199 protein-coding genes, 1 tRNA gene, 3 rRNA genes, 1 other RNA gene and 1 pseudogene (2 of these 205 only partly in view) are annotated in these 230,686 nt (G+C 72.0%); 142 read left to right on the plus strand and 63 right to left on the minus strand.

The features are described 5' to 3' along the window. The 21 genes from rpsQ to truA form a co-directional block, all read left to right on the plus strand. A protein-coding gene (gene rpsQ / locus PZB77_RS19145) for a 30S ribosomal protein S17 (protein WP_275493827.1) crosses the window boundary here: on the plus strand, positions 1-37 show its 3' portion. It extends 248 nt beyond the left edge of the window; 37 of the gene's 285 nt are visible here — the last part of the coding sequence; its start codon lies off the left edge, out of view; it ends in the stop codon at positions 35-37. 108 nt (positions 38-145) lie between these two features. After that, positions 146-514 (plus strand): 50S ribosomal protein L14, encoded by a 369-nt coding sequence (rplN, locus tag PZB77_RS19150; RefSeq protein WP_003974257.1) that lies wholly within the window; start codon positions 146-148, stop codon positions 512-514. A 2-nt stretch (positions 515-516) separates the two neighbouring features. Further along, a complete protein-coding gene (gene rplX, locus PZB77_RS19155; RefSeq protein WP_275493828.1) occupies positions 517-840 on the plus strand; it encodes a 50S ribosomal protein L24 in 324 nt (107 codons plus the stop codon). After that, positions 840-1,397, plus strand: a complete 558-nt coding sequence (gene rplE, locus PZB77_RS19160; protein ID WP_006126888.1) for a 50S ribosomal protein L5 — start codon at positions 840-842, stop codon at positions 1,395-1,397. Before rplX ends, rplE begins: the two co-directional genes overlap by 1 nt. A gap of 2 nt (positions 1,398-1,399) precedes the next feature. Next, positions 1,400-1,585, plus strand: coding sequence for a type Z 30S ribosomal protein S14 (locus PZB77_RS19165; protein ID WP_030368403.1), 186 nt, complete (start codon positions 1,400-1,402; stop codon positions 1,583-1,585). A gap of 224 nt (positions 1,586-1,809) precedes the next feature. Further along, the gene (rpsH, locus tag PZB77_RS19170) at positions 1,810-2,208 is read left to right on the plus strand and encodes a 30S ribosomal protein S8 (RefSeq protein ID WP_037688013.1); all 399 of its coding nucleotides are present in this window, start codon (positions 1,810-1,812) and stop codon (positions 2,206-2,208) included. Positions 2,209-2,230: 22 nt separating this feature from the next. Beyond that, on the plus strand, positions 2,231-2,770 hold the full coding sequence (gene rplF, locus PZB77_RS19175) for a 50S ribosomal protein L6 (protein ID WP_275493830.1): 540 nt from the start codon (positions 2,231-2,233) through the stop codon (positions 2,768-2,770). A 2-nt stretch (positions 2,771-2,772) separates the two neighbouring features. Beyond that, a complete protein-coding gene (rplR, locus tag PZB77_RS19180) occupies positions 2,773-3,156 on the plus strand; it encodes a 50S ribosomal protein L18 (RefSeq protein WP_275493831.1) in 384 nt (127 codons plus the stop codon). A gap of 47 nt (positions 3,157-3,203) precedes the next feature. Next, positions 3,204-3,809 carry a 30S ribosomal protein S5 gene (gene rpsE / locus PZB77_RS19185; RefSeq protein WP_266705207.1) on the plus strand — a complete coding sequence of 202 codons (606 nt, stop codon included), beginning with the start codon at positions 3,204-3,206 and terminating at the stop codon, positions 3,807-3,809. Beyond that, a complete protein-coding gene (rpmD, locus tag PZB77_RS19190; RefSeq protein WP_219611742.1) occupies positions 3,809-3,991 on the plus strand; it encodes a 50S ribosomal protein L30 in 183 nt (60 codons plus the stop codon). The genes rpsE and rpmD overlap by 1 nt, the downstream gene beginning before the upstream one ends. 1 nt (position 3,992) lies before the next feature. Next, positions 3,993-4,448, plus strand: coding sequence for a 50S ribosomal protein L15 (gene rplO / locus PZB77_RS19195; RefSeq protein ID WP_266705201.1), 456 nt, complete (start codon positions 3,993-3,995; stop codon positions 4,446-4,448). A gap of 223 nt (positions 4,449-4,671) precedes the next feature. After that, positions 4,672-5,991 (plus strand): preprotein translocase subunit SecY, encoded by a 1,320-nt coding sequence (gene secY / locus PZB77_RS19200; RefSeq protein ID WP_275493833.1) that lies wholly within the window; start codon positions 4,672-4,674, stop codon positions 5,989-5,991. After that, positions 5,991-6,647, plus strand: a complete 657-nt coding sequence (locus PZB77_RS19205) for an adenylate kinase (protein WP_275493834.1) — start codon at positions 5,991-5,993, stop codon at positions 6,645-6,647. The genes secY and PZB77_RS19205 overlap by 1 nt, the downstream gene beginning before the upstream one ends. A 135-nt stretch (positions 6,648-6,782) precedes the next feature. Continuing rightward, a complete protein-coding gene (gene map / locus PZB77_RS19210) occupies positions 6,783-7,619 on the plus strand; it encodes a type I methionyl aminopeptidase (RefSeq protein ID WP_275493835.1) in 837 nt (278 codons plus the stop codon). A 197-nt stretch (positions 7,620-7,816) separates the two neighbouring features. Then, complete coding sequence (gene infA / locus PZB77_RS19215) at positions 7,817-8,038, plus strand: translation initiation factor IF-1 (protein ID WP_014047798.1); 222 nt, start codon at positions 7,817-7,819, stop codon at positions 8,036-8,038. A gap of 60 nt (positions 8,039-8,098) precedes the next feature. Further along, complete coding sequence (gene rpmJ, locus PZB77_RS19220; RefSeq protein WP_003956441.1) at positions 8,099-8,212, plus strand: 50S ribosomal protein L36; 114 nt, start codon at positions 8,099-8,101, stop codon at positions 8,210-8,212. Positions 8,213-8,406: 194 nt separating this feature from the next. Further along, entirely contained in the window at positions 8,407-8,787 is a 381-nt protein-coding gene (rpsM, locus tag PZB77_RS19225; protein WP_275493836.1) for a 30S ribosomal protein S13, read from the plus strand. A 101-nt stretch (positions 8,788-8,888) separates the two neighbouring features. Next, positions 8,889-9,293, plus strand: a complete 405-nt coding sequence (gene rpsK, locus PZB77_RS19230; protein WP_003956432.1) for a 30S ribosomal protein S11 — start codon at positions 8,889-8,891, stop codon at positions 9,291-9,293. Between the two features lie 143 nt (positions 9,294-9,436). Then, positions 9,437-10,459, plus strand: coding sequence for a DNA-directed RNA polymerase subunit alpha (locus PZB77_RS19235; RefSeq protein ID WP_024755423.1), 1,023 nt, complete (start codon positions 9,437-9,439; stop codon positions 10,457-10,459). Between the two features lie 142 nt (positions 10,460-10,601). Continuing rightward, positions 10,602-11,108: a 50S ribosomal protein L17 gene (gene rplQ, locus PZB77_RS19240; protein ID WP_275493837.1), complete on the plus strand. Its 507-nt coding sequence runs from the start codon at positions 10,602-10,604 to the stop codon at positions 11,106-11,108. A 106-nt stretch (positions 11,109-11,214) separates the two neighbouring features. Next, positions 11,215-12,090 (plus strand): tRNA pseudouridine(38-40) synthase TruA, encoded by an 876-nt coding sequence (gene truA, locus PZB77_RS19245; protein ID WP_275493838.1) that lies wholly within the window; start codon positions 11,215-11,217, stop codon positions 12,088-12,090. A gap of 119 nt (positions 12,091-12,209) precedes the next feature. On the opposite strand, the gene PZB77_RS19250 is transcribed toward truA, so the two are convergent. After that, a complete protein-coding gene (locus PZB77_RS19250; RefSeq protein WP_275493840.1) occupies positions 12,210-13,058 on the minus strand; it encodes a hypothetical protein in 849 nt (282 codons plus the stop codon). A gap of 101 nt (positions 13,059-13,159) precedes the next feature. Between PZB77_RS19250 and PZB77_RS19255 the strand changes: the two genes are divergently transcribed. From PZB77_RS19255 to glmM, 4 genes are all read left to right on the plus strand, one after another. Then, entirely contained in the window at positions 13,160-14,779 is a 1,620-nt protein-coding gene (locus tag PZB77_RS19255) for an ATP-binding cassette domain-containing protein (RefSeq protein ID WP_275493841.1), read from the plus strand. Positions 14,780-15,217: 438 nt separating this feature from the next. After that, entirely contained in the window at positions 15,218-15,661 is a 444-nt protein-coding gene (rplM, locus tag PZB77_RS19260) for a 50S ribosomal protein L13 (protein WP_275493842.1), read from the plus strand. 104 nt (positions 15,662-15,765) lie between these two features. Next, the gene (gene rpsI, locus PZB77_RS19265) at positions 15,766-16,230 is read left to right on the plus strand and encodes a 30S ribosomal protein S9 (RefSeq protein ID WP_275496126.1); all 465 of its coding nucleotides are present in this window, start codon (positions 15,766-15,768) and stop codon (positions 16,228-16,230) included. 223 nt (positions 16,231-16,453) lie between these two features. Beyond that, positions 16,454-17,812: a phosphoglucosamine mutase gene (glmM, locus tag PZB77_RS19270; RefSeq protein ID WP_275493843.1), complete on the plus strand. Its 1,359-nt coding sequence runs from the start codon at positions 16,454-16,456 to the stop codon at positions 17,810-17,812. Between the two features lie 103 nt (positions 17,813-17,915). Here glmM and coaA read toward each other — a convergent pair whose 3' ends face one another. Further along, on the minus strand, positions 17,916-18,911 hold the full coding sequence (gene coaA, locus PZB77_RS19275) for a type I pantothenate kinase (protein WP_275493844.1): 996 nt from the start codon (positions 18,909-18,911) through the stop codon (positions 17,916-17,918). A 178-nt stretch (positions 18,912-19,089) separates the two neighbouring features. Beyond that, positions 19,090-19,446 (minus strand): annotated as a pseudogene (locus PZB77_RS19280) (helix-turn-helix domain-containing protein); the annotation flags it as partial. A 91-nt stretch (positions 19,447-19,537) separates the two neighbouring features. Here PZB77_RS19280 and PZB77_RS19285 point away from each other — a divergent pair. From PZB77_RS19285 to PZB77_RS19325, 9 genes are all read left to right on the plus strand, one after another. Next, the gene (locus PZB77_RS19285) at positions 19,538-19,888 is read left to right on the plus strand and encodes a DoxX family protein (protein ID WP_275493845.1); all 351 of its coding nucleotides are present in this window, start codon (positions 19,538-19,540) and stop codon (positions 19,886-19,888) included. 362 nt (positions 19,889-20,250) lie between these two features. Continuing rightward, positions 20,251-22,098 (plus strand): glutamine--fructose-6-phosphate transaminase (isomerizing), encoded by a 1,848-nt coding sequence (gene glmS, locus PZB77_RS19290; RefSeq protein WP_275493846.1) that lies wholly within the window; start codon positions 20,251-20,253, stop codon positions 22,096-22,098. A gap of 22 nt (positions 22,099-22,120) precedes the next feature. Then, entirely contained in the window at positions 22,121-22,489 is a 369-nt protein-coding gene (locus PZB77_RS19295) for a holo-ACP synthase (RefSeq protein ID WP_275493847.1), read from the plus strand. Between the two features lie 119 nt (positions 22,490-22,608). Further along, entirely contained in the window at positions 22,609-24,060 is a 1,452-nt protein-coding gene (locus tag PZB77_RS19300; RefSeq protein WP_275493848.1) for an NAD(P)H-hydrate dehydratase, read from the plus strand. A gap of 80 nt (positions 24,061-24,140) precedes the next feature. Beyond that, positions 24,141-24,557: a DUF488 family protein gene (locus PZB77_RS19305; protein ID WP_275493849.1), complete on the plus strand. Its 417-nt coding sequence runs from the start codon at positions 24,141-24,143 to the stop codon at positions 24,555-24,557. Positions 24,558-24,632: 75 nt separating this feature from the next. Continuing rightward, positions 24,633-25,772, plus strand: coding sequence for an alanine racemase (gene alr / locus PZB77_RS19310; protein ID WP_275493850.1), 1,140 nt, complete (start codon positions 24,633-24,635; stop codon positions 25,770-25,772). Between the two features lie 48 nt (positions 25,773-25,820). Further along, the gene (locus tag PZB77_RS19315) at positions 25,821-27,065 is read left to right on the plus strand and encodes an alpha/beta hydrolase (RefSeq protein WP_275493851.1); all 1,245 of its coding nucleotides are present in this window, start codon (positions 25,821-25,823) and stop codon (positions 27,063-27,065) included. Continuing rightward, positions 27,034-27,576, plus strand: a complete 543-nt coding sequence (gene tsaE / locus PZB77_RS19320; RefSeq protein ID WP_275493852.1) for a tRNA (adenosine(37)-N6)-threonylcarbamoyltransferase complex ATPase subunit type 1 TsaE — start codon at positions 27,034-27,036, stop codon at positions 27,574-27,576. The genes PZB77_RS19315 and tsaE overlap by 32 nt, the downstream gene beginning before the upstream one ends. A 237-nt stretch (positions 27,577-27,813) precedes the next feature. Further along, the gene (locus PZB77_RS19325) at positions 27,814-28,041 is read left to right on the plus strand and encodes a hypothetical protein (RefSeq protein WP_275493854.1); all 228 of its coding nucleotides are present in this window, start codon (positions 27,814-27,816) and stop codon (positions 28,039-28,041) included. Positions 28,042-28,062: 21 nt separating this feature from the next. Here the strand turns inward: PZB77_RS19325 and PZB77_RS19330 are convergent, their stop codons facing one another. Continuing rightward, a complete protein-coding gene (locus tag PZB77_RS19330) occupies positions 28,063-28,626 on the minus strand; it encodes a L,D-transpeptidase (protein ID WP_275493855.1) in 564 nt (187 codons plus the stop codon). Between the two features lie 180 nt (positions 28,627-28,806). Here PZB77_RS19330 and tsaB point away from each other — a divergent pair, with 180 nt between their 5' ends. The 10 genes from tsaB to PZB77_RS19380 all read left to right on the plus strand — a co-directional run bounded on the left by tsaB (position 28,807) and on the right by PZB77_RS19380 (position 36,075). After that, on the plus strand, positions 28,807-29,457 hold the full coding sequence (gene tsaB / locus PZB77_RS19335; protein WP_275496127.1) for a tRNA (adenosine(37)-N6)-threonylcarbamoyltransferase complex dimerization subunit type 1 TsaB: 651 nt from the start codon (positions 28,807-28,809) through the stop codon (positions 29,455-29,457). 35 nt (positions 29,458-29,492) lie between these two features. Next, a complete protein-coding gene (rimI, locus tag PZB77_RS19340; RefSeq protein WP_275496128.1) occupies positions 29,493-29,954 on the plus strand; it encodes a ribosomal protein S18-alanine N-acetyltransferase in 462 nt (153 codons plus the stop codon). Positions 29,955-29,959: 5 nt separating this feature from the next. Beyond that, the gene (gene tsaD, locus PZB77_RS19345; RefSeq protein ID WP_275496129.1) at positions 29,960-31,063 is read left to right on the plus strand and encodes a tRNA (adenosine(37)-N6)-threonylcarbamoyltransferase complex transferase subunit TsaD; all 1,104 of its coding nucleotides are present in this window, start codon (positions 29,960-29,962) and stop codon (positions 31,061-31,063) included. A gap of 10 nt (positions 31,064-31,073) precedes the next feature. Then, a complete protein-coding gene (locus PZB77_RS19350) occupies positions 31,074-31,343 on the plus strand; it encodes a hypothetical protein (protein ID WP_275493856.1) in 270 nt (89 codons plus the stop codon). A 72-nt stretch (positions 31,344-31,415) separates the two neighbouring features. Continuing rightward, entirely contained in the window at positions 31,416-32,144 is a 729-nt protein-coding gene (locus PZB77_RS19355) for a TetR/AcrR family transcriptional regulator (protein WP_275493857.1), read from the plus strand. After that, complete coding sequence (locus PZB77_RS19360) at positions 32,141-33,016, plus strand: NAD(P)H-binding protein (RefSeq protein ID WP_275493858.1); 876 nt, start codon at positions 32,141-32,143, stop codon at positions 33,014-33,016. The genes PZB77_RS19355 and PZB77_RS19360 overlap by 4 nt, the downstream gene beginning before the upstream one ends. A gap of 171 nt (positions 33,017-33,187) precedes the next feature. Continuing rightward, positions 33,188-33,652: a VOC family protein gene (locus PZB77_RS19365; RefSeq protein WP_275493860.1), complete on the plus strand. Its 465-nt coding sequence runs from the start codon at positions 33,188-33,190 to the stop codon at positions 33,650-33,652. Between the two features lie 125 nt (positions 33,653-33,777). Continuing rightward, complete coding sequence (locus PZB77_RS19370; RefSeq protein WP_275493861.1) at positions 33,778-34,443, plus strand: hypothetical protein; 666 nt, start codon at positions 33,778-33,780, stop codon at positions 34,441-34,443. A gap of 139 nt (positions 34,444-34,582) precedes the next feature. Then, positions 34,583-35,179, plus strand: coding sequence for a TetR/AcrR family transcriptional regulator (locus tag PZB77_RS19375; protein WP_275493862.1), 597 nt, complete (start codon positions 34,583-34,585; stop codon positions 35,177-35,179). Between the two features lie 161 nt (positions 35,180-35,340). Beyond that, complete coding sequence (locus PZB77_RS19380) at positions 35,341-36,075, plus strand: NAD(P)-binding domain-containing protein (protein WP_275493864.1); 735 nt, start codon at positions 35,341-35,343, stop codon at positions 36,073-36,075. 439 nt (positions 36,076-36,514) lie between these two features. Here the strand turns inward: PZB77_RS19380 and PZB77_RS19385 are convergent, their stop codons facing one another. After that, positions 36,515-37,750 carry a methyltransferase domain-containing protein gene (locus PZB77_RS19385; RefSeq protein ID WP_275493866.1) on the minus strand — a complete coding sequence of 412 codons (1,236 nt, stop codon included), beginning with the start codon at positions 37,748-37,750 and terminating at the stop codon, positions 36,515-36,517. 166 nt (positions 37,751-37,916) lie between these two features. On the opposite strand from PZB77_RS19385, the gene PZB77_RS19390 reads away from it, so the two are divergent. Continuing rightward, on the plus strand, positions 37,917-38,873 hold the full coding sequence (locus PZB77_RS19390) for a polysaccharide deacetylase family protein (RefSeq protein WP_275493867.1): 957 nt from the start codon (positions 37,917-37,919) through the stop codon (positions 38,871-38,873). Here PZB77_RS19390 and PZB77_RS19395 read toward each other — a convergent pair. Further along, a complete protein-coding gene (locus PZB77_RS19395) occupies positions 38,827-39,375 on the minus strand; it encodes a DUF6234 family protein (RefSeq protein WP_275493868.1) in 549 nt (182 codons plus the stop codon). The two genes, PZB77_RS19390 and PZB77_RS19395, sit on opposite strands and share 47 nt — an antisense overlap. A gap of 403 nt (positions 39,376-39,778) precedes the next feature. Between PZB77_RS19395 and groES the strand changes: the two genes are divergently transcribed. Both groES and groL read left to right on the plus strand, forming a co-directional pair. Then, a complete protein-coding gene (gene groES / locus PZB77_RS19400; RefSeq protein ID WP_028439209.1) occupies positions 39,779-40,087 on the plus strand; it encodes a co-chaperone GroES in 309 nt (102 codons plus the stop codon). A 99-nt stretch (positions 40,088-40,186) separates the two neighbouring features. Continuing rightward, positions 40,187-41,809 carry a chaperonin GroEL gene (gene groL, locus PZB77_RS19405; protein ID WP_275493870.1) on the plus strand — a complete coding sequence of 541 codons (1,623 nt, stop codon included), beginning with the start codon at positions 40,187-40,189 and terminating at the stop codon, positions 41,807-41,809. A gap of 101 nt (positions 41,810-41,910) precedes the next feature. Here the strand turns inward: groL and PZB77_RS19410 are convergent, their stop codons facing one another. Continuing rightward, entirely contained in the window at positions 41,911-42,684 is a 774-nt protein-coding gene (locus tag PZB77_RS19410; protein WP_275493872.1) for an SDR family oxidoreductase, read from the minus strand. 313 nt (positions 42,685-42,997) lie between these two features. On the opposite strand from PZB77_RS19410, the gene PZB77_RS19415 reads away from it, so the two are divergent. Beyond that, a complete protein-coding gene (locus PZB77_RS19415) occupies positions 42,998-43,861 on the plus strand; it encodes a Bax inhibitor-1/YccA family protein (protein WP_275493873.1) in 864 nt (287 codons plus the stop codon). A gap of 82 nt (positions 43,862-43,943) precedes the next feature. Then, positions 43,944-44,261: a hypothetical protein gene (locus tag PZB77_RS19420; protein WP_275493874.1), complete on the plus strand. Its 318-nt coding sequence runs from the start codon at positions 43,944-43,946 to the stop codon at positions 44,259-44,261. Between the two features lie 21 nt (positions 44,262-44,282). On the opposite strand, the gene PZB77_RS19425 is transcribed toward PZB77_RS19420, so the two are convergent. From PZB77_RS19425 to PZB77_RS19435, 3 genes are all read right to left on the minus strand, one after another. Next, the gene (locus PZB77_RS19425; protein WP_275493875.1) at positions 44,283-45,239 is read right to left on the minus strand and encodes a hypothetical protein; all 957 of its coding nucleotides are present in this window, start codon (positions 45,237-45,239) and stop codon (positions 44,283-44,285) included. Positions 45,240-45,613: 374 nt separating this feature from the next. Next, positions 45,614-46,834 (minus strand): acetyl-CoA C-acetyltransferase, encoded by a 1,221-nt coding sequence (locus PZB77_RS19430; RefSeq protein ID WP_275493876.1) that lies wholly within the window; start codon positions 46,832-46,834, stop codon positions 45,614-45,616. A gap of 253 nt (positions 46,835-47,087) precedes the next feature. Continuing rightward, on the minus strand, positions 47,088-48,221 hold the full coding sequence (locus tag PZB77_RS19435) for an SGNH/GDSL hydrolase family protein (RefSeq protein WP_275496130.1): 1,134 nt from the start codon (positions 48,219-48,221) through the stop codon (positions 47,088-47,090). A gap of 156 nt (positions 48,222-48,377) precedes the next feature. Between PZB77_RS19435 and PZB77_RS19440 the strand changes: the two genes are divergently transcribed. Both PZB77_RS19440 and PZB77_RS19445 read left to right on the plus strand, forming a co-directional pair. Next, positions 48,378-49,781, plus strand: coding sequence for a cystathionine beta-synthase (locus PZB77_RS19440; RefSeq protein WP_275493877.1), 1,404 nt, complete (start codon positions 48,378-48,380; stop codon positions 49,779-49,781). Between the two features lie 515 nt (positions 49,782-50,296). Next, positions 50,297-51,148, plus strand: a complete 852-nt coding sequence (locus tag PZB77_RS19445) for a MurR/RpiR family transcriptional regulator (protein WP_275493878.1) — start codon at positions 50,297-50,299, stop codon at positions 51,146-51,148. Between the two features lie 413 nt (positions 51,149-51,561). On the opposite strand, the gene PZB77_RS19450 is transcribed toward PZB77_RS19445, so the two are convergent. From PZB77_RS19450 to PZB77_RS19465, 4 genes are all read right to left on the minus strand, one after another. Then, complete coding sequence (locus PZB77_RS19450; protein WP_275493879.1) at positions 51,562-51,936, minus strand: hypothetical protein; 375 nt, start codon at positions 51,934-51,936, stop codon at positions 51,562-51,564. 109 nt (positions 51,937-52,045) lie between these two features. Next, positions 52,046-52,504, minus strand: a complete 459-nt coding sequence (locus PZB77_RS19455; RefSeq protein WP_275493880.1) for a roadblock/LC7 domain-containing protein — start codon at positions 52,502-52,504, stop codon at positions 52,046-52,048. 38 nt (positions 52,505-52,542) lie between these two features. After that, positions 52,543-53,340 carry a transcriptional regulator gene (locus tag PZB77_RS19460; RefSeq protein ID WP_275493881.1) on the minus strand — a complete coding sequence of 266 codons (798 nt, stop codon included), beginning with the start codon at positions 53,338-53,340 and terminating at the stop codon, positions 52,543-52,545. Beyond that, entirely contained in the window at positions 53,337-53,750 is a 414-nt protein-coding gene (locus tag PZB77_RS19465) for a hypothetical protein (protein WP_275493882.1), read from the minus strand. The genes PZB77_RS19460 and PZB77_RS19465 overlap by 4 nt, the downstream gene beginning before the upstream one ends. Before the next feature lie 528 nt (positions 53,751-54,278). Between PZB77_RS19465 and hutU the strand changes: the two genes are divergently transcribed. From hutU to hutI, 4 genes are all read left to right on the plus strand, one after another. Beyond that, positions 54,279-55,997: a urocanate hydratase gene (hutU, locus tag PZB77_RS19470; protein ID WP_275493883.1), complete on the plus strand. Its 1,719-nt coding sequence runs from the start codon at positions 54,279-54,281 to the stop codon at positions 55,995-55,997. A 47-nt stretch (positions 55,998-56,044) separates the two neighbouring features. Further along, positions 56,045-57,313 (plus strand): allantoate amidohydrolase, encoded by a 1,269-nt coding sequence (locus PZB77_RS19475; protein ID WP_275496131.1) that lies wholly within the window; start codon positions 56,045-56,047, stop codon positions 57,311-57,313. After that, entirely contained in the window at positions 57,304-58,644 is a 1,341-nt protein-coding gene (locus PZB77_RS19480) for a formimidoylglutamate deiminase (RefSeq protein WP_275493884.1), read from the plus strand. Before PZB77_RS19475 ends, PZB77_RS19480 begins: the two co-directional genes overlap by 10 nt. Before the next feature lie 147 nt (positions 58,645-58,791). After that, a complete protein-coding gene (hutI, locus tag PZB77_RS19485) occupies positions 58,792-59,964 on the plus strand; it encodes an imidazolonepropionase (protein WP_275493885.1) in 1,173 nt (390 codons plus the stop codon). Positions 59,965-60,049: 85 nt separating this feature from the next. Here the strand turns inward: hutI and PZB77_RS19490 are convergent, their stop codons facing one another. Next, entirely contained in the window at positions 60,050-61,108 is a 1,059-nt protein-coding gene (locus tag PZB77_RS19490) for an RNA polymerase sigma factor SigF (protein ID WP_275493886.1), read from the minus strand. A gap of 302 nt (positions 61,109-61,410) precedes the next feature. On the opposite strand from PZB77_RS19490, the gene PZB77_RS19495 reads away from it, so the two are divergent. Beyond that, positions 61,411-61,779, plus strand: a complete 369-nt coding sequence (locus PZB77_RS19495; protein ID WP_275493887.1) for an STAS domain-containing protein — start codon at positions 61,411-61,413, stop codon at positions 61,777-61,779. A gap of 190 nt (positions 61,780-61,969) precedes the next feature. Beyond that, positions 61,970-62,470: an ATP-binding protein gene (locus tag PZB77_RS19500; RefSeq protein ID WP_275493888.1), complete on the plus strand. Its 501-nt coding sequence runs from the start codon at positions 61,970-61,972 to the stop codon at positions 62,468-62,470. Between the two features lie 85 nt (positions 62,471-62,555). Here the strand turns inward: PZB77_RS19500 and PZB77_RS19505 are convergent, their stop codons facing one another. After that, complete coding sequence (locus PZB77_RS19505) at positions 62,556-64,043, minus strand: oligopeptide:H+ symporter (protein WP_275493889.1); 1,488 nt, start codon at positions 64,041-64,043, stop codon at positions 62,556-62,558. A gap of 490 nt (positions 64,044-64,533) precedes the next feature. Here PZB77_RS19505 and PZB77_RS19510 point away from each other — a divergent pair, with 490 nt between their 5' ends. Beyond that, a complete protein-coding gene (locus PZB77_RS19510) occupies positions 64,534-65,211 on the plus strand; it encodes a response regulator transcription factor (protein ID WP_275493890.1) in 678 nt (225 codons plus the stop codon). Between the two features lie 80 nt (positions 65,212-65,291). Next, positions 65,292-66,557, plus strand: coding sequence for an ATP-binding protein (locus PZB77_RS19515; protein ID WP_275493891.1), 1,266 nt, complete (start codon positions 65,292-65,294; stop codon positions 66,555-66,557). 83 nt (positions 66,558-66,640) lie between these two features. Here PZB77_RS19515 and PZB77_RS19520 read toward each other — a convergent pair whose 3' ends face one another. Next, positions 66,641-67,165 (minus strand): GtrA family protein, encoded by a 525-nt coding sequence (locus PZB77_RS19520; protein WP_275493893.1) that lies wholly within the window; start codon positions 67,163-67,165, stop codon positions 66,641-66,643. A gap of 139 nt (positions 67,166-67,304) precedes the next feature. On the opposite strand from PZB77_RS19520, the gene PZB77_RS19525 reads away from it, so the two are divergent. From PZB77_RS19525 to PZB77_RS19535, 3 genes are read left to right on the plus strand one after another with little or no spacing between them, the layout of a single operon-like run. Beyond that, on the plus strand, positions 67,305-68,456 hold the full coding sequence (locus PZB77_RS19525; protein ID WP_275493894.1) for a 5-(carboxyamino)imidazole ribonucleotide synthase: 1,152 nt from the start codon (positions 67,305-67,307) through the stop codon (positions 68,454-68,456). Further along, entirely contained in the window at positions 68,453-68,989 is a 537-nt protein-coding gene (gene purE, locus PZB77_RS19530; RefSeq protein ID WP_275493895.1) for a 5-(carboxyamino)imidazole ribonucleotide mutase, read from the plus strand. Before PZB77_RS19525 ends, purE begins: the two co-directional genes overlap by 4 nt. Positions 68,990-69,000: 11 nt before the next feature. Continuing rightward, positions 69,001-70,233, plus strand: coding sequence for a dipeptidase (locus PZB77_RS19535; protein ID WP_275493897.1), 1,233 nt, complete (start codon positions 69,001-69,003; stop codon positions 70,231-70,233). A gap of 112 nt (positions 70,234-70,345) precedes the next feature. Here PZB77_RS19535 and PZB77_RS19540 read toward each other — a convergent pair whose 3' ends face one another. Then, the gene (locus PZB77_RS19540; protein WP_275493898.1) at positions 70,346-71,689 is read right to left on the minus strand and encodes a UDP-glucose/GDP-mannose dehydrogenase family protein; all 1,344 of its coding nucleotides are present in this window, start codon (positions 71,687-71,689) and stop codon (positions 70,346-70,348) included. A 229-nt stretch (positions 71,690-71,918) separates the two neighbouring features. On the opposite strand from PZB77_RS19540, the gene PZB77_RS19545 reads away from it, so the two are divergent. Continuing rightward, on the plus strand, positions 71,919-73,076 hold the full coding sequence (locus tag PZB77_RS19545) for an acyl-CoA dehydrogenase (RefSeq protein ID WP_275496132.1): 1,158 nt from the start codon (positions 71,919-71,921) through the stop codon (positions 73,074-73,076). A 375-nt stretch (positions 73,077-73,451) separates the two neighbouring features. Beyond that, positions 73,452-74,819 (plus strand): SGNH/GDSL hydrolase family protein, encoded by a 1,368-nt coding sequence (locus tag PZB77_RS19550; protein WP_275493899.1) that lies wholly within the window; start codon positions 73,452-73,454, stop codon positions 74,817-74,819. An 85-nt stretch (positions 74,820-74,904) separates the two neighbouring features. Here the strand turns inward: PZB77_RS19550 and PZB77_RS19555 are convergent, their stop codons facing one another. Next, positions 74,905-76,215, minus strand: a complete 1,311-nt coding sequence (locus PZB77_RS19555) for an LCP family protein (protein ID WP_275493900.1) — start codon at positions 76,213-76,215, stop codon at positions 74,905-74,907. A gap of 117 nt (positions 76,216-76,332) precedes the next feature. On the opposite strand from PZB77_RS19555, the gene PZB77_RS19560 reads away from it, so the two are divergent. Beyond that, positions 76,333-76,947, plus strand: coding sequence for an acyl-CoA thioesterase (locus PZB77_RS19560; protein ID WP_275493901.1), 615 nt, complete (start codon positions 76,333-76,335; stop codon positions 76,945-76,947). A 36-nt stretch (positions 76,948-76,983) separates the two neighbouring features. Here the strand turns inward: PZB77_RS19560 and PZB77_RS19565 are convergent, their stop codons facing one another. Then, positions 76,984-78,357, minus strand: a complete 1,374-nt coding sequence (locus tag PZB77_RS19565) for an LCP family protein (protein ID WP_275496133.1) — start codon at positions 78,355-78,357, stop codon at positions 76,984-76,986. A 318-nt stretch (positions 78,358-78,675) separates the two neighbouring features. Here PZB77_RS19565 and PZB77_RS19570 point away from each other — a divergent pair, with 318 nt between their 5' ends. Continuing rightward, positions 78,676-79,698, plus strand: a complete 1,023-nt coding sequence (locus PZB77_RS19570; protein WP_275493902.1) for a glycosyltransferase family 2 protein — start codon at positions 78,676-78,678, stop codon at positions 79,696-79,698. 67 nt (positions 79,699-79,765) lie between these two features. Here PZB77_RS19570 and PZB77_RS19575 read toward each other — a convergent pair whose 3' ends face one another. The 4 genes from PZB77_RS19575 to PZB77_RS19590 all read right to left on the minus strand — a co-directional run bounded on the left by PZB77_RS19575 (position 79,766) and on the right by PZB77_RS19590 (position 85,887). Then, positions 79,766-81,583, minus strand: coding sequence for an LCP family protein (locus tag PZB77_RS19575; protein WP_275493903.1), 1,818 nt, complete (start codon positions 81,581-81,583; stop codon positions 79,766-79,768). Positions 81,584-81,632: 49 nt separating this feature from the next. Continuing rightward, on the minus strand, positions 81,633-83,423 hold the full coding sequence (locus tag PZB77_RS19580) for an LCP family protein (RefSeq protein ID WP_275493904.1): 1,791 nt from the start codon (positions 83,421-83,423) through the stop codon (positions 81,633-81,635). A 224-nt stretch (positions 83,424-83,647) separates the two neighbouring features. Further along, positions 83,648-84,979 (minus strand): LCP family protein, encoded by a 1,332-nt coding sequence (locus PZB77_RS19585; RefSeq protein WP_275493905.1) that lies wholly within the window; start codon positions 84,977-84,979, stop codon positions 83,648-83,650. Between the two features lie 155 nt (positions 84,980-85,134). Next, positions 85,135-85,887, minus strand: coding sequence for a TIGR03089 family protein (locus tag PZB77_RS19590; RefSeq protein WP_275493906.1), 753 nt, complete (start codon positions 85,885-85,887; stop codon positions 85,135-85,137). 137 nt (positions 85,888-86,024) lie between these two features. On the opposite strand from PZB77_RS19590, the gene PZB77_RS19595 reads away from it, so the two are divergent. The 3 genes from PZB77_RS19595 (at position 86,025) to PZB77_RS19605 (ending at position 89,885) form a co-directional block, all read left to right on the plus strand. Next, the gene (locus PZB77_RS19595; protein ID WP_275493907.1) at positions 86,025-87,578 is read left to right on the plus strand and encodes an N-acetylmuramoyl-L-alanine amidase; all 1,554 of its coding nucleotides are present in this window, start codon (positions 86,025-86,027) and stop codon (positions 87,576-87,578) included. A gap of 81 nt (positions 87,579-87,659) precedes the next feature. Next, positions 87,660-88,751 (plus strand): NDP-sugar synthase, encoded by a 1,092-nt coding sequence (locus tag PZB77_RS19600; protein ID WP_275493909.1) that lies wholly within the window; start codon positions 87,660-87,662, stop codon positions 88,749-88,751. 117 nt (positions 88,752-88,868) lie between these two features. Continuing rightward, on the plus strand, positions 88,869-89,885 hold the full coding sequence (locus tag PZB77_RS19605; protein ID WP_275493910.1) for a DNA-3-methyladenine glycosylase 2 family protein: 1,017 nt from the start codon (positions 88,869-88,871) through the stop codon (positions 89,883-89,885). 9 nt (positions 89,886-89,894) lie between these two features. Here the strand turns inward: PZB77_RS19605 and PZB77_RS19610 are convergent, their stop codons facing one another. The 3 genes from PZB77_RS19610 to PZB77_RS19620 all read right to left on the minus strand — a co-directional run bounded on the left by PZB77_RS19610 (position 89,895) and on the right by PZB77_RS19620 (position 92,849). Continuing rightward, the gene (locus PZB77_RS19610; RefSeq protein ID WP_275493911.1) at positions 89,895-91,259 is read right to left on the minus strand and encodes a coenzyme F420-0:L-glutamate ligase; all 1,365 of its coding nucleotides are present in this window, start codon (positions 91,257-91,259) and stop codon (positions 89,895-89,897) included. Further along, positions 91,256-92,212, minus strand: a complete 957-nt coding sequence (gene cofD / locus PZB77_RS19615; protein WP_275493912.1) for a 2-phospho-L-lactate transferase — start codon at positions 92,210-92,212, stop codon at positions 91,256-91,258. The genes PZB77_RS19610 and cofD overlap by 4 nt, the downstream gene beginning before the upstream one ends. 136 nt (positions 92,213-92,348) lie before the next feature. Next, on the minus strand, positions 92,349-92,849 hold the full coding sequence (locus PZB77_RS19620) for a cysteine dioxygenase family protein (protein ID WP_275493913.1): 501 nt from the start codon (positions 92,847-92,849) through the stop codon (positions 92,349-92,351). Positions 92,850-93,607: 758 nt separating this feature from the next. On the opposite strand from PZB77_RS19620, the gene PZB77_RS19625 reads away from it, so the two are divergent. From PZB77_RS19625 to PZB77_RS19635, 3 genes are all read left to right on the plus strand, one after another. Beyond that, entirely contained in the window at positions 93,608-93,871 is a 264-nt protein-coding gene (locus tag PZB77_RS19625; RefSeq protein WP_003968728.1) for a WhiB family transcriptional regulator, read from the plus strand. An 883-nt stretch (positions 93,872-94,754) separates the two neighbouring features. Continuing rightward, positions 94,755-98,651, plus strand: a complete 3,897-nt coding sequence (locus PZB77_RS19630; RefSeq protein ID WP_275493918.1) for a glycosyltransferase family 2 protein — start codon at positions 94,755-94,757, stop codon at positions 98,649-98,651. Beyond that, positions 98,648-100,201, plus strand: a complete 1,554-nt coding sequence (locus PZB77_RS19635) for a DUF5719 family protein (protein WP_275493919.1) — start codon at positions 98,648-98,650, stop codon at positions 100,199-100,201. The genes PZB77_RS19630 and PZB77_RS19635 overlap by 4 nt, the downstream gene beginning before the upstream one ends. Positions 100,202-100,279: 78 nt before the next feature. Here the strand turns inward: PZB77_RS19635 and PZB77_RS19640 are convergent, their stop codons facing one another. Further along, the gene (locus PZB77_RS19640; RefSeq protein WP_275496134.1) at positions 100,280-100,708 is read right to left on the minus strand and encodes a metallopeptidase family protein; all 429 of its coding nucleotides are present in this window, start codon (positions 100,706-100,708) and stop codon (positions 100,280-100,282) included. A gap of 354 nt (positions 100,709-101,062) precedes the next feature. On the opposite strand from PZB77_RS19640, the gene PZB77_RS19645 reads away from it, so the two are divergent. From PZB77_RS19645 to PZB77_RS19680, 8 genes are all read left to right on the plus strand, one after another. Next, positions 101,063-101,440 carry a DUF3499 domain-containing protein gene (locus tag PZB77_RS19645; protein ID WP_275493920.1) on the plus strand — a complete coding sequence of 126 codons (378 nt, stop codon included), beginning with the start codon at positions 101,063-101,065 and terminating at the stop codon, positions 101,438-101,440. A 104-nt stretch (positions 101,441-101,544) separates the two neighbouring features. Beyond that, positions 101,545-102,909 (plus strand): phosphomannomutase/phosphoglucomutase, encoded by a 1,365-nt coding sequence (locus PZB77_RS19650; RefSeq protein WP_275493921.1) that lies wholly within the window; start codon positions 101,545-101,547, stop codon positions 102,907-102,909. Positions 102,910-103,098: 189 nt separating this feature from the next. Continuing rightward, on the plus strand, positions 103,099-103,281 hold the full coding sequence (locus PZB77_RS19655; protein ID WP_275493923.1) for a Trm112 family protein: 183 nt from the start codon (positions 103,099-103,101) through the stop codon (positions 103,279-103,281). A gap of 108 nt (positions 103,282-103,389) precedes the next feature. Then, on the plus strand, positions 103,390-104,541 hold the full coding sequence (locus PZB77_RS19660) for an SIS domain-containing protein (protein WP_275493924.1): 1,152 nt from the start codon (positions 103,390-103,392) through the stop codon (positions 104,539-104,541). Between the two features lie 265 nt (positions 104,542-104,806). Beyond that, positions 104,807-105,970, plus strand: a complete 1,164-nt coding sequence (gene manA / locus PZB77_RS19665) for a mannose-6-phosphate isomerase, class I (protein WP_275493925.1) — start codon at positions 104,807-104,809, stop codon at positions 105,968-105,970. A gap of 203 nt (positions 105,971-106,173) precedes the next feature. Beyond that, positions 106,174-107,217, plus strand: coding sequence for a cation diffusion facilitator family transporter (locus tag PZB77_RS19670; RefSeq protein ID WP_275493926.1), 1,044 nt, complete (start codon positions 106,174-106,176; stop codon positions 107,215-107,217). Positions 107,218-107,464: 247 nt separating this feature from the next. Next, entirely contained in the window at positions 107,465-108,922 is a 1,458-nt protein-coding gene (gene ahcY / locus PZB77_RS19675; protein ID WP_275493928.1) for an adenosylhomocysteinase, read from the plus strand. Between the two features lie 144 nt (positions 108,923-109,066). Then, positions 109,067-109,708 carry a hypothetical protein gene (locus PZB77_RS19680; protein WP_275493929.1) on the plus strand — a complete coding sequence of 214 codons (642 nt, stop codon included), beginning with the start codon at positions 109,067-109,069 and terminating at the stop codon, positions 109,706-109,708. Positions 109,709-109,842: 134 nt separating this feature from the next. On the opposite strand, the gene PZB77_RS19685 is transcribed toward PZB77_RS19680, so the two are convergent. Further along, complete coding sequence (locus PZB77_RS19685) at positions 109,843-110,829, minus strand: RDD family protein (protein ID WP_275493930.1); 987 nt, start codon at positions 110,827-110,829, stop codon at positions 109,843-109,845. Between the two features lie 116 nt (positions 110,830-110,945). On the opposite strand from PZB77_RS19685, the gene PZB77_RS19690 reads away from it, so the two are divergent. The 4 genes from PZB77_RS19690 (at position 110,946) to rrf (ending at position 117,802) form a co-directional block, all read left to right on the plus strand. Continuing rightward, positions 110,946-111,953 (plus strand): stage II sporulation protein M, encoded by a 1,008-nt coding sequence (locus PZB77_RS19690; protein WP_275493931.1) that lies wholly within the window; start codon positions 110,946-110,948, stop codon positions 111,951-111,953. 710 nt (positions 111,954-112,663) lie between these two features. After that, positions 112,664-114,189 (plus strand): 16S ribosomal RNA (locus PZB77_RS19695). 297 nt (positions 114,190-114,486) lie between these two features. Beyond that, positions 114,487-117,611, plus strand: a 23S ribosomal RNA gene (locus PZB77_RS19700). Between the two features lie 74 nt (positions 117,612-117,685). Beyond that, positions 117,686-117,802: ribosomal RNA gene (gene rrf, locus PZB77_RS19705) — 5S ribosomal RNA — on the plus strand. The 16S, 23S and 5S rRNA genes sit together here, the layout of an rRNA operon. 159 nt (positions 117,803-117,961) lie before the next feature. Here rrf and PZB77_RS19710 read toward each other — a convergent pair. Genes PZB77_RS19710 through PZB77_RS19730 form a run of 5 tightly spaced genes read right to left on the minus strand, consistent with a single transcriptional unit; the run spans position 117,962 to position 123,337 of the window. After that, entirely contained in the window at positions 117,962-119,275 is a 1,314-nt protein-coding gene (locus PZB77_RS19710) for a DUF58 domain-containing protein (protein ID WP_275493932.1), read from the minus strand. A gap of 10 nt (positions 119,276-119,285) precedes the next feature. After that, positions 119,286-120,305, minus strand: coding sequence for a MoxR family ATPase (locus PZB77_RS19715; RefSeq protein ID WP_275493933.1), 1,020 nt, complete (start codon positions 120,303-120,305; stop codon positions 119,286-119,288). Continuing rightward, positions 120,302-121,624, minus strand: a complete 1,323-nt coding sequence (locus PZB77_RS19720) for a DUF4350 domain-containing protein (RefSeq protein WP_275493934.1) — start codon at positions 121,622-121,624, stop codon at positions 120,302-120,304. The genes PZB77_RS19715 and PZB77_RS19720 overlap by 4 nt, the downstream gene beginning before the upstream one ends. Next, positions 121,621-122,361, minus strand: a complete 741-nt coding sequence (locus PZB77_RS19725; protein WP_275493935.1) for a DUF4129 domain-containing protein — start codon at positions 122,359-122,361, stop codon at positions 121,621-121,623. Before PZB77_RS19725 ends, PZB77_RS19720 begins: the two co-directional genes overlap by 4 nt. A gap of 4 nt (positions 122,362-122,365) precedes the next feature. Beyond that, positions 122,366-123,337, minus strand: a complete 972-nt coding sequence (locus PZB77_RS19730) for a glycerophosphoryl diester phosphodiesterase membrane domain-containing protein (RefSeq protein WP_275493936.1) — start codon at positions 123,335-123,337, stop codon at positions 122,366-122,368. Between the two features lie 608 nt (positions 123,338-123,945). Between PZB77_RS19730 and mtnA the strand changes: the two genes are divergently transcribed. The 7 genes from mtnA (at position 123,946) to PZB77_RS19765 (ending at position 132,548) form a co-directional block, all read left to right on the plus strand. Then, the gene (gene mtnA / locus PZB77_RS19735) at positions 123,946-125,091 is read left to right on the plus strand and encodes an S-methyl-5-thioribose-1-phosphate isomerase (RefSeq protein ID WP_275493938.1); all 1,146 of its coding nucleotides are present in this window, start codon (positions 123,946-123,948) and stop codon (positions 125,089-125,091) included. A gap of 4 nt (positions 125,092-125,095) precedes the next feature. Next, positions 125,096-125,785 carry a two-component system response regulator MtrA gene (gene mtrA / locus PZB77_RS19740; RefSeq protein ID WP_187740742.1) on the plus strand — a complete coding sequence of 230 codons (690 nt, stop codon included), beginning with the start codon at positions 125,096-125,098 and terminating at the stop codon, positions 125,783-125,785. Between the two features lies 1 nt (position 125,786). Then, positions 125,787-127,826: an MtrAB system histidine kinase MtrB gene (mtrB, locus tag PZB77_RS19745; protein ID WP_275493941.1), complete on the plus strand. Its 2,040-nt coding sequence runs from the start codon at positions 125,787-125,789 to the stop codon at positions 127,824-127,826. Further along, positions 127,816-129,699, plus strand: a complete 1,884-nt coding sequence (locus PZB77_RS19750) for an LpqB family beta-propeller domain-containing protein (RefSeq protein ID WP_275493942.1) — start codon at positions 127,816-127,818, stop codon at positions 129,697-129,699. Before mtrB ends, PZB77_RS19750 begins: the two co-directional genes overlap by 11 nt. 173 nt (positions 129,700-129,872) lie before the next feature. Further along, a complete protein-coding gene (locus PZB77_RS19755) occupies positions 129,873-130,592 on the plus strand; it encodes a ComF family protein (protein ID WP_275493943.1) in 720 nt (239 codons plus the stop codon). Positions 130,593-130,921: 329 nt separating this feature from the next. Continuing rightward, complete coding sequence (gene raiA, locus PZB77_RS19760; protein ID WP_275493944.1) at positions 130,922-131,611, plus strand: ribosome-associated translation inhibitor RaiA; 690 nt, start codon at positions 130,922-130,924, stop codon at positions 131,609-131,611. 181 nt (positions 131,612-131,792) lie between these two features. Then, positions 131,793-132,548, plus strand: coding sequence for a response regulator transcription factor (locus PZB77_RS19765; RefSeq protein WP_275493945.1), 756 nt, complete (start codon positions 131,793-131,795; stop codon positions 132,546-132,548). Positions 132,549-132,558: 10 nt separating this feature from the next. Here PZB77_RS19765 and PZB77_RS19770 read toward each other — a convergent pair whose 3' ends face one another. Then, a complete protein-coding gene (locus PZB77_RS19770) occupies positions 132,559-133,755 on the minus strand; it encodes a crosslink repair DNA glycosylase YcaQ family protein (RefSeq protein ID WP_275493946.1) in 1,197 nt (398 codons plus the stop codon). Positions 133,756-133,853: 98 nt separating this feature from the next. Beyond that, positions 133,854-134,522, minus strand: a complete 669-nt coding sequence (locus tag PZB77_RS19775; protein ID WP_275493947.1) for a GNAT family N-acetyltransferase — start codon at positions 134,520-134,522, stop codon at positions 133,854-133,856. A gap of 240 nt (positions 134,523-134,762) precedes the next feature. Between PZB77_RS19775 and secA the strand changes: the two genes are divergently transcribed. Beyond that, positions 134,763-137,579, plus strand: a complete 2,817-nt coding sequence (gene secA / locus PZB77_RS19780; protein ID WP_275493948.1) for a preprotein translocase subunit SecA — start codon at positions 134,763-134,765, stop codon at positions 137,577-137,579. A gap of 192 nt (positions 137,580-137,771) precedes the next feature. Here secA and PZB77_RS19785 read toward each other — a convergent pair whose 3' ends face one another. Beyond that, on the minus strand, positions 137,772-138,269 hold the full coding sequence (locus PZB77_RS19785; RefSeq protein ID WP_275493949.1) for an Rv3235 family protein: 498 nt from the start codon (positions 138,267-138,269) through the stop codon (positions 137,772-137,774). Between the two features lie 271 nt (positions 138,270-138,540). Here PZB77_RS19785 and PZB77_RS19790 point away from each other — a divergent pair, with 271 nt between their 5' ends. Further along, positions 138,541-139,047, plus strand: coding sequence for a hypothetical protein (locus PZB77_RS19790; protein ID WP_275493950.1), 507 nt, complete (start codon positions 138,541-138,543; stop codon positions 139,045-139,047). Between the two features lie 76 nt (positions 139,048-139,123). Beyond that, on the plus strand, positions 139,124-139,795 hold the full coding sequence (locus tag PZB77_RS19795; RefSeq protein WP_275493951.1) for an HAD family hydrolase: 672 nt from the start codon (positions 139,124-139,126) through the stop codon (positions 139,793-139,795). A gap of 52 nt (positions 139,796-139,847) precedes the next feature. Here PZB77_RS19795 and PZB77_RS19800 read toward each other — a convergent pair whose 3' ends face one another. Next, a complete protein-coding gene (locus tag PZB77_RS19800) occupies positions 139,848-140,414 on the minus strand; it encodes a DJ-1/PfpI family protein (RefSeq protein ID WP_275493952.1) in 567 nt (188 codons plus the stop codon). Between the two features lie 435 nt (positions 140,415-140,849). Here PZB77_RS19800 and PZB77_RS19805 point away from each other — a divergent pair, with 435 nt between their 5' ends. Further along, a complete protein-coding gene (locus PZB77_RS19805; RefSeq protein WP_275493953.1) occupies positions 140,850-145,862 on the plus strand; it encodes an NAD-glutamate dehydrogenase in 5,013 nt (1,670 codons plus the stop codon). Between the two features lie 80 nt (positions 145,863-145,942). On the opposite strand, the gene PZB77_RS19810 is transcribed toward PZB77_RS19805, so the two are convergent. Together PZB77_RS19810 and PZB77_RS19815 are read right to left on the minus strand one after the other, a co-directional pair. Then, positions 145,943-146,716, minus strand: coding sequence for an ABC transporter ATP-binding protein (locus tag PZB77_RS19810; RefSeq protein ID WP_275493954.1), 774 nt, complete (start codon positions 146,714-146,716; stop codon positions 145,943-145,945). After that, positions 146,709-147,656 (minus strand): ABC transporter permease, encoded by a 948-nt coding sequence (locus PZB77_RS19815; RefSeq protein WP_275493955.1) that lies wholly within the window; start codon positions 147,654-147,656, stop codon positions 146,709-146,711. The genes PZB77_RS19810 and PZB77_RS19815 overlap by 8 nt, the downstream gene beginning before the upstream one ends. A 226-nt stretch (positions 147,657-147,882) precedes the next feature. Between PZB77_RS19815 and PZB77_RS19820 the strand changes: the two genes are divergently transcribed. Further along, positions 147,883-148,497 carry a TetR/AcrR family transcriptional regulator gene (locus PZB77_RS19820; protein WP_275493956.1) on the plus strand — a complete coding sequence of 205 codons (615 nt, stop codon included), beginning with the start codon at positions 147,883-147,885 and terminating at the stop codon, positions 148,495-148,497. A 121-nt stretch (positions 148,498-148,618) separates the two neighbouring features. Here the strand turns inward: PZB77_RS19820 and PZB77_RS19825 are convergent, their stop codons facing one another. From PZB77_RS19825 to PZB77_RS19840, 4 genes are all read right to left on the minus strand, one after another. Further along, complete coding sequence (locus PZB77_RS19825; protein ID WP_275493957.1) at positions 148,619-149,506, minus strand: carbohydrate ABC transporter permease; 888 nt, start codon at positions 149,504-149,506, stop codon at positions 148,619-148,621. Further along, entirely contained in the window at positions 149,503-150,897 is a 1,395-nt protein-coding gene (locus PZB77_RS19830; protein WP_275493958.1) for a sugar ABC transporter permease, read from the minus strand. Before PZB77_RS19830 ends, PZB77_RS19825 begins: the two co-directional genes overlap by 4 nt. Before the next feature lie 4 nt (positions 150,898-150,901). Continuing rightward, on the minus strand, positions 150,902-152,278 hold the full coding sequence (locus tag PZB77_RS19835; RefSeq protein WP_275493959.1) for an ABC transporter substrate-binding protein: 1,377 nt from the start codon (positions 152,276-152,278) through the stop codon (positions 150,902-150,904). 199 nt (positions 152,279-152,477) lie between these two features. Beyond that, positions 152,478-155,807: an FHA domain-containing protein gene (locus tag PZB77_RS19840; RefSeq protein WP_275496135.1), complete on the minus strand. Its 3,330-nt coding sequence runs from the start codon at positions 155,805-155,807 to the stop codon at positions 152,478-152,480. Between the two features lie 499 nt (positions 155,808-156,306). On the opposite strand from PZB77_RS19840, the gene PZB77_RS19845 reads away from it, so the two are divergent. From PZB77_RS19845 to PZB77_RS19860, 4 genes are all read left to right on the plus strand, one after another. After that, a complete protein-coding gene (locus PZB77_RS19845; RefSeq protein ID WP_275496136.1) occupies positions 156,307-157,980 on the plus strand; it encodes a serine/threonine-protein kinase in 1,674 nt (557 codons plus the stop codon). 311 nt (positions 157,981-158,291) lie between these two features. After that, positions 158,292-159,530: a serine/threonine-protein kinase gene (locus PZB77_RS19850; protein ID WP_275493960.1), complete on the plus strand. Its 1,239-nt coding sequence runs from the start codon at positions 158,292-158,294 to the stop codon at positions 159,528-159,530. 180 nt (positions 159,531-159,710) lie between these two features. Then, positions 159,711-160,817: a peptide chain release factor 2 gene (gene prfB / locus PZB77_RS19855; protein ID WP_275493961.1), complete on the plus strand. Its 1,107-nt coding sequence runs from the start codon at positions 159,711-159,713 to the stop codon at positions 160,815-160,817. A 365-nt stretch (positions 160,818-161,182) separates the two neighbouring features. Further along, positions 161,183-162,052, plus strand: a complete 870-nt coding sequence (locus tag PZB77_RS19860; protein ID WP_275493962.1) for a hypothetical protein — start codon at positions 161,183-161,185, stop codon at positions 162,050-162,052. 266 nt (positions 162,053-162,318) lie between these two features. On the opposite strand, the gene PZB77_RS19865 is transcribed toward PZB77_RS19860, so the two are convergent. Then, positions 162,319-162,516 carry a hypothetical protein gene (locus tag PZB77_RS19865; protein ID WP_275493963.1) on the minus strand — a complete coding sequence of 66 codons (198 nt, stop codon included), beginning with the start codon at positions 162,514-162,516 and terminating at the stop codon, positions 162,319-162,321. 360 nt (positions 162,517-162,876) lie between these two features. Here PZB77_RS19865 and ftsE point away from each other — a divergent pair, with 360 nt between their 5' ends. The 6 genes from ftsE (at position 162,877) to PZB77_RS19895 (ending at position 167,805) form a co-directional block, all read left to right on the plus strand. Continuing rightward, positions 162,877-163,566, plus strand: a complete 690-nt coding sequence (ftsE, locus tag PZB77_RS19870) for a cell division ATP-binding protein FtsE (RefSeq protein ID WP_275493964.1) — start codon at positions 162,877-162,879, stop codon at positions 163,564-163,566. A 68-nt stretch (positions 163,567-163,634) separates the two neighbouring features. Beyond that, positions 163,635-164,552, plus strand: a complete 918-nt coding sequence (ftsX, locus tag PZB77_RS19875) for a permease-like cell division protein FtsX (protein WP_275493965.1) — start codon at positions 163,635-163,637, stop codon at positions 164,550-164,552. 68 nt (positions 164,553-164,620) lie between these two features. Beyond that, positions 164,621-165,811, plus strand: a complete 1,191-nt coding sequence (locus tag PZB77_RS19880; RefSeq protein ID WP_275493966.1) for a S41 family peptidase — start codon at positions 164,621-164,623, stop codon at positions 165,809-165,811. Between the two features lie 18 nt (positions 165,812-165,829). Beyond that, on the plus strand, positions 165,830-166,318 hold the full coding sequence (smpB, locus tag PZB77_RS19885; RefSeq protein WP_275493967.1) for an SsrA-binding protein SmpB: 489 nt from the start codon (positions 165,830-165,832) through the stop codon (positions 166,316-166,318). 175 nt (positions 166,319-166,493) lie between these two features. Further along, positions 166,494-166,880: a transfer-messenger RNA gene (ssrA, locus tag PZB77_RS19890) on the plus strand. A 322-nt stretch (positions 166,881-167,202) separates the two neighbouring features. After that, on the plus strand, positions 167,203-167,805 hold the full coding sequence (locus PZB77_RS19895; protein ID WP_275493968.1) for a gamma carbonic anhydrase family protein: 603 nt from the start codon (positions 167,203-167,205) through the stop codon (positions 167,803-167,805). A 45-nt stretch (positions 167,806-167,850) separates the two neighbouring features. On the opposite strand, the gene PZB77_RS19900 is transcribed toward PZB77_RS19895, so the two are convergent. Further along, positions 167,851-169,020 carry an MFS transporter gene (locus PZB77_RS19900; protein WP_275496137.1) on the minus strand — a complete coding sequence of 390 codons (1,170 nt, stop codon included), beginning with the start codon at positions 169,018-169,020 and terminating at the stop codon, positions 167,851-167,853. Positions 169,021-169,295: 275 nt separating this feature from the next. Between PZB77_RS19900 and PZB77_RS19905 the strand changes: the two genes are divergently transcribed. The 10 genes from PZB77_RS19905 (at position 169,296) to PZB77_RS19950 (ending at position 183,274) form a co-directional block, all read left to right on the plus strand. Beyond that, positions 169,296-170,267, plus strand: coding sequence for a LysR family transcriptional regulator (locus tag PZB77_RS19905; RefSeq protein WP_275493969.1), 972 nt, complete (start codon positions 169,296-169,298; stop codon positions 170,265-170,267). A 220-nt stretch (positions 170,268-170,487) separates the two neighbouring features. Further along, positions 170,488-171,123 carry a hypothetical protein gene (locus PZB77_RS19910; RefSeq protein ID WP_275493970.1) on the plus strand — a complete coding sequence of 212 codons (636 nt, stop codon included), beginning with the start codon at positions 170,488-170,490 and terminating at the stop codon, positions 171,121-171,123. A gap of 63 nt (positions 171,124-171,186) precedes the next feature. Beyond that, positions 171,187-173,313: a glycosyltransferase gene (locus tag PZB77_RS19915; protein ID WP_275496138.1), complete on the plus strand. Its 2,127-nt coding sequence runs from the start codon at positions 171,187-171,189 to the stop codon at positions 173,311-173,313. Further along, positions 173,310-174,719: an acyltransferase gene (locus tag PZB77_RS19920; protein ID WP_275493971.1), complete on the plus strand. Its 1,410-nt coding sequence runs from the start codon at positions 173,310-173,312 to the stop codon at positions 174,717-174,719. The genes PZB77_RS19915 and PZB77_RS19920 overlap by 4 nt, the downstream gene beginning before the upstream one ends. A gap of 172 nt (positions 174,720-174,891) precedes the next feature. Continuing rightward, positions 174,892-176,223 carry a nitrate/nitrite transporter gene (locus tag PZB77_RS19925; protein WP_275493972.1) on the plus strand — a complete coding sequence of 444 codons (1,332 nt, stop codon included), beginning with the start codon at positions 174,892-174,894 and terminating at the stop codon, positions 176,221-176,223. Between the two features lie 133 nt (positions 176,224-176,356). Beyond that, entirely contained in the window at positions 176,357-177,499 is a 1,143-nt protein-coding gene (locus PZB77_RS19930) for a uroporphyrinogen-III synthase (protein ID WP_275493973.1), read from the plus strand. 109 nt (positions 177,500-177,608) lie between these two features. Beyond that, positions 177,609-178,160: a GNAT family protein gene (locus tag PZB77_RS19935; RefSeq protein WP_275493974.1), complete on the plus strand. Its 552-nt coding sequence runs from the start codon at positions 177,609-177,611 to the stop codon at positions 178,158-178,160. Between the two features lie 143 nt (positions 178,161-178,303). Further along, positions 178,304-180,700, plus strand: a complete 2,397-nt coding sequence (locus PZB77_RS19940) for a UvrD-helicase domain-containing protein (RefSeq protein WP_275493975.1) — start codon at positions 178,304-178,306, stop codon at positions 180,698-180,700. A gap of 465 nt (positions 180,701-181,165) precedes the next feature. After that, on the plus strand, positions 181,166-182,602 hold the full coding sequence (locus tag PZB77_RS19945; protein ID WP_275493976.1) for an NAD-dependent malic enzyme: 1,437 nt from the start codon (positions 181,166-181,168) through the stop codon (positions 182,600-182,602). A 390-nt stretch (positions 182,603-182,992) separates the two neighbouring features. Continuing rightward, positions 182,993-183,274 carry an HU family DNA-binding protein gene (locus tag PZB77_RS19950; protein ID WP_003968811.1) on the plus strand — a complete coding sequence of 94 codons (282 nt, stop codon included), beginning with the start codon at positions 182,993-182,995 and terminating at the stop codon, positions 183,272-183,274. Positions 183,275-183,603: 329 nt separating this feature from the next. On the opposite strand, the gene murA is transcribed toward PZB77_RS19950, so the two are convergent. Next, the gene (gene murA, locus PZB77_RS19955; protein ID WP_275493977.1) at positions 183,604-184,944 is read right to left on the minus strand and encodes a UDP-N-acetylglucosamine 1-carboxyvinyltransferase; all 1,341 of its coding nucleotides are present in this window, start codon (positions 184,942-184,944) and stop codon (positions 183,604-183,606) included. Positions 184,945-185,214: 270 nt separating this feature from the next. On the opposite strand from murA, the gene PZB77_RS19960 reads away from it, so the two are divergent. The 6 genes from PZB77_RS19960 (at position 185,215) to PZB77_RS19985 (ending at position 193,841) form a co-directional block, all read left to right on the plus strand. Then, a complete protein-coding gene (locus PZB77_RS19960) occupies positions 185,215-185,775 on the plus strand; it encodes a YqgE/AlgH family protein (protein WP_275493978.1) in 561 nt (186 codons plus the stop codon). A gap of 30 nt (positions 185,776-185,805) precedes the next feature. After that, positions 185,806-186,093, plus strand: coding sequence for a DUF3039 domain-containing protein (locus PZB77_RS19965; RefSeq protein ID WP_026250415.1), 288 nt, complete (start codon positions 185,806-185,808; stop codon positions 186,091-186,093). A gap of 290 nt (positions 186,094-186,383) precedes the next feature. Next, a complete protein-coding gene (locus PZB77_RS19970; RefSeq protein WP_275493979.1) occupies positions 186,384-188,102 on the plus strand; it encodes a beta-N-acetylhexosaminidase in 1,719 nt (572 codons plus the stop codon). A gap of 423 nt (positions 188,103-188,525) precedes the next feature. Further along, positions 188,526-189,422 carry an FAD binding domain-containing protein gene (locus tag PZB77_RS19975; protein WP_275493980.1) on the plus strand — a complete coding sequence of 299 codons (897 nt, stop codon included), beginning with the start codon at positions 188,526-188,528 and terminating at the stop codon, positions 189,420-189,422. Beyond that, positions 189,419-191,335: a 2Fe-2S iron-sulfur cluster-binding protein gene (locus tag PZB77_RS19980; RefSeq protein WP_275493981.1), complete on the plus strand. Its 1,917-nt coding sequence runs from the start codon at positions 189,419-189,421 to the stop codon at positions 191,333-191,335. The genes PZB77_RS19975 and PZB77_RS19980 overlap by 4 nt, the downstream gene beginning before the upstream one ends. A gap of 157 nt (positions 191,336-191,492) precedes the next feature. Continuing rightward, positions 191,493-193,841, plus strand: a complete 2,349-nt coding sequence (locus PZB77_RS19985) for a xanthine dehydrogenase family protein molybdopterin-binding subunit (protein ID WP_275493982.1) — start codon at positions 191,493-191,495, stop codon at positions 193,839-193,841. A 208-nt stretch (positions 193,842-194,049) separates the two neighbouring features. Here the strand turns inward: PZB77_RS19985 and PZB77_RS19990 are convergent. Next, positions 194,050-194,121, minus strand: a tRNA-Cys gene (locus PZB77_RS19990). 238 nt (positions 194,122-194,359) lie between these two features. Between PZB77_RS19990 and PZB77_RS19995 the strand changes: the two genes are divergently transcribed. After that, positions 194,360-195,841 carry an MFS transporter gene (locus PZB77_RS19995; protein ID WP_275493983.1) on the plus strand — a complete coding sequence of 494 codons (1,482 nt, stop codon included), beginning with the start codon at positions 194,360-194,362 and terminating at the stop codon, positions 195,839-195,841. A 180-nt stretch (positions 195,842-196,021) separates the two neighbouring features. Next, positions 196,022-197,803: a DEAD/DEAH box helicase gene (locus PZB77_RS20000; RefSeq protein WP_275493984.1), complete on the plus strand. Its 1,782-nt coding sequence runs from the start codon at positions 196,022-196,024 to the stop codon at positions 197,801-197,803. A gap of 86 nt (positions 197,804-197,889) precedes the next feature. On the opposite strand, the gene PZB77_RS20005 is transcribed toward PZB77_RS20000, so the two are convergent. From PZB77_RS20005 to PZB77_RS20015, 3 genes are read right to left on the minus strand one after another with little or no spacing between them, the layout of a single operon-like run. Beyond that, positions 197,890-198,630, minus strand: coding sequence for a hypothetical protein (locus PZB77_RS20005; protein ID WP_275493985.1), 741 nt, complete (start codon positions 198,628-198,630; stop codon positions 197,890-197,892). Beyond that, positions 198,605-200,899 (minus strand): hypothetical protein, encoded by a 2,295-nt coding sequence (locus PZB77_RS20010; protein WP_275493986.1) that lies wholly within the window; start codon positions 200,897-200,899, stop codon positions 198,605-198,607. Before PZB77_RS20010 ends, PZB77_RS20005 begins: the two co-directional genes overlap by 26 nt. Beyond that, positions 200,899-201,342, minus strand: coding sequence for a hypothetical protein (locus PZB77_RS20015; protein WP_275493987.1), 444 nt, complete (start codon positions 201,340-201,342; stop codon positions 200,899-200,901). Before PZB77_RS20015 ends, PZB77_RS20010 begins: the two co-directional genes overlap by 1 nt. 542 nt (positions 201,343-201,884) lie before the next feature. On the opposite strand from PZB77_RS20015, the gene PZB77_RS20020 reads away from it, so the two are divergent. Together PZB77_RS20020 and PZB77_RS20025 are read left to right on the plus strand one after the other, a co-directional pair. Further along, entirely contained in the window at positions 201,885-202,529 is a 645-nt protein-coding gene (locus PZB77_RS20020; protein WP_275493988.1) for a helix-turn-helix domain-containing protein, read from the plus strand. A 142-nt stretch (positions 202,530-202,671) separates the two neighbouring features. Next, positions 202,672-203,460, plus strand: coding sequence for a S16 family serine protease (locus PZB77_RS20025; RefSeq protein WP_275493989.1), 789 nt, complete (start codon positions 202,672-202,674; stop codon positions 203,458-203,460). Positions 203,461-203,523: 63 nt separating this feature from the next. Here the strand turns inward: PZB77_RS20025 and PZB77_RS20030 are convergent, their stop codons facing one another. The 5 genes from PZB77_RS20030 to PZB77_RS20050 are packed head-to-tail and all read right to left on the minus strand — an operon-like array spanning position 203,524 to position 207,795. Continuing rightward, on the minus strand, positions 203,524-204,489 hold the full coding sequence (locus PZB77_RS20030) for a glycine betaine ABC transporter substrate-binding protein (protein WP_275496139.1): 966 nt from the start codon (positions 204,487-204,489) through the stop codon (positions 203,524-203,526). Between the two features lie 38 nt (positions 204,490-204,527). Beyond that, a complete protein-coding gene (locus tag PZB77_RS20035; protein ID WP_275493990.1) occupies positions 204,528-205,403 on the minus strand; it encodes an ABC transporter permease in 876 nt (291 codons plus the stop codon). Then, the gene (locus tag PZB77_RS20040) at positions 205,400-206,665 is read right to left on the minus strand and encodes a betaine/proline/choline family ABC transporter ATP-binding protein (RefSeq protein WP_275493991.1); all 1,266 of its coding nucleotides are present in this window, start codon (positions 206,663-206,665) and stop codon (positions 205,400-205,402) included. Before PZB77_RS20040 ends, PZB77_RS20035 begins: the two co-directional genes overlap by 4 nt. After that, positions 206,658-207,305: an ABC transporter permease gene (locus tag PZB77_RS20045; protein ID WP_275493992.1), complete on the minus strand. Its 648-nt coding sequence runs from the start codon at positions 207,303-207,305 to the stop codon at positions 206,658-206,660. The genes PZB77_RS20040 and PZB77_RS20045 overlap by 8 nt, the downstream gene beginning before the upstream one ends. Before the next feature lie 16 nt (positions 207,306-207,321). Then, on the minus strand, positions 207,322-207,795 hold the full coding sequence (locus PZB77_RS20050) for an Lrp/AsnC family transcriptional regulator (RefSeq protein WP_275493993.1): 474 nt from the start codon (positions 207,793-207,795) through the stop codon (positions 207,322-207,324). Between the two features lie 134 nt (positions 207,796-207,929). Here PZB77_RS20050 and hppD point away from each other — a divergent pair, with 134 nt between their 5' ends. Together hppD and PZB77_RS20060 are read left to right on the plus strand one after the other, a co-directional pair. Then, positions 207,930-209,075, plus strand: coding sequence for a 4-hydroxyphenylpyruvate dioxygenase (gene hppD / locus PZB77_RS20055; protein ID WP_275493994.1), 1,146 nt, complete (start codon positions 207,930-207,932; stop codon positions 209,073-209,075). A 117-nt stretch (positions 209,076-209,192) separates the two neighbouring features. Continuing rightward, positions 209,193-210,008 carry a DUF4097 family beta strand repeat-containing protein gene (locus PZB77_RS20060; RefSeq protein ID WP_275493995.1) on the plus strand — a complete coding sequence of 272 codons (816 nt, stop codon included), beginning with the start codon at positions 209,193-209,195 and terminating at the stop codon, positions 210,006-210,008. A 28-nt stretch (positions 210,009-210,036) separates the two neighbouring features. Here the strand turns inward: PZB77_RS20060 and PZB77_RS20065 are convergent, their stop codons facing one another. Continuing rightward, entirely contained in the window at positions 210,037-211,809 is a 1,773-nt protein-coding gene (locus tag PZB77_RS20065; protein WP_275493996.1) for a tetratricopeptide repeat protein, read from the minus strand. 97 nt (positions 211,810-211,906) lie between these two features. Here PZB77_RS20065 and PZB77_RS20070 point away from each other — a divergent pair, with 97 nt between their 5' ends. Then, positions 211,907-213,283 (plus strand): FAD-linked oxidase C-terminal domain-containing protein, encoded by a 1,377-nt coding sequence (locus PZB77_RS20070; protein ID WP_275493997.1) that lies wholly within the window; start codon positions 211,907-211,909, stop codon positions 213,281-213,283. Between the two features lie 36 nt (positions 213,284-213,319). Here the strand turns inward: PZB77_RS20070 and PZB77_RS20075 are convergent, their stop codons facing one another. Then, positions 213,320-213,811, minus strand: coding sequence for an SsgA family sporulation/cell division regulator (locus PZB77_RS20075; protein ID WP_275493998.1), 492 nt, complete (start codon positions 213,809-213,811; stop codon positions 213,320-213,322). Positions 213,812-214,025: 214 nt separating this feature from the next. On the opposite strand from PZB77_RS20075, the gene PZB77_RS20080 reads away from it, so the two are divergent. Both PZB77_RS20080 and PZB77_RS20085 read left to right on the plus strand, forming a co-directional pair. Continuing rightward, positions 214,026-215,558, plus strand: coding sequence for an RDD family protein (locus PZB77_RS20080; RefSeq protein WP_275493999.1), 1,533 nt, complete (start codon positions 214,026-214,028; stop codon positions 215,556-215,558). A gap of 132 nt (positions 215,559-215,690) precedes the next feature. Further along, positions 215,691-216,356, plus strand: coding sequence for an RDD family protein (locus tag PZB77_RS20085; protein WP_275494000.1), 666 nt, complete (start codon positions 215,691-215,693; stop codon positions 216,354-216,356). Positions 216,357-216,382: 26 nt separating this feature from the next. Here the strand turns inward: PZB77_RS20085 and PZB77_RS20090 are convergent, their stop codons facing one another. Continuing rightward, positions 216,383-216,667 carry a hypothetical protein gene (locus tag PZB77_RS20090; RefSeq protein ID WP_275494001.1) on the minus strand — a complete coding sequence of 95 codons (285 nt, stop codon included), beginning with the start codon at positions 216,665-216,667 and terminating at the stop codon, positions 216,383-216,385. Positions 216,668-217,027: 360 nt separating this feature from the next. On the opposite strand from PZB77_RS20090, the gene PZB77_RS20095 reads away from it, so the two are divergent. Further along, positions 217,028-219,424, plus strand: a complete 2,397-nt coding sequence (locus PZB77_RS20095) for an immune inhibitor A domain-containing protein (protein WP_275494002.1) — start codon at positions 217,028-217,030, stop codon at positions 219,422-219,424. Between the two features lie 177 nt (positions 219,425-219,601). Further along, complete coding sequence (locus tag PZB77_RS20100) at positions 219,602-219,946, plus strand: hypothetical protein (RefSeq protein WP_275494003.1); 345 nt, start codon at positions 219,602-219,604, stop codon at positions 219,944-219,946. Between the two features lie 32 nt (positions 219,947-219,978). Here PZB77_RS20100 and PZB77_RS20105 read toward each other — a convergent pair whose 3' ends face one another. Both PZB77_RS20105 and PZB77_RS20110 read right to left on the minus strand, forming a co-directional pair. Beyond that, positions 219,979-220,566, minus strand: a complete 588-nt coding sequence (locus tag PZB77_RS20105; protein WP_275494004.1) for an isochorismatase family protein — start codon at positions 220,564-220,566, stop codon at positions 219,979-219,981. A gap of 128 nt (positions 220,567-220,694) precedes the next feature. Continuing rightward, positions 220,695-222,023: a nicotinate phosphoribosyltransferase gene (locus tag PZB77_RS20110; protein ID WP_275494005.1), complete on the minus strand. Its 1,329-nt coding sequence runs from the start codon at positions 222,021-222,023 to the stop codon at positions 220,695-220,697. A gap of 80 nt (positions 222,024-222,103) precedes the next feature. Between PZB77_RS20110 and clpS the strand changes: the two genes are divergently transcribed. The 3 genes from clpS to PZB77_RS20125 all read left to right on the plus strand — a co-directional run bounded on the left by clpS (position 222,104) and on the right by PZB77_RS20125 (position 224,892). Next, positions 222,104-222,421 carry an ATP-dependent Clp protease adapter ClpS gene (gene clpS, locus PZB77_RS20115; protein ID WP_266704862.1) on the plus strand — a complete coding sequence of 106 codons (318 nt, stop codon included), beginning with the start codon at positions 222,104-222,106 and terminating at the stop codon, positions 222,419-222,421. A gap of 83 nt (positions 222,422-222,504) precedes the next feature. Next, positions 222,505-223,152 (plus strand): DUF2017 domain-containing protein, encoded by a 648-nt coding sequence (locus PZB77_RS20120; RefSeq protein ID WP_275494006.1) that lies wholly within the window; start codon positions 222,505-222,507, stop codon positions 223,150-223,152. Between the two features lie 309 nt (positions 223,153-223,461). Beyond that, positions 223,462-224,892 carry an amino acid permease gene (locus PZB77_RS20125; RefSeq protein ID WP_275494007.1) on the plus strand — a complete coding sequence of 477 codons (1,431 nt, stop codon included), beginning with the start codon at positions 223,462-223,464 and terminating at the stop codon, positions 224,890-224,892. Between the two features lie 416 nt (positions 224,893-225,308). On the opposite strand, the gene PZB77_RS20130 is transcribed toward PZB77_RS20125, so the two are convergent. Both PZB77_RS20130 and PZB77_RS20135 read right to left on the minus strand, forming a co-directional pair. After that, positions 225,309-225,992, minus strand: coding sequence for an ABC transporter ATP-binding protein (locus PZB77_RS20130; protein ID WP_275494008.1), 684 nt, complete (start codon positions 225,990-225,992; stop codon positions 225,309-225,311). After that, entirely contained in the window at positions 225,989-227,077 is a 1,089-nt protein-coding gene (locus tag PZB77_RS20135) for an ABC transporter permease (RefSeq protein WP_275494009.1), read from the minus strand. Before PZB77_RS20135 ends, PZB77_RS20130 begins: the two co-directional genes overlap by 4 nt. A 173-nt stretch (positions 227,078-227,250) precedes the next feature. Between PZB77_RS20135 and PZB77_RS20140 the strand changes: the two genes are divergently transcribed. The 6 genes from PZB77_RS20140 to PZB77_RS20165 all read left to right on the plus strand — a co-directional run. Then, a complete protein-coding gene (locus PZB77_RS20140) occupies positions 227,251-228,471 on the plus strand; it encodes a sensor histidine kinase (RefSeq protein WP_275494010.1) in 1,221 nt (406 codons plus the stop codon). Continuing rightward, positions 228,468-229,103 carry a response regulator transcription factor gene (locus PZB77_RS20145; protein ID WP_275494011.1) on the plus strand — a complete coding sequence of 212 codons (636 nt, stop codon included), beginning with the start codon at positions 228,468-228,470 and terminating at the stop codon, positions 229,101-229,103. The genes PZB77_RS20140 and PZB77_RS20145 overlap by 4 nt, the downstream gene beginning before the upstream one ends. A gap of 182 nt (positions 229,104-229,285) precedes the next feature. Continuing rightward, positions 229,286-229,708, plus strand: coding sequence for a M67 family metallopeptidase (locus PZB77_RS20150; protein ID WP_275496140.1), 423 nt, complete (start codon positions 229,286-229,288; stop codon positions 229,706-229,708). Between the two features lie 167 nt (positions 229,709-229,875). Further along, the gene (locus PZB77_RS20155; protein WP_275496295.1) at positions 229,876-230,004 is read left to right on the plus strand and encodes a putative leader peptide; all 129 of its coding nucleotides are present in this window, start codon (positions 229,876-229,878) and stop codon (positions 230,002-230,004) included. 93 nt (positions 230,005-230,097) lie between these two features. Continuing rightward, on the plus strand, positions 230,098-230,376 hold the full coding sequence (locus PZB77_RS20160) for a MoaD family protein (RefSeq protein WP_275494012.1): 279 nt from the start codon (positions 230,098-230,100) through the stop codon (positions 230,374-230,376). Next, positions 230,376-230,686: the 5' end (the start) of a cysteine synthase gene (locus PZB77_RS20165; protein WP_275494013.1), read on the plus strand. 640 nt of this gene lie beyond the right edge of the window; the window shows 311 of its 951 coding nt (coding positions 1-311); it begins with the start codon at positions 230,376-230,378; its stop codon lies off the right edge, out of view. The genes PZB77_RS20160 and PZB77_RS20165 overlap by 1 nt, the downstream gene beginning before the upstream one ends.

The raw sequence follows: 230,686 nt of genomic DNA on the forward strand, positions 1-230,686 counted from the left end.
GTGGCGCATCGTCGAGATCCTCGAGAAGGCCAAGTAATTCCTGAGGGGTTTCCCTCAGGTCGGTTCCGCCAGGCTCGGTGAGGGAGCTCCGTAAGAGATTTACGGAGCTCCCCGCCGGGAACCGGCAGACGATCAGGAGATAGACGTGATCCAGCAGGAGTCGCGACTTCGCGTCGCCGACAACACGGGTGCGAAGGAAATCCTCACCATCCGTGTTCTCGGTGGTTCGGGTCGCCGCTACGCGGGCATCGGTGACGTCATCGTCGCCACCGTCAAGGACGCGATCCCCGGCGGTAACGTGAAGAAGGGTGACGTCGTCAAGGCCGTCATCGTTCGCACCGTCAAGGAGCGCCGTCGTCCGGATGGCTCGTACATCCGCTTCGACGAGAACGCAGCCGTCATTCTGAAGAACGACGGCGACCCCCGCGGCACCCGCATCTTCGGCCCGGTGGGCCGGGAGCTGCGCGAGAAGAAGTTCATGAAGATCATCTCGCTCGCGCCGGAGGTGCTGTAAGCATGAAGATCAAGAAGGGCGACCTGGTTCAGGTCATCACCGGTAAGGACAAGGGCAAGCAGGGCAAGGTCATCGTTGCCTACCCTGCTCAGGACCGCGTCCTCGTCGAGGGTGTCAACCGGGTCAAGAAGCACACCAAGGCCGGTCAGACGGCTCGCGGTTCGCAGACCGGCGGCATCGTCACCACCGAGGCCCCGATTCACGTCAGCAACGTTCAGCTGGTTGTGGAGAAGGACGGCAACAAGGTCGTCACCCGCGTCGGCTACCGCTTTGACGACGAGGGCAACAAGGTCCGCGTTGCCAAGCGGACTGGTGAGGACATCTGATGACTGCCACCACTGCGCCGCGTCTCAAGACGCGCTACCGCGAGGAAATCGCCGGCAAGCTGCGTGAGGAGTTCTCGTACGAGAACGTCATGCAGGTTCCCGGTCTGGTCAAGATCGTGGTCAACATGGGTGTGGGCGACGCCGCCCGCGACTCCAAGCTGATCGACGGCGCCGTGCGCGACCTCACCACGATCACCGGCCAGAAGCCTGCCGTTACCAAGGCCCGCAAGTCCATCGCGCAGTTCAAGCTCCGCGAGGGCCAGCCCATCGGCTGCCACGTCACCCTCCGCGGTGACCGGATGTGGGAGTTCCTGGACCGTACGCTGTCGCTCGCGCTGCCGCGTATCCGTGACTTCCGCGGTCTGTCGCCGAAGCAGTTCGACGGCCGGGGCAACTACACCTTCGGTCTCACGGAGCAGGTCATGTTCCACGAGATCGACCAGGACAAGATCGACCGGGTCCGGGGCATGGACATCACCGTGGTCACCACGGCGACCAACGACGACGAGGGTCGTGCCCTCCTTCGTCACCTCGGCTTCCCGTTCAAGGAGAACTGACCGTGGCGAAGAAGTCCCTGATCGCTAAGGCTGCCCGCAAGCCGAAGTTCGGCGTTCGCGCGTACACGCGTTGCCAGCGCTGCGGCCGCCCGCACTCCGTCTACCGCAAGTTCGGCCTGTGCCGCGTGTGCCTTCGTGAGATGGCTCACCGTGGCGAGCTGCCGGGCGTGACCAAGAGCTCCTGGTAATTCTCCTTCGCCCTATGGGCGTTGGGATTACCCGGAGACTCTCGGTAAGCATCTGGTCGGCAGGAGCCCGTCCGTTCATGCCGTAGGCTGGAACGGTTGGGCGCCTGCCGCCCTAGACCGACTTACTACGCCGTAGGTCCCCGCACCGCACCCGTCCCGCCACTGAGTGGGGAGAGGGATGGCGCATACAGGAAACCCCGGCGAGAGAGGCCGAAGGCCAACTCATGACCATGACTGATCCCATCGCAGACATGCTCACCCGTCTGCGTAACGCCAACTCGGCGTACCACGACTCCGTCGTGATGCCGCACAGCAAGATCAAGTCGCACATCGCGGAGATCCTCCAGCAGGAGGGCTTCATCACCGGCTGGAAGGTCGAGGACGCCGAGGTCGGCAAGAACCTCGTCCTCGAGCTGAAGTTCGGCCCGAACCGCGAGCGCTCGATCGCCGGCATCAAGCGAATCTCGAAGCCGGGTCTGCGTGTATACGCAAAGTCCACCAACCTGCCGAAGGTCCTCGGCGGCCTGGGCGTGGCGATCATCTCCACGTCCCACGGTCTCCTGACCGGCCAGCAGGCCAGCAAGAAGGGCGTAGGTGGGGAAGTCCTCGCCTACGTCTGGTAGTCGGGAATCGGAGGAATAGCTCATGTCGCGAATCGGCAAGCTCCCCATCCAGGTTCCCGCCGGTGTGGACGTCACCATCGATGGCCGCACGGTCGCGGTGAAGGGCCCCAAGGGTTCCCTCTCGCACACCGTCGCAGCGCCGATCGAGGTCACCAAGGGTGAGGACGGCGTTCTGAACGTCGTCCGCCCGAACGACGAGCGTCAGAACAAGGCCCTCCACGGCCTGTCCCGCACGCTGGTGGCGAACATGATCACCGGCGTGACCCAGGGATACAGCAAGGCGCTCGAAATCAGCGGTGTCGGTTACCGCGTCCAGGCGAAGGGCTCCAACCTGGAGTTCGCCCTGGGCTACAGCCACCCGATCCTCATCGAGGCTCCGGATGGCATCACCTTCAAGGTCGAGTCGCCCACGAAGCTCAGCGTCGAGGGCATCGACAAGCAGAAGGTCGGCGAGGTAGCCGCCAACATCCGCAAGCTGCGGAAGCCCGACCCGTACAAGGCCAAGGGCGTCAAGTACGCGGGCGAGGTCATCCGCCGCAAGGTCGGAAAGGCTGGTAAGTAGCCATGGCATACGGCGTGAAGATCGCCAAGGGCGACGCCTACAAGCGCGCTGCCCGCAAGCGGCGCCACATCCGCGTCCGCAAGCACGTCTCCGGTTCGCCGGAGCGTCCCCGCCTGGTCGTGACGCGTTCCAACCGTCACATCGTGGCCCAGGTCATCGACGACATCGCGGGCCACACGCTCGCGTCGGCGTCGACCCTGGACGTGTCGATCCGCGGTGGCGAGGGTGCCAAGAGCGCCCAGGCCCAGCAGGTCGGCGCCCTGGTCGCCGAGCGCGCCAAGGCCGCAGGCGTCGAGGCCGTCGTGTTTGACCGCGGTGGTAACCAGTACGCCGGGCGGATTGCCGCTCTGGCTGACGCCGCCCGTGAAGCCGGGCTGAAGTTCTAAGCCCCGGTTCCTACGCACAGCGGACGTAACAGAGAGAGGTAATTCCAATGGCTGGACCCCAGCGCCGCGGAAGCGGTGCCGGTGGCGGCGAGCGGCGGGACCGGAAGGGCCGTGACGGTGGCCCCAGCGCCGCCGAGAAGACCGCGTACGTTGAGCGCGTTGTCGCGATCAACCGCGTCGCCAAGGTTGTGAAGGGTGGTCGTCGCTTCAGCTTCACCGCGCTGGTCGTGGTGGGCGATGGTGACGGCACCGTAGGTGTCGGTTACGGCAAGGCCAAGGAAGTTCCCGCGGCCATCGCCAAGGGTGTCGAGGAAGCGAAGAAGTCCTTCTTCAAGGTTCCGCGCATCCAGGGCACGATTCCCCACCCGATCACGGGCGAGAAGGCTGCGGGCGTCGTCCTGCTCAAGCCTGCTTCCCCCGGTACCGGCGTCATCGCCGGTGGTCCGGTGCGTGCCGTGCTCGAGTGCGCCGGCGTCCACGACATCCTGTCGAAGTCGCTCGGTTCTTCCAACGCGATCAACATCGTGCACGCGACCGTGGCGGCCCTCCAGGGCCTGCAGCGTCCCGAGGAGATCGCGGCCCGCCGCGGTCTGCCCCTCGAGGACGTCGCCCCCGCGGCTCTGCTCCGTGCGCGTGCCGGGGCTGGTGCGTAATGGCCAGCCTCAAGATCACGCAGACGAAGTCGTACATCGGCAGCAAGCAGAACCACCGCGACACCCTGCGTTCGCTCGGGCTCAAGCGCCTGCACGACGTGGTTGTCAAGGAGGACCGCCCCGAGTTCCGCGGAATGGTTCACACCGTCCGCCACCTCGTGACGGTTGAGGAGGTTGACTGACATGGCGGAGAACAGCCCGCTGAAGGCCCACAACCTCCGGCCTGCCCCGGGCGCCAAGACCGCCAAGACCCGTGTGGGTCGTGGTGAGGCGTCCAAGGGTAAGACCGCAGGCCGTGGTACCAAGGGAACGAAGGCTCGTTACCAGGTTCCGCAGCGCTTCGAGGGTGGCCAGATGCCCCTCCACATGCGCCTGCCGAAGCTCAAGGGCTTCAAGAACCCGTTCCGCACGGAGTACCAGGTCGTGAACCTGGACAAGCTCGCGACGCTCTACCCCGAGGGTGGAGAGGTCACGGTGGCCGACCTGGTCGCCAAGGGCGCCGTGCGCAACAACCACCTCGTCAAGGTCCTCGGACAGGGCGAGATCTCCGTGGCGCTGCAGGTTTCGGTTGACGCCGTCTCCGGCTCCGCCAAGGAGAAGATTGCCGCCGCCGGCGGCACCGTCACCGAGCTCGTCTGAGACAACTCGGACAACTCGATGTACTGATCACCCGCGCGGGGATGCCTCTTCCGAGAGGCATCCCCGCTCGGTCGTTCCTAGGGGGGCATGGTCGCCGGTAAGGTGGCGTGCGTTGCTGTGCTGACCCCTTGGGCGCCCGCCCGGGGACACTCCGACTTTTTTGTATCCGTCGATCCTCAAGACCGTCACCTCTACGCATAGCGCGGGGGTCGCAGGAGGCACCGTGCTCACCGCGTTCGCCCGGGCGTTCAAGACGCCCGACCTGCGCAAGAAGCTGCTCTTCACGCTCGGCATCATCGTTCTCTATCGGCTCGGGGCCCACATCCCCGTACCGGGAGTGAGTTACGAGAACGTCCAGACCTGTGTTGACCAGGCCAGCAAGGGCAACAACAGCCTCTTCGGTCTGGTGAACATGTTCAGCGGTGGTGCACTGCTGCAGATCACGATCTTCGCGCTCGGCATCATGCCGTACATCACGGCCAGCATCATTCTTCAGCTGCTGACCGTGGTCATTCCCCGACTGGAGGCCCTCAAGAAGGAGGGATCGTCCGGTCAGACCAAGATCACCCAGTACACGCGTTACCTCACCGTGGCGCTCGCCATCCTGCAGGGCACCGGCCTGGTGGCCACGGCCCGCAGCGGCGCGCTCTTCTCCAGCTGTTCGGTGGGCGACCAGATCGTCCCCAACGACTCGATCTTCACCACGATCGTCATGGTGGTCACGATGACGGCCGGCACCGCCGCCGTCATGTGGCTCGGTGAGCTCATCACCGACCGCGGCATCGGCAACGGCATGTCGATCCTGATGTTCATCTCGATCGCCGCCAGCTTCCCGGGCGCCCTGTGGGCCATCAAGGAGAGCGGCAAGCTCGCCGACGGCTGGATCGAGTTCGGCACGGTCATCCTCATCGGCATGGTGATGGTGGGCCTCGTCGTCTTCGTCGAGCAGGCCCAGCGCCGCATCCCGGTGCAGTACGCGAAGCGCATGATCGGGCGCCGTTCCTACGGCGGTACGTCCACGTACATCCCGCTCAAGGTGAACCAGGCGGGCGTCATCCCCGTCATCTTCGCCTCGTCGCTGCTCTACATCCCGGCCCTGATCGTCCAGTTCTCCAACTCCAACGCGGGCTGGGCGAACTGGATCAAGGACCACTTCGTCAAGGGCGACCACCCGTACTACATCGCGACCTACTTCCTCCTGATCGTCTTCTTCGCGTTCTTCTACGTGGCGATCTCGTTCAACCCCGAAGAAGTAGCCGACAACATGAAGAAGTATGGTGGGTTCATCCCGGGTATCCGGGCCGGTCGACCTACTGCCGAGTACCTGAGCTACGTGCTCAACAGGATCACTTGGCCGGGCTCGCTGTACCTGGGTCTGATCGCTCTGGTGCCGACGATGGCGTTGGCAGGCTTCGGCGGTGCTAACCAGAACTTCCCGTTCGGCGGGACGAGCATCCTCATCATCGTGGGTGTGGGTCTGGAAACCGTGAAGCAGATCGAGAGTCAGCTCCAGCAGCGCAATTACGAAGGGTTCCTCCGCTGATGCGAATCGTCCTCGTCGGGCCTCCTGGTGCCGGCAAGGGAACGCAGGCCGCGTACCTTGCCAAGAACCTGTCGATTCCGCACATCTCCACGGGCGACCTCTTCCGCGCCAACATCAGCCAGGGCACCGACCTTGGCAAGCAGGCCCGGTCCTACATGGACAAGGGCCAGTTGGTGCCGGACGAGGTGACCAACGCGATGGCTGAGGACCGCATGTCCCAGCCCGACGCGGCCGGTGGCTTCCTGCTCGACGGCTTCCCGCGCAACGTCGGCCAGGCCGAGGCGCTGGACGAGATGCTGAAGAACAAGGGTGTGGCGCTCGACGCGGTCCTGGACCTGGAGGTCCCCGAGGACGAGGTCGTGAAGCGGATCGCGGGTCGCCGCATCTGCCGCAACGACAGCTCGCACGTCTTCCACGTCGCGTACAACCAGCCGGAGACCGAGGGTGTCTGTGACACCTGCGGCGGCGAGCTGTACCAGCGGGACGACGACAACGAGGAGACGGTCCGCACGCGGCTGGAGGTCTACCACACGCAGACCGAGCCGATCATCGACTACTACCGCGCGCAGGATCTGGTCGTGACCATCCCCGCGCTCGGCAAGGTGGCCGACGTGACCGAGCGGGCCATGGCGGCGCTCAAGTCCGACCAGGGCTGAGAGCCCCACCCACGCAGTACCTTCCACAGCCGGCCGCGGTGCCCCAGGGCGCCGCGGCCGGCTGTTTGGCGCCGTATCGTGGAATGCGGTCACGGCCCACGTCCCCCGACTTCCTGTGCAGAGAGGCGCCGAGCAATGGTGCAGATCAAGACCCCGGAGCAGATCGCCAAGATGCGTGAGGCGGGCCTCGTGGTCGCCGCCATCCACGCCGCCACCCGGGAGGCCGCCGTACCGGGCGCCTCCACCCACGACCTGGACCAGGTCGCGCGCAAGGTGATCGCCGACCACGGCGCGAAGTCGAACTTCCTGGGGTACGGCGGCTTTCCCGCGACCATCTGCACCTCGGTGAACGACGTGGTCGTCCACGGCATCCCGGACGAGAAGACCGTCCTCAAGGACGGCGACATCATCTCCATCGACTGCGGCGCGATCGTCGACGGCTGGCACGGCGACGCCGCGTACACCGCCTTCGTGGGCACCGGACACGCGCCGGAGCTGATCGAGCTTTCCCGGGTCACCGAGGAGTCGATGTGGGCCGGCATCGCCGCGATGAAGGTGAACAACCGCCTGATCGACATCTCCAAGGCGATCGAGGGGTACATCCGCCGCCAGCCCCGCCCGGCCACCGGCAAGTACGGGATCATCGAGGACTACGGCGGCCACGGCATCGGCACCGAGATGCACATGGACCCGCACCTGCTGAACTACGTCTCCCGCAAGCGCGGCAAGGGCATCAAGCTGGTCCCCGGCGTCTGCCTGGCGATCGAGCCGATGGTCTCGCTCGGCACCGCGCAGACCAAGGTGCTCAGCGACGACTGGACCGTCCTCACCACCGACGGCAGCTGGTCCTCCCACTGGGAGCACTCCATCGCCCTCACCGAGCAGGGGCCGCTGGTGCTGACCGCCCCGGACGGCGGCGCCGAAAAGCTCGCGCAGTACGGCGTCCAGGCGGCGCCGGACCCGCTGGCCTGAGCGGGCGCCGCCTCACCGGCCGATCGGATCCCCCGATCGGGCATAAGGATCACGGCCGGTGGGCAAACTTGACGGATTCGTCTTTTGGGGTCCGCTGACGTAGACTGACTCGTCGGCTCTCGTGCATCCCTGTGTCCACTTGTGGTCACCGCGGCAGAGCGGGAGTCGATCAAGGTAGCCGATTCGAAGGGCGAAGCGTGGCCAAGAAGCAAGGTGCCATCGAAATCGAGGGCACCGTGATCGAGTCCCTCCCGAACGCAATGTTCCGGGTGGAACTCCAGAACGGTCACAAGGTCCTCGCGCACATCAGCGGCAAGATGCGGATGCACTACATCCGCATCCTCCCCGATGACCGGGTCGTGGTGGAGCTCTCTCCGTACGACCTGACGCGTGGCCGGATCGTCTACCGGTACAAGTAGATCTTGCCCCTGCCCCGCTTCGGCGTGGTGATGGCACTGACCCGGAGAACCTGACATCCCATGAAGGTCAAGCCGAGCGTCAAGAAGATCTGCGACAAGTGCAAGGTGATCCGCCGTCACGGTCGGGTCATGGTCATCTGCGACAACCTGCGCCACAAGCAGCGCCAGGGCTGACGCACGACCCCCTGCATCTCGCAGTTCTTCGCGCGACGCACGTAATTCGTACATACGCAGTGCCCGTCCAAGCCACGGCTGACGACACCTCCGGCGGGGGCCGGGGACCCGGGCGTACCACCGTCTCCTCAGAGCGGTCGGCGATCGGGAGCGGCACTGTGGAAGACCCCCGATATGACAACTGGAGCCATTGAATGGCACGCGTTTCAGGTGTTGACATCCCGCGCGAAAAGCGCGTGGAGGTTGCCCTCACCTACGTCTTCGGCATCGGGCGCACCCGGTCCAAGGAGATCCTCGCCGCGACCGGCGTCGACCCGAACACCCGCGTTCGCGACCTGGCCGAAGAGGACCTCGTCAAGATCCGCGAGTTCGTCGACGCCAACCTGCGCACCGAGGGTGACCTCCGCCGCGAGATCCAGGGCGACATCCGCCGCAAGATCGAGATCGGCTGCTACCAGGGCATTCGCCACCGTCGTGGCCTGCCGGTGCACGGTCAGCGCACCAGCACGAACGCGCGTACCCGCAAGGGCCCGCGTCGCGCCATCGCCGGTAAGAAGAAGCCGGGCAAGAAGTAGTCCTCAGCGGACGTACTGCGCGGTCCGGATCTCCGGCCGAGCAGCATCCAGCGGTCTTCGCTGTAGGACCGATCACCTCCCCTCTCCATCTGGAGTAAGACATGCCCCCCAAGGGTCGTCAGGGCGCAGCCAAGAAGGTGCGTCGCAAGGAAAAGAAGAACGTCGCTCACGGCCACGCGCACATCAAGAGCACGTTCAACAACACCATCGTCTCGATCACCGACCCCTCGGGCAACGTGATCTCCTGGGCCTCCGCCGGCCACGTCGGCTTCAAGGGCTCGCGCAAGTCCACCCCCTTCGCCGCGCAGATGGCCGCCGAGTCGGCCGCCCGTCGCGCGCAGGAGCACGGCATGCGCAAGGTCGACGTCTTCGTCAAGGGTCCGGGCTCCGGCCGCGAGACCGCGATCCGCTCCCTCCAGGCCACGGGCCTCGAGGTCGGTTCGATCCAGGACGTCACCCCGACGCCGCACAACGGCTGCCGTCCGCCGAAGCGTCGCCGCGTCTGACGCATGACGGCCGGTGACGGCCGTCTGTGTTCGCGCACACCTGTGGGACCGGGCGGTACCTCCCTTCGGGGGCGTACCGCCCGTACCCTTGTTGTATCTGTCGGGCATCAAATAGTGGGTGCCCACGACTGAAGGACATCAGCATGCTGATCGCCCAGCGCCCGTCGCTGACCGAAGAGGTCGTCGACGAGTTCCGCTCCCGGTTCGTCATCGAGCCGCTGGAGCCCGGTTTCGGTTACACCCTCGGCAACTCCCTGCGCCGTACCCTCCTCTCCTCGATCCCCGGTGCCGCCGTCACCAGCATCCGGATCGACGGAGTCCTGCACGAGTTCACCACCGTGCCGGGCGTCAAGGAGGACGTGACCGACCTCATCCTCAACATCAAGCAGCTGGTCGTCTCCTCGGAGCACGACGAGCCGGTCGTGATGTACCTGCGCAAGCAGGGTCCCGGCCTGGTCACCGCTGCCGACATCGCGCCGCCGGCCGGCGTCGAGGTCCACAACCCGGACCTCGTCCTCGCCACGCTGAACGGCAAGGGCAAGCTGGAGATGGAGCTGACCGTCGAGCGCGGTCGCGGCTACGTCTCCGCCGTCCAGAACAAGCAGGCGGGCCAGGAGATCGGCCGCATCCCGGTCGACTCCATCTACTCGCCGGTGCTCAAGGTCACGTACAAGGTCGAGGCGACCCGTGTCGAGCAGCGCACCGACTTCGACAAGCTGATCGTCGACGTCGAGACCAAGCAGGCCATGCGTCCCCGTGACGCCATGGCGTCGGCCGGTAAGACCCTGGTCGAGCTGTTCGGTCTGGCGCGCGAGCTCAACATCGACGCCGAGGGCATCGACATGGGCCCGTCGCCCACGGACGCCGCGCTCGCCGCCGATCTGGCGCTGCCGATCGAGGAGCTGGAGCTCACGGTCCGCTCGTACAACTGCCTCAAGCGCGAGGGCATCCACTCGGTGGGTGAGCTCGTGGCGCGTTCCGAGGCCGACCTGCTCGACATCCGCAACTTCGGTGCGAAGTCGATCGACGAGGTCAAGGCGAAGCTGGCCGGCATGGGCCTGGCCCTCAAGGACAGCCCGCCCGGATTCGACCCGACCGCCGCCGCCGACGCCTTCGGCGCCGACGACGACGCGGACGCGGGCTTCGTCGAGACCGAGCAGTACTAGAACACCCCCGGACGGGCTGACGCGTCAGCCCGTCCGTGAGGACCCCCGGGTCCTCGAGCCACGGACTTCCGCGGAGCGACCGCTCCACGGGAACTGACACCGGTACCTGATACGGCCGGTGCAGCACACAAGGAGAAACACCATGCCGCGTCCCGCCAAGGGTGCCCGTCTGGGCGGCAGCGCCGCGCACGAGCGTCTGCTGCTCGCGAACCTCGCGAAGGCGCTGTTCGAGCACGGCCGCATCACGACGACCGAGGCCAAGGCCCGCCGTCTGCGCCCCGTCGCCGAGCGTCTCGTCACCAAGGCGAAGAAGGGCGACATCCACAACCGTCGCCTGGTGCTCCAGACGATCACGGACAAGAGCATCGTCCACACGCTCTTCACCGAGATCGCCCCCCGGTACGAGAACCGCCCCGGTGGTTACACCCGTATCACCAAGATCGGCAACCGTCGTGGCGACAACGCCCCGATGGCCGTCATCGAGCTCGTCGAGGCCCTGACCGTGGCCCAGCAGGCCACCGGTGAGGCCGAGGCCGCCACCAAGCGTGCGGTCAAGGAGGACGCGGCCAAGACCGAGTCCGTCGAGGACGCCAAGCCGGCCGAGGACGCCAAGCCGGCCGAGGCCGACACGGAGTCCAAGGACGCCTGAGCGTTCTGACGCCAGTGTGCGGGCCCGCACCACCCTTCGGGGCGGTGCGGGCCCGTTCCGTTGTCGACCAGGACCGGTGCCCGATGGGGATGGAGAGGATGCACGGGTGAGCGACGAGCCAGAACCCGGTGCGGTACGCGTACGGCTGGACCTGTCCTACGACGGCAGGGACTTCTCCGGCTGGGCGAAGCAGACGTCCCGCCGGACGGTGCAGGGGGAGATCGAGGACGCGCTGCGCACGGTGACCCGGTCCCCGCGGACGTACGACCTGACGGTCGCGGGGCGCACCGACGCCGGGGTGCACGCCCGGGGGCAGGTCGCGCACGTCGATCTGCCGGCCGAGGTGTGGGAGGAGCACCGGGAGAAGCTGCTGCGCCGGATGGCGGGGCGGCTGCCCCTGGACGTGCGGATCTGGCGGGCGGCGGAGGCCCCCGCGGGCTTCAACGCCCGCTTCTCCGCGATGCACCGGAGGTACGCCTACCGCGTGGCCGACCGGCCCGGCGGGGTCGATCCGCTGACGCGCGGTCATGTGCTGTGGCACGACCGGCCGCTGGACCTCGACGCGATGAACGCGGCGGCGGCCCGCATGGTCGGGGAGCACGACTTCGCCGCGTACTGCAAGAAGCGCGAGGGCGCGACCACCATCCGCACGCTGCAGAAGCTCCACTGGGTGCGGGACGAGGAGTCGGGCGTCCTCACCGCGACCGTGCAGGCGGACGCCTTCTGCCACAACATGGTGCGCGCGCTGATCGGCGCCGCCCTCTTCGTGGGCGACGGCCGGCGCCCTGTGCCCTGGCCCGCCGAGGTGCTCGGGGCCAAGGTGCGGGACCCCGGTGTCCACGTGGTGAAGCCGCACGGCCTCACCCTGGAGGAAGTGGCCTACCCCGCCGACGAGTTGCTGGCCGCCCGGGCCGCGGAGGCGCGGAACGTACGGTCGTTGCCCGGCGGAGGCGTGGACCCGGGCGGCTTCGGCTGCTGCTGACGCCGGGTCGGCCGTCGCCCTGCGGGAGTCTTTGGAGCCGGGAGCCGGCGACCTCGCGCGGACGGCCGGCCGGAGCGCCCCCGGCCCGTGGCGGGCCGTAGTCCACGGGCCGGGGGCGGTCAGCCGGTGGCGGCCGACGCCGCCGCCGAGGCCTGGACCTCGCCGCGGTGCCGGATCTGGTGGAAGGTGAAGTTCGTCAGGTCGTCGCCGGCCGTGTACACCGGCCCGTCGTCCTTGGTGACGTTCCTGCCGTCGGTGAAGCCGGTGACCGAGAAGTAGGCGTAACGGCCGTAGGAGTTGGTCGTACGGCGGCAGACCACGCCGGTCCGGCAGAAGGCCGGCACCCCACCGCCGCTGAGCGAGGCCATCCCGCCGGTGGCCTCCTCGACGACCTTCTTCGCCTCGGCCTCCGTGGAGAAGACCGCCACCCCGACCGTGACCGCGACGCCGTCCCGGGTGTAGGTGGCCCGGATCAGCTCGTCGCAGCCGTGGCGCGTCAGGACCGCGCCGAGCGCGGAGTTGGCGGCCGACGCGCACTGCGTGGTGCGGGCCGTCGGGCCCTTGAGGTGGACGCGGTCGCCGGAGGTGAGCTTCCTGCCGGGGAAGAAGCCCTCCACCGTGACGGGCTCCCTGTCCTTCTTCTCGTCCGTGATGAAGTCCATCGGGTCCGGCGGGGGAGCCGGGGCGACCGAGGAGAAGGACGGCGCCGGCTCCGCGGACTCCGGCGGCAGCTCCTCCGGCCCCGGCAGGGCGCTCGCACTCGTGGCGGCCTCCGGGTCGCCCCGGCCCGTCGAGACGACGGCGGTGGCCACGACCGCCGCGACGGCCGCCGTGGCCAGCACACCGCCGCCGATCATCAGCCACTTGCGGCGCCTGCTCTTCGCCGCGGACTCCTCCGCCAGCGCCGCCCAGTCCGGAGTCCGACTGCCCCCGGGCCCCCCGGAGGGCCCCCCATGCCCAAAGCTCATGGGCGCATCCTAAGGGCTGACCCCCGTCACGGACCGTGGTCCCGGGGGGCTCCCGGAGAATCCGGTTGGGTCCCGGCGCCCCCGCACCCGACAATGCGGTCATGGGACATCTCGAAGCGGGCCACCTGGAGTACTACCTACCGGACGGGCGGGTGCTGCTCGGCGACGCTTCGTTCCGGGTCGCCGACGGTGCCGTGGTGGCACTCGTCGGCGCCAACGGGGCCGGCAAGACGACACTGCTGCGCCTGCTCTCCGGCGAGCTCCAGCCGCACGGCGGCACGGTCTCGGTGAGCGGCGGGCTCGGCGTGATGGGCCAGTTCGTGGGCTCCGTACGGGACGGGCAGACCGTCCGCGACCTGCTGGTCTCCGTGGCGCACCCGCAGATCCGGGCTGCCGCGAAGGCCGTCGACGCCGCCGAGGAACTGATCCTCACCGTCGACGACGAGGCCGCGCAGATGGCGTACGCGCAGGCCCTCAGCGACTGGGCGGAGGTGCGCGGATACGAGGCGGAGACCCTCTGGGACATGTGCACCATGACCGCGCTCGGCGTCCCGTACGACACGGCCCAGTACCGCGAGGCGCGCACCCTCAGCGGCGGGGAGCAGAAGCGCCTCGTCCTCGAAGCGCTGCTGCGCGGGCCCGACGAGGTGCTGCTCCTCGACGAGCCGGACAACTACCTCGACGTCCCCGGCAAGCGCTGGCTGGAGGGGAAACTCAAGGAGACCCGCAAGACGGTCCTCTTCGTCTCCCACGACCGCGAACTGCTCTCCCGGGCCGCCGAGAAGATCGTCAGCGTCGAGCCCGGCGCGGCCGGCAGCGACGTCTGGGTGCACGGTGGCGGCTTCGACACCTACCACCAGGCCCGCAAGGACCGGTTCGCCCGCTTCGAGGAGCTGCTGCGCCGCTGGCAGGAGGAGCACGCCCGGCTGCGCGCCCTGGTGCTGCGGATGCGGCAGCAGGCGGCCATCAGCCCCGACATGGCCAACCGCTACCACGCCATGCAGACGCGCTTCAAGAAGTTCGAGGACGCCGGACCGCCGCCCGAGCCGCCCCGCGAGCAGGACATCCGGATGCGGCTGCGCGGCGGCCGCACCGGCGTGCGCGCGGTGACCTGCACCGCACTGGAGCTGACCGGCCTGATGAAGCCGTTCGACCTGGAGGTCTTCTACGGCGAGCGGGTCGCCGTCCTCGGCTCCAACGGCTCCGGGAAGTCCCACTTCCTGCGGCTCCTCGCCGGGGAGCCGGTCGCGCACACGGGGGAGTGGAAGCTCGGCGCCCGGGTGGTCGCCGGCCACTTCGCCCAGACCCACGCCCACCCCGAGCTGCTCGGCAAGACGCTGGTGGAGATCCTCTGGAGCGAGCAGGCCAAGGACCGGGGCGCCGCCATGGGCGTGCTGCGCCGGTACGAACTGGAGCGCCAGGGCGACCAGCCCTTCGAGAAGCTCTCCGGCGGACAGCAGGCCCGCTTCCAGATCCTGCTGCTGGAGCTGGCCGGCACCACCGCGCTGCTGCTGGACGAGCCCACCGACAACCTGGACCTGGAGTCCGCCGAGGCGCTCCAGGACGGCCTGGAGGCGTACGACGGCACCGTGATGGCCGTCACGCACGACCGCTGGTTCGCGAAGTCCTTCGACCGGTACCTCGTCTTCGGCTCGGACGGTGTGGTGCGCGAGACGACCGAGCCGGTGTGGGACGAGCGGCGGGTCGAGCGGGCGCGGTAGGGCGGCAGGGCTCCCGGGGCCGTCGCGGCGGCCTCCGCGGCGATCGCGGGCGGTCACCCGGCCCGGGTGGCCTTCGGCGGTCCGTGAGCCGGCGCGGTCGCGCGGTGGTCCGGCGGCCCGCGTGGTCCGGGCGGTCCGGAGGGCCGTCCGGACCGCCTCCGCGGTCTTCGCCGAGCCCCGGTTCGCCCCGGTATCCCGGGGTTCGACGGGGCCGGGCGGGGGCCATTTTGACCCGCCCGGGGGGCCCCGGGTATTCTTCCGGTTTGTTATGCGTATTGGCTTGGTCGTTCTCACGCGAGGGGCCCTTACGCCGGTCCACCGGGCCGATGACCAGCGGCAGGCACTCGGGTTGCGTCCCCGCAGCGCCGCCGAGGCTGGTGTAGTCGTCCGGGTGGCCTTGTCAGGACTCCACTCACTGAAGAAGCGAAGGCTACGACCGTGCGTACGTACAGCCCCAAGCCCGGAGATGTGACGCGCCAGTGGCACGTCATCGACGCTCAGGACATCGTCCTGGGTCGTCTGGCCACCACGGCTGCGAACCTCCTCCGAGGCAAGCACAAGGCGATCTACGCCCCCCACATGGACATGGGCGACTTCGTCATCATCATCAACGCCGACAAGGTTCACCTGTCGGGCAACAAGAAGACCCAGAAGATGGCGTACCGCCACTCCGGCTTCCCCGGTGGTCTCCGCTCGGTCCGCTACGACGAGCTGCTCTCCAAGAACCCGGAGAAGGCCGTCGAGAAGGCCATCAAGGGCATGATCCCCAAGAACACCCTGGGCCGGCAGATGCTGTCGAAGCTCAAGGTGTACGCGGGTGACCAGCACCCGCACGCTGCGCAGCAGCCGGTCCCGTACGAGATCACCCAGGTCGCGCAGTAGTTCCGGCCTCCCCCTAAGACCATAAGAAAGATCTGAGGAGAATCGTGGCCGAGACCACTGTTGAGACCGCCGAGGGCACCGAGGGCGAGGAGACCTTCGCCGAGGTGACCACCTTCGAGTCCGAGGTCCCCGTCGAGGGTGAGTACACCTCCGAGTCGCTCGCCGGCCGCTTCGGCGACCCGCAGCCCGCCGCCGGCCTTGGCCGTCGCAAGAACGCCATCGCCCGCGTCCGGATCGTTCCGGGCACCGGCAAGTGGAAGATCAACGGTCGCACCCTTGAGGACTACTTCCCCAACAAGGTGCACCAGCAGGAAGTCAACGAGCCCTTCAAGGTGCTCGAGCTCGACAACCGCTACGACGTCATCGCCCGCATCTCGGGTGGCGGCGTCTCGGGTCAGGCCGGCGCCCTGCGCCTCGGTGTGGCCCGCGCGCTGAACGAGGCGGACGTGGACAACAACCGCGCCACGCTGAAGAAGGCCGGCTTCCTCTCCCGCGACGACCGTGCGGTCGAGCGCAAGAAGGCCGGTCTCAAGAAGGCCCGTAAGGCTCCGCAGTACAGCAAGCGCTAAACCCCGCCTGCTCGTCTGCTTCACACGTTCGCCCCGGCGGCACACACCGTGCTGTCGGGGCGTTCGTTTATCGCCCGTCACGGGCGTATAACGGCATAAGACGTTCATCGGCACATCCGGACCCCTCGTACCCGCACGGGTACGGAGTGCGGCGGTGTGCCGTTCTCTCGCCGTTTTCAATTGTTGTGCTTGTGCGGTTGTCGGAGCATCTCGGAGGACACCAGTGGGACGACTCTTCGGTACGGACGGCGTGCGCGGGGTCGCCAACGCGGATCTCACGGCCGAGCTGGCGCTCGGTCTGTCGGTCGCGGCGGCACACGTACTCGCCGAGGCGGGCACCTTCGAGGGGCACCGTCCCACGGCCGTCGTCGGCCGGGATCCACGAGCATCCGGAGAGTTCCTCGAAGCGGCCGTGGTCGCCGGCCTCGCCAGCGCCGGCGTCGACGTCCTGCGGGTCGGTGTGCTGCCCACGCCGGCCGTGGCGTACCTCACCGGCGTGCTCGGCGCCGACATCGGCGTGATGCTCTCCGCCAGCCACAACGCCATGCCCGACAACGGGATCAAGTTCTTCGCACGGGGCGGCCACAAGCTCGCCGACGAGCTGGAGGACCGCATCGAGACCGTCTACGACCAGCACCGCACCGGCGCTCCCTGGGCCCGCCCGACCGGCGCGGGCGTCGGCCGGGTCACCGACTACCTGGAGGGCTTCGAGCGGTACGTGGCCCACCTCATCGGTGTGCTGCCGAACCGGCTCGACGGCCTGAAGGTCGTCCTCGACGAGGCGCACGGCGCCGCCGCCTACGTCTCCCCCGAGGCGTTCGCCCGGGCCGGGGCCGAGGTCGTCACCATCGGCGCCGACCCCGACGGCCTCAACATCAACGACGGCTGCGGCTCCACCCACCTCGGCCTCCTCCGGGCGGCCGTCGTCGAGAACGGCGCCGACTTCGGCATCGCGCACGACGGCGACGCCGACCGCTGCCTCGCCGTCGACGCCCGGGGGAACGAGATCGACGGCGACCAGATCCTCGCCGTCCTCGCCCTCGCGATGCGCGACGCCGGACAGCTCCGCGGCAACACCGTCGTCGGCACGGTCATGTCCAACCTCGGCTTCAAGATGGCCATGGAGCGCGAGGGCATCGAGCTCGTCCAGACCGCGGTCGGGGACCGCTACGTCCTGGAGTCGATGAAGGCCGAGGGGTACGCGCTCGGCGGCGAGCAGTCCGGCCACGTCATCGTGCTGGACCACGCCACGACCGGCGACGGCACCCTGACCGGCCTGCTGCTGGCGGCCCGCGTCGCCGCCACCGGACGGACCCTCGCCGAGCTCGCGGGCGTCATGCAGCGCCTGCCGCAGGTCCTCGTCAACGTCCCCGACGTCGACAAGTCGCGCGTCTCCACCTCCGCCGAGCTGGCCGCCGCCGTCGCCGAGGCCGAACGCGAACTCGGTACCACCGGACGGGTCCTGCTCCGCAAGTCCGGCACCGAGCCGCTGGTACGCGTCATGGTGGAGGCCGCCGACTTCGGCCAGGCCCAGGCCGTCGCGGGCCGGCTGGCCGACGTGGTGAAGTCCGCGCTGGGCTGAGCCTCCCCGACGCCTCACCGCGGGACGGACCGCTCCGGCGGTCCGTCCCGCGGCCGTTCCACCGCCGAGCCCGGGTCCCGCGGCCGCTCTCCCGGGGGCTCCCTCAGAGCTTGCGCAGCGAGAGGCGCTGGACCTTGTGGTCCGGGCCCTTGCGCAGCACCAGCGTCGCGCGGCTGCGGGTGGGCGCCACGTTCTCCAGCAGGTTCGGCTTGTTGATGGTCCGCCAGGTGGTGCGCGCGTACTCCATCGCCTCCTCCTCGGAGACCTGGGTGTACTTCGTGAAGTACGAGGACGGGTTCTGGAACGCCGTCTCGCGCAGCTGCCGGAACCGGTTGAGGTACCAGCTCTCGATGTCCTCGGCGCGGGCGTCCACGTACACGCTGAAGTCGAAGTAGTCCGCGAGCCCCACCCTGGTCCGGCCGTCCTGGCCCGGCAGCGCCGGCTGGAGGACGTTCAGCCCTTCCACGATCAGGATGTCCGGGCGGCGCACGGTGAGCCGCTCACCGGGGACGATGTCGTAGATCAGGTGGGAGTAGACGGGGGCGGTGACCTCGTCCTTCCCCGACTTGATGTCCGCGACGAACCGGGTCAGCGCCCGCCGGTCGTACGACTCGGGGAACCCCTTCCGCGAGGTCAGCCCGCGGGCCCGCAGCTCCTCCATCGGCAGCAGGAACCCGTCCGTGGTCACCAGCTCCACCCGGGGGTGCTCCGGCCACCGCGCCAGCAGCGCCTGCAGCAGCCGGGCACTGGTCGACTTGCCGACCGCCACGCTCCCCGCCACCCCTATGACGAACGGGGTGCCGCGCTGCGCACCGTGGCCGTTGCCCGCGTCCCCGAGGAAGGTGTTCAGGGCGCCGCGCAGACCGGAGGTGGCCTGGACGTAGAGGTTGAGCAGCCGGGAGAGCGGGAGGTACACCTCGCGCACCTCGTCGAGGTCGATGACGTCCCCGAGCCCGCGCAGCCGCTCCACCTCCTCGGCGGTCAACGGCAGCGGGGTCTTCTCACGGAGGGCGCTCCACTCGGCGCGGGTGAGGTCGACGTAGGGCGTCGGCCCGTGCTCGGCGCGACGCTGGCTGCCACGGGGCGGCGTTGTGATCACGTATTCATTGTTACGGGAGTTCGAACGGAGCGGGGGGTGGGGTCGGTCACGCGGGGTGGGGGTTGCGCGGGGCGGCATGCGCCCGGACACGCCCGCGGGCAGCCTCCCCGGAGCCCGTCCGGTCCGTCGTGGTGGCCGGGGCCGCCTCGGTGGTGCGGTCCGTCGCGGTGGCCGGGGCCGCCTCGGTCGCCTCCCGGAAGGCGACGACCGCCTCGCCGTTCTCCCGCGCCCATGCGGTGAGCATCCGGATGGGCTCTTCCAGGGTCCGCCCGAGGTCGGTCAGGCCGTACTCCACACGCGGCGGCGCCTCGGCGTACGCGTGCCGCTCCACGAGCCCGTTGGCCTGGAGCCGGCGCAGCGTCTGGGTGAGCACCTTGCGCGAGATGCCACCGCTCAGCTCGACCAGCTCACGGTGGCGCAAGGGGCCGTCGGTCAGTGCGAAGAGCATGACCATGGACCACTTGCTGGCGATGATCTCCATGGAGAGGAGAGCGGGGCAGTCGGCGAGGAAGCCGATGAGGGGTCGCGGGCTCATGCCCCGAAGGTTACCTGGAGGTACCTATCGCCCTCCTATCGTTTTCGAGGTGCGCACGCCCTACTCGCATCTCCCCGAATGAGGTACAGCGGTGTTCGTCTCCCTCGTCGTCGTCACGGTGCTCCTGTCGGCGATCCTCCTGATCTCGGCCGGCGCGAAATCCCTGCGGACGCGCCACATCACCGAGCAGATGTCCACACTCGAAGTGCCGCAGAGCCTGATGAACGTCCTGATCGGCGCCCAGGCGGCGGGCGCGGCTGGTGCGATCGCCGGGCTCTGGTGGGGGCCCGTCGGGATCGCCGCCGCGATCGGCCTGACGCTCTACTTCGCCGGGGCGGTCGCCGCCCACCTGCGCGTCGGCGACCGGAAGGGCGCGCCTCCGGCGGCGGTTCTCACCGTGGTCTCCGTCGCCCTGCTCGTCCTGCGCGCCGCCACCCTCTGACCGCCGCGCCGAGGCGGACCGGGCGGTACGCCCCGGTGGTCCCCTCCCGCGTCGTGCCCGCCGCTCACCGGGATCGCCCTCGTCCTCGCCCCGGTCGCCGCGCCCGGCCTCCTCGTGCTCCAGCTCCTCGCGGGCGGGCCGCACCTGTCCCGCCCGCGAGGTCGAGGAGGCCGGGCCCGACGCCGCGCCCCTCCTGCTCACCGCCGCGCCGCCCTCCTGCTCGCCGCCGCGCCCCTCCGGCTCGCCGCCGCCCGGTGAGCCGGTGGGCCGGACGCGCCGCCGTCGCAGAGAGCGGGCGGGCCCCACGCCCACCCCTTCCGTAACCCCCGCCCTCACCGCCCCTCGCGCCTTATCGTGCCGTCATGTGTGGAATCGTGGGTTATGTCGGATCGCAGTCGGCGCAGGACGTCGTGGTCGCCGGGCTGAGGCGGCTGGAGTACCGGGGGTACGACTCCGCCGGGGTGGCCGTGCTGGCGGACGGAGGGCTGGCCGCTGCCCGTAGGGCGGGAAAGCTGGTCAACCTGGAGAAGGAGCTCAAGGACCGGCCGTTGCCCGCCGGGCCCACCGGGATCGGGCACACCCGGTGGGCGACGCACGGGGCGCCGACGGACGCCAACGCACATCCGCACCTGGACAACGCGGGCCGGGTCGCGGTCGTGCACAACGGCATCATCGAGAACTTCGCCACGCTGCGCACCGAGTTGACCCGGCGGGGGCACGACCTCACCTCGGACACCGACACCGAGGTGGTGGCGCACCTGCTGGCCGAGGAGTTCTCGGCGTGCGGCGGCCTGGCCGAGTCGATGCGACGGGTCTGCCGGCGCCTCGAAGGCGCCTTCACCCTCGTCGCCGTCCACGCGGACGAGCCGGACACCGTCGTCGGCGCGCGGCGCAACTCGCCGCTGGTGGTGGGGGTCGGGGACCAGGAGGCGTTCCTCGCCTCGGACGTCGCCGCGTTCATCGCGTACACCCGGGACGCCGTCGAACTCGGCCAGGACCAGGTCGTGGAGGTGCGCCGTGACCAGGTCACCGTCACCGGCTTCGACGGTACGCCCGGCGAGGTGCGGAGCTACCACGTCGACTGGGACGCCTCCGCCGCCGAGAAGGGCGGCTACGCCTCCTTCATGCTCAAGGAGATCGCCGAGCAGCCCCGGGCCGTCGCCGACACCCTCCTGGGGCGGATCGACGGCGAGGGCGCGCTGACGCTCGACGAGGTGCGGCTGACACCGTCCGTGCTGCGGGAGACCGACAAGGTGGTCATCGTGGCCTGCGGGACCGCGTACCACGCCGGGCTGATCGCCAAGTACGCCATCGAGCACTGGACGAGGCTGCCCTGCGAGACCGAACTGGCCAGCGAATTCCGTTACCGCGACCCGATCCTCTCGCCGAACACCCTGGTCGTCGCGATCTCGCAGTCCGGCGAGACGATGGACACCCTCATGGCGCTCCGTCACGCCCGCGAGCAGGGCGCGCACGTGCTGGCCATCTGCAACACCAACGGCTCGACCATCCCGCGCGAGTCCGACGCCGTCCTCTACACGCACGCCGGGCCGGAGGTCGCGGTCGCCTCCACCAAGGCCTTCCTCACCCAGCTCGTCGCCTGCTACCTCGTCGCGCTCTACCTCGGACAGGTCCGGGGCACGAAGTCCGGCGACGAGATCCGGTCCGTCGTCCGGCAGTTGGCCGAGATCCCCGACGCCGTCGAACGCGTCCTCGCCACCATGGAACCGGTCCGCGAGCTGGCCCGCTCGCTCGCCCACAAGGACACCGTGCTCTTCCTCGGCCGGCACGTCGGCTACCCGGTGGCCCTGGAAGGCGCGTTGAAGCTGAAGGAACTCGCGTACATGCACGCGGAGGGCTTCGCGGCGGGCGAGCTGAAGCACGGGCCGATCGCACTCGTCGAGGAGGACCTGCCGGTCGTCGTCGTCGCCCCCTCCCCGCGCGGGCGGTCCGTCCTGCACGACAAGATCGTCTCCAACATCCAGGAGATCCGGGCCCGGGGCGCCCGCACCATCGTCCTCGCGGAGGAGGGCGACGAGAGCGTCGCCCCGTACGCCGATCACCTCATTACGATTCCCCCGACGCCTACGCTGCTCCAGCCGCTGGTCGCCACGGTGCCGTTGCAGGTCTTCGCCTGCGAACTCGCGACGGCCCGGGGCAACGAGGTGGACCAGCCGCGCAACCTGGCGAAGTCCGTGACCGTGGAATAGGTACGAGAACGAGGGTGGGCCCGTGATCATCGGGGTCGGGATCGATGTGGCCGAGATCGCGCGTTTCGACGCGGCGCTGGAACGTACGCCCCAGATGGCCGAGCGGCTCTTCCTCCAACAGGAACGCCTGCTGCCCGGCGGCGAGCGGCGCGGGATCGCCTCGCTCGCCGCCCGGTTCGCCGCGAAGGAAGCCGTCGCCAAGGCGCTCGGGGCGCCCGGCGGCCTCCTCTGGACCGACTGCGAGGTCTGGGTCGAGGAGAGCGGACAACCCCGCCTGCGGGTCACCGGCACGGTCGCCGCCCGCGCCGAGGCCCTCGGCGTCCGCACCTGGCACGTCTCCCTCAGCCACGACGCGGGGGTGGCGTCGGCCGTGGTGATCGCGGAAGGTTGAGGGGCCGGAGGGCTTGTGCGGGCGGGCGTACGGGTACGTGTGAGCCGATCCGCCCGAATGATCATCACCGGACCCGCGGATCCCGAAGTGTGCCCCCGACTCCCCGAAGGGCTTGACCGATGCGTACCGCTTACAGCGTGGAGACCGTACGGGCCGCCGAGAAGGCGCTGATGGAGCGGCTGCCCGAAGGCACCCTCATGCAGCGGGCCGCCGCCGGGCTCGCGGTGGCCTGCGGGGACCTGCTGCGCCGCAACGGCCGGGTCTACGGGTCGCGGGTGCTGCTGCTGATCGGTGGCGGGGCCAACGGCGGCGACGCGCTCCACGCCGGTGCCCGGCTGGCACGGCGCGGCGCGGGCGTCAGCGCCCTGCTCGTCACGCCCGGCACGGTCCACGAGGGCGGGCTCGCCGCGCTGCGGGCGGCCGGCGGCCGTCTGCTGGACCACCCGGAGGAGGCGGGGGCCGTCGATCTCGTGGTCGACGGGATCACCGGCATCGGCGGCCGGGGCGGGCTGCGCGCGGAGGCCGCCGCACTGGTGAAGGCGGTCACCGAGCGGCACGGGGCGCCGGTCCTCGCCGTGGACCTGCCCAGCGGGGTGGAGGCGGACAGCGGCGAGGTGCACGGGGCCGCGGTCCGCGCCGACGCCACCGTCACCTTCGGCACGTACAAGCCCGGGCTGCTCATCGACCCCGGCGCCGAACGGGCCGGCGCGCTGCGGCTCGTCGACATCGGTCTCGGCCCGGAGCTGCCGGAGCCGCCGGACCTGGAGGCGCTCCACTTCGCCGACGTGGCCGCGCTGCTGCCGGTGCCCGGCGCGGAGAGCGACAAGTACGGCCGGGGCGTCGTCGGTGTGGTCGCCGGCTCGGAGCGCTACCCGGGCGCGGCGGTCCTCGCCGTCGCCGGGGCGCTGCGCGGCGGCGCCGGGGCGGTGCGGTACGCCGGTCCCGGCGGGGAGACCGTGATCGCCAGGTTCCCCGAGACGCTGGTGCACGAGGGGCGGCCCTCGCAGGCGGGCCGGGTCCAGTCCTGGGTGGTGGGGCCGGGGCTCGGCGACGGGCGGGCGGCCACCGCCGCCGTGGAGGACGTGCTCGCCACGGACGTGCCCGTGCTGATCGACGCGGACGGGCTGCGGCTGATGGACGGCGACGCCGTGCGGTCCCGTTCGGCGGCCACCGTCCTCACCCCGCACGCCGGGGAGGCTGCCGCCCTGCTCGGCGTGGAGCGCGTGCAGGTGGAGGCGGGGCGCCTCGCCGCGGTGCGCGAACTGGCCGCCCGCTACCGGGCCACGGTCCTCCTCAAGGGCTCCACCACGCTGATCGCCGAGGCACGCGACACCCCCGTACGCGTCAATCCCACCGGGACCGCGTGGCTCGCCACGGCGGGCAGCGGCGACGTGCTCTCCGGGCTGATCGGCTCGCTGCTCGCGGCCGGCCTCGCCCCGCGCGACGCGGCCTCGGTCGGCGCCCACCTGCACGGACTCGCCGGCCGCCACGGAGCCGACGGGGCGCCCGTCTCCGCGCAGGACATCGCCGAGGGCATCCCGGCCGCCTGGCGGGACGTACGCCGGGGCTGAGCGTGCGGGGCCCGCCCGGCCGGACCACCCTGGAACCGGAACGAGGAACGGCAGCCGGCACGGAGCGGGAGGCGGCATCCATGGGCAGCGACGGCAGCCGCGACAGCGGTGGTCTACGGGTCCGCAGGGTCTACGACCCGCCGGAGCCGCGCGCGGACGGCACCCGGGTGCTGGTCGACCGGCTCTGGCCGCGCGGGGTCTCCAGGGAACGGGCCGCCGTCGACCTGTGGCTGAAGGACATCACCCCGTCCGGCGAACTGCGCGGCTGGTACCACCAGGACCGCTCCGGCGCCCGGTACGACGGGTTCGTCGAGCGGTACCGCGCCGAACTCGGCGACACCGCGCACACCGAGGCGGTCGCCACCCTGCTGCGCCTGCTGGACGGGGACGGGCCGGTGACCCTGGTGACCTCCGTGAAGGAGATCGACGCCAGTCACGTGCCGGTTCTCGTCGGGTACCTGGAGCACGCCCGCGCCCACCGGTCCGGCCGGGGCTGAGCGGCTCCGCGGCCTCGCGCGCCGGGCTGCCGGGCGGCGACCGGAGACGGGCACCGACCTGAGAGACTGGCCGCGATGAACGAGAAAGCCTCCCTGAGAGCCCGGGCCGAGATCGACCTCGCCGCACTCCGCGCCAACGTGCGCGCACTCCTCGCGCGCGCGGGCGGGGCCCAGCTCATGGCCGTGGTCAAGTCCGACGCCTACGGCCACGGCGCGGTGCCCTGCGCCCGGGCCGCCCTGGAAGCCGGGGCGACCTGGCTCGGCACCGCCACCCCGCAGGAGGCCCTGGCCCTGCGGGCGGCCGGGCTCGGCGGCCGGGTCATGTGCTGGCTCTGGACCCCGGGCGGCCCCTGGCGCGAGGCGATCGAGGCGGACATCGACGTCTCCGTCAGCGGCCTCTGGGCGCTGCGCGAGGCCGTCGCCGCCGCCGGGGAGGCCGGCCGCACCGCGCGCGTCCACCTCAAGGCGGACACCGGACTCGGCCGCAACGGCTGCCAGCCCGCCGACTGGCCCGAACTGGTCGCCGAGGCACGCACCGCCGAGGAGACGGGGGCCGTGCGCGTGACCGGCCTCTGGTCCCACTTCGCCTGCGCCGACGAGCCCGGCCATCCCTCCATCGCCGCCCAGCTCACGGTCTTCCGCGACATGGTGGCGTACGCCGAGAAGGCCGGTGTGGCGCCCGAGGTCCGGCACCTCGCCAACTCCCCGGCCACCCTGACCGTGCCCGAGTCCCACTTCGACCTGGTCCGCACCGGGATCGCGATGTACGGGATCTCGCCCAGCCCCGAGCTGGGCACCCCCGCCGACTTCGGACTGCGCCCGGTGATGACGCTCTCCGCCTCCGTCGCCCTGGTCAAGCAGGTCCCCGCCGGGCACGGCATCAGCTACGGCCACCACTACACGACCCCGTCCGAGACCACCCTCGCGCTGGTCCCGCTCGGCTACGCCGACGGCATCCCCCGCCACGCCTCCGGGCGCGGTCCGGTCCTCGTCGCCGGCCGGGTGCGGACCGTCGCCGGGCGGGTGGCGATGGACCAGTTCGTCGTCGACCTGGAGGGTGACCGGACCGAGCCGGGCGCCGAAGCGGTGCTGTTCGGGCCGGGCGACCGGGGGGAGCCGACCGCCGAGGAGTGGGCCGTGGCGGCGGACACCATCGCGTACGAGATCGTCACCAGGATCGGTACGCGCGTTCCACGGGTACACGTCGGCGCGTAGCGCGAGCACCACCGACGACCACGGACCACTGGACGAGGAGCGGGCACGGTGAGCGAGAGCAGTGCGGGGGCGGCGGCGGACGTGGTGGCGGCGACCGCCGCCGCGGCGGCCGGATGGCGCAGGGCCTCGGTCGCCGGGGCCGCCATAGGGGTGCTCGCCGCCGGAGCGGCGGCCGGAGTCGCCGTCGAACGCCTCACCGTCGGCCGGGGCATACGGAAGAGGGCCCGCCTCGCGCTGGACGCCTCCGGGCCGTACGGCGCGCTGCGCGGCACACCCGGTCACGCGGTCGCCGACGACGGCACCGCGCTCTACTACGAGGTCGACGAGGCCGAACCGCCGGAGCCGGGGAACACCGGCGGCGCGCACGCGCGCAAGCGCCGCCTCTTCGGCCGGAAGTCCCCCGGACCGGTCACCGTGGTCTTCAGCCACGGCTACTGCCTCGCCCAGGACTCCTGGCACTTCCAGCGGGCGGCGCTGCGCGGGCTGGTCCGCACGGTCCACTGGGACCAGCGCAGCCACGGCCGCTCCGCGCGCGGCCGGGCCCAGGCGGACGGGGTGCCGGTCACCATCGACCAGCTGGGCCGGGACCTGAAGGCCGTCATCGACGCGGCGGCCCCCGAGGGGCGGCTGGTGCTGGTCGGGCACTCGATGGGCGGCATGACGATGATGGCGCTCGCCGACCAGCACCCGGAGCTGATCCGCGACCGGGTCGCCGCCGCCGCGTTCGTCGGCACCTCCAGCGGCCGGCTCGGCGAGGTCAACTTCGGGCTGCCGGTCGCGGGCGTCAACGCGGTGCGCCGGGTGCTGCCCGGAGTGCTGAAAGCCCTCGGTACCCAGACGGAGCTGGTGGAACGCGGGCGCCGGGCCACCGCGGACCTCTTCGCCGGCCTCGTCAAGCGGTACTCGTTCGGCTCGCGGGACGTGGACCCGGCGGTCGCCCGGTTCGCCGAGCGGCTGATCGAGGCCACCCCCATCGACGTCGTCGCGGAGTTCTACCCGGCCTTCACCGAGCACGACAAGAGCGCGGCGCTGCCGGTCTTCCGGGACATGCCCGTGCTGATCCTGGCGGGCGACAAGGACCTGGTGACCCCCAGCTCGCACAGCGAGGCCATCGCCGACGTGCTGCCCGGGGCGGAGCTGGTCATCGTGCCCGACGCGGGCCACCTGGTGATGCTGGAGCACCCCGAAACGGTGACCGACCGGCTCGCGGACCTGCTGGTGCGGATCGGAGCCGTACCCCCTCCGGCTAACGTGGGCCGGCATGGAAGCACCGCACAACGGCCCGGCCGCTGAGACCGCGGCGGCCCCGGAGGCCGTCACCGTAACGATCGCCGTCGAGTCCCCCGAACAGATGACGGAGCTGGGCCGCGACCTGGCCCGGCTGCTGGCCCCCGGCGACCTGGTGATGCTCACCGGCGAGCTCGGCGCCGGGAAGACGACCCTCACCCGCGGCCTCGGCGAAGGGCTCGGGGTGCGCGGCGCCGTCACGTCCCCGACCTTCGTGATCGCCCGGGTCCACCCGCCGCTGGGCGACGGGCCCGCACTGGTCCACGTCGACGCCTACCGCCTGGGCGGCGGGCTCGACGAGATGGAGGACCTCGACCTCGACGTCTCGCTGCCCGAGTCGGTGGTGGTCGTGGAGTGGGGCGACGGCAAGGTGGAGGAGCTCTCCGACGACCGGCTCCACGTGGTCATCGACCGCGCCACCGGCGACACCGACGACGAGCGCCGCGAGGTGACCCTCGCGGGGATCGGGGCGCGCTGGTCGGACCTGCGCACCCGGATCGGCGACCGACCGGCCTGAACCGCCGACCGCCGCACCCCTCCGTCCCGCGGGGCGCCCTCCCTCCGGGGAAGGCGCCCCGCAGGCGTGTGCGCGGGCGTGCGGACCTGCCCGCAGGCGTACGGGGGGCGCCGGCACGGGTGGTTTCCGACAAGGTGTCGGTAAAATGTTGCACGGACGCCCCCGCCCGTGGTGGTATGGGGTGGCGAACTGGTTAGGTATACCTAACCACTCCTCAGCGGAGCCCAGGAGGCATCCATGCCGACGCCCGAGCGAGAAGTCCGGTACCCGTCCCCGTCCGGGGTGCCGATGAAGGATCTGCTCGCGTCGTGCGCGGCGGCCAGTGCCGTGTCGACGCCGCCCTCCGAGGCTCCGGCGGCGCGTCCGGGAGACGAGGCGGATCCGGCCGGTCCGGTCGGCGGGAGCGACGCCGGCGCGGCCACGGTGCACGGAATCAGGCCGCCCGCGCGACGCGAAGCGGCCTGATCCGCCGGGAGGACCGGGGCGTTACGGGACGACGACCACCTTCGTGTCGATCGTGGCGAAGTTCCACAGCGCGTCGGCGTCCTCGCGCGTCATCCGCACTCCGCCGGCCTTCACCGTCGGGTCCGGGGTCGGCAGCGAACCGTCCTGGGCCGCGCTGAAGCCCACCACCGAGTCGCCCACCTCGGCGAAGAGCACCACGTGCTCGATCGGAACCCCGTCGGAACCCTCCGTCGCACCGGTGCGACGGAAGACCGCGAACGTGCCCGGTGCCGGGCTGATGCTGCTCGGCACCACCTCGAAGGTCCTCGACGCCTTGCCGTCCGCGCCGACCAGCCACACCCTCTTCTGCTTCAGCGCGTAGACGACCCGCGGGCCGGTCCCGGAGCCCGTCGGCACCACGAGCGGGTCGGCGGCGGGCTCGGGCTTCTTCGTGGACGGCTTCGCGGACGCGGAGGCGGAGGCGCTCGTCGACGGAGCGGCCACCGAATCGGGGGCGTTCGCCGACGCCTGGTAAGCCAGGAATGCGACCACGGCGACAGCCGCCGCCGTGAGCCCGGCCACGATTCCCGAGCTGCCCCTTGCCACCTGAGCTCCCCTTTCGCATGCGGTCCGCCGCATGCCGCCTGTCGCATGTCGTACAAGGATTACGTCGTATTCGCGTATCCCGGGTGACGGTAGCAGCAGCCACCGGGCGGACCGGGACGCCGTACGGCGCGATGGCCCGGTCGGCGGGAGCCGTAGGCTGTTTGCGTGCTCTTGCTCGCCATGGATACCGCCACCCCCGCCGTCACCGTCGCCCTCCACGACGGCACCTCCGTCGTCGCGGAGTCCGGCCAGGTGGACGCCCGACGCCACGGAGAGCTCCTGCTCCCCACCGTCGACCGCGTCCTCGCCGAGGCCGGAACCACCCTCGACGCCGTCACCGGCATCGTCGTGGGCGTCGGCCCCGGCCCCTACACCGGGCTGCGCGTCGGCCTGGTGACCGCCGCGACCTTCGCCTCCGTGCTCCGTGTCCCCGTGCACGGCGTGTGCACCCTGGACGGACTCGCGTACGCCGCCGGGGAGGAAGCCGGGATCACCGGCCCCTTCGCGGTCGCCACGGACGCCCGCCGCAAGGAGGTCTACTGGGCGCGTTACGCCGACCCCCGCACCCGGACCGGTGGCCCGTCCGTCGACCGGCCCGCCGACATCGCCGAGGAGCTGGCCGGGCTGCCCGTCGTCGGAGCCGGAGCGGTGCTCTACCCGGACGCCTTCCCGGACGCCCGCGGCTCCGAGCACGTCTCGGCCGGGGCGCTCGCCGCGCTCGCCGCGGAACGCCTCGCCGCCGGGGAGAAGCTGCTCGACCCGCAGCCGCTCTACCTCCGCAGGCCCGACGCGCAGGTCCCGAAGAACTACAAGGTGGTCACCCCGAAGTGACCGACGTGACCGTCCCGGCCGCCGAACTGCGCGAGATGCGGTGGTGGGACATCGAACCGGTGCTGGAGCTGGAACACGAGCTCTTCCCCGACGACGCCTGGTCGGCCGGGATGTTCTGGTCCGAGCTCGCCCACGCCCGGGGCCCGCACGCCACCCGCCGCTACGTCGTCGCCGAGGAACCGGTCACCGGCCGGATCGTCGGCTACGCCGGACTCGCCGCCGCCGGGGACCTCGCCGACGTCCAGACCATCGGCGTCACCCGTGCCCACTGGGGCGGCGGCCTCGGCTCGGAACTCCTCGACGACCTGCTGAAGCACGCCACCGCCTTCGAGTGCGCCACCGTGCTCCTCGAAGTCCGGGTCGACAACACCCGCGCCCAGAAGCTCTACGCACGCTTCGGCTTCGAGCCGATCGGCTTCCGGCGCGGTTACTACCAGCCGGGCAACATCGACGCACTCGTCATGCGCCTCCACGTACAAGGAACAGAGAATGGCTGATGGCAATGGCTGACGAACCGCTCGTGCTCGGCATCGAGACCTCCTGCGACGAGACCGGCGTCGGCATCGTGCGCGGCACCACCCTCCTGGCGGACGCCGTCGCCTCCAGCGTCGACACCCACGCCCGCTTCGGCGGAGTCGTCCCGGAGATCGCCTCCCGGGCCCACCTGGAGGCGATGGTCCCCACCATCGAGCGCGCCCTCAAGGAGGCCGGGGTCAGCGCCCGGGACCTCGACGGCATCGCCGTCACCGCGGGCCCCGGCCTCGCCGGAGCGCTCCTCGTCGGCGTCTCGGCCGCGAAGGCGTACGCGTACGCGCTGAACAAGCCGCTCTACGGCGTGAACCACCTCGCCTCGCACATCTGCGTCGACCAGCTGGAGCACGGCCCCCTGCCCGAGCCCACCATGGCCCTGCTGGTCAGCGGCGGCCACTCCTCGCTCCTGCTCGCCCCCGACATCACCGACGACGTACGGCCGCTGGGCGCCACCATCGACGACGCGGCGGGCGAGGCCTTCGACAAGATCGCCCGCGTGCTGGACCTCGGCTTCCCCGGCGGTCCCGTCATCGACCGGCTCGCCCGCGAGGGGAACCCGAAGGCCATCGCCTTCCCGCGCGGCCTCTCCGGCTCCCGCGACCCGGCGTACGACTTCTCCTTCTCCGGGCTCAAGACCTCGGTCGCCCGCTGGATCGAGGCGAAGCGTGCGGCGGGCGAGGAGGTGCCGGTGCGCGACGTGGCGGCGTCCTTCCAGGAAGCCGTGGTGGACGTGCTCACCCGCAAGGCGGTCCGCGCCTGCAAGGACGAGGGCGTCGACCACCTGATGATCGGTGGCGGCGTCGCGGCCAACTCCCGGCTGCGCGCGCTCGCCCAGGAACGCTGCGAACGCGCCGGGATCCGGCTCCGGGTACCCCGCCCGGGACTCTGCACGGACAACGGCGCGATGGTCGCCGCGCTCGGCGCCGAGATGGTCGCCCGCAACCGCCCCGCCTCCGACTGGGAGCTCTCCGCCGACTCCTCGCTCCCGGTGACCGAGCCGCACGTGCCCGGCGCCCCGCACGACCACAGCCACGACCACGTGCACGAGGTCAGCAAGGACAACCTCTACTCATGACCGTCGCCTCATGACCGTCGCCCTGATGTGGGAGGCCCGTGCCGCCGACGGGCGGGGCACGGAGCTGCTGGAGTGGGCCCGCGCCCGCGCCGGCGAGCTCGCCCGCACCCCGCTCCGCAGCGAACTGCTGCGCGCCCCGCAGGACCGGGTGCTGGTGATCACCTGGTGGCCGGGGGAGTACGGCGACGAGCTGCCCGAACTCCCCGAGCCGGACGACCGGCTGATCACCCGCCCGGTGCACCGCTGGCGCTTCGAGTCGCTGGGGCCGGTCGACTCCTGACGCGTCCGGGGGCGCGGTGCCCGGCGCGGAGCGGTGTTATCGACGATAGCGCAACGGTGTTATCGTCGATACATGCCCTCCGAACACCCCTCCGCGGGAGAGAACTCCCGCGACCGCATCATCGCCGCCGCGCTCACGCTCCTGAACGAGCAGGGCCGTGAGGCCGTGTCGACCCGGGCGGTGGCCACCGCGGCCGGCGTCCAGGCGCCGGCCATCTACCGGCTCTTCGGGGACAAGCAGGGGCTCCTCGACGCCGTGGCCGCGCACGGCTTCGCCGCCCACCTCCCGGCCAAGTCGGCGATGGAGCCCACCGAGGACCCCGTCGACCACCTGCGCGCCGGCTGGGACCTGAACGTCTCCTTCGCCCTGGGGAACCCGGCCCTGTACTCCCTCATCTACGGCGAACCCCGCCCCGGCGTGCACGTCGAGGCGGCCGGGATCGCCGCCGGGATCCTCGCCGACGCCATCCGGCGGATCGCCGCGGCGGGCCGGCTCCGGGTCGAGGAGGCGCTGGCGGTCCAGCTGGTGCACGCGGGTGGCCGAGGCGTCGCACTGGAACTGCTCTCCCGCCCCGACGAGGAGCGCCACCCCTCGCTGAGCGCCGCCGCCAGGGAGGCGGTCATCGCGGCGATCACCCACGACGCCGCCCTCCCGCCGGGCGACCCCGGACCCGTCACCGCCGCCGTCGCCCTGCGCGCCGTGCTCTCCCGGGCCACCGCCCTCACCGACGGCGAACGCGCCCTCCTGCGGGAGTGGCTCGACCGCATCACCCGAACCGAGAACGACCGGAGCACCTCATGATCGTCGTCACCGCCCCCACCGGCCAGATCGGACGCGGCCTCCTGGCCCGGCTCCTGGACGGCGCCGAAGAACCGGTCCGCGTGATCGCCCGCGACCCCGCCGCGCTCGACCCCGCGGTGCGCGAGCGCGCCGAGGTGGTGGAGGGCTCGCACGCCGACCCCGCCACCGTGGCCACGGCGTTCGAGGGCGCCGACACGGTGTTCTGGCTCGTCCCGCCCGACCCGCGCGCGGACGACGTCACCGGCCACTACCTGGACTTCACCCGCCCCGCCTGCGAGGCGATCGGGCGGCACGGCGTGCGGCGGGTCGTCGGCGTCTCCAGCCTGGGGCGCGAATTCGGCGAGAACGCGGGCAACCTCTCGTCCGCCTTCGCCATGGACGCCCTGATCGAGACCACGGGCGTGGCCTACCGGTCGCTGCGCATGCCCTTCTTCATGGAGAACCTGCTCATGCAGGCCGAAGCGATCCGGCACGGCGCGTTCCACCTGCCCAACGCGGCCGACCGGACGCTGCGCCTGGTCGCCACCGCGGACGTCGCGGCGACCGCGGCCGACCTGCTGCGCGTCCCCGCGTGGAGCGGGCAGAGCAGCGTTCCGGTGCTGAGCCCGGACTCCCTGACCCCGCGGGAGATGGCGACCACCCTCTCCGAGGTCCTCGGGACACCGGTCGCCTTCCACCGGACCCCGATCGCCGGCTTCCGGGCGACGATGCTCCAGTACGGGATGAGCGAGGGCTGGGCGCGGGGACTCGTCGACATGGCCCTCGCCCAGGACGCCGGCATCTACGAACCCGAGGCACTGGCCGCCGAACCGTCGCCCACCGGCTTCCGCCAGTGGTGCGAGGACGTCCTCAGGCCCGCCGTGCGGGGCTGAACCCCGCCGGATCGGTCCGTTCCCGGGCTCATCGCGCACCCCCGCGCCCGCTCCGAACGGGCGCGTGGCCCCGCGTGTCCGATGAGTTCCGGGCGCCCGGCGGGTCAACCTTGCACACCTCCGGACCGATCACCGGGCCGGGGCCGAGCGGGACCCATCGAGGAGAAGACCATGCAGAAAATCACACCCTGTCTCTGGTTCGACGGCCGGGCCGCCGAGGCCGCCGACTTCTACGTCTCCGTGTTCGGCGGCGACTCGCGCGTCCTGGAGACCTCCCGCCACTCCGGCGACGGGCCGGCCGACTCCGGCGCCGTGCTGACCGTCCGCTTCCAGCTCGCCGGGCAGGAGTACCTGGGACTCAACGGCGGTCCCGCGTTCCACTTCACCGAGGCGCTCTCCCTCTCCGTGGACTGCGCGGACCAGGCCGAGGTGGACCGGCTGTGGGACGCGCTCACCGAAGGCGGCGAGGAGAGCCGGTGCGGCTGGCTCAAGGACAGGTACGGCCTCTCCTGGCAGATCGTGCCGCGTGCGCTCCCCGAGATTCTCGGCGGACCCGACCGGGACCGGGCCGCCCGCGCCATGAAGGCCATGATGGGCATGGGCAAGCTCGACGTGCAGGCCCTGCTCGACGCCTGAACGGCAGCGTGCCGGGCCGCGGTTGGGTGCGCCGACGGCCCTCACCGGCTTCGCGGAAGCGGACGCGGGGTGCTCGCGCCCGGGTGCCGGGGCGGGGCCTTCGCCCGGTCAGTAGGGTCGGCGCCATGCCCTCCCGTGCCGTGCTTCCGCCGCCCCCGCCACCCGCAGCGATCCGCTCCTGGCCGGACCGCCCCTCGCTGCTCGCCGACCGGGCCGCGGTCCTGGGCGAGCTGGTGAGGCTGCACGTCGGCGGCGGACGGCTCGCCCTCCTCCTGACCTGGGGAGGGGTGGCCGCCCTCGGCTGGGCGGCCGTCGGCGCGGCCCTCATCGCCTTCCAGGAGTCCCTCGACCCGATCAGCGACCTGGTCGCGGTCGTCCTCGCCTTCGCCGGCATCGGGCTCCTCGTGCCGGCGGCCGTCTTCTTCGGGCTCGGCGCCGCACGCGCCCGGAAGGTCCGCGTCCTCCTCACCGCCTGGGGCGCCCTCGACCGCGACCCGGACCGGGACCCGCTGCTGCGGATGCCGGGGCTCGGGCTCGCCTGGCTGCTGATCTCCTACGCGCTGTGCGCCGCCGGCCTCTTCACCTGTGTCGCCGTACCGGCGTCGGCCACCCCGGGCGAGGACACGTACGGCCTGGTGGTCCTCGGCATGGGCGCCGGACTCTGCGTCTGGATCACCGGCCTCACCGGTGCCGTCACGGCCCTCTCCCACCGCCGCTGGGTGCTGCGGGTCCTCACCGCCCCGGCGCCCGCGCCGGTACGGCAGGGCGAGGCAGCGGGGCAGGCCGGGTGAGCGGGGTGCACGCGGTTTGACCGGATGCCGCCTCCGTTTTACCGTGGACGGTATGTCGGAGGTCGCCTCCGTTTCTCCGTCCCGCAGTGGCGTGCCGACGGTGGACCCATGAACCGCAGCAGTGAGGGGGCAGGAACGTATGAGTGTCGAAGACCGACCGGTCCGCAAGCCGCGAGCGGACGTCCAGCGCAACCGCGAGGCCCTCCTCAGGGCGGCACAGCGCCACTTCCTGAGGGACGGGGTCGGCACTTCCCTGGAGGCGGTGGCGAAGGAAGCGGGCGTCGGACCCGGCACGCTGTACCGGCACTTCCCCCACCGGGAGGCTCTGCTGGCCGCCGTCCTGCTGACCCGTTCCGAGGAACTGGTGGCGCGGCAGGCGGAGATCGCCCGGATCGGGGACCCCGCCGAGGCGTTGGGGCAGTGGCTGCGAGCCATGGAGGAGTACCTCAGCGCGTACGCGGGACTGCCGGAGCCGCTCATGGCCGCGGCCAAGGCGCAGGAACCGCACAATCCGCTCACGGTGCCCTGCGAGCACCTCATCGCCACCACCGACACGTACGTGGAGGCCGCCCGGCGAGCGGGGAAGGCGCGTCCTTCGGTGACGGGATTCGATCTCTTCCTCGCGGCCTGCTCCGTCGCCTGGATCATGGGCGCGGGCACCACCGACGAGCAGGCGATCGGGCGCCTGCGGGAGCTCATCGAGAGCGGCTACCGCCCGACCGGCGGCACGGAGTAGCTCCACCCGTCGTTCGGCGGCACGCAGGCGCGGGCCCGGCCCCTCCAGCCCCTTCCCACGCGGACCCGCCCGCCCCGGACACCCGGCCGCACGCCCTCCCACGCCCCCCACACCCCGCGCACCCCGCGTCAGAGGAACCGCACCACTTCGGAAGGACCTCCATGAAACTCGGCATCATCGGAACAGGAGCCGTCGGGACCACACTGGCCCGAGCCCTCAGCGCCGCCGGACACGACGTCCAGGTCGCCAACTCGCGGGGCCCCGAGACCATCGACGCCGACGCGCTGGACTTCGGCGCGCACGCGGTGAGCGCGCGAGAGGCGGTGCGGGACAAGGAGGTCGTCATCCTGTCCGTCCCGTTCGCCCGCGTCCCCGACGTCGCCGGGCTCTTCGCCTCCGTACCGGACGACACCGTGGTCATCGACACCTCCAACTACTTCCCCCACCTGGGCGGCCCCATCGACGCGGTGGACGACGGCCGGGTGGAGAGCGTGTGGGTGAGCGAGCAGCTGGGCCGACCCGTGGCCAAAGCCTGGAACGCCGCGCTGGCAGGCACTCTGCGGACCAAGGGCGTGCCGGAGGGGACGCCGGGCCGCATCGCGCTCCCGGTCGCCGCCGACTCCGGCGAAGCACGGCGCGTCGCGATGCGGCTGGTGGAGGAGAGCGGCTTCGACGCCCATGACGCCGGCGTACTCGCCGACTCCTGGCGGCAGCAGCCGATGACCCCCGCCTACTGCACCGAGCTGAGCCTCGCGGAGCTGGCCCCGGCCCTCGCGGCGGCCGACCGGTCGCGAGCACCGCGCGACCGCGACCGGCAGATGGAGCGCTTCATGACCCTGGGGGCCGCGCCCACACTGGACGAGACCGTCGCACTCAACCGTTCGCTCCACCTCTGACGTCTGCCCCGTCGCGCTGCGCGCGGACGGCGGGCGGGCTCCCGCGCTCGCCGGTGGCGCCGGTCCTGCGGCGAGGAACGTGAGCCGGTCCCCGCCGGCGGTGCCCGGCTCGGTGGTGCGGAGGGCCGGCCCACCGCTCACCGGAGGTCGGCGCGTACACCTCACCGGAGGACATCGGCAGGTCGAAGGGCTGGGGGGTGGCTCCAGGAGCCACCACCCTTCCCACGATCACCCCCGGCGCCCACCGCGCGGCGCCGCCCGGGGAGGGCCCCCGCACCGAGACTCGCCTGAGGGCCGTCGCCGGACCGGGCCCCGGACATCGAGAGCGTTCCGTGCACCGACCGGTGCCGAGGGCGCCCCGCACGACGAGGAGACCCCCCTTGCGTGGAGCATGGGGCGTCCTGGGACGGTCGGGCGTCCGGCAGGGGACCCGGACCGGTCAGGCGTCCGGCCGGACCGGGTGCCCGATCAGCATGGTCGGGGCGCCGGCAACCCGGGTCAGCAGGACCGTGGCGGAGTTCGGCCCCTGGAGCTTCATCCGGCGGCGCACCTCCTCCGGTTCCACCGCCGAACCGCGCTTCTTCACCGTCAGCACCCCCACCTCCCGCTCCCGCAGCAGGGCCTTGAGCCGCTTCATGTGGAAGGGGAGCCGGTCGGTGATTTCGTACGCGGAGGTGTACGGGGAGGCGTACGGCTCGTCGCTGGTGACGTAGGCGATCGTCTCGTCGATCAGCCGCCCGCCGCACCGCTCCACGATGTCGGCGACCAGGCTGGCGCGGATCACCGCGCCGTCCGGCTCGTACAGGTACCGGCCGACCGGGCCGACCGGCGGGGGCGGCAGCGGGGAGCGGGTGGCGAGGGTGGCGCCGGACGGCAGCAGGGTCGCCCGGTAGGTGCCGGGTTCGAAGCCCTCGCCGTACCAGAGCACCGCCTCCTTCACGTCCCCGCCGTCGGAGATCCACTCCGCCTCGGCCTCCGGCCCGATCGCCTCGTGCGGGACGCCCGGCGCGATCTTCAGCGCCGCGCGGGGGGCCTTCAACGCGGCGGCGGTCGCCCAGGAGAGCGGCGGCGAGTACGCCTCCGGGTCGAAGATCCGGCCCCGCCCGCCGCGCCGGGCCGGGTCGACGAAAACGGCGTCGCAGGGGGAGGTGTCGATGTCGGTGACGTCGGCGCACCGGACCTCGATCAGAGCGGTCAGGCCGAGGGCCTCCGCGTTGGCGCGGGCCACCTCGGCGGTGAGCGGGTCGCGGTCGACGGCCAGGACCTCGATGCCCGCGCGGGCCAGCGCGATCGCGTCGCCGCCGATGCCGCAGCACAGGTCGGCCACCCGCCGCACCCCGCCGAGCGCGGCGAAGCGTGAGGCGCGGTGGGTGGCGACGGAGGTGCGGGTGGCCTGCTCGACGCCGTTGGGGGTGAAGTACATCCGGTACGCGTCCTCGGGCCCGAACTTCGCCACCGCCCGCTGCCGCAGCCGGGCCTGCCCCAGGGCGGCCGAGACGAGGGCGGGCGCGTGGTCGCGCCGGAGCCGGGTGGCGGTGGCCAGTTCGCGCGCCGGGTCGTGGTCCCGCAGCTCGTCCAGGAGGGCGGCGCCCTCGGGCGTACGCAGGGCGGCGAAGGCGGCGAGCGGGTCGGCGGGGCCGTCACCGGCGGGGAGAGGTGCGTTCACCCGACCCATTGTGGGCCAGGGACCGCCGGGAGCCCTCCGGGCCTCCCGGGGCCCAGGTGACGAGGAGGGACCGTACGAGGGCTCCGGCGGGTTGTGCTCCAGGTGGGGGAAGCGGTGCCGGGCGCCCGGCGGTGTCGGGGCGGCGTCCGGGGGCGGGCTGGCAGGATGCGGCGCCATGCAACTAGTACGACAAAAAGAAAAAAGGACAACGAAACGGCTCGGATCCGGCACCGTCGTCCTGGCCGCCCTGCTGGCGGCCGCCCTCGCCTCCGGATGCGGAGAGGACCCTCCGGGCCCCGACCGTCCCGTCCACCGGGGCGCATCGGGCGGGGGAGCCGGACCGGCGGCCGGTCCGGCTCCTGGGGCCGCTCCGGTCAGCGCCCTCGTCGCCTACGCGGAGCAACTGAAACGGCGTCAGGCGCAGCGGGCCGCCGTCGCGAGGAAGTGGGGGCTGGCGAAGGTCCCCCTGGTCGCCCCCGCGCCGCCCGCCGTCAAGCCGCACCTCACCACCCGGGAAGGGTTCGAGGTCGACGACGGCGACGATCTCCCGCCGGTGTTCACCACCGTCCCCACCACGGAGCGGATCGTCTTCCTCACCATCGACGACGGGGCCGAGAAGGACCCCGAACTCATCCGGATGATGGACGAGCTGAAGATCCCGTACAGCGCCTTCCTCAGCGACTACCTCGCGAGCGAGGACTACGGCTACTTCACCGCGATGCAGAAGAAGGGCGTGGCGCTCAACAACCACACCCTCAGCCACCCCTACCTGCCCGGGCTCTCCTACGCCGAGCAGAAGAAGGAGATCTGCGACCAGCAGACCAGGATCGAGAAGCACTTCGGCAAACGGCCGGTGCTCTTCCGGCCGCCGTACGGCAACTACAACCGGGACACCCTCGTCGTCGCCCGGTCCTGCGGGATCGAGGCCGTACCGCTGTGGGCGGCCGAGGCGTTCGTCGACCACATGGAGTGGCGCGAGTGGGACCGGGACCTGCACCCGGGCGACATCGTCCTCACCCACTTCCAGGGGCGCGCCCAGTGGAACGGCACCATGCCGGACATGATCCGCACCGTCATGAAGACCATCACCGACAAGGGGTACGCGGTCGCCCGGCTGGAGGACTACGTCTGACCCCCGGCCCCCGGGCGGCCGGGAGCGCGGACGCTCCGGCGGGGGAGGCGGCGGTGAGGGAGGCGAAGGCTGGGGAGGCGAAGGCGGGGGAGGCGTCGGCGGGGCGCTGCAGCGGAGCCCCCGCCGGCGCGGGGTGGCTCCGGCGGTAGTCGCCCCGCGCGACCGACACGGTGACGAAGACGAGGACGAACGCCGCGATCAGCTGTGTCCATCCCGTCCAGGGCCACTGCCGCCGGACGAGGACCACGCCGATCAGGACGGCGGCGACCGTGATCGTCCCGAAGGCGAGGGTGGCCGACCAGTCGGTCTCCGGGGGCGGAATCCCCGGCTCCCCGTTCCCCGGATCCGCCCGTTCGGCCGACCGGTGGGTCAGCGCCCGCTCCAGGGCGACGACCGCGCCGACGACGAGTTCGAGGGCGAGCGCGAGCAGGGCCACCGCCGCGTCGGAGCACCCCCGCACCAGGGGCGACGGCTGCTGGGGGGTGCGGGAGCTCTTCGGCATACCGGCACCGTCGCCCGGAACGGCGTCCACCGCCCCGGCGTTGTCCCTACGGACTCCTGATCGAGACCCCGCCGACACGTCGTCGCGACGTGCTCGCCCCGCGGCCGGCGGCCTCCGCGTCCGGCCGCGGTGCGGGCCCCGTCCGGTCCCGCTCTCCCTGGCCGCGGCGCCCCCGGGCGGCCCGCCTCCGGGTGCGGACGGCGCCACGCACGGGTACGTAATTGGCACTCCGCTTGACCGAGTGCTAATCGCGGTCATAGTCTCAGTGCTGGCACTCCCCCCTGGAGAGTGCCAGCAGTACCGCACGACAGGGCAGGTCCGGCACCCGCGACGACGGATCCGGCCCGGTCGGCGACCAAAGACTGTTAAACCCCGTGAGATCTCCGAAGGGGGAGACCGGATCGTGTCGACCACCAGCTCCAAGGTTGCGATCAAGCCGCTCGAGGACCGCATTGTGGTCCAGCCGCTCGACGCCGAGCAGACCACGGCTTCCGGCCTGGTCATTCCGGACACCGCCAAGGAGAAGCCCCAGGAGGGCGTCGTCCTGGCTGTGGGCCCGGGCCGCTTCGAGAACGGCGAGCGCCTTCCGCTCGACGTCAAGACCGGCGATGTCGTTCTGTACAGCAAGTACGGCGGCACCGAGGTGAAGTACAACGGCGAGGAGTACCTCGTCCTCTCGGCGCGCGACGTCCTCGCGATCATCGAGAAGTAATTCACCCACATTTGCTGTGTGTTCTGCGCCCCTGGCCCCCTGCGAAATAACTAGCCGGGTGGCGAGGGGCGCAGTTCGTTCGAGAGGGAAAGTCAGCTCATGCCGAAGATTCTGAAGTTCGACGAGGACGCTCGTCGCGCCCTTGAGCGCGGCGTCAACAAGCTTGCCGACACGGTCAAGGTGACGATCGGCCCCAAGGGCCGCAACGTCGTCATCGACAAGAAGTTCGGCGCTCCCACCATCACCAACGACGGTGTCACCATCGCGCGCGAGGTCGAGCTCGACGACCCGTACGAGAACCTCGGTGCCCAGCTGGTGAAGGAGGTGGCCACCAAGACCAACGACGTCGCGGGTGACGGCACCACCACCGCCACCGTGCTCGCCCAGGCGCTCGTCCGCGAAGGTCTGCGCAACGTCGCCGCCGGCGCCTCCCCGGCCTCCCTGAAGAAGGGCATCGACGCCGCGGTCAAGGCCGTGTCCGAGGAGCTCCTCGCGACCGCCCGTCCGATCGAGGACAAGTCCGACATCGCCGCCGTGGCCGCGCTCTCCGCGCAGGACCCGCAGGTCGGCGAGCTCATCGCGGACGCGATGGACAAGGTCGGCAAGGACGGCGTCATCACCGTCGAGGAGTCCAACACCTTCGGTCTGGACCTCGAGTTCACCGAGGGCATGGCCTTCGACAAGGGCTACCTGTCGCCGTACATGGTGACCGACCAGGAGCGTATGGAGGCCGTCCTCGACGACCCGTACATCCTGATCCACCAGGGCAAGATCGGCTCCATCCAGGAGCTGCTCCCGCTGCTGGAGAAGGTCATCCAGGCCGGCGGCTCCAAGCCCCTCCTGATCATCGCCGAGGACGTCGAGGGCGAGGCGCTCTCCACCCTCGTCGTCAACAAGATCCGTGGCACCTTCAACGCCGTCGCGGTGAAGGCCCCGGGCTTCGGTGACCGCCGCAAGGCCATGCTCGGTGACATCGCCACCCTCACGGGTGCGACCGTCATCGCCGAGGAGGTCGGCCTCAAGCTCGACCAGGCCGGTCTGGACGTGCTGGGCACCGCCCGCCGTGTGACCGTCTCCAAGGACGACACGACCATCGTCGACGGCGGCGGCGACGGCGCCGACGTCAAGGGCCGCGTCAACCAGATCAAGGCCGAGATCGAGAACACGGACTCCGACTGGGACCGCGAGAAGCTCCAGGAGCGCCTCGCGAAGCTGGCCGGCGGCGTGTGCGTGATCCGCGTCGGTGCCGCCACCGAGGTCGAGCTCAAGGAGAAGAAGCACCGTCTGGAGGACGCCATCTCCGCGACCCGCGCCGCGGTCGAGGAGGGCATCGTCTCCGGTGGTGGCTCTTCCCTCGTCCACGCCGTCAAGGTCCTGGAGGGCAACCTCGGCAAGACCGGCGACGAGGCCACCGGTGTCGCGGTCGTGCGCCGCGCCGCCGTCGAGCCGCTGCGCTGGATCGCCGAGAACGCCGGCCTCGAGGGTTACGTCATCACCTCGAAGGTCGCCGAGCTCGACAAGGGCCAGGGCTTCAACGCCGCCACCGGCGAGTACGGCGACCTGATCAAGGCCGGCGTCATCGACCCGGTCAAGGTCACCCGCTCCGCCCTGGAGAACGCCGCCTCCATCGCGTCGCTGCTCCTCACGACCGAGACCCTGGTCGTCGAGAAGCCGGCCGAGGAAGAGGCCGAGGCCGGTCACGGTCACGGCCACTCCCACTAGTACGCTCCCCGCCCGCCGGCCTCAGGGCCGGTGGAGCGGCACGTGGCCCGGTGCCCCCGTCGCGGGGGCACCGGGCCACGTGGCGTTGCGGGGGCGCGCCCTCACTTCGGGCCGTACTTGCGCCCCGTCCGTGAGGTCATCTCACCCAGCAGGTTGCGCGGGGCCACCTTCACCAGCCCCATCAGCGCCTTGTACCGGGCGTCCGGCACCGAGACCGACTTGCCGCGCGCCAGGTCGGCGAGGGCCGCGGTCACCAGCTTGTCGGCGTCCAGCCACATCCACCCCGGAATGTTCCCGGTGCCCATCCCGGCCCGCTGGTGGAACTCCGTCCGTACGAAGCCGGGGCAGAGCGCCATCAGCCGCACCCCCGACCCCGCCAGGTCCTTCGCGGCGCCCTGGGTGAACTGGACGACCCACGCCTTCGAGGCCCCGTAGGTGCCGCGGGGGACGAACGCCGCGACCGAGGCGACGTTGACGATCCCGCCCCGGCCCCGATCGCGCATCCCGGCCGCCGCCGCCGAGGTCAGCCGCAGTACGGCCTCGCAGTGCACCTTCAGCATCGTCAGCTCGTCGGCGAGCGGAACCTCCAGGTAGCGGCCCTTGTTGCCGAACCCCGCGTTGTTGACGAGGAGTTCGACGGGGTGGTCGCGGTCGCGGAGCCGTTCCTCGACCGCCGCGATCCCCGCGTCCGTGGACAGGTCGGCGGTGAGCACCGTGGCCTCGATGCCGTGCCGGTCGTGCAGTTCGGTGGCCTGCTCCCGCAGTCGCCCGGTGTCGCGGGCGACCAGCACGAGGTTGTGCCCCTGTCCCGCGAGCCGCCGCGCGAAGGCGGCGCCGATGCCCGCCGTCGCGCCGGTAATCAGTGCAGTCGTCATGCGCGGCACGTTAGTGCTCCCGGGCCCGGTCCCGCGCACCCGTCCCACCGGAACCGGTACGGAGAGAGGGCCGGCCGACGCGGCGGTGACCCGGAACGGGTTATCCCGGCCCCCGGACGGGGCAGGTGACCCACGGTGCCCCCCGAGGGGGGTCCGGCAGGAGACATCCGGTGGTCGGAAGGGGGTCCGGCGGCGGAACGGGGTGATCCGGCGTTCCGACTCCGTAAAGATCCTCCTCGGGCACGAGGGTGCTTCCTTTGCCTACCTATTACTCTTGTGGCAAGGCCACGCTGCGTGGCCATGGAGGAGTGAGATGAGGAGCAGCAACCCGGTCTTCTCGCGACGGGGGTTCAGCCGCGACAACGGCACCGCGGGGTACGCGGCGCCGCAGGCCGGGGCCACCGTCACGGGTGAGAACCCTTACGCGCAGGGCACCGCCAACCCGTACGCCACCAACCCCTACGCCCAGCAGGCGCCGCCCGGAGTCCGCTCCGGCGCGATGACCATCGACGACGTCGTCAGCCGGACGGCGATGACGCTGGGCACGGTCGTCGTCGGCGCCGTGCTCGCCTGGTGGCTCCTGCCGATCGACGAGGCCAACCTCGGCAAGTCCTACGGCATCGCCGTCGGCGCCGCGCTCATCGGCTTCGTGCTGTCGCTGGTCAACTCGTTCAAGCGGAAGCCGTCGCCGCCGCTGATCCTGGCCTACGCCGCGTTCGAGGGCATCTTCCTCGGCGTCGTCAGCAACGTCGTCGATGCCTACGTCAGCCCCGGCGCCGCGATGCAGGCGGTGCTCGGCACCATGGCCGTGTTCGGCGGGGTGCTGATCGCCTACCGGGCCGGTCTCATCCGGGTGACCCGCCGCTTCTACGGCTTCGTCATGGCGGCCCTCATCGGCTTCGTGCTGCTGATGGTCGTCAACTCGCTCTTCGCCGTCTTCGGCGGCGGCGACGGCCTCGGCTTCCGCAGCGGTGCGCTCGGTGTCGTCTTCGGCATCGTCGCCATCGTGATCGGCGCCTGCATCCTCGCCCTGGACTTCAAGCAGGTCGAGGACGGCATCACCTACGGCGCTCCGCGCGAGGAGGCATGGACGGCCGCCTTCGGCCTCACCGTGACCCTGGTGTGGATCTACCTGGAGATGCTGCGGCTCGTCGCGATCCTCAGCGGCGACGACTGATCCCCCGCACCGGTCCCTTCCGGGCACCGCGCACGACGGCCCGCAGGCCCTGCCTGCGGGCCGTCCGCGTTAGGGTCGCGGGGTGCTTGATACCACCCCCCTGATCACCGCCGTGGACCGTTTCGCCGACCGGCTGCGGGCCGCCCCGCAGAGCCGCCTCCAGCAGGGCGCCGCCGAGAAGGCACTGGCCGCCGCCCGGGAGCTGTCCGCCCGCGCCCAGCGCGTCGAACGTCCGGGCCGGGAGCCGTCCACCCTGCCGGACGCCGGGATGTTCGCCGTCGGCGACCAGGTGGCCGTCGCCGGCCACGACCTGGCCGTGGCACTGGAGACGGCCTCGCCCGGTGAGCTGGACGAGGCCGTGCGGTACGTGACGGAGACGGCGGCGGAGGCGTTCGCCTGAGCCCGGGCCCGAGGGCCGGGGTCAGAACGAGGCGATGACGCGGTCCGCGAGGATGTAGACGTTGTCGGCGCCGCAGGAGAAGGTCAGCGCGTACGCGCCGGAGACGCCCGAACCGCCCAGCAGGACCGGCTGCTCGCCCGCCCGCAGGGACGCGGCGAGGCGTTCCGCCGTCTCCCGGTGGCCCGGGGTCATGCAGAGCGTGGTGCCGTCGGCGAAGACGTACACGTCCAGGGTGCCGAGCGGGCCGGGCCGTACGTCGGTCAGCTCGGTGCCGGTGTCGGCGAGCTCCTTCAGCCGGTTCACCGTGCGCTCGTGGTCCGTGATCACCGGCGTCCGGACCGGGACGAAGTCCGGGTGGGACGGGTGGCGGCGGCGGGCGGCGGCCAGTTCCGGAGAGTCGCCGGCCGCGGACTCCTCAGCCGTACCGGCCGTCTCCCTCGGCTCCGCCGGACCGGCCAGGTCGTCGAGGCCGGCCAGCTCGGCGAACTCCTGCATCGCGTCGGTCACGGCCGCGTCGTCCGGGTGGGCGGGCTGGGCCGGATGGACGGCGTACGCCGCCTCGTCCTCGTCGCTCTCGTCGCCCGGCCGGAAGCTCAGGACCTCCAGGCCGGCGAAGTCCGCCTGACGGGGCAGGAAGTACGGGGTGTCGTCGCCCAGGCCGGAGAGACCGCCCAGCAGCGACGGGGCGTCGGCGGCGTCGCGGGCCTCCTGCGCCGCCCAGAAGGCGCGCGCCTCGGCGAGCTCGCGCTCCCGCTCCTCGGCGAGGGCCTGGGACACGGCCTCGCGTATCTCGTCGGCAGTGGTGCCACCGGTACGGCTCTGCGCCGGTACCGTGCGGGCGCGGCTCCTGTCCTGGGCGAGCTCGGAGCGCAGCTCGGCGACCTGCCGGTGCAGTCCGCGGGCGGTGTGCACGGCGGCGGCGCCCACGGCCGTGGCAGCGGCGGTGGTCAGCAACAGGGCAAACGAGATGGCGCTCACTGACAGACTCCCGGTTTCCTTCGATACCCCCGACTTCCTACATCAGCTTGTCCTGTCGCTCGGCGCGCCGTCAGTGCAAAACGTCACGAAATGGACGGGTCTTTGGTCCCACCATCTCCGCCCGATCCGTCCTGACCTGCGGAAACGATGCTTCCGGGGGACGCACATCACATCCTGGGGGAGATTCGGTCACGGTGCGAGCTCGACCGGATTCGCCGACGCCGGCCCGAGGGACGCGCGGGTCGCTGCGGAGGCGGGCGGTCGGCGCGCGGACGGGCCGGGCGGCACACGCGGACGGGGCCGGGCGGCACACGCGGACGGGGCCGGGCGGAGGGAATCCCTCCGCCCGGCCCCGGACGGCCGTGCGGGGCCGGTCAGCTCAGGCGCTCGATGACCATGGCCATGCCCTGGCCACCGCCGACGCACATCGTCTCCAGGCCGAACTGCTTGTCGTGGAACTGCAGGCTGTTGATCAGGGTCCCGGTGATGCGGGCGCCCGTCATGCCGAAGGGGTGGCCGACGGCGATGGCGCCGCCGTTGACGTTGACCTTCTCCAGCGGCAGGCCGAGGTCCCGGTAGGAGGGGATGACCTGGGCGGCGAAGGCCTCGTTGAGCTCGGCGAGGTCGATGTCGTCCACGGTGAGCCCGGCGCGCTTCAGCGCCTGCTTGCTGGCCTCGACCGGGCCGTATCCCATGATCTCGGGGGAGAGGCCGGAGACGCCGGTGGAGACGATCCGGGCGAGGGGGGTCAGGCCCAGCTCGCGCGCCTTGGTGTCGGACATGATCACGAGGGCCGCGGCACCGTCGTTGAGCGGGCAGCAGTTGCCGGCGGTGACCAGGCCGTCGGGGCGGAAGACCGGCTTGAGCCCGGAGACGCCCTCCAGGGTGACGCCCGCGCGCGGGCCGTCGTCCTTGGCGACGACCGTGCCGTCCGGGGTGGTGACGGGGGTGATCTCGCGCTCCCAGAAGCCGTTCTTCAGGGCCTCCTCGGCGAGGTTCTGGGACCGTACGCCGAACTCGTCCATCTCCGCCCGGCTGATGCCCTTGATCCGCGCGAGGTTCTCGGCGGTCTGCCCCATCGAGATGTACGCGTCCGGGAGCAGCCCGTCCTCGCGCGGGTCGTGCCAGCTCGCGCCGGACTCCTCGGCGCGGGCGGCGGTGCGCGCCTCCGCCTCGGCGAAGACCGGGTTGTGCGTGTCCGGCAGGCTGTCGGAGTTCCCGCTGACGAAGCGGGAGACCATCTCGACACCGGCGGAGATGAAGACGTCGCCCTCGCCGGCCTTGATGGCGTGCAGCGCCATGCGGCTGGTCTGGAGCGAGGAGGAGCAGTAGCGGGTGACCGTACAGCCCGGCAGGTGGTCCATCCCCATCTGGACGGCGACGACGCGGCCCAGGTTGTTGCCCTGCTCGCCGCCGGGGAGACCGCAGCCGAGCATCAGGTCGTCGATGTCCCTCGGGTCCAGCTCGGGGACCTTCGCCAGGGCGGTCCGGATGATGGTGGCGGTCAGGTCGTCCGCCCGCAGGTCCTTGAGGGACCCCTTGAAAGCGCGGCCGATGGGCGAACGGGCGGCAGAGACGATCACGGCTTCGGGCATCACACGGCTCCATGGGGGCTGGAAGGCTCAACGACGGTACGGCCGCGGCCGGTGTGGCGCGACCGGACGGCCGGGCGAGCGGTCCGGAGCCACCGCCGGGCGGCGGATCCCGCCGGACCGTTCCGGCATCACTCTGTGCGAAGTTACCCCTACGTCAGGCCCGGGTCACCGCCCCGGCCGTGTGATGCGGACCTCTTTTCTAAGCGCTTGCTCAGCTCTCGGCGGTGCGCCGCCGGGTCGTCCACGACACGGCCTACGGGCGCCGCCGGGAGGCGCGGGCCCGGGCGTCGGAGCTCGCTCCCGGGGCGGCGGGCCCCGGAGCCGTACCGGGCGCCGGGCCGGCCCCGCCGTTCCCGTGCCGGCCCTCCCCCTCCGCGCCGGCCGCGGGGCGCTGCCCGTCCGCCTCGTGCCCCGGGGGGTGCGGGTGGGGCTCCGTGTGGGCGGGCAGCCGCCGCCGGCGGCGGTGCTTGAGCAGGGCCCAGGGAGCACGCGCCCCGGTGACCTCGGTGCCCGCCTCGTGGGCCGCCTGGGACGCCGCCTTCGCCACCGGCAGCATGTCCTCGCGCCGCGAGCCGTCGAGGTGGTCCGTCTCCGGCCAGAGCCCGAGAACCGCGCAGAGCGTCGGCAGCACCGCCATGGCCGCCGTGGCGTACCCCTCCGCCGAGGGGTGGTAGTTGTCCGGGCCGAAGAGCTCGCGCGGATTCGCCTCGAACTCCGGCCCCAGCAGATCGCCCAGCGAGACCGTACGCCCGCCCTGTTCCACCGCGCCGATCGTCTGCGCCGCTGCCAGCTGCCGGCTGACCCGGCGGGCCAGCCACCGCAGCGGCTGGTAGACCGGCTCGATCGTGCCGAGGTCCGGGCAGGTCGCCACCACCACCTCCGCACCCGCGGTCCGCAGCCTGCGCACGGCGGTGGTCAGACAGCGCACCGAGAGCGTGGCCGGCATCCGGTGGGTGACGTCGTTGGCGCCGATCATGATCACGCAGACGTCCGGATGCCGGGCCGGGTCGGCGAGCAGCAGCGTCACCTGCCGCTCCAGATCGTCCGACCTGGCCCCCGGCTGGGCCACGTTGCGCATGTCCACCGGCCGCTCGGCGACCGCCGCCAACCCCGACGCGAGCAGCGCTCCCGGCGTCTGTCCGGCCCGCCGCACCCCCTGCCCGGCCGCCGTGGAGTCACCGAGAAGAGCCAGCCGGAGGGGATCGGTGAGACCCGAGAAGGCGCCGCCGTACCGTCCGTCCGCGCTCGGTGGGACCGGGGCCGTGTTGCCTCCCACCTGCCGCTTCGCGAGCTGTACCTCCGCCATGACGAGGCCGACCGTCGCCGCCCCGATGAGCCCGATGCTGCCGCCACCGAACGCGGCGCCCGCCGCGATCCGCCGTGCCACCCTTGCCGTCGACACCGTGCGGTCCACCTCCTTCTCGCCACTCAGCCGTACTGCTACCTACCTGCCCCGCCGGGGGCAGCGCCCAATCGCTTCGCCCAATGTCGTGCCCGTACGCATACTCTGGGCCGGACCATCTCGGAGATCCCGGAGTACACGGTGCAATTTCACGATTCGATGATCAGCCTTGTCGGCAACACCCCGCTGGTCAGGCTGCGGAGCGTTTCGGCGGGCATCCAGGCGACCGTCCTGGCCAAGGTCGAATACTTCAACCCCGGCGGTTCGGTGAAGGACCGCATCGCGCTGCGCATGATCGAGGCGGCCGAGCAGAGCGGCGCCCTACGACCCGGCGGCACCATCGTCGAGCCCACGAGCGGCAACACCGGCGTGGGGCTCGCCATCGTCGCCCAGCAGAAGGGGTACAAGTGCGTCTTCGTCTGCCCGGACAAAGTGTCCACGGACAAGATCAATGTGATGCGCGCCTACGGCGCCGAGGTCGTCGTCTGCCCGACGGCGGTCGATCCCTCCCACCCGGACTCGTACTACAACGTCTCCGACCGGTTGGTCCGTGAGACCCCCGGTGCCTGGAAGCCCGACCAGTACTCCAACCCGGACAACCCGCGCTCGCACTACGAGACCACCGGTCCCGAGCTGTGGGAGCAGACGGAGGGGCGGATCACGCACTTCGTCGCGGGGGTCGGCACCGGCGGCACCATCACCGGGACCGGCCGCTACCTCAAGGAGGTCAGCGACGGGAAGGTCACCGTCGTCGGCGCCGACCCGGAGGGCTCGGTCTACTCCGGCGGTTCGGGGCGCCCGTACCTGGTGGAAGGGGTCGGCGAGGACTTCTGGCCGTCCGCCTACGACCGGACCGTGACGGACGAGATCGTCGCCGTCTCGGACAAGGACTCCTTCCAGATGACCCGGCGGCTCGCCAAGGAGGAAGGGCTGCTCGTCGGCGGTTCCTGCGGCATGGCGGTCGTCGCGGCGCTGGAGGTCGCCCGGCGGCTCGGCCCCGACGACGTCGTGGTCGTCCTGCTGCCGGACAGCGGACGCGGTTATCTCAGCAAGATCTTCAACGACGAGTGGATGGCCGACTACGGCTTCCTGGAGGACACCGGTCCCTCCGCGCGGGTCGACGCGGTGCTGGCCCACAAGGAGGGCCCGATGCCCTCGCTCGTCCACATGCACCCGGACGAGACGGTCGGCCAGGCGATCGAGGTGCTGCGCGAGTACGGCGTCTCCCAGATGCCGATCGTGAAGCCGGGCGCCGGACACCCGGACGTGATGGCCGCCGAAGTCGTCGGCTCGGTCGTCGAGCGCGAGCTCCTGGACGCCCTCTTCACCAAGCGCGCCTCGCTCACCGACCCGCTGGAGAAGCACATGTCGGCGCCGCTGCCGCAGGTCGGATCCGGTGAACCGGTCGAGGACCTGATGGCCGTGCTCAGCGGCTCCGGGGCCGCCGACGCGGCGATCGTGCTGGTCGAGGGGAAGCCGAAGGGCGTCGTGAGCAGGCAGGACCTGCTCTCCTTCCTGGCGAAGGAGAGCGGCGTCACCGTCTGACCGGTCCGGCCGGCGGCTCTCCGTCGCGAAACTGGTACGAGCGCGTCACGTCCACGCAGCACCCGCTTAACACGGGTCGGGCAGATTACTGGGTGTCGGCAGGGAAACCCGCCGGCACCCAGTACGGCGACAGGGACTACGGAGCGGCTCCCGGACCTCCTCAGTCGCCAGGACGCGAGCGCCCGGCCCTGACCCGGACCGCGTCCCTCGCGGGGACCGCCGTCGTCCCGCCCCCCGGGCGACCGGGGGTGCGGCGGTCCCCGCGACATGCTTCCGACACGGCCGGCCGGTCACCCCGGCCGGCCGTCGTCGCGTCCGGCTGCCCCCTCCGGCAGCTTCGGGCCTCCCCACCGCCGGCCGTCTCCCTCCCTGCCTCCCGCCCCGCTGTATATGGACATGCACTCCGCTTGCTGGCTGAATGGACACGACGGTCGCGTTCGCGACGGGCAGCGGACCGCGGGGCGGTACGGGACGGCGGCGGACCGCGTCGGCGGCGGAGTGTGCGGAGGCAGGGCATGGGCGGGAGCACCCCCGCAGCACGGTTGCAGCGGCTCTTCGAAGGGCGGCGGCTGACACCGACCCAGCGGCGGATCGCGCACTCCCTGGTACGCGGGGCCGCCGACGCCCCCTTCCTCTCCAGCGTCGAACTCGCCGAGCTGGCCGGGGTGAGCCAGCCCTCCGTCACCCGGTTCGCCGTCGCCCTCGGCTTCGACGGCTACCCGGCGCTCCGCAAGCACCTGCGGGAGACCGGGCCCGCCGACGCGGACCGGGACACGGGGGAGGAGACGTACGCGTACAACGCCTACCAGCAGGCCGTGCACGCCGAGATCGAGAACCTGCGCCGCCTCTCCGACCTGCTCGCCGACCCCGCACCGCTGGAGCGGGCCGGCCGGCTGCTGGCGGATTCGACCCCGCTGCCGGTGCTCGGTCTGCGCGCCGCGTCCTCCCAGGCCCGCGGGTTCGGCTACTTCGCCGCGAAGGTCCACCCCGACGTCCGGGTCCTCGACGAGGGCGGCTCGATGCTGCAGGACCGCATCGAGTCGGCCCGCCGGGCCGGCGCCCGGGTGCTGCTCTGCTTCGCACTGCCCCGCCACCCCAGGGAGACCCTGGACGCACTCGGTTACGCCCGCGACCAGGGCCTGACCACGGTGACCGTGGCCGACTCGGTCTTCGCCCCGGTCGCCGCGCTCAGCGACCTGCTCATCCCCGCGCCGGTCGGCACCGGCCTCGCCTTCGACACCGCCTGCGCCCCGATGCTGCTGGGCCGGGTCCTGCTGGAGTCCATGTGCGACGGGCTGCCGCAGGCGCAGGCGCGGCTGGAGTCCTTCGACGCACGGGCGGCGGCGCGGGGGCTCTTCGTCGAGTAGCGGTGCGGGCGCCCGGTGGCGACGCCGGCACCCGCCCGGCTCGGCGCAGGTGCCCGAAGGCCCTCCCCGACGTGAGCGGGCTTCCCCGATTCTCGGACGCGCCTCGGACACGAGCACTGATCTGCGCGCCCGGAGGAACCGGCCGGAACGCCGGTGCGGGCGTGGAGAGGGGTACGGAGACGGGGCGCGGAACACAGTCGTCGGCGAGGGTGGCTGATCGTGCGGCCGGGGCCGCACCGCTGTGGTGGCGGGGTCTCCTGGTGACCGCCGTGGGGGCGCTCGTCCCCGCCGGGACGGGGCGCCGGGCGGCCGTGTGACCCGGGCCGGCGCCGAGGTGGACGCGCCGCTGCCGCCCGTCCCCCTCACGCGAGGGGGCGGACGGCAGCGGCGCGGTCCGGGTACCGGAGGGGTCGTCAGACCTCCAGGTCGGCCTCGATGCGCTTCAGCTGGTGGCGGGCCATCGCGAGGTTGGCGCGGTTGGAGTCGAGGACCAGGTAGAGGAAGAGCCCGTTGTTGCCACGGGTCTGGAGCAGCCTGATCAGGTGGTACTGGCCGCTCAGGGTGATCAGGATGTCCTCGATCTCCTCCTTGAGACCCAGGTGCTCCATGGTGCGCAGCTTGGCCCGGACGACATCGGTGTTGCCGGCGGCCGCGACTTCGAGGTTGAAGTCCTTGCCGCCGCCGAGGGTGCCCAGGGCCATTCCGCTGGTGTAGTCGACGAGAGCGACACCGAGGGTCCCCTCGATGGACGTCATCGCTTCCTTGAGTGCGGTTTCGGTGTTGGCCATGCGTGCTCGTTTCCTTTCCCTGGCCGGTCGGGACGACCGGACCCTTTTCTGTGTGACGGTTCTGTTCCTGGCTGTGGAGTGGGGGAGGCCCGGCCGTGTCCCGCCGCCCCTACACGGGGCGTTGCGGCAGCGCGCGGGAGTGCGGGGGCCTGGCGGGCGCCGGCGGCGGAGTCCGCTCGACACGGTCCAGCGCGGAGTCGACGAGTTCCCCGACCCGGGCACTCGCCCTGCGGCCCTCCAGGTGGAGACGGCCGACGTTGATGCGGTCCTCGGCGAGCAGCGTCAGTACGGCGGACGAGCCCGCGGCGTACGTCGCGATGTAACCGGACTCGCCGCGCACGAGGAGCTCACGGAACCCGGCGCGGCCGGTGGCCTCCGTCATCCTGATCGCGACGCCGAGCGCGGCGGCGGTGAGGGCGGCGACCCCTTCGGCCTCCACGCCGGGGGTGTCGTGGGCCAGCACCAGACCGTCGGTGCTGGCGGCCAGCGCGCCGCCGATGAGGGGCACCCGGGCCCGCAACCGCTGGAGTTCGTCGAGGACGTCCCGCAGCTCAGCCTCGGACACCATCAGTTGTCTCCTCCCGGCACGCTGTCTGAGCGCGCGTATCACAGGGCCTCCAATGCATCGCGGAGCCGGCGCAGCAGAGCGACGTCCGGATCCGACGTGACGTCGGGGATGGTGACCCGGCCGGGCGTGGCCGCCCCCGGCAGCACCGTCTTGCGCACGGGCGCGACCAGTCCGGCGGCGGCGAGCCTCCGCAGGTCGACGAGGGTGTGGAAGGCCGAACGCCCCAGCACCTGCGCGATGTCGGAGGCGGTCCGTACCCCGTCGACCAGCTCCAGGACGTGGCGCTGGCGCGAGGGAACCGGGGCGTCGAGGGGGTGTGGGGCACGTACGAGCGGGGCGCTGTCGGTCAGGGCGTCGGGCCAGATCCGGTCCAGCAGCTCCCGGCGCCGGAGCGTCTCGCGCTCGACGGCGCCCACGGCGACCGGCCGGACCGGGCCGATCCAGTGCGAGACGCCGTACCGGAACCTGGTCGGCGTACGGGTCGGGGCGAGGACGAAGAAGGCGGCGTCGTAGAGCGCCCCCAGATGGCACAACTCCAGTGCCCCACCGGGTACATGGCCGCTGTCGACGAGGTAGCGGCCGACCCGCTGCCCGGCGCCCGCCTGGGCGACCGCGTCCCACCAGCGTTCGTGGCGCAGCGCCCCGCCCGTGGTGAGCAGGACGTCGATGCCGGGGGTGGACGGGCTCTCCGCGTGCACCACCTTCCCGTCGGCGAGGTAGAGCGTGCCGCGGTCGCGCATCAGGGCGCCGGTGGCGCGTTCGGCGGCGAGCCGCTGGAGCATCGGGGAGAGGACGGCTGCCTGGTCCACCTCGGGAGGCGTCGTCCTGGTGCTCATGCCAGGACCAGCCGTTCGGCCAGCTCGCCCAGGCGTATCCGGGCGAGGGCGAGGTTGCCGTCGGTCCGGTCCAGCCAGAGGTGGAGGAAGACGCTGCTGTCGAAGACCGTCTCCACGAAGCGGATCACGTGGTAGCCGGTGTGGGTCGTGACGATGACGTCCTCCACCGGCAGACCGGTGCGGCCGTTCGCGTCCGTCCGCCCGTCGGTGTAGGGGCTGAGGGTGAAGGCGGGCTGCTCCGCCGCCATCCGGGCCACCTCGGCGGTCTCCGCCGCGGTGGCCTCGTGATCGCCGTTGGGCGAGTCGCCGATGGTGCCGAGGGCGAGGCCGCTCGTCCAGTCGACGACGGCCGCGCCCCGGGCTCCGGGCAGTCTCATGACGTCGAGCAGGCACTCGTCGATTCCCGGCACCGCGGCTTCCCCTCCAGGCAATGGTGTGACGGAGCAGTGAGCCTGAGGCTACGCAACGTGGCCGCGCCGGGAACGCGGTTTGGCATTTTCCAGTGGTACATGCCGAAGGCCGTGTGCGGGAGTTGAGAAGAAGGCGTGAGGGAGAAGTCTGACAAAGGGAGGGTTGCGGGCGGAAGACCGAGTCGACGATTGATCGGTCTGTTCCAGTTCTCGACGGTATCCGCCTCTTCGAGTCCGCAGGTCGAGGGAGTAAAAGTTCTTGGTGTCCGGAATTCGCCGAATGGCGTGAAAGCCACGGAGCCCTCCGGGCGCCCGCCGGGATGGCACGTGTCATCCCGCCGGGCGCCCTTCTCGTGCCCTTCCCGCCCCCTCCCGGCGCCTCCCCTCTCTGTGCGGCGCCCGCCACGCGTGTCTGGCGGCCTCACCATTGACTAGAACTATTCAGCGGATCAGGATGTGAATGGACGCTGTACGGCCGAGGCGTCGGCGGAGGGCCGCCGGGAGCGGGCCGGAACAAGGAGGCGCACCATGTCAGGACCCCGCCCCGTCAGGGCCGCGCGCGGCACCGAACTGAGCACCCTGGGCTGGCAGCAGGAGGCCGCCCTGCGCATGCTCCAGAACAACCTGGACCCCGAGGTCGCCGAGCACCCCGACAAGCTGGTCGTCTACGGCGGCACCGGCAAGGCGGCCCGCGACTGGCGCAGTTACGACGCCATGGTCCGTACCCTGCGCACGCTCAAGCAGGACGAGACGATGCTCGTCCAGTCCGGCCGCCCCGTCGGGGTGATGCGGACCCACGAGTGGGCCCCGCGCGTGCTGCTCGCCAACTCCAACCTGGTGGGCGACTGGGCGAACTGGGAGGAGTTCCGCCGCCTGGAAGCGCTCGGCCTCACCATGTACGGCCAGATGACCGCGGGCTCCTGGATCTACATCGGCACCCAGGGCATCCTCCAGGGCACCTACGAGACCTTCGCCGCCGTCGCCGCCAAGAAGTTCGGCGGCACCCTCGCCGGAACCATCACCCTCACCGCCGGACTCGGCGGTATGGGCGGCGCCCAGCCGCTCGCCGTCACCATGAACGACGGCGTCGTGATCTGCGTGGACTGCGACCCGAGGGCCATCGACCGCCGGATCGAGCACCGCTACCTCGACGTACGGGCGGACGGTGTGGCGCACGCCCTCGCGCTCGCCACCGAGGCCCGCGACGCCCGCCGGCCGCTCTCGATCGGACTCCTCGGCAACGCGGCCGAGATCCTTCCCGGCCTGCTCGCCGCCGGGGCGCCCATCGACATCGTCACCGACCAGACGAGCGCCCACGACCCGCTGGCGTACCTGCCCGTGGGCGTCGGCTTCGACGAGATGGCCACGTACGCCGCCGAGAAGCCCGCCGACTTCACCCGCAGGGCCCGCGAGTCGATGGCCCGGCACGTGGAGGCGATGGTCGGGTTCATGGACGCCGGGGCCGAGGTCTTCGACTACGGCAACTCGATCCGGGGCGAGGCGCGCCTCGCCGGGTACGACCGGGCCTTCGACTTCCCCGGCTTCGTGCCCGCGTACATCCGGCCGCTCTTCTGCGAGGGCAAGGGGCCGTTCCGCTGGGCGGCGCTCTCCGGCGAGGCCGCCGACATCCACCGCACCGACCGGGCGATGCTCGACCTCTTCCCGGAGAACGAGTCCCTGCGCCGCTGGATCGGACTCGCCGGTGAACGCGTCCACTTCCAGGGCCTGCCCGCCCGGATCTGCTGGCTCGGCTACGGCGAACGCGACCGGGCCGGGGAACGCTTCAACGACATGGTGGCGAGCGGCGAACTCGCCGCCCCGCTCGTCATCGGCCGCGACCACCTCGACTGCGGCTCGGTGGCCTCCCCGTACCGGGAGACCGAGGCCATGCTCGACGGTTCGGACGCCATCGCCGACTGGCCGCTGCTCAACGCCATGGTCAACGTCGCCTCCGGGGCGTCCTGGGTCTCCGTCCACCACGGCGGCGGCGTCGGTATGGGGCGCTCCCTCCACGCGGGTCAGGTCACCGTCGCGGACGGCACCCCGCTCGCCGGGGAGAAGATCCGCCGGGTGCTCACCAACGACCCCGGCATGGGCGTCATCCGCCATGTCGACGCCGGGTACGAGGGCGCCGAGAGGGTCGCCGAGGAGCGCGGGGTCCGGGTCCCGATGCGCGAGGGTGAGCGCCGGGGCGAGGGCGACGCGGACGGGGCGGCCCCGGGCGCGGACGGGCGGGAGACCCCGTGACCCGCCGGGCCCCGGCCGGCCGCGACGGTGAGGCGTCTTTCCGCGAGATGTGGCGCGACCTCGCCCCCCTCGGCCGGCACTCCGGCTCCGGCGGCTACCGCCGCTACGCCTGGACCGGCGCGGACGCCGACTGCCGGGCGTGGTTCCGCGCGCAGGCCCTCGCGCGCGGGCTCTTCCACGAGAGCGACCGCAACGGCAACCAGTGGGCCTGGCTCGGCGACCCCCTGGCGGGCGACGCCGTGGTGACCGGCTCGCACCTGGACTCCGTGCCGGACGGCGGTGCGTTCGACGGCCCGCTCGGGGTGGTCTCCGCCTTCGCCGCACTCGACGAACTCCGGCACCGCGGCGTGGCGTTCTCCCGTCCGCTGGGGATCGTCAACTTCGGCGACGAGGAGGGCGCCCGCTTCGGTCTCGCCTGCGTCGGCTCCCGGCTGACGGCCGGACGGCTCACCCGGGCCGAGGCCCACCGGCTCACCGACGCCGGGGGGATCACGCTGCCCCGCGCCATGGAGGCCGCCGGGTACGACCCCGAGGCGATCGGGCCCGACCCCGAACGCCTCGCCCGCATCGGCGCGTTCGTCGAACTCCACGTCGAGCAGGGCCGGTCCCTGGACCGTACCGGCGACCCCGTCGGGATCGCCTCCGCCATCTGGCCGCACGGCCGCTGGCGGTACGACTTCCGGGGTGAGGCCAACCACGCCGGGACCACCCTCCTCGCCGACCGCCGCGACCCGATGCTGACCTACGCCGAGACCGTCCTCGCCGCTCGCCGGGAGGCCGAACTCGCCGGGGCCCTCGCCACGTTCGGCAAGGTCGCCGTCGAGCCCAACGGCGTCAACGCCGTACCGTCCCTCGTCCGGGGCTGGCTCGACGCGCGGGCCGCCGACGGCGCCACCCTCGACGCCGTCACCGCCGCCGTCGAGCGGGCAGCCCGGGACCACGCCGAGCGGGCGGGCCTCGCGCTCGACGTCGTCCGCGAATCCTTCACCCCCGTAGTCGAGTTCGAGCACGCGCTGCGCGACGAACTCACCCGGATCCTCGGCGGGGGCGGCACGGAAGGCGGGGGCCGTACGGAAGCCGGGGGCGTCACGGGCACCGGGGGGCGCACCCGGGACGGGAGCCGTGCCGTGCCCGTCCTCGCCACGGGGGCCGGACACGACGCGGGTATTTTGTCCGCATCCGTGCCGACCGCCATGCTGTTCGTACGGAACCCCACCGGCGTCTCCCACTCGCCCGCCGAACACGCCGACGAGCCGGACCGCGCGGCCGGGGTCGCCGCACTCGCCGACGTACTGGAGGGTCTCGCATGCAGGTGACGACGGAGTACTGGCTCTCCCACGCCTGGCTCGGCACCCACGTCGAACCGGGGGTCGCCCTCGACGTCGCGGACGGGCTGATCACCGCCGTCCGCACCGGCGTCGCGGCCCCGCCGCCCGGCGCCACCGTGTTGCGCGGGCTCACCCTGCCGGGGCTGGCCAACACCCACTCGCACGCCTTCCACCGGGCCCTGCGTTCCATCACCCAGGCGGGCTCGGGGACCTTCTGGACGTGGCGGGAGCGGATGTACGAGATCGCCGCCGTGCTCACCCCCGACACCTACTACGCGCTCGCCCGCGCCACGTACGCCGAGATGGCCCTCGCGGGCATCACCGCGGTCGGCGAGTTCCACTACCTGCACCACGGTCCCGGCGGCACCCCCTACGCCGACCCCAACGCCATGGGCGAGGCGCTGATCGCCGCCGCCGCAGAGGCCGGCATCCGCATCACCCTGCTGGACACCGCCTACCTCGCGGCCGGCTTCGGCGAGGAACCCGACCACCACCAGCTCCGCTTCTCCGACACCAGCGCCGACGCCTGGGCCGAACGCGCCTCCGCGCTCCGGGGCGGCGACCACGCCCTGATCGGCGCCGCCGTCCACTCGGTACGGGCCGTCCCGGCCGACCAGTTGGAGACCGTCGCCCAGTGGGCCGCCGACCGTGCCGCCCCGCTCCACGTCCACCTCTCCGAGCAGACCGCGGAGAACGAGGCCTGCCTCGCCGCCCACGGGCGCACCCCGACCCGGCTCCTCGCCGACCACGGCGTCCTCGGCCCCCGCACCACCGGCATCCACCACACCCACCTCACCGACGAGGACATCGCGCTGATCGGCGCCTCCGGTACCGGCACCTGCATGTGCCCCACCACCGAACGGGACCTCGCCGACGGCATCGGCCCCGCCGTCGCCCTCCACCGCGCCGGCTCCCCGGTCTCCCTCGGCAGCGACAGCCACGCCGTGATCGACCTCTTCGAGGAGGCCCGCGCGATGGAGCTCGACGAGCGGCTGCGCACCCACGTCCGCGGCCACTGGACGGCCGCAGCCCTGCTCCGCGCGGCCTCCGCGACCGGCCACGCGGCCCTCGGGCGACCGGAGGGAGGCAGCATCGTCGCCGGAGCCCCGGCCGACCTGGCGACCGTGGCGCTGGACTCGGTGCGCACCGCCGGACCGGGGGACCGGCTCGCCGCCGAGACCGCCGTCTTCGCGGCGACCGCCGCCGACGTGCGGCACACGGTCGTCGCGGGGCGGCACGTCGTCCGCGACGGGCGGCACGCGCTGGTCGACGACGTGCCCGCGGCACTCACCGACGCCATCGCCGCCCTGCGCGACTGACCTCCCCGCGCGACCGAATCACCGGGCGACCGAACTCCCCGCGCGTCCGAACTCCCACCGCCGGCGGCGCCGGTGACCGCCGGTGACCGCCCGCGGAGCGCCCGGAGCACGACCGAGCCCGACGAAGAACGACGAGAGCAGCCACCCATGCCGAGCACCGTCCTCACCCGTATCTCCGGCCTGGTCACCAACGACCCCTCCCAGGGGGACGGCTCCCCGCTGGGCCTCATCCGGAACGCGGCCGTCGTCATCGACGGCGACCGCGTCGTCTGGACCGGCGAGTCCCACGCGGCGCCCGCCGCCGACCGGGCCGTCGACGCGGGAGGCCGGGCGGTGCTTCCCGGCTTCGTCGACTCCCACTCCCACCTGCTCTTCGCCGGCGACCGCACCGAGGAGTTCAACGCCCGGATGTCCGGGCGCGCGTACACCGCCGGGGGCATCCGCACCACCGTCACCGCCACCCGGGCCGCCACCGACGAGCAGCTCGCGGCCGGGCTCGTACGCCACCTCGACGAGGCGCTCCGCCAGGGCACCACCACCTTCGAGACCAAGTCCGGCTACGGCCTGACCGTCGCGGACGAGGCCCGCGCGCTCCGCGTGGCCGCCGGCCTCACCGACGAACTCACCTTCCTCGGCGCCCACGTGGTGCCCCCCGAGTACACCGACGACCCGGCCGGCTACGTCGCGCTGGTCACCGGCCCGATGCTGGACGCCTGCGCCCCGTACGTCCGGTGGATCGACGTCTTCTGCGAGCGGGGCGCCTTCGACGGCGACCAGGCCCGCGCGGTCCTCACCGCCGGTCGGGCGAAAGGGCTGGAGCTCCGGGTGCACGCCAACCAGCTCGGTCCCGGCCCGGGCGTGCGGCTCGCCGTGGAGCTGGATGCCGCGTCCGCCGACCACTGCACCCACCTCACCGACGCGGACGTCGAGGCCCTCGCCACCGGGAACACCGTCGCCACGCTGTTGCCCGGCGCCGAGTTCTCCACCCGCGCGGCGTGGCCGGACGCCCGGCGGCTGCTCGACGCGGGGGCCACCGTCGCGCTCTCCACCGACTGCAACCCGGGCTCGTCCTACACCTCGTCGATGGCGTTCTGCCTCGCCCTCGCGGTACGGGACATGGGCATGACCCCCGACGAGGCGATTTGGTCCGCCACCGCGGGCGGGGCCGCCGCGCTGCGCCGTCGCGACGTCGGCCGCATCGCTCCCGGTGCCCGCGCCGACCTCCTGCTGCTGGACGCCCCCAGCCACGTCCACCTCGCCTACCGGCCGGGCGTCCCGCTGGCCGCCGGGGTCTGGCGGCGTGGCGTCCGCGTGGTGTGAAAAGCCGGGGGAGCGGGGTCCGTTCACGGCTGTGGCCGCCCGGGGTTCCCGGGCGGCCACAGCCGCGGACGCACGCGCGGGGAGGTCACTCCTGGACGGTCAGCCCTTCGCGGAGCCGGACCAACGTCCGAGAGAGCAGCCGGGAGACGTGCATCTGGGAGATGCCCAGCTCCTCGCCGATCTCCGACTGGGTGAGGTTGGTGACGAAGCGCAGCGACAGGATGAGCCGGTCGCGCGGCGACAGCGCGGCGATGAGGGGCTTGAGGGACTCGACGTACTCGATCCCCTCGATGCCGTGGTCCTCGTAGCCGATGCGGTCGGCCAGCGACCCCTCGTGCTCGTGGTCGTCGGACTGGGCGTCCAGCGAGCCCGCGCTGTAGGCGTTGCTCGCGGCCAGGCCCTCCACGACCTCCTCGCGGGTCAGCCCGAGGTGTCCGGCGAGTTCGTCCGTGGTGGGCGCCCGGTCCAGCCGCTGCGCCAGCACGTCGCCTGCCTTGGCCAGGTCGATCCGCAGCTCCTGCAGGCGGCGCGGTACGCGCACGGCCCAGCTGGTGTCGCGGAAGAAGCGCTTGATCTCGCCGATGATCGTCGGCATGGCGAAGGTCGGGAACTCGACGCCCCGGCTCAGGTCGAACCGGTCGATCGCCTTGATCAGACCGATCGTGCCGACCTGGACGATGTCCTCCATCGGTTCGCTGCGGGTACGGAACCGCGCGGCGGCGAACCGGACGAGGGCGAGGTTCAGCTCGACCAGGGTGTTGCGCACGTACGCGTGGGCGTGGGTGCCCTCCTCCAGGGTGCCGAGCCGCTCGAAGAGCGTCTTCGACAGCGCGCGGGCGTCCAGCGCTCCGACGGTCGCGGGGGAGGGAATGGCGGGAAGCCCTTCGAGACCTTCCCCGCCTCCGAAGCCTTCCGAGTCCGTGAAACCTTCGTCCGTGGGGCCCTCCCCGTCGGCGGCCGCTTCCTCGTCGGCCGGGGTGGTCGCGCCGGTGGGGGCGGCGCCGGTGGGGCTCTCGACGGTGCTGCCGCCGGTGTGTCCGCGCGGGCCGGGAACGGCCGCTGCGGGGGAGTCGGAATTGGTCGGTCCCTGGGGACATGCCGACGCCGCGTCGTGGGTACGCGAACCGTCGAGCCGGGGTGACATGGTTCTCCTCCAGTGTCTCGGCATCGGGCTGCCGAAGCCGTTCCGTGCTGCTGCGGTGAAGCGGCGCCTCCGAAGCCGGTAAGGGGTGGATGAAGCGGGTGTCCCTCTACCCTTACCTGTTCGGCGGCGGGAGTGACAAGCTCCAATTAGGCGTTATGTCCGGTTTGTTGATATCTCCCGCTACCGCGGGGCGGACGGAGCGCGTAATGTTTCGCGCATGTCGCGGCATGAGCGCGGACACAGGTGTGGGGGTGGCTGAATGCCGCCCCATGCCCCACTGACCAACGGCGAAGAGGGACGGCATGGACCGCGGGACGGTCGGCAGTACGAACCGGGGAAGACTTCAGGTCGAGACCCGTACGGAGGGCGTCAGCGAGATCGTGACGCCGGTGGGTGAGCTCGATCACCACACCGCGGATCTGCTGCGCGAACCTCTGGAGAGTGCGGTCGAACAAGGGCGCGTGCGCCTGATCGTCGACTGCTCCGGGCTCGAGTTCTGCGACTCCACGGGACTCAACGTCCTGCTCGGAGCGCGCCTCCAGGCCGAGGAGGCGGGTGGCGAGGTCCACCTGGCCGGCATGCGGCCCGTCGTCGCCCGGGTCTTCGAAATCACCGGCGCCGAGGCGGTCTTCACCGTCCACGCCACCCTCCAAGACGCCCTGGGCTCCTGAGGTGGCCTTCTCCCGCCACCCCCGGGTGGCCCGGCGCTCACGCGTGTCACTCGATCCGCAGGCCGGAGAGGGTGTCGTCCACGTCCCGCCGGGCAGGAGAAGATCCGGTGGAGCTTCAACGGCCCGTACCAATGTTTTTGACCCGTATCTGTTCGATGGCGACTCGGTGAATCGGTGAGGTGAAGCGCTGATGAGCACCACCCGGCAGCATCCGCCGGGCGGCCTCGGCCGCGAGCCGGACGGAGAGGACGCGCAGGCGTCCGCACCCGTCCCGGCCGACCGGCAGTGGCGCACCCTCGCGTTGCGGGAGGCCGTCGGCATCGTCCCGATGGCCCGCGACTTCGCACGGCAGGCCCTGCACGACTGGGGCTGGCTGCCCGCCGAGGGCGCCGACCGCCGTGCGGCCGCCGAGGACGTCCTCCTGGTCGTCTCCGAGCTGGTCACCAACGCCTGCCTGCACGCGGGCGGCCCCGAGGAACTCCGGATCGGCGCCACCTCCAAGGTGCTGCGGATCGAGGTCGCGGACGGCGGCGCGGGACAGCCCACGCCGCGCACCCCGCACCGGGCCGGCCGCCCCGGCGGCCACGGCATGTTCATCGTGCAGCGGCTCTGCCTGGACTGGGGCGTGCTGCGCGCCCCCGACGCGCCCGGCAAGACCGTCTGGGCGGAGCTGGCCGCGCCGCCGGCCTGAAGACCCGCGGAACCACGACAGGAGGGCCGCCGCACCGAGCACTCGGTGCGGCGGCCCTCCTGTCGTGGTTCAGGGATCCGTCGTGTCAGCGCACGTCGCCCATGAGCTTCTTCACCTTGCCGCGGTACACGAAGACCGCGGCGCCCGCGAGGACCGCGAGGGCGGCCTGCAGGGTGACGATCCCGGTGCCGTTCAGGTCCACGCCCGCGATGGAGAGCAGGCTGGTGGTGCAGTCGCCCGCGGTGACCGCGAGGAACCAGACGCCCATCATCTGACTGGCGTACTTGGCCGGAGCCATCTTCGTGGTGACCGAGAGGCCGACCGGGGAGAGCGTCAGCTCACCGACGGTCTGCACGAAGTAGATCGCGACCAGCCACATCGCCGCGGCCTGGTGGCCGTCGGTGGCGATGGTCAGCGGCGCCAGGAAGAGGAAGAACGACGCACCGACCAGCACCAGGCCGGAGCTGAACTTCACGATCGTGCTGGGCTCCTTGCCGCGGCGGTTCAGCGCCATCCAGAAGGCGGCGAAGACCGGCGCCAGGGCCATGATCAGGACCGGGTTGACCGACTGGTACCAGGAGACCGGGAAGTCCCAGCCGAACACCGTGTTCTTCGCCGACGACTCGGCGAAGATCGCCATCGTCGAGCCGCCCTGGTCGTAGATCATCCAGAAGAGCGCGGCGGCGACGAAGAACCAGATGTACCCGGAGACCTTCGACTGCTCGGTGGCGCTCAGGTCCTTGTCGCGCTTGATGCGGGTCAGGACCATCACCGGGATGACCAGGCCGGCCACCGTGATCGGCACCAGCAGCCAGTTCAGCGTGTAGACGCCGGTGGCGACCGTGATGACGTAGAAGACGGCGGCGACGGCGAGCCAGATCATCGACTTGCGCAGGGTGGAGGCGCGCTCGGTGGCCGAGAGCGGCTTGGGGGTCTCGAAGCTGCGCGCGTCCAGGTGGCGGCTGCCGAGCATGAACTGGGCGACACCGAGCGCCATGCCGAGGGCGGCCAGGGCGAAGCCGAGGTGCCAGTTGACGTTCTCGCCGACGGTGCCGATCACCAGCGGGGCCGCGAAGCCACCGAGGTTGATGCCCATGTAGAAGATGGTGAAGCCACCGTCGCGGCGCGGGTCGTCCGGGCCGTCGTAGAGGTGGCCGACCATCGTCGAGATGTTGGACTTCAGCAGACCGGAACCGATGGCCACGAGACCGAGGCCGACGAAGAACGTCCCCTCGGAGGGCAGCGCCAGGACGAGGTGACCGACCATGATCACCGCGCCGGCGACGGCCACGGTCTTGCGCGGGCCCCATATTCGGTCGCCGAACCAGCCGCCGGGCATGGCGAGCAGGTAGACGAGCGACAGGTAGACCGAGTAGATCGCCGTCGCCGTGGCCGGGTTCATGTGGAGCCCGTTGGGAGCGATCAGGTACAGGGGGAGCAGGGCCCTCATGCCGTAGTAGGAGAAGCGCTCCCACATCTCGGTCATGAAGAGCGTGGCCAGGCCGCGGGGGTGGCCGAAGAAGGTCGCCCCGCCGGTCTGGCCGGCGGTTTCCTTCGTCAGGCTGGACGCCATGGTCGATCCTTGCTGATGGGGACGTGCCTTCGCCGCGAAGGCGGACACGCCCGGTGGGGGGTGGCCGGCACCGGCGCGCTCATGGCCCTGCCCCTCGCCTGAAAGGGGCTCACTCCGCCTTCCGGCCTCCCCGTGCGGGAGGTACGGACACGGGGGACCGACCGCGTCGGGATCCACACCCGGTGCGCGTCCTCGCGCTCCGGGCCCGGCCCACAGGTCATTCACTCGTTTACAAGACTGGCGGGGACCAGTCCGCACATGAAAGGGACCTTTGGCGCGAAACGCTGCCCAAAGGTCCTCATTAGTGCAACAGGCGTCGCAACACCATACGACACGACCTTGCACCATATGGAAGAGTATGAGACATCGATCACAGGTGAAACTGGAACCGTAGTCGATCATTCGAAGGTCTTGGCAAGGATATGCACCCCACTCGAAGGCTCCTTCGCGGGCCTCACGGAGGGCTTCCCCCGCGGACTACCATCACTCCATGACCCGTGTACTGCTCGCCGAGGACGACGCGTCCATCTCGGAGCCCCTGGCCCGCGCCCTGCGTCGGGAGGGTTACGAGGTCGAGGTCCGCCAGGACGGCCCGACCGCGCTCGACGCCGGACTCCAGGGCGGCGTGGACCTGGTCGTCCTCGACCTGGGACTGCCCGGCATGGACGGCCTCGAAGTCGCCCGCCGACTGCGCGCCGACGGCCACGCCGTGCCGATCCTGGTGCTGACCGCCCGCGCCGACGAGGTCGACACGGTGGTCGGTCTCGACGCCGGCGCCGACGACTACGTCACCAAGCCCTTCCGGCTCGCCGAACTCCTCGCCCGGGTCCGCGCCCTGCTGCGGCGCGGCGCCGCCGAGGCGGCCCCGCAGCCCGCCACCCACGGCGTACGCATCGACGTCGAGTCGCACCGCGCCTGGATGGGCGACGAGGAACTCCAGCTCACCGCCAAGGAGTTCGACCTGCTCCGGGTGCTGGTCCGGGACGCCGGCCGGGTCGTCACCCGCGACCAGCTGATGCGCGAGGTCTGGGACACCACCTGGTGGTCGTCGACGAAGACCCTCGACATGCACATCTCCTGGCTCCGCAAGAAGCTCGGCGACGACGCGGCGAACCCCCGCTACATCGCGACCGTGCGAGGCGTCGGATTCCGCTTCGAGAAGAGCTGACGGCCCCGCCGGCACACCGAGCCGGCGAGAGGTGACCGACCCCGGGACACCCGGACAGAGCTGACGGGCAGAACCACAGCATGCGCCGCCGACTGATCAACTCCACGCTCGCCGTGGTGCTCGTGGTGATCGCCGTCTTCGGCATCTCCCTGGTCCTCGTGGAGACCCGGACCATCAGCAACAGCGCCCAGGAGAGCGTGGACTCCGAGGCGCTGCGGCTGATCAGTGTCGTAGAGAGCCGGCTGCTGGGCGAGGAGCGGATCACCGCCGCCGTCCTCGACGAACAGGTCGTCGGCGACCGCTACGCCCGGGTCGAACTCCCCGGCCGCGCGCCCATCGAGGTCGGCACCCGCCCCGGCGGCAACGCCATCACCGCCGTCGTCGACGGCGAGGAGGGCGAGCGGGTCACCGTCGAGGAGGCCCGCTCCGCGGTCACCCGCGAGGTCGGCCGCACCCTGCTGATCATCGGTGCGGTGGCCCTCCTCGCGATCATCTCGGCGGTCCTCCTCGCCGTCCGCCAGGCCAACCGGCTCACCTCCCCGCTCACCGACCTCGCGGAGACCGCCGAACGCCTCGGCTCCGGCGACCCGCGCCCTCGCCACAAGCGGTACGGGGTGGCCGAGCTGGACCGGGTCGCCGACGTGCTCGACGCCTCCGCCGAGCGCATCGCCCGGATGCTGACGGCCGAGCGGCGGCTCGCCGCCGACGCCTCCCACCAGCTGCGGACCCCGCTCACCGCGCTCTCCATGCGCATCGAGGAGATCTCCGTCACCGACGACCCGGAGATCGTGAAGGAGGAGGCGAACATCGCCCTCACCCAGGTCGAGCGCCTCACCGACGTCGTGCAGCGGCTGCTGACCAACGCCCGGGACCCGCGCACCGGCTCCGCCGTCGTCTTCGACCTCGACGAGGTCATCAAGCAGCAGATCGAGGAGTGGCGTCCCGCCTACCGCGGTGAGGGCCGCGCGGTCGTCCGCTCCGGCAGACACGGACTGCGGGCCGTCGGCACCCCCGGGGCCGTCGCCCAGGTGCTCGCCGCTCTCATCGAGAACGCGCTGATGCACGGCGGCGGCACGGTCGCCCTGCGCACCCGTGTCACCGGCAACCAGATCGTCGTCGAGGTCACCGACGAGGGCGCGGGCGTCCCCGCCGACCTCGGGGCGCGGATCTTCGAACGCTCCATCAGCGGGCGCAACTCCACCGGCATCGGTCTCGCGGTCGCCCGCGACCTCGCGGAGGCCGACGGCGGACGGCTCGAACTGCTCCAGCAGCAGCCGCCCGTCTTCGCCCTCTTCCTCGGCAGCCTCGCCCGCACCCCGCGGGAACAGGAACGCCCGGTCCGCTGAGAGCGGGACCGGGCGGAGAAGCGGGTACGAGCGGGAAGCCGGAGCGCTGCGAGCCGGACCGGGTACGAGCGGGACTCGCGGGATCAGTTCCGCACGGTGTCCGGCGTCACCGGGTCCGAGGGCCGCCGCGGTTCCAGAAACCTCTCGGCGACCACCACCGCCTCCTCCTCGGGGGCGGGGAGGGCCTTGAACACCCAGCTGCGGTAGGACCAGAAACGGAAGAGCGTGGCGATCCCGATGCCCACGACCTTGGCGACGTTGCTCTGGACCGGGGTGTCCCAGCCGAAGCCGTACGTCGCCGCGTACAGCACGCCCGTCTCGATCACCGCACCGACCGCGCTGAACAGCAGGAAGAGCGTCAGCTCCCGGGTCCGGCCGGTCTTGTCCCGGTCCCGGTAGGTCCAGTGACGGAACCCGACGTAGTTGAAGAGGATGGCCACGCAGGTGGCCATCAGGCCGGCCCGCACCGTGGGGATGTCCGTGGTGCGCCAGATCAGGTTGGAGACGGCGATGTTGACCACCAGTCCGAGCGCGCCCACCACGCCGAACTTGGCGACCTCGCGGGCCAGCCGATCAAGCCGGGTTCGCAGTGCGCCCCGTTCGCTCATGGTGATCGTTCAGCCCCGTCCGGTCGGCATCGTCAACCCGCTCATGCTAACCAGCCCGACCGTGTGACGCCCAGAAGAGCCCAGGACCCCCTTTCGGACCAGCGTCGAGGGGCCCCGGGACGCCGGATACCCTGGACGGGTGACGTTTCCGGTAGTCGGCATGGTCGGCGGCGGTCAGCTCGCCCGCATGACCCACGAGGCGGGTATCCCCCTCGGCCTGACATTCAAGCTGCTCAGTGACACTCCCCAGGACTCGGCCGCCCAGGTGGTGAACGAGGTCGTCGTCGGTGATTACCGTGACCTCGAGACCCTGCGCGCGTTCGCGCGCGGCTGCGACGTGATCACGTTCGACCACGAACACGTGCCCACCGAGCACCTGCGGGCCCTGGAAGCGGACGGCATCGCCGTACGCCCCGGTCCCGACGCCCTGCGCCACGCGCAGGACAAGGGCGTGATGCGGGCCCGGCTCACCGAACTCGGCGTGCCCTGCCCCCGCCACCGCCTCGTCACCGGCCCCGCCGACGTCACCGCCTTCGCGGACGAGGGCGACGGCTACCCGGTGATCCTCAAGACGGTCCGCGGCGGCTACGACGGCAAGGGCGTCTGGGTGGTCCGCTCCGAGGCCGACGCCGCCGAGCCGTTCCGCGCCGGCGTCCCGGTCCTCGCGGAGGAGAAGGTCGACTTCGTAAGGGAGCTGGCGGCGAACATCGTCCGTTCCCCGCACGGCCAGGCCGTCGCCTACCCCGTGGTCGAGTCGGTCCAGGTCGACGGGGTCTGCGACACCGTCATCGCCCCGGCCCCGGACCTCGACGAGAAGCTGGCCGGCGAAGCCCAGCGGCTCGCGCTGCGGATCGCCGCCGAGCTCGGTGTCGTCGGCCACCTCGCCGTCGAGCTCTTCGAGACCCGCGACGCCGACGGGACCCCCGGCATCCTCGTCAACGAACTGGCCATGCGCCCGCACAACTCCGGGCACTGGACCCAGGACGGCGCGATGACCTCGCAGTTCGCCAACCACGTCCGCGCCGTGCTCGACCTGCCGCTCGGCGACCCGCGCCCCCGCGCCCCCTGGACGGTCATGTGCAACGTCCTGGGCGGCGACTACCCGGACATGTACCAGGGCTACCTGCACTGCATGGCCCGGGACCCGCAGCTCAAGATCCACATGTACGGCAAGGACGTGAAGCCCGGCCGCAAGGTCGGACACGTCAACACCTACGGCGACGATCTGGCGGACGTGCGGGAGCGCGCCCGCCACGCGGCCGACTACCTCCGAGGGACGATCACCGAATGACAGACCCGCGCACCGCGCCCGTAGTCGGCATCGTCATGGGATCGGACTCCGACTGGCCCGTCATGGAGGCCGCGGCCCAGGCGCTCGACGAGTTCGGCATCCCCCACGAGGTCGACGTCGTCTCCGCCCACCGCATGCCCCGCGAGATGATCGCGTACGGCGAGCAGGCGGCCGGCCGCGGCCTCGAAGTGATCATCGCCGGCGCGGGCGGCGCCGCCCACCTGCCCGGCATGCTGGCCTCCGTCACCCCGCTGCCCGTCATCGGCGTCCCCGTACCGCTGAAGTACCTCGACGGCATGGACAGCCTGCTCTCCATCGTGCAGATGCCCGCCGGAGTGCCCGTCGCCACCGTCTCCGTCGGCGGCGCCCGCAACGCCGGACTCCTCGCCGCCCGCATCCTCGCCACCGGCGACGAGGCGCTCCGCGACCGGATGACGGCCTTCCTCGGCGAGCTGAACGAACAGGCCACCGAGAAGGGCCGGCGGCTCCGGGCCAAGGTCGAGGGCGCCGACTCCTTCGGTTTCGGGAAGTAGGCTCCCCGCCCATGAAGCAGACGGATACCGCAGACCACGCAGCCCACGCGGACCACCTGCGGCGGGCCCGGGACCTCCTCGCCGTCCACCCCGTCGTGGACGGCCACAACGACCTTCCGTGGGCCCTGCGCGAGCAGGTGGGCTACGACCTGAACGACCGGGACCTCGCCCAGGACCAGACCGGCCTCCTCCACACCGACCTGCCCCGGCTCCGCGCCGGCGGGGTCGGCGCGCAGTTCTGGTCGGTGTACGTGCGCTCCGACCTCAGCGGCGACGCGGCCGTCAGCGCCACCCTCGAACAGATCGACATCGTCGGTGAGATGCAGACGCGCTACCCCGCGCACCTGCGCCGGGCGCTGACCGCCGACGACATGGAGGCGGCCCGCACCGAAGGGCGCATCGCCTCCCTGATGGGCGCCGAGGGCGGTCACTCGATCAACAACTCGCTGGCCACCCTCCGCGCCCTGCACACCCTCGGCGTCCGCTACATGACGCTGACCCACAACGACAACCTCGCCTGGGCGGACTCCGCGACCGACGTCGCGCGCCTCGGCGGCCTCTCCGGGTTCGGCCGCGAGGTCGTCCGCGAGATGAACCGCTGCGGCATGCTCGTCGACCTCTCGCACGTGGCGGCCGGCACCATGCGCGACGCCATCGCCACCAGCGAGGCGCCCGTCGTCTTCTCGCACTCCTCGGCCCGGGCCGTCTGCGACCACCCGCGCAACGTCCCCGACGACGTGCTCCTGTCGCTCCGGGACAACGGCGGGGTCGCGATGGCCACCTTCGTACCCAAGTTCGTGCTGCAGGCCGCCGTCGAGTGGACCCAGGCCGCCGACCGGAACATGCGCGAGCACGGCCTGCACCACCTCGACACCAGCCCGCAGGCCATGCGCATCCACGAGGACTTCGAGGAGGCGAACCCGCGACCCGTCGCCACCGTCGCGACCGTCGCGGACCACCTCGACCACATGCGCGAGGTGGCCGGGGTCGACCACATCGGCGTCGGCGGCGACTACGACGGCACTCCGTTCCTCCCGCAGGGTCTGGAGGACGTCTCCGGCTACCCGAACCTGATCGCGGAACTGCTGCGCCGCAACTGGTCCGAGGCCGACCTCGCCAAGCTCACCTGGCAGAACGCGGTGCGCGTGCTGCGCGACGCCGAGGCCGTGGCCCGGGACCTCCAGTTCCGCCGGAGTCCGTCCCACGCCACCATCGAGGAGATGGACGGCACGGCCCGGGTCTGACCCCCGGTCCGGCCGGCACCGTCCGTACGGACGCCGGGAGGCCGCACCGGAACACCGGGTGCGGCCTCCCCGCGTACGCGGGCCGCGGTCCGCCGGCCGGGACGGGGATCCGTCAGGCGGTCGGGCGGCCCATCGCCCGGAACGTCCAGCCGGCCGCCCGCCACACCGCGCTGTCCAGCGCGTTGCGCCCGTCGAGCACGGTGCGGCGCGCGGCGACCTCGCCCAGCGCCGCCGGGTCGAGCTCACGGAACTCCCGCCACTCCGTCAGGTGCAGCACCACGTCCGCACCGCGCACCGCGTCCAGCGCGCTCTCCGCGTACCCGAGGGTCGGGAAGAGGCGGCGGGCGTTCTCCATGCCCTTCGGGTCGAAGACGGTGACCTGGCCGCCCTGCAGGTGGATCTGGCCGGCGACGTTCAGCGCGGGGGAGTCGCGCACGTCGTCCGAGTCCGGCTTGAAGGTCGCGCCCAGCACCGCCACCCGGGTGCCCAGGAACGAGCTGCCGCCCACGGCCTCCCGGGCCAACTCCACCATGTGGCCCCGGCGGCGCATGTTGATCGAGTCCACCTCGCGCAGGAACGTCAGCGCCTGGTCGGCGCCCAGCTCCCCGGCGCGCGCCATGAACGCCCGGATGTCCTTGGGCAGGCAACCACCGCCGAAGCCGATGCCGGCCCGCAGGAACTTCGAGCCGATCCGCTCGTCGTGCCCGATCGCCTCCGCCAGTTTCACCACGTCGCCGTCGGCCGCCTCGCAGACCTCGGCCATCGCGTTGATGAAGGAGATCTTGGTGGCGAGGAAGGAGTTGGCCGAGGTCTTCACCAGCTCGGCGGTGGGGAAGTCGGTGACGACGAAGGGGGAGCCCTCCGCGACCGGTACGGCGTACACCTCGCGCAGCAGCTTCTCGGACCGCTCGCTCCGCACGCCCACAACGATCCGGTCCGGGTGCAGGGTGTCCTTCACGGCGAAGCCCTCGCGGAGGAACTCCGGGTTCCACGCCAGCTCCGCGCCGGCGCCCGCCGGGGCCAGCTCGGCCAGCCGCCGCGCCAGCCGGTCCGCCGAGCCGACCGGCACGGTGGACTTGCCGACGACCAGCGCCGGACGGGTCAGGTGCGGGGCCAGCGAGTCGAAGGCGCTGTCCACGTAGCTCATGTCGCAGGCGTACTCACCGTGCTTCTGCGGGGTGTTCACGCAGACGAAGTGGACGTCGCCGAAGGCGCCGACCTCCTCCCACGAGGTGGTGAACCGCAACCGTCCGGTGGAGCCCTCGATGCCCGCCACGTGCTTCTGGAGGATCTCCTCCAGGCCGGGTTCGTACATCGGCACCCGGCCCGCCGACAGCAGCTCGATCTTCTCCGGCACCACGTCGAGCCCGAGGACTTCGAAGCCCAGCTCCGCCATGGCCGCGGCATGGGTGGCGCCGAGATAGCCGGTGCCGATCACAGTGATCCTGAGGGCCATGGGTGCTCCTGGATGAAACGGACGGACGTGCCTCGCCGAGCATAGTCGGGGCCTCCGGGCCGCCATTTCCGCCCGGTGCGTGCCGCTTGCGACCGGTTCGGGCCGGGGCGGTGTCCTTCCCCCGCGGGCTGTCGTCAAGCTCACGCGTCCCTCACGTAGGACATCGCGCGCGGCCGGGACTAAAATTGGGTTACTGAACGGTAGTTAGCATCCTTGGGGAGTGAGCGTCTTGGCGGGTTCGACCGATTTCGACCTTTACCGTCCGGCCGAGGAGCACGACATGCTCCGCGAGACGATCCGGTCGCTCGCCGAGGCGAAGATCGCGCCCTTCGCGGCGGCGGTGGACGAGGAGGGCCGCTTCCCCCAGGAGGCGCTGGACGCCCTGGTCGCCGCCGACCTGCACGCGGTCCACGTGCCCGAGGAGTACGGCGGCGCGGGCGCCGACGCCCTCGCCACGGTCATCGTGATCGAGGAGGTGGCCCGCGCCTGCGCGTCCTCCTCCCTCATTCCGGCCGTCAACAAGCTCGGTTCCCTCCCGGTCATCCTCTCCGGCTCCGAGGCCCTGAAGAAGAAGTACCTGGGCCCGCTCGCCAAGGGCGACGCGATGTTCTCGTACGCCCTTTCCGAGCCGGACGCGGGCTCCGACGCGGCCGGCATGAAGACCAAGGCCGTGCGCGACGGCGACTTCTGGGTCCTCAACGGCGTGAAGCGCTGGATCACCAACGCCGGGGTCTCCGAGTACTACACGGTGATGGCCGTCACCGACCCGGCCAAGCGCTCCAAGGGCATCTCGGCGTTCGTCGTCGAGAAGTCCGACGAGGGCGTCTCCTTCGGCGCACCGGAGAAGAAGCTCGGCATCAAGGGCTCCCCGACCCGCGAGATCTACTTCGACAACGTGCGCATCCCCGCCGACCGCATGATCGGCGACGAGGGCACCGGCTTCGCCACCGCCATGAAGACCCTGGACCACACCCGCATCACCATCGCGGCCCAGGCGCTCGGCATCGCCCAGGGCGCCCTGGACTACGCCAAGGGGTACGTCCAGGAGCGCAAGCAGTTCGGCAAGCCCATCGCCGACTTCCAGGGCATCCAGTTCATGCTCGCCGACATGGCGATGAAGCTGGAGGCCGCCCGCCAGCTCACCTACAGCGCCGCCGCCAAGTCGGAGCGCCTCGACAGCGACCTGACCTTCTTCGGCGCCGCGGCCAAGTGCTTCGCCTCCGACGTCGCCATGGAGGTCACCACCGACGCGGTCCAGCTCCTCGGCGGTTACGGCTACACCCGTGACTACCCGGTCGAGCGCATGATGCGCGACGCCAAGATCACCCAGATCTACGAGGGCACGAACCAGGTCCAGCGGATCGTGATGGCGCGGAACCTGCCGTAGCCCGACCAGTCCCACCCGTCACCCGCTCGCCCGCTTCACCCGTCGCCCGCTTCTTCCGCACGGAACCGCGCGGACCGGCGGCGCGGTCCCGTACGGCCCCCGGAATCCGCCAGCGCGCGCCGGGGGCCGTTCGCACGGGCCGACGGCGCCGGCGGACCGCCCTCCGCGATGCCCGCGGAGGGCGGCCGCCCCCTGCCGCCCGCTACGCGACGATCCGCCCGGAACGCTCCTCGGGAGGGTCGGCACGGCGAAACTTTCGGTGAGTCGATGCGCCGTATCGGATCGTGTGAGATCCCTTGACGCCCTGGAAAATACCCGCCTACCGTCGCCGCCACAGCGTGCCGAGGGCCGCTGCGAGGAGAAGGGGCGGAGTCCATGGCTCGAAAGTTTTCGACTGCCGGTCTGGCGGTGACGGTGGCGCTCACCGCCACCCTGGCGACGGCGGTGGCCGTGGGGGCCGCCGGAGCCGCCGAGGGCGGAGGCGACCCGGGGAGCGGGCGGGATACGACCGCGCACGCGCGGCAGGCCGGGACGCACTGGGTGAACACCTGGACGTCCATGCCGCAGCTGACCGAGCCGAACAACATGCCGCCCGCCCCCTTCACCCAGGACGGCAAGGTCCTCGACGACGCCACCCTGCGGCAGACCGTCCACGTGTCGGTCGGCGGGAAACAGGTGCGGCTGCGGTTCTCCAACGCGTTCGGCGGCGCCGCGCTTCCGCTCACCTCGGTGTCGGTGGCGCTGCCCGCCGACGGCAGGGCCGGCGCCCGCGCGATCCGGCCGGGGACCTCCCGGACGGTGACCTTCGGAGGGAGCGCCCGGGCCGACGTCCCGGTGGGCTCGCAGATCGTCTCGGACCCGCTGGACTTCGACGTGCCGCCCGGGACGAACCTCACGGTGACGGTCTACCTGGCACACGGGCAGGCGTCGGACAGCGTCACCTCGCACCCGGGCTCCCGGACCACCTCGTACCTGCTCGCCGGAGACCACGTGCGGGACGAGGACCTGCCCGGTGCCGCCTCGACCGCCCACTGGTACTTCCTCAGCGGCGTCGAGGTCTGGTCGCCGGAGACCACCGCCGCCGCCGTCATCGTGGGCGACTCGCTGACCGACGGCCGGGGCTCCACCACCGACGCGAACAACCGCTGGCCCGACCAGCTGGTGGAGCGGCTGCGCTCCCGGCCGGACACGGCCTCCACCGCGATCCTCAACCAGGCGGCCGGCGGCAACCGCGTGCTCGACGACGGCCTCGGCCCCAACGCCCTCTCCCGGGTGGACCGCGACGTCCTGGCACAGAGCGGGGTGGAGTGGGCACTCGTCTTCGAGGGCGTCAACGACATCGGCACGGCCGACGCCACCGAGGCCGCCCAGCGGCGGACGGCCGACGCCCTCGTCGCCGCCTACGACCAGATCATCGTCCGGGCGCACGCCCAGGGCATCCGGGTCTACGGGGCGACACTGACCCCCTTCGGCGGCAACACCGGCTACGACGACCCGGACGGCTACCGCGAGCAGGCCCGGCAGAAGGTCAACGCCTGGATCCGGACCGCCGGACGGTTAGACGGCGTGGTGGACTTTGACCGGGCGGCCCGCGACCCGCGGAACCCCCGTCAGCTCCTGCCCGCGTACTCCGACGCCGACCACCTGCACCTGAACCCGGCGGGCTACGCGGCGCTCGCCGCCGCCGTCCCTGCCCGCCTCTTCCACCGGGAGCCGCTGCCCCGGGGCTTCGGCTTCGACTGAACCGTGCGCGCCCCGGCGCGGTGCACGCGTGCGAGCCGGAACCCCCGCTCGGGATCCCGGCTCGTCGTGCGTGGGGTGCGGGCGCTCAGCTGCCCGTGACCGTCACCTCGTCGTCGTTCTTCAGCTGCTCCACGAGCTCCTTGACCTTCGCCTTGTCCCAGATCAGGTTGCCGCCGCTGGTGCTCCGCCCGGAGAGCGGGATGTTCATCGACGTGCCGTCGCCGCCGGTGACGCCCTTCATCGCGAAGAACATCCGGGCCAGCGACCAGAGCGACATGTCCTTGTCCACGACGAGGGTGTCCAGACCCGCGCCCAGCACCGGGTAGAGCGTGAACGGGTTGAGCACCGTGGACGGGGTCGCCGTCTGGCTCGCCAGGGCCGCGAGGAACTTCTGCTGGTTCTTCGTACGGTCCAGGTCGCTGCCGGCGAACGCGTAGCGGGTGCGCACGAAGGCGAGGGACTGCTCGCCGTTGAGCGTCTGCTTGCCCGCCTGGAAGTCGGCCCCCGACTTCTTGTCCTTGAAGGCCTTCGGGATGTCCATCTCGACGCCGCCGATCGCGTCCACGATGTTGGCGAAGCCGCCGAAGCCGATCTCGACGTAGTGGTCGATGTGCAGCCCGGTGTTGTACTCGACGGTCCGCACCAGCAGTTCGGGGCCGTCCTCGGCGTACGCGGCGTTCAGCTTCACGGTGCGGCCGGTGCCCTGGTACGTCTTGCCCGACTCGGACCCCTTGAACGAGGGGATCTCCACGTTCGAGTCGCGCGGCAGCGAGACCAGCGTCGGCCCGTTCGACCCGTTGTGCAGGATCATCATCGAGTCGGTGCGCTTGCCCTCCGCGGAGCCGGTGTGCAGCGCCTTCTTCTCCTCGGACGACATGCCCTCACGGCTGTCGGAACCGACGATCAGGTAGTTGGTGCCCTCACCCGCGTCGGGCCGGTCGATCACCTTCGAGAGGTCGACCTCCCGCTTGAGCTTGGAGTCCGCCCAGAAGTACGTGGAGACGCTGACCGCCAGCACGACGACCACCAGGGCCAGCGCGCCGACCTTGATCCGGCGCCGCCAGTCCGGTGCGGGCCGGCCCTGGACGTATCCGCCGTCGCCCCCGCGGCCGCCCCCCTGGCCGGAACCCTGTCCCGGGCCGCCGGGCGTGCCGTAGACCTGGCCGGTGTTGTAGCCGCTGTCGTACCCGGGGCCGCCCTGACCCGAGTGGCCGTCCGCGCCGTACGGGTCGTACCCGGGGGCGTCGTGACCCGGGCGTCCCCGAGGCTGCGGCGGCACCTGCGGGGCGGGGCGCCGCTCGACACGGCGCATGGAGCGCGCGCCCTCGGGCTCGGGGGCGGCACTGCCCCGGCCGTAGCGGTCGCTGTCGTCGGTCCATCCGGGCCTGTCACTCATGGGCACCAGTCTGCCGCGCCGGGGTACCGGTATTACAGGGTGTGAGAAAAAACGGTTCAGGGCTGTTGCCAAGCTGATGCAAATTCGGTCACGCAAGGGCCGCATACAGTGGTTGCCATGACAGAACAGGCCAATCGCCCCCAGGACGAAGAGAGCCCCGAGGACGAGAGCCGCTCCCGGACCACCCGCGAGGGCGGCGACGGCGCCGCCGGCATCCCCGGCAAGCCGACCGAGGCGTCCCGCACCACCCTCAGCCACATCATGACCGGCTCCGACACCAACCTCCTGGGCACGGTGCACGGCGGCGTGATCATGAAGCTCGTCGACGACGCGGCCGGTGCCGTGGCCGGCCGGCACTCCGGCGGCCCCGCCGTGACCGCCTCGATGGACGAGATGGTCTTCCTGGAGCCGGTCCGGGTCGGCGACCTCGTCCACGTACGCGCCCAGGTGAACTGGACGGGCCGCTCCTCGATGGAGGTCGGGGTGCGGGTGATGGCCGAGCGGTGGAACGAGTCGACCCCCGCCCAGCAGGTCGGCAGCGCCTACCTCGTCTTCGCCGCCGTCGACGCGGACGGCCGCCCCCGGCCCGTACCGCCCGTCCTCCCCGGCACCGAGCGCGACGAGCGGCGTTACCAGGAGGCCCAGATCCGCCGTACGCACCGCCTCGCCCGGCGCCGCGCGATCAAGGAACTCCGCGAGAAGCGCGCCGCCGACGGCATCGACGAGGGCTGAGACCGGGGCCGCGAACCGCAGGGACCACCGGCCGGCTCACGGGCAGACGACGTCGTCGCCCGTGACCGCGTGGAAGGCGCCCCGGGGCACGGTCTCGGCCCGTACCGGGCGCACCGCCGTCCAGTCGGCGCCGACCGTCACCCGCAGGGTCGCGCCCTGTCCGGCCACCGCCCGCAGTTCGCTGCCGGGCAGCGCCGTCGCCAGCGACCTCGCCGAGCGGTCCCAGCGCGGGTCGTAGGTGATCAGGGTCCGGGCGAGGGCGCGGTCCGTGCCGTTGAGCGGCGCCCCGGTGGTGCGGAAGCCGGTGGCGCGCAGCGCGGCGTCCAGCCGCGTGCCCAGCCCCGCCCGCGGGGTGCCGTTGTAGACCTGGATCCGGATCTGCCGGGGCGCCACGTCCACCACCGTCGCCTTGGGCGCTGCGGCGCCGGCCGGCTCGCGGGTGGCCAGCGGCTTGTCCTCGCGCAGCGTCCGGAACAGCTCCCGCGCCCGCGCGGCGTCCCACTTCACCGTCGACCCGACCCCCTTGACCGGGAAGCTGGGATCGCCCACGGGGACGGAGGCGAACTCCGACGAGGCCGCGCTGAACCCGCGCATCGCGGAGCCCAGCTCCAGCATCTGCTCCGTACCGAACCCCTCGTCGGCCCGGACCGACCCCAGCATCGCCGAGACGACCTGCTGGAACTTCACGGGGTTGAGCAGCACCCCCTTGTCGGTCGCCCGTGCGATCACCGCCGCGACGAACTTCTGCTGCCGCTCCATCCGCCCCAGGTCGGCCGCGCCGTCGATGTGCCGGGAGCGCACGTACTGGAGCGCCTCGCCGCCGCCGAGGCGGTGGGTGCCCGCCGGGAGGTCCAGCCCGGTGTAGGTGTCCTTCAGCGGCCGTACCGTGCAGATGTCCACCCCGCCGAGCTCGTCCACCGTCTTCATGAAGCTGGTGAAGTCCGCCTCCAGGTAGTGATCGATCTTGATCCCGGTCAGCTTCTCCACGGTGCGCACGGTGAGGGTGGGACCGCCCTCCGCGTAGGCGGCGTTCAGCTTCACGGGGTGCGCGGCGTGCCGCTCGCCGGTCGTACGGTCGGTGTGCGCGGGGATCTCGGCGTAGCTGTCGCGCGGCAGGCTGACCACGCTCGCGCGCCGCGCGTCGGCGGACAGGTGCACCAGCATGAGGGTGTCGGTGCAGTGGCAGGGAGCGCCGCCGAGCCGGTATTTCTTCTTCTCCGCCGCCGTGATGCTGTCGCGGCCGTCCGTGCCGACGAGCAGCACGTTGGTTCCCAGCCCTCCGGACGGCCGGTTCTTCATGTCCCGGAAGGGGTCCACCCGGTCGATCCCGGTCTCCAGCCGCGTGACCACCGCGTGACCGATGCCGCCCGCGCCCAGCACGAGGACCGAGAGCCCCGTCGCCACCCGCATCCCCCAGCGCGGCCGCTCGTCCTGCCGCCGCGATCTGTGCCGCGTCCCCGCCGCTTCGCTCCGCGGCACCGGACGGCGCCGGGGGTGCGGGGGACGGGACGGCCGGGGCGGCGTGGTCACGGGCGGAACCTCCAGGCGTGGGGGGACCGTCCGTACGGTAAGTCCATACGATCTCCGTTCCGGCCCGCGACCCGTCCGGACGCGCCGGTGTCCCCCGTAAGCGGTAACGTGGCGGCGCACACCACCCTCTCGAACAACTGCCGCCTCCCGTGGTGCTACCCGGAGGCCGGCGCCCTCCCAGGACCCCCCGAGGACCCCATGTCTGCCGCGCAATACCCCGCCGTCTCAGTGATCATGCCGGTGCTCGACGAGGAACGGCACCTGAGGAACTCGGTCCGGCACATCCTGGAACAGGAGTACGCCGGTGAGATGGAGGTGGTGATCGCGCTCGGACCGTCCACGGACCGCACCGACGAGATCGCCGCCGAGCTGGTGCGCGAGGACTCCCGCGTCCACACCGTCCCCAACCCCACGGGCCGCACCCCCGCCGCCCTCAACGCGGCGATCGCGGCCTCCCACCACCCGATCGTGGTGCGGGTCGACGGGCACGGCATGCTCTCCCCGGACTACATCGCCACCGCCGTCCGCCTCCTGGAGGAGACCGGCGCGCAGAACGTCGGCGGCATCATGCACGCCGAGGGCGAGAACGCCTGGGAGGAGGCCGTCGCCGCGGCGATGACCTCGCGGATCGGCGTCGGCAACGCGGCCTTCCACACCGGCGGCCGGGCCGGCCCCGCCGAGACGGTGTACCTCGGCGTCTTCCGCCGCGAGGCACTGGAGAAGGCCGAGGGGTACAACGTCGAGTTCATCCGCGCCCAGGACTGGGAGCTGAACTTCCGCATCCGCGAGGCCGGCGGGCTGATCTGGTTCTCGCCCGAGCTGAAGGTCCGGTACCGCCCCCGCCCCTCGGTGCGCGCGCTCGCCAAGCAGTACAAGGACTACGGCCGTTGGCGGCACGTCGTCGCCCGCTACCACGCCGGCTCGATCAACCTGCGCTACCTCGCCCCGCCGACCGCGGTCGTCGCTCTCGCGGCTGCCGTCGTCGTCGGCGCGGCGGTCACCCCCTGGGCGTTCCTCGTCCCCGCCGCCTACGCCGCGGCCCTCGTGGCCGGATCGCTCCCCGCCGGCAAGGGACTGCCGCTCAAGGCCCGCGCACAGATCCCCGTCGCCCTCGCCACGATGCACATGTCATGGGGGTACGGCTTCCTCACCAGCCCGCGCTCGCTGGCCAAGCGGGTCATCGCCGGCCGCCGCCCGTCGCTGAGCGGCCAGACCGTCTGAGAACACGGTCCGCGGACGAGAAGGGCTCCACCGTCGTGGAGCCCTTCTCGTACGTCTGCCCGCCCGGCTACCAGGTGTAGTCCGGGTTCACGTGCATGCAGGCGGACTGCTCGCCGTTGAGGGCGTTCGCCGACTCGGGCGTCTCGTCGTTCTCCCCGGCGGCGGGGTAGCCGCCGTCCTCGCGCCAGTCCGCCCCCACCGCCAGCGAGATCCCCGTGACAGCGGTGGACTTCTTCACCAGCGAGACCGGGATGCCGAGCGCCTTGGCGACCGCACGGGCGTCGCCCTCCAGGTCGGCGCTCGGGTAGAGGACGCTGGTGCGCGCCGACGGGCTGATGTCGTCGGAGTCCTTCGTCGCCCGGGTGAAGCCCGCATCGTCGAGCAGGTCGCGCACCTCACCGGCGCGGCCGGCCACCGGACCCCCCTCGTCGGTCGCGGTCGCGTTGCGCACCGACACGGCTATCTCGTCGACCGGCGCCGACGGGTCGGTGGGCGTGGCGGAGACCGTGGGCGCCGCAGACGCGGAGGCTGAGGCGGCGGGGCGCCCGGACGACTTGCCGTCGAGCGCGATGTCGTCGCGCACCATCCGGAAGACCTGCTCGGCGTCGCCCGGCATCGGCAGCACCCGGCCGTCGAGCGAGCCCGTGCCGTACACGTTCGGCATGGTCGTCATGGTGATCCGCCCGGTCGGGACCTTCTTGAGCTCCGACGCGAGGTCGTACAGCTTCTTCACCGTGTCGAGCCCCTTGTCGACCGTGAGCGCGTTGGTCGCGGCCTCGGCGAGGTCCATCAGCTTCCCCGGGTCGGTGAGCTTGGTGCCCTTGCGGAGCTCACGGACCATCGAGTTCAGGTACTGGTGCTGGGCCTCCGCGCGGCCGAGGTCGGTGTTGTCCCTGAAGCCGTAGCGCGTACGCAGCCACTGGAGGGCCTGCTTGCCCATGATCGGGGTGGTGCCCTCCTTCAGCTTGAGGCCGGAGCCCGAACCGTCGCCGTTGTGCGAGTAGATGTTGGCGTCGACGCAGACGGGTACGCCTCCGACGGCGTCGGCCATCGACACCACCCCGGCGAAGTCGATCATCATGAAGTGGTCGATGGTGATGCCGGTCAGCTCGTACCAGGCCGCGACCGTGCAGCCGGGGCCGCCGCGGCCCAGACTCGTGTTGGTCATGACCAGGCCGGTGGAGGCGGGGTAGACCTTGCCCGTGTCCGGGTCCGTGCACTTGGGCATCTTCAGCATCGTGTCGCGCGGCATGCTGACCACCGAGATGTTGCTGCGGTCCGCCGAGACGTGGAGCAGCATCTGCACGTCCGCGAGCGGCGCGGAGTTGAAGGTCTCCTTCGCGCCGCCCAGCTTCTGGTTCTCCGCGCTGTCACGGGCGTCGGAACCGATCAGCAGGATGTTCAACGGGGTCTGTCCGGCGGCGTTGGCCCGGTGCTCGACCATCTCCCTGTCGCCGAGGGTCAGATCCTCTTTCCTGATGTTGTGGTTCAGGTGCTGGTAGTAGAAGTAACCGGCCGCGCCGGTGGCGAGTATCAGCAGGGCGAGCACCGAGGCGGTCCACCGCAGCACGCGCCGTCCGGCCTTCTCGGGCAGGCGCCGGGACGGACGGGCCGCGGCGGCGCCCCTGCCCCGACGGGCCTTCCCGCCGGCCGGCGCGGGGTCCGCGTCCGTCGCCGAACCACCCCCCGGTATGTCGTCCTCCGACGAGCCGTCCGCCGGCGAACCGTCCTCCGGCGAGGCGTCTCCCCGGCCCTCGCCGCCCCCGGGGCGCTCCGGTGCGCCCCGTGCCTCCTCGTCGGCGTGGAGACCGTCGTTCCCGGCCGGTCGACCGGCTCGCGGGGCGCGTGGCCGCGTCCCCTCCCCGGGCGTACTGTTCCGTCCCACGGGACCCCCCCTGCTGCTCAGACCCTCGCGGTGGCGTGGCGAACGGGTTTCACTCGCTGCACACCGCCTTGTCGGCGCTAGCCCTCTGGATGTCGGTGGGCGCCTCCTTGGGTGCGGTGATCGACACCCCGGCCCCCTTGAAGTCGGCGCCGAGCGTCAGCGTCATCGCTTCCAGCCCTTCGGCGTCGGCGGTGCCCTGCTGGAGGGCCGATGCGGGCAGCCCCATCATGTCGGCGAGCGCGCGGGCCTGATCCGCCTGGTCGGGCGCGAACGCGAGCGTCGTCCTGGCGATCTTGGCCGGTGCGTTGGACTTGTTCGTGGACTTCAGCACGCCCTTCTCCAATTGGAGCCAGCTGACGGTCGCGCCCGCCGCGCCCTCGACGTCACCGCCGTTGTAGACGTCCACCCGTACGTCGGCGGCGTCGGCCCGCGCCCCCTCCAGCAGGGCCTCCTGCGCGCTCTTCTTCTTGTCGGCCGCGGCCTTCTTCTCCGCCGCCACCTCGGTGAGGGAGACGTCCTCGCGCATCATCGAGAAGAGCGGTTCGGCGTCGGTGGGGTGAAGGACGACGGTGATCGGCTTGGGCTCGTCCGGGTTGTCGATGACCGGCACCGTGGTGAAGGTGATGTTCTTCGTGTCGACCTTCGCGAGTTCCTTGGCGAGGGTGGCGAGCTTCGTCCCCGAGCCGATGCCCGAGTCGACCGTCAGCGCGTTGGTGGCCGCCTCGGCGAGCTTGAAGAGCTTCGAAGGGCTCGTCAGGGTGTCGTCCGACTTCATCTGACGGATCATCGAGCCGAGGAACTGCTGCTGGACCTTGATCCGGTCCAGGTCGCTCTCGTTGCCGAAGCTGTGCCGGGTCCGCAGCAGGGCGAGCGCCTTCTCGCCCGACACCTTCGAGCGGCCCTTCGGCAGCACGAGGTGGGACTTGGGGTCGTCGATCGCCTTGGCCATGCACACCTCCACGCCGCCGACCGCCGTGGAGATCTCCTTGACCGCGTTGAAGTCCACCATCATGAAGTGGTCGACCGACAGACCGGTTATCTCCTTGACGGTGCGCATGGTGCAGCCGGGGTCACGGTCCTCCTGGCCCAGGCTGTTGTTGAAGCGGGTGTTCTCCGTCCCGGGGATCACCTCGGTCGTGCCGTCGGCCCGTTTCGTCTCGCAGTCGGGTATGTCCGTCATCAGGTCGCGCGGGATGCTGAGCGCGGTCGCGTTGGTGCGGTCCGCCGAGACGTGGAAGAGGATGTTGGTGTCGGCGTGGCCGACGCTGCCCGAGTCGCCGTACCCCTCGTTGCCCTCACCGGTGCGCTTGTCGGTGCCGATGATCAGGATGTTCATCGGCCCCGAACCGGTGACGTCCTTGCTGCCGGCGTCGCCCACGTCGATCGTGCCTATGTTGCCGTTGAAGTGCCGGTAGAGGGCGTACGCGCCGCCCGCCCCCGCGATGACGAGGAAGGCGGTCACGCCGCTCGTCCACACCAGGAGTTTCTTCTTGCGGCTCTTCGGCGCCTTGCGCCGGCGGCTCGCGGAGGTCTGCGCGGGCTGCTTGGGCGCCTCCGCCCGGCGGCTGCGCCGGGCGGGCACCGTCTCGTCCCCGCGCGGAGGTTCGTCATCGTCCGACGCGGGGGAGACGGGGGAAGGGGCCCGGCGGCGACCGCCCTGGCGGGGAGTTCCGGCGGCCGTCTCGTTCCGGCCGCGCGGAATGCGGGGTCCCTCGTCGACGGGCGCCGCATGCTCTTCGGAGTGGTTCAGTCGCAGTTCGTAATGGCCGGTCTGCGGGTTGAGCACCCATTGGTCCGCGGGGTCGATATCGTCCGCACGTCCACGGCTTTGCGCATCCACGGTTGTCTGGGTCCTCCGTCGGTGCCACCCGAGGCGCCTCCCCCGAAAAGGCGCTCCACATCTGCGTTCCAGAAGTGCGCGGCCGGAAGGCCGCAAGCACTGGATCGCGTCACACTATCCGTCCGTCCAGGAGTCCAGCGACGAGCGTGACGCATTGCACGCCCCCTACAACCGGGCATTCCACTCATTCCACGTCGATTGTTCCGTTCTGCTTGAGAAATGCTTTACCGCTTACACAGGTCATCCGCAGCATTCCGCCCCGAGTAGGTGGGAGCGGGAGAGGCCCCGGCGGTGCCGGCCGCCGGGGCGGTGCCGCGCGCCGAGGCGGGCCCGCCACCCGGCTTCCCGGCCGGAACGACCGTGACCGGGACGTCCTCGCGCAGCTGCGCGAAAAGCTCGTCGGCGTCGGGTTGCACCAGTTCGTCACGGTTCGCGTTCTGCCGGTAGGGCTGTCGCGGGACGGTCAGGAACTGCACCTTCTCCGTCGGCACATTCCGCATTCCCCGGACCAGTCCGTAGAGGTCGCGCAGCGAGTCCAGGCCGGCGTCGGTCGTCAGCGACTTCGTGGCCGCGTCGAGAACGGGGTAGAGCCGCGCCGGATTGAGCAGGACGCCATTGCTCTGCACCTTGTTCACCAGGGCGCCGAGGAATTGCTGCTGCCTGTTCATCCGCTCGGTGTCGCTGCCGTTGCCGAGCGACTTGCGGGCACGTACGTACCCGAGCGCCTGTTCCCCGTCGAGCGTGTGGCGCCCGGCGGGCAGCTTCAGATGGGCGGCGGAGTCGTCGACGGGCTCGTCGAGGCAGATCTCCACCCCGTCGACCGCGTCGACCATCTCCTTGAACCCGCTGAAGTCCACGACCATGTGGTGGTCGACGCGGATCCTGGTCATCAGCTCCACGGTCCGGACCGTGCAGGCCGTACCACCCATTTCGAACGCCCAGTTGAACTGGGCGAACCGGGCGCCGGTCGTCTTGCCCCCGGGGCTGTGGCAGCGGGGGATCCGCACCATGAGGTCCCGGGGCACGGACACGGCGGTGGCGCTCTTCCGGTCCGCCGCGAGGTGGAGCAGGATCACCGTGTCCGACCGCTGGCGCCCGCCGTCGTCCCGGCCGTACTTCGCGTTGTCACCGGCCCGGCTGTCGGAGCCGACGAGCAGGATGTTCTGGGCGTCCGTCACGAGAGCGGTGGGACGCTCCCGCTCGTACGCCCGCAGCTCGGCCTCCGCCCCGGTGTCCGTGCGGATGTTGCCGTCCAGCTTCCGGTACAGCCACCAGCCGACGCCCGCCGCGACCAGGACGACGAGCGAGGCCCCCAGGGCGGTCCACCGCACCCAGTGACGCCGGGCGCCCTGCCGACGTGCGGCCCGGGGACGGTCCGCCCAGGTCCGCGGCCCCGCGCCGTCCCCCGCCTCCCGCCGTCCGCCCCCGTCCCGCGCTCCGTCGTCCCGGGAGGCGTCGTCTCCCGGTGCGTCGTCCCGCGGTCCGTCGTCGCCGTCCGGGTGATCGGGGCCGGGGTCGGCCGGCGTGCCAGCGCTGTCGGTCACGTCTGCGTCCATCCTCGGGGTGGTCGGTACCGCCGATGATGTACCCGCGTCGCCGCCCAGCCCGGGGACCGGGCCCGCGAGGGGGCCGGACGAGTGACCCCCGCGGCGTTCTTCGTACCGCGCCGGCCGGAGCGCGTCCGTCGCGCCGTGCGGGTCGGACCGCCGGGTCAGACCGCGCTGTGGGTGACCCGCTCGCTCTCGACCCGCTGGGCCAGTGCCGGTGCGTCCAGCTCTCCGAGGTGGCGGCAGAGCACCACCGAACCGCCCGACGCCAGCGGCGCCCAGAGCCCGGCGGCGAGGCCCTCCCAACTGCCGTACGAACGCCCCGACAGCAGCCGTGAGCCCGGTACGAGGCCCAGGGCGGCGGCCTCCTCGCGGGCGCGGGCCACGAGCTGCGCACCCGTCAGCCGGGTCCCGTCCACGACCAGCGCGGGGGCGTCGGGGTCCACCGGCTGGAAGGGGGCGAACCGGTCACCCTGGCCCGGCACCTCGACCGCGTAGTCGGCGAAGCCCTCCGGCGCGACGGGGAAGCGGCCGCCCAGCGGGCGCAGCGCCAGGGCGACACGCTCGCCGCGGCAGGCGCGGGCCCGCTCCAGGGTGTCCGGCCCGGTCACCACCAGGTCGGCTTCCGCCGGATCGCCGCCCACCTCGGCGACCACGCCGACCGAGGCGCAGGCGAGCAGCCAGACGGCGCTCTGCCAGTGCGCGGGGAGCAGCAGCGCGAGCCGGTCACCCGGTTCGGCGGCCAGGTCGCCCTGGAGCAGATTGGCGGTCTTGGCCACCCAATTGGCGAAGGTGGCGACCGAAAGTTCGACGCGCTCGCCGGTGGCGTCGTCGTAGTAAGTGACCAGGGGGCGGGCCGGGTCCGCGAGGAGCGCGGATCGCAGCAGGTCGGCGGGGGTGCGGTCGCTGGCGTTCATCCGGGCAAGCGTACGCGGCGCCCGCGCCGGGCGGTCCGGGAACGGGCGCACGAGGCGTCCGTTCGGCAGACGGGCCGTCAGGGAGGCCGGGGGATGTCGAGTGGCCGGGCGTATCAGCCTAATTGAGGATCAAAGACATGCGTACTCTCCACGCCGCAACGATCGGCGTCACCTGTGCGGCCGCACTCACCCTCTCGCTCGCCGCGTCCACCCCCGCGCTGCCCGCGCCGCCGGCCTCGGCCACCCCGACCGCCGACCTGCCCGGTTCGACGCAGTCCCTGCCGCTCGTGCCCCTCACGGAGAGCCGTGCCGCGGAGGAGACGCCCGTCGTGCCGCAGGGCCTCACCCCCCGGGAGGTCAGCCCCTTCTCCCTCCTCGGCGTCGTCTGGGACGACCCCGCGACCGAACTCCCCGGCACGGTCGAGGTCCGGACCCGCGCCACCGGCACCGCCCGCTGGTCCGGCTGGCAGGCGGTCGAGACCCACAACGACGAGCACGCGGCGGAACCCGGCACCCCCGAGGGCGACGCGGCCTCCGTGCGCGGCGCGACCGCCCCGCTCTGGGTCGGCGCCTCCGACGCCGTCGAGGTGCGGGTGCGGCCCACGGTCATCGACCTCTTCGGCCGCGCCGCTGAGCCGGCGGCCCTTCCGAAGGGACTCCGCCTCGAACTCGTCGACCCCGGCGCCGACCCGGCGCCCGCCACCGGCACCCCGGGCATTCCCACGGGGGGCACCGTGGTGGCGGACGGCGGGACGGGGACGGCCGGCGAGGAGACGGGCACCACCGGAACGGCCGGCGCCGAGACCGCCGAGGTCTCGGTGCTGCCCGCGCTGAGCCTCGCGCAGACGCTGGCCGAGGCACGGGCGGAGGGACTGGCGGTGCCCACCGCACCCGACACCGTCGTACCGGACGCCGTCGTACCGGACGCCTCCGTCGTACCGGATGCCGCCGCACCGGACGCCTCCGTCGTGCCGGATGCCGCCGCACCGGACACCTCCGTCGTGCCCGACGCGGCGGTCGCACCGGACGCGGCGGTCGCACCGGACACCGGGGCGCCCCGGGCCGCCGTCGCCGCGGCGAAGCCGTACATCGGTCCCCGCCCGGGCATCGTCACCCGCAAGGGGTGGGGCGCGGACGAGAAGCTGCGCGAGAGCCAGTTCGCGTACACCACGACCGTGAAGGCGGCGTTCATCCACCACAGCGCCACCGGGAACAACTACACCTGCTCCCAGGTGCCCTCCATCCTGCGCGGCATCTACCGCTACCACGTGAAGAGCAGCGGCTGGCGGGACATCGGCTACAACTTCGCCGTCGACAAGTGCGGAACCATCTACGAGGGCCGGGCCGGCGGTGTCACCAGGGCCGTCCTCGGGGCGCACACGCTCGGCTTCAACACCAACACCATGGGCATCGCGGTCCTCGGCAGCTTCGCCACCACCAACCCGCCCGCGGCAGCGGTGACCGCCGTCGCCAAGCTCACCGCCTGGAAGCTCGGACTCTTCGGCGCCAACCCCAAGGGCACCACCACCCTCGTCTCCGGTGGAGGCAACAAGTACAAGAAGGGCACATCGGTCAAGATGAACGTCATCTCCGGCCATCGCGACGGATTCGCAACCGAATGCCCCGGAGCACGTCTCTACAAGAAGCTCGGCACGACCCGCACCACCTCCGCCCGCCTCCAGGGGCGCTGACCGGGGGCGGGCCGGCGGGTCTGCATACACTGGCCAGCCGAACGAGGGCCGGCCCCCGGCAGGAAGCAGAGAACAGACGCCGTGACAGAGGCAAGAGAAGCGATCCTCCTGGTCGGCGGGAAGGGAACCCGGCTCCGACCCCTCACGGTCCGCACGCCGAAGCCGATGGTGCCGGCGGCGGGTGTCCCCTTCCTCACCCACCAGCTGGCCCGCGCGCGGGCGGCCGGGGTCGAGCACATCGTGCTGGCGACCTCCTACCTGGCCGAGGTGTTCGAGCCGCACTTCGGTGACGGCTCGGACCTCGGCCTGCACATCGAGTACGTCACCGAGCGCGAACCGCTGGGCACCGGCGGCGCGATACGCAACGTGGCCCACCGGCTCACCTCCGGTCCCGACGAGCCGGTGCTGATCTTCAACGGCGACATCCTCACCGGTCTGGACATCCGGGCCCTGGTCGGCACGCACGCCGACTCCGGCGCGGACGTCTCCCTGCACCTCACCCGGGTCCAGGACCCGCGCGCGTTCGGCCTCGTCCCCACCGACGCCACGGGCAGGGTCACCGCCTTCCTGGAGAAACCCCAGACGCCCGAGGAGATCGTCACCGACCAGATCAACGCGGGGGCGTACATCTTCCGCCGCTCGGTCATCGACACCATCCCCGCCGACCGGCCGGTGTCCGTGGAACGCGAGACCTTCCCCGGCCTGCTCGCCTCGGGCGCCCACCTCCAGGGCATGGTCGACTCCACCTACTGGCTGGACCTCGGCACCCCGCAGGCGTTCGTACGCGGCTCCGCCGACCTCGTGCTCGGCCGCGCCCCCTCCCCGGCCGTCCCCGGCCGGTGCGGCGAACGCCTGGTGCTGCCGGGCGCCGAGGTCGCCGCGGACGCCAAGCTCAGCGGCGGCACGGTCGTCGGCGAAGGCGCGGTGATCGGCGAGGGCGCCCGGATCACCGGCTCGGCGGTCCTGGCCGGCGCGGTCGTCGAGGCCGGCGCGGTCGTCACCGACTCCCTCGTCGGAGCAGGCGCCCGGATCGGCTCCCGTACGGTCCTCACCGGCGCGGTCATCGGCGACGGCGCCCACGTCGGCGCCGACAACGAACTCCGCGACGGCGTCCGCGTCTGGTGCGACGCGGTCCTCCCGGACGGGTCGGTCCGCTTCTCCTCCGACCAGTGAGGACCTCTCCGGGCACGCGGTGAGGTACGTCTCCGGGCCGGGCTCCCGGCACCCCGCGGCCGTACCCTCGAAAGGGCACGAGCCCCGCACCGCCGAACCACCCGAGGACGCCGACCCGTGGCAGGACGCTTCGCCCCCCGCACCGCGCGCAGCGGCCTGCCCCGGCAGGCGCCGCCCGCCGTGCGCGAGGACGTACCCGTCACCTCCGGGCCCCCGAGGGCGCCGCTGACCCGGGAGTGGACGCCGCCGGGCCCGTTCGACCTCCGCCTGGTCCTCGGACCGCTGCGGCGCGGGGCCGGCGACCCCACCTTCCGGATGCTGCCCGACGGCACCGTCTGGCGGGCCACCCGCACCCCCGCGGGCCCCGGCACCCTGCGCGTCCGCGCGGCGGTGTCGGGCCGGGTCGGGGCGACGGCGTGGGGGCCCGGCGCCGAGTGGCTCCTCGACCGACTGCCCGAACTCCTCGGCGACGGCGACGACCCGGACGCCTTCGCACCGCGCCACCGGCTGCTGGCCCTCGCCCGGCACCACCGCCCAGGACTGCGTCTGCTGCGCACCGGCCTGGTGCTGGAGTCCCTGATCCCGTCGATCCTGGAACAGAAGGTCACCACCACCGAGGCCTACCGCGCCTGGCGGCTCCTGGTCCGCCGGTACGGCACACCGGCACCGGGCCCCACCGCCGAACTGGGGCTCCACGTCATGCCCGACCCGCGCACCTGGGCCCTGGTGCCGTCCTGGGAGTGGCACCGGGCCGGCGTCGACGCCAAGCGCTCGGACACCGTGCTGCGCGTGGTGCGGGTGGCCCACCGCATGGAGGAGGCGGCCGGCATGGAGTTCCCCGAGGCGAAGGCCCGGCTGGAACTGGTCCCCGGCATCGGCCCGTGGACCTCCGCCGAGACGCTCCAGCGCTCCAACGGCGCCCCGGACGCCGTCACCACCGGCGACTACCACCTGCCGGGCATCGTCGGCCACGCCCTCGCGGACGAGCGGAACGCCGACGACACCCGGATGCTGGAACTGCTCGCCCCCTACGCCGGCCAGCGCCACCGCGCTACCCGCCTGATCCTGCTCTCGGGCGTCGGCCGGCCGCGCCGCGGCCCCCGGATGACCCCGGGCGACATCGCACGGCTCTGAGGAGGGGCCTCAGCGCACCGTGAGGAAGTCCGCCGCGTCCCGGGCCGCCCGCTCGCGCGGAGCCGTCGCCGGGTGGCCGATCGCCACCGCGCCCAGCGGATCCCAGGACGCGGGCAGGTCCAGCACCTCGCGCACCACGGGCCGGCAGAACATCGTGGAGGAGACCCACGCCGAACCGAGCCGCTCGCCCGCCAGCGCCACCAGGAAGTTCTGCACCCCGGCCCCCGCCGCGACCACGAACATCTCGCGCTCCGCGGCGTCCCGCCGCTCGTCCCCGTACGTGTGCGAACCGTCCATCACCAGACAGGGCACCGCCAGGTACGGCGCCGCGCGCAGCACCTCACCCCGGCGCACCCGCTTCGTGATCGACTCCTCGCTCTTCCCGTCACGCCGCAGATCGGCGATCCAGGCGTCCCGCATCGCGTCGAGCAGCCGCGTCCGCGACTCCTCGGACTCCAGCAGCACGAACCGCCAGGGCGTCGTGTGGTGCGGGGCGGGAGCGGTCACCGCGGCGGCCACCGCCCGCCGCACGGACCCCGGGTCCACCGGGTCGCCGGTGAACTCCCGGACGGTGCGCCGCAGCGTCACCGCCTCCCGGACCGCCTCCGAGGTGCCCAGCCGGAACATGTCGTCGGCGGCCCCCCGCACCAGCGCCCGCGCCCCGACCGTCCCGTCCGGGGCGTCGTCCGGGGCGTCGTCCGGTGTGACCACGTGGCCGAGCCCGCGCACCACCGCGACGGGCAGCCCGGCCGCCTTGCCCTTCACCAGGTCGCCCGCCGCGGCCAGTTCGTCGGCGGTGGCCACCACCGTCGCGCTCAGCGGATTGCCGTACGCGTCGACACCGCCCCGCAGGTCGTCCAGGACGCGCACCCCGGCCGCCCCGATCGCCACGTCCGTCAGCCCGGCCCGCCACGGCCGCCCGAAGGTGTCCGTGACGAGGATCCCGACCTCCACGCCCAGCGTGTCCCGCAGCCCGTCCCGGATCGCCCGGGCGGAGCGGTCCGGGTCCTCGGGCAGCAGCAGCACCGTCCCGGCCGGGGTGTTCGAGGCGTCCACCCCGGCGGCGGCCATCACCAGACCCTGCCGGTTCTCGACGATGCGCAGGGCGCCGCGCCGGGCCACCACCCGAACGGTCTCCGCGTCGATCGCCGCCTCCCGGTCGGCGGCCTCCACGATCCGGCCCTCGGCCTTGGAGACGACCTTCGAGGTGACGAGCAGCACGTCCCCGTCGGCCAGCCCCGGCTCGGCGGCGGCGATCAGCTTCGCGAGATCGTCCCCCGCCCGCACCTCGGGCAGCCCGGGCAGCGCCCACACCCGGTACGAGGGCACGCCCGACCCGGCGTCCCCCGGCGCCCCGGGCAGCACCGCGCTCACGCCCGTACCTCCTCGGCCAGCGCCAGCGCCTGACGGGCCATCTCGGCGGTGGCGTCCACGTCCGCCATCATCAGCGGCACCGCCCGGCAGCGGATGCCCGCCGCCTCCACCGTCTCCACCGCACCGGCGTCCACGGTGTCCACCAGCCAGCCGTCCAGCAGCCCGGAGCCGTAGTGCTCGGCCACCGCGGCGGCCGTCGACTCCACACCCACGGCGGCCAGCACCTTGTCGGCCATCCCGCGCACCGGCGCGTCCCCCACCAGGGGGGAGAGGCCGACCACCGGCACCCCGGCCTCGGCGATGGCCTCCCGGATCCCGGGCACCGCCAGGATCGTGCCGATGGACACCACCGGGTTCGACGGCGGGAAGAGGATGACGTCGGCCGCCCCGATCGCCTCCAGCACCCCCGGTGCCGGCTTGGACTGCTCCGCGCCGACCGGGACGACCGCCCGCGCCGGGACGGACGCCCGCAGCCGCACCCAGTACTCCTGGAAGTGGATGGCCCGGGTCTCGCCGTCGACCTCCACGGCCACGTGCGTCTCGACCCGGTCGTCCGACATCGGCAGCAGCCGGACCCCCGGCTGCCAGCGGGCGCACAGCGCCTCGGTGACCGCGCTCAGCGGATACCCGGCGCCCAGCATCTGGGTGCGCACCACATGGGTCGCGAAGTCACGGTCGCCCAGCCCGAACCAGTCCGGCCCCACCCCGTAGGCCGCGAGCTCCTCCTTGAGGTGGAAGCTCTCGTCGGTGCGCCCCCAGCCCTGCTCCTCGTTGATGCCCCCGCCGAGGGTGTACATCACGGTGTCGAGGTCGGGGCAGATCTTCAGCCCGAACAGATGGATGTCGTCGCCGGTGTTGCCGATGACGGTGATCTCCGCGTCGGGCGCGGCCTCCTTGAGGCCACGCAGGAAACGAGCACCACCGATACCGCCGGCCAGAACCACAATGCGCATGTCCTCAGTCTGTCAGGCGAAGCCTGATCATTTGTGGGGTGGTGGTGGGCGACGGGTGGGGCTGTCGGGCGGAGCCTGATCGTTTGTGGGGTGGTGGTGGGCGACGGGTGCCCACCCGCGTCCGTGGGGGACGGGCTCAGGCCGGGAGGGCGTCCAGAGCGGCGGGGGCGCAACGCGCGGTGTGCATCGGCATCTCGGTCAGGCCGGGGAAGTAGACGTGCAGGCTGACGGCGGGCGCGAGGGAGTCGTTGACCACCTCGTGGACGTAGCCGGGCGCGAAGACCCGCTGCCCGGCCGCGCCGATGCTCCGGCTGCCGTGCCCGGTGTGCTCGGTCAGCTCGCCCTCCAGCACGGTCAGCACGCCGGAGGACGGGCCGTGGTCGTGGCGTCCGCTGCCCTGCCCGGGGACCCAGCTGAGCAGCCAGACCTCGTAGCCGGGGCCGGTGCGCAGCCGGTGGTACCAGCGGGTGGTGGCGTCGTACTCGACGAGCGGGGCCCACTGGGCGCGGTCGGCGGCGATGGTGCGGGCGAGACCGGCGAACTCGGCCACGGTGGTGGGGTGTTGCTTCGCGGGCCGGAGGAGGTGCTGGACCTCCAGGAGGTCGCCGGCGATCTGCAGGTCGCTGTCGTTGTTCATGGATGCGGTGGTCCTCGGCATCGGTGGTGCGCGTGGGGGTTGCGGTGCCCGGCAGGTCCGCACGGACGCGCCTGAACGGCGGTCTCGCGCGCGGGGCGGTGGAGGTCCGTGGCGTCCGGCCGCGGCCGTGCCCGCTGGGGGCAGAGGCGCGGAAGGCGCGGGATCAGGGCGTGGGCGCTGATCGGTGCCGGAGCCGCGAGGGCGTCAACAGCAGCGACAGCTGGAACAGCAACAGCGGGCCTGGACAGCGGTGCGGAACCCACGGAGGTGGGAGGCGTACATCGCGACGGTCGCTGGCATGGTGCCAAGGAGACCGGCTCCCTCCCCGCGCTGTCAACTCGGCGTCCCCTTTGGCGGCAATGTTTCACCCCCACCGGTCGGCAGATCAGCAGAAAGGTTTGTGCACCGGTGGGGCGGGACAGGTGGCGCATCGTCCGGACATCCGAACCCCGCTGACGGTCTGTGACTCGTCTGTGATCTTGGTCGCTTCGGTGATCGAATCGAACCGGCCCGGAAGTTCCGCCCGTCTCACTCGTTGAGAAGGGGGGAACGAGTGAGCCCTAGGCATATGTCAGGTTTTTTGGCGATTTGGTAACCTTCCGCGTATGTTTGGTTCCGCAGAGTGAATACCAGGGCCAATAGCAGGAGCTCGCTTGACCGGCCCGGAGCTACACACTTGTAATTTCACTCGTGTTGTTCGGCCGCACGGAGAGTGACGGTCACGTCACGGGGACGCGAGAGACAGACGAGGGGCGCACATGACCGAGCTGTTCCAGCAACTGCTGGTCGAGGACGCGGACGAGGAACTCGGCTGGCAGGAGCGCGCACTGTGCGCCCAGACCGATCCCGAGTCCTTCTTCCCGGAGAAGGGCGGATCGACCCGGGAGGCCAAGAAGGTCTGCCTCGCCTGCGAGGTGCGCTCCGAATGCCTGGAGTACGCCCTGTCGAACGACGAGCGCTTCGGCATCTGGGGCGGGCTCTCCGAGCGGGAGCGGCGGCGCCTGAAGAAGGCCGCGATCTGACGGGTACGGACCCGGACCCCCCTTCTCCCCGTGAACCGGTGAACTCCGCAGGCGTTCTCCCCACGACCGACGGAGATCCCGGGCGGCGATCAGGTCGGACCCGCTGCGTGGGACCGGCGCCGTGAACACCCCGTGCTCCGAGCGCCTGACGCCGTGAACGCCTGGTGCTATGAACGCCTGGTGCCTTGAACGCCCGACGCCTTGAACGTCCGGTGCTCTGAGCGCCCGGTGGCCTTGACCGCCCGACGCACTGACTGACGGCCCGGCGGCCTCGCCCCTGAACCGCAGCCCTTCATGGCGTGGTGCCCGGCCCGCACCCGCACGGTGTCCAGTCGTCGGCAGGCCGTCCCCCGTGCCGCACCTCCGTCTCTTTGCTCCGTCCGCTCCGTCCCCCTCCACCACCCCGTCGTACCGCCTGCTCCGCGCCGCTCCCGCAGTGGGGCGCCCCGCGCCCTGCGGCCCGTCGCCCTTCCCGTACGGCCCCTCGCACCATTCCCGGACCGGACCGACGGCCCGTGGTCCGTGCCCCTCGCCGGGGGCCGCCGCGGGCCGTCGGTCCGTCCGCCCCGCCGCCGGCCCCGCCGCCGCACCGGCCGTCCCGAGCGGCGACGCCCTCTCCCACCCGCCGCAGCGGGGGAGTACGGAGAACGGCGCCGGGCGGTCCGGCCTCCGCGCCGGCGGCTGCGCGGCCCGCTTCCCGGGCGCCCCGCCGCGCGGGGTACGGCCCGGGTTTCACCCGCTCGGCGCCACCGCCCGCGATCCGTACCGTTAGTGTGGGGCCCCGTCCGAGACGCGCCAACGCCCCGCCGGGGCGCGCGTGTACACCGATGCAGCCTCACCGGGGGGAACGCCCCCGGAACCCGGCCGGAGGGCCCGTACCTCGATGTCCGTGCAGAGTCACCCGGCGGCGCCGAACGCGGCCGCCGCCGCCCCCGAATTCCCCCGGCACGTCGTCACCGCCGTGCTCGTCTCCCACGACGGCGCGCGCTGGCTGCCCGACGCGCTCGCGGGGCTGCTCGGGCAGGAACGCCCCGTACAGAACGCCGTCGCCGCCGACACCGGCAGCGCCGACGACTCCGCGCGGCTCGTCACCGAGGCGCTGGGCGGCGACCGCGTCCTGCACCTCGCGCGCCGCACCGGCTTCGGCGCCGCCGTGGAGGAAGCGGTACGCACCGCCGGCGTGCTGACCGCGGACGACCTGCCGTACCTCAAGCGCCCCAGCGGCTGGGACCCCGTCACCAGGACCTGGCGCGACGACACCTACGACCTGCCGGAACTCCCGTACGGCGAACCCGTCCAGTGGCTCTGGCTGCTGCACGACGACTGCGCGCCCGAGCCCGACGCGCTCGGCGAACTGCTGCGCGTCGTCGACACCGACCCGCACGCGGCGATCGTCGGACCCAAGCTGCGCGGCTGGTACGACCGCCGCCAACTGCTCGAGGTCGGCGTCTCCATCGCCAACAGCGGCCGCCGCTGGACCGCGCTCGACCGGCGCGAGCAGGACCAGGGCCAGCACGACCAGGTCCGTACCGTCCTCTCCGTCTCCTCCGCCGGCATGCTGGTGCGGCGCGACGTCTGGGAAGAGCTCGGCGGCTTCGACCGCAGGCTCCCCCTGATGCGCGACGACGTGGACCTCTGCTGGCGCGCCCACCTGGCCGGCCACCGGGTGCTCGTCGCCCCGGACGCCGTGCTGCGGCACGCCGAAGCGGCCGCCCGCGAACGCCGCCCCATCGACTGCGCCGGACGCTCGGTCGTCGGCCCGCACCGGGTCGACAAGGCCGGCGCCGTCTACGCGATGCTCGTCAACAGCCCGGTCAAGAAGCTCCCCTGGGTGCTGCTCCGCCTCGTCGTCGGCACCCTGCTCCGCACCCTCGCCTACCTCGTCGGCAAGGTTCCCGGACAGGCGCTCGACGAGGTCACCGGCCTCGTCGGCACCCTGCTGCGGCCGGGCAGGATCATGGCCGCCCGCCGCGCCCGCGGCAAGGGCGCCGTCGACCCGGCCGAACTCCGCTCCCTCTTCCCGCCGCCCGGCGCCACCGTCCGCGCCACCGTCGAACAGGTCGCCGGCAACTTCGGCACCCGCGCCGACGCCGACGCCGCCGGCGGCTCCCGGCACGGAGCCGTCGAGTCCGGACCCGGCGGCGACGACGCGGACTTCCTGGAGATCGAGCAGTTCGCCCGGCTCAAGCGGATCGGCCGCAAGCCCGGCCCCGTCCTCTTCGCCCTGCTGCTCCTCGTCTCGCTGCTCGCCTGCCGCGGCCTGCTCGGCGGCGGCGCGCTCGCCGGCGGGGCCCTGCTGCCCGCGCCCGGCTCCGTGTCCGACCTGTGGGGACGGTTCGCCGACGGCTGGCACCCGGTCGTCACCGGGTCCACCGAAGCCGCCCCGCCCTACCTCGGCGTGCTCGCCGCGCTCGCGGCCCTCTTCTTCGGATCCACCAACCTCGCCCTCACCGTGCTGCTCGTCTGCTCGGTGCCGCTGGCCGGACTCACGGCGTACTTCGCGTCCCGGCCGCTCATCGAGTCGCGACTGCTCCGGGCCTGGGCGAGCGTCGCCTACGCCTTCCTGCCGGCCGTCACCGGTGCACTCGCCACCGGACGGGTGGGCACCGCCGTGCTCGCCGTGCTGCTTCCGCTGATGGCCCGAACCGCGGTCCTGGCCCACGGGCTGCGGGGCGACGGACGGGCCCGGGGCAGCTGGCGGGCCACCTGGGCCTTCACCCTGCTGCTCACCTTCGCCACCGCGTTCACCCCGGTCGTGTGGCCGCTCGCCGTCGTCCTCGGGGTGGGCGTCCTCGCCCTGCGCCGCCGGGACCTCGCCGCGTACGGCCTCCGGTTCGTCGCCACCGTCGGCACCCCTCTGCTGGTGCTCGCACCCTGGTCGCTGACCCTGCTGAGCAGCCCGTCCGACCTGCTGCGCGAGGCGGGCCGGGACCTCGGTGAAGGCACCGCGTCCGCGGTGGATCTGCTCTCCCTCAGCCCCGGCGGCCCCAACGGCACCGGCTCCGTCCTCTTCTTCGGCATCGTCCTCGCGGCCCTCGCCGCCCTGCTGCGCGGTGAACGCCGGACCGCGATCCACGCCTCCTGGGCGGCCGCCCTCGCCGGCCTGCTCTTCGCGGGCCTCGTCAACGGCACCACCTGGGCCGGTCCCGCCACCCTCGTCTACGGCGCCGCCCTGATCACCGCAGCCCTGCTCGGCGCGGACGGGGCGCGGATCCGGGTCGCCGCGCTCAGCTTCGGCTGGCGGCAGCCGGTGGCCGCGCTGATCGCCCTCGCCGCCGCCGCCGCACCCGTCCTCGCCGCTCTCGGCTGGATGGCCGGCGGCGCCTCCGGGCCGCTGGAGCGTCGCGACCCGGTGCAGGTGCCGGCCTTCGTCGCGGAGGAGAGCGGTACGCCCGACCAGCCGCGCACCCTCGTGCTCGGCGGCACCTCGGCCGGCTCGGTCTCGTACACCCTGGTCCGCGGCTCGGGCGCCCGGCTCGGCGACGCCGAGCTGACCGGGGCGGCCGGCAGCAGCGGCCCCCTCGACAAGGTCGTCGCCAACCTGGTCGCAGGCTCCGGCGCCGACCAGGGCCACCAGCTCAGCGGTTTCGCGGTGCGGTACGTCCTCGTACGCGACGGCGCTCCGCGCGAGATGAGCCGGGTGCTCGACGCGACCCCCGGACTCAGCCGCCTCAGTCAGCTCGACGGCAGCGCGCTCTGGCGGGTGGACCAGGAGGCGGCCCGGGTCATGATCGTGCCGGCGTCCGGTGACGCCGAGGGAGTGGCGGTCCCCTCGGGACCCGTCGAGTCCCACACCACGGTCCCGGCGGGCGAGAACGGCCGGGTGCTCCGCCTCGCCGACGCCGCCGACCCCGGCTGGCTCGCCACCCTGGACGGCAAGCCGCTCACCCGCAAGACCGTCGACGGCTGGGCACAGGGCTTCGAACTGCCCGCGAACGGCGGCCGGTTCGACCTCACGTACGACACCCCACTCACGCACTCCGCGTGGATCTGGGCACAGATCGGGCTCGTCGTCGTCCTGGTGGTCATGGCCCTGCCGGGCCGCCGCCGCGAGATCGACGACGACCTCCCCGAGGACGCCGAGGCCGAGGCCGCGGCCGCCGCGGAGGCGGCCGAGGGCGACGGCCGCCGGGCCCGCAGGCTCCGCGCCGCCGCCGAGGCGGAAGCGGCGGCAGCCGCCGCTTCCGCCGAGCCGCGGACGCCGTCCGACGAGCCCGGGACGGACGGCGGCTTCGCCGGGAACACCCCGGCCGCCCCGGAGCCGTACGCCCCCGCGCAGGCGGAGGACGGTCCGTACACCCCGCAGGCGGAGGACGGTTCGTACGGCGACGCGCGGGCCGAGGACGGCTCGTACGCCCAGGCTCCGGCCGAGGACGGCTCGTACGCCGCGATCCCGCAGCAGCAGTACGCCGAGTGGGACGGGCAGCAGTACCAGCAGGCCGCTTACCCGCCCTACCAGGCCGAGCAGTACCCGGCCCAGGACCAGGACGGGACCGGGCAGTACGGCTCCGTCGAGCAGTACCCGGCGGAGCCGTACACGACGGAGCAGTACCAGCAGGCGGAGCAGCAGTACCCGCCGCAGATCCCCGTCTACGACCCGTACGGCTACGGGCAGCAGGAGCAGCAACAACAGCAGCAGGGTTACGAGACCCAGGCTCCGTACGACCCCTACGCGGGCCGGCAGTACGGCGTCCCCGACACCGACGAGCAGGTCGACCCGAACGCCCCGGACCAGGCGCCGTGGCAGACCCGTAACGCATCGCGAGGCGAGTCCGAGTGAAGTCCACACCCCTGTCCCTCATCGCGGGCGCCGTCGCCCTCGCCGCCGTCACCGGCTTCGCCGCGCTCAACGCGCCCGGCGACACCGCACCGGAGAAGGCCCGGGCCGCCTCCCGGCTGCCCGTCGAGCGGTCCAGCCTGCTCTGCCCGGCGCCCAGCGACTCCGAGCTCGCCGCCACCGCGTACACCTCCTTCACCCCGGCCGGGAAGGGGGCGGGCGGGGAGTCGGCGGCCGAGCTGACCGAGGCCCTGCCCACCACCGACACCGCCACCGAGAAGCCCGAGAAGCCCGAGAAGCCCGGAAAGAACGGGACGACGGAGAAGACCGACCGGGCCGGCGCGGGCAAGGCCGCGAAGCCGGTCGTCGCTCTGAAGGAGCCCGGGAAGCCCGTCACGGCCGAAGCGGAGGGCGGCGACGCCCCCGCGCTCGTCGGCACCGCCACCGGCGCGCTCGCCCCCGGCTGGAGCACGCAGCAGACCACCTCGGTCACCGCTGGCACCACCCGCGGGCTGCTCGGCGTCAGCTGCACCGCGCCCGACACGGAATTCTGGTTCCCCGGGGTCAGCACCGCCGCGAAGGAGCAGGACTACATCCACCTCACCAACCCGGACGACAGCGCGGCCGTCGCCGACATCCAGCTCTTCGGGCCGGACGGCGACCTCAAGGCGGACGTGGGCGACGGGATCACCGTCCCGGCGCGCTCCAGCGTGGCGATGCTGCTCTCCACCCTCACCGAGCAGGCCGTCGACGACGTCACCGCGCACGTCACCACCCGCAGCGGCCGGGTCGGCGCGGTGGTCCGGGGATCCGAGGAGGACGCCGGAAGCGACTGGCTGACCGCCTCCGCGGACCCCGCAGCCACCGTGGTCATGCCCGGCATCCCCGCCGACGCCACCTCGGTCCGGCTGATCGCGTTCGCGCCCGGTGAGGACGACGCCGACCTCCAGGTGCAGCTGGCCGGGAAGTCGGCGACCTTCTCCCCGGCGGGCAACGACACCCTGCACCTCAAGTCCGGGATGACCGCCGGTGTCGACCTGAAGAACGTCACCCGCGAGGAGCCCGGCTCGCTGCGGCTGACGCCGTCGGACGGTGGCCGGTCCACCCCGATCGTGGCCGCGCTGCGGGTGGTGCGGGGTACGGGCTCCTCGCAGGAGATCGCGTACATCCCGGCCACCCGGCCGGTAGCGGCGCGGGCGAGCGTCGCCGACAACCGTGCCAAGGGCTCGACCCTCTCGCTCGTCGCGCCCGGCGCCACCGCCCAGGTGAAGGTGACCGCCTCGGCGGGCAGCGAGGGCGGCGAACAGACCGTCAAGTCCTACACGGTCAAGGGCGGTACGACGCTCGCGTTCAGCCCGCCCGTCCCCGCCGGGCTGAAGGGCACGTACGCGTTGACGGTGGAGACCGTGTCGGGCGGTCCGGTCTACGCCGCCCGCACGCTCGCGCTCCCGGAGGACGGCGTGCGGATGTTCACCGTGCAGACCCTGCCGGACGACCGGGGCACGGTGGAAGTACCGGCCGCGGTGCAGGACCTGACGGTCCTGGACGACTGATCAGCCGCCGGCGCTCGAGGGCGGCAGGCACGACGGCGGCAGGCACGACGGCAGGCACGCCGGCGGTACGGGCAGGGCTCATTCCTGCCCGTACCGCGGGTCCACGGACTCGGGGGAGAGCCCCAGCAGCTCCGCGACCTGCTCCACCACGACCTCGTGCACCAGCAGCGCCCGCTCGTCGCGGCTCTTCGACCGGATCTCGACGGGCCGCCGGTAGACGATGATCTGCGCGGGCTGCCCCTTCGTCGCCGAGACCGCGCGACCCAGCGGCACCGTGTCCTCGGCCGTCGCCGGTACCTCCAGAACCACGAAGTCCACTTCGGCCAGTTGCGGCCAGCGCCGCTCCAGGCGCTCCACCGAGTCCTGCACGAGGTCGCGGAAGGTCTCCGCGCGGCTCACCGACAGCGGCACCTGCGGAGGCGCCAACGGCCCGCGCATGCCCCGGCCGTGCCGGTCGCGGCGCCGGGGCCGGGGGTCGGGAGTGGGCGGAGGTACGGGACTGTCCATCACCGACGCAGCGTAACCCTCCGGGTGCGGGCGGCCCGTCGCCCGGCCCCGGGACGGCCACGCGTCCCCGGCGCGTTCTCCGGAGAGCTTCCGCGCCCCAGATTTTCGGCCAAGGTTGAGTGACTTCCGGCCCACCCGCGATCGCCGGACCCTCACTCCGCGCCCTCCCGCTCACCACGGGACGCCCACACGCCCACACAAACGGAACCGCCGTGACCAGCCGCTCTCCCCTCGGTTCCGGAGCGGGAACGCCGGCGGGAGAACCGCGGCGGGCACGGGGCTTTGACGACACGGTGGCCCGAGCGGGGGGAGAGTCGTCGCAGCCCGCTCAAGAGTGCGGTACCGTCCAACCTCGTGAGCCCTGTACGTCGCTGTTCGCGCACCGCGTGCGGCCGCCCTGCCGTCGCGACACTGACGTACGTCTATGCCGACTCGACCGCGGTCCTCGGCCCGCTCGCCACCTACGCCGAGCCCCACTGTTACGACCTCTGTGCCGAACACGGCGAGCGCCTCACCGCGCCCCGCGGCTGGGAGGTGGTCCGGCTCACCGACTCCTCCACGCCCACCCGGCACAGCGCCGACGACCTCGAAGCGCTCGCCAACGCGGTCCGCGAGGCCGCCCGACCGCACGACCGGGGCCAGGACGGCGCCGGGCGCGGTCCGCGCACCGCCGACCCCGTCGAGGTGGCGCGCCGGGGCCACCTGCGGGTCCTGCGCTCCCCCGACTCCTGACGCACCGGGTCCGGCCGCCCGGCTCCCCACGACGGGCGGGGCCGTAGCGGTGTACTCCGGCCGGGTAGTTTGGGCGCTCAGCCCAGACCCCAGGAGGACCGGCCGTGGTTGCTGATCTGTCGCAGCTCGTGAAGGCGTACGACGTACGCGGTGTCGTACCCGACCAGTGGGACGAGTCGCTCGCCGAACTCTTCGGGGCGGCCTTCGTCCGGGTCACCGACGCGGACGCGATCGTCATCGGCCACGACATGCGCCCCTCCTCGCCCGGTCTCGCCGGGGCCTTCGCCCGGGGCGCGCAGACATCGGGCGCCGACGTCACCCTGATCGGCCTCTGCTCCACCGACCAGCTCTACTACGCCTCCGGTTCCCTCGGCCTGCCCGGCGCGATGTTCACCGCCTCGCACAACCCGGCCCGGTACAACGGCATCAAGCTCTGCCGGGCCGGTGCCGCGCCGGTCGGCCAGGACACCGGCCTCACCGAGATCCGCACCCTCGTCGAGCGGTGGTCCGAGGACGGAGCGCCCGCACCGGCCGCCACCAAGGGCACGCTCACCGAACGCGAGACCCTCGCCGACTACGCCGCCCACCTCCTCGGGCTGGTCGACCTCACCGCGATCAGGCCCCTCAAGGTCGTGGTCGACGCGGGCAACGGCATGGGCGGCCACACCGTCCCCACCGTCCTCGCCGGCCTGCCCCTCGACCTCGTACCGATGTACTTCGAGCTCGACGGCACCTTCCCCAACCACGAGGCCAACCCGCTCGACCCGGCCAACCTCGTGGACCTGCAGGCCCGCGTCCTCGCCGAGGGCGCCGACCTCGGCCTCGCCTTCGACGGCGACGCCGACCGCTGCTTCGTCGTCGACGAACGCGGCGCCGGTGTCTCGCCGTCCGCCGTCACGGCACTCGTCGCGGAGCGGGAACTCGCCCGCAACGGCGGCAAGGGCACCGTCATCCACAACCTGATCACCTCCTGGTCCGTCCCCGAGGTCATCCGCGAGAACGGCGGCACCCCCGTCCGGACCCGCGTGGGCCACTCCTTCATCAAGGCGGAGATGGCCGAGCACGGCGCGATCTTCGGCGGTGAGCACTCGGCCCACTACTACTTCCGGGACTTCTGGAACGCCGACACGGGCATGCTCGCTGCCCTGCACGTCCTCGCCGCCCTCGGCGGACAGTCCGGCCCGCTCTCCGCGCTGCTCGCCTCCTACGACCGCTACACCGGCTCCGGCGAGATCAACTCCACCGTCGCCGACCAGGCCGGCCGCCTCGCGGCGATCCGGACCGCCTACGGCGACCGGGAGGACGTCGCCTTCGACGAACTGGACGGCCTCACCGTCGCCACCGCCGACTGGTGGTTCAACGTCCGCGCCTCCAACACCGAACCACTGCTCCGGCTGAACGTCGAAGCCCGCGACGGGGCCACGATGACCGAGGTACGGGACGCGGCGCTGGCCCTGATCCGGGCGTAGCCCCTGATCCGGGCGCAGCCCCGCAGCCGGCGCCGTGCCGGGCCGGACGGCCGCCGGGCAGCCGGACCCCGGGCGGGCGTCGCGCGTCGGGGACCGGTCCCGCCGGACCGCCGCCCCCGCACCCCGGCGGTAGGCTTGCCTCGCCCCAACCGCGCGAAGCACACCCGCATGTTCGAAGGGACCCGCCCCATGGCGATCGAAGCCGGCCTTCTGGAGATCCTCGCCTGCCCGGCGTGCCACTCCCCGCTCGACGACCGGACGGCCGACGACAGCCCCGAGCTGGTCTGCACCGGCGCCGACTGCGGTCTGGCCTACCCGGTCCGCGACGGCATCCCGGTGCTCCTCGTCGACGAGGCCCGCCGCCCCGCGTGACGGGACGCCGGCCCCGTACGGCCGCCGCCGGGACCCCCGGCGACGACGGCCCGCGACCGCGCCCGGCACCCGCACCCTGATCCGCACGGTGATCGGAGGCCCACCGCCATGCTCGACGAGACGTTGCTCGACGCCCCGGACGCCCTGGCCAGGGCCGACCGCCGAGGGCTCCTGCGCGGGGCCGCCGAGGCCGGCGCGCGGGTCCGTACCGCCGTCCTGCACACGGCCGAGGCCGGCGTCGGGGCGCTGACCCCCGAAGGCAGGCCCCGCGCCGTCCTCGTCGCGGGACCCGGCACCGCCGCCGCCGGGGTCGCCGACATCATCGGCGCCCTCGCGGGAGCCGCCGCACCGGTCATCCGTATCCGTCCCACCGGGGTCGCCCCGGCCGGCGGGGCGCTGCGCTGGACCCTCCCCGGCTGGGCCGGCCCGGTCGACCTGCTCCTCATCGCCACCGCCGACGGCTCCGAGCCCGGCCTCGGGCTCCTCGCCGAACAGGCCTACCGGCGCGGCTGCTCCGTCGTCGCCGTCGCCCCCACCCGCTCCCCGCTGCGCGAGGCCGTCGAGGGAGCCCACGGGCTCCTCGTCCCCATGGCAGCCGCCCCGCACGGCGAGTACGACGCCGAGACCTCGGCGGCGGGCCCCGGCACCCTCTGGGCGCTGCTCACCCCGCTCCTCGCCCTGCTCGACCGGGTCGGCCTGGTGGCCGCGTCGGAGGAGGACCTCCAGAAGGTCGCCGACCGGCTGGACCGCACCGCCGCACGCTGCGGCCCCGCCATCGCCACGTACGGCAACCCGGCCAAGACCCTCGCCGCCGAACTCGCCGACACGCTGCCGCTGGTCTGGACCGAGGGCGAGGCGGCGGGCCCGGTCGGCCGCCGGTTCGCCGCCGTCCTCGCCGAGCTGGCCGGCCGTCCCGCGCTCACCGCGCCCCTGCCCGAGGCGCTGCCCTCGCACGGTGCCCTGCTCGCCGGGGACTTCGCCGCCGGAGCCGACCCCGAGGACTTCTTCCGCGACCGCGTGAACGAGCCGGAAGCGCTGCGCGCCCGGGTCGTCCTCCTCCGCGACCGGCCCACCGGCGGCCTGACCGCCGCCCCCGCCGCCCGCGAACTCGCCCTCGGCCACGACACGGCCATCAGCGAACTGGAACCCGACGAGGGCGGCGAACTCGAAGCGCTCGCCGAACTCCTCGCCGTCACCGACTTCGCCGCCGTCTACCTCTCGCTCGCCGCCGAGCCGCCGGGCGCCCACGACCTCGGCTGACCCCGACGGCTGCTGACACGACCCGTACCGACACGGCCCCGCCCCGCACGACACCGCCCGACACGACCGGAGCGTTCTTTTCCACCGGAGACCGGAGCAAAACCGGGGGGGGGGGGGGGGGCGAAGAGGGCCACGTCACCCCGTCCACGACCGCGGCGCCGGCGCCGGCGCCGGGGCCGTACGGGAACGCCCCTCCCACCCCGGCCGTCGAACTTGCCTCACCTGCCTCACCTGCCCCATCTCACGAAAGCCCGAGGACGACTCCATGGACCGGCTCTCCAACACCGTGCGCCCCTACGCCTGGGGCTCCACCACGGCCATCCCCGAGCTGCTCGGCACCCCGCCCACCGGGGAGCCGCAGGCCGAGATGTGGATGGGGGCCCACCCCGGAGCGCCGTCCCTGCTCACCCGAGCCGGCGTCGAACTCCCGCTCGACCAGGTCATCGCCGCCGACCCCGCCGGTGAACTCGGCGCCGCCGCGGTGGAGAAGTTCGGCCCCCGCCTCCCCTTCCTCCTCAAGCTCCTCGCCGCCGGAGCCCCGCTCTCCCTCCAGGTCCACCCCGACCTCGCCCGGGCCCGGCTCGGCTTCGCCGACGAGGAGAGCCGGGGCGTTCCGATCGACGCCCCCCACCGCACGTACAAGGACGCCAACCACAAGCCCGAACTGATCTGCGCCCTCACCCCGTTCGACGGCCTCTGCGGCTTCCGCCGTCCCACCGAAGCCGCGGAGCTGCTGGATGCCCTCGGCGTCGACTCCCTCAAGCCGTACGCCGACCTGCTGCGCGCCCACCCGGAGGAAGCGGCCCTGCGCGAGGTCCTCACCGCGATCCTCACCGCCGACCCGGAGGAGATGGCCGCCACCGTCGCGGAAGCCGCCGAGGCCGCCGAACGCCTCGGCGGTCCGCACGCCCCCTACGCCGCGATCGCCCGCCACTACCCCGGCGACCCCGGCGTCCTCGCCGCGATGCTGCTCAACCACGTGCGGCTCCAGCCGGGCGAGGCGCTGTACCTCGGCGCGGGCGTCCCGCACGCCTACCTCGACGGCCTCGGCGTGGAGATCATGGCCAACTCCGACAACGTCCTGCGCTGCGGACTCACCCCCAAGCACATCGACGTACCCGAACTCCTGCGCGTGGTCCGCTTCGAGGCGACCGAGCCGGGAGTGCTGCGCCCCGAGGCGTCCCCCTCCGGCGAGGAGCCGTACGAGACCCCGGTCGACGAGTTCCGGCTCTCCCGGTTCGACGTCTCGCCCGGCGCGGCCCCGGTCGACCTGACGGCCGCCACCCCGCAGATCCTGCTGTGCACCGCCGGCGCGCTGCGGACCGGCGAGCTGGACCTCGCCCCGGGCGGCTCGGTCTTCGTACCGGCGGGCGAAACGGTCGAAGCGTCGGGGAACGGGACGCTCTTCCGCGCCACCGTCGTGGCCTGACGTACCGTCCGTCCCGGCGGCCGCCCCGAGGGCTGCCACAATTGGCGGCCGTACCGCGATGACCGGCGCGCACCGACGAGAATGTGCACCGGCTCCACGGCGCGCACCGATCCGTGTGCGCGCCGACGCGCGTGCGCGGCACCGATCACCGTTCGCGGCACCGATCCGCGTTTGCAGCACTGAGGAAGGGACACCAGGCACCCATGAGCGCGTCAGGCGGAACCAAGGCGATCGTGGCGGCACTCTCCGCCAACCTGGCCATCGCGGTGGCCAAATTCGTGGCGTTCCTCTTCAGTGGCTCGTCGTCGATGCTCGCGGAGAGCGTCCACTCGCTCGCCGACTCCGGCAACCAGGGACTCCTGCTGCTCGGCGGCAAGAAGGCGAAACGCCAGGCCACCCCCGAGCACCCCTTCGGCTACGGGCGCGAGAGGTACATCTACGCCTTCCTCGTCTCCATCGTCCTCTTCTCCGTCGGTGGCATGTTCGCCGTCTACGAGGGCTACGAGAAGATCAAGCACCCGCACCCCATCGAGGCCTGGTACTGGCCGGTCGGCGTGCTGGTCTTCGCGATCATCGCCGAGGGCTTCTCCTTCCGTACGGCGATCCACGAGTCGAACCAGACCCGCGGCACCATGAGCTGGACCGACTTCATCCGCCGCGCCAAGGCGCCCGAGCTCCCCGTCGTCCTGCTGGAGGACTTCGGCGCGCTCATCGGTCTCATCCTGGCCCTCGGGGGTGTCGGCATCTCGCTCGCCACCGACGACGGTGTCTGGGACGGCATCGGCACCCTCTGCATCGGCATTCTGCTCATCGTCATCGCGATCGTGCTGGCCGCCGAGACCAAGTCGCTGCTCCTGGGCGAGTCGGCCGGCCCCGAGCAGCTGGAGCGGATCAAGGCCGCCGTCGTCGACGGCGACACCGTCACGGGCATCATCCACATGCGCACCCTCCACCTCGGCCCCGAGGAGCTCCTCGTCGCCGCCAAGATCGCGGTCCAGCACGACGACACCGCGACCGAGGTCGCCAACGCGATCAACGCCGCCGAGACCCGCATCCGCGCGGCCGTGCCGATCGCCCGCGTCATCTACCTGGAGCCGGACATCTACAGCGCGGACGCCGCGTCGGCGGGCACCAACCCCGGCCGGTCCCCGCTGGCGGCCGATGCCGAGCACCCTGCGGACGGCGAGCGGCCCTCGGACGCCGAGCGGCTTCCGGACGGCGGCGAGCCCTCCGGCCCGACCCACTAGAACCAGCCAATCCGGCCGTCCCGTGAGCGCACCGACCCCCGTGGGCCGGTGCGCTCACGGCCGTTCGGTGTAGATTCGTACGCGTACCAGACGTCGCTGCTGATGGCGGTCGATCGGCCCGCGCGAGCGGACCGGCCGAGGGAGAGAGGGCCTCCGACGGACTGAGCCGCGAGCCTCGGGCATTCGTATGCCCGGCGCCGCACAGCCAGCCCGCCCACCCTCGACCCTTACGAGGAGCAGACCCGCCATGACGACGGTCGCCCAGAACCAGGACTTCAAGGTCGCCGACCTTTCCCTCGCGGTGTTCGGCCGCAAGGAGATCACCCTCGCCGAGCACGAGATGCCCGGCCTGATGTCGATCCGCAAGGAGTACGCGGCCGCGCAGCCGCTGGCCGGCGCGCGCGTCACCGGCTCGCTGCACATGACCGTGCAGACCGCCGTGCTCATCGAGACCCTCGTCGCCCTCGGCGCCGAGGTCCGCTGGGCCTCCTGCAACATCTTCTCCACCCAGGACCACGCGGCCGCCGCCATCGCCGTCGGCCCGACCGGTACCCCCGAGGCCCCCGCCGGCGTCCCGGTCTTCGCCTGGAAGGGCGAGACCCTGGAGGAGTACTGGTGGTGCACCGAGCAGGCCCTGACGTGGCCGAACACCCCCACCGGCGGCCCGAACATGATTCTGGACGACGGCGGTGACGCCACCCTCCTGGTCCACAAGGGCGTCGAGTTCGAGAAGGCCGGCGCGGCCCCGGACCCGTCCACCGCGGACAGCGAGGAGTACGCCCACATCCTCACGCTCCTCAACCGCACCCTCGGCGAGTCCCCGCAGAAGTGGACCCAGCTGGCGTCCGAGATCCGCGGCGTCACCGAGGAGACGACCACGGGCGTCCACCGCCTGTACGAGATGCACCGCGACGGCACCCTGCTGTTCCCGGCCATCAACGTCAACGACGCCGTCACCAAGTCGAAGTTCGACAACAAGTACGGCTGCCGCCACTCGCTGATCGACGGCATCAACCGCGCCACCGACGTCCTCATCGGCGGCAAGACCGCCGTCGTCTGCGGTTACGGCGACGTGGGCAAGGGGTGCGCCGAGTCGCTGCGCGGCCAGGGCGCCCGCGTGATCATCACCGAGATCGACCCGATCTGCGCGCTCCAGGCGGCCATGGACGGCTACCAGGTCGCGACCCTGGACGACGTCGTCGAGCAGGCCGACATCTTCGTCACCACGACGGGCAACAAGGACATCATCATGGCGTCCGACATGGCCCGGATGAAGCACCAGGCGATCGTCGGCAACATCGGCCACTTCGACAACGAGATCGACATGGCCGGCCTGGCCAAGATCGACGGCATCGTCAAGGACGAGGTCAAGCCGCAGGTCCACACCTGGACCTTCCCCGACGGCAAGGTCCTCATCGTGCTCTCCGAGGGCCGCCTGCTGAACCTCGGCAACGCGACCGGTCACCCCTCCTTCGTCATGTCCAACTCCTTCGCGGACCAGACCCTGGCCCAGATCGAGCTGTTCACGAAGCCGGAGGAGTACCCGACCGACGTCTACGTGCTCCCGAAGCACCTCGACGAGAAGGTCGCCCGCCTCCACCTGGCCGCCCTGGGCGTCAGGCTCACCACCCTCCGCCCGGAGCAGGCCGCCTACATCGGCGTCGAGGTCGACGGCCCGTACAAGTCCGACCACTACCGCTACTGATCCCACCCGCCGGCGGCCCACCCCCCGCGCGGGACCGGGCCGCCGGCGACCGGAAGAGTCTCAGCAGCAGGTACGAGTGCAGGCCCCCGCACCCCCGTGGCGGGGGCCTGCCCCGTATCCCGCCCGCGCAGCCCGAAGGACCCCATGCCCCGCGGCCGTTATTCGCTCCACGATCCGCACGATCGCACCCCCCTCGGTGAAGAGCACTTCCACTGCGCCCCCGGCCCTTCCGGCTGGCGTTACGTCGGCCGGAGGACCGCTCCCTCCGGCGACGACATCGGCTCCGCCGACCTCGCGCTCGACGAACTCGGCCGGCCCATCCGTCTCGAACTCCACGCGGGCGGCTGGCAGATCCGCGCCGCCGCCCTCGAAGGCGTCACCTGGGTCAGGACCGACCCCACCGGCACCGACGCCACCGAGGGCAACGTCCGCGCCCACGCCTTCTCCGGCACCTCGCCCGCCTTCCTCGTCGCCGTCACGCGACTCCTGCGTCTCACCCCCGATTCCCCCGCGACCCGCGTCCGTCTGGTCACCTTCACGGATCCGGTCCTCGCGCCCCTGACCGCCGATCAGTCCTGGGCCCTGGTGGACAGTGAAACGCACCCCACTGACAACGGCCCCCTGACGGTCGACACCTACCAGGTCGGCGACTTGGCCACGGGGGAGCGCCATACCGTGCACCTCGCCGGTGACGTGGTCCTCGCCGCCCCCGGGATCGAGCTCGAAGACCTCGAGTCCCCGCCCTCCCCCCGGCCCGCACCGCGCCAGGACCACCTGGACGAGTAGCCCACGCGGCGGTGCGCGACGGGTGCGGTGCGGGCGGGTTCTCCGTCGGCGGGAGCCGTGCGGGCCGGTTCCGGGCGAGCCGCCGCCGTTCACGCCTGCGGGGTTCAGGTCGGCGGGGTTCAGGCCGGCGGGGTTCAGGCCGGCGGCGCGAACCCCGTCCGGGGGGCCGGGGCGTCCGGGGCCTTCTCCGGGTCGATCGGCAACCCGGTTGCGCCGGCACCCCGGCCGGGAGCACCCACGACGGCACCGGCGGAGGGACGGCCGGGAGGAACGGTGGGTACGCCACGTCCGGCCGTCGGGCCGCCCGTCGGCCCCGGGCCGGCGGGCGCCGGCGCGGAGAGCCCGCCGTCGCCCGCCGGACCGACCGCGTACGGGGCCGCCCGCATCCTCCGCGCCTCCCGTTCCCGCCGTTCGTGCAGCACGGCGGCGAGATAGGCGGCGGGAGGCACTTCTTCCGGCGGGGAGACCGCCGTCCTGGCCACCAGCTCACCGGCGAGCTGTGTACCGAGCGCCTGCCGTACGTCGGGATCGAGCTGATGGAGGCGGGAGAGGTACTGGCGGGCGGCGAACCAGAACTCGTCCGGCACCGCGGACAGGTCCAGCTGCGTGAAGCGGCCGGCGAGCCACGGCGGAAGCGGCGGCATGGCCCGGGAACGGTCGGCCGGGACCCGTTCCCGCACGACGAGCGTGCCGGCGAAGACGTCCCCGAGCCGACGGCCCCGGGCGGAGACCAGAGAGCTGATCGCGGCAACGACACCGAAGGTCAACAGGAGCTCGACGACACCCATCGCGCCGCGCACCAAGGCGTGCCGGAACCGGATGGGCCCCCCGTCCTCGCGCACCACCCGCAGTCCGCACGCGAGCTTCCCCAGCGAACGGCCACGGCTCAGGGTCTCGACCGCGACGGGGCCGCCCACCAGCACGAGGAGGAAGGACGCCACGGCCACGGCCGCGCGGGCCGCCTCGTCGAGCATCACGGTGGACAGCGTCAGCACGAGCGTGAGCACGAAGAAGACGACCCAGAGCAGCACCGTGTCGATGGCCACGGCCAGCGCTCTGCTCGGCAGCCGCGCGGGTCTCAGCTCCAGGACCACCGCGTCCCCGGTCACATGTTCACTCATCGTCCCCCACCCTTCGTCCCACACCCCTGCCCCGCCGTGCGACAGTCTGCCAAGCTGATCGTCGGCGCGCCGCCGTTGCTGGGATCCGTACTCCCTCGTCTGGAGCAGTCACCACCATGGACCTCGACGTCTTCGTCACCGCCCACCGCGCGGAATGGGACCGCCTGGACCTTCTGCTGAAGCGAGGACGCCGTCTCACGGGCGCCGAAGCCGACGAACTCGTCGCGCTCTACCAACGGACGGCCACGCACCTCTCCCTGGTCCGGTCACAGGCCCGCGACCCGCGCACGGAGGGGCGGCTCACCCAGCTCGTGGCCCGGGCCCGCTCCGCCGTGACCGGCACCCGCAAGGCGTCCTGGCGTGACGCGACGCGCTTCCTCACCACCGGATTCCCCGCCGCGGTCTACCGCTCGCGCCACTGGTGGGTTCCCACAGCGGTCCTCTCCACCCTTCTCGCCGCGCTCATCGGGTGGTGGATCGGCGCGCACCCGGAGATACAGGCCTCCCTGGGCGCCCCGGAGGACCTGCGGGCGATGACCCGGCCCGGCGGGGAGTACGAGACCTACTACTCCAGCCACCCCGCGGCCTCCTTCGCCGCCCAGGTGTGGACGAACAACGCGCAGGCCGCCGCCATGTGCCTGGTCCTCGGCGCGTTCCTCGGCCTGCCGGTGATCTGGATCCTCTTCACCAACGTGCTCAACCTTGGGATCGGCATCGGGCTGATGTCGTCCGCGGGCCGACTGGACACCTTCCTCGGCCTGATCCTGCCGCACGGCCTCCTCGAACTCACCGCTGTCTTCGTGGCCGCCGGCACGGGACTCAAGCTCGGCTGGACCGTCGTCGACCCGGGACTCCGAACCCGCCGCGCCGCACTCGCGGAAGAAGGCAGGGCGGCGATCGGCATGGCGATCGGTCTCGCCCTGGTCCTGTTCGTGTCGGGGGTCATCGAGGGCTTCGTGACGCCCTCGTCCCTCCCCACCTGGGCGCGGATCACCATCGGCGTCGCCGCCGAGGCCGCCTTCCTCCTGTACGTACGGGTCCTCGGCGGCCGCGCTGTCCGGGCCGGCGTCACGGGTGACCTCGACGCGACCGAGCGGGGAGCCGCCCTGCCGACCGCCGCGTGACCGCCACACCGCGGCGGATGTGCGTCACGCCTCGCGGAGCTGCTAGTCTCCTCTTCGCCCACAAAACCCGTTGACACGGCGGCTGTGGGGAGGTAGATTTGACTAGTTGCATCGGACTGGACAGGTTCGATCCCAGCGAATAATCTGTATCTCGCTCTTGCAGGGAATGTCGATTTCCGCGGAGCCACTTGATTCCCTGCTCAGAGATTCGGGTCGTTCATTCGGCCCCTACTCCTCTGATATTGTCGGAATCAGCCGAAAGGCAAAGGCTTTCCAATTGGCCGCCGGAATTCAGTTCGGACCGGAAACGGAACGGATGAAAGAGTCTGGTACGGTTGGACTCGCCGGAAAGGGAAACGCGAAAGCGAAGAACTGGAAAGCGAGAATGTTCCTCCCGCTTCGACCGGGAAACAGACACGAAAGCGTCTGATAGAGTCGGAAACGCAAGAACGAAGGGAAGCGCCCGGAGGGCCCCGGTGAAACGGGACCGAAGGAAGCGTCCGTTCCTTGAGAACTCAACAGCGTGCCAAAAGTCAACGCCAGATATGTTGATACCCCGGCCTGCTTCGGCAGGTTGGTGGTTCCTTTGAAAAGTCCTGCCGGCACTTAACGGTCCGGTGGGCAACAACAGCGAGGACGCTGTGAACGACCGGTCATATTCCGACCTGGTCGTTCCGCTCTCGTGTTGTGATCCCGATTACGGGAAAACATTCACGGAGAGTTTGATCCTGGCTCAGGACGAACGCTGGCGGCGTGCTTAACACATGCAAGTCGAACGATGAAGCCTTTCGGGGTGGATTAGTGGCGAACGGGTGAGTAACACGTGGGCAATCTGCCCTTCACTCTGGGACAAGCCCTGGAAACGGGGTCTAATACCGGATAACACTCTGTCCCGCATGGGACGGGGTTAAAAGCTCCGGCGGTGAAGGATGAGCCCGCGGCCTATCAGCTTGTTGGTGGGGTAATGGCCTACCAAGGCGACGACGGGTAGCCGGCCTGAGAGGGCGACCGGCCACACTGGGACTGAGACACGGCCCAGACTCCTACGGGAGGCAGCAGTGGGGAATATTGCACAATGGGCGAAAGCCTGATGCAGCGACGCCGCGTGAGGGATGACGGCCTTCGGGTTGTAAACCTCTTTCAGCAGGGAAGAAGCGAAAGTGACGGTACCTGCAGAAGAAGCGCCGGCTAACTACGTGCCAGCAGCCGCGGTAATACGTAGGGCGCAAGCGTTGTCCGGAATTATTGGGCGTAAAGAGCTCGTAGGCGGCTTGTCACGTCGGATGTGAAAGCCCGGGGCTTAACCCCGGGTCTGCATTCGATACGGGCTAGCTAGAGTGTGGTAGGGGAGATCGGAATTCCTGGTGTAGCGGTGAAATGCGCAGATATCAGGAGGAACACCGGTGGCGAAGGCGGATCTCTGGGCCATTACTGACGCTGAGGAGCGAAAGCGTGGGGAGCGAACAGGATTAGATACCCTGGTAGTCCACGCCGTAAACGTTGGGAACTAGGTGTTGGCGACATTCCACGTCGTCGGTGCCGCAGCTAACGCATTAAGTTCCCCGCCTGGGGAGTACGGCCGCAAGGCTAAAACTCAAAGGAATTGACGGGGGCCCGCACAAGCAGCGGAGCATGTGGCTTAATTCGACGCAACGCGAAGAACCTTACCAAGGCTTGACATATACCGGAAAGCATCAGAGATGGTGCCCCCCTTGTGGTCGGTATACAGGTGGTGCATGGCTGTCGTCAGCTCGTGTCGTGAGATGTTGGGTTAAGTCCCGCAACGAGCGCAACCCTTGTTCTGTGTTGCCAGCATGCCCTTCGGGGTGATGGGGACTCACAGGAGACTGCCGGGGTCAACTCGGAGGAAGGTGGGGACGACGTCAAGTCATCATGCCCCTTATGTCTTGGGCTGCACACGTGCTACAATGGCCGGTACAATGAGCTGCGATGCCGCGAGGCGGAGCGAATCTCAAAAAGCCGGTCTCAGTTCGGATTGGGGTCTGCAACTCGACCCCATGAAGTCGGAGTTGCTAGTAATCGCAGATCAGCATTGCTGCGGTGAATACGTTCCCGGGCCTTGTACACACCGCCCGTCACGTCACGAAAGTCGGTAACACCCGAAGCCGGTGGCCCAACCCCTTGTGGGAGGGAGCTGTCGAAGGTGGGACTGGCGATTGGGACGAAGTCGTAACAAGGTAGCCGTACCGGAAGGTGCGGCTGGATCACCTCCTTTCTAAGGAGCATTTCTTACCCGGTTTCGGCTGGGTCAGAGGCCAGTACACCGGCGAATGTTCGGTGCTGGTTGCTCATGGGTGGAACGTTGACTATTCGGCACGGTTGGTTGGTTGTTGCGAGTACTGCTTCGGCGTGGAAAGTAATGATGGATCGATTGTGTCGGGCACGTTGTTGGGTATCTGAGGGTACGGCCGTAAGGCTGCCTTCAGTCCGGTCCCGGTAAAGCATCACGTAGTGGTGTGTGACGGGTGGCTGGTTGTTGTTTGAGAACTGCACAGTGGACGCGAGCATCTGTGGCCAAGTTTTTAAGGGCGCACGGTGGATGCCTTGGCACCAGGAACCGATGAAGGACGTGGGAGGCCACGATAGTCCCCGGGGAGCTGTCAACCTAGCTTTGATCCGGGGGTTTCCGAATGGGGAAACCCGGCAGTCGTCATGGGCTGTCACCCACTGCTGAACACATAGGCAGTGTGGAGGGAACGAGGGGAAGTGAAACATCTCAGTACCCTCAGGAAGAGAAAACAACCGTGATTCCGGGAGTAGTGGCGAGCGAAACTGGAACAGGCCAAACCGTATGTGTGTGATACCCGGCAGGGGTTGCGCATGCGGGGTTGTGGGATCTCTCTTTCATAGTCTGCCGACTGTGAGACGAGTCAGAAACCGTTGATGTAGGCGAAGGACATGCGAAAGGTCCGGCGTAGAGGGTAAGACCCCCGTAGCTGAAACATCAACGGCTCGTTTGAGAGACACCCAAGTAGCACGGGGCCCGAGAAATCCCGTGTGAATCTGGCGGGACCACCCGCTAAGCCTAAATATTCCCTGGTGACCGATAGCGGATAGTACCGTGAGGGAATGGTGAAAAGTACCGCGGGAGCGGAGTGAAATAGTACCTGAAACCGTGTGCCTACAAGCCGTGGGAGCGTCGCTGTATGTGCTTGCACATGCAGTCGTGACTGCGTGCCTTTTGAAGAATGAGCCTGCGAGTTAGCGGTGTGTAGCGAGGTTAACCCGTGTGGGGAAGCCGTAGCGAAAGCGAGTCCGAACAGGGCGATTGAGTTGCACGCTCTAGACCCGAAGCGGAGTGATCTAGCCATGGGCAGGTTGAAGCGGAGGTAAGACTTCGTGGAGGACCGAACCCACCAGGGTTGAAAACCTGGGGGATGACCTGTGGTTAGGGGTGAAAGGCCAATCAAACTCCGTGATAGCTGGTTCTCCCCGAAATGCATTTAGGTGCAGCGTCGTGTGTTTCTTGCCGGAGGTAGAGCACTGGATAGGCGATGGGCCCCAACGGGTTACTGACCTTAGCCAAACTCCGAATGCCGGTAAGTGAGAGCGCGGCAGTGAGACTGTGGGGGATAAGCTCCATGGTCGAGAGGGAAACAGCCCAGAGCATCGACTAAGGCCCCTAAGCGTACGCTAAGTGGGAAAGGATGTGGAGTCGCAGAGACAACCAGGAGGTTGGCTTAGAAGCAGCCACCCTTGAAAGAGTGCGTAATAGCTCACTGGTCAAGTGATTCCGCGCCGACAATGTAGCGGGGCTCAAGCGTACCGCCGAAGTCGTGTCATTCACACATATAGGGCCAACGCCTGTGTGGATGGGTAGGGGAGCGTCGTGTGCCGGGTGAAGCAGCCGCGGAAGCGAGTTGTGGACGGTTCACGAGTGAGAATGCAGGCATGAGTAGCGATACACACGTGAGAAACGTGTGCGCCGATTGACTAAGGGTTCCTGGGTCAAGCTGATCTGCCCAGGGTAAGTCGGGACCTAAGGCGAGGCCGACAGGCGTAGTCGATGGACAACCGGTTGATATTCCGGTACCCGCTTTGAAACGCCCAGTACTGAATCAGGCGATGCTAAGTCCGTGAAGCCGGCCCGATCTCTTCGGAGTTGAGGGTAGTGGTGGAGCCGATGAACCAGACTTGTAGTAGGTAAGCGATGGGGTGACGCAGGAAGGTAGTCCAGCCCGGGCGGTGGTTGTCCCGGGGTAAGGGTGTAGGCCGTGTGGTAGGCAAATCCGTCACACATGAGGCTGAGACCTGATGCCGAGCCGATTGTGGCGAAGTGGATGATCCTATGCTGTCGAGAAAAGCCTCTAGCGAGTTTCATGGCGGCCCGTACCCTAAACCGACTCAGGTGGTCAGGTAGAGAATACCGAGGCGTTCGGGTGAACTATGGTTAAGGAACTCGGCAAAATGCCCCCGTAACTTCGGGAGAAGGGGGGCCATCACTGGTGATTGGATTTACTCCATGAGCTGGGGGTGGCCGCAGAGACCAGCGAGAAGCGACTGTTTACTAAAAACACAGGTCCGTGCGAAGCCGTAAGGCGATGTATACGGACTGACGCCTGCCCGGTGCTGGAACGTTAAGGGGACCGGTTAGCTGACTTTCGGGTCGGCGAAGCTGAGAACTTAAGCGCCAGTAAACGGCGGTGGTAACTATAACCATCCTAAGGTAGCGAAATTCCTTGTCGGGTAAGTTCCGACCTGCACGAATGGCGTAACGACTTCTCGACTGTCTCAACCATAGGCCCGGTGAAATTGCACTACGAGTAAAGATGCTCGTTTCGCGCAGCAGGACGGAAAGACCCCGGGACCTTTACTACAGTTTGATATTGGTGTTCGGTTCGGCTTGTGTAGGATAGGTGGGAGACTTTGAAGCGGCCACGCCAGTGGTTGTGGAGTCGCCGTTGAAATACCACTCTGGTCGTGCTGGATGTCTAACTTCGGTCCGTGATCCGGATCAGGGACAGTGTCTGATGGGTAGTTTAACTGGGGCGGTTGCCTCCTAAAGAGTAACGGAGGCGCCCAAAGGTTCCCTCAGCCTGGTTGGTAATCAGGTGTTGAGTGTAAGTGCACAAGGGAGCTTGACTGTGAGACCGACGGGTCGAGCAGGGACGAAAGTCGGGACTAGTGATCCGGCAGTGGCTTGTGGAAGCGCTGTCGCTCAACGGATAAAAGGTACCCCGGGGATAACAGGCTGATCTTCCCCAAGAGTCCATATCGACGGGATGGTTTGGCACCTCGATGTCGGCTCGTCGCATCCTGGGGCTGGAGTCGGTCCCAAGGGTTGGGCTGTTCGCCCATTAAAGCGGTACGCGAGCTGGGTTTAGAACGTCGTGAGACAGTTCGGTCCCTATCCGCTGTGCGCGTAGGAATATTGAGAAGGGCTGTCCCTAGTACGAGAGGACCGGGACGGACGAACCTCTGGTGTGCCAGTTGTCCTGCCAAGGGCATGGCTGGTTGGCTACGTTCGGAAAGGATAACCGCTGAAAGCATCTAAGCGGGAAGCCTGCTTCGAGATGAGTATTCCCACCCCCTTTGAGGGGTTAAGGCTCCCAGTAGACGACTGGGTTGATAGGCCAGATGTGGAAGCCCGGTAACGGGTGGAGCTGACTGGTACTAATAGGCCGAGGGCTTGTCCTCAGTTGCTCGCGTCCACTGTGTTGTTCTGAAATAACAATCCGCTGTGTTTTTCCGGTTGGTTGATTTCATAGTGTTTCGGTGGTCATTGCGTTAGGGAAACGCCCGGTTACATTCCGAACCCGGAAGCTAAGCCTTTCAGCGCCGATGGTACTGCAGGGGGGACCCTGTGGGAGAGTAGGACGCCGCCGAACAATTTTTCCGGGAGACCCCCGTGCCTTTGGGCACGGGGGTTTTCTGCGTTCCGGGGCCGCATCGGCGGCGCGATGCGGTCGGACCGTTCGCGATACGGCCGGACTGTTTCCGTTCTCCCGACGACCGCCGCCCGGAGAACAGAAACAGTCGCACCGCGGTCAGAGCCGGCCGGCCGCCTTGAGCGCCAGATAGGCATCGGCGAGGGCGGGCGCCAGAGTCTCCGGCAACGCGTCGACCACGACGGCCCCGTGGCGCTGGAGCCGTTCCCCGGTGCGAGTCCGTTCCGCCTGTGCCCCGGCACCGACGGCCGCCTGGTAGACCGCGTCCACGTCGCCCCGCGTACGGGCCATCTCCTCCACCCGGGGGTCCGCCACGGCAGCGACGATCACGGTGTGGCGCCGCGTCAACTGCGGAAGGACCGGGAGCAAGCCCTCCTCCGCGGGGGCCTTGTCGAGCGTCGTCAGCAACACGATCAACGACCGCTGCGGAGCGGCGGCCAGGGCGGCCGTGCTCATCCCCCGCATGTCCGTCTCGACCAGCTGGGGCTCCAGCGTCGCCATCGCGTCCACCACCCGCGCCAGCACCTCACCCGGTGCCGTACGGCCCCGTACCCGGGCCCGTACGCGCCGGTCGTAGGCGAGCAGGTCGACCCGGTCACCTGCCCGTGCGGCCAGGGCGGTGAGCAGCAGGGCGGCGTCCATCGCGGCGTCGAGCCGCGGCACGTCCCCGACCCGGCCGGCCGACGTACGCCCCGTGTCGAGGACGACCAGAATGTGCCGGTCCCGCTCGGGCCGCCACGTACGGACGGCCACCGCCGACTGGCGCGCGGTGGCCCGCCAGTCGATGGACCGGGTGTCGTCACCCGGTACGTAAGGACGGAGGCTGTCGAACTCGGTGCCCTCACCACGGCTGAGCGCGCTCGTACGCCCGTCGAGCTCGCGGAGCCGGGCCACCCGCGAGGGCAGGTGTTTGCGGCTCGCGAACGGCGGGAGCACCCGCACGGCCCAGGGAACCCGGTGATGCCCCTGACGGGTCACCAGGCCCAGAGGTCCCCGGGACCTGACCGTCACCCGATCGGGGACGCGATCTCCCCGGCGGGTCGGGCGCAGCAGCGTGAGGAGCCGCCGTGCCTCGCCGGGCGGGACGGAGACCGAGTGGCGGGAATCGCCGGTCCCGGCGGCGACGGCCCGAGCGCTCGGGGACCAGGCGTCACGGAGTTCGCCGCGCAGACGCCGCCGGGCAGGATTGGTGACGGTGAGTAGCACCGAAGCACTGTCGCCAAGTCGAACGGATGTATCACCGGATCGGGTGAAAACAAGGCTTCGCACTGGTGCTGCCAGGGCGTAGTCGCACAGAATGGCCAGTGAGAGGGGGGCATTGACAGCGAGCATGCCGACCCAGCTGGGGGCCAGGATACCTACGGGGAGTGACCCCGCTGCGGCCAGCAGAGCGGCTCTACCGGTGAGGGCCATGGTCACCGCCTCATCGGGGGACGGGCACGTGGGCGAGGACCGTGGTGATGACGGCGTCCGGGGTGACGCCCTCCATTTCGGCCTCGGGCCGCAGATGGATGCGATGACGGAGCGCGGGGAGGGCGAGGGCCTTCACGTCGTCGGGGATGACGTAGTCCCTGCCGGTGAGCCAGGCCCAGGCCCGGGCCGCGGAGAGCAGTGCGGTGGCCCCGCGGGGGGACACACCGAGAGCGAGCGAGGGGGATTCACGGGTGGCACGGCAGAGGTCGACGACGTAGCCGGCGATCTCGGGCGCGACGGAGGTTCTGGCGACGGCGGCACGGGCCGCCTCCAGGTCGTCGGGGCCTGCGACGGCGGATATGCCCGCCGCCTTCAGGTCACGCGGGTCGAATCCCTCGGCGTGACGGGTGAGGACGTTGATCTCGTCCTCACGGGAGGGGAGAGGCACCGTCAGCTTCAGCAGAAAACGGTCCAGTTGGGCCTCGGGCAGGGGATAGGTGCCCTCGTACTCGACCGGGTTCTGAGTGGCGACGACCATGAACGGGTCCGGGAGGGGGCGAGGTGATCCGTCGACGCTGACCTGACGCTCTTCCATGGCCTCCAGGAGGGAGGACTGGGTCTTCGGGGGCGTGCGGTTGATTTCGTCGGCGATCAGCAGGTTGGTGAAGACCGGACCTGCCTGGAAGGAGAATTCGGCCGTCCGCGCGTCGTAGACGAGGGACCCGGTGACATCGCTGGGCATCAGGTCGGGGGTGAACTGGACGCGCTTGGTGTCGAGTTCGAGGGAGGCCGCCAGGGCTCGGACCAGCAGGGTCTTGGCCACGCCGGGGACGCCCTCCAGCAGGACGTGCCCGCGGCAGAGCAGAGCGACGACCAGTCCGGTGACGGCCGCGTCCTGTCCGACCACGGCCTTGGCGATCTCGGAGCGCAGGGCTTCGAGTGATGCGCGGGCGTCTTCCGAGGTCGGGGTGGCCGGCGAGGGTGCGGTGGCCGCGGATGTCCTCGTGGTCGCCGGGGTCGGGGCGCTCATGACGTGCGTACCTCTCTTTCGAGGGCGTCGAGTTGGTCGGCCAGGCGTACCAGCGCGGTGTCGTCGGCCGGAGGCCGGCCGAAGAGCAGGGCGGCAGGATCGCCGCCGGCGGGGAGCCGGGGGGAGAGAGCGGGGACGAGTACGTCCGGGGAATGCGCGTCGCGGGGGGAGACACCCACCAGGGGAGCGAGGCGGGTGCGTGCCGCTTCACGGAGCAGGTCGGCGGCACGGTCGCGCGCGTCGGCTTTCCGGTAGAGGCGGGCGTGCCCCTCCGTCGCTTCGGAGGCGTGGACCGCCACCGGCAGGTTCTCGGTCACCAGCGGACCGAACCTGCGTCCGCGCCAGACGGCCGCGAGTCCTGCGGCGACAGCGAGTTGCAGCGTGCCCCACAACCAGCCGGAGGGGATCAGATCGAAGAAGCCCACCTCGTCGTCCTGCCCGGGTCCCTCGCCCGCCCCCGGGTCCCGGTCGGAACCGCCGGCACCGCTGCCGGTGCCCGGGGAGGGGTCTGCGTCCCCACCGCCGGTCCCGTCCCGGTCGTCCTCGGTGGAAGAAGGATCGGAGAGCGAAGGGAGGTACCAGACGAGATGCGTACGCGAGCCGAGGAGTTGCAGGGCGAGAGAGGCGTTTCCCTCGTGGGCGAGGCGCCGGTTGACCAGGATGTCGGGGGAGCCGAGCAGGACGGTCTCGCCGCCAGGGCGCGGGACGACCAGAAGAGCCGGAGAGGAGCGAGCCGGGTAACAGCGGAAGGTTCCGGCGGCCTCCGACTCGTAGGTGACCCCGCCCATGTCCGCACCGCCCGCGCGGCGGGCGGCCGGGTAGGCGCACTGCGGGGTACGTGCGGTCACCCCGGCGGCGTCCGCGGCGCGCACGCCGGGAGCGAGCGCGGGCAGGGACGGCGGTCCCGCTGCGATCAGGACGGTGCGCCCGCCGGCGTGGGCGGTGGCATCGGCGAGGCGCACCTGCTGGGACCGGGTGAGCAGGTCAGGGTCGGTGACCAGGAGGGTGCTGTCCGGGCCGTACGCGGAAAGGGCGCCGTCGAGGGTGGTGACCGCCTCGACGGTGACTCCGCGCTCCGTGAGCAGCTCGGCCAGGGCCCGGCTCCCGTCGGGGTCCGCCGAGCCGGGGTCGAGTGCCCCGTGGCGGCTGCCGGAGTGGAGAGCCACCGTGGCGAGGCCACCGACGAGCAGGACGAGCAGGGCGATCACGAAGCCACGGGTCCGCTTCCAGAGCTGTGCGGGCGTGGCGGACAGCGAGGTGGAGCCGGTGGCGGTGGAGCCGGAACCGGTGGTGGTCGCGGTCGCGGGGGAGCTGGTCATCGCTCGCCTCCCGTCGTGGAGGAGGCGGGGGTGCGGGAGGAAGCGGGCGAGGAGGGCGTGCCCACGGCCGACGGGCGCGCCGCTTCGAGGTCGCCGTCGAGGGTGCTGACGGCCAGGTACGCGTTCCGGTCCGCCGTGCGCCCGCCGTACGTCAGGGCGTCGAAGGTACCGGCGGCCGCCCGCAGCCGGTCCGCGTGCTCGGGCAGCCGGCGTCCGGCCTCCGCCGCCGCCTCGTCCGCGGTGCGGCCGGGACGGGGGTCGAGCAGCGCGCGTTCCTCCAGGGAGCGCACGATCGCTCGGGTCCGTTCCTGCACCGCCTCGGTCCAGCGGAGAGCCGTTGCGTGCGCCTCGGCGGTGGTGCGGTGCTCGGCCGCGCTCCGCGGGCCGCTCTCCCGGAAGAGGGGATCCGCCGAGCGGGCGGCCCGGCCCGGCGTGCCCAGCCGCCACCAGAGGGCGGCGGCCGGGGCGAGCACCAGGAGGACGAGCACCACGATGCCCAGCGGACCGCCGGGAGCCACGCCGGAAGCCGCGTCGAACATTCCGGTGATCCACTCCCAGAAGGAGTGGAGGGCTCGTTCGACCGGGCCGGGATCGCCCTCGTGGTACATCCCTTTGGACAGTTCTCTCTCCGCCGCCTCCCGTGCGGGAACGCGCGCGGAGTCCACGGGTATGTCGCCGGCCGGTGCACCGGCCCACACCCCCGGCCCCGATGTGGTGGTTCCCCCCGCCCCCGTCATGCCATCAGCCCCCGGAGGAGGCGTAGCCGGGGAGCCCGGCGGCCCGGCCGAGTTCCAGGTCGAGCGCCTCGCGGCGGATGCGCTGGTCGATGTAGAGCAGGGCGATCACACCGGAGACGAAGGGGTACGTCAGCGTCGAGATGATCACGTTGCCCAGACCGGCCACGAGGAGGGACGGCCAGCCGGCCGGCCCGGACTCACCGTGGAGGAGCGTGTCGGAGAGGTCCCCGTCGACGGAGAGCGCGACCAGCGCGAACGGGACGCCGATGATCAGGTACACGAGCATGAGCAGCAGGCCCGTGAGGGCGAGGACGCCGAAGATCCGCCACCAGGCCCCGCGCACCAGCTTCGCGGACCGGGCGAGCGCCTGGGCCACCGTCTGGCGTTCCAGCATCAGGGCCGGGGCGGCGAGGCAGAAGCGGACCGCCAGCCAGAGCGCTGCCGCGGAGGCCACGGGGAACCCCAGCACCAGCAGCCCGGCCCCCGCCGCGTCACCGACGAGCAGCCCCGGGGCCATCCCCACCGCCATGATCGCCACGATGGCGACCGCCAGCAGCAGCGCCAGCCCCACCACACCCCGCAGCCGCGGGCGGGCTTCCGCCCGGACGTCGGCCGAGGTGACGGTGCGGCCCAGCACCGAGCGGCTGACCACGACGCTCAGCACCGACGCGGTGACGAGGAAGGCGGCCATGCCGAGGACAGCGCTCGGCGCGCTGCTCAGGAGCAGGGAGCGCATCGCGTCGACCGACTGCCGGAGGACCTCGCTGTCGGAGAGGTCCTGGTCGATGGTGACCGGCTCCGGCAGCAGGAAACGCCCGATCAGGAGGGTGACGACCTGGACGAGGACGGCGACGACCAGGCTGACCCCCAGCGCGGTGCGCCAGTGGGTACGCATGGCGGAGACCGCACCGTCGAGGATCTCACCGACGCTCAGCGGACGGAGCGGGACGACACCCGGCTTGGGCGCCGCCGGCACGCGGCTCCAACCCTGAGGATTTCCCCAGCCGGGGGGCGGAGGTGCCTGGTTCCCCCACCCCGGGTGGGGGCCGGGGGCCTGGTGTCCCCAGCCGGGGTGGCCCCCGGGGGTCGGGTCGCCGCCGGCCCGGCCCCGTACCTGCGGGGGCACCCCGGGGCCGGGCCCCGACCGAGCGGGAGCGGACCACGGACCGGGCGGCGGCTGGGCGGGGGACCACTGGCCCGCCGCGCCGCTCCCGTCGGCGGAGCCGGAGCCGGAAGAGCCGGGGCCCCCGGAGGCGGAGTCGGTGGAGGCGGAGTCGGGAGACCCGGGGCCCACGGGAGGCCCGGAGACGCCGGATCCTGCGACACCGGATCCGGCGTCGGCAGGGCCGGAAGGGGAGGGGCCGGAAGGGCGGGGTACGGCCGCGCCCGCGCCCTGCTCGTCCAAGGGGGCGGATCCGGGCGGGGCCCAGCCCGGAGAGTCGTTCATTCTGGCTCCTTCACCGTCCTGACCGCTCATCGGGGCGGCAGGTTGGCAGCCATCGTGCCACGCGGGACACAGGTGTGGTCGAGGTGCTTCTGGTTCGCACCTTCATATGTGGGCCTCCCAGCGGGCAGACTGGACGGATGGCTGATCAGGACGCGCAACCGCGGTTGGGTACAGAGCCCTCCGCGCTTCCCGTACTCCGCTGGGACGAGCCTCCCGAAGGCCCCGTCCTGGTGCTGCTCGACCAGACCCGGCTTCCCGCCGAGGAAGTCGAGCTGGTGTGCACCGACGCGCCCGCGCTGGTGCGGGCGATCCAGACGCTGGCGGTGCGCGGGGCGCCGCTGCTGGGCATCGCCGGAGCGTACGGCGTCGCGCTGGCGGCGGTCCGGGGGTACGACGTCTCCGAGGCCGCCGACCTGCTGGCCTCGGCCCGGCCCACCGCCGTGAACCTCGCCCACGGGGTCCGGCGCGCGGCGCACGCCCACGCGGCGGCCGCGGCAGCCGGGGCCGACCCGGAGCGCGCCGCCGCGGCGGCGCTCGCCGAGGCACGGGCCCTGCACCGCGAGGACGCCGAGGCCTCCGCCCGGATGGCCCGGCACGGTCTCGCCCTGCTGGACGAGATGCTGCCGGCGGGCGGCCACCGCCTGCTGACCCACTGCAACACCGGGGCCCTGGTCTCCGGCGGGGAGGGGACGGCGTTCGCCGTCGCGCTCGCCGCACACCGGCAGGGACGCCTCGCGCGGCTCTGGGTGGACGAGACGCGCCCCCTCCTCCAGGGTTCGCGGCTCACCGCCTACGAGGCCGCCCGGCACGGCATGGCCTACCACCTGCTGACGGACAACGCCGCGGGATCGCTCTTCGCCGCGGGACAGGTGGACGCGGTGCTGATCGGCGCGGACCGCATCGCGGCGGACGGCTCGGTGGCCAACAAGGTGGGGAGCTACCCCTTGGCGGTGCTGGCCAAGTACCACCACGTGCCGTTCGTCGTGGTGGCGCCGACGACCACGGTGGACGCGGGCACCCCGGACGGTGCCTCGATCGTCGTCGAGCAGCGTTCCGGCCGGGAGGTGACCGAGCTCACATCGAGGCCGGACGCCTCCGGCGGGGGAGAGGTGCCCGGGCTGGTCGTGGCACCCCTGGGAACCCAGGTGTACAACCCCGCGTTCGACATCACGCCGCCGGAACTGATCACGGCGATCGTCACGGAAGAGGGCGTCATTTCCCCGGTCACGGGAGCCGGAGTGGCCCAGCTGTGTGCCAGGTCATCGCAGATAACGATTAGCTAATGGGATGATGTCGATTATGAAGGGACGCGTCCTTGTCGTCGACGACGACACCGCACTGGCCGAGATGCTCGGCATCGTGTTGCGTGGAGAAGGTTTTGAACCGTCGTTCGTAGCGGACGGCGACAAGGCACTTGCTGCCTTTCGGGAGGCCAAGCCGGACCTGGTCCTGCTCGACCTCATGCTGCCCGGACGGGACGGCATCGAGGTCTGCAGGCTCATCAGGGCCGAGTCCGGCGTGCCGATCGTGATGCTCACGGCGAAGAGCGACACCGTCGACGTGGTGGTGGGCCTGGAGTCGGGGGCCGACGACTACATCGTCAAGCCGTTCAAGCCCAAGGAACTGGTGGCCCGGATCCGGGCCCGTCTGCGGCGGTCCGAGGAGCCGGCGCCCGAGCAGCTGACCATCGGTGACCTGGTCATCGACGTGGCCGGGCACTCGGTCAAGCGGGACGGGCAGTCCATCGCCCTGACCCCGCTGGAGTTCGACCTGCTGGTCGCGCTCGCCCGCAAGCCCTGGCAGGTGTTCACCCGTGAGGTCCTGCTGGAGCAGGTCTGGGGCTACCGGCACGCGGCGGACACCCGTCTGGTGAACGTGCACGTCCAGCGGCTCCGCTCCAAGGTCGAGAAGGACCCGGAGCGGCCCGAGATCGTCGTCACCGTGCGTGGCGTCGGCTACAAGGCCGGACCCAGCTGACATGACCCGAGGCAGCACTGCTCCCGGCCCCGGGGCGTCCGGAGCCACCGAGGAGCGGGCTGCCGGACCGGGGCGTATCCGCCGCTCGTGGAGCGCCCGGTCGTTCACCGACCGGGCGCCCGGCGGGCCGTTCCCGCGCCTTCTGCTGCGCTGGCTGCGGCGGCCCCTCCTGCCCGCCGTACGGGTGTGGCGCCGCAACCTGCAGCTGCGGGTCGTCGCGGGCACCCTGCTGATGTCGCTGACCGTCGTCCTCCTGCTCGGCTTCGTCGTCATCGGGCAGGTGCGCAACGGCCTGCTCGACGCCAAGGGCAAGGCCGCCCAGACCCAGGCCGCCGGCGGGTTCGCCGCCGCCCAGGAGAAGGCGAACGAGCCCCTCACGCCGGCCCGCGAAGAGGGCGCCGACGGGACGACGGCCAGCACCTCCTGGCGGACGGACCTCGTCGACCAGCTCGCCAGCGGCGGCACCAACGCCTTCAACGTGGTGGCGCTCAGCGCCGACTCGGTGAGCCGCGGCACCGCCAGCCGGGCCCCCCGCGGGTCGGGGAGCGTGGAGGCGTCGAGCGTCCCCGACCGGCTGCGCGAGTCGGTCGACCAGGGTCCCGGGGCGTTCCAGACGTACTCGGTGATCCGGTACTCCTACGGCAAGGAGTCGCAGCCCGGGCTCGTCGTGGGCAAGCGCCTCTACGACATCGACCACAACCCCTACGAGCTGTACTACCTCTTCCCGCTGACGCAGGAGGAGAAGTCCCTGGCACTGGTCAAGACGACGCTCGCCACCGCCGGGCTCTTCGTCGTGGTGCTCCTCTGCGCCATCGCGTGGTTCGTGGTGCGCCAGGTCGTCACCCCCGTACGGATGGCGGCCGGGATCGCCGAGCGGCTCTCCGCGGGACGGCTCCAGGAGCGGATGAAGGTCACGGGCGAGGACGACATCGCCCGGCTCGGCGAGGCCTTCAACAAGATGGCCCAGAACCTGCAGCTGAAGATCCAGCAGCTGGAGGAGTTGTCCCGGATGCAGCGCCGCTTCGTCTCGGACGTCTCGCACGAACTGCGCACCCCGCTCACCACGGTGCGGATGGCGGCCGACGTCATCCACGAGGCGCGGGTGGACTTCGACCCCATCACCGGACGGGCCGCCGAGCTCCTCGGCGACCAGCTCGACCGGTTCGAGTCGCTCCTCTCCGACCTGCTGGAGATCAGCCGGTTCGACGCGGGGGCGGCCGCGCTGGACGCCGAACCGATCGACCTGCGGTCCGTCGTCCGCCGCGTGATCGGCGGCGCCGAACCCCTGGCCGAGCGGAAGGGCACCCGCATCCGGGTGATCGGCGACGAACAGCCGGTCGTGGCGGAGGCGGACCCCCGCCGGGTCGAGCGCGTGCTGCGCAACCTGGTGGTCAACGCCGTCGAACACGGTGAGGGCCGGGACGTCGTGGTGCGGATGGGCGTGGCCCAGGGCGCTGTCGCCGTCGCGGTGCGCGACTACGGCGTCGGGCTGAAGCCCGGCGAGGCGACCCGCGTCTTCAACCGGTTCTGGCGGGCCGACCCGGCCCGCGCCCGTACGACCGGTGGCACCGGTCTCGGGCTGTCCATCGCCGTGGAGGACGCCCGGCTGCACGGCGGCTGGCTCCAGGCATGGGGGGAGCCCGGTGGCGGCTCGCAGTTCCGTCTCACCCTGCCCCGTACGGCGGACGAGCCGCTGCGGGGGTCCCCGATACCCCTGGAACCCGAGGACTCGAAGCGCAACGTCGCGGAGCGCGAGCGCGCCGGGGCGGACACCGACGCGGACGGACGCCACCGGGTGATGGCCGTACCGCACCAGCCCAGCTCGTCCGAGCGCGCGGCGCTTCCCGTGGCGGCCCGGCCCGGCGCCTCGCGGCAGGCCCCCGCCTCGGTCCACCCCGCGGCGCTGCCCGGCAGCGGCGCGCGGGTGGTGGCCCGGCCGGGGTCCGCGCCCACCACTGCCGCACCGAAGATCCCCGGACAGGGCCGGGACCGGAACCCGGACCGGGCGCCGGACGAGGAGGACACCCGACGTGGGCACTGACCGCCGCACGCCCGGCCGGCCGGGCAAGCGCCGCCGCGCGGCCGTGTGGACCCCCGCGCTGCCGGCCCTCGGCATGCTGCTGCTGGCCGGGTGCGGGTCCATGCCCGTCGTCGGTGACGTCAAGCCCGTCGACGCCTCCCAGGCCGGCGACGCTCAGGTGCAGGTCTACGCGGTGCCGCCCCGCGACGGCGCGGAGCCGGGCGAGGTCGTCGACGGCTTCCTGGAGTCGATGACCAGCGACGACCCCTCCTTCCGCACCACCCGTACCTATCTGACCAAGGACGCGGCCCGCACCTGGCGTCCCGACGCGGCCACCACCGTGCTCGCCGAGGCCCCGAACCGGAACGCCCCCGCGCTGCGGGGCCCGGAGCCCGACGCGACGGACACCACGTACACCCTGAGCGGCCAGAAGGTGGCGGAGGTGGACGCGCAGAGCTCGTACCGCCCGATCGCACCCGCCGACTACGTGCAGACCCTGCACCTGGTGCGGGAGAAGGGCGCGGACGGCAAGCGGGAGTGGCGCATCAGCGTGGTGCCGGACGGCCTCGTGCTCGGCCAGTCCGACTTCAAGCGGCTCTACCGTTCCGTCAACACGTACTACTTCGCGGCCGGTTCGTCCCAGGGCTCGGCGGCGCTGGTCGCCGACCCCGTCTACGTGCGGAACCGGACCGACCCGGTGACGCGGATGGACGCCACCACACAGACCATCCGGACCCTCCTCGACGGGCCGACCGACTGGCTGCGCCCGGTGGTCGACTCCCGTTTCCCCGCGGGTACGACCCTGCGGAAGGGCGTCACCTCGCTGGCACCCGACGACCAGAACGTCCTCACGGTGCCGCTCAACAAGAGCGCCGCGGGAGCGGCCGGCGGCGTCTGCCGCATGATGGCCGCCCAGGTGCTCTTCACCCTGCGGGACCTGACGTCCGCCCGGGTCGAGCAGGTGAAGCTGGAGAGCGGCCAGAAGGTGCTCTGCTCCCTCGGCGCGGAGGAGGCGACGGAGTTCGCCGCCGACCGGGGCGACCGCGCCCCCGCCGGCCAGTACTTCGTCGACGACGACGGGAAGGTGGAGCGGATCCCCGGCTCCACCAAGGGCAGCGGCGACCCGGTACCGGTGACCGGCCCGCTCGGCGAGGGAACCCGGCGCATGGGCGCGGTCGGCGTCTCCCGCGACGAGGAGAAGGCGGCCGGAGTCACGGAGGACCGGGCGCGGCTGTACGTGGCGTCGATCGTCGAAGAGGGTGAACTGCCCGCCGAGGCGCCGGTCGTCAGCACCGCGGCTGCTCCCGGCGACCGTCTGTCGGCACCGAGCTGGGACGGTCGCGGCGACCTCTGGGTCGCCGACCGCGACCCGGACGACCCCCGTCTGCTCAGGCTGGCCGGCGGCGAGGGCACCCCGCGGGAGGTCGCCGTTCCGGGGCTCGGCGGAGAGCGGATCGAAGCGCTCCGGATGTCGGCGGACGGCGTGCGGATCGCGCTGCTCGTGGGCGAGGAGGGGCACCGCACGCTGAAGATCGGCCGGGTCGAGCGGACCGGCTCGGACACCGCGCCGGTGGTCTCCGTCCAGGACCTGCGCCAGGCCGCCCCGCAGCTCACCGACGTCACCGCGGTCTCCTGGTCCGGACGCGGCCGGCTGGTCGTGGTCGGCAAGGAGGAGGGCGGGGTCCAGCAGGTGCGTTACGTGCAGGCGGACGGCTCCACCTCCTCCTCCGAAGTGCTGCCGGGCGTCAACCAGGTCGAGTCGATCGCGGCGGCCGACGACGAACTCCTGCCGCTGATGGCGGACACCGTGAGCGACGGCATCGTGAAGCTGTCGCCCGGCGCCAACTGGCAGACGGTGCTCAAGACGGGCACTTCCCTGGTCTACCCGGGCTGAGCGGACGGCGCTCGGGACGGGCACTTCCCCGGTCCACCCGGGCTGAGCGGACGGCGCTCGGGACGGGCACCTCCCCGGTCCACCCGGGCTGAGCCCTCACCGGGCCGTTCCGGGCTCCGGCGGCGTTGTCCACAGGGGTGGCGGGTCCGTGCGGCGGCGGGCAGGCTGGTGAGGTGGGGGAATGGTGGCGGGAGTTCGCCGGACTGGTCCTGCCGGTCTCCTGCGGGGGCTGCGGCAGGCCGCGCACGGAGCTGTGCCCGGAGTGCGGGGCCGCGCTGCGGGACCGGCCGCCGTGCAGGGTGCGGCCTTCACCCGAACCCCCGGGGCTGCCGGTGGTGCACGCCGCCGCCCCCTACGAGAACGCCGTGCGCGCGCTCCTGCTGGCCCACAAGGAGCGCGGCGCCCTGACGCTCGCCCGGCCGCTCGGTGGCGCCCTCGCGGCCGCCGTACGGGCCGGGGCCGGGGACTCCGCGCGCCGCGGCACCCTGCTGCTGGTGCCCGTACCCTCCTCCTCCCGTGCGACCGCGGCACGCGGGCACGATCCGGGGCGGCGGATCGCGCTGGCCGCGGCGGCGGGGCTTCGGCGGTCCGGCACCTCCGCGCGGGTCTTCCCCGTTCTGCGGCAGCGCCGCGCGGTCGCCGACCAGGCGGGGCTCCGGGCCGTCCAGCGACGGGCCAACCTGGCGGGGGCGCTGGAGGTGGTCCCCGGCGCGGAGCGACTCCTCGCGGAGGGTCCGGTGGTGCTGGTGGACGACCTGCTGACGACCGGGTCCACGCTGGCCGAGGCGGCCCGGGCGGTCGCGGCGGTGCTGCCCCGGACAGCCCTCCCCGTCTCTCCCCGGGCGGCGGTCGTCGCGGCTTCACCGTCCGCTTTCGAAATAAACCGGAACTGACAGAAATGTTTCATCTCCGCAGGTGGTGGAAGGGCATAGGGACCTGAACGGAGGTACGCGCGAGTAGCGGGTGCCGATAAGGCGGTCGGCACGCTATGTTCGGTGGTGAGGAATGGTGAACCCCAGGCCTCGACGAATGCACCACCAGGTTTCGGGCGGGCCGACATCCGGAGTTCAGCCGTCGGAAGATCGGTGGGATGGTAAACCCGCCGGTGGGCAGGAGGAGGTGGAAGGTCACCGAGTCCGAGGCTCCGGAACGCTACTGGAGCCTGGTGCAAAAGGGAGGCGCTCCGCCACCGTAGCGGAGCGATCCGGGAACGGAGTTCTGCGTGGACATCGTCGTCAAGGGCCGCAAGACCGAGGTGCCCGAGCGGTTCCGCAAGCACGTGGCCGAGAAGCTGAAGCTGGACAAGATCCAGAAGTTCGACGGCAAGGTGATCAGCGTCGACGTCGAGGTGTCCAAGGAGCCGAATCCCCGTCAGGCCGACCGCTCCGACCGGGTGGAGATCACGCTCCACTCGCGCGGTCCGGTCATCCGGGCGGAAGCGGCCGCGGGCGACGCCTACGCGGCGCTGGACCTGGCCACCGGCAAGCTGGAAGCGCGCCTGCGCAAGCAGCACGACAAGCGTTACAGCCGGCGCGGCAACGGCCGTCTGTCGGCTGCCGAGGTCGCCGACGTGGTGCCGGGCACGGCCGCGTTCGACGAGGACGGCGAGCTGGTCGGGGACCAGTCGTCCGAAGAGGTGCCCACCACGAAGATCGGCCCGCTGGAAGTACAGGGCGAGGGCCCGCTGGTGATGCGCGAGAAGATGCACGTGGCGGCGCCCATGCTGCTCGACCAGGCGCTCTACGAGATGGAACTGGTCGGCCACGACTTCTACTTGTTCGTCGACGCGGAGACAAAGGAACCGAGTGTCGTCTACCGGCGGCACGCCTACGACTACGGTGTCATCCACCTGAGGACGGACCCCCTCGCCGCCGACGAGGCCGGTGGCGCCGGTGGTGCTCTCGGCGGCTGACGACCCGTTTTCACGGTGCCCCCGGAGCGCGTTCGCGCCCCCGGGGGCACCGGCGTGCGACCACGGGGCCTCCGTTCCGGCGGCCGGGCATGAAAGCATGGGTCCCCGAGCCAATCGGCGTGCACCGCACTGCCGTTGGCGACCGTGTGACTTCAGGCCGTGGCCTTCAGGGGGAGGAACGATGGCGGACACCTTCGGGCCCGTGCGCGACACGAATGTTTCCGGAGAAGCTGCCCGTACCCGAGCCGGCGCGGACGAGGACACCTCGCCCCGCAAGGAGCCCATCCGGGTCCTGGTCGTCGACGACCACGCGCTTTTCCGCAGAGGACTCGAGATCGTTCTCCAGCAGGAGGAGGACATCCAGGTCGTCGGTGAGGCGGGCGACGGCGCGGAAGCGGTCGACAAGGCGGCGGACCTGCTGCCCGACATCGTGCTGATGGACGTACGGATGCCCAAGCGCGGCGGCATCGAGGCGTGCACCGCCATCAAGGAGGTGGCCCCCAGCGCGAAGATCATCATGTTGACGATCAGCGACGAGGAAGCCGATCTCTACGAAGCGATCAAGGCCGGCGCCACCGGATACCTCCTCAAGGAGATCTCCACCGACGAGGTCTCCACGGCGATCCGGGCCGTCGCGGACGGCCAGTCCCAGATCAGCCCGTCGATGGCGTCGAAACTCCTCACCGAGTTCAAATCGATGATTCAGCGCACCGACGACCGCCGCCTCCTCCCCGCGCCCCGGCTGACCGAACGCGAACTCGAAGTCCTGAAACTCGTGGCCACCGGCAAGAACAACCGTGACATCGCGAAGCAGTTGTTCATCTCCGAGAACACGGTGAAGAACCACGTCCGCAATATCCTCGAGAAACTCCAGCTCCACTCCCGGATGGAAGCCGTGGTCTACGCCATGCGGGAGAAGATCCTGGAGATCGGGTGACCGCCGGCCGTCACCGGCGGGCGGCGGAGACGGCCCGTGCGATCGCCGCGGCCAGCGGTTCCCGCAGTACCGGCGCGTCCACCCGCTCCAGCCGTACGTCCGTGCAGCCGACCCAGGAGGCAGCCTCCACCAGCGCCTCGGCCATCGGCGCCACCGCCTTGGGGCCCGCCAGGGAGGCCTGACGGGCGACGAGCGTGGTCCCCTCGCGCGCGGGATCGACCCGGCCCACCAGACGCCCGCCCGCCAGCAGCGGCATCGCGAAGTAGCCGTGCACCCGCTTGGCCTTGGGGGTGTAGGCCTCCAGACGGTGGGTGAACCCGAAGATCCGCTCGGTGCGGGCGCGCTCCCAGATCAGCGAGTCGAAGGGGGAGAGCAGCGTCGTGCGGTGCCGGCCGCGCGGTTCGTCCGCCAGCGCCTCCGGATCGGCCCAGGCGGGCTTCCCCCACCCCTGCACGGTCACCGGTACGAGGCCCGAGCCGGCCAGCGCCGCGTCGACGTGTTCGGCCTTCAGCCGGTGGTAGTCCGCCAGGTCGGAGCGGGTGCCGACGCCCAGCGAGCGACCCGCCAGCGCGACGAGCCGGCGCACGCACTCCTCGTCGGTGAGGTCGTCGTGGAGGAAGCGGTCGGGGATCGCCCGCTCGGCGAGGTCGTAGACGCGCTTCCACCCCCGGCGTTCGGTGCAGACCACCTCGCCGTACATCAGGGCCCGCTCGACCGCGACCTTCGTGGCGGACCAGTCCCACCACTCGCCGCCGTTCTTCGCGCCGCCGAGCTGGGTCGCGGTCAACGGCCCTTCGGCCCGCAGCTGCGCGATCACGGTGTCGTACGTCCCGGCGGGCAACTCGTGGTGCCACTGCGGGCGGTCGCGGTAGGCGCGGCGGCGGAACGCGAAGTGCGGCCACTCCTCGACGGGCAGTACGCACGCGGCGTGCGACCAGTACTCGAAGGCGCGGCCTCCCGACCAGTACGCCTCCTCCACCGCCTTCCGGCCGATCCCGCCGAGCCGGGCGTACGGCACCAGCTCGTGCGAACGGGCCAGTACCGAGATGGTGTCGAGCTGGACGGCCCCGAGGTGGCGCAGCACCCCGGGCACTCCGGCACGGCGGTCGGGCACTCCCAGGAACCCCTGGGCGCGCAGCGCGATCCGGCGGGCCTGATCGGCGGAGAGTTCGACCGCGGGGGGTCGCACGGGCGTCACGGGCGTCATGGGGAAACCCTAAGGGGAGCCGCCGACAGCCCGGGGGGATCCGCGGACGGTCCCGGGGAGACCCGACGGCTCCGCCGCGGGCCGGGCCGCCCCGCCCCCTACCGCCGCTCCGGCGGACCCGCGGCGCTCCCCGGCCGGCCCGGCGCCCGCGCTCCCGGAGCCTTTGCCGGGCGAGCCCCGGCGACCCGCGGGCCGGGGCCGCCGGGGATCCGGCCGGGCCCGGAGGGCGGGAGCCCGAGGTCCGCCGGGAAGAGCGAGGCGCTCCACAGCTCGCGGGGCGGGGCATCGGCCCGTGCCCGGGCCGGCCGGCCGCCCGTCCGCCGGAACCCGGCGCGCAGGGCGACGGCGAGGGACGCCTCGTTCCCCACCTCGGCCCACCACTCCAGCCGCACCGCTCCCAGCACGGAGAACGCCCACCCCGCGGCGCGGACCACCGCCTCCGTCCCGTACCCCTGTCCGCGGTGCTCGCGGGCCAGCCAGAAGCCGACCTCGTACGTGCCCGAGGCGGGGCCCCGGACCAGGCCCAGGGCGCCCGCCAGCGCGCCGGACCGCTCCACCAGCGCGAAGTGGTAGCCGGAGTCCTCCCGCCAGCCCGCCGGGGCGAGGGTGGCGGTGAAGAGCTCCGCGTCGGCGCGGGTGTACGGCGAGGGGATCTCCGTCCAGCGCAGGATCTCCGGATCCTGGCAGGCGAGGTGCACCGCGTCCGTGTCGCCGGCGGCGAAGGGACGCAGGCGCAGGCGTCGGGAGGTGAGGGTGGTCGGCTCCATGGGCGCATTCTCGGTGGGCCCGGGTCCCCGGCGGGAGCACTTTCCGGGCTTCCCGGCACCTTCCACGCTGTTCGGCCGTTGTCCTGGGAGGCGCGGTGAGGTCCACCCCGGGGCAGCCCTCCCGGCGCGGCGGTGTCCTCGCTTACGATGGCCGTTGCGGTGGGGCCCACCTGCCGTGCCCGCGCCAGAGTCCATCACACGACCCAGTGCCAGGCCCGACCGGCAAGGAGACCAGCCTCAGTGTCCGTCTTCAACAAGCTCATGCGTGCAGGCGAAGGCAAGATCCTGCGCAAACTGCACCGCATCGCGGACCAGGTCAGCTCCATCGAAGAGGACTTCGTCAACCTCTCCGACGCCGAGCTGCGGGCGCTCACCGACGAGTACAAGGAACGGTACGCGGACGGCGAGAGCCTGGACGACCTGCTCCCCGAGGCGTTCGCGACCGTTCGCGAGGCCGCGAAGCGCGTCCTCGGACAGCGCCACTACGACGTCCAGATGATGGGTGGCGCCGCCCTGCACCTCGGGTACGTCGCCGAGATGAAGACCGGTGAGGGCAAGACCCTCGTCGGTACCCTGCCCGCGTACCTCAACGCGATCTCCGGCAAGGGCGTCCACCTGATCACGGTGAACGACTACCTCGCCGAGCGCGACTCCGAGATGATGGGCCGGGTCCACAAGTTCCTCGGCCTGACCGTCGGCTGCATCGTCGCCAACATGACCCCGGCGCAGCGCCGCGAGCAGTACGCCTGCGACATCACGTACGGCACGAACAACGAGTTCGGCTTCGACTACCTCCGCGACAACATGGCCTGGTCGCAGGAGGAACTCGTCCAGCGCGGCCACAACTTCGCGGTGGTCGACGAGGTCGACTCCATCCTCGTCGACGAGGCGCGTACGCCGCTGATCATCTCCGGCCCGGCCGACCAGGCCACCAAGTGGTACGGCGACTTCGCCAAGCTGGTCACCCGGCTGACGAAGGGTGAGGCGGGCAACCAGCTCAAGGGCATCGAGGAGACCGGCGACTACGAGGTCGACGAGAAGAAGCGGACCGTGGCGATCCACGAGTCCGGCGTCGCGAAGGTCGAGGACTGGCTCGGCATCGACAACCTCTACGAGTCGGTCAACACGCCCCTCGTCGGGTACCTCAACAACGCCATCAAGGCGAAGGAACTCTTCAAGAAGGACAAGGACTACGTCGTCATCGACGGCGAGGTCATGATCGTCGACGAGCACACCGGCCGTATCCTCGCCGGCCGCCGCTACAACGAGGGCATGCACCAGGCGATCGAGGCGAAGGAAGGGGTGGACATCAAGGACGAGAACCAGACCCTCGCCACGATCACCCTGCAGAACTTCTTCCGCCTCTACGGCAAGCTCTCCGGCATGACCGGTACGGCGATGACCGAGGCCGCCGAGTTCCACCAGATCTACAAGCTGGGCGTCGTGCCGATCCCGACGAACCGGCCGATGGTCCGCCTCGACCAGTCCGACCTGATCTACCGCACCGAGGTCGCCAAGTTCGCCGCCGTCGTCGACGACATCGCGGAGAAGCACGAGAAGGGCCAGCCGATCCTGGTCGGCACCACCTCGGTCGAGAAGTCCGAGTACCTCTCGCAGCAGCTCTCCAAGCGCGGTGTCCAGCACGAGGTGCTCAACGCCAAGCAGCACGACCGCGAGGCGACCATCGTCGCCCAGGCCGGCCGCAAGGGCGCCGTCACCGTCGCGACCAACATGGCCGGCCGAGGCACCGACATCAAGCTCGGCGGCAACCCCGACGACCTCGCCGAGGCGGAGCTGCGCCAGCGCGGCCTCGACCCGGTCGAGCACGTCGAGGAGTGGGCGGCCGCGCTGCCCGCCGCGCTGGAGAAGGCCGAACTCGCCGTGAAGGCGGAGTTCGAGGAGGTCAAGGACCTCGGCGGGCTGTACGTGCTCGGCACCGAGCGCCACGAGTCGCGCCGCATCGACAACCAGCTGCGCGGTCGTTCCGGCCGCCAGGGGGACCCGGGCGAGTCCCGCTTCTACCTCTCGCTGGGCGACGACCTGATGCGCCTGTTCAAGGCGCAGATGGTGGAGCGCGTGATGTCGATGGCGAACGTTCCCGACGACGTCCCGATCGAGAACAAGATGGTCACCCGTGCCATCGCCTCCGCCCAGTCCCAGGTCGAGCAGCAGAACTTCGAGACGCGCAAGAACGTCCTGAAGTACGACGAGGTGCTCAACCGCCAGCGCGAGGTCATCTACGGCGAGCGTCGTCGCGTCCTGGAGGGCGAGGACCTCCAGGACCAGATCCGTCACTTCATGGACGACACGATCGACGACTACATCCGCCAGGAGACCGCCGAGGGCTTCGCGGAGGAGTGGGACCTCGACCGGCTGTGGGGCGCGTTCAAGCAGCTCTACCCGGTGAAGGTCACCGTGGAGGAGCTGGAGGAGGCGGCCGGCGACCTGGCCGGCGTCACCGCGGACTTCATCGCCGAGTCCGTCAAGGACGACATCCACGCGCAGTATGAGGAGCGGGAGAACTCGCTCGGCTCCGACATCATGCGCGAGCTGGAGCGCCGCGTGGTCCTCTCGGTCCTCGACCGCAAGTGGCGCGAGCACCTCTACGAGATGGACTACCTCCAGGAGGGCATCGGCCTCCGTGCCATGGCGCAGAAGGACCCGCTGGTCGAGTACCAGCGCGAAGGGTTCGACATGTTCAACGCCATGATGGAGGGCATCAAGGAGGAGTCGGTCGGCTACCTCTTCAACCTGGAGGTCCAGGTCGAGCAGCAGGTCGAGGAAGTCCCGGTCAAGGACGACGCCGAGCAGACCTCGCTCACCAAGGAGGGCGCCCAGGTCGCGGCGGCCTCCCGCCCGGAGATCCGCGCCAAGGGCCTCGAAGCCCCGCAGCGCCCCGACCGCCTGCACTTCTCCGCGCCCACCGTGGACGGCGAAGGCGGCGTCGTGGAGGGCGAGTTCGCCGACAGCGCCCCCGAGGGCGACGGTCTGACCCGCGCCGAGCGCCGCAAGGCGCAGAAGAGCGCGGGCGGCGGCGGGCGTCGCCGCAAGAAGTAGTCCGCGAGCCGTCGGCGACGGCACGGCGGTACGCACCGGCGGGGCCGGGACCTCCACCGAGGACGCTGCTGGTCGAGCGTCCTCCACCGGGGTTCCGGCCCCGCCGGTTCCACGTCCCGGGCCCCATGGCCCGGTTCCACGTCCCGGGCCCCGTGGTCCGGCCCCGGGGTGCGCGTCCCCCCGGGCCCGGGTTCAGACCGGTTCGCGCTCGCCGCCCAACTCGACCGCTGCGCACCGCCAGCGCAGGTCGGCGCCCTGCTCCAGCCGGAACGCCATCGCGTGCACCCGGCCGCCGCCGGAGATGCTCGCGAAGGCCTCGACCACCCCGGTGGCGGGCTGCGCCCCGCGGCACCCGCGCAGCACCGGGCTGTCGCCCCACGCGGCACGCAGCGGGCCCCCGGGAGCCAGTTCGGCGAGCTGGTCGTAGGCGTCGCCGACGGTGTGCCCGAGCATCCAGTGCACCGGGCGCCGGCCGCTGAGCACCGCGAGCAACCGCTCGGCGAACCAGTGGTGCGGGCGCACCGGCCCCCGCGCGGCGAGCGTGCTCCGCTGCCCCGGCAGGGCGCCGGGCCGGCGCTGGTCGCGCCGTCCCGGCGGTCTGCCGCCGCCCGGGCGGGCGGTGCCGCGCTGGTCGGCGCGGCCCCGCTGGTCCGCGCGTAAGGTCCTCGTCGAGTCCGTGCTCATCGTCATCGCCCCCGTATGAGGCCGCCCGGTCGAGCCGTGCGGCGCCGTGGTGTTGCGCATCTTCTACGGGGCGTGCCCGCGGGGTCGCAAGGGACGGCGGGGCTGTCCGGGTCGGGAGGAACGGATCACCTATCCGGGTGAGAGGGCGAGCAGACGCCCGAGCCCCGGGCGGACCACCGCTCCCCGGGTGCGGCCGGGAAGGGACGCCCACCAGGCCCCGAAAGGGGACCACCGACGTATCCTGAGGCCGTCTGTCGACTACGAAAGCGGCCAAGCCATGCGCGTGTACGTCCCCCTGACCCTCTCCGGTCTCGCCGCGGCGCACGAGGCGGGAGAGCTGGGCCCCGGACCGCTCACCGCCTACGCCGTGACCCCGGGCCTCCGCGAGTGGTACGTCTCCGACGACATCGAGGAGCTGGAGTACGCGGCGCTCAACCGGGCAGCCGCCGCCTCGCTCCGCCTGATCGCCGCCCTGCCCGAGGAGCGGCGCCGCCGGGTGGTGGTCGCGTTCGACGTACCCGACGGTGACGCCGTCGCCGATCCCGGCCAGGGGCTGGACGCCGCCTCGATCGGCGAGGTGCGGATCCGCGCGGCCGTGCCGCTCGCCAAGGCCGCCGCCGTGCACGTGGACTCCGACGACGCCGAGAAGGACGTGACGGCCGCCGCCGCGGCGCTGGGCGCCGCCGACCTCGGCGACGACGACGCGCAGTTCACCGTGGACGGCGCCGAGGACCACGAGCTGCTCTGGTTCGGCGTGCAGGAGATCCCGCAGCTCATCGGCTGAGGGGCCGAGCGGGACGAGGGGGCGGCGGTACGGGGCGGACCTGACGGTTGTCGTACCCGCCGAGTACGGTCTCTCCATGGCGAAACACGGGGAGCACCGCACCCATCTGGTCTGGGACTGGAACGGCACGCTGCTGGACGACATCCACGCGGTCGTCGGTGCGACCAACACCGCCTTCGCCGAGGTGGGGCTCGCGCCGATCACCCTGGAGCAGTACCGGGCGACGTACTGCGTCCCCATCCCGCTCTTCTACCAGCGGTTGCTGGGCCGGATACCGGACGACGCCGAATGGCAGCGGATGGACGTCGTCTTCCACGACGCCTACGCCGAGCTCCGTGCCGGCTGCCTCCTCACCGACGGCGCCGCCGAGCTGCTCGCGGGGTGGCGACAGGACGGCCGCAGCCAGTCCCTGTTGAGCATGCACGGTCACGAACAGCTGGTCCCGACCGTCCGCGGCTACGGCATCGAGGCGCACTTCCTCCGGGTCGACGGGCGCACCGGCCCCTCCGGCGGCAGCAAGGCGCTCCACATGGAGCGGCACTTCGCGGCCCTCGGCACGGTCGCCCCGGAGCACGCGGTGGTCATCGGGGACGCGGTGGACGACGCCGTGGCCGCCGCGCACGTCGGCGCGCGGGCGGTGCTGTACACCGGGGGCTCGCACGACCGGGCCGCCCTGGAGGCGGCGGGGGTGCCGGTGGTGGACAGCCTCGCCGACGCGGTGGCGCTGGCGCGGACGATGCCGTACTAGACGGGGTCCCAGGTCCGTCCGGGGCCGAACACGACGGCCCCGAACGGCTGTTTCAGGCCACGGGTGCCTTCGCGCGCAGCACCTTGAGGAATTCCCGCATCCACGCCGAGTGGTCGGGCCAGGCGCGCGAGGAGACCAGGGTGCCGTCGACGACCGCCTCCGCGTCCTCGAAGGCCGCCCCCGCCGTCCGCATGTCCGGCTCCAGCGCCGGATAGGCGGTCACCTCGCGTCCGTCGAGGCTGCCCGTCGCGGCGGTGATCAGCGGACCGTGGCAGATCTGCGCGACCGGCCGGCCGTCCTCGAAGAAGGCGGCGACGATCGTGCGCAGCGCGGCGTTGTTGCGGAGGTACTCCGGAGCCCGGCCACCGGGGATCACCAGGGCGACGTAGTCGCCGGCCGCCACCTCGGAGAAGGCCAGGTCGGCGGGCCAGGTGTACCCGGGCTTCTCCGTGTAGGTGTCGAAACCCGGCTCGAAGTCGTGGACGACGAAGCGCAGGGTCTTGCGTTCGGGGGCGGCGATGTGGACCTCGTACCCCTCCTCGCGCAGCCGCTGGTAGGGGTAGAGGACTTCCAGCGACTCGGCCGCGTCGCCGGTGACGAGCAGGATCTTCGGTGCCATGACGGGGCCCCCAGGGTTCGTGGGTCGGCCGGGTGCGGGTGCGTGCCCGGCCGGGTGCGGCGCGGGACAAGCCTGCACCGGTCGGCCGCGTACGCCAAGGGGGCGCGGCGCATTGTACGAAGTGGCCACATCCGGACCGCCCCTTGTACAGATGCGGGCCATGACGGCCACCCGCTCCGGCGGGATAGCCTTGCTCCGTGATCAGCGCGATACGCCTCGGGGGCGCCGATGCCCCCGGCCCGGTCCCGGAGTGCCCACGCACCCGGGCGGTCCGTGATCGCCGTCACCCCGGTCCATGGCTGAAAATCGTCGAATCGGTCCCGGGTATCCCTCATCGCGGCATAGCGTCGACTACGACCGGATACCCCGCGTCGTTGCGTTGTGCCGCTTTTCTCACCTACGTCACGCAATGGCGCGCGACAGGAGCCAGAGGACATGCAGACCAAGCTGGACGAAGCCAAGGCCGAGCTGCTCGTACGGGCTGCCGAGGTAGCTGAAAACAGCCCGGGCGGTGGTGCCGGCGGCCCGGGGGGTTCCTCCCGGGTCCGGGTCGCCGCGGCCGGCAAGGACGGGGACGAGCGGTCCGGCCGGTCCATGCTCCTCTCCTACCTCCAGCGCTACTACCTGCACACCGCCCCCGAGGACCTGAACGGCCGGGACCCGGTCGACGTCTTCGGCGGCGCCTCCTCGCACTACCGCCTGGCCGAGAACCGACCCCAGGGCACCGCCAACGTCCGGGTGCACACCCCGACCGTGGAGGAGAACGGCTGGACCTCCAGCCACTCCGTCGTCGAGGTCGTCACCGACGACATGCCGTTCCTGGTCGACTCCGTCACCAACGAGCTGTCCCGCCAGAACCGGGGCATCCACCTGGTCATCCACCCCCAGGTCCTGGTCCGGCGCGACCTCACCGGCAAGCTGCTGGAGGTCCTCACCGACGGCAGCGGCGTCCCCCGCGTGCCCCAGGGCGACGGCCGCCAGGACACCGGCGACGGAGCCCCCGGGGAGGCGTTGCCGCACGACGTGCTCGTCGAGTCCTGGATCCACGTGGAGATCGACCGCGAGACGGACCGCGAGGACCTCAAGGAGATCACCTCCGACCTGCTGCGCGTCCTGTCCGACGTGCGCGAGACCGTCGAGGACTGGGACAAGATGCGCGCCGCCGCGCTGCGCATCGCCGACGGACTGTCCGCGGAGCCCACCGACGGCCTGCCCGCCGAGGAGATCGAGGAGGCCGGTGAGCTGCTGCGCTGGCTCGCCGCCGACCACTTCACCTTCCTCGGCTACCGCGAGTACGAGCTGAGGAACGGAGACTCGCTGGCCGCCGTGCCCGGCACCGGCCTCGGCATCCTGCGCTCCGACCCGCAGCACCGCGAGGACGAGGCGCACCCGGTGAGCCCGTCCTTCGACCGGCTCCCCGCGGACGCCCGCGCCAAGGCCCGCGAGCACAAGCTGCTCATCCTGACCAAGGCCAACAGCCGCTCCACGGTCCACCGCCCGAGCTACCTCGACTACGTCGGCGTGAAGAAGTTCGACGCGGACGGCAACGTCGTCGGCGAGCGCCGCTTCCTCGGCCTCTTCTCGTCCGCCGCCTACACCGAGTCGGTGCGCCGGGTCCCCGTCGTCCGCCGCAAGGTCGCCGAGGTGCTGGAGGGCGCGGGCTTCTCGGACAACAGCCACGACGGCCGCGACCTGCTCCAGATCCTGGAGACCTACCCGCGCGACGACATGTTCCAGACCCCGACCGATCAGCTCCGCTCGATCGTCACCTCGGTGCTCTACCTCCAGGAACGCCGCCGGCTGCGGCTCTACCTGCGCCAGGACGAGTACGGCCGCTACTACTCCGCCCTCGTCTACCTGCCGCGCGACCGCTACACCACCGGTGTGCGCCTGCGGCTGATCGACATCCTCAAGGAGGAACTCGGCGGCACCAGCGTCGACTTCACCGCCTGGAACACCGAGTCGATCCTCTCCCGGCTGCACTTCGTCGTCCGGGTCGCCCCCGGCACCGAGCTGTCGCACCTGACGGACGCCGACACCGAGCACATCGAGGCCCGTCTCGTCGAGGCCACCCGCTCCTGGGCGGACGGCTTCCAGGAGGCGCTGAACGCCGAGTGCGGCGAGGAGCGCGCCGCCGAACTGCTGCGCCGGTACGCCCGCGCCTTCCCCGAGGGGTACAAGGCCGACCACTCGCCGCGCGCCGCCGTGGCCGACCTGGTCCACCTCGAAGCGCTGGAGGCGGAGGAGAAGGACTTCTCGCTCAGCCTCTACGAGCCGGTCGGCGCGCTGCCCGGCGAGCGCCGCTTCAAGATCTACCGGACCGGCGAGCCCGTCTCGCTCTCCGCCGTCCTCCCGGTCCTCCAGCGCCTGGGCGTCGAGGTCGTCGACGAGCGCCCGTACGAGCTGCGCTGCCCGGACCGTACGACCGCCTGGATCTACGACTTCGGGCTCCGGATGCCCGCGGACACCGGTGACCACCTCGCCGACGACACCCGCGACCGCTTCCAGCACGCCTTCGCCGCCGTCTGGACCGGCGCCGCCGAGAACGACGGATTCAACTCCCTGGTGCTGCGCGCCGGGCTCGACTGGCGCCAGGCGATGGTGCTCCGCGCCTACGCGAAGTACCTGCGCCAGGCGGGCTCGACCTTCAGCCAGGACTACATGGAGGACACCCTCCGCAACAACGTCCACACCACCCGGCTGCTCGTCTCCCTCTTCGAGGCCCGGATGTCGCCCGCCCGCCAGAAGGCCGGCCGGGAACTGACCGACGGACTGCTCGAAGAGCTCGACGGCGCACTGGACCAGGTGGCCTCGCTCGACGAGGACCGCATCCTGCGCTCCTTCCTCACCGTCATCAAGGCGACCCTGCGGACCAACTTCTTCCAGCACACCGAGGACGGCGGGCCGCACGGCTACGTCTCCATGAAGTTCGACCCGCAGGCCATTCCCGACCTGCCCGCCCCGCGCCCGGCCTTCGAGATCTGGGTGTACTCGCCCCGCGTCGAGGGCGTCCACCTGCGCTTCGGCAAGGTCGCCCGCGGCGGACTGCGCTGGTCGGACCGGCGGGAGGACTTCCGTACCGAGGTCCTCGGCCTGGTCAAGGCGCAGATGGTGAAGAACACCGTCATCGTGCCGGTGGGCGCCAAGGGCGGCTTCGTGGCCAAGCAGCTCCCGGACCCGGCGCTCGACCGGGACGCCTGGCTGGCCGAGGGCATCGCCGCGTACCGCGTGTTCGTCTCGGCACTGCTCGACATCACCGACAACCTGGTGGCCGGCGAGACCGTGCCGCCCGCCGACGTGGTCCGGCACGACGAGGACGACACCTACCTCGTGGTCGCCGCCGACAAGGGCACCGCGAGCTTCTCCGACATCGCCAACGAGGTCGCCGTCGCCTACAACTTCTGGCTCGGCGACGCCTTCGCCTCCGGTGGCTCCGCCGGGTACGACCACAAGGGCATGGGGATCACCGCCCGCGGCGCCTGGGAGTCGGTCAAGCGGCACTTCCGCGCGTTCGACCACGACACGCAGCGCGAGGACTTCACCGTCGTCGGCGTCGGCGACATGTCCGGCGACGTGTTCGGCAACGGCATGCTGCTCTCCGAGCACATCCGGCTGGTCGCGGCCTTCGACCACCGGCACATCTTCCTCGACCCGACCCCGGACGCCGCCGTCTCCTACGCCGAGCGGCGCCGGATCTTCGAACTGCCCCGCAGCTCCTGGGCGGACTACGACACCGGCCTCCTCTCGGCGGGCGGCGGCGTCCACCCCCGCTCCGCCAAGTCGATCCCGGTCAACGCGCACGTCCGCGCGGCCCTCGGCATCGAGGCGGGCATCACCAAGATGACCCCCGCCGACCTGATGAAGGCCATCCTGCGGGCGCCGGTCGACCTGCTGTGGAACGGCGGCATCGGCACGTACATCAAGTCTTCCGCCGAAACCGACGCGGACGTCGGCGACAAGGCCAACGACGCGATCCGGGTCGACGGCCAGGACCTGCGGGCCAAGGTCGTCGGCGAGGGCGGCAACCTCGGCGCCACCCAGCTGGGCCGCATCGAGTTCGCCCGCAACGGCGGCCGGATCAACACCGACGCGATCGACAACAGCGCCGGCGTGGACACCTCCGACCACGAGGTGAACATCAAGATCCTGCTCAACGGGCTGGTGCGGGACGGCGACATGACCGTCAAGCAGCGCAACAAGCTGCTCGCCGAGATGACCGACGAGGTCGGCTCGCTCGTGCTGCGCAACAACTACGCGCAGAACGTCGCGCTCACCAACGCCACCGCGCAGGCCGCCGACCTGCTCCACGCCCAACAGCGGTCGATGCGCCGGCTGGAGGCGTCCGGCGGCCTCGACCGGGCGCTGGAGTTCCTCCCCGCCGACCGGCAGATCCGCGAACTCCTCGCCGCAGGCAAGGGACTCAGCCAGCCCGAACTCGCCGTGCTGCTCGCCTACACCAAGATCACGGCGGCCGACGAGCTGATCCACACCAGCCTGCCGGACGACCCGCACCTGCAGGGCCTCGCGCACGCCTACTTCCCGCGGCAGCTGCGGGAGCGCTTCCCGGAGGCGATCGACGGCCACGCGCTGCGCCGCGAGATCATCACCACGGTGCTGGTCAACGACACCGTGAACGCCGGCGGTTCGACCTTCCTGCACCGCTTCCGCGAGGAGACCGGCGCCTCGGTGGAGGAGATCGTGCGGGCGCAGGCCGCGGCCCGTGAGATCTTCGGCCTCTCCCGGGTCTGGGACGCGGTGGAGGCGCTCGACAGCGAGGTCGCCGCCGACGTGCAGACCCGCATCCGGCTGCACTCCCGCCGCCTGGTGGAGCGCGGTACCCGCTGGCTGCTGGGCAACCGTCCCCAGCCGGTGGACATCGCGGCCACCGTCGCCTTCTTCACGGACGGGGTCGCCGAGGTCTGGGCCGCGATGCCCAAGCTGCTGCGCGGCGCCGACCAGGAGTGGTACCAGCAGATCCTGGACGAGCTCACCGGGGCGGACGTCCCCGAGGAGCTGGCACAGCGCGTCGCCGGGTTCTCCTCGGCCTTCCCGGCGCTCGACATCGTGGCCATCGCGGACCGTACCGGCAAGGACCCGCTGGCCGTCGCCGAGGTCTACTACGACCTCGCCGACCGGCTGGGGATCACCGCCCTGATGGACCGCATCATCGAGCTGCCGCGGGCCGACCGCTGGCAGTCGATGGCCCGCGCCTCCATCCGTGAGGACCTGTACGCGGCCCACGCGGCCCTCACCGCCGACGTGCTCGCCGTGGGTGCCGAAGGCGCCACGCCCCAGGAGCGGTTCGCGGCGTGGGAGGAGAAGAACGCGGCGATCCTCTCCCGGTCGCGTTCCACGCTGGAGGAGATCCAGAACTCCGACGCCTTCGACCTGGCGAACCTGTCGGTCGCGATGCGGACGATGCGGACCCTGCTGCGCACGCACGGCTGACCGCGCCGGTGAGGTGACGACGGAAGGGGGGATGCGGGCCGTACGGCCCGCACCCCCTTCCGTCGTCACCGCGAGGAGGGCTACTTCTTCGTGAACCGCTCGTACGCGGCGACGACGTCCTTCGCCGGGCCGTCCATCCGCAGCACGCCGGCCTCCAGCCAGATCGCCCGGTCGCAGGTGTCCAGGATCGACCGGTTGCTGTGGCTGACCAGGAAGACCGTGCCGGCCTCCGCGCGGAGCTCCTTGATCCGGTCCTTGCTCCGGTTCTGGAACGTGGCGTCGCCCGTGGAGAGCGCCTCGTCGATCAGCAGGACGTCGTGGCTCTTCGACGCGGCGATGGAGAACCGCAGCCTGGCGGCCATGCCGGAGGAGTACGTCCGCATCGGGAGGGTGATGAAGTCGCCCTTGTCGTTGATGCCGGAGAAGGTCACGATGTCGTCGTAGCGCTCGCGGATCTCCTGGCGGGACATGCCCATCGCCAGTCCGCCCAGCACGACGTTCCGCTCGCCGGTCAGGTCGTTCATCAGCGCCGCGTTCACGCCGAGCAGCGAGGGCTGGCCCTGTGTGTGGACCTTGCCCCGGGTCGCCGGGAGCAGGCCCGCGATCGCCTTGAGCAGGGTGGACTTGCCGGAACCGTTGGAGCCGATGAGCCCGATCGCCTCGCCCTTGTACGCGGCGAAGCTGACGCCCTTGACGGCGTGCACCTCGCGCACGCCGGGGCTCCGGCGGCGGGTGACGATCCGGCTGAGCGCCGAGGTGGCGCTGCCCCGGCCGCCCTTGGTGCCGTTGACCTTGTAGGTGATGTGCACGTCGTCGACGACGACGGTGGGTTCCCGCTCGGTCGTGTCAGCCACGTCCGTACCTCTCCTCGGCCTGCCAGAAGAACACGAAGCCGCCGACGCCGCAGACCAGCGCCCACGCCGTGGCCACCGCCCATACGTGGGCGGGCAGTTGCGCACCGGTGAAGCTGTCGATCAGGGCGAACCGCATCAGGTCGATGTAGACGGCCGCCGGGTTGCAGTCCAGGGCCACGATGACGAAGTGCGGCACCCGGTCCGTGGTGAGGAGGGAGTCCAGGCTCCACATCACGCCGGAGGCGTACATCCAGGTGCGCAGCAGGAACGGCATCAGCTGCGCGATGTCCGGGGTCTTCGCGGTGAGCCGCGCCACGAACATCGAGACGCCGGTGTTGAAGACCGCCTGGAGGGTGAGTGCCGGGATCGCCAGCAACCAGGTGGGGCTGGGGTACTGCCCGAAGACGAGCAGGATCAGGACGAGCGCCCCGAGCGAGAACAGCAGCTGCTGGAGCTGCTGGAGCGCGAGCGCGACCGGCAGTGAGGCGCGCGGGAAGTGCAGGGCGCGCACCAGACCGAGGTTGCCGCTGATCGCGCGGGTGCCCGCGGTGATCGAGCTGGAGGTGAACGTCCAGATGAAGACACCCGTGACGAGGAACGGCACGAAGTCGGGGACCCCGTGCTTGGTGTTCATCAGGATGCCGAAGATGAAGTAGTAGACCGCCGCGTTGAGCAGCGGCGTCATGATCTGCCAGATCTGGCCGAGCTTGGCCTGGCTGTACTGGGCGGTCAGCTTGGCGGTGGCGAACGCCACGATGAAGTGCCGGCGCCCCCAGAGCTGCGCGACGTACGCCACGAGGGAGGGGCGGGCGCCGCTGACGGTGAGGCCGTGGCGGGCGGCCAGCGCCGCCATCTCGCCCGGCGCGTGGACCGGGGCGAGGGCGGCGGGATCGGTTGCGGCCGGCCCGGGAGTCGGCGGAGCTGCTGTCTGGCTCACCACGATCGCTTTCGACGGAGGCTGGAGAGAGGCGGGGGCTGCGTGGCGTCGGCCGGTGGGGCCGCGCGGGACGAGCCCCGGGGCTGCGCGGAACAGCCGCTGAACTGCGGGGGAACGCGGACGGACGAGAGGCGAACGACGGGACGGAACCGTTTCGTCGTCTCGCTGAGGTTAAATCGTTTGTGCGTCGGGACGCAACCGTTTCGTCGTTCCGGATATCCTTCCCGGCATGACCACCGAACCCGGACCCCGGCGCCGTACTCCCGCGGGCGCCGCCGTGCTGCGCGAGGACGTCACCGACGCCATCCGCGGGGCCGTCTTCGAGGAGCTGGCGGCGGTGGGATTCGCCCGGATGTCCATGGAGGGCATCGCGCGCCGGGCCGGCGTCGGCAAGACCGCCGTCTACCGCCGCTGGAAGTCCAAGCTGCACCTGGTGCTCGACCTGGTGGCGGCCGTCGCGGCCCAGGGCATGCCGACCCCGGACACCGGCTCGCTCCACGGCGACGTACGCGCGGTCCTCCAGCTCGCCTCCTACGCCCTCCGCCACCCCGTCGCCTCCCAGGTGATCCCGGACCTGCTCGTCGAGGCGGCCCGGAACCCGGAGATCGCCGACACGATCAAGGCGGCGCTGCTCGACCCGCAGAAGGGCGTCGCGGCCGTCGTCGTGAGGGCGGCCGTGGCCCGGGGCGAGCTGCCGGAGGGCAGCGACCCCGACCGGGCGCTCGACCTGATCGTCGGCCCGCTGTACTGGCGGCTGGTGGTGGTCCGCGGCGGGCTGCCGAAGGGGTACCTCGACGACCTCGCCGCCTCGACGGTCGCGGCGCTCACCCACCGGGGGGCGTGAGGGGCGTACGCACGGGCGGACCCGGGCGCGGGGTGCGCCCGGGTCCGCCGAGGTGCTTGCCGGAAGGACCCACCGGTGGGGTCCGTCGATGAGGTCCCAGGGAGAGGTCCGTAGCGGAGGGCTACTTGACCGCCCCCGCCATCACCCCCGACACGAACTGCCGCTGGAAGGCGAAGAACACCGCGAGCGGGATCACCATCGACACGAACGCGCCCGGCGCCAGCACGTCGATGTTGTTGCCGAACTGGCGCACCTGCTGCTGGAGCGCCACCGTGATCGGCGGCGAGCCCGCGTCCGCGAAGATCAGCGCCACCAGCATGTCGTTCCAGACCCAGAGGAACTGGAAGATCCCGAGCGAGGCGATGGCGGGTCCGCCCAGCGGCATCACGACCCGGGTGAAGAGCCGGATCTCGCCCGCCCCGTCGAGCCGGGCGGCCTCCAGCAGTTCGCGCGGGATCTCCGCGAAGAAGTTCCGCAGCAGGAAGATCGCGAACGGCAGGCCGAACGCCGTGTGGAAGAGCACCACTCCCAGGGTGGTCTCGAAGATCCCGATGGTGCCGAAGAGCTTGGAGACCGGGATGAGAGCCACCTGCACCGGCACCACCAGCAACCCCACGACCAGCAGGAACCACCAGTCGCGGCCGGGGAAGTCCATCCAGGCGAAGGCGTAGCCGGCGAACGAGCCGATCACCACCACCAGGACCGTGGACGGGACGGTGATCATCACGGTGGAGAACAGCGAGTCCGTGATGGCCGAGTCGGAGAGCAGGTGCCGGTAGTTGTCGAAGGTCAGCTGCGAGGGGGTGGTGAACACCTGCCACCAGCCGCTCGCCGCGATGTCCTTGCCGTCCCGCAGTGAGGAGAGCAGCAGCCCGATCGTCGGCATCAGCCAGAACAGGGCCACCAGGACGAGCGCCACCCGCATCACCCCGCCGCCGGCCCGCGCGGCGATCCTCGCCGCGAGCGACGGGCCGGGCTTGGACGCGGTGGTCGTGACCGGGGCCGTCATCGGCGTCCCTCCTTCCGTATCCGCCGGATGTTGAAGGCCATCACCGGGATCACCAGCAGCAGCAGGAGGACGGCGATGGCGCTGCCGACCCCCAGGTCCGCGTCCGTGCCGAAGGACGAGCGGTACAGCTGGAGGGCGAGGACGTTGGCGTCGTCCTGGGAGGATCCCGGCGCGATGATGAAGATCAGGTCGAAGACCTTCAGGACGTTGATCATGAGCGTGACCAGCACCACCGCGAGCACGGGCGCCAGCATCGGCACGGTGATCCGCCGGAACACCTGCCACTCGTTCGCCCCGTCCACCCGGGCCGCTTCGAGGAGTTCGCGCGGCAGCCCGGCGAGCCCCGCCGCGATCAGGACCATCGCGAAGCCCGCCCACATCCAGACGTAACTGCCGATGATCCCGGGAGTGACCAGGTCCGGGCCGAGCCAGGAGACCCCGTTGTACGGCTCGCGGAAGTTGTCGGCGGGCAGCCGCAGCACGGCCCCCCCGGCGGCGGCCGGCAGCGAGAAGCTCCCGTCCGCGCCCGCCTTCGCGGTGGCGACGACCTTGCCGTCCTTGACCGCCTCGACCTCGATGCCCTTGAGGCCGAGCTCCTTCGGGTCGACGGTGTTCGGCTTCCCGCCGCCGCCCTTGGTGAAGTCCAGCCAGGCGGTGCCCGTGATCCGGTCGCCGTCCGGCGCGGGTGTACGGGCGGGCTCCGCGTCGCCCGGCATCTTCTCCGGTACGACGCCGACCAGCGGCAGCAGCGCCGGCACGCCGGCCCGTACCGGCTCCTTCGTCACGAACGACCCGCCACCGCCCGCCTTCAGCGGGTGCACCGGCAGCGGGTGCGCCTTCGGGAAGCCGGCGGACTCGGCGAACGTGTCGTGCACGCCCACCCAGACCGCGTTGGCGACCCCGCGCTCCGGCGCCTCGTCGTAGACCAGCCGGAAGATGATCCCGGCGGCCAGCATGGAGATCGCCATCGGCATGAAGACGACCAGCTTGAACGCCGTGCCCCAGCGGATGCGTTCGGTCAGGACCGCGAAGATCAGGCCGAGCGCGGTGGAGACCGTGGGCGCCAGGACCACCCAGATCAGGTTGTTCTTGACCGCGGTGCGGATCGTGTCGTCGGTGAAGAGCTTCTGGTAGTTGTCGAGCCCGGCGAAGCCGGTGCCCGCCTGGTCGAAGAACGACCGGTAGACGGAGTAGGCGATCGGATAGACCACCAGCGCGCCGAGCAGCACCAGCGCGGGCAGCAGGAACGCCGCCGCGACGGCCCGGCGGGAGCCGGTGACGCCCCGGCCGGACCGCCGGGCCCTCGGCGGTGGACCGGCGGACGGTGGGACGGGAGGACCGGGGTGGACGGGGGGCACCGCGTCGGCGCCCCCCGTCGTCGCTGTCGTCACCGCGTCAGCTCTTGTACGCCTCGGCGGCGGCGGACTCCAGCGCCCGCTGCGTCCCCGCGATGTCCTTCGGGTTCTTCAGGAAGTCCTGGAGGAGCTTCCACTCGCCCTTGCCGGGCGTCCCGCCGAAGGACTGCGGCGCCTGGTCGGACATGTCGAACCGGACGTCGTCACCGGCCGCGACCAGCGCCTGCGCCATGGTGCGCTGCACGTCGTTGGGGTAGACGGCCGGGTCCAGGGACTTGTTCGGCGAGAGGAACCCGCCCGCCCCCGCGGAGATCTTCGCCGCGTCCGTGGACGCCAGGAAGGTCAGCAGCGCCTGGGCGCCCTTGGTGTCCTTCAGCGCCACCGCCGCGTCCCCACCGGTCACCACCGGGGAGTCGGCGCCGACCGCCGGGAACGGGAACACCTTGGCGTCCGTACCGATCTTCGCGTCGGTCTCCGCGATGTTGACCGAGACGAAGTCACCCTCGAAGACCATGGCCGCCTTGGGCTGGTCGCCACCGGTGAAGGTCTGCGTCACCGAAGCGGGGAACTCGGTCTGGAGCGCCCCGGACGCGCCGCCCGCGATCAGCTCCGGCTTGCCGAAGAGCTGCGCGAGGGTGGTGAGCGCGTCCTTCACGGACGGGTCGGTCCACGGGATCGTGTGCTTCGCCAGCTGGTCGTACTTCTCCGGGCCCGCCTGGGAGAGGTAGACGTTCTCGAACCAGTCGGTGAGGGTCCAGCCGTCCGCCCCGCCGACCGACACCGGGGTGATCCCGGAGGCCGACACGGTCTCGGCGGTGGTGAGGAAGTCCTTCCAGGTCTTCGGCTCGGCCGCACCCGCGTTCTCGAACGCCTGGGCGTTGTACCAGACCAGCGACTTGTTGGCGGCCTTGTAGTAGACGCCGTACTGGGTGCCGTCCACCGCGCCGAGGTCCTGCCAGACCTTCGCGTAGTTCTGGCCGAGCTGGGCCCGCGCCTCGTTGCCGACGGGCTTGGCCCACTTCTTCGCCACCGCCTGCTGGATCGCGCCCACCTGCGGGATCATCGCGACGTCCGGCGGCTGCCCGCCCGCGACCTTCGTACCGAGGAAGTTGATGATCGGGTCCTGCGCGGGCACGAAGGTGACCGTCGCCCCCGTCCGCTTCTCGAACTCGTCCAGCACTTTGGTGAAGTTCTGCTGCTCCGCGCCCGTCCACACGGCCGCCACGGAGATCTGCTCACCGTCCAGGCGGGGTAAGGCGACGGTCGACGTGGTCGACTCGCTCGCCGCCGGCGTGCCGCCCGGCTTCTCCCCGTTGTCCTTCCCGTCGTCCGAACCGCCTGAACAGCCGGTCAGCGCCAGTGCGCCTGCCGCGGCGAACACCATTGCCGCCCGGCCCAGTTGTCGGGTGTTGTGCATGAATTCCCCGTTTCCCGTCGACGTGCGTCCGCACGCCGCTGTGCGAGTACCGCATCGTTCGTGGGCACAGTCCTACGCCGGGGCGCGAAGGACCCGCAATAGCGCGAAGGGGCCTGGCGGGCGCATCGTGATCGGCTCGTGATGTTGATTCAGGAGGAAACGCACACCGTCGGGAAAGGGGTCAGGAGGACAGGTTCGTTCACGTCGGGACGGGCGGCAACGGCGGCAGCCGTTCGGCGTTGACCGAGCGCGCGGCCCGCTCCAGGGCGCTCGCGAGGAGCGCCAGGTCGGTCGGTCCGTTGCCGAGTTCGCGGACCGGGCGGCGGGTCGGCGGATCGCCCATCCGCTCCCACTCCAGCGGCACGACGGTCGGCCGCAGGGTCGCCGTGCGCGGGATGCGCCCCGTCACCCGGCCGCCCTGGAACGGGGTGACCCGGCCGTCCGGATGCCCCAGCCGGCCGCGCCCCGGCGCCGGTTCGTCCGGCGAGGGCGGCAGCACCGGAGCGTCCAGCACGATCCGCAGCCGGGCACCGCGCGCCAGCTCGGTGTCCTCGGTGCGGTCCGGTCGGCCCGAGGACGCGACGAGGTGCACCCCGAGCCGGCCGCCGTCCCGCGCCACCGCCTCCAGCGCCCGCACCACGGACCCGGCGGCGGGCCGGCCCGGGCTGCCGAGCGCCGGGGCGACCAGCGCGTCGAAGTCGTCGGCGAGCACCACGAGCCGGGGCAGCGGCGACGGACCGGGGTCGACCGCCTGCGCGGCGGTGGTCCGCAGCCGCAGGGTCCCGGTGGTGGACGAGGAGTCGAGGTCACCGCGCTGCTCGGAGGGGCTCGGCGGACGCTGGCCGACGAGCCGCTGGGCGACCTCGTGCCGGGTGTGCCACTCGGAGAAGTCCAGCCCGCCGAGGAGTTCGGCACGGCGTTTCAGCTCCCCGCCGAGCGCCCGCGCGAACTCCCGCATCCGCACCGGGTCGGAGGCCGACAGGTACGAGAAGACGTGCGGCAGCTCGGTGCAGGGACGCAGCCCCTCACCGCGCTCGCCGCTCTCCCCGCCGGCCCCGGCGCCGTCCACCAGCAGGATCCCCAGCCGGTCCGGCCGGGCCGCCGAGGCGAGCGAGGCGGCCACGGCCCGCAGGAGTTCGGTGCGCCCGCTCCCCGCGGGCCCCTCGATGAGGAGGTGCGGCCCCTCGTCGGCGAGGTCCACGCTCACCGGCCCCCGGGGCCCGGCCCCCAGCACCACCACCGGCCGCCCCGCCTGCCCGCCGGCCCCCTCGCCGGCGGAGGCCGGATACGGCGTGCGCTCGGAGCCGGTACGGGGCGCGGCGTCCGGGTACGGCGTGTCGCCCGTACCGCGCGCCGTCGCATCCGGGTACGGGGTGCGCCCGGAGCCCGTACGGGACGGGTACGGGGTGCTCCCCGAGTCGGGCGGGCCGGTGCGCTGGCCGCCGACCAGCGGGACGGAACGCTGCGGGCCGGTGCTCAGGGTGCGGCCGGAGCCCGGGGTGTCCTGGGGGTTGCCGGGCCGTCCGGACGACGAGGGGGTGGGGGTCGGACGGGCCGAGGCGCCCGGCTGCCGCTCGGCGGTCGACGCCCAGCGGGCCATCAGCGACGCCGGAGTGGCCCGGGCGAGACCCAGCTCGTCCAGCAGTCGGGAGGAGGGCGGCAGCGCGGCGGTCCTGGCGAGTTCCACCGCGTTCGCGGGGCCCTCGTCCCGCAGCGGGGCCAGCGCCCGGGCGAAACGCTCCGCCCAGGCCGGCGACACCGCGTCCGCGGTGGCCACCGTGCCGTGCCCCGCCACCTGGCCGCCGGCGGTGCGCAGCAGCCGCAGCGCGGTCGCCACGTCGCCGCTCAGCATGGCGACCGCCCCGCACTCGCGGAAGGCGAGGGAGGCGTGGCAGGCGCTCTCGTAGGTCGCGGTGACCGGGGAGGTGGGGGAGGCCGGCGGGGTCTCCGCCAGGCAGATCAGGTGGATCCCGGCCGCCGCGCCCGCGCCCGCCAGTCGCGCGGTCGTCTCGCGCAGCGCGGCCGTCCCGGGGTCCCCGTCGACCACCACCACGGTGTACGGACCGGTCCAGGCCTCGGCGGCCCGGGCCACCGCGTCGCGTCCGGCGTGCGGCCAGCCGGGGCCGAGCGGACTGTCGTCCAGTCGGCGGACCAGCTCCGCCGTGCGGGCCGCCGCCTGCTCACGGTCGAACGCCAGCAGCAGCCGGCAGTCCTGTCCGTGCGTCGGCCGCAGGTGCGGCAGCCACCCCAGCCAGGACCAGGCGCGGCGCCGCTCCTGCTCCGAGCGGTTGCGGTCGGTGCTGACGAGCACGATCTCCAGGTCGGAGGGGGAGTGCAGCGCGGCGAGCTGGGCGACGGCCGAGCGGGCCAGTCCGGTGAGGCGTTCCCAGGGCCCGGCGAGCCCGAGGGAACCGGCCTCGCGCAGCCCGACCGTCACCGGTACCGAGGGCAGCTCCGCCCGGTCGGTGGTGCCGAGCCGGACGGCCAGCGCCTCCGGGTGGTCCAGACCCCGCTCCCAGAGCCGGGGGCCCGGGCCGAGCGCGGTCAGCAGCACCGCCGCCGGGTCCGGCCAGGTGCCGGCCGGGGCGGAGGCGGACACGAACCCCGGGGCCCCGGGGGATCCGGAGAGCGCCGACGAGGAGCGCGGGGTGGTGTCGTCCGGGTCGTCGGGGGCCCCGGGTTCGGCGGCGCGGCCGCCGGCCAGCCGTCGTGCCCAGGCCCCTATGCCGCCCCGGCGCGGCGGCTGTGCAGCGGGCCGGCCGAAGGGGACCGGGGGCTCCTCGCGGTACGGCGCGTCGTGACCGGCGGGCCGGGTCTCCTCGGCCTCCCCGCCGTGGCCGTGGGCCGGTTCGGGGCCACCGGCCCCGGGCGCACCGGGCTCCGGGCGGGCCACCCGCAGGTGCCCCTCGCCGTCGGGGGCGGTCGCCAGCGCCGGGGCGCGGGGGCCGGTGGTGAGGCGGAGCGTGGACTCGCCGAGCCGCAGCAGGGCGCCCGCCGTCAGGGGGACCGGCCGGGTGCCGATCTCGGCGCCGTCCAGCGAGGTGCCGTTGGTCGAACCGAGGTCGGCCACCGTCACCCGGCCGTCGCCGGCGACCGTGACCGCGCAGTGCAGCCGGGAGACGTCGGGGTCGTCGAGCGGTACGTCCGCGTCGGCGGAGCGGCCGATCCGGATCTGACCGCCGTGCAGCAGGTGCACGCCGCCCGCGTCGGGGCCCGCGACCACGTGCAGCCGGGCGGGGACGGCGTCGTCGGACGCCTCGTCCTCACCGGGGGACTGGAGGGAGAGCACCGCGCCGTCGACGAGCGGCGGCTCGCCCACCGCGAGCCGCTGGGAGTCCAGCCTCTCCCGCCCGGCGAAGAGGATCACCGCCCCGCCGCCCAGAGACCCCTCGGGGCCCTGGACCGCCGAGGCGAGGGCCGAGGCGACGGCGGCGAGCGCGGTGCCCGCCGGAGCGGTGAGGAGGACGTCGCACGCGCGGGCCGGTGCGTGGCCGCTGCGCGGCGCGAGGACGGTCAACCGGATCTGCATCGCCGTCAGCGGTCCCTTCTGCACGGTTGCCCGGCAGGGGGCTCGCCCTGTGATGCCCCCCACCCGGCGCGGACGCGTCGTCCGGTACGGGTCGTCACGTACCGCAGGGCTCCCGCTCCCGCAGTTCCGTGCTGGAGGCATCCTCGCACCTGCCACCGGCAACGCGCCCACGGGTCATGCATAAGTGATCTTGATTGGTCGGGTGTGGGCGCAAAAGAGCCTGCTTGGCCCGTCTTCGGACAGTTCTGCGTGACGGAGCCCCCACGTGGGCAGACGTACGGACACCCGGAGGGCAACCGGCGGTCGTCCGGTCGCGTCTTCCCCGGAGCGGGGCGCGTGACGGATCCCGCAGCAGTCGCGGGAGCGCCGGTGAATGGCCGGAATTCGACGGGTCACCGCGCGGACACAGGCCGTTCGCGACCCGGCGGCGGCCGGTTCGGCACCACTAGAGTGGGCCCTCACCCACCACCGTCACCACGAACAGCAGGGAGCGCATGACGTGCGGCCCGTAGGCAGCAAGTACCTGCTAGAAGAGCCGCTCGGACGCGGCGCCACCGGTACCGTCTGGCGCGCGCGCCAGCGGGAGACCGCGGGGGCCGAGGCGGCCGTCGCGGGGCAGCCCGGCGAGACCGTGGCGATCAAGGTCCTCAAGGAGGAGCTCGCCAACGACGCCGACGTGGTGATGCGGTTCCTCCGGGAGCGCTCCGTGCTGCTCCGGCTCACCCACGAGAACATCGTGCGCACCCGCGACCTGGTGGTCGAAGGCGATCTCCTCGCCCTGGTCATGGACCTGATCGACGGCCCCGACCTGCACCGCTACCTCCGGGACAACGGGCCGCTGACGCCGGTCGCCGCCTCCCTCCTCACCGCCCAGATCGCCGACGCGCTCGCCGCCAGCCACGCGGACGGCGTCGTCCACCGCGACCTGAAGCCGGCCAACGTCCTGCTCGACGAGCGCGACGGCACCATGCGCCCGATGCTGACCGACTTCGGCATCGCCCGGCTCGCCGACTCCCCGGGCCTGACCCGCACCCACGAGTTCGTCGGGACGCCCGCGTACGTGGCCCCGGAGTCCGCCGAGGGCCGGCCGCAGACCTCGGCCGTCGACATCTACGGCGCCGGGATCCTCCTGTACGAGCTGGTCACCGGACGGCCGCCGTTCGCCGGGGGCACCGCGCTGGAGGTGCTCCACCGTCACCTCAGCGAGGAGCCCCGCCGCCCCTCCACCGTCCCCGAACCGCTGTGGACGGTCATCGAGCGGTGTCTGCGCAAGGACCCGGACCAGCGGCCCAGCGCCGAGAACCTGGCCCGGGCACTCCGTACCGTCGCCGCCGGCATCGGTGTGCACGCCAACTCCTCCCAGATCGCCGCCGCCGACGGCGTCGGCGCGCTGCTCGCCCCGGACCCGGCGCCCGCGCCCGTGTCCGGGACTCCCGGCGCGGCCGACCCCACGCAGGTGCTGCCGAACACCGGCGCCCCCTTCGGCGCGGGCGGGTACGACCCGAACGCCGCCACCAGCGTCATGCGGCACGGGCAGGTCCCGGACGACCGCCGGGCCGACCCGACCGCCGTGCTGCCGCCGGTGTCGCAGCGCCCGGACGGGCCGCCGCAGCCGGACGGCCCGCACCCCTGGCAGTCCCAGCTCCAGGCCGCGCGCGACCGCAACGAGCAGACCCAGGTGCAGTACCTCGACCCGTCCGAGGACCCGCTGCGCCGTCGCCCCCAGCGCCGTCAGCAGCCGCAGCAGCCCCCGCAGCGCCAGCAGCCGCCGCAGCACCAGCAGCGCCCCCAGCACCAGCAGTACCCGCCGCAGCAACAGCAGCCGCCGCGCTACGAGCAGCCCCAGCAGTACGCGCCCCAGCGGCAGCAGCCGCAGCAGCCGCCGCAGCAGCCGCCGCGCCGGCAGTACGCGCCACCGCAGCAACCGCAGGCACCCGCCCCGCGCGAGCCCCGGCAGCGCAGCGCCAACCCGATGAGGATCCCGGGTCTCGGCTGCCTCAAGGGCTGCCTCTTCACCGTGCTGCTGCTCGTCGTCGCGGGGTGGCTCATCTGGGAGCTGACCCCGCTCCAGGACTGGGTCGACCAGGGCAAGGGGTACTGGGAGGCGATCGGAGACGCCATCGGTACGGTGACGAACTGGGTCTCCGACCTCGGCGGCGGCAGTACGCAGTGATCCGGCGCCGCAGCGCCGCTCTGCCCGGCGTGCGGTGGGTCGCGCGACCGGCGTGACCGGCCGGATCACGCACGTGGGCGGTCCGGGGTGCCCGACGGGGATGACCCGGACCCGCCGGTCCAGGTCTCCGCTCCGTCTCGGCGCCGTCTCCGCCCCGCATCAACTCTGTACCTTTGTCGACTCCTTCGGGGTCCTTACCGCCGCATTTCGCCCGGGGAAGGGAAGGTTGGCCCCGTCCTGGGCACGTAACCCCCTGGTCGCCGCGTAACTTTGTCGACCGGGGTTCACCGCCAGCCGCTGAGGGAGCAGTCTTGGCACGGAATATCGGCAGCCGGTACACCGCCCACCAGATCCTGGGGCGCGGCAGCGCCGGAACGGTGTGGCTCGGCGAGGGGCCCGAGGGGCCCGTCGCCATCAAACTGCTCCGCGAGGATCTCGCGTCCGACCAGGAGTTGGTGGGCCGCTTCGTCCAGGAACGCACCGCCCTGCTCGGGCTCGACCACCCGCACGTGGTCGCCGTCCACGACCTCGTCGTCGACGGCAACGACCTCGCCCTGGTCATGCGGCTGGTGCGCGGCACCGACCTGCGCACCCGGCTGGACCGCGAGCGCCGCCTCGCCCCGGAGGCCGCCGTCGCGATCGTCGCGGACGTCGCCGACGGGCTCGCCGCCGCGCACGCGGCCGGAGTGGTCCACCGGGACGTCAAGCCGGAGAACATCCTGCTCGACATGGAGGGCCCACTCGGCCCCGGCGGCTCGCACCCCGCGCTGCTCACCGACTTCGGGGTCGCCAAGCTCATCGACACCCCGCTGCGCACCCGGGCCACCCGGATCATCGGCACGCCGGACTATCTGGCCCCCGAGATCGTGGAAGGGCTCCCGCCGCGCGCGGCCGTCGACATCTACGCCCTCGCCACCGTCCTCTACGAGCTGCTCGCCGGATTCACCCCCTTCGGCGGCGGGCACCCGGGCGCGGTGCTGCGCCGGCACGTCACGGAGACCGTCGTCCCGCTCCCCGGCATCCCCGAGGAGCTGTGGCAGCTGCTCGTCCAGTGCCTCGCCAAGGCCCCGGCCTCCCGGCTGCGCGCCTCCGAGCTGGGCGGCCGGCTGCGGGAGCTGCTGCCGCTGCTGTCGGGCATCGGCCCGCTGGACGTGGACGAGCCCGGGGACGAAGAAACGGAACTGCGCCCGGCGTACGACGAGCAGTACACCCCCGCGCACGAGGAGCCGCGCCGCCGGGGCGCCGTACCGCTGGTCCCCGGCTCCGCCCCCGACTCCAACCGGGACACCCACACCAGCATGCGGGTGCCCGCCCCGGACGAACTGGCCGGCGGCCCGCTCGGTACCGCCCGCGCACCGAGGGCCCCCGGCCCGCGCCCCGGCTCGGCCCGGAACAAGTCCGCCGTCGTCCGCAAGCGCCGTCTGGTCCTCGGCGCCTCGGCCGCGGTGCTCGTCGCGGCCGTCGCGGTGGGCGGCTGGCTCGCCACCGGCGGTGACGACTCCGGTGCCACCCCGCGGGACAGCGGCAGCTCCGCACCCGACACCCCCTGACCCCCTCCCGCACGCGCCCCGGCACCGGCCGGGCCCCGGCGGGCGGGCGGGCCGGGCGCGGTGCCGGACCGGCCGGGGGAGCGGTGCGGGAGCCGTGCGGGAGCGGGCCCGGCGCCGGGGATACGGTGCCGCGGACCGGGGGAGGGCGAGCTTCACCCGTCCAGCCGTTACGCTGGACCCGTGGCAGTCGTCGATATTTCCGAAGAGCTGAAGTCCCTCTCGTCCACCATGGGGTCGATCGAGGCCGTCCTGGACCTGGACTCCCTGAGGGCGGACATCGCCGTGCTCGAGGAGCAGGCGGCGGCGCCGTCCCTCTGGGACGACCCGGACGCGGCCCAGAAGATCACCAGCAAGCTCTCCCATCTCCAGGCCGAGGTCCGCAAGACCGAGACGCTCCGCGGTCGCATCGACGACCTCAGCGTCCTCTTCGAGCTCGCCCACGACGAGGGCGACGCGGACGCGCTTGCCGAGGCCGAGACCGAGCTGGAATCGGTCCGCAAGGCGCTCGACGAGATGGAGGTCCGCACCCTCCTCTCCGGCGAGTACGACTCCCGCGAGGCCCTGGTCACCATCCGCGCCGAGGCCGGTGGCGTCGACGCCGCCGACTTCGCCGAGAAGCTCCAGCGCATGTACCTCCGCTGGGCCGAGCGGCACAACTACAAGGCCGAGGTCTACGAGACCGCGTACGCCGAGGAGGCCGGCATCAAGTCGACCACCTTCGCGATCGAGATCCCGTACGCCTACGGCACCCTCTCCGTCGAGCAGGGCACCCACCGCCTCGTGCGGATCTCGCCCTTCGACAACCAGGGCCGCCGCCAGACGTCCTTCGCGGGCGTCGAGGTCCTGCCGGTGGTCGAGAAGACCGACCACATCGAGATCGACGAGTCCGAGTTGCGGGTGGACGTGTACCGCTCCTCGGGCCCCGGCGGCCAGGGCGTCAACACCACCGACTCCGCGGTGCGCCTGACCCACCTGCCGACCGGCATCGTCGTCTCCTGCCAGAACGAGCGCTCGCAGATCCAGAACAAGGCGTCCGCGATGAACGTCCTCCAGGCGAAGCTCCTCGAGCGCCGCCGCCAGGAGGAGCAGGCCAAGATGAACGCGCTCAAGGGCGACGGGGGCAACTCCTGGGGCAACCAGATGCGTTCCTACGTCCTGCACCCGTACCAGATGGTCAAGGACCTCCGTACGGACTTCGAGATGGGCAACCCCGAAGCGGTCTTCAACGGTGAGATCGACGGCTTCATCGAGGCGGGCATCCGCTGGCGGAAGCAGGGCGAGAAGTAACCGTACGCAGAGGGAAGTTGGGCCCGGGCAGGGATCCTGCCCGGGCCTTCCGCGTGACCGCCCCGACGGGCGCCGCGCCCGCCGCCACGCGTGGTGCGGGGCCGGGCGGTGGGGATTGCGTCACAGTCCGGGGCATGAATAACCGTCAGAAGCCCCACCGGGACACCAAACGCCCGGAACGCTCTTGACGTAACCCTCAACTCTGGTCAGGGTGCTGGAGCAGCATGCGTTGACTGGGACGGGTGTGAGCGGGGGCGGACCGGACGACCGCGGAGATCGCGGCCCGGTTCGGAGCGAACTCCGCAGAGCCGGGTCCCGCACCGTGCTGCTCCATTGACGAGATCGGCTACTGGGGGTAGCAGCAGATGACGAAGAAGACGCGCGTACGTATCGCGCGCATAGCGGCCGGCGCGATCATCGCGGCCGGCGCTTCCCTGACCGCCGCGGGTGCGGCGCAGGCATTCGGGGAGGCGCCCCCCATCACCGCCGCCGACGGCGGCACCGATGGTGCCGGCGGCGTGACCGCGGGCGAAGAGGGCGCGGTCTCCGGTGGCGAGGAGTCGGCGGCGACGGTGTCGTCGGGTGGCGAGGAGTCGGCCGCGACCGTGTCGTCCGGTGGCGAGGAGTCGGCCGCGACGGTCTCGTCCGGTGGCGAGGAGTCGGCGGCGACCGTCTCGTCGGGTGGCGAGGAGTCGGCGGCGACCGTGTCGTCCGGTGGCGAGGAGTCGGCCGCGACGGTCTCGTCGGGTGGCGAGGAGTCGGCCGCGACCGTGTCGTCCGGTGGCGAGGAGTCGGCCGCGACGGTCTCGTCGGGTGGCGAGGAGTCGGCCGCGACCGTGTCGTCCGGTGGCGAGGAGTCGGCGAGCGGTAACCAGGCTTCGTCCTCCACGGGCGCCAACGGGTCCACGGGCACCAACGGCTCCACCGGCAGTGACGGGTCCACGGGCTCGACCGGTACCACGGGCTCGAACGGTTCGACCGGTGGCTCGTCCACCGGCGGTACCGACGAGACCTGCACCGTCACCCTCGACGGTGCCGAGTGCGTCGAATCGAACAACACCGACACGGACAGCGTCGGCAACCAGCCGGTGGAGCAGGGCAAGGGCAAGGACGAGCTGGCCGAGACCGGTGCGGCCGAGACCACGTTCCTGCTGCTCGGCGCCGCGACGATGATCGCCGGCGGCATCGGCTTCCGCTTCCTGCCGCGCCTGGCGGGCGGCCGCTCCGCCGTCTGAGCCACCGGCTCACCACGGGCCACCGGCTCAGCACGGCAGCAGGGCATCACGCACGACACCGGAGGGCCCGGGGAGAGCTTCATCGCTCCCCGGGCCCTCTCGGCGCCGGGGAAGAACCCAGGAAGAGCGCGGGGGCTGCGGAGGGCGTGGAGGAGTGCGAGGGCGTGGAGGGGTGCGAGGCCGCCCCTCGGAGCCGTCCGAACGCCTGAAGGCCCTTCCGGGCGGCCTTCGCCGGTCGGAGGGCCCGTGGAGCTGTGGGGCTGGGGTCAGGCCGCCTGCTGGGCCAGCAGTGCCACCGCGCAGACCAGCACCACCAGCAGCGCGATCAGCAGCGCCGGGTTCATCCCGCCGAGCGGTCCCTCGTCCTGCTGCCGCAGACGCTCGCGGCTGGCTCTGCAGACGGGGCAGCGGCCCTCGCTCACGGGCGCCGCACAATTCGCGCACACCAGTCTGTCGTAGGTCATGCGCACTCCTCCTCCCGCGCGGCGGAACCGTCCACGGCCGTTCTCTCCGCCCGGTCGTCCATCCGCACAACGCTCCGGGGAGCGTGACCGTTCCCCCTCCCACTGTGCCAGCTCCGGACCCGTTCGGCGCGGCCCCCGGTGAAGCGCCGGCCGATGGCGCGGTCGCGGGCCGCAACGCGGTCACGCACGGTGGCGGCAGGGGTGCGCAGGGCGTCCGGACATCCCGGTACGCGGCCCCGGTCCCTCGCGGGCCGCCCCATGTTCCGTCATAAATCACCCATCCGAAGACGCCGCCTGCGCGGCCGAGGAGCATTCGCGTAGGGTCACGCACACATATTCCCGGCCGACCATGGTGCCTCCGTGATCCGATTCGACAACGTCTCGAAGACCTACCCGAAGCAGAGCCGCCCCGCGCTGCGCGATGTCACCCTGGACATCGAGAAGGGCGAGTTCGTCTTCCTGGTGGGCTCCTCGGGCTCCGGCAAGTCCACCTTCATGCGCCTGATCCTCCGTGAGGAGCGCGCGAGCACCGGCATGGTCCACGTGCTCGGCAAGGACCTGGCGCGCATGTCCAACTGGAAGGTGCCCCAGATGCGCCGCCAACTGGGCACGGTGTTCCAGGACTTCCGCCTCCTCCCCAACAAGACCGTCGCCGAGAACGTGGCCTTCGCGCAGGAGGTCATCGGCAAACCGCGCGGGGAGATCCGCAAGGCGGTGCCGCAGGTGCTCGACCTCGTGGGCCTCGGTGGCAAGGAGGACCGGATGCCCGGCGAGCTCTCCGGTGGTGAACAGCAGCGCGTCGCCATCGCCCGGGCGTTCGTCAACCGGCCGATGCTGCTGATCGCCGACGAGCCGACCGGCAACCTCGACCCGCAGACCTCCGTCGGCATCATGAAGCTGCTGGACCGGATCAACCGGACCGGCACCACCGTGATCATGGCGACCCACGACCAGAACATCGTCGACCAGATGCGCAAGCGCGTCATCGAGCTGGAACAGGGCCGTCTCGTGCGTGACCAGACGCGCGGCGTCTACGGCTACCAGCACTGAGCCCCGGCCACCGGCGCGGAGCCGCGCCCCGCACCGAGCATCTGAGCACCGAGTACTGAAAGGACGCCATGCGCGCCCAGTTCGTCCTGTCGGAGATCGGCGTCGGCCTCCGGCGCAACCTCACGATGACCTTCGCCGTCGTGGTCTCCGTCGCCCTCTCGCTCGCCCTGTTCGGCGGCGCGCTGCTGCTCCGCGAGCAGGTCAGCACGATGAAGGACTACTGGTACGACAAGGTCAACGTCTCCATCTTCCTCTGCAACAAGAACGACGCCCAGGACATGCCGAAGTGCGCCAAGGGTGCCGTGACGGACGCGCAGAAGAAGGAGATCGAGCACGACCTCAAGGAGATGACGGCGGTCGACACCGTCACCTTCGAGACGGTCGACCAGGCGTACAAGCACTACCAGGACCAGTTCGGCGACTCCCCGATGGCGGGCAACATCACGCCCGACCAGATGCAGGAGTCCTTCCGCGTCAAGCTCAAGGACCCGGAGAAGTACAAGGTCGTCGCCACCGCGTTCGCCGGCCGGGACGGGGTGCAGTCGGTCCAGGACCAGAGATCGATCCTGGACAACCTCTTCGAGTTGATGAACGGCATGAACGTCGCCGCCCTCTTCGTCATGGCGCTGATGCTCGTCATCGCGTTGATGCTGATCGTCAACACCGTCCGGGTGTCGGCGTTCAGCCGCAGACGCGAGACCGGCATCATGCGGCTCGTCGGCGCCTCGGGGTTCTACATCCAGATGCCGTTCATCATGGAGGCGGCGTTCGCCGGGCTGATCGGCGGCGTCCTCGCCTGCGTCCTGCTGATAGGCGCCCGCTACTTCCTCATCGACGCGGGCCTCTCGCTGCAGACCAAGCTGAACCTGATCGACTTCATCGGATGGGACGCGGTCATCACCAAGTTGCCGCTGGTCCTCGCGATCGGGCTGCTGATGCCCGCCGTCGCGGCGCTGTTCGCGCTCCGCAAGTACCTCAAGGTGTGACATGCGCCCCCTGGGCCGCACGGTGAAGCACCCGTGCGGCCCAGGGGGTTTGTCCTAGACTCGCTGTCATGTGGGGGCCCTTGTACCGGTGCGGGCCCCGCGGCCTGTGCCGCGGGGCGACCTTGACGTTGGTCTTCACCGGTGTGCTCGCCGCCGGCGCGGCCACCGGATCCCTGCCGCGCGACGAGACCGCCCGGGCAGCCGACTCGGAGGCGCGTCCGTCGGCCTTCTCCCTCGCCCCCGTGGACGGCCGGGAGTTGGCCGCGGCCGCCGCCGGAGCCGCCGCGGACGGCAAGTCCGCCACCCAGGCCGCCGAGGAGTTCGTCAGCCGCAGCGGCGACCGCTGGGGCGCGGTCTACGACGAGCGCGAGTACGAGGAGTTCGAGCAGGCCCTCGACGGCTCGTACACCGGGGTCGGCCTCTCCGCCCGCCGTACCGCCGACGGCCGGGTCCGGGTGGCCCGGGTCGAGCCCGGTGGCCCCGCCGACCGGGCGGGCGTCCGCGCCGACGACGTCCTCACCTCCGTGGACGGCGCACGCACCTCGGGGCGCCCGGTCGCCGAGGTGGTGGCCCGGCTGCGTGGCGACGGTACGGGCGAGAGGGCCGGGTCCGCGGTCGTCCTCGGGCTGGAACGGGACGGGCACGCCCGCACCCGGATCGTGCGGCGGGCCCGGCTCAGCACCGAGGCGGTCACCGTGCGCCGGGTCGGCAGCGGCTCCACCCCCACCGTGCTGATCAAGGCGACCGCCTTCACCCGGGGCGCGGGCGGCGAGATCCGTGACGCGGTGCGCTCCGCGCCCGGTGATGCCGGAATCCTGCTGGACCTGCGCGCCAACAGCGGCGGTCTGGTCGGCGAGGCCGTCACCGCCGCCTCCGCCTTCCTGGACGGCGGCCTGGTCGCCACGTACGACGTGCACGGCGAGCAGCGCGCCCTCTACGCGGAGGCGGGCGGCGACACGAGCCGCCCTCTGGTGGTGCTCGTCGACGGCGGCACGATGAGCGCGGCCGAACTGCTGACCGGTGCGCTCCAGGACCGGGGCCGCGCGGTCACGGTCGGGTCGCCCACCTTCGGCAAGGGCGCGGTGCAGATGCCGAGCGAGCTGCCGGACGGCGCGGTGGCCGAGCTGACCGTGGGGCAGTACCGCACTCCGGGCGGCCGGGGCGTGGAGGGAGCGGGGATCACCCCCGACCTGGTGGTCGGCTCACAGGCCCTCGAACGGGCCGAGACGGTATTGAGTGGCCTCGGGGGTGGGTCGTAGTGCGAAAATGACCGCACTATGGCCAAGGAAAAAGACACCGGGCGCAAGATGATCGCGCAGAACAAGAAGGCGCGCCACGACTACCTCATCCTCGACACCTACGAGTGCGGGCTCGTCCTCATGGGTACCGAGGTCAAGTCCCTGCGGATGGGCAGGGCCTCGCTGGTGGACGGCTTCGTCCAGATCGACCAGCACGAGGCGTGGCTGCACAACATCCACGTCCCGGAGTACGTGCAGGGCACCTGGACCAACCACGCGGCGAAGCGCAAGCGGAAGCTGCTGATGCACCGTGCCGAGATCGACAAGCTGGAGTCGAAGTCGAAGGAGACGGGGCACACCATCGTCCCGCTCGCCCTGTACTTCAAGGACGGCCGGGTCAAGGTCGAGATCGCGCTCGCGAAGGGCAAGAAGGAGTACGACAAGCGCCAGACGCTCCGGGAGAAGCAGGACACCCGCGAGACCAACCGCGCCATCTCGGCGGCCCGCCGCCGGCAGCGCAGCGCCTGACGGGGCGGCGCGCGGGGGTCCGGCGGGCCGTCCGAGGGGCCCCGGCGGGTTCGTCGGGGGTGGATCGGGGCAGACGGGAGGATGACCGGCAGGAATACGCTGGCATCGTCCGGCGTTGGTCACGTACGATGGGCCGTGCACCCCGACGAGGGTGCGCGTATTGAAAAATCAACATGGGGATGATCGGTTTCGACAGCGGATGTCGAAGCAGGGGAAGCGAGTCGAGGAAGCGACAATGATCTCGTAAACCATATGTCGCAAACAATAATCGCCAATTCCAAGCGCGATTCCTCCGCCTTCGCCCTCGCTGCCTAATTAGCAGCTAGCGAAGACTCTGCGGAGTGTCAGCCCGGGAGTGGTCCCGGCCCGGATCCTGGCATCACTTAGGGATCTAAACTTCTAGGCCCGGTCACGGGGCCTGGAAGGAAATCAAACAGTGACTGGGCCTGTCGGAGGCTTGTTCGCGTGACCTCCGGGGCCAAGAAAAGCGTAGCGAACTGCACTCGGAGAAGCCCTGGTTCCGCACCGTTGGACGCGGGTTCGATTCCCGCCATCTCCACCACCCCATGTAAGCCTCTGCCCCGCGAGTCCGCTCGCGGGGCAGAGGCTTTTCCGCGTCCGGAAGCCGTCATGCTCTCCGGAGCGCCCCGAGCGCCCCGAGCGCCCCGAGCGCCCCGCTCGGCGCCCGATGCCGAGCCGACGCCCGAACTCGAGGTGGCGCCCGAACCCGAGGTGGCGCCCGTACTTGAGGTGGCGCGGCCTGCGGGGCTTCCGAGCCGCCCCACTGACACCTGACACCTGACACCGCAACCGCCGTCCCGCTCCGTGAAACACCCCGCGAAAAGCCTGGATGCCGAGTGCGGACATGCTCCATCATCACCGGCATGCTCCTCGCTCATGAAGGCCTCTCACCGACCGTGCACCCCTCCGCCTACGTGGCCCCGACGGCGACGCTCTGCGGGGACGTCCGCGTGGGGGCGGGGTGCCGGGTGCTGTTCGGCGCGGTGCTGACCGCCGAGGGCGGGCCGGTGGAAGTGGGCGAGGGGTGCATCGTGATGGAGAACGCGGTCCTGCGCGGGACGCGCCGCGACCCCCTGCGCCTGGGACGGCAGGTCCTGGTGGGCCCCGGCTCGTACCTGACGGGGTGCGCGGTCGAGGACGAGGTGTTCCTGGCGACCGGCAGCAGGGTCTTCAACGGCGCCCGCGTCGGGGCCCGCTCGGAGGTGCGGATCAACGGCGTGGTGCACCTGCGCACGGTGCTGCCCCCGGACACCACGGTGCCCATCGGCTGGATCGCCGTCGGCGACCCGGCCCGGGTGCTGCCGCCGCAGGACCACGAGGCGATCTGGGCGGTGCAGAGGGAACTCGACTTCCCCGGCCACGTCTTCGGGATCGGGAGACCCGCGGACGGCGGGAGCATCATGCCGGCGGTCTCGGAGCGATTCGGCCGTGCCCTCGGCCGCCACCGCGACGACCGTGCGGTGTGACCGCCACCGCCACCGCGAACGGGCCGGCCGGGTAGGCCCGGCCCGTCACCGCTGCTCCGGGTGCCCCTTCCGCCCTCTCCGGCCCGTACCGGCGACCGCGACCAGGAGGGCGAGTCCGGCCGCGCAGGCGGGAGCGGCGTAACCGGTGGTGGCGCCGGTGTGTTCCACCAGCCATCCGCCGGTGGCCGAGCCGGCGGCGACACCGCCGAGCAGGGCGGTCACCGCGAGGGTCATCCCCTCGTTCAGCCGGCCCGCCGGGGTGAGCCGCTGCACGAGCGTCATACCGGTCACCATGGTCGGCGCGGTGGCCGCACCCGCCACCAGCAGGCAGAGCGCGAGGACCGGGAGCGAGCCGGTGGTGGCGACGGCCAGCAGCGGCAGGCACATCAGCGCGGTCATCGCGGCGAGGCAGAACGCCAGCCGGCCGGAGAGGTTACGGGCCGGGCGCAGCGCCCCGTAGAGCAGGCCGGCCAGACAGGAGCCGGCCGCCTGGAACGCCAGGACCGCGCCCCCCGCGTGGGCGATCGAGACGACCTCCATCGTGCCGAAGACCGCCCCCGTCGCCAGGAAGACGGCGAGCAGCGCGGGCATCCCGGGAGTGCGGAACGGGGAACGCGGCCCGGCGGTACGGGGGGCGGGCGGCGGCTCCGTGGTGCGCTGGGCGGCGAAGATCAGGATGCCGGTCATCATCAGGACCGCGCCGGTGACGGTGCCCGCCTCGGGGAACAGCGACCCGCACAGGGCGGCGGCGAGGACCGGGCCGAGCATGAAGCAGAGCTCGTCCGCGGCCTGCTCGAACGAGTTGGCGGTGTGCAGGGCCGCCGGGTCGTCCCGCAGCAGGTGTGCCCAGCGGGCCCGGGACATCCCGCCGGTGTTGGGGGCGGTGGCCGTGGCGGCGTACGCGACGAAGAGGGTCCAGGCAGGGGCGTCGAGGCGTACGCAGAGGGCGAGGGTGAGGGCGCCGAGCGCGGCGAGCGCGGTGGCGGGCACCGCGATCCGGGCCTGGCCGTACCGGTCGACCAGCCGGGCCGTCAGCGGGGCCACCACCGCGGTCGCGACCAGCCCGGTCGCGGTCACCGCCCCCGCCAGCGCGTACGAACCGCGCGAGCCCGCGATCATCAGCACCGCGCTGACGCTGAACATCCCCATCGGCAGCCGGGCGAGCAGGTTCCCCGCCGTGAAGGCGCGGGCACCGGGGGTGCGCAGCAGTCGCAGGTACGCGGTGCGGGGAGCAGGCCCCCCGGGGGCGGCGGCGGGGGCGGAACCGGAGTTCGGGGCCGGGCCGGGCGGGGGAGCGGGTGTCGCGGGGTCGGCGGCGGGGGCGGCCGGAGCGACAGGGGCGACAGGGGCGGCAGGAGTGGAGGCGGCAGGAGTGGTGGCGGCAGGGGCGGGAGCGGGGTTCGGCACGCTGCCAGCCTCGGCCGCGCGGGCCGGTCCGGTCCAACACCGGACCGGGACCGATTCACTCACCTGTGTTGTAGATTCCCCCGGTGACCGTCCCCGACCTCGATCCCCGGCTGCTGCGCGCCTTCCTCGCCGTCGCCGAGGACCTGCACTTCACCCGCGCCGCCGCCCGCCTCTTCGTGGCCCAGCAGGCGCTGAGCCGGGACATCCGCAGGCTGGAGCGGCTGCTCGGCGCCGCACTGTTCGTGCGTACCACCCGGCAGGTGGTGCTCACCCCGGACGGCGAACGGCTGGAGCCGCACGCCCGCCGGGTGCTCGACGCGCACGCGGCGCTCGGCGCGGCTTTCGCCGACGCGGCGGCTCGGCCCCTCCTCGTCGACCTGAACACGGACGGGATGACCGCCGCCCGAGTCCTGGCGAGGGCGCGCGAGCTCGCCCCGGAGTGCGAGCTGATGGCGCGCTTCGAGTCCGGTCTGACCTGGGCCGCCGGGGAGATCCTCGCGGGACGGCTGGACGTCTCCTTCGGCCGTGCCGCCGGCCTCGACCCGGCGGTCCGCGCGGGGCTGCGGGTACACCCCGTGCGCTACGAGCCGATGGCGGTCCTGCTCCCGTCCGCTCATCCTCTCGCGGCACAAGAGATCGTCGCCCTCGCCGACCTGGCCGGGGAAACCGTCTACGCGGGGGCGGGCAATGCGCGCACCCTGGAGTGGACCGGCCTCGCCGCACTCCTTTTCGACGAGTGGGGCATCGAACTGGCACCGCCCACTCCGCTTGCCGTAGGAGTGGCCGAATTTCGACGGATCATGGCGAAGACCGGACACCCCGTGCTAGGTGTTGTCGGATTTCCTCCGCTTCCCGGCACCGTGCTCCGCCCTCTCGTGCGCCCCGTCCCGCTCTCCCCGCTCCTGCTCGTCCACCGGAAGGGGATGCGGCATCCGGGTCTCGACGCTCTCTGTACGGCTGTTGTTCAACTGCAGTCGTCAGAAGGGTGGATGGTACGGCCACCTGGTTCCTGGCTGCCCGAAGCGGATGCCGTGGCGATGGCGTCCCACGGGTGAGGAACAACCCGAACCGGGGACATCGGCGTCAGCATCGTGCGCTACATTCATCAGTCCGGGCACATGGAAGACCGCCGTGCACGGACGGGGTGGGGACTCGGTCCGACGGCATGAAACCAGTCATTCATGTGTACCGGAAACATTGATGGGGGATGTGCGAGCACCTGTGGAAAATTGGCGAGAAGGCACCCGGACCGGGCACAGCCATGAGCCGCACGACGTGACGATCGAGCTGGACGGGCTGGGGCGTCAGGTGTCCGAGCTGAAGGCCGGGCCCGGCACGGCGGAGGCCGCGGACGGCCCCGTCTTCGTGGACGAGAGCGGACGCCGGAGCAAGAACTTCCGGCGCGCCGGATGGCTGGTGGCCGCCGGGTGTGCCGCCTTCGCCACCGTCCTCGTCGCCTCACTCCTCGGCGGCAGCGCGGCCGCGCCGTGGCTCCCGCTCACCAGCCAGGAGCAGAAGAAGGACGCCGAGAAGTCCGCGGAGGCACCCACCGCCGACCCCTCAGGAGCGAGCGCCGTCCTGGACGTCGACGATCCGGCCGCCACCACCGGTCCCACGCCCAGCGCCAGTGCCACGGGCGCGGCCGCTCCGGGCGCCGCCGACGTGTCGGCGAACACCTCGGCCCGCCCGTCGGCCACCGGCCCCGCCGCGAGCCCTTCCGCCACCGAGGCGGCCGTACCGGCCACGACCGGCGGCGGCGGTACCACTCCGAAGCCGTCCGCGTCGGCCCCGGCCCCGACACAGACCACCGAGGCCCCGGTCACCGACCCCGTCGATCCGCCCGACACGGATCCGGGGACGACGGATCCGACCACCGAGCCGCCGGTGACACCAGAAAGCAGCATCCCGTAAATGACTCAGCCCGCACCGCTGGTCAGGAACCGCCGCAAGGCCAAGGCGAAGCGCAGACTGCCGCTGCGCTACCTGCTGCCGTTCCTGCTCCTCGTGGCCCTGCTCGCGATGCTCGTCCTGCGCGGCTACGTGAACAGTGAGATCGCCGCCGACCACCGCGTCCGTGAACCCGTCGGAACCAGCCACGTCCCCGACCGGATCCTCGAGGGCGGACCCGTCATCGACGCCCGGTCGAAGACCGAACCGGCCACCTCGCTGCGCGTCCCCGACCACCACATCGTGCTCACCTTCGACGACGGCCCGGACCCCGAGTGGACGCCCCGGGTGCTGGACAAGCTGAAGGAGTACGACGCGCATGGCGTCTTCTTCGTGACCGGCACCATGGCCTCCCGCTACCCGGCCCTGGTCCGGCGCATGGTGGACGAGGGACACGAGGTGGGACTGCACACCTTCAACCACCCCGACCTCTCCTACCAGACCAGCAGCCGGATCGACTGGGAGCTCTCCGAGAACCAGCTCGCCCTCGCGGGCGCCGCCGGAGTGCACACTTCCCTCTTCCGTCCCCCGTACTCCTCGTTCGCCGACGCCATGGACGACAAGTCCTGGCCCGTCACCCAGTACATCGGCGGCCGCGGCTACCTCACCGTCGTCAACGACACCGACAGCGAGGACTGGAAGCGCCCCGGCGTCCGGACGATCATCGAGAACGCCACGCCGAAGGGCGGCAAGGGCGCGATCATCCTGATGCACGACTCGGGCGGCGACCGGTCCCAGACGGTGAAGGCGCTCGACACCTTCCTGCCCTCCCTGCAGAAGCAGGGGTACGAGTTCACCAACCTCACCACCGCCCTCGGCTCCCCGAGCGCGCTCACCCCCGTCACCGGGTCCGCGCTCTGGAAGGGCAAGACCTTCGTCACCGCGGTGGGTTTCTCCGAGGACGTCACCGGCGTCATGGTGGCCGGCCTCTCGGTGGTCGGTGTCCTCGTCATCGGCCGCTTCGGCCTGATGCTGCTGCTCTCCTTCGTGCACGCCCGCCGGGTGCGCCGCCGGAACTTCCGGTGGGGCGACGCCCCCGTCACCGGCCGGGTGTCGGTGCTCGTGCCCGCCTACAACGAGCGCAAGTGCATCGAGGCGACCGTCCGTTCCCTCATGGCCAGCGACCATCCGATCGAGATCATCGTCATCGACGACGGCTCGACGGACGGCACCGCCGTCATCGTCGAGGACATGCGGCTCCCGAACGTCCGCGTGGTGCGCCAGCAGAACGCGGGCAAACCCGCCGCGCTCAACAACGGCATCGCGCACGCCCGCTACGACATCGTCGTGATGATGGACGGCGACACCGTCTTCGAGCCGTCCACCGTCCGCGAGCTCGTCCAGCCCTTCGCGAACCCCAAGGTCGGCGCCGTCGCGGGCAACGCCAAGGTCGGCAACCGCGACTCGCTGATCGGCGCCTGGCAGCACATCGAGTACGTGATGGGCTTCAACCTGGACCGCCGGATGTACGACGTCCTGCGCTGCATGCCCACCATCCCCGGTGCGGTCGGCGCCTTCCGCCGCACCGCGCTGGACCGGGTCGGCGGCATGAGCGAGGACACCCTCGCCGAGGACACCGACATCACGATGGCCCTGCACCGCGACGGCTGGGACGTCGTCTACGCGGAGAACGCCCGCGCCTGGACCGAGGCGCCGGAGTCCGTGCAGCAGCTCTGGTCCCAGCGCTACCGCTGGTCCTACGGCACCATGCAGGCCATCTGGAAGCACCGCGGCGCCGTCTTCGACCGCGGCCACTCCGGACGGTTCGGCCGCGTCGGCCTGCCGTTCGTCTCGCTCTTCATGGTCGTCGCCCCGCTGCTCGCCCCGCTCATCGACGTCTTCCTGGTGTACGGGCTGATCTTCGGCCCCACCGGCAAGACCGTCGCCGCATGGTTCGGCGTGCTGCTGGTCCAGGCCGTCTGCGCCGCCTACGCGTTCCGGCTCGACAAGGAACGCATGAGCTACCTGATCTCCCTGCCGCTCCAGCAGATCCTCTACCGGCAGCTCATGTACGTCGTGCTGCTCCAGTCCTGGATCACCGCCCTCACCGGCGGCCGGCTGCGCTGGCAGAAACTGCGCCGCACCGGCGTCCTGGACGCTCCCGGCGCGATGCCGGGAGCACGCGTCGGCACCGACCGGAGGCCCGTCGGATGAGCTGGAACCCGCCCACCCCGCCGAGCGGCGAGGACACCGCGCGGCTGCGGGTCCCCGCCCCCCCGGCGCACCGCCGCGCCCCCCGGACCCACCAGGCGCCCGCACCCGCCGTGCCGTACGCCACCGCGCCCGGCAGCTACCTCGGCGACTTCGGCGACGGGGCCGGGGCGCCGCACCCGGGCCGGCACGCCGGCGGTCCCGCCGTACCGGAGGCGCCGGACGCCGCGGACACCGCACCGGCCGCCGCCAAGCGGCCCGTGCGCGACCGCTACCTCGACGTGCTGCGCTCCATAGCCCTGGTCCGCGTGGTGGTCTACCACCTCTTCGGCTGGGCCTGGCTGACCGTCCTCTTCCCGTCGATGGGCGTGATGTTCACGCTGGCCGGGTCGCTGATGGCCCGCTCGCTGGCCCGTCCCGCCTGGAGCGTCATCCGCAGCCGGGTGCGGCGACTGCTGCCCCCGATGTGGCTCTTCTCCGTCGTCGCCGTGCCCGCCATGTTCTGGCTCGGCTGGAAGCCGGTGAAGGAGGAAGGGCTCTGGTGGTTCGTCCGCCTGGCGAGCTACATCCTGCCGGTGGGCACCCCGCCCTACCCCGAGGAGAGCGGCTCCGAGGGCGGCTGGCTCGAGATCAGCTGGGCCGACCAGGCGGCCGGACCGCTCTGGTACATCCGCGCCTACCTCTGGTTCGTCATCGCCTCCCCGCTGCTGCTCAGGGCGTTCCGCAAGATGCCCTGGGCGACGATGCTCGCCCCGATCGGCCTCACCGCGATCTTCGGCACCGGACTGATCACCATCCCCGGCGCCACCGGCGAGGGCGTCGTGGACTTCACGGTCTTCGGCTCCTGCTGGATCCTCGGCTTCGCCCACCACGACGGAGTGCTGAAGCGCGTCCCGCGCTACCTCGCCGTCTCCTCGGCCGCGATCATCATGGGCTTCGGCCTCTGGTGGGCCTCCGGACACCTCACCGAGGAGGGGTGGAACCTCGACGAGATCCCGCTCGCCCAGGCCACCTGGTCGTTCGGGTTCTGCCTGATCCTGCTCCAGTACGCCCCGTCCTGGGAGAAGCTGCCCGGCCGCCTCGCCCCGTACGACTCTCTCGTCACCCTCGCCAACAACCGTGCCGTGACGATTTACATATGGCACAACCTGCTGCTCATGGCGACGGTGCCGCTGATAGACCAGATGTGGAGGATCGGCTGGGCCGACGAGCACCTCGGCCCCTACTCCGACGGCCTCTACACCGGGCTGAGTCTGATCCTCATCTGGCCCCTGATAGGGCTCGCGATCCTCGCCTTCGGCTGGGTCGAGGACGTCGCGGCGAAACGCCGGCCCCGGCTCTGGCCGTCCGGCAAGCCCGCCCGGCCGACGCCCGTCCCGGCGGCCGCGGGCGGCCACCACCGGCACTGACCGGCCCGTGGCCGCCGCCGCGCCCCATGGCTCCGGGGCGTGACGTTCTGCTCACCGGGCCGGTCCCGGCCCGGTGAGAGCAAGGTTGCGCACCGGTCACCTCACGGCACCGCGCGGAAACGCGCACTCCCTAGCGTCGGGAGCAACACCCCGACCCCCGTGGAGGCGCGTGATGGCTGGCCGTTGGATCGAGCACTGGGACCCGGAGGACGAGACCTTCTGGCAGGAGAAGGGCCGCCCGGTGGCCCGACGGAACCTCTGGTTCTCCGTCCTCTCCGAGCACATCGGGTTCTCCATCTGGTCCCTGTGGTCGGTGATGGTCCTCTTCATGGGACCGGAGTACGGGGTCGACCCGGCCGGGAAGTTCTTCCTGATCTCCACCGCCACCCTGGTGGGGGCGATCGTGCGTGTCCCGTACACCTTCGCCGTGGCCCGCTTCGGCGGCCGCAACTGGACGGTGTTCAGCGCCCTCTCGCTGCTGGTGCCCGCCGTCGCCGCGTTCGTGGTGATGGAGCCCGGCACCTCGTACGGCACCTTTGTGGTGGTCGCCGCGCTCGCCGGCATCGGCGGCGGCAACTTCGCCTCCTCGATGACCAACATCAACGCCTTCTTCCCGCTCCGCGAGAAGGGCTGGGCGCTCGGCCTCAACGCGGGCGGCGGCAACATCGGCGTCCCCGTCGTCCAGCTCATCGGCCTGCTGGTCATCGGCACCGCCGGCGCCACCCACCCCCGGATCGTCCTCGGCGTGTACGTCCCCTTCATCGTGGTCGCCGCGCTCTGCGCCGCCCGGTACATGGACAACCTCGTCCCCGTGAAGAACGACACCGGAGCCGCCAAGCAGGCGGTGCGCGAGGCCCACACCTGGATCATGGCCGTCCTCTACGTCGGCACCTTCGGTTCCTTCATCGGCTACAGCTTCGCCTTCGGCCTGGTCCTCCAGACGGAGTTCGGCCGCACCCCGCTCCAGGCGGCCTCCCTCACCTTCATCGGCCCGCTGCTCGGCTCGCTGATCCGCCCGCTCGGCGGCCGGCTCGCCGACCGGCTCGGCGGCGCCCGCATCACCCTCTGGAACTTCGCCGCGATGGCCGTCGCCACCGGCGTCGTCGTGCACGCCTCCGGAACCGAGTCGCTCCCCCTCTTCCTCGTCGGCTTCATCGCCCTCTTCGTCCTGACCGGTCTGGGCAACGGCTCGACGTTCAAGATGATCCCGGGGATCTTCCACGCCAAGGCGATCAGCAGGGGCCTGCGCGGCGAGGCGGCGGCCGCCGAGGGCCGGCGGCTCTCCGGGGCGGCCATGGGTCTCATCGGCGCGGTGGGCGCGATCGGCGGACTCGCCATCAACCTCGCCTTCCGCCAGTCCTTCCAGACCTCCGGCACCGGAACCGCCGCCTTCTGGTCCTTCCTCGCCTTCTACGCGGTGTGCTTCGCACTCACCTGGGCGGTATACCTTCGTCGTCCGCTGATCAGCCCCGCCAAGGCCCCCGTCGGCTACGCGGAGGTCTGAGGAGGCCCCGGAGAGTCGTACGACGTAACGGGCGGGAAATACGGGGGAACCGAGCCTGTCACGCGGGATTGACAGTCTCGGTCCACCGCACAGCGGCAGCGACCGCGGGAACGAGAGCCGGGTAGATCACGCCATGCAGGAAGACGAAGCGACGCACGGACCCCTCGCGGGCTTCACGGTCGGAGTGACCGCCGCCCGTCGTGCCGAGGAACTCGGCACCCTCCTCCGGCGCCGGGGCGCCCAGGTCCTCCACGCCCCCGCCTTGCGGATCGTGCCGCTCGCCGACGACAGCGAACTGCTCACCGCCACCAAGGCACTGATCGGCCACGCCCCCGACGTCGTCGTCGCCACCACCGCCATCGGCTTCCGCGGCTGGGTGGAGGCGGCCGACGGCTGGGGCATCGGCGACCAGCTGCTGGAACGGCTGCGCGGCGTCGAACTCCTCGCCCGCGGCCCCAAGGTGAAGGGCTCCATCCGGGCGGCCGGCCTCACCGAAGCCTGGTCGCCCGCCTCCGAGTCCATGGCCGAGGTCCTCGAACGGCTCCTCGGCGAGGGCGTGGACGGCCGCCGCGTCGCTCTCCAGCTGCACGGCGAACCGCTCCCCGGGTTCGCCGAAACCCTCCGGGCCGCCGGCGCCGAGGTCATCGACGTACCCGTCTACCGCTGGATGCCCCCGCAGGACATCGCCCCGCTCGACCGGATGCTCGACCTCACCGCAGCCCGCGGCCTCGACGCGATCACCTTCACCAGTGCCCCCGCCGCCGCCTCCTTCCTCGACCGCGCCCAGGCCCGGGGCATGACCCCCGAGGTGATCGGCGCGCTCCACGACGACCTGCTCGTCGCCTGCGTCGGACCGGTCACCGCGCTCCCCCTCCAGGCGCGCGGCATCCCGACCGCCCAGCCCGAACGCTTCCGACTCGGCCCGCTCGTCCAGCTCCTCTGCGCCCAGCTCCCGACCCGCTCCCAGACCCTGCCGGTCGCCGGCCACCGGATCACCGTCCGCGGACACGCCGCGCTCGTCGACGGCGAGCTGCGCCCGGTGCCGCCCGCCGGCATGGCGCTGTTGCACGCGCTGACCCGCCGGCCGGGGTGGGTGGTCTCCCGCGCCGACCTGCTGCGGGCCCTGCCCGGCAGCGGCAGCGACGAGCACGCGGTGGAGACCGCGATGGCCCGGCTGCGCACCGCACTCGGCTCGCCCCGCCTCATCCAGACCGTGGTCAAGCGCGGCTACCGGCTGGCCCTGGACCCGGTGGCGGACAGCAAGTACGGCGACTAGGCCATGCCTCCGGCGTTCCCCCGCGAACGCGAACGCGAACGCGAACGAGGGCGGGGCGGTCGGCGGGGGCGGCCGGTAGCCGTGCGAAGACCGGGGATAGCGTGCCGGAATGAACGACGCCCCCCGCCCCCTCTCCGACGGCAGGTCCCTGCGGCCGGCCGCACCCTCGGACGCCCCGGCGCTCGCGGCGGCGCTGGTGCGCAGCCGTACGTACATGGCTCCCTTCGAGCCGGTGCGCCCCGACTCCTTCTACACGCCCGAGGGACAGGCGGAACGCCTCGCCGGCCACACGGCGGCCGGGGGACTCGCCTGGGTCGCCGTCGACGAGGAGGACCGGGCGGTCGCCTCCTTCACCCTCTCGGGAATCGTGCGCGGCGCGTTCCGCAGCGCGGCCCTCGGGTACTGGGTCGACGTGGAGCAGACCGGCCGGGGCATCGCCACCGCGGCGGTCGGCCGGATCTGCGACCTGGCCCGCGACGACCTCGGGCTGCACCGGGTCGAGGCCGGAACCCTGACGTACAACCTCGCCTCGCAGCGGGTGCTGGTGAAGTGCGGCTTCGAGGAGTTCGGCACGGCCCCCCGGTTCCTCCACATCGACGGTGAGTGGCGTGACCACCGGCTCTTCCAGCGCATCCTGCACGACGACCCGCCCCGCGACTGACCGGAGCCGTCCGGGACTCCGCCGCGCCGCTCCTGTCGTCCGACCGGGTCCCGGTCCGCGATCGGGGTGCCCCGGCTGATGCGCATCGGCCCCCCGTCGCGTACGGTTGACGGCTGCCCAACGCACGTCAGAAAGGGGCCTCGGTGGCCGCGCAGGATGCCGCTGTCGATTCTCTGCGGGACCGGGAAATCGGTGTCGAACAGGATCATCTGGACCGGGTTTACGCCCGCCTCGAAGAGAAGATCGACGAGGCTCAATTCCTCATGCACGACGCCGTCAAGCGAGGTCAGGTCGGCACCCCCGGCGCCCTCGCCGAACGGGACGCCCAGGTCTTCCGGGCAGGCATCCACCTCAACCGGCTGCACAGCGAGTTCGAGGACTTCCTCTTCGGCCGGGTCGACCTGCTCCTCGGCGAGGACGGCGAACGCGGACCGGACGGGGCCTTCACCTCGGTCCAGCCCGCCGAGGGGGCCGTACGCGCCGACGACACGGCGGACATCGCCGAGACCCTGCACATCGGCCGGATCGGCGTGCTGGCCGCCGACTACTCGCCGCTGGTGATCGACTGGCGGGCCCCGGCCGCCGCGCCGTTCTACCGCTCCACGCCCAAGGACCCCGGCCGGGTCGTGCGCCGCCGTGTCATCCGCTCCCGGGGCCGTCGCGTCCTCGGCGTCGAGGACGACCTGATGCGCCCGGAGCTGACGGCGTACCTGGACGGCGAGAAGCTCCCCGTCATCGGCGACGGCGCCCTGATGGCCGCGCTGGGCCAGGCCCGCAGCCACACCATGCGGGACATCGTCTCCTCCATCCAGGCCGAGCAGGACCTGGTCATCCGGGCCCCCGCCGCCTCGGTCACCGAGGTCACCGGCGGACCCGGCACCGGCAAGACCGCCGTCGCCCTGCACCGCGCCGCGTACCTGCTCTACCAGGACCGGCGGCGGTACGCGGGCGGCATCCTGATCGTCTCGCCGACCCCGCTCCTCGTCGCGTACACCGAGGGCGTGCTGCCCTCCCTCGGCGAGGAGGGGCAGGTCGCCATCCGCGCGGTCGGCTCCCTCTCCGACGAGGCGGCCGGCGTCGCCGGCGCCACCACTTACGACGAGCCCGCCGTCGCCCGGATCAAGGGCTCCTCGCGGATGCTCCAGGTGCTCCGCAAGGCCTCCCGCGGCGCCCTCGACCAGCCCGCCCCGCGCAACGCGCCCCGCGAGGACGGCCAGCTCTCCTTCGGCGAGGAGAGCGCGCCCGCCGCCGCGCCGGGCGGCGCGAGACCCGCGACCCCCACCCGCCTGCGCGTCGTCGCCTTCGGCGCCCGGGTAGAGCTGGAGGCCGACGAGCTCCAGCGCATCCGCCACAACGCGCTGGGCGGCTCCGCCCCCGTCAACCTGCTCCGCCCGCGCGCCCGGAAGCTGCTCCTCGACGCGCTCTGGAGCAAGTCGTCCGGCCGCGGCCGCTACACCGACCCCGAGCTCGCCGCCGAGCTCCGCTCCTCCTTCGACGACGACGTCTCCACCGAGACCCCGTTCCTGGAGTTCCTGGACGCCTGGTGGCCGGAGCTCACCCCGCGCGGGGTGCTCGCCGCGATGGCCGACGAGAAGCGGCTGGCCCGCTGGTCCCGCCGCGTCCTCAACCAGGGCGAGGTACGCCGCCTCGCGCGCTCCCTCAAGCGCCTCGGCGCCGACGGCCAGGGCCCTGTCTCCGTGCACGACGTGGCCCTGCTCGACGAACTCCAGGCCCTGCTCGGCGCACCGCCGCGCCCGCGCAGGAAGCGCGAGGCGGACCCGCTCGACCAGCTCTCCGGGCTGGAGGAGCTGATGCCGCAGCGCGAGGAGACCCGGCGCGAGCGGGCCGAACGGCTGGCGGAGGAGCGGACCGAGTACGCGCACGTCATCGTCGACGAGGCGCAGGACCTGACGCCCATGCAGTGGCGGATGGTCGGACGCCGGGGCCGGCACGCCACCTGGACGATCGTCGGCGACCCCGCGCAGTCCTCCTGGTCCGACCCGGAGGAGGCGGCCGCCGCCCGTGACGAGGCGCTGGGCAGCCGCCCCCGGCGCCGCTTCACGCTCACCGTGAACTACCGCAACCCGGCGGAGATCGCCGAGCTGGCGGCGAAGGTGCTGCGGCTGGCCATGCCCGGTACGGAGTCGCCCTCCGCCGTCCGGTCCACCGGCATCGAGCCGCGCTTCACGACCGTGGGCGACCAGGAGCTCTCCGTCCGCGTCCGCGAGGAGGCCCGCCGGCTGCTCGACCGGGTCGACGGCACGGTCGGCGTGGTCGTGGCGATGAACCGCCGCGCCCAGGCCCGCGCGTGGCTGGCCGAGCTGGGGGAGCGCGTGGTCGCGCTCGGCAGCCTGGAGGCCAAGGGGCTGGAGTACGACGCCACGGTGGTCGTCTCCCCGGCCGAGATCGCCGACGAGTCGCCCGCCGGACTCCGGGTCCTGTACGTCGCCCTCACCCGGGCGACACAGCAGCTCACGGTGGTTTCGGCCGCCGCGGACCTGCCGGACGAGAACGGGGTGCCGGACCTGCTGCGGGAGTGACCGGCCGGGCGGCGCACGGGTCCGGGGCCCTGCCGGGGGAGTCCGGCGGCCCCCCGCGACGGGTGGTTCGGGGCACCGGGGCCCTCCTTCGCCGAGAGTCAACCCGCTGCGGGGGAATCACTTCTCCCGGGTGTTTGTTAGCCTGGTGTCGGCACCGGCTCGATCCAAGCCCCCGGGCCCAACCTTCGTCGCTACGAGCGACCTCTTGCCGCGAGGCGAGCATGGCGGGTCGGTGCCGTTCACGTCAGGACAGGCCCGCGCCACCCCAGGGTGGCGCGGGCCTGTTCCGCGTTCCCGGCCGTTTCCCGGGAGCCGCGGGTCCCGCGCTTCCCGCATGCCGGAAGTGATCTTTCGTACTGCGGCAACCATTACCGGCTACTCGTCGGTAGGTGCGACGATCGGGGACGCGTGCGGGGCGTGCCCCGCCGCTCGGCAATGAAGCTCAGGAAAGTGAAGGACAAGGCCATGGCAACGGCGCCCAGCGTCTCGTACTCGATGACGGTCCGGCTGGAGGTGCCCGCGAGCGGCACCGCGGTCTCCCAGCTCACCACGGCCGTGGAGTCCTCCGGCGGCTCGGTGACCGGCCTCGACGTGACCGCCTCCGGCCACGAGAAGCTGCGGATCGACGTCACCATCGCGGCGTCCTCCACCGCCCACGCGGACGAGATCGTGGAGGGCCTGCGCGCCATCGACGGCGTCCTGCTCGGCAAGGTCTCCGACCGTACGTTCCTGATGCACCTCGGCGGCAAGATCGAGATGGCGTCCAAGCACCCCATCCGCAACCGCGACGACCTCTCGATGATCTACACCCCGGGCGTGGCCCGGGTCTGCATGGCGATCGCGGAGAACCCCGAGGACGCCCGCCGCCTGACCATCAAGCGCAACTCCGTCGCGGTCGTCACCGACGGCTCGGCGGTGCTCGGCCTCGGCAACATCGGCCCGATGGCCGCGCTCCCGGTCATGGAGGGCAAGGCCGCCCTCTTCAAGCGCTTCGCCGGCATCGACGCCTGGCCGATCTGCCTGGACACCCAGGACACCGACGCCATCGTCGAGATCGTCAAGGCCATCGCCCCCGGCTTCGCGGGGATCAACCTGGAGGACATCTCCGCGCCGCGCTGCTTCGAGATCGAGGCCCGGCTGCGGGAGGCCCTCGACATCCCCGTCTTCCACGACGACCAGCACGGCACCGCCATCGTCGTGCTCGCCTCCCTCACCAACGCGCTGCGCGTGGTGGGCAAGGCGATCGGGGACGTGCGGGTGGTCATGTCCGGCGCCGGTGCGGCCGGTACGGCGATCCTGAAGCTGCTCATCGCCGCGGGCGTCAAGCACGCCGTCGTCGCCGACATCCACGGCGTGGTGCACGCGGGCCGTGAGGACCTGGTGGCCGCCCAGCCCGGCTCCCCGCTGCGGTGGATCGCCGACAACACCAACCCGGAGGGCGTCACCGGCACCCTCAAGCAGGCCGTGGCCGGCGCCGATGTCTTCATCGGCGTCTCCGCCCCCAACGTCCTGGACGGCGACGACGTGGCCGCCATGGCGGACGGCGCGGTCGTCTTCGCGCTGGCCAACCCGGACCCCGAGGTCGAGCCCGCCGTCGCCCGCCGCACGGCCGCGGTCGTCGCCACGGGCCGCTCCGACTTCCCCAACCAGATCAACAACGTGCTGGTCTTCCCGGGTGTCTTCCGGGGCCTGCTCGACGCCCAGTCGCGCACCGTCAACACGGAGATGATGCTCGCCGCCGCCGGGGCCCTCGCCGACGTCGTCGCCGAGGACGAGCTGAACGCGAACTACATCATCCCCTCGGTCTTCAACGACAAGGTCGCCGGCGCCGTCGCCGGTGCGGTCCGCGCGGCCGCCAAGGCCGCGGGCGTCGCCGAGGCCGCCCCCGCCGGACGGCTCTGACCCCACCCCGCCCGCGGCGCCCGCCCCCGGGCTCCGCGGGGGAACCGCGCGTCCTCGGCGACCCGTGTGCGGCGCGTCGCGCGTCGCCGTGTCCCAAACGCGCCTTTAGGGTGGCGGGCAGCGGGTACACGGCTGAACAGCGCTCAGGGTCCCGCATCCGCTGCGCACCGCTCCAGGAAGTCGACGGAACGTGACCATCGACGGACCGTGAAGCCCTCCGTGTGACACCGGAGGGTTCCGGATTGGCTTTCCCGCCGCAGGTGGGGGCAGGATGCGTAACCGGGCGCGAGGGTCTGACATCAGACCCGGGTCCGGGGACTGTCAGAGGGCCCTGGCAGCATCGGCTTCGATCTCACGCCTCACAGGCAAGAAGAACACGGGAGTACAAACATGAACCGCAGTGAGCTGGTGGCCGCCCTGGCCGACCGCGCCGAGGTGACCCGCAAGGACGCCGACGCCGTGCTGGCCGCGCTCGCCGAGACCGTCGGTGAGATCGTCGCCAAGGGCGACGAGAAGGTCACCATCCCCGGCTTCCTGACCTTCGAGCGCACCCACCGTGCCGCTCGCACCGCTCGCAACCCGCAGACCGGCGACCCGATCAACATCCCGGCCGGCTACAGCGTGAAGGTCTCCGCGGGCTCCAAGCTCAAGGAAGCCGCCAAGGGCAAGTAAGTCCCACAGGCGCATCGGAGGGCGGTCACCCGGACCAGGGTGGCCGCCCTCCGGCATATGCTCCCGGCCTGAACCCCGGGTGGTGTCCGGGCGGCTCCCGGCGGGCCCGTACGGGCCCGCGGCCGCCGTCCCGGTCCCCGAGTCCACCCGGCGGCTCCGGCGCCGCGCAGGGGCCGCCCGGAGCGTTCCCGGGGCCGTTCGCGTGTACGGAGCACCTACGGATGTGCGGCGACGACCGTACGCGAAGAGCCCGCCGCCCCGGCCGCGCGCGGGGCGGGCCGGGGTGACGGGCTCTTCGACACGGAGCCGGTGGCTCTCCGCGGGGTGGGTCAGACCGGCGAACCGCCGGGCAGTTCGACCTTGGCGCCGAGCTTCTCGAGCTTCTCCATGAAGTTCTCGTAGCCCCGGTTGATCAGGTCGATGCCGTGGACCCGCGAGGTGCCCTCGGCCGCCAGCGCCGCGATCAGGTACGAGAAGCCGCCGCGCAGGTCGGGGATGACCAGATCCGCGCCCTGGAGCTTCGTCGGACCGGAGACGACCGCGGAGTGCAGGAAGTTGCGCTGGCCGAAGCGGCAGTCCGAACCGCCCAGGCACTCGCGGTACAGCTGGATGTGCGCGCCCATCTGGTTCAGCGCCGAGGTGAAGCCGAGCCGGGACTCGTACACCGTCTCGTGGACGATGGAGAGGCCGGTCGCCTGCGTCAGCGCCACCACCAGCGGCTGCTGCCAGTCGGTCTGGAAGCCCGGGTGGACGTCCGTCTCCAGCGCGATGGCGTTCAGCGCGCCGCCCGGGTGCCAGAAGCGGATGCCCTCGTCGTCGATCTCGAAGGCCCCGCCGACCCGGCGGAAGGTGTTGAGGAAGGTCATCATCGAACGCTGCTGGGCGCCGCGCACGTAGATGTTGCCCCCGGTCGCCAGCGCCGCCGACGCCCAGGAAGCCGCCTCCAGACGGTCCGGGATCGCCCGGTGGGTGTACCCGTCGAGCCGGTCGACACCGGTGATCCGGATCGTCCGGTCGGTGTCCACGGAGATGATCGCGCCCATCTTCTGCAGCACGCAGATGAGGTCCTCGATCTCCGGCTCCACGGCCGCGTTCGACAGCTCGGTGACGCCCTCCGCGAGCACGGCCGTCAGCAGCACCTGCTCGGTGGAGCCCACCGAGGGGTACGGCAGCCGGATCTTCGTGCCGCGCAGCCGCTGCGGCGCCTCCAGGTACTGCCCGTCCGCCCGCTTCTCGATCGTCGCGCCGAAGCGGCGCAGCACGTCGAAGTGGAAGTCGATGGGCCGGCCGCCGATGTCGCAGCCGCCGAGCCCGGGGATGAAGGCGTGCCCGAGGCGGTGGAGCAGCGGACCGCAGAAGAGGATCGGAATGCGGGACGAGCCCGCGTGGGCGTCGATGTCGGCGACATTGGCGCTCTCGACGTGGGTCGGGTCGAGGACGAGTTCGCCCGGTTCCTCACCCGGACGCACCGTCACGCCGTGCAGCTGCAGCAGACCCCGGACGACCCGCACGTCACGGATGTCGGGAACGTTGCGCAGCCGGCTGGGACCGCTGCCGAGCAGAGCGGCGACCATCGCCTTGGGCACCAGGTTCTTGGCGCCTCGGACGCGGATCTCGCCCTCCAGCGGGGTGCCGCCGTGGACAAGCAGGACATCGTCTGTGCCGGTCATGAATCTCGCGTTCCGGAGTGGTCGGGCAGGGGGCCGAGGAAAAGGGTAATGGCCTCCTACCCCCCGCCCGGCAGGCGATGCGGCGTGTACCGACGCCATATCGCGGTCGCGCCACGCTCCGCGCGCCTCCCCTCGCACAGGGTCACGCTCCCGGGCGGCCCGGGAGCGTGCGCTCCCCCGTGCCCCCGCGCGCCCGGTCCGTGCCGCCCTCCGCGCCCCCGCCGGGCCACTCGGGCCCCGTACGGGACCGGGATGCGGGATCATTCCCCCATGACCGAGGTGTCCTCCCTCACAGGCCGGCTGCTGGTGGCCACACCCGCTCTCGCGGACCCGAACTTCGACCGCGCGGTGGTGCTCCTCCTCGACCACGACGAGGAGGGCTCGCTCGGCGTGATCCTCAACCGGCCCACCCCGGTGGAGGTCGGCGACATCCTCGAAGCCTGGGCGGGCCTCTCGGGCGCGCCCGACGTGGTCTTCCAGGGCGGGCCCGTCTCGCTGGACTCCGCGCTCGGGGTGGCGGTGATCCCCGGCGACGAGGGCCCGCTCGGCTGGCGCCGGGTGCACGGGGCGATCGGCCTGGTCGACCTGGAGACCCCGCCGCAGCTCCTCGCGGCGGCCCTGGGCTCCCTGCGGATCTTCGCCGGGTACGCCGGCTGGGGCCCCGGCCAGCTGGAGACCGAGCTCGCCGAGGGCGCCTGGTACGTGGTCGAGTCGGAGCCCGGCGACGTCGCCTCCCCGCACCCGGAGAAGCTCTGGCGGGCCGTTCTGCGGCGCCAGCGCAGCCAACTGGCCATGATCGCCACCTATCCCGACGACCCTTCGCTGAACTGACCGCCCCGCTCGCCAGTACCCTTGGCGCTCATGAGCACTCTTGAGCCCGAGCGCGGGGCAGGTACGGGGACCCTCGTAGAGCCGACACCGCAGGTGTCGAACGGGGACGGCGACCACGAGCGCTACGCCCATTACGTCCAGAAGGACAAGATCATGGCGAGCGCCCTGGAGGGCACGCCCGTGGTCGCCCTGTGCGGGAAGGTCTGGGTACCGGGGCGCGACCCCAAGAAGTACCCGGTCTGTCCGATGTGCAAGGAGATCTACGAGTCCATGGGCGCCGGCGGCGACAAGGACAAGGGCGGCAAGGACAAGAAGTAGCCCCTCCGCGGGCCCGACCCGAGGTGCCGGCGCGCGTCGGACACCCCCGCGGACCACGGATCCCCGTGCCGCGCCCCGGCGCACGGCGCGGGGATCCGCCGTGTCCGGGCGGGGCGTGGCTCCGGGCAGGCGGCGATGGCGGCCTGCGAGTGGCCGGGGACGTCGATCCCGGGGACGACGCGGATGTGCCGCTCGGCCACCGGTCCCGGCCGGTGCGGGCGGGTACGGGCCGGTGCCGCTGGTCCGGACCAGGGTTCAGTTCGCGGCCGGTGTGCTGAAGGATGCGCCCCATGTACAGGCACACGGACACACCGTCGGAAGCCGCCACGGCCACCGACCCGGCCGGGACCACGACCGCTCCCACCGACACGATCACCGCCCTCGGCCTCGTACCGGCGCCCTCGCGCGCCCGCGCCACCGGGGACGCCGCGTTCGTCCTGGACGACACCACCACCCTCGTCGCGGGACCAGGCACCGGCTCCACCGAACGCTGGCTGCGCGCCACCCTCGGTGCGGCCTTCGGCCTCCCGCTCGCCCCGGGGCGGGAAGGCGGCCCCGGCACCGTCGAACTGCGCACCGACCCCGCCCTGGCACCCGAGGAGTACCGGCTGACGGCCGGCGCGGCGACCGGGGTGCGCCTCACCGGCGGCAGCCCCGCCGGCGTCTTCCGGGGCGCCCAGACCCTCCGTCAGCTCCTCGGCCCCGGAGCCTTCCGCCGCGCCCCCCTCGCCCCCGCTCCCCGGCCCACCGTGCCGGCCGTCGAGATCGAGGACGCTCCGCGCTTCCCGTGGCGCGGCTTCATGCTCGACGTCGCCCGGCACTTCACGCCCAAGGACGACGTGCTGCGCCACCTCGACCTGCTGGCCGCGCACAAGCTCAACGTCTTCCACTTCCACCTCTCCGACGACCAGGGCTGGCGCGTCGAGATCGAGCGCCACCCGCGCCTCACCGCGACCGGTGCCTGGCGGCCCCGCACCAAGTACGGCCACCGCGCCTCCGACCTCTGGGACGAGACCCCGCACGGCGGCTTCTACACCCAGGACGACATCCGCGAGATCGTCGCGTACGCCGCCGAGCGGCACATCCGCGTCGTCCCCGAGATCGACATCCCCGGCCACTCGCAGGCCGCCATCGCCTCCTACCCGGAGCTGGGCAACCGCGACGTCGTCGACACCGCCGCCCTCACCCCCTGGGACAACTGGGGCGTCAGCCCCCACGTGCTGGCCCCCACCGAGACCGTCCTGCGCTTCTACGAGGGGGTGTTCGAGGAGATCCTCGACCTCTTCCCCGCCGAGGTCTCCCCCTTCGTCCACGTCGGCGGCGACGAGTGCCCCAAGGACCAGTGGAAGGCGTCCCCCCTCGCCCAGGCCCGGATCGCGGAGCTGGGCGTCGGCGACGAGGAGGGCCTCCAGTCCTGGTTCATCCGCCACTTCGACCGCTGGCTCACCGCCCGGGGCCGCCGGCTCATCGGATGGGACGAGATCCTGGAGGGCGGTCTCCCCGAGGGCGCGGCCGTCTCCTCCTGGCGCGGCTACGCGGGCGGCATCGCCGCCGCCGAGGCCGGGCACGACGTGGTGATGTGCCCGGTGCAGCAGGTCTACCTCGACTACCGCCAGGACGGCGGCCCCGACGAACCCGTCCCGATCGGGTACGTCCGCACCCTGGAGGACGTCTACCGCTTCGAACCCGTGCCGCCGGGCCTCTCCGAGGAGGCCGCCCGGCACGTCCTCGGCACCCAGGCGAACGCCTGGACCGAGGTCATGCCGGACCGCGCCCGCGTCGACTACCAGGTCTACCCGCGGCTCGCGGCCCTCGCCGAGGTCGCCTGGTCAGCCCTGCCCGCCCCCGCCGCACGCGACTTCGCCGGATTCACCGCCCGCATGGAGCCGCACTACGCCCGGCTCGACGCGCTCGGCGTCGGCTACCGCCCCCCGGGCGGTCCGCTGCCGTGGCAGCGACGCCCCGGAATCGGCGGACACCCCCTCGAAGGCGCACCCCCGGTCGTGTGATTCCGACCGCCCCCGTTTTCGCCCCGGCACGGCGGAGCGCGGGGGCGGTCCGGCCGTACGCACACCTCCGGGGGCCGCTCCGGCGACTTCGTACGGACGGCTCGTGTTGGCCGAAAGTTTGCGGTGCGTCCGGAGCCGCCGGACGGGCCCCGACCGCCCCGCACCGCGTGCCGTCAGGGACGACCGCCTCTCCCCGGCCCCCGGTGCGGGCCGGCGCGACGCGCCGAGGAGTGGCCATTCACACCCCGTACCGAAGTAGTGCGAACCAGGATTTTCGGGCCGATCGGTGACGGATGCAACCTTCGTGGACCCTCGCGCCGGACCAGCCGGAAGATGTGCCAGAGTTGCCACGTCCGGGCCGTGAGCACGTACCGTACGGCGCAACGGGCCGGAGGGCCCGGACACCGGGAAGGGGCAGCTGGGTTGACCACGCACGCACCGCAGGCGACGCAGTCGGTGACCATGCCTGCATCGATCGACGAGGCGGTGGCGGCCCTCGGCGCCATGCCCGCCGCGGTCCCGGTGGCCGGGGGCACCGACCTGATGGCGGCCGTCAACCAAGGCCTGCTGCGCCCCTCGGGCCTCGTCGGACTCGGTCGCATCAGCGAGCTGCGTGGCTGGAACTACCAGGACGGGCACGCCCTCCTCGGCGCCGGTCTCACCCACGCCCGCATGGGCCGCCCCGACTTCGCCGCCCTCATCCCCGCCCTCGCCGCCTCGGCGCGCGCCGCGGGCCCGCCCCAGATCCGCAACGCCGGCACCCTTGGCGGCAACATCGCGGGCGCCGCGCCGACCGGTGACACCCTCCCGGTCCTCGCCGCCCTCGAAGCCGAGCTGGTCATCGCCGGCCCCGAGGGCCGCCGCCGCGAGATGCCGGTCTCGTACCTGCTCGCGGGCCGGGAACTCCTCGAACCCGCCGAGCTGATCGCCTTCGTCCGGGTGCCGCTGCTGCACGCCCCGCAGGTGTTCCTCAAGGCCACCGGCCGCACCGGCCCCGGCCGGGCCGTGGCGTCCGTCGCCATCGTCCTCGACCCGGCCCGCCGCGGCGTGCGGTGCGCCGTCGGCGCCATCGCGCCGATGCCGCTGCGCCCGCTGGAGGCCGAGCAGTGGATCGCCTCGCTGATCGACTGGGACGGCGCGCGGGGCCTGGCTCCCGACGCGCTGGCCGCCTTCGGCGAGTACGTCGCCGCGGCCTGCATCCCCGACCAGGTACCGTCGGCCGAAGGGGAGGCGCCACCACCGCTGCCACCCGCCGTTCTGCACCTGCGGCGCACCGTCGCCGCACTGGCCCGGCGTGCGCTGGGGAGGGCACTGTCGTGAGTAACGAGGAACCCCGCGGCCGCCAAGGCCGGCAGGGGGATTACGAACCGGAGTACGACGCCGAGCCGCAGTACGGCTCCTGGCAGCCGACCCGCCAGAGCGGCGAGTACGACGCCGACGCGACGGCCTTCGTCCACCTGCCGCCGGAGGATCTGGCCGATGTCCCGCTGGCCGCCCCCGGCCACGGCTACGTGCCGCCGATGATCCTGCCGCTGACGCCCGCGGCCGGCCACGACCCGGCGGCCGGCGGCGGCTGGAACGCGCGGCCGCAGCCGGGGCACGACGGGCAGCCCGGCGCGGTGCACTGGCCCGACCCGAACCAGCAGAGCCCGTACCCCTCGTACGAGCAGTCGGCCGGGCACCACACGGAGCAGTGGAACTTCGTCGACGAGCGCGACCGGCCGGACGGGCCCGACGCCCCGGCCCCTTCGGGTTACGGCGCCGACCCCGGGTACGGCACGCGGCCGGCCCACGACGGGTACCCGCCCTACACCGCTCCCCAGGCCTACGAGCCGCCCTACGGGAGTGAGCGGGGCGACCGCGGTACGCACGACGCCCGGGGCTCGCACGACGCCCACGACGCCCGGGACACCCGCGGCACGCAGGAACACCCGGGCGACGGGAACCACACCGGTCACGTCGACCTCACCGGTCACATCGACCTCACCGGTCACGTGGACCTCTCCGGACAGGCCGAACCCGCGGGGCACACCGGCCAGTGGACGATCCCGGTCGCCGACGGGGAACTGCCCGACGAGTCGGGGGAGTTCGCAGCCTCCTCGCCGATCGACCAGTGGTACACCGGTGCCACCCCGCCGGCCACGCTCCCCGGCGGCGCGGCAGCACCCTGGGCTACCCAGGAGTACGCCGAGGCCGAGCCGGAGACCGCGGCCGAGCCGGAGACCCCGCCGGACCGGGAGGCGGACGCCGAACTCCCCCCGGAGCAGCCGGTGGACGCCGGTGACGACTCCGGGTCCGCGACCGCCGACGAGGGCCCCGCACTTCCGCCGGAGGTCCCGGACACCCGGGAAGTGGCGGACGTCCTGGACACGTCGGACACCGCACCCGGCCAGGACGGGCCACCGGCCGAAGCCGCCACCGCCGACGCCGCCGAAGTCGAGGCCGACGCCGAAACCGGGACCGAGGACGCGACCGGGCACGGCGAGGCCGGGGGTGAACTCCCCGACGCCCCGGAGGAGTACGCCGCCGAGGAGTCCGCTCCCAGCACCTTCGCCCCTGAGGAGTCCGCCCCCGAGGACGACGCCGCCGGCGCCCTGCCCGCCGCGGAAGAGCCCGCGCCGCGTGCGAGCGAGCACCCGAGCGTCTCGTACCTCCTGCACGTCAACGGCGTCGACCGCCCGGTCGCCGACGCCTGGATCGGCGAGTCGCTGCTCTACGTCCTGCGGGAGCGGCTCGGCCTCGCCGGCGCCAAGGACGGCTGCTCGCAGGGCGAATGCGGCGCCTGCAACGTCCAGGTGGACGGCCGGCTCGTCGCCTCCTGCCTCGTACCGGCCGCCACCACCGCAGGCAGCGAGGTCCGGACCGTGGAAGGTCTCGCCGTCGACGGCGAACCCTCCGACGTGCAGCGCGCACTCGCCGCCTGCGGGGCCGTCCAGTGCGGCTTCTGCATCCCCGGCATGGCGATGACCGTCCACGACCTGCTGGAGGGCAACCACGCCCCCAGCGAGCTTCAGACGCGCCAGGCCCTGTGCGGCAACCTCTGCCGCTGCTCCGGCTACCGGGGGGTGCTCGACGCCGTACGCGACGTCGTGGCGTCCCGCGCCGCGAGCGCCGAGGCCGCCGCCGTACCGCCCACCGCAGCCCCCGAAGCGACCGAGGCGCGCATCCCGCACCAGGCGCCGCCCGGCGCGGGTGGCGTCCAGGCCCCGCCGCACGAGGGAGACGCGCGGTGAGCCCCGCCGTCTCGCCGCCCTCCCGCCCCGGTCTCCGCGCGTCCACCTCGGCGGACGCGCGCCCGGCACCCCGGCCCCGCCGCGACGCCGCAGTGCGGCCCACCGTCACCGGTCCCCCCAGCCGCCGCCGAGGCGGAGCGAACGACAAGGAGGCGGCGTGACCAGCGACGCGGCCACCGCGGCCAACGCCACCAGCACGACCCTGCCCCGCACCGACGCGCCCGGCCCTCCCGGGAGCACCCCGGAGACGCGCGCGCACGGCCTCGGCGCCTCGCTGCCGGCCGCCGACGCCCGTGCGAAGACCGAGGGCACCTTCCCGTACGCGGCGGACCTCTGGGCGGAGGGCCTGCTCTGGGCGGCCGTCCTGCGATCTCCGCACCCGCACGCCCGGATCGTGTCGCTCGACACCGCGGCAGCCGCCCGGATGCCCGGGGTCCGCGCGGTCGTCACCCATCAGGACATCCCCGGCGAGGCCCTCTACGGCCGCCAGGTCGTGGACCGTCCGGTCTTCGCCTCCGACCTGGTGCGCCACCACGGCGAGGCGATCGCCGCCGTCGCCGCCGACCACCCGGACACCGCCCGCCTCGCCGCCGCCGCCATCGCGGTGGAGTACGAGGTGCTGGAGCCGGTCACCGACCCGGAGAAGGCGTTCGAGGCCGAACCGCTGCACCCCGACGGCAACCTCGTCCGCCACATCCCGCTCCGCTACGGCGACCCGGAGGCCACCGGCGAGGTCGTCGTGGACGGCCTCTACCGCATCGGCCGCCAGGACCCGGCCCCCATCGGTGCCGAGGCCGGGCTCGCCGTGCCCCGGCCGGACGGCGGCGTCGAGCTGTACACCGCCTCCACCGACCCGCACACCGACCGCGACCTCGCCGCCGCCTGCTTCGGCCTGGAGCCCGAACGGGTACGGGTGGTGGTGACCGGCGTCCCCGGCGCGACCGGCGACCGCGAGGACCCCGGCTTCCAGATCCCGCTCGGCCTGCTCGCGCTGCGGACCGGCTGCCCGGTGAAGCTCGCCGCCACCCGCGAGGAGTCCTTCCTCGGCCACGCCCACCGCCATCCGACACTGCTGCGGTACCGTCACCACGCGGACGCGGAAGGCCGGTTGGTCAAGGTGGAGGCCCAGATCCTGCTGGACGCGGGGGCGTACGCCGACGCGTCCTCCGCCTCCCTCGCCGCCGCCGTCGCGTTCGCCTGCGGACCGTACGTCGTCCCGCACGCCTTCATCGAGGGCTGGGCCGTCCGTACCAATAACCCGCCCTCCGGGCACGTCCGGGGCGAGGGCGCGATGCAGGTGTGCGCCGCGTACGAGGGCCAGATGGACAAGCTGGCCGCCAAGCTGGGCATCGAACCCGCCGAGATCCGGCTCCGCAACACCCTGTCCACCGGCGACCTCCTGCCCACCGGCCAGACCGTCACCTGCCCCGCCCCCGTGGCCGAACTCCTCGAAGCCGTACGGGACTTCCCGCTGCCCACGCTGCCGAAGGACGCCCCCGAGGAGGAGTGGCTGCTGCCCGGCGGCCCGGAGGGCGCCGGCGAGCCCGGAGCCGTACGCCGGGGGGTCGGCTACGCGCTGGGCATGGTCCACATGCTGGGTGCGGAGGGGGCCGACGAGGTCTCGACCGCCACCGTGCGCGTCCACGACGGCGTCGCCACCGTGCTGTGCGCGGCGGTGGAGACCGGTCAGGGGTTCACCACCCTCGCCCGCCAGATCGTGCAGGAGACCCTGGGGGTCGACGAGGTCCACGTCGCCGCCGTCGACACCGACCAGCCGCCGGCCGGCCCGGCCACCCACGGCCGCCACACCTGGGTCTCCGGCGGGGCGGTGGAGCGCGCCGCGAAGATGGTGCGCACCCAGCTCCTGCAGCCGCTGGCCCACAAGTTCGGCATGTCGGTCGAGCTCCTCCAGATCGCCGACGGAAAGATCACTTCCTACGACGGGGTGCTCTCGACCACGGTCACCGAGGCGCTGGACGGCAAGGAGCTCTGGGCGACCGCCCAGTGCCGGCCGCACCCCACCGAGCCGCTGGACGAGTCCGGCCAGGGAGACGCCTTCGTCGGGCTCGCCTTCTGCGCGGTACGCGCGGTGGTCGACGTCGACATCGAACTCGGTTCGGTCCGGGTGGTCGAGATGGCCGTCGCCCAGGACGTCGGCCGGGTCCTCAACCCGGCCCAGCTCGCCGCACGCATCGAGGCGGGCGTCACCCAGGGCATCGGCGCCGCGCTCACCGAGAACCTCCGGACCGCACGTGGCCTGGTCCGTCACCCCGACCTCACCGGGTACGCCCTGCCGACCGCCCTGGACGCCCCGGACATCCGCATCGTGAAGCTGGTCGAGGAGCGCGACGTGGTCGCCCCCTTCGGAGCCAAGCCCGTCTCGGCGGTGCCGGTGGTCACCTCCCCGGCGGCGGTGGCCGCCGCCGTCCGGGCCGCCACCGGCCGGCCGGTCAACCGGCTCCCCGTCCGCCCCCAGGCAGCCGTCGCGGCGGTCCCCAAGGGCTGAGGCCACGCGAGGGCCGAGCCACGCACCGCGTCCCTCCCGCGCCCCGGCGCCGGAGGGACACGGCGGGGCGCGCCCCCGGGCGGCGTGGCCCGACGCTCTCCGGCGCGCGCCGGAGCGGCCGTCCCTCCGCGCACGCGAAAGCGGCCGTCCCCGCACCATGGGGACGGCCGCTGCCGCGTTCGTACGACGCGATCCGCCGCGTCTTCCGAGGCCGTGACCGGATTCGAACCGGTGTAACTCGAGTTGCAGTCGAGCCCCTGAACCTCTCGGGCACACGGCCGAGGGGGTGTGCCTCGGTGTTGCCACGACCGTACGGGCCCCGGGACGCCCGGCTCAAGGGTTTCGCCGGGTCCGCAATACGACTGCCACACGCCGTTCACAACGGCGCGGTCCCCCCTCCGGACCCCCTCGGGCGGCGCGGGGACGCGCCCCCGGCGTACGGACCTACGACCGTCGGACCCCCTCACCCCCTCCCCGCGACAGGGATCAACCGGTCGCATGCCCCTTACCCTGGTGCGATGACCGCCCTGGACCCGCGCGACGCCGACGTCGCGGCCGCCCCCCTGCCCGCCCCGGCCCCCGCACCCGCCGACGACTCCACCGAGGGCGTGCTGGGGCGTACCTACCGCGCCCTGAGCATCGGCATCGTCTCCGTCGTGCTGCTCATCGCCTTCGAGGCGACCGCCGTGGGCACCGCCATGCCGGTCGCGGCGCGCGAGCTGCACGGGGTCCCGCTCTACGCCTTCGCCTTCTCCGCGTACTTCACCACCAGCCTCTTCGCCATGGTGTTCTCCGGGCAGTGGGCCGACCGCAGCGGGCCGCTCGGCCCCCTCGCGGCGGGGATCAGCGCCTTCGCGGTGGGGCTGCTGCTCTCCGGCGCGGCGACCGGCATGTGGATGTTCATCGCGGGCCGGGCCGTGCAGGGACTCGGCGGGGGACTGGTGATCGTCGCCCTGTACGTCGTCGTCGGCCGCGCCTACCCGGAGCGCGTCCGCCCCGCGATCATGGCCGCCTTCGCCGCCGGCTGGGTCGTCCCGTCCGTGGTCGGGCCCCTCGTCTCGGGCGCCGTCACGGAGAACCTCGGCTGGCGCTGGGTCTTCGTCGGCATCCCGGTCCTCATCGTCTTCCCGCTGGCGCTCGCGCTGCCCGCGATCCGGCGCAGGGCCTCGGGCCCGGCGGACGAGGCGGCGGGCACGAAGCCCTTCGACCGCCGGCGCATCCGGCTCGCCCTCGGCATCTCGGTGGGCGCCGGGCTGCTCCAGTACGCCGGCCAGGAACTGAACTGGTTCGCGCTGCTGCCCGCCGCCGCGGGGGTCGCGCTGCTGGTGCCCGCCGTCCGGGGCCTGCTGCCCACCGGGACCGTGCGCGCCGTGCGCGGACTGCCGGCCGTGGTGCTGCTGCGCGGGGTCTCCGCCGGCTCGTTCATCGCCGCCGAGTCGTTCGTCCCGCTGATGCTGGTCACCCAGCGCGGGCTGAGCCCGACGATGGCCGGTCTGTCGCTGGCGGCGGGCGGCCTGACCTGGGCGCTCGGATCCTTCCTCCAGTCCCGGCCGCGCATGGAGGTGCACCGGGAGCGGCTCCTCCTCGTCGGCATGCTCCTGGTCACCGCGGCGATCCTCGCCGCCCCCTCCGTGCTGATCCACTCCGTCCCCGCCTGGACCGTGGCGGTCGCCTGGGCGGTCGGCTGCTTCGGCATGGGCATGGTGATCGCGTCGACGAGTGTGATGATGCTCAAGCTCTCCACCCCGCAGGAGGCGGGCGCCAACTCCGCCGCCCTCCAGATCTCCGACGGCCTCTCCAACGTCCTGCTCCTCGCGATCGGCGGCGCGGCCTTCGCGGCGCTCGGCGGCGGCGCGGTGGGAGCCGTCCACGGCACCGTCGGCGCGGGCGCCGGGGGGAGCCACCCGGGGGCCTTCGCGGCGGTCTTCCTGCCCATGGCGGGGGTGGCCCTGGTGGGGGCCTGGGTGGCGACCCGGGTGCGGGCGCCGCACGCCGGCTGAGCCGTGCGGAGCGGCGTCGGCCGCTTGTGAAGAGGGTCTCAACCCGGCCGCACCGCGCCTCGTCCGTACGGGGTTCCGCCCGGCCCCCCGGTAAGGTGGCCCGGTTGTCGTATCGCGCACCGGGTGTCCCGGGCGGTACCGGCACGACCCCACGCACCCGAGAGACCCGAACCGGAGACCGTGACTACTACCGCCTCCCACCACCTCTCACCCGCCTTCCCCGGCCGCGCCCCCTGGGGCACGGCGGGCAAGCTGCGAGCCTGGCAGCAGGGCGCCTTGGAGAGGTACGTCCAGGAGCAGCCGCGCGACTTCCTCGCGGTCGCCACCCCGGGCGCCGGAAAGACCACGTTCGCGCTGACCCTCGCTTCGTGGCTGCTGCACCACCACGTCGTCCAGCAGATCACCGTCGTCGCCCCGACCGAGCACCTCAAGAAGCAGTGGGCGGAGGCGGCCGCCCGGATAGGGATCAAGCTCGACCCGGATTACAGCGCCGGGCCCGTGAGCAAGGAGTACCACGGCGTCGCCGTCACCTACGCCGGCGTCGGCGTGCGCCCGATGCTCCACCGCAACCGGTGCGAGCAGCGCAAGACCCTCGTGATCCTCGACGAGATCCACCATGCCGGGGACTCGAAGTCCTGGGGCGAGGCCTGCCAGGAGGCGTTCGATCCGGCCACCCGCCGGCTCGCGCTGACCGGTACGCCGTTCCGCTCCGACACCAACCCGATCCCGTTCGTGGCGTACGAGGAGGGGAACGACGGCATCCGGCGCTCCTCCGCCGACTACACCTACGGCTACGGCAACGCCCTCGCCGACGGTGTCGTCCGGCCGGTGATCTTCCTCAGCTACAGCGGCAACATGCGCTGGCGCACCAAGGCGGGCGACGAGATCGCCGCCCGCCTCGGCGAACCGATGACCAAGGACGCCATCGGCCAGGCCTGGCGCACCGCCCTCTCGCCCACCGGCGACTGGATCCCCAACGTGCTCACCGCCGCGGACAAGCGGCTCACCGAGGTGCGCAAGGGCATCCCCGACGCCGGAGGCCTGGTCATCGCCACCGACCAGGAGTCGGCGCGCGCCTACGCCAAGATCCTCAAGTCGGTCACGGGCGAGAAGCCGACCGTGGTCCTCTCCGACGAGAAGGCCGCCTCGAAGAACATCGACAGGTTCAGCGCCGACGGATCCCGCTGGATGGTCGCCGTCCGCATGGTGTCCGAAGGCGTCGACGTACCCCGCCTGGCGGTCGGCGTGTACGCGACGACGATCTCGACGCCCCTCTTCTTCGCCCAGGCCGTCGGCCGCTTCGTACGCTCCCGCAGGCGCGGCGAGACCGCCTCCGTCTTCGTCCCCACCATCCCGATGCTCCTCGACTTCGCCAACGAGATGGAGCTCGAACGCGACCATGTCCTCGACAAGCCGAAGAAGGGCAGCGACGAGGAGAACCCCTTCGCGGAGGAGGACAAGCTCCTCGCCGACGCCGAACGGCTGGAGGACGAGGAGACCGAGGACCAGCTGCCCTTCGAGGCACTGGAGTCCGATGCCGTCTTCGACCGGGTGCTCTACGACGGAGCCGAGTTCGGCATGCAGGCCCACCCCGGCAGCGAGGAGGAGCAGGACTACCTCGGCATCCCCGGCCTCCTCGAGCCCGACCAGGTGCAACTGCTGCTCCAGAAGCGGCAGACCCGGCAGATCGCGCACAGCCGTACCAAGCCCGCCGCGGAAGCGGACCTCCTGGAGAAGCCGGCCGAGGCGCGGCCGGTGGTCACCCACAAGCAATTGCTGAGTCTGCGCAAGCAGCTCAACACGATGGTGTCGGCCTACACCCACCAGAGCGGCAAGCCGCACGGCGTGCTCCACAACGAGCTGCGCCGGGTCTGCGGCGGCCCACCGAGCGCCGAGGCCACGGCCGGCCAGATCCAGGACCGGATCAAGAAGGTCCAGGAGTGGGCCACCCGGATGAAGTGAGGCGCGCCCGGGCGACCGGAGTGCGACGGCGGCCCGGTGCCGGCGGAACCTTCCGCCGGTACCGGGCCGCCGCCATCGGGCCGTCCTCAGCTGTGTACCCGGTGTCCTTCGGGCACTGCGGCTGGCAGCTTCGCCTCCGCACCGCACCCCAACTCCTCGGCCAGGCCGCGGGAAACGGCGTTGAGCACCGCGATCCGGTCCCTGGCCGTGCTGCTGGGACGGGCCATCCCTTCGTCGAGGTACATCTCGGCCTTGACGAATCCACCGGCCTTCCGGAACTTCGCCGTCGGGCACGCGAAGTACAGCATGGCGCCTTCGTTCTTGCCGACGGCGGCGTAGGACCCCACGGGATAGATGATCCTGCCGTAGTCGTCCCCGGAACCCGCAGGTTTTGCGGGGTCGGGGGAGACGGCTGTCGCGACGAAGTGGATGTCGATCAGCGGGAAATCGGAATCCCTGTCTCCCAGGTAGATCCTGCAGTCACCGCCCGGGATTCCCTCGCGGAGCCTCTTGGCGGTCGCCCGGAGGGAGAACTCGTACGGGTCTCCGTTCCTGCCGCTCCCTTCCGATTCCCAGTACTCGTCCGTGCCGCCGATCTTCCGGAGCGCGGCCCCGCCCGCTCCCCTCAGGGTGTCGTCGCACATCTGCGACGCAGGCCGCACAGCAGGCTTGTCGGCGGGTCCGCCGGCGCCCTCGCCACACGCGGTGAATCCCGCGACGAGCAGGACCCCGCACGCCGCCCAGTGGCCCTTTTTCCTCATGGCTTTCCCGTTCTGCGCATCGGTGCTCTCCATCGGGCGGTCAGCCCTTGTACGGGGCGCGCCCACGCTGGTCGTCGTGGCTTGAACCAATGCTGTAGGCGTAGTTGATTCCCTGGGTCCAGTTCCTCTCGTTGCTTTCCGCGGCCGCACCGGGGTTGTTGTCGAGGTAGGTCTGGTAGGCCTGTCCGAGCTGGTCGGTACCGGCGCTGTAAACGTCGTGGCTCGTCATCTGAGACTTCTGAGTGGCGTCGGCCTCGGCGCCGTCGATGCCCTGGTCGACCTCATGGCCGATGAACGTTTTCATCGCCTCGCCCACGGAGTTGGCGGCCAGCGGTGCGACCACCAGGGCGACAGCCGTGCTGCCTGGCAGCGGAAGGGCCGCAATACCAGCGCCCACGACCACCCCGGCGCCGAGCTTGACCCAGTCGCCCGACCGGCCGAGCGACTTGTTGGCCTCCTCGGAGTCGGCCTCGTAGGTCGTCTCCGCCTGCTGCACGCGCGCATGGTCCAAGATGCCGCGCGCTTCCGCCCCCGTCGTCATCGCATCGTGCGCCTTGTCGAAGTTGCCCTCGACCGACGCCGGACAGGCGTCGAGCGCGCTGAGCGTGTAGAGGTGCTGGGCCGCCGTGACCGTCTTGTACGAGGTCTCGTCCTGCCCCAACACGCTGAGGAAGTTGACGGCACCATCGTTGGTGAAGTTCGCCCGGCCGGCGTACTTGGGCGGGAAGACGTGGTCGTCCATGGCCCTCTCACCGATCCCCGACAAGCTGTAGTCGATGTCGTCGATGTATGCCGCTCCCATCTTGCCCAGGCTGTCCGCCAGTTCGGGCTGCTCGTGCAGCATCTTCGGGCCGTCCTCGCTGCCGTACAGGTATGCCACCTGCTCCATCACCCCGGCCGTCCGGGCCGTGCGGTGGTCCAGGCTGCCCGGGACCAAGGGGTCCTTGGCGGCCATCGGGTCGGCGTCGTACGCCCATCCGGTGGTCGCGGCCTCCAAGGCGTGGCCGAGGGCGTCGTGGCCGGCGACGACCTTGTCGTCACCGCCCATCAGGTACGCGTCCGAGAGCCAGATCCGGTCCTTGGTCAGGTACGTGAGGTGGTCGTTCACCTCCGCGTCCTTGTCGACGCCCGCCCCCGTGCCGTCGGGCTGGGCGAAGAACTGGGCAGAGGCGTCCGGGTTGTGCCCGAGCGCCTCCATGAAGCCGGTCATCGGGTCGCGGCCGCGGTCGTTCTTGTCGTAGAAGTTGAGGTCGCCCTGGTTCCAGTTGTTGATCCAGGGGTTCATGTCCTTGACGTTGCGTTCCTTGTCGTGGGCGACGAGCTCGTCGCCGTAGTCGTTGAGGAACTGGTCGTCGTAGTCGCCGAAGCGCATCAGATTGCTCATGACGCCGAAGCCGGTCGGATCGTTGGCGTCGTCGATGCCCAGGTGCTCCGGGCCCAGCTTCACCATCGTGTCCTCCCACTCCTCCATCGCCTCGCTGTCGGAGAGGGTGGCGGTGCCCAGCGTGACGCCGAGGTTCTTCTGGAGGAGCTTCGCCTGCTCCAGGCGCTTGGGGTCGGTGCCGTACCCCTGGTAGGGGTCGGCGATGCCCGCGTAGAACTCGAGGGTCTTCTTCGGGCCGGCCCCCGTGGCGAACTTCTCCGCGAAGAGCGGGTCGTTCTGGTACTTGGCGAGGCCCTCGTTGAGGGAGTTCAGCTCGGTCGGCGTGACCTTGTGCGGGTCCTTGGCGAGGATCTTGGAGAGCTTCTCCGCCTCGGCGATCGCGTGGGCGGCGGAGTCCCGGTCGGTGTAGTTCGCGTCCGAGAAGCCGTACGTGGCCTGGTCGACGATGAGGGTGAGCGCCTCGGCCGCGGAGGTGTCGCTCTCCGTCGCCCTGCGCAGAATGTCCTGGACCTGGTCGCGGAGGCGATCGACGTCCGCCTGATCGTGCTCGACCGGGGCGCCCTTCGCGGCGCGATCGGGGTGGATGTTCATGTTGACGACGAAGGAACCCTTGCCCTGGTCGACGACCGTCAGGTTCTTCTTCAGGCCCTGGTCGATCGCGTCGTTGAGCTGATCCCGGTACCCCACCAACTCGCCGCGGGTGTCGGCGAGGATCTTGGAGATGGTCTGCGCCTGGGTGTGCGCGTCACCGAACTCGTCCGCCGTCTTGTCGATGAACTCCCGGCTCACCGTGGCGTTCACGCCCGTCCAGTCTGCCTTGGCGGCCTTCGCCCGGAGGTTGTTCCTGGCGTCCGACTTGAGCGTGGCCAGGTTCTTGGTCATCTGCTCCCAGTCGGCTATTGCCGCGTCGAGCTGGGAGAAGTTCCCGAAGCGGAGTGCGTCGAGGTCCATCAGCGCGCCGTCCTCTCGTCGAATCCCGAGTCGAGGGTGCTGATGCTGCTGAGGGTCCCCGCGACGAAAACCTCGTCGCCGGCGTGCGCACCCCTGCTGTAGTCGAGGTGGTTGGATATGTGCGCCGTCGCGTCGAGCAGGCTCTGCACCTGGTCGACCCACCGCGCGGCCACGTGGTCCAGGGCGCCGCCGAGCGCGTAGCCCTCGGACGTCAGGCCGGAGGCCGCCTTCTGCGAGGCGACACGGGCATGGTCGCTGAACCGGTCCACATCCCGGTGCAGTCGGAACGCGGCGTCACCCACGGCCGCCAAGTCCTGCTGATCGACCCGCAGATCGCCCTGGGTGCTGACCGAGGGCTCCGGCGGCACGTGGTTCAACCGCATCCGGGTGGAATGCTGTTCGGCTGCCTGGTCCTTCAACCGCTCCCATTCGTCCCATGCCATGGACTGACTCTCCCCGTGGTTCCGGCTCCCCGGCTGGAGGCCGTACGGCGGGGAAACCTACCAACCGGACGGGTTGCCCGTGTCGCTTAATCGAACGGATGGCGGAAATGGTCCTCCGCCACGGTGAGAACCATGATTTTTTGTCACGTACTGTTAACGCCGGTTCGCCAGCGGTGGCCCTGGTGACGCTCCGCGTCGTCCGACATGGACGCGCGTAGACGTCCGCGTTCCGGACGCTTCCGCGCTGACCGGCGGTTATGGGGCGCGGGATCGACGGGGGACCGGATTCTGGACGAGGCCTTCCGCTGAGCGGACTGCCTCGCTACTGTCCGTCCATATGTGAACGCCCCGTGGCAATATCGCCGCGGAGCGCAGCCGGTTCCAGGTCGTATCCGCGCGCGCCGTGCCCTCCGGGTGACCGGTGCGCCTTCCGGACACGGCCCGGACCAGACCGGCGGCCTCTCTCCGTGCGTCGCCGCTGGGACCGGCGCCGTGTGTACGCGGAGGCGGCTGTCGTCGCTCACCTTCGGAGGGGACGGGTTGTGACCGCGGAGACTTCCCAGACACTCGACAGAGGACTTCGGGTCCTCAAACTGCTCGCCGACACCGACCACGGGCTGACCGTCACCGAGCTGTCCAACCGGCTCGGCGTCAACCGCACGGTCGTCTACCGGCTGCTGGCCACCCTCGAACAGCACACCCTCGTGCGCCGCGATCTCGGCGGCCGGGCCAGGGTCGGACTCGGCGTACTGCGCCTGGGCCGCCAGGTGCACCCCCTCGTGCGGGAGGCTGCCCTGCCCGCCCTGCGCTCCCTGGCCGAGGACATCGGGGCCACCGCCCACCTGACGCTGGTCGACGGTTCGGACGCGCTCGCCGTCGCCGTCGTGGAACCCACCTGGACCGACTACCACGTGGCCTACCGGCCCGGGTTCCGTCACCCCCTGGACCAGGGCGCCGCCGGCCGGGCCATCCTCTCCGCCCGGCAGCGCGGCGCTGTCGACCACCCCGGTTTCACCCTCACCAAGGGGGAGCTGGAGGCCGGTGCCAGCGGCGCGGCGGCACCGCTGGTCGGGGTCTCCGGCGTGGAGGGCAGTGTGGGCGTGGTCATGCTCGCGGACTCCATCCCCGACCGGGTGGGCCCCCGCGTCCTGGACGCCGCCCGCGAGGTCGCCGACGCCCTGCGCTGACGGAGCCGTCGACGACCGCCCATTACTGACAGGTGCACGATCCTTCGGCGTCGTACGGTAGCGGGGCGGGGGGGTGCCCGTCCCGCGACTGCTCGCGGGCCCGGCGCCGGAAGCGGGGCGCACCGACCGATAGATTGGCGGGGTGCCCCTTCGTCTCTCGCGCCCCCGCACCCTCGCTCTCTGCGCGCTGCCGGTACTCGCCCTGTTCGGGACCGCCGCCTTCGCCCCGCTGCCGTTCACCCTGGCCCAGCCGGGCACCACGGCGAACGTCCTCGGCGCCGCGAACGGCAAGCCGGTGATCACCGTCACCGGGGCACCCACCCGCACCACGGAGGGCCAGCTGCGGATGACGACGATCGTCGCGACCGGCCCCACGGCGGACGTGCGCATCGGCGACGTCGTCGACGGCTGGTTCCGTACGGACCGGGCGGTCATGTCGCGGAACTCGGTGTACCCGACCGGGGGCTCCGAGAAGCAGATCGAGCAGCACAACCTGAACGACATGAAGGAGTCCCAGGACGTCGCCGTGGACGCGGCCCTGAACTACCTCGACCGCGAGCAGGGACCGATGAGGTTCTCCCTCGACCTCGGTGACATCGGTGGTCCGAGCGCCGGCCTCTTCCTCGCCCTCGGCATCATCGACAAGCTCGACGGGAACGGCTCCGGCGGCGACCTCACCGGGGGCCGCACCATCGCCGGTACGGGCACCATCACGGCGGACGGCACGGTCGGCGCCGTCGGCGGGGTGTCCATGAAGACCCAGGCCGCCCGGCGGGACGGGGCGACCGTCTTCCTCGTACCGAAGGGCGAGTGCACCGAGGCCCGGGCCGAGCTCCCGAAGGGGCTGCGGCTGATCCCGGTGACCACCCTCAAGGGCGCGGTCTCGGCCCTCGACGCCCTGGACCGGGGCGCGAGCGTCCCACGCTGCTGAGCGCGCGGGGGCGGGCGGGTCCCGCCGGCTCCCCGCCGCCGGGGCGGCGACCCCGCCCGTTCCTCACCCGTCCTTGATGAACCCCTCCTCCAGCAGCCATTCCAGCGCCACCTCGTGCGGGTCCGCGCCCTCCACGTCGACCTTGGCGTTGAGCTCCTGGGCGACCTCGGTCGTCAGCTTGGCGCTCAGCGGGTCCAGCAGGTCCGCGATCACCGGGTACGTGTCGAAGGTCGCCGTGTGGATGACCGGCGCGGCGTTGTAGTTCGGGAAGAAGTGCTTGTTGTCGGCGAGTACGTCGAGGTTCATGGCCTTGATCCGGCCGTCCGTCGTGAAGACCTCGCCCAGCAGGCAGGAGTCCGACTTCGACACCTGGGTGTAGATGATCCCGGCGTCCATCTTGCGGATGTTCGAGGCCGGCACGGACATGCCGTACGCCTTCTCCATCCCGGGCAGGCCGTCGTCGCGGGAGGCGAACTCGTTCTCCACGCAGATCGTCACCGCCGACGGGTCCTTCTTCGACAGCGCCGCCACGTCGGACAGGTCCTTCAGCTTGTACTTCTCGTTCTTCTTCCGGCTGATGGCGAGCGCGTAGGTGTTGTTGAGGGTGGACTGGGGGAGCCAGGTCACCCCGTTGCGCCGGTCGACGTCGCGTACCGCCTCCCACTGCTCCCGCGGGTCGTCGATCGGCTCCGCGTTGCCGAGGTAGGTGATCCAGCCGGTGCCCGTGTACTCGTACATCGCGTCCGCGTCGCCCTGCACGATCGCCTCGCGGGCGCTGATCGAGCCGGGGAGATTGGTGCGGTCCAGCACCTCCGCTCCGGCGGCCTGGAAGACCAGGCCGATCATCTGGCCGAGGATGATGTTCTCGCTGAAGTTCTTCGAGGTGACCGTCAGCGAGGCGCCCTTGAGGGGCTCGCCGGCGCCCACCGAGCCCGGCGACACGTCGTCCACCATCACCGAGCCGCTCTTCAGCCCGCACCCGCCGAGCGCCAGCGCCAGTACCGCGACCCCGGCCGCTCCCGCCCGCAGCCGGGCCACTCCCGTACGCGATCCGCTCGCCCGCGTCCTCACGGTGCCTCCAGTCCGCGCGGCGTCAGCACCAGCTCCACCAGCGAGGCCAGCCAGTCCACCAGCAGCGCGAGCACCACCGTCAGCACCGACCCCAGCACCAGCACCGGCATGCGCTGCGTCTGGATGCCCGAGGTGATCAGGTCGCCGAGCCCGCCGCCGCCGCCGAAGGTGGCGAGCGTCGCCGTGCCGACGTTCAGCACCAGGGCCGTCCGCACCCCCGCCAGGATCAGCGGGACGGCGAGCGGCAGCTCCACCTTCGCCAGCGTCCCCGTCCCCGACATCCCGATGCCGCGCGCGGCCTCGACCAGCGTCGGGTCGATCGACTTGAGCCCCGCCACCGTGTTGGAGAGCACCGGCAGCACCGCGTAGATCACCATGCCGGTGATCGCCGTGGACGGGCCGATGCCCAGCCAGATCACCAGCAGCGCCAGCAGGCCGATCGCCGGAGTGGCCTGACCGATGTTGGCGACGGCGGTGAAGAGGGGCGCGGAGCGCGACAGGCCCCGGCGGGTGAGCGCGATGCCCAGCGGGATGGCGATGATCAGCACCCAGAACGTCGAGATCGCCGTCAGCCGGACATGCTGCCACCAGCGCAGCTCCACCGTGTCGCCCGCGATGGAGTTCTCCGCGATCGAGTCCAGGGTGACGTTGTTGATCCAGAAGTACGTCACCACCAGCACCACCGCCAGCACCAGCGGCAGCACCACCAGCTTCTGCAGGGTGATCCGGCGCGGCGGACGAGACGGGGGAGCGGGTGGCTCGCTCTCCTCGTCCCGGAACGCCTTCCCCCCGACGTCGTGCTCGCCCGGCGGCCGGGCCGGCTCCGAGGCCCTGCCGGACGGGTCGCGGCCCTGGCGGCTGCTGGGAGTCATGCGCCGCCACCTCCCTCCAGCTCCTGCTCCGTCTGATGGCTCCGCAGCTCCTCCAGCTCGTGCTGGTGCTCCATCGCGGTCAGCCGGTCCGCCTCCAGCAGCTCCTGCACGTTGTCCATCAGGGTGCGCATGTCCACCACCCCGACGAACTCGCCGCGCCGCCCCGTCACCGCGGCCCGCCCCCCGCTGTCGGTGAGCACCGCCTCCAGCGCGTCGTGCAGCGTGGCGTCCCGGGTCACCGTGTCGTGCACCAGCTGCCCCGCCCGTGCCAGCGAACCCCGCGCCCGCATCAGGTCGCCGCGCCGCAGCCACTTGTACGGGCGGTTCTTGCGGTCCAGCATCAGCAGCTCGTTGTGCGGGCCGCTGCGCAGTTTGTTGAAGATGTCCTGGAGCGGGTCGTCCACGGTCACGGTGGGGAAGTCGGCCACCACCACGTCCCGCACCCGGGTGAGGTTGAGCCGCTTCAGCGCCGCACCGGCCCCGACGAAGCCGGAGACGAAGTCGTCCGTCGGGTTGGTGAGGATCGCCTCCGGGGTGTCGAACTGCGCGATGTGCGAGCGCTCCCGCAGCACCGCGATCCGGTCACCGAGCTTGATCGCCTCGTCGAAGTCGTGGGTGACGAACACGATCGTCTTGTGCAGCTCGTGCTGGAGCCGGATCAGTTCGTCCTGGAGGTGGTCGCGGGTGATCGGGTCGACGGCCCCGAACGGCTCGTCCATCAGCAGCACCGGAGGGTCGGCGGCGAGCGCCCGGGCCACCCCCACGCGCTGCTGCTGACCACCGGAGAGCTGACGCGGGTACCGGCCGTGGAACTCCCGGGGATCGAGCCCGACCAGGTCGAGCATCTCCTCCACCCGGTCCTTCACCTTCCGCTTCGACCAGCCGACCATCTTCGGTACGAGGGCGATGTTGTCGGCGACCGTCATGTGCGGGAAGAGCCCCGAGGACTGGATCGCGTACCCGATCTTCCGCCGCAGCTTCACCGGGTCCATGTCGGTGACGTCCTCGTCGCCGATCCTGATCCGCCCCGACGTCGGCTCGATCAGCCGGTTGATCATCTTCAGCGTGGTCGACTTCCCGCACCCCGACGGGCCGACGAAGATCACCGTCTCGCCCGCCCTGATGTCCATGGAGACGTTCTCCACGGCCGGGTTCGGGTTGCCCGGGTAGAGCTTGGTGAGGTTCTCCAGCTGGATCGTCGCTCCGGAGGTCTCCCGCGCCGCCTCCGGCTCGGCGGTGGTGTCGCCTGCGGTGTCAGACACGGATCCCCCTGGGAATGGTCAGCCGGCCGAGCAGGACGTACGCGGCGTCGAAGAGAAGGGCGAGGATGACGATGCCGAGCGTGCCGGCGAGGACCTGGTTGATCGCGTTGGCGCTGCCCAGTGAGGCGATGCCCCGGAAGATCTCGTTGCCGAGCCCCGGCCCGGAGGCGTACGCGGCGATGGCGGCGATCCCCATCAGCATCTGGGTGGCGACCCGGATGCCGGTGAGGATCGGCGGCCAGGCGAGCGGCAGCTCCACCCGGCACAGCCGGGCGATCCGCGACATCCCGATGCCCTTCGCCGCGTCCACCAGGGAGGGGTCCACTCCGCGCAGCCCGACGATGCAGTTGCGGACGATGGGCAGCAGCCCGTACATCGTCAGGGTGATCACGGTGGGCGCCACCCCGAGCCCGACCAGCGGGATCAGCAGACCGATCGCGGCCAGCGAAGGGATGGTCAGGATCGTCGCGGTGGACGTGATGGCGAACGCGCCGCCCCAGCCGCTGCGGTAGCTGACCACTCCGATCAGGACCCCCAGCACCGTCGCGATGACCATGCACTGGAAGACCGCGCTGACGTGCTGGAAGGCATCGGTGAGCAGTTGCTGGTGCCGGGTCGTCACGTACTCCCAGAAGCTCAACGCGCACTCCCTCGGATCAGTCGGTGTCCTTCGCGGCCTGCTCCACGAGCGGGATGACCCGCAGCGGTACGGGGTTCTCCATGACGATCGCCGTGGAGGCCCGGACGATGCCATCAAATCCGACGACCCGGTCGATGACCCGCTGGAGATCGGCGTTCGACCGGGCCACGAGGCGGCAGAGCATGTCCCCGTGCCCGGTCGTCGTGTGCAGCTCCAGCACCTCCGGAACGCCCCTCAAGTGGGCCCGCACGTCGGTGCCTTGGCCCTGTTTGATCTCCAGCGTCGCGAAGGCGGTGACGGGGTAGCCGAGCGCCGCCGGGTCCACCTCCGGACCGAACCCCCGGATGACTCCATTCGACTGAAGGCGGTCCAGCCGGGCCTGCACCGTGCCGCGCGCCACCCCGAGCCGCCGGGACGCCTCCAGCACTCCGATACGGGGCTCCCGGGCCAGCAGCACGATCAGTTCCCCGTCCAGTCGATCGATCCCCACGGTGCACCCCGGCCCTTCGGATGTGATGGTCATCATGTACGGACAGCCCGCCCATACTGGCCTCCTACTGGACGGATTGTGCAGTGAAAACGCGAACTGTTGCGCACCCTGCCGTACGAGGGGAGCCTCGGACCATGACAGAGACCCTGCACACCACTCCTGACACCGCCCGGCAGGCCGATCCCTTCCCGGTCAAGGGGATGGACGCGGTCGTCTTCGCCGTGGGCAACGCCAAGCAGGCCGCGCACTTCTACTCGACGGCCTTCGGCATGAAGCTGGTCGCCTACTCCGGACCGGAGAACGGCAGCCGCGAGACCGCGAGTTACGTCCTGACCAGCGGCTCCGCCCGCTTCGTGTTCACCTCCGTCGTCAAGGCCTCCACCGAACGGGGTGCCTTCCTGGCGGAGCACGTCGCGGCCCACGGCGACGGCGTGATCGACCTCGCCATCGAGGTCCCGGACGCCCGCGCGGCGTACGCCTACGCCGTCGAGCACGGTGCGACGGGCCTCGCCGAGCCGTACGAGCTCGAGGACGGGCACGGCACCGTCGTGATGGCCGCCATCGCCACGTACGGCACCACCCGCCACACACTGGTCGAGCGCGGCGGCTACGACGGCCCCTACCTCCCGGGCTTCGCCGCCGCCGACCCGCTCGTCGAGCCCCCGGCCACGCGCGTCTTCCAGGCGATCGACCACTGCGTCGGCAACGTCGAACTCGGCCGGATGGACGAGTGGGTGGCGTTCTACAACAAGGTCATGGGCTTCACCAACATGAAGGAGTTCGTCGGCGACGACATCGCCACCGAGTACTCCGCGCTGATGTCGAAGGTCGTCGCGGACGGCACCCTGAAGGTCAAGTTCCCGATCAACGAGCCGGCCGTCGCGAAGAAGAAGTCGCAGATCGACGAGTACCTGGAGTTCTACGGCGGCGCCGGCGTCCAGCACCTCGCGCTCGCCACCCAGGACATCGTCGCCTCCGTCCGTGCGATGCGCGCGGCCGGTGTCCAGTTCCTGGACACCCCCGACTCGTACTACGACACCCTCGGCGAGTGGGCCGGCGAGACCCGCGTCCCGGTCGAGACCTTGCGCGCGGAGAAGATCCTGGTCGACCGCGACGAGGACGGCTACCTGCTCCAGATCTTCACCAAGCCGGTCCAGGACCGTCCGACCGTCTTCTTCGAGATGATCGAGCGGCACGGCTCGATGGGCTTCGGCAAGGGCAACTTCAAGGCCCTCTTCGAAGCGATCGAGCGCGAGCAGGAGCTCCGCGGCAACCTCTGAAGCCGCCCACGACCCGTGCACGTCGGCCCGCGCCCCCACACCCGGGGGCGCGGGCTCCCGGGTGATGGGTTGCGCGCCCCGTGTCATGGACAGCGCACCCCGGGGAAGACGGCCACCATGAACGCCACATCCTCCCGGCGGACGCGCCGCCTGGCTCCCCTGCTGGTGGCCCTCCCCCTCCTCGCGGCGTGCGGCGGCGGACACGACGGCGACTTCCGCACCCGGCCCGAACCCGACGCGGCCCCCGCCCTCTCCCGGGACACCCACCTGGTGATCACCACCGAGAACGGCGTACGGCTGCGCCCCGGGGACGGCGAACACCCCGTCACCGACCCCCAGGTACGGGCGCGTTGGTCGCACCGGGACGACACCTGGGTGCTCGACCTGACCTGCCCCGGCCACGACGGCGACGGGCGGGACGGCGACGGCCAGGACGGCGACGGGCGGGACGGCGACGGCCGTGACGGGGCGTGCCCGCGCATGCCCGCGATCGACGTACCCGCCGTCGCCTCCGTCACGGTCACCGCCCGGAACGCGGGCATCGACGTGGCCGGGGTCGCCGCACCCCTCGACCTCACCACCGTCAACGGGGACGTGACCGTCGTCCGCTCCGGCCGGGACGACGCCACCGTCCGCCTCACCACCCGCAACGGCTCCGTCCGCGCCGGCACCCTGAGGTCGGGCCGGCTGCACGCCGAGACGGTCAACGGCGACGTCACCCTCGGCTCCACCACCTCGCCGGCACCGCTCTCCGCCGCCACCACCAACGGCTCGCTCCGGGTGTCGCTGCCGCAGTCCGGCCCCGCCTACCGCGTCGCCGCCACCGCCCGCAACGGCACCACCTCGGTCACCGTCCCCACGACGGCGGAGCGGACCGGCCCCAGCCTCACGCTCCGCACCGTCAACGGCGACGCCACCGCGACCCGCGACTGATCGCGCCCGATTCCCCGGGACGGGCCGGTCAGGCGCCCGGCGCGCCCTTCTCCGGGACGGCGGACGCGGCGGGGAGGGCGGACGCGGCCGGTGCGGCAGCGGCAGCGGGCACGGCGGGAGCGGCCGACGCCACCGGGGCCGGAGGAGATCCGGAGGTCTTCGGCGCCGGTGCGGAGGAAACGGCCGGCGTGGCGGGGCCCGGTCTCGCCGCAGTAGCGGCGGGCACCTCCTGCCGGGACTCCGGCGCAGCCTCCTCGGCGTCCGGTCGGTCCCGCAGGTCCTGCGGGCCGCCCGCAGGAGGCTCGCCCAGCCCGTCCAGCAACCGCCGGGCCGCCGGGGCGCCCAGGGGCGAGAACTCCGGATCGGTGCGCAGGGCCTGCGACAGGTGCCGGCGGGCCGCCCCCCGGTCGCCCGCCTCCGCCTCGATGGCGCCCAGGTGGTACGCGTACGAGGCGCTGCGGACCCCGCTGTCGGCCGCCCGTGCGGCGAACTCCAGCCCCTCCTCCGGCCTCCCCGCCCGGTGCAGCGCCCAGCCGAGCGCGTCCGCCACCTCGGCGCTGCGCCGCCCGCCGCTCCACGCGGCGCGCATCAGCGCCACCGCCGCCCGCGGGTCGCCGTGGTCGCTCTCGTACCGCGCCAGCGACACCGACTCGTCCACCCCGTTCCGCTCGGCGCCGGCCGTCATCCTCAGGAACGTCCGGTACTGGCTCGCGGCGTCCCCGTCGAGGTCCAGCGACTGGTACAGCTCGGCGAGTTCGAGGGCGTACTCGGGGCGCGGGAGGCGCTCCAGCACCCGCTGGTACTGGACCATCGCCTCGTCGCTCCGGCCCAGGGCGGTCAGCGCGCGGGCCCGTCCGGCGAGCGAGGCGTGGTGACCCCGGTCGGTGCGCAGCGCCGCGTCGTACTGCGCCAGCGCCTCGCCGGGCTCGCCGCGCTCCCGGGCCAGGTCGCCGAGGCGGTGCAGGGCCCCGGCCTTCTGCGCGGGGGTGGTGGAGCGCGCGGCGGCCTCCTGCGCGGTGACGAGCGCGTCCTCGCGCCAGCCCAGGTCGCGGTACCGCTCGGCGGTACGGCCCAGCGCGGCCGCGCCCTTGCGCAGGGCGGCGAACCTCTCGGTGGCCGCGCCGGCCGCCGCGTAGTCGCCGAGCCCGTTGTACGCGTCGATCAGCGCCGGGTACACCGTCCAGGTCCCCGGGTCCTTCGGCGCACGGTCCCGGACCGTCTCGCCCCACTTCTTCGCCGCCGGGAAGTCGTTGCGTGCGTCGGCGAGTTCGGCCAGGCCCACCCAGGCGGCGCTGTTGCCGCGCTCGCCCGGAACGGCCGCCAGCGAGCGCTTCAGCGCCTCCTCGGCGCGCGGGTAGTACCCGGAGTCCGCGGACCGCCGGGCCCATTGAACGTACGCCGAACCGAGCGCCGCCCACGCCGGGGCATCGGCCGGACGGCTCCGCACCCGGCCCTGCCGGTCGCGGATCAGCGCCGTCAGTTCGGAGAGCGACGCCGGGGCCCCGGCCGTCGTCGCCGCGCGGGCCCGGTCGGCCGCCCCCGGTACGGCGGCGGCCCGGTCCTCCTCGGGCACCGCCGCCAGGGCGCCCGCCACCAGCACCCCGGCGGCCACCGCTCCGACCGCGGCCCGCCGCAGGGAGGTCCGCAGCGCGGAGGGCGGAGGCAGCACGTCGGGGGGCGGGGGCAGCGCGTCGGGCGGCGGGGGGAGGGCCCCGGGTGCCGGGAGCGCTCCGCCGCCCGGGGCGGACGGGACGGACGGCTGCGGGCGGGCATCGGGGTCCTGCTGCGGCATGACATCCATACGATCACTCTGCGCCCGTACGCGGAGTGCACCGCGCTCCGCGAAGGCCGCCGCTGACGGGTTCACACCATTGGCCGTCGGGTGACAGGCTGGAGGCATGGACGACCAGGACGACCTCCTCCAGCGGCTCCGGGCGGGTCTGCCCGCCGAGGCGCTCCTCACCGACCCCGACGTCACCGTCTCCTACGCGCGCGACATGGCGAGCTTCTGCGACGCCGCGGCGCCCCGCGCGGTCGTGCTCCCGCGCACCGTCGAGCAGGTGCGGCACGTCATGCGGACGGCACACGCACTGCGCGTACCGGTGGTGCCGCAGGGAGCCCGCACCGGCCTCTCCGGCGCCGCCAACGCCTCCGAGGGGTGCGTGGTGCTCTCCCTGGTGAAGATGGACCGGATCCTGGAGATCAGCGCGGTCGACCGGATCGCCGTCGTCGAACCCGGCGTGGTCAACGCCGTCCTCTCCCGTGCCGTGGCCGAGCAGGACCTGTACTACCCGCCGGACCCGTCCAGCTGGGAGACCTGCACCATCGGCGGGAACATCGGCACCGCCTCCGGCGGCCTGTGCTGCGTCAAGTACGGCGTCACCGCGGAGTACGTCCTCGGCCTCACGGTCGTCCTCGCCGACGGGCGACTGCTCACCACCGGCCGCCGTACCGCCAAGGGCGTGGCCGGATACGACCTCACCCGGCTCTTCGTCGGCTCCGAGGGGAGCCTCGGCATCGTCGTCGAGGCCGTCCTCGCGCTCCGCCCCAAACCGCCGCGCCAACTCGTGCTCGCGGCGGAGTTCCCCTCGGCCGAGGCGGCCTGCGACGCCGTCTGCCGGATCATGGAGCGGGGACACGCCCCGTCACTCCTCGAACTGATGGACCGTACGACGGTCCGCGCGGTGAACGCGCTGACCCGCATGGGCCTCCCCGAGTCCACCGAGGCGCTCCTCCTCTGCGCCTTCGACACCCCCGACGCCCCCGCCGACCTCGCCGCCGTCGGGGCGCTCTGCACGGCCGCGGGAGCCACCGGCGTGGTCCCCGCCGACGATGCCGCCGAGTCCGAACTCCTGCTCCAGGCACGCCGGATGTCGCTCACCGCGCTGGAGACCGTCAAGCCCGCCACGATGATCGACGACGTCTGCGTCCCCCGCTCCCGGCTCGGCGCCATGCTCCGGGGCACCGCCCTCATCGCCGAGAAGTATGGCCTCACCATCGGCGTCTGCGCCCACGCGGGCGACGGCAACACCCATCCCGTCGTCTGCTTCGACCCCGCCGACCCGGACGAGTCCCGCCGGGCCCGCGAGTCCTTCGACGCGATCATGGCGCTCGGCCTCGAACTCGGCGGCACCATCACCGGAGAACACGGCGTCGGCGTCCTCAAGAAGGAGTGGCTCGCCCGGGAACTCGGTCCGGTCGGGATCGAGTTGCAGCGCTCCATCAAGGCCGCCTTCGACCCGCTCGGGATACTCAACCCGGGCAAGCTCTTCTGACCCGCGCGGCCCGCGGGCCGTCTCCCGCCCGCCCCCTCACGCCTCGTCGGTCTCCTGCGGCGCGTCGTCCTGGCCGAACGGATCGGCGAGCCACAGGTCGTCGGCGGGCAGGGGGGTGAGCAGGCCGGCGAGCTCCTCGTCGAGCGACGCGCCCCAGGCGCCCTCGTTCTCCGTCCCCGCCGGCACCATGCCCAGGGTCCGCTCCAGCCACGCCGCGACCGAGGTGAACGGCACCTCCAGCAGGGCGTTGCCGTCCGGCGAGGTCAGCGCGACACAGATGACGTCGCGCCGCCCCACCTTCGTCGGCCAGATCCGTACGTCCCCGTGCCCGCACGGACCGAACACCCCCTCCATCAGCAACTCCCGCGCGAACGTCCAGTGCACCGGGGACTCGGACCCGATGTGGAAGACGATGTGCACCGCGTACGGGTCGTCCGCCCGGTACGTCAACCGGGCGGGTACGGGAATGGAGCGCTCGGGCGACAGGACCAGCTTCAGTTCCAGCTCACGTTCCACCGTGTTGTGCATGAGACGCACGACCTTTCGATGCCCAGGGACCGGTCCCGCGACCGGCCCGCACAAGGAGAGAGCGCACTCCCCGTCCGCGATGACGCGACTTGAAGAGAAAATCTTCAGCGGGACCTGAAAGGGGCCCAAACACCAGGACCGGCCCGGGGGGAGGCGGCGGTCTGATAGATGTTGACTCTTGTGTTGCGGCTACGAAGAGATACGGGACCCGCTGATGAGCGCGCCAACTCCGGCACCCGGTGACGAGAGCCCCCGCGAGGGGTACTACCCCGACCCCTCCATCCCCGGCTACGTCCGTTACTGGAACGGCGTTTCGTGGGTTCCCGGGACGAGCCGCCCCGCACCGGGGCAGGACGCCGCGAACGCCCCCGCCGGCGCGGCCGTCGAGACGCACGACCGGGGCGCCGCCGCCTCGCCGGCCCCCGTGGAGGAGACCGGGCCGGTCTTCTTCGACGAGGAGGAAGCGGCCCAGGACGCCGCCGACGCGGCCCGGTTCGACCCGGCCCGGCAGGCCCCGGTCCACCCCGGCGGCCTGCCGGCCGAGCGCGCCCACCACCCCGGCAACGCCCACCCGCCGGAGCCCGCCTCCGCATGGCAGGCCGACACCTCGCGGCAGAACGGCTTCGGCAACGACACCGACCGGCGCGTCTCCTGGGGTGACCGGCCTGGCCAGGTGCCCGGGCAGGCCGCCGGCGGTGGAGGGGATCCCCGCGCCTTCGAGGCCGGCCCGGACCCGCGCCGCCCGGCGCTCCCGAACGGCGCCGCACCGGCCGCCGCGCTGCCGGCCGGCCGGGACGGCGGCCACGACGGCCCGGTGCACGCCGCCCCCGACGCCCGCCTCGGCCCCGCCGCCGGGCCGCCGAGCGGCCCGGTCACCGGCCGCCCGGCGGCCCGGGAGGCGGCAGCCCCCGCCGTCCGGCCGGCCGAGAGCCACCCGGCTCCCGCTCCGGCCGCCTACCCGCCCGCCGCCACGCCCGGCCGCCACCAGCCCGCGCAGCCGCACCAGGCCGGGCCGCACCCCGGACAGGGCGCCACCTCCTGGGCCCAGCAGCCGCACCAGCCCCAGCAGGCCCAGCAGGCCCATCAGCCGCACCAGCTCCAGCAGGTGCACCAGCCCCAGCAGGCCCAGCAGCCGCACCCGGCCCAGCAGGCTCAGCCCGCGCACCTCGGGCAGCAGGCCCGGCAGCCCGCGGCGGACCAGCCGGTGGTGCCGTGGAAGCCGCCGGTGGACGACCCGTTCCAGCAGATGGCCCGCGCGCAGACGGCGGGCCGGCCCGCCGGGCTCGGACGCCGGCTCGTCGCCCGGGTGCTGGACACGGTGGTGCTCGGCGCGCTCGTCGGCGCGGCCGGCTTCCCGCTGGTCACAGCCGCGATCGACCACATGGACGCCAAGATCGAGGCCGCCAAGCTGTCCGGCCGCACGGTCACCGTCCATCTGCTGGACGCCACCACCGCCGGACAGTTCGGCGGGGTCCTCGCCGCCTTCCTCGTCGTCGGCTTCCTGCTGGAGGCCCTGCCCACCGCCAAGTGGGGCCGCACGTTCGGCAAGAAGCTCCTCGGCATCCAGGTCCGCGACGTCGAGTCGCAGGACGTGCCCACCCTGGGTGCCGCGCTGCGCCGCTGGCTCGTCCACGGCCTCCTGGGGCTGCTGGTGATCGGTCTGCTCGACGCCGCCTGGTGCCTCTTCGACCGTCCGTGGCGCCAGTGCTGGCACGACAAGGCGGCTCGCACGTTCGTGGCGGGCTGAGTGCCCGTCACCCCCCGGCCCGGCGGCCGCCCGGGCCGCACCGGGCCCGGCAGCCGCCCTCGGACTGACGGAGCGTCACCCAAAAGCACCTGAGCCGTTGCGGGGCGGTGGGGGGCGGGGTGCACTGCCCGCATGAGCAACGACGCGCCGACGCCCGGCCAGCCGCCCGAGGACGACGATCCGTTCCTCAAGAAGCCGCAGGACCCCCCGCCGTCGTCGGGCTCGCCGTACGACGGCGCGCCGCCCCCGCCGCCCCCTCCGCCCTACGACCCGGGGCCGTACGGCGGCGGCCCGTACGGCGGCGCCGACCCGCTCGCGGGGATGCCGCCGCTGGGTGCCCAGGGGGTCCGGATCCTGGCGCGGCTGATCGACTTCCTGATCATCTCGATCCCGCTGTACCTGATCTCGCTGCCCTTCGGGGGCGCTGTCGACGTCACCTCCGACAACGGCGACAGCGACGTGAGCAACGCCGTCACCAACACCTACAGCGGCCACCAGCTGATCTGGTCGCTGATCGCGCTCGTCTGCTATGTCGGGTACGACACCTACTTCACGCACAAGGACGGGCGCACTCCGGGCAAGCGGCTGCTGAAGCTGCGCGTCGCGATGCTGAGCGACGGCAGCGTGCCGAGCACCAACGCGGCGCTGATCCGGGCGGCCGTGCTCTGGCTGCCGGCGCTGCTGTGCTGCCCGTGCCTGTGGTGGCTCATCAACATCGTCCTGATGTTCACCGACAAGCCGTACCGGCAGGGTCTCCAGGACAAGGCGGCCAAGACGGTCGTGGTCAGTGCCCGCTGACGACCGCCCCGGTCTCCCCGGACGGGTCAGCGCCGGGCGGGTCCGCCCACGCGCTCCTCACCGGCGGCACCCTCCCGGGACGAACGGGAGGGGGTCCGGTACGGGCGGGTCGCGCCGGCCGGGACCGGCCCCCGTGCCCGGTGGGGCGTGGGGACGGTCACCGCCACCAGGACCCCCGCCGCCAGGGCCGCGAGGCAGACGACGCCCACCGCCGCGGCCGACGAGGCGCCGGAGACCAGCAGCAGAACGAGGGTGACGAGGACGACGGTGGCGCAACCGTAGACGAGTTGTGCGGCAGTCGGACGCGGCATGGCGGTATCCGTCCTGGAGGTCGTCGGATGGCGGTCCGCCCGCAGGTCGCGGCGTCCCTACGACGGTGGATTCCCGTGGGAGCCGCGGATAAGCCTTACCTCACCCCCAACGCCGGTGCACAGGGGGCGCATTGGCTCACGTCTCGTGCCAAGGCGTCTCGGCGACGCGCCGGTTGCCCGCACAGCGAACGTCCGGATAGCGGAAGGTGGCTCCTGCATAGTGCACTTGGCCCGTACAAGTCAAGGTCTGTCTTTTATCCAGCAACTCCGATCGAATGTCGTCACTTGTGACGCGTCCACGTGCACGCGGCCCCCTGTCACCCCCTGGCCGCGTACGCGAACGCCCGGGGAGGACATCAGGTGACCAGTAAGAGAAGCGGCCTCCGTGCCGCCGCAGTTGTCGTGGCGATGGCCGCGAGCGCGGCCACCGCGTCGACGTTCTTCGTCGCGCAGGCCTCGCAGTCGGCTCCGGCCGGCACGGCCCTCGCCACGAGCCACGACCCGGCCCCCGAGAAGGCCGAGGAGCACAACCTCGAAGGCCCGTTCAGCGAGAAGCAGAACAGCGAACGCCAGGCCGCTCTGGAGCAGGTGATCTCCGGCGACAAGAAGGTGACCGACCGCGCCGGTTCCAAGGTCGTCAAGCTCGACGACAAGAAGTACGTCGAACTCGGCCGCGAGAAGACCGACAAGATCTTCACCATCCTGGTCGAGTTCGGTGACCAGGTGGACAACTCCACCCTGTTCGACCCGGACGGCTCCGGCCCCCAGGCGCCTGTCGTCAAGTTCGGCGGTACGCCCGGTCCGGCCCACAACACGATCGCCAAGCCCGACCCGAAGAAGGACAACAGCACCGCCTGGCAGGCCGACTACAACCAGGCCCACTTCCAGGAGCTGTACTTCGGCACCAGCGCCACGTCCAACTCGCTGACCAAGTACTACGAGAAGACCTCGTCCGGCCGCTACTCGGTCGACGGTGAGGTCTCCGACTGGGTCAAGATCCCTTACAACGAAGCCCGCTACGGCTCCAACTACTGCGGCGCGAGCAGCTGCGCCAGCGTGTGGGACGCCGTCCGCGACGGAGTCAACGCCTGGGCGGCCGACCAGAAGGCCAAGGGCGCCACCCCCGAGCAGATCAAGGCCGACCTGGCCGAGTACGACCAGTGGGACCGATACGACTACGACGCCGACGGCAACTTCAACGAGCCCGACGGCTACATCGACCACTTCCAGATGGTCCACGCCGGCGAGGACGAGTCCGCGGGCGGCGGTGCCCAGGGCGCGAGCGCCATCTGGGCGCACCGTTGGTACGCGTACGGCACCAACGCCGGGGCGACCGGCCCGGCCGGCAACAAGGCGGGTGGCGCGCAGATCGGCGACACCGGCATCTGGGTCGGCGACTACACCGTCCAGCCCGAGAACGGCGGACTGGGCGTCTTCGCCCACGAGTACGCCCACGACCTCGGCCTGCCGGACCTCTACGACACCTCCGGTGGCGGCGAGAACTCGGTCGGCTTCTGGTCCCTCATGTCGGCCGGCTCCTGGCTCGGCCGCGGCCAGGGCGAGATCGGCGACACCCCGGGCGACATGACCGCCTGGGACAAGCTGCAGCTCGGCTGGCTCGACTACGCCACGGCGAAGGCCGCGACCAAGTCCACCCACAAGCTGGGCGTCTCGGAGTACAACACGGCCAACAAGCAGGCCCTGGTCGTCAACCTCCCGGACAAGGAGGTCACCACCACCGTCGTGACCCCCGCCCAGGGCAGCAAGCAGTGGTGGAGCGGCAGCGGCGACAACCTGTCGAACACGCTGACCCGTCCGGTCGACCTGACCGGCAAGACGTCCGCCTCGCTCGACCTCTCGGGCTGGTACGACATCGAGGCCGAGTACGACTACCTCTACACCGAGGTCTCCACCGACGGCGGCGCCAACTGGACCGCGATCGACGGCACCGCCGACGGCAAGGAACTGCCGCGCGACGCCAGCGACAAGCCGGCCCTGACCGACGCGTCCGGCGCGTACAAGAAGCTCTCGTACCCGCTCGACGCCTACGCGGGCAAGAAGATCGACCTCCGCTTCCGCTACGCCTCCGACGGCGGAGTGGCGGGCAAGGGCTTCACCGCCGACGCGATCACCATCAGCGCCGACGGGGCCGTCCTCTTCTCGGACGACGCCGAGGGCGACGACAACGGGTGGACGTCGAAGGGCTTCTCGCGGATCGGCGGGTCGTTCACCAACGACTACCCGCAGTACTACATCGCCGAGAACCGCCAGTACACCTCGTACGACGAGACCCTCAAGGTCGGCCCGTACAACTTCGGCTTCACCACCACCCGGCCCGACTGGGTCGAGCACTACTCCTACCAGAACGGCCTGATGGTCTGGCTCTGGGACACCTCGCAGGCCGACAACAACACCTCGGCCCACCCGGGCCAGGGCCTCATCCTGCCGGTGGATTCGCACGCCAAGCCGCTCAAGTGGACCGACGGCACGCTGCTGCGCAACAAGATCCAGCCGTTCGACGCCCCGTTCAGCTGGTACCCCAACCAGGGCTTCACGCTGCACAACGCGGACGTGGCGCTGAAGATCAAGCCGACGCTCGGCGTCCCGCTCTTCGACGACCACAAGGGCACCTACTGGTACGCGGAGAACCCGACCGGAAGCGTCAAGGTCTCCGACACCAACACGCGCCTCACGATCGTCGATGAGCCGCTCAACGGCTCGACGATCACCGTGAAGGTCGGTCCCTCGACCAAGTAGTCCGCTTCACCGCAGTTCCCACCACGATCGGCCGTCGCCCCTCCGGCGTCGCGGCAGTCACGGTCCGCCCCGGGCGAACCTTGGCCGGCGCGGCACTGGCGGGCGGCGGCCGATCGTGTTTAGGTGCCTCTTATTCCGATCCTTGTTGACACCACGTCTCACGGGGGAGCGCGAAGCATGGCAGGCGGAGGATTCAGCAGATTGCCGGACGGCACGGTGGTGGTGGCCCTCACCCTGGCACGCCCGCCGTACGGCGCCCGTCCGGGCGCGCCCGTACGGATACTCGTCCACGCGGCGAACCGGGCCCGCGCCCTCACCCGGCTGCGCAACCTGGGACTGCGCGCGGTCTACCTGCGGGGCAACGCCCAGCCGCCCACGCCGGACGAAATCACCGCGGTGCTGCACCACCCCGACGGCCTGCTCTGGCGGGCCGCCCCGCAGACGGCCCAGGAGCTCTGGCACCCCATACGGGCTCTGATGACCCCGGCCGTGCACCCGGGCCCCGCCCGGCCCGCCGCGTAACGCCGCAGCGGCCCGGGTCCCCGGCCGGACCCTCAGGCGACGACCGGAGCCCCCGACAGCTCCACCCCCGCCGTGCGGAGCTCCTCCAGGGCGCGCGCGGTGGTGGGCGCCGCGACACCCGCCGTCAGGTCGAGCAGGACGCGGGTGGTGAAGCCCTCCCGCGCGGCGTCCAGCGCCGTCGCCCGCACGCAGTGGTCGGTGGCGATACCGACCACGTCGACCTCGGTGACCTCATGCTCGCGGAGCCACTGCGCCAGCCCCACCGCGTTCTCGTCGAGCCCCTCGAAGCCGCTGTACGCCGCGGCGTACGCCCCCTTGTCGAACACCGCGTCGATCGCCCCGGAGGCGACGGCGGGCGCGAAGTTCGGGTGGAAGCCCACGCCCTCCGTACCCGCCACGCAGTGGACCGGCCACGAGTGCTCGAAGTCCGGCGTGGCCGAGAAGTGGTCGCCCGGATCGACGTGGTGGTCGCGGGTGGCCACCACGTGGCGGTAGCCGGCCTGTGCCTCCCCGATCAGATCCGTGATCGCGGCGGCGACGTCGGCGCCGCCCGTCACGGCGAGGCTGCCGCCCTCGCAGAAATCGTTCTGGACGTCCACGACGATCAACGCGCGGTGCATGGCGGGTGTCCTTCGGTGGGGGAGCGGATGACGAGGGCGGGAAGTGGTACCGAGCCTAAGGAATCCGGCGCGGACGCGGGAGACCCCCGCGCCCTCCGGTACGGACCGGCCGTCCTCCCGCGGCGTGCTCAGAGGTACTCCGTCGGCAGCACCGGCTCGCCCCGGGACAGCTGGAGCGCGGACATCGGCAGCCCCGCCCGCGCCGCGACGTGCCGCTCGCGGGCCGCCTCCAGCGGCTCCCGGGCCACCACCTCACCGCCGCGCACCAGCTCCACCAGCAGCTCACGGCCCTCCAGCTCGGCCGGCACCGGTCCGGTGCCGATCACCTCGGCCTCGGCGACCCCGTGCGCGTCCACCCGGCGGGCCGCCCACTTGCGGCCGCCCCTCGACGACTTCGCGCCCATCGACTTCTTCGCCACCGGCACCAGCGGATCGGCCGGATCGGCGGACTCGGCACGCGCCACCAGCTTGTACACCATCGAGCAGGTCGGCCGGCCACTGCCGGTGACCAGCTGCGTGCCCACGCCGTACGCGTCCACCGGGGCGGCGGCGAGCGAGGCGATCGCGTACTCGTCCAGGTCCGAGGTGACCACGATTCTGGTCTCCGTCGCGCCCAGCTCGTCGAGCTGCTCGCGCACGCGGTGCGCGACCAGCAGCAGGTCTCCGGAGTCGATGCGTACGGCACCCAGCTCGGGCCCGGCGACCTCGACGGCCGTACGGACCGCCTCGGTGACGTCGTAGGTGTCCACCAGCAGCGTGGTGTCCCGGCCCAGCGACTCCACCTGCGCCCGGAAGGCGTCCCGCTCGGTGTCGTGCAGCAGGGTGAAGGCGTGCGCGCTGGTGCCCACGGTCGGGATGCCGTAGCGGAAGCCCGCCGCCAGGTCGGAGGTGGTGTGGAAGCCGCCCACGTACGCGGCGCGGGCGGAGGCGACCGCCGACAGCTCGTGCGTCCGGCGCGCGCCCATCTCGATCAGGCTCCTGTCGCCGGCCGCGGCCGACATCCGGGACGCGGCGGCGGCGATGGCGGAGTCGTGGTTGAGGATCGAGAGCACCACCGTCTCCAGCAGCACGCACTCGGCGAAGGAGCCCTCCACCCGGAGCACCGGCGAGCCCGGGAAGTAGACCTCGCCCTCCGGGTAGCCCCAGATGTCACCGCTGAAGCGGAAATCCGCCAGCCAGGCGAGCGTCGGTTCGTCCACGATCCGCTGCTGGCGCAGGAAGGCGATCATCTCGTCGTCGAAGTGGAAGTTCTCCACCGCGTCGAGCACCCGTCCGGTGCCGGCGAGGACGCCGTACCGCCGCCCCTCGGGCAGCCGCCGGGTGAAGGCCTCGAAGACGGAGCGCCGGTCGGCCGTGCCCGCCTTGAGGGCCGCCTGCACCATCGTGAGTTCGTACTGGTCGGTGAAGAGCGCGGTCGACGGCACTCCGACCCGCCGGCTCAGGTCCGCTGAGTTCATGGCAGGGATGCTACTCCACATCTCGTCAGAGTGACGAAATGGGGAGTCCGTTCGTGCGCGGCGACCCGTGGAGTGGCAGCATGGGAGGGGTGAGCGTCGCTTCCCCCGTAGAGATCGAACGTCCCGAGTCGGCCGAGGAGACCTTCGCCGTCCCCGAGCCCGACGTCCCCTGGGTGACGCTGGTGCACAACGACCCGGTCAACCTCATGAGCTATGTGACGTACGTCTTCCAGGCGTACTTCGGCTACTCCAAGGACAAGGCCCACAAGCTCATGCTCGACGTGCACCACAAGGGCCGCGCCGTCGTCTCCAGCGGAAGCCGCGAGGAGATGGAGCGCGACGTCCAGGCGATGCACGGCTACGGCCTCTGGGCCACCCTCACCCAGGACCGCAACTGACCCCGCCGTACCCCGGCCCGTCCACCGCCGGACCCGCCCGCCTCCCCGCCCGATTCCCCGCCCCACCCACCATCGGAGACCCCATGGCCGGCCACTTCGAGGCCACCCCCGACGGCGGCGCGACCGTCGCGCTCGACGAGGTGGAGATCTCCATCCTGCGCTCCCTCGCCGTCCAGCTGCTGGAACTCGTCGGCCCGGGCGACGAAGCCGCCGAGGGCTCCGACCCCCTCGCCGCGCTCTTCGCCGAGGGCCCCAGCGAGCCGCCCACCGACCCCGCCCTGGCCCGTCTCTTCCCCGACGCCTACGGCGACGGCGACAAGGAACTGCGCGAGGCGTCCTCCGAATTCCGCCGCTTCACCGAGATCGACCTGCGCACCCGCAAGCGCGAGGACGCCCTCGCCGTCGTCCGCTCCCTCGACGCCCTCTCCGCGGGGGCGAACGGCGGACCCGACGAGGAACGCGGAGAGCGCGGAGAGCGCGAGGACCGGGAGGGCGGTGGCGGCGGCGAACTCCGCCTCACCGCCGACGAGTCCCGTCAGTGGCTCGGCACCCTCAACGACCTCCGCCTGACCATCGGCGCCCGGCTGGAGGTCGCCGACGAGGACCCGGCCCAGGCCGGGGAAGGCTCCCTCTACGGGCTCCCCGACAGCGACCCGCGCAAGCCGATGGTGCTCGCCTACCTCTGGCTCGGGGCACTCCAGGAAACGCTGGTCGAAACGCTGATGCCGTAAAGGCCCCACGGCACGGGCGGCTCAGAAGACGCTCAAATCCGTATAACGATCCCGTCACCCGGACGGCCGTTTTTGCGGTCACCGGAAACCCTTGTCCGCTTTTTCCTGTGCGCTGCGCCACAGAATGTCCGGCGGTGCCCCGGCGCGGCCGTGATAGATCTTCACGACCACCGGGGCACCATCCCTGTTTCCGGGGGGACGCTCCCCGTCGGCCGACCGCCGGCGGTACTCCATCCAATTCCGGGGGGAACAGGACACGGCCCGCGGCCCCACACGGCCGCGGACCGACGTGGAGAAAGGCGCAGCACCATGACATCCGCAGAGATCGACAGCGGGCAACCCGGCCGGGACGCCGCGGACGCCCACGGGAACGGCGAGGGGTACCAGCGCGCGCTGGGCTCCCGCCAGATCCAGATGATCGCGATCGGCGGGGCCATCGGCACCGGCCTCTTCCTCGGCGCCGGCAAGGCCATCGCCAAGGCCGGACCCAGCCTCGTCCTGGCCTACGCCCTCGCGGGGCTGGTCATCTTCCTCATCATGCGCGCCCTCGGCGAACTCCTCATGTACAGGCCGGTGTCGGGCTCCTTCTCGGAATACGCACGCGAATTCGTCGGCCCCTTCGCCGGCTTCGTCACCGGCTGGACCTACTGGCTCTTCTGGGTCGTCACCGGAATCACTGAAGTCACCGCCGGCGCCCAGTACATGACCTATTGGTTCGACATTCCGCAGTGGGTCTCGGCGCTGTTCTTCACCCTCATTCTGTACGGCGTCAACCTCATCTCCGTGAAGCTCTTCGGCGAGCTCGAATTCTGGTTCTCGATGGTCAAGGTGACCGCCATCGTCGGCATGATCCTCATCTGCGCCGGAATCCTCACCCTGGGCTTCTCCGACGCCGGTGACACCGCCTCCGTCACCCACCTCTGGTCGGACGGCGGCTTCTTCCCGCACGGGATCAGCGGCACCCTGACGACCCTGCAGATCGTGATGTTCGCCTTCCTCGCCGTCGAGCTGGTCGGCGTCACCGCGGGGGAGTCCAAGGACCCGAAGACCGTCCTGCCCAAGGCGATCAACACCGTGCCGTGGCGCATCGCCGTCTTCTACGTCGGCGCGCTGATCATGATCCTGTCGGTGGTGCCGTGGACCGAGTTCCAGCCCGACGTCTCCCCGTTCGTCGCCGCCTTCGAGAAGATGGGCCTCGGCATCGGCGCGGGCATCGTCAACTTCGTCGTCCTCACCGCCGCGCTCTCCTCCTGCAACTCCGGCATGTACTCCACCGGACGCATGCTCCGCGACCTCGCCCTCAACGGCCAGGGCCCCCGCGCCTTCACCCGGCTCACCCGCAGCGGCACCCCGCTCATCGGCACCACCTTCTCCGCCGCGCTGATGCTGGTCGGCGTCTGGATCAACTACCAGTGGCCCGGCAAGGCATTCACCTACGTCGTCTCCTTCGCCACCATCTCCGGCATGTGGGCGTGGATCATGATCCTGGTCTGCCAGCTCCGCTACCGCGCCCGCGCCGACCGCGGCGAGCTGCCCCGGTCCACCTTCCGCACCCCCGGCTCCCCGTACACCGGCGTCTTCGCGCTCGCCTTCATCGGCATGGTCATCGTGATGATGGCCGTCGACGAGGACGCCCGGATCTCCCTCTACTGCGCCCCCTTCTGGGCGCTCGTCCTCGGCGTCGCCTACCTGGTGCTGAAGTCGCGCGACCCGCAGAACGCGGCCTTCGCCAAACGCTGACCGGCCTCTCCGGCCCCGGCGCGGCCGCCGACCGCCACCCGCCGGCCACCACCGGCCCGGGCGCTCCCCGCATCCCCCGCCCCCGGCCCGCGACGGCACCCACCCCTCCCGTCGCGCCTCCGACCACCTCTCCCACGGACCGCCCGGCCGCCCCAACGGCCCCGGCGGCCGGCCGGGTCCCGGCCCACCGCACCTCGGTGGGCCGGGCCCCGGCTGCTTCGGCCTTGGGGACCGAAGGAACAGCCATGAGCGCCAAGCACTTGATCGTGGCCGTCCAGCACAGGTGGCCGGCTAGTCGGGGGTGTCCGGCGGGTCCGGCAGAGGACGGTCGTACCCGGTCGGCATCGTGGCGTTCTCTTCGCCGCCGCAGGCCCGCGGAGCTGCGTGTGCGGCCGGTACGTACGGGGCTGCGTGTCCTACCGGTTCACCGCCGGGTGGCGCAGGCGTCCGTCGTGGACTTCAACGATCTGGTCGACGGCGGTGAGGTGGGTGCGGTCGTGGGTGACCAGGACGGTGGCGGTGGCCTGCTGGTGGGTGAGGCGGGTGATGAGGTCGAGGACAGCGGCGCCGCGTTCGTGGTCGAGGGCGCTGGTGGGTTCGTCGACCAACAGGACGGTGGGCGTGTTCATCAGGGCGCGGGCGATGTTGATGCGCTGGCGCTGGCCGCCGGAGAGCTGGTGGGGGCGACGGCCGGCCCGGTCGGCGAGGCCGACGGCGTCGAGGAGTTCCATCGCACGGTCGCGTGCGGAGCGGGGTTTGCGGCCGACGATCCGGGCCATGACCTGGAGTTGCTCGGCGGCGGTGAGGGAGGGCAGCAGGTTCGGCTGCTGGAAGACGATGCCGACCTTGTGGCGGCGCAGTTCGGTCAGTTCGCCGCGGGTGAGGCCGGTGGTGTCCTGGCCGTCGATGGTGACGGTACCGGTGTCGGGGGTGACGAGGGTGGCGGCGACCGCGAGGAGGCTGGACTTGCCGGAGCCGGAGGGGCCCACCACGGCGCTCAGGCTGCCTTTGGGGACTGCCAGGCTGACCTGGTCGAGGGCGGTCAGGCGGGTGTCGCCGTCGGGGTACGTGAGGGTGATGTCGGTCAGGGCCAGGCTCATCGGACGCTCCCGAGGGCGGTCAGCGGGTCGACGGAGGTGATGCGGCGGATGGAAAGGGCGGCGCCGAGCGCGCCGAGGACGATGATCACGAGGGCCGGGACCAGGACGGTGGCGGGGGTCAGGAGGAACGGCACGGCGGAGCCGGACACCAGGGCGCCGAGGGCGGCGGCGATGCCGGTGCCGATCAGGGTGCCGCTGACGAGCAGGACGACGGCCTGGCCGAGGGCGTCCTCGAGCAGGTTGACGGTGGAGGCGCCCAGCGCCTTGAGGACGGCGACGTCGCCGCTGCGCTGGATGGTCCAGACGGTGAAGAAGGCTCCGATGACCAGGGCGGAGATGGCGAACAGGAAGCCGCGCATCAGTTGCAGGGAGCCGTTTTCGGAGGTGTAGGAGCCGATTGCGGACAGCGAGTCGTCGGTGGCGAGCGTCGTGGTGCCGGCCCGCTGGTCGGTGGCGGCCGTGTCGGCCTTCGAGCTGGTGTTCAGGGCGATGACGGTCGCGGTCGGACCGCCGTCGGCGCCGGTGGGCGGGGCGGTCGTCCGCCAGGTGTCCAGGCTGGTCCAGATCACCGGGGTGTGGCTGAAATGGGCGTCGCCCTGAACGGCGGCCACCTTCAGCTGACGGCCTGCCAGGGTGAGGGAATCGCCGGGCTTCACGCCGAGGTCGTCGGCCGCGGTGGTGGACACCACCACCGCGCTGCCGGTGATCTTGTCGCTGTCCGGGGCGAGGCGTGAGCCGGGCTCGACGCCGAAGGCCGAGACCCCGGTGCTCTTGTCCCCCGCGGTGGCGATGGTCGTGGTGATCCCCAGCGGCTCCGCGCTCTCGACACCGGGTGCCGTGGACCACTGCTGCCACTGCTGCCGGGTGACGGTTGAGGTGGAGTACGACGGGTCCTGCCCCCCGCCGGGTGCCTGGAAGGCGATCTTGTCGGCGGGCAGGCCGGTGATCGCGGAGACGTTCTGCCGCCCCAGTCCGGCCGTCAGCCCGGACAGCAGCCCGACCAGCAGGGTGATCAGCACGATGACGGTCCCCATCAGGGCGAAGCGCCCCTTGGCGAATTTCAGGTCTCTCCAGGCGACGAACACGGCCTTGGACTGTCCTTTCCAGCGGCGGAATCGGGTATGACTCCACCGTCGCCGCCGGTTCCCCGTGTGCGCGTCCGGCGCAGGATGGCACCTGGCGGGCCGAAAGACGGCACGCGAGTTCTCACTTTCGACGGAGGCCCCGCAGTCGCAGGCTCCGTAACCTGGAACGCACTGTGAAAACCGCTGCTCCCGCCCTGACCCCCACCACCCGGCCCCTGGCCTGGTGCCTGCACCTGCTGGTCATCGGCCTGCTCGCATGGGCAGCCGGCCGGGCCGTGACCGACGAAGGGCCCCATGCCGGTTGGATCGTCGCCACGTCGGCCGCGTGCGGCCTGATGTATGCGGCCGGGCCCGTACTGCCGGCCGTACGGCGCTCGCGAGGTGCCGCCGCACTGTGGCTGGCCGCCGTGGGCGCCTGCTGGCTGGTGCTGCTCGCACTGTCCGCAGACGCCGTGTGGGTGGCCTTCCCGCTGTACTTCCTCCAGCTGCACCTGCTGCCACGCCGCGCCGGACTGGCCGTCGTGGCCGCCACCACTGCCGCGGCCGTCGCGGGCTTCGCCGCCCACCAGCAGTCTTTCCACCCCGCCATGGCCATCGGCCCCGCCCTCGGCGCCGCCGTCGCGGTCGCGGTGGTGTGGGGATATCAGGCCCTGTACCGGGAGAGCGAACACCGCCGACGCCTGATCGAGGAACTCACCGCCACCCGCGCCGACCTGGCAGCCGCCCAGCACACCGCCGGGGTGCTCGCCGAACGCGACCGCCTGGCCCGCGAGATCCACGACACCCTCGCCCAGGGCCTGACCAGCATCCAGCTGCTGCTGCGCGCCGCAGAACGCGCCCTGCCCGAGTCTCCGCAGAACGCCGCCCGCTACGTCGACCAGGCCCGGCAGGCCGCCGTCGACAACCTCGCCGAGGCCCGCCGCTTCATCGCCGCCCTCACCCCGCCCACCCTGGAGGGCATCACCCTGGCCGACGCCCTGGAACGCCTGTGCACCACCACCTCGGCCCGCCACCGCCTTACCGCACGCTTCCACCTCACCGGCGAGCCCGCCCCGCTCGCCACCCCGCACGAGGTCGCGCTGCTGCGCATCGCCCAGTCCGCCCTCGCCAACACGGTCCGCCACGCCGAAGCAGTCACCGCTGACGTCACGCTCAGCTACCTCGGCGACCACGTCGTCCTCGACGTCGTCGACGACGGACACGGCTTCGACCCCCAGCGCCTGCCCGCTCCCGACCCCGAGACCGGCGGATTCGGCGTGGCCACCATGCGCGCCCGCGCCCGGTCCCTCGGCGGCACCCTCACCGTCGAATCCACCCCCGGCCGCGGCACCGCCCTGGCCGCCCAGCTGCCCCTCACCCCGCCAGCCGAGAACGAACCCGAGGCCCGCCCGTGACCGACACCCCCATCCGCCTGCTCCTGGCCGACGACCACCCCGTCGTACGGGCCGGACTGCGCGCAGTGCTGGAAACCGAACCCGGTTTCGTCGTCACCGCCGAAGCCGCCACCGCCGAGGACGCCGTCGCCCGCGCCGCCGAGGGCGGCATCGACGTCGTGCTCATGGACCTGCAGTTCGGCAAGGGCATGGGCGGCGCCGAAGCCACCGCCCAGATCACCGCCCGCTCCGGAGCCCCCCGCGTACTGATCGTCACCACCTACGACTCCGACGCCGACACCCTGCCCGCCATCGAAGCCGGCGCCACCGGCTACCTCCTCAAAGACGCCCCGCCCGAGGACCTGGCGGCCGCCGTACGGACCGCGGCCGCCGGGCGCACCACACTGGCGCCCACAGTCGCCGACCGGCTGATGAACCGGCTCCGCACACCGGGCACCGCCCTGACCCGGCGCGAGAGCGAAGTCCTCGCCCTGGTCGCCGACGGCCTGTCCAACCAAGCCATCGGCAACCGCCTCCACTTGACCGAAGGCACCGTCAAGTCGCACCTCGCCCGTGTCTACACCAAACTCGACGTCGACTCCCGCACCGCCGCCGTCGCCACCGCCACCGACCTGGGACTCATCCGGCGCTGACCCGATACGCCGGTCGGTGAGTTCGCCCTACCGCGACCGCGCTCCGGCTCGTCGGGGGGACACAACGGGAGATGAGGTCTGAGGGCGGTGGCGCATGGGCGACGGCCCCCGGGCCCAAGATCAACGGCTCGACGCTGACGGCTGTTCCTGGGGTCCTCAAGGCCGTGCTTATCCTGGGCGCCATGCTGACCCTCACCCAGGCCCTGTACGACCGCATCGTCGCGCACGCCCGCGCCGACCACCCCGACGAGGCGTGCGGCGTGGTCGCGGGCCCGGCCGGCACGGGCCGTGCCGAGCGCTTCATCCCGATGCTCAACGCCGCCCGCTCGCCCACCTTCTACGAGTTCGACTCGGGCGACCTCCTCAAGCTCTACCGCGAGATGGACGACCGCGACGAGGAGCCGGTCGTCGTCTACCACTCGCACACCGCGACCGAGGCCTACCCCTCCCGCACCGACGTGACGTACGCCAACGAGCCGGAGGCCCACTACGTCCTCGTCTCCACCGCCGACGCCGACGGCGCGGGCCCCTTCCAGTTCCGTTCGTACCGCATCGTGGACGGCGTGATCACCGAGGAGGACGTGGAGGTCGTCGCGGCGTACTGAGACGGCGGACCACGACCACCGAGGCGGCGGGGCCCACCGGCCCCGCCGCCTCCGTGCGTCCGGGGGCGGCGGCCCGGACGCCGCCCAGGTCCGTATGGTGAGCGGTCCCGTTCCGCGATGTGAGATCACACTCGGGTTTTCCGAACGGGAATCGATACGATGAGCCCATGGTTTCCCATGACGTGAGCGAAATGACGCCGGGCACACCGCTCGTCGCGCGGCTGCACGTCGACCTGTGCAGGCTTGCGAGTGCGATCTGTCCCGATTGCAGCATGCCCGCCGGGCGTACGGCCTGAGTCGCGGCCCGAGCGCCCCCACCTCCGTACCACCACCCGCGCGGGTGCTGAAACGCGCGCCACGCCACCCCGCTTCCGACAGGAGCCCACGCCATGGCCATCGAGGTCCGCATCCCGACCATCCTTCGCACCTACACCGACGGCGCCAAGGCGGTCGAAGGCAATGGCAAGACCCTCGCCGACCTCTTCAACGACCTGGAGAGCCGCCACAACGGCATCCGGGAGCGCATCGTCGACGGCGAACAGCTCCGCCGGTTCGTGAACGTCTACCTCAACGACGAGGACGTCCGCTTCCTCGACGGCATCAGCACCGAACTCAACGACGGCGACAACGTCACCATCCTCCCGGCCGTCGCCGGCGGCATGCGCTGATGCGGTACGACTCCGCGCTGGCGGCCGTGGGCAACACGCCCCTGGTCCGCCTCCCGAGGCTCTCGCCCTCCGACGACGTCCGGATCTGGGCCAAGCTGGAGGACCGCAACCCCACCGGCTCGATCAAGGACCGCCCCGCGCTCCACATGGTCGAGCAGGCGGAGAAGGACGGGCGCCTGCGGCCCGGCTGCACCATCCTGGAGCCGACCAGCGGCAACACCGGCATCTCGCTCGCCATGGCGGCCAAGCTCAAGGGCTACCGCATCGTCTGCGTCATGCCGGAGAACACCTCCCGGGAACGGCGCGACCT

The sequence above is a fragment of the Streptomyces sp. AM 2-1-1 genome (assembly GCF_029167645.1).
GTDB lineage: Bacteria > Actinomycetota > Actinomycetes > Streptomycetales > Streptomycetaceae > Streptomyces.

What these genes read in the sequence shown, in the direction of transcription:
- rplX (WP_275493828.1), top strand. Translation starts at nt 517, where the DNA reads ATGAAGATCAAGAAGGGCGACCTGGTTCAGGTCATCACCGGTAAGGAC.
- rplE (WP_006126888.1), top strand. Translation starts at nt 840, where the DNA reads ATGACTGCCACCACTGCGCCGCGTCTCAAGACGCGCTACCGCGAGGAA.
- rpsH (WP_037688013.1), top strand. Translation starts at nt 1,810, where the DNA reads ATGACCATGACTGATCCCATCGCAGACATGCTCACCCGTCTGCGTAAC.
- rplF (WP_275493830.1), top strand. Translation starts at nt 2,231, where the DNA reads ATGTCGCGAATCGGCAAGCTCCCCATCCAGGTTCCCGCCGGTGTGGAC.
- rplR (WP_275493831.1), top strand. Translation starts at nt 2,773, where the DNA reads ATGGCATACGGCGTGAAGATCGCCAAGGGCGACGCCTACAAGCGCGCT.
- rpsE (WP_266705207.1), top strand. Translation starts at nt 3,204, where the DNA reads ATGGCTGGACCCCAGCGCCGCGGAAGCGGTGCCGGTGGCGGCGAGCGG.
- rpmD (WP_219611742.1), top strand. Translation starts at nt 3,809, where the DNA reads ATGGCCAGCCTCAAGATCACGCAGACGAAGTCGTACATCGGCAGCAAG.
- rplO (WP_266705201.1), top strand. Translation starts at nt 3,993, where the DNA reads ATGGCGGAGAACAGCCCGCTGAAGGCCCACAACCTCCGGCCTGCCCCG.
- PZB77_RS19205 (WP_275493834.1), top strand. Translation starts at nt 5,991, where the DNA reads ATGCGAATCGTCCTCGTCGGGCCTCCTGGTGCCGGCAAGGGAACGCAG.
- map (WP_275493835.1), top strand. Translation starts at nt 6,783, where the DNA reads ATGGTGCAGATCAAGACCCCGGAGCAGATCGCCAAGATGCGTGAGGCG.
- rpmJ (WP_003956441.1), top strand. Translation starts at nt 8,099, where the DNA reads ATGAAGGTCAAGCCGAGCGTCAAGAAGATCTGCGACAAGTGCAAGGTG.
- rpsM (WP_275493836.1), top strand. Translation starts at nt 8,407, where the DNA reads ATGGCACGCGTTTCAGGTGTTGACATCCCGCGCGAAAAGCGCGTGGAG.
- rpsK (WP_003956432.1), top strand. Translation starts at nt 8,889, where the DNA reads ATGCCCCCCAAGGGTCGTCAGGGCGCAGCCAAGAAGGTGCGTCGCAAG.
- PZB77_RS19235 (WP_024755423.1), top strand. Translation starts at nt 9,437, where the DNA reads ATGCTGATCGCCCAGCGCCCGTCGCTGACCGAAGAGGTCGTCGACGAG.
- rplQ (WP_275493837.1), top strand. Translation starts at nt 10,602, where the DNA reads ATGCCGCGTCCCGCCAAGGGTGCCCGTCTGGGCGGCAGCGCCGCGCAC.
- PZB77_RS19250 (WP_275493840.1), bottom strand. Translation starts at nt 13,058, where the DNA reads ATGAGCTTTGGGCATGGGGGGCCCTCCGGGGGGCCCGGGGGCAGTCGG.
- PZB77_RS19255 (WP_275493841.1), top strand. Translation starts at nt 13,160, where the DNA reads ATGGGACATCTCGAAGCGGGCCACCTGGAGTACTACCTACCGGACGGG.
- glmS (WP_275493846.1), top strand. Translation starts at nt 20,251, where the DNA reads ATGTGTGGAATCGTGGGTTATGTCGGATCGCAGTCGGCGCAGGACGTC.
- PZB77_RS19300 (WP_275493848.1), top strand. Translation starts at nt 22,609, where the DNA reads ATGCGTACCGCTTACAGCGTGGAGACCGTACGGGCCGCCGAGAAGGCG.
- PZB77_RS19305 (WP_275493849.1), top strand. Translation starts at nt 24,141, where the DNA reads ATGGGCAGCGACGGCAGCCGCGACAGCGGTGGTCTACGGGTCCGCAGG.
- alr (WP_275493850.1), top strand. Translation starts at nt 24,633, where the DNA reads ATGAACGAGAAAGCCTCCCTGAGAGCCCGGGCCGAGATCGACCTCGCC.
- tsaE (WP_275493852.1), top strand. Translation starts at nt 27,034, where the DNA reads ATGGAAGCACCGCACAACGGCCCGGCCGCTGAGACCGCGGCGGCCCCG.
- PZB77_RS19325 (WP_275493854.1), top strand. Translation starts at nt 27,814, where the DNA reads ATGCCGACGCCCGAGCGAGAAGTCCGGTACCCGTCCCCGTCCGGGGTG.
- tsaB (WP_275496127.1), top strand. Translation starts at nt 28,807, where the DNA reads ATGGATACCGCCACCCCCGCCGTCACCGTCGCCCTCCACGACGGCACC.
- rimI (WP_275496128.1), top strand. Translation starts at nt 29,493, where the DNA reads ATGCGGTGGTGGGACATCGAACCGGTGCTGGAGCTGGAACACGAGCTC.
- tsaD (WP_275496129.1), top strand. Translation starts at nt 29,960, where the DNA reads ATGGCTGACGAACCGCTCGTGCTCGGCATCGAGACCTCCTGCGACGAG.
- PZB77_RS19350 (WP_275493856.1), top strand. Translation starts at nt 31,074, where the DNA reads ATGACCGTCGCCCTGATGTGGGAGGCCCGTGCCGCCGACGGGCGGGGC.
- PZB77_RS19355 (WP_275493857.1), top strand. Translation starts at nt 31,416, where the DNA reads ATGCCCTCCGAACACCCCTCCGCGGGAGAGAACTCCCGCGACCGCATC.
- PZB77_RS19360 (WP_275493858.1), top strand. Translation starts at nt 32,141, where the DNA reads ATGATCGTCGTCACCGCCCCCACCGGCCAGATCGGACGCGGCCTCCTG.
- PZB77_RS19365 (WP_275493860.1), top strand. Translation starts at nt 33,188, where the DNA reads ATGCAGAAAATCACACCCTGTCTCTGGTTCGACGGCCGGGCCGCCGAG.
- PZB77_RS19370 (WP_275493861.1), top strand. Translation starts at nt 33,778, where the DNA reads ATGCCCTCCCGTGCCGTGCTTCCGCCGCCCCCGCCACCCGCAGCGATC.
- PZB77_RS19375 (WP_275493862.1), top strand. Translation starts at nt 34,583, where the DNA reads ATGAGTGTCGAAGACCGACCGGTCCGCAAGCCGCGAGCGGACGTCCAG.
- PZB77_RS19380 (WP_275493864.1), top strand. Translation starts at nt 35,341, where the DNA reads ATGAAACTCGGCATCATCGGAACAGGAGCCGTCGGGACCACACTGGCC.
- PZB77_RS19385 (WP_275493866.1), bottom strand. Translation starts at nt 37,750, where the DNA reads ATGGGTCGGGTGAACGCACCTCTCCCCGCCGGTGACGGCCCCGCCGAC.
- PZB77_RS19390 (WP_275493867.1), top strand. Translation starts at nt 37,917, where the DNA reads ATGCAACTAGTACGACAAAAAGAAAAAAGGACAACGAAACGGCTCGGA.
- PZB77_RS19395 (WP_275493868.1), bottom strand. Translation starts at nt 39,375, where the DNA reads ATGCCGAAGAGCTCCCGCACCCCCCAGCAGCCGTCGCCCCTGGTGCGG.
- groL (WP_275493870.1), top strand. Translation starts at nt 40,187, where the DNA reads ATGCCGAAGATTCTGAAGTTCGACGAGGACGCTCGTCGCGCCCTTGAG.
- PZB77_RS19410 (WP_275493872.1), bottom strand. Translation starts at nt 42,684, where the DNA reads ATGACGACTGCACTGATTACCGGCGCGACGGCGGGCATCGGCGCCGCC.
- PZB77_RS19415 (WP_275493873.1), top strand. Translation starts at nt 42,998, where the DNA reads ATGAGGAGCAGCAACCCGGTCTTCTCGCGACGGGGGTTCAGCCGCGAC.
- PZB77_RS19430 (WP_275493876.1), bottom strand. Translation starts at nt 46,834, where the DNA reads ATGCCCGAAGCCGTGATCGTCTCTGCCGCCCGTTCGCCCATCGGCCGC.
- PZB77_RS19445 (WP_275493878.1), top strand. Translation starts at nt 50,297, where the DNA reads ATGGGCGGGAGCACCCCCGCAGCACGGTTGCAGCGGCTCTTCGAAGGG.
- PZB77_RS19450 (WP_275493879.1), bottom strand. Translation starts at nt 51,936, where the DNA reads ATGGCCAACACCGAAACCGCACTCAAGGAAGCGATGACGTCCATCGAG.
- PZB77_RS19455 (WP_275493880.1), bottom strand. Translation starts at nt 52,504, where the DNA reads ATGGTGTCCGAGGCTGAGCTGCGGGACGTCCTCGACGAACTCCAGCGG.
- PZB77_RS19460 (WP_275493881.1), bottom strand. Translation starts at nt 53,340, where the DNA reads ATGAGCACCAGGACGACGCCTCCCGAGGTGGACCAGGCAGCCGTCCTC.
- hutU (WP_275493883.1), top strand. Translation starts at nt 54,279, where the DNA reads ATGTCAGGACCCCGCCCCGTCAGGGCCGCGCGCGGCACCGAACTGAGC.
- PZB77_RS19475 (WP_275496131.1), top strand. Translation starts at nt 56,045, where the DNA reads ATGTGGCGCGACCTCGCCCCCCTCGGCCGGCACTCCGGCTCCGGCGGC.
- PZB77_RS19480 (WP_275493884.1), top strand. Translation starts at nt 57,304, where the DNA reads ATGCAGGTGACGACGGAGTACTGGCTCTCCCACGCCTGGCTCGGCACC.
- hutI (WP_275493885.1), top strand. Translation starts at nt 58,792, where the DNA reads ATGCCGAGCACCGTCCTCACCCGTATCTCCGGCCTGGTCACCAACGAC.
- PZB77_RS19490 (WP_275493886.1), bottom strand. Translation starts at nt 61,108, where the DNA reads ATGTCACCCCGGCTCGACGGTTCGCGTACCCACGACGCGGCGTCGGCA.
- PZB77_RS19495 (WP_275493887.1), top strand. Translation starts at nt 61,411, where the DNA reads ATGGACCGCGGGACGGTCGGCAGTACGAACCGGGGAAGACTTCAGGTC.
- PZB77_RS19500 (WP_275493888.1), top strand. Translation starts at nt 61,970, where the DNA reads ATGAGCACCACCCGGCAGCATCCGCCGGGCGGCCTCGGCCGCGAGCCG.
- PZB77_RS19505 (WP_275493889.1), bottom strand. Translation starts at nt 64,043, where the DNA reads ATGGCGTCCAGCCTGACGAAGGAAACCGCCGGCCAGACCGGCGGGGCG.
- PZB77_RS19510 (WP_275493890.1), top strand. Translation starts at nt 64,534, where the DNA reads ATGACCCGTGTACTGCTCGCCGAGGACGACGCGTCCATCTCGGAGCCC.
- PZB77_RS19515 (WP_275493891.1), top strand. Translation starts at nt 65,292, where the DNA reads ATGCGCCGCCGACTGATCAACTCCACGCTCGCCGTGGTGCTCGTGGTG.
- PZB77_RS19520 (WP_275493893.1), bottom strand. Translation starts at nt 67,165, where the DNA reads ATGAGCGAACGGGGCGCACTGCGAACCCGGCTTGATCGGCTGGCCCGC.
- purE (WP_275493895.1), top strand. Translation starts at nt 68,453, where the DNA reads ATGACAGACCCGCGCACCGCGCCCGTAGTCGGCATCGTCATGGGATCG.
- PZB77_RS19535 (WP_275493897.1), top strand. Translation starts at nt 69,001, where the DNA reads ATGAAGCAGACGGATACCGCAGACCACGCAGCCCACGCGGACCACCTG.
- PZB77_RS19540 (WP_275493898.1), bottom strand. Translation starts at nt 71,689, where the DNA reads ATGGCCCTCAGGATCACTGTGATCGGCACCGGCTATCTCGGCGCCACC.
- PZB77_RS19550 (WP_275493899.1), top strand. Translation starts at nt 73,452, where the DNA reads ATGGCTCGAAAGTTTTCGACTGCCGGTCTGGCGGTGACGGTGGCGCTC.
- PZB77_RS19555 (WP_275493900.1), bottom strand. Translation starts at nt 76,215, where the DNA reads ATGAGTGACAGGCCCGGATGGACCGACGACAGCGACCGCTACGGCCGG.
- PZB77_RS19560 (WP_275493901.1), top strand. Translation starts at nt 76,333, where the DNA reads ATGACAGAACAGGCCAATCGCCCCCAGGACGAAGAGAGCCCCGAGGAC.
- PZB77_RS19565 (WP_275496133.1), bottom strand. Translation starts at nt 78,357, where the DNA reads ATGCGGGTGGCGACGGGGCTCTCGGTCCTCGTGCTGGGCGCGGGCGGC.
- PZB77_RS19570 (WP_275493902.1), top strand. Translation starts at nt 78,676, where the DNA reads ATGTCTGCCGCGCAATACCCCGCCGTCTCAGTGATCATGCCGGTGCTC.
- PZB77_RS19585 (WP_275493905.1), bottom strand. Translation starts at nt 84,979, where the DNA reads ATGGACGCAGACGTGACCGACAGCGCTGGCACGCCGGCCGACCCCGGC.
- PZB77_RS19590 (WP_275493906.1), bottom strand. Translation starts at nt 85,887, where the DNA reads ATGAACGCCAGCGACCGCACCCCCGCCGACCTGCTGCGATCCGCGCTC.
- PZB77_RS19595 (WP_275493907.1), top strand. Translation starts at nt 86,025, where the DNA reads ATGCGTACTCTCCACGCCGCAACGATCGGCGTCACCTGTGCGGCCGCA.
- cofD (WP_275493912.1), bottom strand. Translation starts at nt 92,212, where the DNA reads ATGCGCATTGTGGTTCTGGCCGGCGGTATCGGTGGTGCTCGTTTCCTG.
- PZB77_RS19620 (WP_275493913.1), bottom strand. Translation starts at nt 92,849, where the DNA reads ATGAACAACGACAGCGACCTGCAGATCGCCGGCGACCTCCTGGAGGTC.
- PZB77_RS19625 (WP_003968728.1), top strand. Translation starts at nt 93,608, where the DNA reads ATGACCGAGCTGTTCCAGCAACTGCTGGTCGAGGACGCGGACGAGGAA.
- PZB77_RS19630 (WP_275493918.1), top strand. Translation starts at nt 94,755, where the DNA reads ATGTCCGTGCAGAGTCACCCGGCGGCGCCGAACGCGGCCGCCGCCGCC.
- PZB77_RS19640 (WP_275496134.1), bottom strand. Translation starts at nt 100,708, where the DNA reads ATGGACAGTCCCGTACCTCCGCCCACTCCCGACCCCCGGCCCCGGCGC.
- PZB77_RS19655 (WP_275493923.1), top strand. Translation starts at nt 103,099, where the DNA reads ATGGCGATCGAAGCCGGCCTTCTGGAGATCCTCGCCTGCCCGGCGTGC.
- PZB77_RS19660 (WP_275493924.1), top strand. Translation starts at nt 103,390, where the DNA reads ATGCTCGACGAGACGTTGCTCGACGCCCCGGACGCCCTGGCCAGGGCC.
- manA (WP_275493925.1), top strand. Translation starts at nt 104,807, where the DNA reads ATGGACCGGCTCTCCAACACCGTGCGCCCCTACGCCTGGGGCTCCACC.
- PZB77_RS19670 (WP_275493926.1), top strand. Translation starts at nt 106,174, where the DNA reads ATGAGCGCGTCAGGCGGAACCAAGGCGATCGTGGCGGCACTCTCCGCC.
- ahcY (WP_275493928.1), top strand. Translation starts at nt 107,465, where the DNA reads ATGACGACGGTCGCCCAGAACCAGGACTTCAAGGTCGCCGACCTTTCC.
- PZB77_RS19680 (WP_275493929.1), top strand. Translation starts at nt 109,067, where the DNA reads ATGCCCCGCGGCCGTTATTCGCTCCACGATCCGCACGATCGCACCCCC.
- PZB77_RS19685 (WP_275493930.1), bottom strand. Translation starts at nt 110,829, where the DNA reads ATGAGTGAACATGTGACCGGGGACGCGGTGGTCCTGGAGCTGAGACCC.
- PZB77_RS19690 (WP_275493931.1), top strand. Translation starts at nt 110,946, where the DNA reads ATGGACCTCGACGTCTTCGTCACCGCCCACCGCGCGGAATGGGACCGC.
- PZB77_RS19710 (WP_275493932.1), bottom strand. Translation starts at nt 119,275, where the DNA reads ATGGCCCTCACCGGTAGAGCCGCTCTGCTGGCCGCAGCGGGGTCACTC.
- PZB77_RS19715 (WP_275493933.1), bottom strand. Translation starts at nt 120,305, where the DNA reads ATGAGCGCCCCGACCCCGGCGACCACGAGGACATCCGCGGCCACCGCA.
- PZB77_RS19720 (WP_275493934.1), bottom strand. Translation starts at nt 121,624, where the DNA reads ATGACCAGCTCCCCCGCGACCGCGACCACCACCGGTTCCGGCTCCACC.
- PZB77_RS19725 (WP_275493935.1), bottom strand. Translation starts at nt 122,361, where the DNA reads ATGACGGGGGCGGGGGGAACCACCACATCGGGGCCGGGGGTGTGGGCC.
- mtnA (WP_275493938.1), top strand. Translation starts at nt 123,946, where the DNA reads ATGGCTGATCAGGACGCGCAACCGCGGTTGGGTACAGAGCCCTCCGCG.
- mtrA (WP_187740742.1), top strand. Translation starts at nt 125,096, where the DNA reads ATGATGTCGATTATGAAGGGACGCGTCCTTGTCGTCGACGACGACACC.
- mtrB (WP_275493941.1), top strand. Translation starts at nt 125,787, where the DNA reads ATGACCCGAGGCAGCACTGCTCCCGGCCCCGGGGCGTCCGGAGCCACC.
- PZB77_RS19765 (WP_275493945.1), top strand. Translation starts at nt 131,793, where the DNA reads ATGGCGGACACCTTCGGGCCCGTGCGCGACACGAATGTTTCCGGAGAA.
- PZB77_RS19770 (WP_275493946.1), bottom strand. Translation starts at nt 133,755, where the DNA reads ATGACGCCCGTGACGCCCGTGCGACCCCCCGCGGTCGAACTCTCCGCC.
- PZB77_RS19775 (WP_275493947.1), bottom strand. Translation starts at nt 134,522, where the DNA reads ATGGAGCCGACCACCCTCACCTCCCGACGCCTGCGCCTGCGTCCCTTC.
- PZB77_RS19785 (WP_275493949.1), bottom strand. Translation starts at nt 138,269, where the DNA reads ATGACGATGAGCACGGACTCGACGAGGACCTTACGCGCGGACCAGCGG.
- PZB77_RS19790 (WP_275493950.1), top strand. Translation starts at nt 138,541, where the DNA reads ATGCGCGTGTACGTCCCCCTGACCCTCTCCGGTCTCGCCGCGGCGCAC.
- PZB77_RS19795 (WP_275493951.1), top strand. Translation starts at nt 139,124, where the DNA reads ATGGCGAAACACGGGGAGCACCGCACCCATCTGGTCTGGGACTGGAAC.
- PZB77_RS19800 (WP_275493952.1), bottom strand. Translation starts at nt 140,414, where the DNA reads ATGGCACCGAAGATCCTGCTCGTCACCGGCGACGCGGCCGAGTCGCTG.
- PZB77_RS19805 (WP_275493953.1), top strand. Translation starts at nt 140,850, where the DNA reads ATGCAGACCAAGCTGGACGAAGCCAAGGCCGAGCTGCTCGTACGGGCT.
- PZB77_RS19820 (WP_275493956.1), top strand. Translation starts at nt 147,883, where the DNA reads ATGACCACCGAACCCGGACCCCGGCGCCGTACTCCCGCGGGCGCCGCC.
- PZB77_RS19825 (WP_275493957.1), bottom strand. Translation starts at nt 149,506, where the DNA reads ATGACGGCCCCGGTCACGACCACCGCGTCCAAGCCCGGCCCGTCGCTC.
- PZB77_RS19835 (WP_275493959.1), bottom strand. Translation starts at nt 152,278, where the DNA reads ATGCACAACACCCGACAACTGGGCCGGGCGGCAATGGTGTTCGCCGCG.
- PZB77_RS19840 (WP_275496135.1), bottom strand. Translation starts at nt 155,807, where the DNA reads ATGCAGATCCGGTTGACCGTCCTCGCGCCGCGCAGCGGCCACGCACCG.
- PZB77_RS19860 (WP_275493962.1), top strand. Translation starts at nt 161,183, where the DNA reads ATGACGAAGAAGACGCGCGTACGTATCGCGCGCATAGCGGCCGGCGCG.
- PZB77_RS19865 (WP_275493963.1), bottom strand. Translation starts at nt 162,516, where the DNA reads ATGACCTACGACAGACTGGTGTGCGCGAATTGTGCGGCGCCCGTGAGC.
- ftsX (WP_275493965.1), top strand. Translation starts at nt 163,635, where the DNA reads ATGCGCGCCCAGTTCGTCCTGTCGGAGATCGGCGTCGGCCTCCGGCGC.
- PZB77_RS19880 (WP_275493966.1), top strand. Translation starts at nt 164,621, where the DNA reads ATGTGGGGGCCCTTGTACCGGTGCGGGCCCCGCGGCCTGTGCCGCGGG.
- smpB (WP_275493967.1), top strand. Translation starts at nt 165,830, where the DNA reads ATGGCCAAGGAAAAAGACACCGGGCGCAAGATGATCGCGCAGAACAAG.
- PZB77_RS19895 (WP_275493968.1), top strand. Translation starts at nt 167,203, where the DNA reads ATGCTCCTCGCTCATGAAGGCCTCTCACCGACCGTGCACCCCTCCGCC.
- PZB77_RS19920 (WP_275493971.1), top strand. Translation starts at nt 173,310, where the DNA reads ATGAGCTGGAACCCGCCCACCCCGCCGAGCGGCGAGGACACCGCGCGG.
- PZB77_RS19925 (WP_275493972.1), top strand. Translation starts at nt 174,892, where the DNA reads ATGGCTGGCCGTTGGATCGAGCACTGGGACCCGGAGGACGAGACCTTC.
- PZB77_RS19930 (WP_275493973.1), top strand. Translation starts at nt 176,357, where the DNA reads ATGCAGGAAGACGAAGCGACGCACGGACCCCTCGCGGGCTTCACGGTC.
- PZB77_RS19935 (WP_275493974.1), top strand. Translation starts at nt 177,609, where the DNA reads ATGAACGACGCCCCCCGCCCCCTCTCCGACGGCAGGTCCCTGCGGCCG.
- PZB77_RS19945 (WP_275493976.1), top strand. Translation starts at nt 181,166, where the DNA reads ATGGCAACGGCGCCCAGCGTCTCGTACTCGATGACGGTCCGGCTGGAG.
- PZB77_RS19950 (WP_003968811.1), top strand. Translation starts at nt 182,993, where the DNA reads ATGAACCGCAGTGAGCTGGTGGCCGCCCTGGCCGACCGCGCCGAGGTG.
- murA (WP_275493977.1), bottom strand. Translation starts at nt 184,944, where the DNA reads ATGACCGGCACAGACGATGTCCTGCTTGTCCACGGCGGCACCCCGCTG.
- PZB77_RS19960 (WP_275493978.1), top strand. Translation starts at nt 185,215, where the DNA reads ATGACCGAGGTGTCCTCCCTCACAGGCCGGCTGCTGGTGGCCACACCC.
- PZB77_RS19965 (WP_026250415.1), top strand. Translation starts at nt 185,806, where the DNA reads ATGAGCACTCTTGAGCCCGAGCGCGGGGCAGGTACGGGGACCCTCGTA.
- PZB77_RS19970 (WP_275493979.1), top strand. Translation starts at nt 186,384, where the DNA reads ATGTACAGGCACACGGACACACCGTCGGAAGCCGCCACGGCCACCGAC.
- PZB77_RS19995 (WP_275493983.1), top strand. Translation starts at nt 194,360, where the DNA reads ATGACCGCCCTGGACCCGCGCGACGCCGACGTCGCGGCCGCCCCCCTG.
- PZB77_RS20010 (WP_275493986.1), bottom strand. Translation starts at nt 200,899, where the DNA reads ATGGACCTCGACGCACTCCGCTTCGGGAACTTCTCCCAGCTCGACGCG.
- PZB77_RS20015 (WP_275493987.1), bottom strand. Translation starts at nt 201,342, where the DNA reads ATGGCATGGGACGAATGGGAGCGGTTGAAGGACCAGGCAGCCGAACAG.
- PZB77_RS20035 (WP_275493990.1), bottom strand. Translation starts at nt 205,403, where the DNA reads ATGACTCCCAGCAGCCGCCAGGGCCGCGACCCGTCCGGCAGGGCCTCG.
- hppD (WP_275493994.1), top strand. Translation starts at nt 207,930, where the DNA reads ATGACAGAGACCCTGCACACCACTCCTGACACCGCCCGGCAGGCCGAT.
- PZB77_RS20060 (WP_275493995.1), top strand. Translation starts at nt 209,193, where the DNA reads ATGAACGCCACATCCTCCCGGCGGACGCGCCGCCTGGCTCCCCTGCTG.
- PZB77_RS20065 (WP_275493996.1), bottom strand. Translation starts at nt 211,809, where the DNA reads ATGGATGTCATGCCGCAGCAGGACCCCGATGCCCGCCCGCAGCCGTCC.
- PZB77_RS20070 (WP_275493997.1), top strand. Translation starts at nt 211,907, where the DNA reads ATGGACGACCAGGACGACCTCCTCCAGCGGCTCCGGGCGGGTCTGCCC.
- PZB77_RS20075 (WP_275493998.1), bottom strand. Translation starts at nt 213,811, where the DNA reads ATGCACAACACGGTGGAACGTGAGCTGGAACTGAAGCTGGTCCTGTCG.
- PZB77_RS20080 (WP_275493999.1), top strand. Translation starts at nt 214,026, where the DNA reads ATGAGCGCGCCAACTCCGGCACCCGGTGACGAGAGCCCCCGCGAGGGG.
- PZB77_RS20085 (WP_275494000.1), top strand. Translation starts at nt 215,691, where the DNA reads ATGAGCAACGACGCGCCGACGCCCGGCCAGCCGCCCGAGGACGACGAT.
- PZB77_RS20090 (WP_275494001.1), bottom strand. Translation starts at nt 216,667, where the DNA reads ATGCCGCGTCCGACTGCCGCACAACTCGTCTACGGTTGCGCCACCGTC.
- PZB77_RS20100 (WP_275494003.1), top strand. Translation starts at nt 219,602, where the DNA reads ATGGCAGGCGGAGGATTCAGCAGATTGCCGGACGGCACGGTGGTGGTG.
- PZB77_RS20105 (WP_275494004.1), bottom strand. Translation starts at nt 220,566, where the DNA reads ATGCACCGCGCGTTGATCGTCGTGGACGTCCAGAACGATTTCTGCGAG.
- PZB77_RS20110 (WP_275494005.1), bottom strand. Translation starts at nt 222,023, where the DNA reads ATGAACTCAGCGGACCTGAGCCGGCGGGTCGGAGTGCCGTCGACCGCG.
- clpS (WP_266704862.1), top strand. Translation starts at nt 222,104, where the DNA reads ATGGGAGGGGTGAGCGTCGCTTCCCCCGTAGAGATCGAACGTCCCGAG.
- PZB77_RS20120 (WP_275494006.1), top strand. Translation starts at nt 222,505, where the DNA reads ATGGCCGGCCACTTCGAGGCCACCCCCGACGGCGGCGCGACCGTCGCG.
- PZB77_RS20125 (WP_275494007.1), top strand. Translation starts at nt 223,462, where the DNA reads ATGACATCCGCAGAGATCGACAGCGGGCAACCCGGCCGGGACGCCGCG.
- PZB77_RS20130 (WP_275494008.1), bottom strand. Translation starts at nt 225,992, where the DNA reads ATGAGCCTGGCCCTGACCGACATCACCCTCACGTACCCCGACGGCGAC.
- PZB77_RS20150 (WP_275496140.1), top strand. Translation starts at nt 229,286, where the DNA reads ATGCTGACCCTCACCCAGGCCCTGTACGACCGCATCGTCGCGCACGCC.
- PZB77_RS20155 (WP_275496295.1), top strand. Translation starts at nt 229,876, where the DNA reads ATGGTTTCCCATGACGTGAGCGAAATGACGCCGGGCACACCGCTCGTC.
- PZB77_RS20160 (WP_275494012.1), top strand. Translation starts at nt 230,098, where the DNA reads ATGGCCATCGAGGTCCGCATCCCGACCATCCTTCGCACCTACACCGAC.